Origin of the sequence: Bacillus paranthracis (assembly GCF_001883995.1) — a bacterium.
Lineage (GTDB): Bacteria > Bacillota > Bacilli > Bacillales > Bacillaceae_G > Bacillus_A > Bacillus_A paranthracis.
The window spans coordinates 115,344-346,029 of sequence record NZ_MACE01000049.1 but is presented as its reverse complement, the minus strand read 5'-3'; the positions used below and the strand labels follow the sequence as shown (position 1 = coordinate 346,029).

The window sequence follows — 230,686 nt, the reverse complement described above, 5'->3', positions numbered from 1 at the left end:
GTCGAAAAGTAGATAATAAAAGAAATGAATTTTTGCTATAGCATAAGTTGTTAATTTATGTGTATGAAATGAGAAATTGCACGTTTCTATTCGAGTTAGAAAGAAATAAAGATTAAGGGGAGTAGATGTTGTGAAAGTTCAATATAAAGCATTATCACTATTAAATTTAATTAGTATTACTCAAGTCGTTAAAAAAGAAGATTGGTTATTACCTGCTATTGCGCTGAGAAATCAAGTTATCCGTAATGGGATTTATGCAGTAGGACCGGTTCTCTTTAAATATAAACCACTTGAAAATGAACCAGCATATGGTGAATATACATATTGTGTGCCGGTAAATGAACGTGTGGAATTAGGGGAAGATTCTGCATATGAATACATTGATGGTTTAATAATTGAAGATGCTTTAAGTGTGCGTTTTACGGATGAAGATGGTGATATTGAAGATGTGTATAAGTTAATACACGAGGTGGCAAATCAAAACCATATTAAATTAGATAGTAGTTTTTATCATGTATGCTTAGATGTATACGGCGATACTTGGTTAGATATTTACGCTCCTATTATAGAAGTAGGTGAAACCGTAAAATGATTATAGAAGGTCAAAGTATTGCATATACAAATGTTGTTTCAAAAGAATACTATATTCATTATACCTATATGAAAGATTCGATTGACGATTTTATGCTAGAAATAGAAAAAGCGAACTTAACAGCAAAAGGTCCACTATTTTATGCATTGAAAAATGTTCCTTCAGATGAAAATATGTATATTGAATTATTTATGCCGATATATGAGGATAAAGTTCCACCATTAGAAACAATGAAATTTAGAAGCTATTACTATGTAGATGACATGCTTGTGAAACGATTGACAGGAGATTATGAAACATTAACCGAGTATGCATATGCTGAGATGCTTCAGTATATGGAAGATAATGAACTTGATATGATTTCACCTATTTATCATATTTTTAGCGGTGATGAAGAGCTACAGTATGTTGAAATAAAAATTGCAGTGGATACACAATAATAATTTAGTGTACTTTTAGTTCTGGAAATATGAAAAGTAAAAACCAGATTTTAGTTTCGTTTTATAGAAGAATAATATAAAGGTATTCTTGAATTAAGAGTTCTAATTGTTGTTTTTAGTAGGAAGGAGTCTACATATGTGGCTATTTTCAAAAGAAAAAACTGTGTATTTTCAACAAGAGTGTGAGGATAAAACTGGGGAGTTAATTAAGCAGCAAATATTGGAGAAAGTATCAGTAGATGATTGCATAATAGCTGCTGAAATGATTGATGTATTGTTTATATATCCTGAACTTGCAGAAGAACTTGCAAGAGTTTTATATATGAGTAATAAAGAATTATTCCGAACGGTTGCTATGTTTGTTGGCACATTTGAAATTTTTGTACAAGTCTCAAACACAACGAAAGTTATTATCCAATGTATTCCGGTAGATGAAGAAATGGAAGAAGAAGTGTTTTCGGATATGAAAGTGATCGGTTTTAAATATAAGAAAAAGTCCACTGATGAAGAGATAGAAGAAATAGCAGAGTGGATGCTAGAATATAAAAAGATGTGTAAAAAAATAGCAGAGCACTATGAAATAGCTCAAAAAGAATCATTATTATAATGTAAGAATATCTTAGATTAATAAAACCTTCTCTTCTGGTTAGAATGAGGAGGTTTTTTATTCTAAGATCTATATGTAATTGATTGAATAATTCGACATGAAATTTTTCAGTTGGATCAATCTGAATGGGTAGTAGTTACGTTCTGCAGTTCGCTCTGTTCTTATTTTGAAAGGGAAAATTTATTCGAAAGTCAATTTGTAAAGAGGGGAAGGTGTTATTTTGAATAAAGATCGGAATGTTTCGGAAGCAGAGAAAAGTTTTTTTGAAAGGACAATAGAATCTATCTATAAAGTGTTAGAATTTATAATGAAATATACAATGATTCTAATAATAATAATGTCAATATTTGTGATAATTGCTGCTGTTTATTTTAAAATATATGAGGGGATAGGGGCGGGTGTATTCCTCTTAATCTCGTCATTATTTGCATATTTGGTATTTTTTAAGAAAAGTAAAAATGCCTAAATCAATAGCGGAAATAAAAATCCAAAGATTAACAACTATAATACGTTATTTGAAGAGGGAAAGTTTTGTATATAGCATGAATGTATAACAGCAAGAAAACCTTCTCTTTTCATTAAAATGAGAAGGTTTTTATATTTAATCTACATGATTTAAGTAAAGGTAGTTAAAGGTGGGAAACTTGGATGTGGAATATAAAAGAAGAAGATTTAGATGAATTTAAAATAACATGTAGAAATCGTTTAAGTCCTGAAGCTGCTGTAGGTTTTATGTTAGGTTCAATCATATACACCTCACTAATAATGTTAGGTGTAATTTATGGTTTGGTGAAATTTGGTTGGTCCGTATATCCTAGTTTACTAGAGGAAACAATTATTAAAATAGAGTTATGTTTGTATAGCTTACAAATCATTTTTCTTATTGTATATTTATTTCCCAAATCCCGTTTTAAATTTCAAAAGTTACAAGCTATAGTTATATTGCTATATGCACTTCAACTTGCGACTATAGGATTTGTAACAGTAGTTGTTTCGAGTATTTTCAGTTATTCAAATGATCGTGTTACATTGACTTATGTAGTCTTATTATTGTTAGGAGCCTTTATTATTCATATTTTTACAACAATTAATACCTTTAAGCAAGCTAGCGAAGGCGCATTTAGTAAGTGGAAAAATTCAGTTTCATTTTTTAGTAAGACAAAAGATTTTTTTATGATTGCTTCTATATTATATGTATTAACTCTCCTAATCTTAATTTATATTAATAATGATTATACGATGGAGCAAATAGGTTGGTATGCCGTATTGACCCTTATACTATATTCGGTAGCCATAGGTGCAGCAGAGTTCCAATTATTAGCCTATTGTAGATTTAAATTTCCATCATTTTATATTTCGTGGGAGGAACATGAAAGAGAGCGTCAGAAAAGACTAAAGCTTTATGAAGAGAAGGAAAAAAAGAAAACTAAAGAAATAAAATAAGTTTTGCGTCGAAATGGGGAAAGATGAATGCTTAAAATAAAGGAAGAAGATTTAGGTTTTTTTCAAATTACAAATAAAAACCAATTAAGTCCGGATTATATAAGAATCTTTTATGGGGGAGTTTTTGCATATACTTCTATACCAATGTTCATCATGTTTTTAGGTGTTTTGCTGAACGGTGATAAGATTTCTCTAACTCCTTTTGAAAAGATAGTTGTACAAACTGAGGTTAAGTTGTATGTTTTGGAGTTCGTTTTTTTAATATTATTCATGTCTAAAAAGATTGCTTTTAAATTACAGAAACTACAAACAATCGTAACTGTATTTTATGCTTTTCAGTTAGCGACATTACCTTTCATAGTTATGGTTGTTGAAGGAATATATGATTTTCCATGTGACAATAAAACATTGGTTTATATCGGTTTAATACTATTAGGAGCAATCTGTACCCACATTGTAGCAACGATCGATGTTTTTAGAAAAGCAAAGCATGGAGGATATAAATTAGAAGGACCGGCTGTCTCATTTTTTACTAACACGAAATTATATTTATTGATCGGAATAACGATCGGTGTAATAGTTCTACTTGTATTAATTTTTTTAAACCTTAATTATACATTTGATGAAATGGCAATTTATGTGACACAAACAATAATATTATATATATTCGCTGTAGTATCAGCAGAATTCGTCCTATTGGTGTATTGTCGCTTTAAATTTCCATCATTTAATATTACGTGGGAACAACATGAAAAGGAACGCCAAGAATTTATAGCAAATAGAAAAAGAATAAGAGAGAAAGAACAAAAGCGAAACAAAAACTGAAAAGAAAGTTATAAATGATACTCGTAAACTTATATTGAAGATAGAATGAATACATTATTCATAAATTAACTAGTAAAGGGAGGAATGTAATATCTTGAATAAAGATTCTAAAGCTGTAAAAAAAGAAAAAGGTTTATTTGAAAGTGTAATAGCACCTATTATTGTTGGGATTATATTTATCTTTTTAATTCTATATAAAGTAGCAGAGTTTCTGGGGAAGTGGCTCATTATTTTGTCAATACCGAGCTATATTGTTACTATGTTTATTTTTTTATACCAGAAAGAATATGGAGGTGTATTGGTTTGTGGAATAGGCTTAATACTAATGCTATCGCTGTATTTTGTGTTTGTTAAAAAAGTAAAAAAGGCTAGTTTAATATGAAATACTAAAAACATTTATTTACTTTCAGTTTGTCTACAAAAATAGAGTTATTACATGATTTTAGAAAAGATGGTGTAATTATATGTGGAATATAAAAGAAGAAGATTTAGATAAGTTTAGAATGACATGTCAAGGGCGTTTAAGTCCTGAAGGTGCTACGGGTTTTATGCTTGGAACAATATTTTATATTTCAATATTTATGTTTATTATTTTTGTAGGTGATTTGAATTACTACAACAATTTTTTTGATAGAACAATTGTTAAAACTGAAATTGTGTTATTTAGTATTCAAATTATATTTTTAATTATATATCTATTTCCGAAAGCATGTTTTAAATTTCAAAAGTTACAAACGCTAATCGTATTACTATATGCGTTTCAACTTGGAACGATATTATTTGTAGTTTCGATTGTTTCTGAAATGGCTGACAATTCAATTGGTAGGATGTATACCGGGCTACTAGTTGTAGGAGCAGTTATTATCCATATTGTAGCAACGCTAGATACATTTAAACAAGCAAGTGAAGGTGCATTTAGTAGTGATGAAAGATCCACCTCGTTTTTTAGTAAGACAAAAGGAGCTATGATAAAGGGGGCTATAATATATATATTCATACTACTTATTTTAATGTATTTTCAAAATGATTATTCAATTGATTTTTTTGTTATGTATGGAGTAGGAACTGTATTGATGTATGCGGTTGCAATCGGAGCGGCAGAATTCCAACTATTGGCGTATTGCAGATTCAAATTCAAGTCATTTAATATGACGTGGGAAGAGAATGAGAGAATGCGTGGGAGAATTCGAAAGCGAAATAAGAAATTCAAAACGAAAAATAAATAATATATTAATAGAATTTTAGTGTTCGAAAAATAATTGAAACGTATAGAAGGTGAAGAGCCAGGATGTGGAATATAAAAGAGGAAGATTTAGATAAGTTTAGGATGACATGTAATGATCGTTTAAGTCCTGAGGGGGCTACAGGATTTATGTTTGGAGGAATACTTTATAGTTCAATAGCCGTTTTTTCTATTATTGTATCAGGTGGTTGGGAGTACTGTATGGTTCTCCTTAATATAGGAATCGTTAAGCTAGAAGTGTTGTTATATGCTCTGCAAGTAATTTTTTTCATTCTATATTTATTTCCAAAAGCTCAATTTAAATTTCAAAAGCTACAAACACTTGTTGTATTAGTATACGCACTTCAAATGGCTACTATATTACTTACAGTTTTAGTTGTTTCTGAAATAGCTAATAATTCAATGGATCGTATTACATTGAATTATGTATGTTTGCTATATTTAGGAGCAGTAATTTTTCATATTACAACAACAATAGATACATTTAAATTGGCAAGTGAAGGTGCGTTTAGTATGGATGAAAGATCCGTATCCTTTTTTAGTAAAACAAAAGGAACTATGATGAAATTGGCTTCAATATACGCATTAATCCTTCTTATTTTGATTTATTTTCATAATGATTATGCATTTGATACTTTTATTGGATATGTAATAGGAACTGTTTTAATGTATACGATAGCCATAGGAGCAGCTGAATTTCAGCTATTAGCGTATTGCAGATTTAAATTTCCATCATTTAATAAAACGTGGGAGCAACATAAAAGAGAGACTCCAAGATATCAAAAGAAAAATAAAAAAAGTAAATCGAAACGTAGGGCATAAAGAAATTACGTATTGTAAGTTTTGATGATAAAAAAGTAATAACTTACAGGAGAGTATTTGAACTATCAAAAGCATTCGGATTATGTACGGCAATTAATGTAGTGATGATATACATAAAAGATTATCTAAATTTAGTTATACAAAAGATGAAGATACTTAAAAAAGTTACGAATGTAATGGGATTTTAGTGAATGAAAATTATTTAAACTGTATAGAAGGTGAAAAACTGAATGTGGAACATAAAAGAAGAAGATTTAGATCAATTTAGGATTACATGTAGAAATCGTTTAAGTCCTGAAGGTGCGACGGGATTTATGATGGGAACAATCATTTTTGTTTCATTATTGATGTTTTTTATTTTCGTAGCACTAGTTACAGATGGTTGGGATTACTATTCAACTTTTTTCGACAAAATAATTGTTAGTATTGAATTAGTTTTATATAGTTTACAAATAATTTTTTTAATACTATATCTATTTCCGAAAGCTCGTTATAAATTTCAAAAGTTACAAACGCTCGTTGTAATATTATATGCATTTCAATTAGGTACAATAACATTTACAGCGTTAGTTCTTCATGGAATGACTGACTATTCAATTGATCGAATGACTTTAATTTGTGTAGGGTTATTATTTATAGGAGCCGTTATCGTTCATATTGTGACAACAATTGATACGTTTAAGCAAGCAAGTGAAGGTGCGTTTAGTATGGATGAGAGGTCTCAATCATTTTTTAGTGAAACAAAAGAAAGAATGATAAAAGGTAGTATGGTATATAACTTAGCCCTTCTAATAATCATTTATTTCCATAATGATTATGACTTTGATACGTTAATTTTGTATGTAGTAGGGACAATTGTAATGCATGCAGTAGCCATCGGAGCAGCTGAATTCCAGCTCTTAGTGTACTGTAGATTCAAATTCAAGTCATTTAATATGACATGGGAAGAGAATGAGAGAATGCGTCGGAGATTTCGAAAGCGAAATACAAAATTCAAAACGAAAAGTAAGTAAGAGTGAAATAGAATTTAAGTGTATGAGAATTATTTAAACTGTATAGAAGGTGAAAAAGCTGAATGTGGAAAATAAAAGAAGAAGATTTAGATGAGTTTCGAATGACATGTAGAGTAAGATTAAGTCCTGAGGGAGCTACAGGATTTATGATGGGGGGCATACTCTTTAGTTCAATAATTATATTTTCTATCGTTTTATCAGGTGGTTGGGAGTATTGTAAGGTTCTCTTTGGAATGGGAATTGTAAAGTTTGAGCTGTTTTTATACAGTGTGCAATTCATTTTTTTAATACTATATTCGTTTCCAAAAGCTCGTTATAAATTTCAAAAATTACAAACAATTGTCGTGTTATTATACGCATTTCAATTAGGAACGATTGGGCTCACAGCTTTAATTGTTTCTGAAATAGCTAATAATTCGATTGATGTTTTGACATTGACGCTTGCAAGTTTATTATTTCTAGGAGCAGTAATTTTTCATATTGTGACAACAATTGATACGTTTAAACAAGCGAGTAAAGGTGTTTTTAGTATGGATGAGAGATCTAAATCATTTTTTAGTAATACAAAGATGAATGTACTGAAGGGAGTAATGATATACGTACCACTCCTTCTGGTTTTAATTTATTTTTGTAACGACTATGGGTTTGATGCTTTACTAATGTATGTGGTTGGGAGCATTTTAATGTACGCAGTAGCAATCGGAGCAGCTGAATTTCAGCTATTAGCATATTGCAGGTTTAAATTTCCGTCATTTAATAAAACGTGGGAGCAACATAAAAGAGAAACTCCAAGATATCAAAAGAAAAATAAAAAAAGTAAATCGAAACGTAAGGCATAAAGAAAGTGTGTATTGTAAGTTTTGATGATGAAAAAGTAATAATTTATAGGAGAGTATTTGAACTACGAAAAGAAAATTTACTTATGTAAGGTGATAAAAGTGATTAGTAGGTTATCTAATTGAAAATATAGAGTGGGTAGTGTGATGATGAAATGAACAAAAAAAGGGTTTCTAAAATGATTCCTATCATAATAGCAATCAGCCTATTACAAGCATGTAGCTTTTTTGAAGAAAAGATAGAGTATGAGCCATTTGTCAAAGCTTTGGATGAAGGTGACATGAAAAAGGTAATGTCCGCTAGTGATGATGGATATGCGTATGTGAAACAAAGAGGTATATATAGTACATATGAGCAAAAGGAAGATGGAGAGCACAGTAAAACAATCTATCAAACTTCGAAAGGCATATATAATACGAAAGATAAAAGTTTATATGGAAATACAATACAAGAAATTACCTCGGAAGTAGATAATAAAAATTATAAAGAAGAAGTTAATTATAGTACAAATATTAGTTATGAGAATGGACAGGTACAAAGTACGGATTCAAGTCTGGATGTTTCATACGTGAACTTAATTGTAGATCGTTTAAAAGGGATAGGGAAACTAAAGATGAAGCCAGGAGGTGATATAAAAAAGTTTGGTCAGCCTAGTACTGTTGGATATACATTAACTGAATCAGAGTTTCAAAATATTATTAATGATAAGTTGAAAATACAATATGATGAATATGGTGGTGGATCAATCGCATTGCATATTGATTCTAAAAATGGTTCAAAGCAGATATTGGAAGTAAGTATTGTAATAAATTATAAGAAAAGAAATGATGAAGGCAAGTTAGTAAAATACATATCACAAATACATACATCTTTTGATAGTCACCAAGGCAATAACCAAGATGCGAAACAGGAATATATTGATTTTAAAGCACAGTATAATAAGAAGCAGTAATGTTAAGGAGAGCATTTGCACGTAATGATAATAGCGATATAAGTGGAATAAATGTTTCATAAATATAGTGGAAAGAATTTGAGGATAAACGCCCCGATTACTGGAGTAAATGCAATAATTGGGGCCGTTAATCTGTCTGAATTTAGTTTGAATACATAACATGTTTTAGTTAGAGTATTGCTCCGCAAGTAGTTTTTCCATTTTCATAATAACGGTGTAAAGTTTTTGTATAATCTGCTTTTACTGCTAGGTTACAACTATTTCCGCTTATAGAGTCCCCTTATTATCGATACATCGTCCACATTCCAATGTCTTTAAATCCTAGTCGTTTATAAATTCGTCCAGCAGCTGGATTGTTATAAAATAAACAAAGTGTTCGGCCTTCTTTCGTAAAGTCTTGGATCATTTTTTGTAATATGAGTGAAGCGTAACCATTTCCGCGATAATTCGGGTGTGTACATACACCAACTACCATAGCGGATAATGAATTTTCAGCGGAAGTAGAGGCGGATGCGATGATAGCACCGTCTTTTTCAATATAATATGTGCGTCCTGTATTTGTTTTGAGAGCTTGTCTTAATATTTTCTCTGATTCATTAACAACTGGAAATTCAGCAATGTTACCTCGCAATTGCATAATTCGCTCTACATCATCTAGTGAGGCAAGTTTAATTGTTTCATGAATTGGTGTGCTAGGTAAGTTGTTGTCATTTAGACATTCACAAAAATACATTTCATTTTTGACGCCTAATTGTAGACTTGGAGCAGTTTCAAAATTTTCTACAATAGTTGACTTACCAGAGAGTTTAAGCGGCTTATATGTGGAAAGAAGTGCCTCATAATCAGTGGTAATAAATTCTTCTTTACTATAGGGTATAAATGAATCGTGGAATCGGAGTAGAATTGATTTTAATGTTCCATTCTCTTTAAATACTCCCCATAATTCTTGAAAATCTGTGTCATAACCGAAAGTTTCAATATCTCCAATAATAAACAAGTTAAGGGCTGCTTCTTCTTTTAGGTAAGCGAATACTTGTTCATGATCTTTCTTTGTTAATTTTCTTATCATAAAGAATCGACCTCTTTTTTTATTTTTCTAAATATTACAACTTAAGTTTTTTGAAATCAATATAAAATTTTATGTTTAGTTCACAAACTTTCGGAAAAACTAGGAAAGATATGACAAAGGAGGTTATGAACGGTGGATCATCCAATTCAAGGGTTAATGAAAGCAGCAATGGAAAATTTAAAAGAAATGGTCGATGTAAATACGATTGTTGGAGAGCCTGTTCAGACGGCTGACGGTGGTGTAGTGTTAACGGTTTCTAAAGTAGCGTTCGGTTTTGGAGCAGGAGGTTCTGATTTCCAAACGAATGATGGACAAAGAGCGAACGGTAACCCTGCATTTGGTGGCGGTAGCGCGGGTGGTGTTTCTATTACACCAGTAGCATTTCTTGTGGTGAATAAAGATGGAGTAAATATTCTGCATCTACAAAATGCGACACATTTAGCGGAAAAAATGATTGAATTAGCTCCACAAACAATTGATAAAATTCAATCGATGTTCCAAAAAGATGAAAAGAAAGAGGGAAATCATCATCCTCAAAACCCAGATGAAATCCTTTAAAAACGCCTGCTCACGAGCAGGTGTTTTTTCTTGTAATCACTATGTAATAAAACACATGAAATTGTAAATAGTTTTTGAAGTTTTTTCTATGTTTCTAAAATTTTTCATGTTAAAATATGCTATAGAATTGAAACATATAAAACGAAGGTGGCTAGGTGCTTTGTCTGGAGGATCTGACCAAGTAAAGAATATGATATATATTAATGGTAATCGTCGAGGTCATTGTTTTATTACATCAGGAATTACGTTTAAAGAGTTTGCAAGTAACATCCCTTCACCGCTTCATCAAGTGTTGCTTTTAAAGCATAACTTTGAATGGACAGATTTTCATTATCATACTTTATTTGAATATGTTGAGGAAGAAAATATACATAAGTTAATTCAAGCAGAGATTGATGAATTTGATGAATTTTGTTGGGTAGATTTTGATGATGCAAGCGATTTAGATGAACTAGAGCCAAAAGAAATTGCAGAGCTTTTATATTTGGCTCATAAAAAAGAACCACTTGCAAGAACGTTCTTTCCGTTATTGAAAAATAGATTTGTTTATTTTTCACATGATGACGGATGGTACAACAAAGTGTATTATCGTAGAATTGCAGACTTTGTAGGGATGTTAAGTAAAGTTATTCCTTATAAACTCGGTGCTTTCGGTAAGAAACGTTTTTCTTTCTTCCAAAAATCAAAAATTTTCCCAGCAATTTCAAAAGAAGTGATTATGGGGCTTATTCCATTAATGGAAGATGGTCTTTATATTGATCTGGCAGGGAAAATTGAGTCAAGAAGGGGTCTTGAAATTCCAGTTTATGTAGTCGGTTCGTATGAAAGTACGGATGAGGTACTAGATAATATCGATGAATTGAAAGAAGAAGCAACAGAGACTGGTTGGCTTATTTTTGATAAGAAAGAACAAGAGTGGCAATGGGTTGTAGACTAAGAAAACTTGGCGCATGCAGTCAAGTTTTCTTGTCTTTTGAAAGGAGTACAAATGAAGAAGTATTATACAATTGTGGGTATTGTAAGTATTATTCTTGTGGCAATTTTACTTATCACTTGTCCGAAAGAATCAGATTTTAAATTGTATCTAGAAGATAAGTATGCATTGAAATGTGATGAGAGTAGTTTTGAATGCACAGAAAATGTAGATGGTAAAAAAGAAAAACTAAAATTTGAAAGTACAGATGCACGAAATGGTGTATTCTTTATGACTGTAAAGCAAACATTTAAAACAGAAGCTGGTGTTACGAAAGAATATAGCGGAGTAGGAATGTTTGATACATTTCTTTTTGTTTCAGAGAAGACTTTCTAGTAATAGAAGGTCTTTTTCTTATGCTTATGTTCATATAGATGAAGTAAGACAAGCATAGGAGGGGTATTGATGAAGAACACATGTATTGTTTGTGGCGGTGAGGAGTTTTTCTCTTCTACATTATACGCACGTACGAAACAAGATTGGGCATATGCACCAAATATGTACCGTTTTGAAAAGGTGTTTATTGAGCATCGGGATGAAGAAAATTATCCAGTGTTTCAAGAAATTACAGCGAAACATTGTTGTGGATGCGGTCATATTATGTTGTATCACGAATGAACACACCAAGTATAACTTGGTGTGTTTTTTTAAAAAGCTGACAAAGCAAGCGGATAAAGTAAAGTAAATAAAACAGAAAAACTACCAAAACCAATTGCGGTATATCCAAGTGTTCTTGCTCCAAAATTGACAGCTAATAAGCCAACTAAAATCGCAAGAGAACCGAGTGTAACCGGATAAAATGCAATGGAGAAAAGCGAAAGAAATAAAGCGACATAGCCTATCATTGCACCGGTATTTGTACCTTCTATTTCATTTGCAATTTCTTTACGTTTATGTCTAATTGGAATGCCAGCTGGTGATATTTCAGCTGCATACTCTTCGTTTTTTTCACCACTTTTAAAATGATGATTTCTCTTTCTTCGCATGTACATCCCTCTCTTTCAATTGGGTGTACTTATATTATCTTTCATAAAGAGAAGAACATGAGTATGAGTTAAACCCAAGTAAAGCAAAAATTGGAGAATAAAGATTCCTTTATTAGCATGTACATTTCCTAATGAAGATAAAACAGGAATTTTGGAAAATGATGTAGAATGAAATGAGTGATAAAGCGTGAAGGTAGGGGAATGTATGACGAAATTTAATTGGCATGAATCAGCAGAGAAGAAATGGGATAGTAGTGCAGAGTTTTGGAATCAAAATAGTCAGGAGATGTGGGATAGTGGGAGTAGGAGTACGATTATTCCATTTTTTGAACAATATGTGAAGAAAGAAGCCAAGGTGCTTGACGTTGGTTGTGGAGATGGATACGGTACATATAAATTAAGTCGCGCGGGCTATAAAGCAGTTGGAGTAGATTTATCAGAAGTGATGATTCAAAAAGGTAAGGAGCGCGGAGAGGGACCGGATTTATCCTTTATAAAAGGAGATCTTTCTTCCTTACCGTTCGAAAATGAACAATTTGAAGCAATTATGGCAATTAATTCTTTAGAATGGACCGAGGAGCCATTACGAGCATTAAATGAGATAAAGCGTGTTCTAAAAAGTGATGGGTATGCATGTATTGCAATTTTAGGGCCGACAGCAAAGCCAAGAGAGAACAGTTATCCTCGTTTATACGGCAAAGACGTTGTTTGTAATACGATGATGCCTTGGGAATTTGAACAGTTAGCGAAAGAACAAGGTTTTGAAGTTGTAGATGGAATCGGTGTATATAAGCGCGGAGTAAATGAGAAGATGTTAGGTCAACTTCCTATAGAGTTACAACAATCGTTAACATTCTTATGGGTATTTATGTTAAAAAACGTATAAAGAAATGAAAGAATTTTTAGGAGGTAAATAAGTGCAGAAAATACAAAAAACTGATACAATATCATCAGAACCAATTAAAGGGGGACTAGGGTATATGACAACTACTACAACAGTTAAATCCGACATTGAAATCGCACAAGAAGCAAGTATGAAGAAGATTCAAGAAATTGCAGCTGAATTAAATATTTTAGAAGATGAATTAGAGCCATACGGTCATTATAAAGGTAAGTTATCTCTTGATATTTTTAAGCGCTTACAGAATGAGAAAGACGGTAAAGTTGTTTTAGTAACAGCGATTAACCCAACTCCAGCTGGAGAAGGTAAATCAACAGTAACAGTTGGTTTAGGTCAAGCTTTTAATAAAATTGGTAAGAAAACAGTAATTGCACTTCGCGAACCATCTCTTGGACCAACGATGGGGCTAAAAGGCGGAGCAGCAGGTGGTGGTTTTTCACAGGTTGTACCAATGGAAGACATTAACCTTCACTTTACTGGAGATATCCATGCGATCACAACTGCTAATAACGCGTTAGCGGCGTTTATTGATAATCATATCCAACAAGGAAATACACTTGGAATTGATACGCGTAAAATCGTTTGGAAACGTTGTGTTGACTTAAATGATCGTGCCCTTCGTAACGTAGTAATTGGTCTTGGTGGACCGGTTCAAGGTGTACCACGTGAAGACGGTTTTGATATTACAGTAGCATCTGAAATTATGGCCGTATTCTGCCTTGCAACAGATATTCAAGATTTAAAAGCACGTCTATCACGCATCGTAGTTGCTTATAATTTTGCAAATCAACCTGTAACAGTTAAAGATTTAGGGGTAGAAGGTGCGTTAACATTATTATTAAAAGATGCATTAAAGCCAAACTTAGTGCAAACGTTAGAAAATACACCAGCTATCATTCACGGCGGACCATTTGCGAATATCGCTCACGGTTGTAACAGTGTTATCGCTACTACAATGGCAGCAAAATTAGGTGATTATGTTATTACAGAAGCTGGATTTGGTGCAGATTTAGGTGCTGAGAAGTTTTTAGATATTAAAGCTCGTGCAGCTGGCATTAAACCAGAAGCAGTTGTTATTGTTGCGACGATTCGTGCGCTTAAAATGCATGGTGGCGTAGCAAAAGATCAATTAAAAGAAGAAAATGTAGATGCATTAGCAAAAGGTATGGAGAACTTACAGAAGCACGTTGAAACAATTCAAAGCTTCGGTGTGCCTTTCGTAATTGCAATTAATAAATTCATTACAGATACAGATGCAGAAGTTGCATACTTACAAGAATGGTGTAATGAGCGTGGCTATGCGGTATCCTTAACAGAAGTTTGGGAGAAAGGTGGCCAAGGCGGAGTTGACCTTGCTGAAAAAGTGTTAAAAGAAATTGAAAAAGGTGAAAACAACTACGCACCACTTTATGAATTAGAATTACCATTAGAAGAGAAAATTCGTACAATTGCTCAAAAAGTGTACGGCGCAAAAGATATTGAATTTGCTCCGAAAGCACGTAAACAATTAGCTCAATATGAAGGCGAAGGTTGGAGTAACCTACCAATTTGTATGGCGAAAACACAATACTCTCTTTCTGACGATGCAACGAAATTAGGTCGTCCATCTGACTTTATCGTTACAATTCGTGAGCTAAAACCATCTATTGGTGCAGGCTTTATCGTTGCGTTAACAGGAACAATGTTAACAATGCCAGGCCTTCCAAAACAACCAGCAGCACTACAAATGGATGTAAATGAAGATGGAAAAGCAGTAGGTTTATTCTAAAAGGTTGTAATTCATCTCGTTTATCTGTAAACTATATATACATCAAGTGGCGCCTTTCCATCGAAAGGCGCCTGTTTTTTGGAGGAAATTATGTTTGATCCAACTGCTTTTGATAATTTAAAAGTAATCGTAGAAGGCGCTGTTTATGATTTTGATTTACATGGAGATATTCTTGTAACTGATCGAAAAGATATGATGGACCTTGCTTCATTAAGTCGTATATATCATATTTCATTTCAATTAACAGAACCATTCGAACCGTTAGTAGAAGCAACATTTTCACTATCTGTAGATGCAAAGAACTTGTCTGGTGAAATATTAGAAGTACCACAATTTACACCAGGTTGTGAAATGAAATTAGCATTTTCATTCCCGATAGAAAAACCAGAAGTGATGTGCGAAGAAATTGAAACTTTCATGCATTCTATATGGGGAAAAGAAAGAATGATTACGCAAAAACTTTCATACGAATATAATAAGCAAGCGATTTCATATCATAATAAGGTAGAGGTTCTATTTCAAAAAGCGATTACAGAAGACCATGTTGATGATTTAATAGCTGTTATTTCACACATGATAGAAACGGTGCGAACAATACAACATTTTCTTCAAAAATAGAGATAAAGGAGAAAAACAAATGATAAAAGATATGCAACCATTTTTACAACAAGCTTGGGAGAAGGCTGGTTTTAAAGAGTTAACTGAAATTCAAAAACAAGCGATTCCAACTATTTTAGAAGGACAAGACGTTATAGCTGAATCTCCAACTGGAACAGGAAAAACATTAGCGTACTTATTACCCCTTTTACATAAAATTAATCCTGAAGTAAAACAGCCACAAGTTGTTGTTTTAGCACCAACACGTGAACTTGTCATGCAAATTCATGAAGAGGTTCAAAAGTTTACAGCAGGAACTGAAATTTCAGGTGCATCTTTAATTGGTGGTGCAGATATTAAGCGCCAAGTAGAAAAATTAAAGAAACACCCAAGAGTGATTGTCGGTTCACCGGGACGTATTTTAGAATTAATTCGTATGAAAAAGCTAAAAATGCATGAAGTGAAAACAATTGTATTTGATGAGTTTGATCAAATTGTAAAACAAAAGATGATGGGCGCTGTACAAGATGTAATTAAATCTACGATGCGCGATCGTCAATTAGTATTCTTCTCGGCTACAATGACAAAAGCTGCAGAAGATGCGGCACGTGACTTAGCAGTTGAACCACAATTAGTACGTGTAACACGAGCAGAGTCAAAAAGCTTAGTTGAGCATACGTATATCATTTGTGAGCGACGCGAGAAAAATGATTACGTAAGAAGAATTATGCATATGGGCGATGTAAAAGCAGTTGCTTTCTTAAACGACCCATTCCGTTTAGACGAAATTACAGAGAAATTGAAATTCCGTAAAATGAAAGCAGCGGCTCTTCATGCAGAAGCAAGTAAACAAGAGCGTGAAGCGACGATGCGTGCTTTCCGCGGAGGAAAATTAGAAATTTTACTTGCTACTGATATTGCAGCACGCGGTATCGATATTGATGATTTAACACATGTAATTCACTTGGAATTACCAGACACAGTAGACCAATATATTCACCGCTCTGGACGTACTGGACGTATGGGTAAAGAAGGAACTGTTGTATCTCTTGTAACACCGCAAGAAGAGCGTAAATTACTACAATTTGCGAAAAAACTAGGTATCGTATTTACGAAGCAAGAAATGTTCAAAGGATCATTTGTAGAAACAAAACCGAAAGCACCAAAGAAAAAGAAACCAGCATTTACTGGGAAGAAAAAGCCTAGATAAATGATGAGGAAGGCGTAACTATTTGTAGTTACGTCTTTTTTGTTTGTAATTAAGTGATAAAGGGTTAAGGTTAGGGGCTAACATAGTGACAGCCCATATTGGGAAAATTCCAGATGATGAAAATAGTGAGTACTATGATAAAATGATACGTGTTTGTAATAAAATAGGAGACTTAGCGTTCAGATTTGGAGGATTCTTCGCCATTGAGACGGGATCTGAAAAAGCGATAGTGTTAAAGCGGTTTTTAGAAAATATAAATTCAAAAGGATTAGCGATTAACTTTGATCCAGCAAATTTAATTAGTGATGTAAATGAAAATCCGGTAGAAGGTTTGTTGCTATTAAAAGATTATATAGTACAAACTCATATTAAAGATTGTACAAAAGTGAAAAGCGATAGTTCAAGTAAGTATATTGAAGTCGCAGCAGGGAATGGTGAAGTAGATTTCGATATATTCTTCAAGGTATTAGATAAAATTGGATTCGAAGGATATAACATGATTGAAAGAAATGATTATTTTGATGAATTGGATGGGATGAGTCAGTCGATAAATTTTGCAAAGAAGTACATACCAACTCAAAAGGAATAACGATAGTACCTGTAGAAAGCTACATAGAATATAAAAACAATTAGGGGGAAATGTAATGATTCATAAAGTAGGACAAATTATGTTATATGTAAATAATCAAGATGAGGCAGTCAATTTTTGGACGGAAAAGGTAGGGTTTCATGTAGTAGCAGAGGAAGATAACAAACAAGGAATGAGATGGATTGAAATCGCTCCGAAAAGCGGTGCTGAAACGAGCATTATACTACATAATAAAGAAGTGATTTCTAAAATGAGCCCAGAATTGAATCTTGGTACACCATCTTTAATGTTCTTCTCAGAAAATCTTGATCAATTATATACAGATTTAACAAATAAAAATGTTACTGTTGGAGAAATGGTAACTATGCCTTCTGGTAAAGTGTTTAACTTTGCTGATAGTGAAGGGAATTATTTTGCGGTTATGGAAAAGAACCGATAATAATATTGTTATGTGAAAATCCCCCCTCAAATATATTGAGGGGGATTACATATTTGAAGTGGATTTTTCATTAGAGAGTTGATTAATATAAAATACGCCTTTTTCAATAGCTGTCTCAATATAACCAATGATTTGATTAAACGTAAACACCTGTAAGTCTTTATGCAAATGTTGCTCTGGATACAACATATCTTCAAAAAGATATTTTCGAAATTCTAAAACATTTTCTTTAGAAATCTCTTCAATATTGACAATGTGAGCATCTTGATTGAGAAGCGAGAAGAGCTGTTGTTCTTTATCGTAATGATGAAGCAACTTTGCATTTAACAATTTAAAATCGTTATAGTACAGGGGTGCGATCGTCTCGTCATTTTCTATTCTATTTTTTAGCCAAGGTAGAAAAAATCCACTTAGCCAATTATCATCGGCAATGAGGTGAGTGTAATAGCCTAAGAGAAAAGGGGAATCCATTTGAGCTTTATATTTTTGAAAAAAAGAATTAAAAGCTATCCTTCTCGTATAATTTTTCGTTGTGCCAGCGTAAAAGTGTGAAGTTCCTTTTTCTTCTGCTGAATGAACCGCATCAGGGGCTACACCTCCGAGTATGAAAGAAGTTTTATCTTGAATACATAGTTTTTCGGCAATACCGTTAGCGATAATAGCATGCATAATTCGTGATCCCATGAATGACACCTCGGTTTCAAGTATTCATTTCAGGAGGAGGACTGAACAGTTAGTATTACTTTCCCTGTACTTTTTCTACTTTCGACCCATTCATGTGCTTTCCCTGCATCTTGAAGTGGAAAAGATTTCGTAGCCTTGATTTGCAAACGTCCGTCACGCAAATAACGGAAAACTTCATTTGCAGTTTCTTGGAGTAGTTCAGGACGTTTTTTTCGTGTAGTTCCAAAGCTAAAACCGAGTATAGAGCGGCAACTTGCATGTAAATCTTTCGTTTGGAAATTGCCAATTTCACCACTTGCATTACCAAAATGAATGAGGCGGCCGTAATAAGCAAGACATTTTAAACTTCTTTCCGAAACCGTTCCAGAAATAGAGTCTAAAATTACATCAACCCCTTCACCATTTGTCAGCTCATTGACTTTCTCTACAAAATCTTCATCTTGATGACCAATTACATAATCAGCACCGGCATCTAAAGCAATTTCTTTTTTTGTTTCACTTCCGACAGTACCTATAACTGTTCCAGCCCCTAATAGTTTTGCAAGTTGAATAGCAGTAGTGCCAATTCCACCAGCCGCCGCATGAATGAGTACAGATTCACCTTGTTGAAGCCTTGCTACATTTGCGAGTAAATTATAGCTTGTGAAAGATACGATAGGGCATGCTGCTGCAATTTGAAAATCGACTTCATCAGGTAATGTGAAAGTAAGATTTTCATTTGCAACAACATATTCAGCGTAAGACCCATTTTGAGGGAAAGCAATGACACGTTGTCCAGGATAAATATTTTTCACATGAGAACCGACACGTTCTACAATACCAGCGGCATCTATCCCTAGAATAAAAGGTAGCGCTTTATTTCCTTTTTTGCCATAACGTGATTTAATATCAGCGAAATTTACACTCGTAGCAACAACACGAATTAAAACTTGATCTTCTGAAATAGCCGGTATATCTACATCTGTATATTTCATCACTTCAGGTCCTCCGAACGACGTTACAACGATAGCTTTCATCATATATCCTCCTAAATTTGACTATATAAATCATTTTAAGTCTTCATTAGAAATTGGAAAATTATATAATTATTATGCAAGGTTATAAGCGAAGCTTATGAACGTATTGAATCATTATATTAATTTATATAAAATTTTCTAGAAAAATCGAACGAAATATAAATTACTTGCCAATATATTGTGTAAGACAAAGGAGGGCTGGAATATGAAGGGTGAAATAGATGACACACATTTAATCCAATTAACTTTATCGGGCAATAAAGAAACGTATAGCGAATTGTATGATAAAACAATCCAAGAAGTATATAAGACAGCACATTTTTTAATAGATGATAAAGCAGATGTAGATGATGTCGTTCAAGAAATATACATACAGCTATATGAATCGCTTCGTAAGTATGATAGCGAGAAGCCATTTCGTCCTTGGCTAATTGGACTTGCAATTAAACAAATTCATTCTTATAGAAGAAAGAGGTGGATGCGACTACGAATTATAAAAAAAGCAGAAGAGCAAAGAAAACCAGTACAAATTGATTTTTCTAGCGATGTTGTAAGTAAAATATCAAACCAAAAATTAATCGAACTTATTCATAAATTACCGTATAAATTGAAACAAGTTATTATCTTAAGATACTTACACGATTACTCTCAAGAAGAAGTAGCACAAATATTACATATTCCAATTGGTACTGTGAAATCTAGAATTCACGCAGCATTAAAAAAACTACGTCAAAAAGAGCAAATAGAAGAAATCTTTTTAGGAGAGGTAGGGAATGTGAAATGAGTTTAGATTGTAGAGTTAGAGAATCTATACAAGAAGAAGCGAAGGGGATTGTTGCCCCGCCGGAGTTGAAAGAAAAAGTAATCGTTCAAATAAAAATGAATCAAGGGGGGCGTAAGAGGAAGAAACGCCTTATCGCAGGAGTACTTGCAGCGGCTTTTTTAATCCCGACGACTGGTTTTGCGTATCAATCTATTATGGCAGATGGTATATACGGATCTTTTGAGAATTTAAAAAAGCATGCTGGAACGATGACATTAGAGGCGTACATGCGTTTTAGTGCAAAGTTATCAGAAGCGAAAGATGAAATGGGTACGAAAGAATATGAAGTGTTTACAAAAGAACTAAAGAAATTAACGAATGCAAAGCTTGCGTACGGAGATTCGAACGGTAATATTGATTATGATGCATTATCATCAGAAAAAAGAGAAGAAATGAAAAAGGTAAGTATGGGCCTTCAACCATACTTTGATAAATTAAATGGTCATAAATCAAGTAAAGAAGTATTAACGCAAGAAGAGTTTGATCGCTATATGGAAGCTTTAATGACACATGAAATCGTACGAGTGAAGACAAAATCAACCGGTGCAATAAAAGTAGAAGAAGTACCTGAGGCATATAAAGAAAGATTTATGAAAGCAGAGCAGTTTATGGAGTATGTGGATGAACTGGTTAAATAGAAAGGGAGAACCTGTGAAAACTCAGGTTCTCCTTGTTTAGTTAAGAAATATAATGTTCGCATGTATTTTGGGTGAGGAGTATATTTTTAAAAATAAGATATATCTGGATCAGCTGTATGGCTTTGCTGTGGGAATAAAAATCTTTCAAAATATGGTGAGGATTGTCCTTGTAATCGTAGTTGTTTTTCAATTTCAACTGCAAAACGGCGAGCATCTTCTGCAGTGCGCTTCCCGGTAACAATATCATACATTAAGTTTAAAGCCATAAAGTTAGCAGCTTCTAGGTCACATTTAGCAGTTGCTTCACCAGCAGTACGATCTAAATATAAACTACCATCAAATTTCGTTAATTCATCTAAAAGTTGTATAGGTGCTTTAAAATCAATCGTTTGTGCTAAATAGTCAAGATGAGGTGTTGGAAAGTTATGAGGAACTGGGTCGAGGTAAACCACAGTGCGCTTCCATGGTCCATTATTGTGCCAAATTATCATTCTAGTACTGGCGTCACTGGGTAAACCATATTTATTAATTAAAGCGTAAACTGTTTTTTCTGATCTCCACTCCAATTATTTAAAATTTGATCTAAAACAGGATGGACTCCAGTTTGTTGTCGATAATGGTCATTAAATCCATAAGTCATTACAATCCCCTCCTAAATATATAGTAAGTAAAGCATTCCATTTTTATTATATGATAAGTGTTTGTATTTAAAAGTAACTAAGAGTTTTTTTGTTATTTTATGAATGTAGCAGCGAGAAACAAGGGAGCGCAGAATCATTCTTCATTTTTGCTATTCACAGGATCCTTTTGTATAAAACAATCTAAAAGGGAATAACCAGCTATTAAACTAATTATCGTAACAAAAGTTGTATTTATAAGAATAATATTAGCTAAATAAGGTAGGTACGCACCAACTGGTGAAAAGAGTAGAGCTGGAGAAAAGGAAATGAATAGTGTAGGCACAGTAATGGTGATAAATTTATCCGGTTGAAAGCGCCAGTTTTGTTTACTTGTTTCACGATTAATAGATTGAAGGAATCGTAATAAAATGCCGACTATAAGAGGGAAGAGTGTAAAGTAGAATAATCTTGGATAAACGTTAAAATTTACTTGTGCGTCTGTATCTAAATAAAATTGAATTTTCACTCCGACAAATAATAATAAGACGATAAATAATGTAAAGCAGAGGTATAGCATCACTTTTTGCATTATATTCCACCATCCTTTACTCAAAATATATTCAAAAAAAGAAGAGATATACAATAACTACTGTTGTATATCTCTTCTTTTACAGTTATTTAATAGTGGTGTTTGCTTTTTCTTGCTTCGTGAAATAATCTATAATGCCCATCGCACTAATTTCTATATCTAGATGTAAAATGTTATAAACGGAATGATCTGATGGAACGTTTAACTTTGTAAGGTGAGAAGAGACCTTATCTATTAATACAGTTTGCAAAGCTTTAGTAGCTTCATCGAAATCATTATATTTTTCAAAGACCTCTTTACCAGTATGAACGAAAATAGGTAACCAATGTTCTAGTTGCTTATATACTTCTGTAACATTGGATGATGCGCCGTAATGGCCGAAATAAATAGTATCTACATTCATACTTTGAATATGATTTTTAGAAGCAATCATCGCATCTGGTTGGAATTGTGAAGGGGACGTTGATGGTAAATACAGTTCTACACCAAGGTCTGCGAGTTCTCTATAATAAATTCCAATTGTATCGCCAGTAAAAATGCCGTTTGTTAATGAATCGTGAATGCTAATATGGTGCTTTGCATGTCCCGGTGTATCATAAAATGTAAGGATGCGGTCTTCTGCAATTTGTAACGTATCACCATGTTGTACAATATGAACACGTTCTTCTTCAATTGGAAGAATTGGATCAAAAAGTTTATCGAAATCTTCTTTGTACACAGCTTTTGCACCTAAAATGAGTTTTGTTGGGTCAATCATATGACGAGCACCGCGAGAATGCACATATAAAGTAGCATTTGGACATTTTTCCATCATTAAACCAGCAGCACCGGCGTGATCTAAATGAACATGTGTAACGATAATGTTTTTAACTTCGTTTAAATCAATATGTAATTGTTGTAAGCCGTCTAAAATATACGGAAGAGAAGGGGCTGCACAAGTTTCAATTAAAGTAATATCATCACCTAATAAAACGTACGTACCAGTTCGTTCATTATGTTGTAAATCAAAATCATCAATCAGATATAGGTGAGAAGATAATTGTTCTACTTTTTTCATCTTTACCACTCCTTATATACGGTATGTAACTATTATACGCTAAAAATACAAAAAGGCAGAAAACGAAAGTTTCGTCTTCTGCCTTTTTGTAATGTTCTTATTGTCTTTGTTGTTTATTAATAGACATAACGAATAGTCCAACAATGCCGCCAACTAATGGAAGCATAATCTCTCCCGCTAAATTAAAGTAGGAGCTTAAAAATAAACCATTTACATCGATTACCCAGCCAATCACATACAATAACATCATATATAGTACGAAATAAAACTCGCGATTTGAAATCGTTTCATGTTGTGCAGTTTTCATATTGAACACCATCCTTTTCTATAATAATAGAATATAAACTGTCACATTTTGTTCACAATTCAATTGTAAAACTTTCCATCATAAAAGTCTAGTAATTTGTGTCGAATTTTCGAACGAAAATAAAGCGCTTTCAATTGTAGAGAGAAATACGTAATAAGAGCTGTAAATTCACGAATGTAGTATAGTATAAACATGGAATGATAGTGAAGAGAGGGGTAAGGACAATGACAGTTTATGATTTTTCAGCTAAAACAATTACAGGTGAAGAAAAATCGTTAAAAGATTACGAAGGAAAAGCACTTCTTATTGTAAATGTAGCTAGTAAATGTGGGTTTACACCGCAATATAAAGGATTACAAGAAGTATATGATAAATATAAAGAACAAGGGCTAGAAATACTCGGTTTCCCTTGTAACCAATTCGGAGGGCAAGAACCAGGAACAGAAGCAGATATTACTAGTTTTTGTGAATTAAACTACGGTGTAAACTTCCCAATGTTTGCAAAAATTGATGTAAAAGGTGATAAGGCTCATCCTCTGTATACATACATGACAGAACAAGCACCAGGTTTACTCGGTATGAAAGCAGTAAAATGGAACTTTACAAAATTTCTAATTGGAAAAGACGGAAAAGTAGTAGGGCGTTTTGCACCGCAAACGAAGCCGGTGGATTTAGAGGTTGAGATTGAGAAGGTACTTGGCGAATAACTAGGAGTTTCACTTTATTAAAAAATGCCTCAAAGAACTATTTTGTTCTTTGAGGCATTTTATTTACATTCACATTGTCAATATTAAATCGCTGAATGGAAGTCATTTGATTTAGGTGGAGAAGCAGCTTTTTTCATAAGCACTTCCCATAAGTGTACGGATTTTTTCCATTCTGCTGCGGCTTGTCCTTTTTGATATATAGCATTCTCATAACTGAAAGTAAGTTGTTGCATATCGGCCGAGTTGTAAAGTGTATCAACATGGAGAGCATATTCTCGGAATGTTTGACTCTCATCTCGTCGTATACCAATTCGCGCAAATTGTTTTAGGAGAGAATCGTAAGCTTTTGTATAAACGGCATCATCTTTTCGATATTTATAGAAATGAATGATAAAAAGCGTAATCCATTTCATTCTAGTGATGAATAGAAGGTATCCTATAATACTAATCGGTATTGTAGAGAGGAATACGTACCACCAAGAAAATCCATTTTTAGAATTTGGAATCTTTTTAGTAGAAGCTTCTTCTGTATCTTCTATTAAACTTTTGAGCTTTGCTTCATTGTTTCGTTGTTGTATTGGTTCGTTATTAGAATTATATACTTCGTTATTTTGTAAAGTAGGAGCAGGAGTATTATTTATAAAATTATAGGGATTCGTAAATCCTTTTGTTGGTTCAAATGGAATCCATCCGTATCCAGGGAAGTATACTTCGACCCAAGAGTGTGCGTTATCGTTCGCGATTTTATAAACATCCTCACCTTCAGCACCCACAAGCGTATTATCAAGAGTTCCTTCTGTATAACCTTTTACCCAGCGAGCGGGAATTCCAGCAGAACGAAGTAACACGATCATAGATGTCGAGAAATTATTACAGTAGCCACTTTTTGTATCGAAAAGAAATTGATCTACATAATCTTGGTTTTGGGCAGGGAATGAGACATTCGTTGTTTCATATATAAAAGAATGGTCGGTGAAATAGTTTTCAATAGCTAATACTTTATCGTATCGGGTGTCTTTATCCTTTGTTAGACTTACAGCTAAGTCTCTTACTCGCTGCGGTAATGATTTGGGAAGTTGCGTGTACTTTGTCATGAAATAAGGATTTGTTTCTTGACCTTCATTCGTTTTTACAGCTTTCAAGTTTTCTATGGAAAACTCCGGGACCTCATATGTTACTTTATATGAATGTAAAGTAGTGGAAGAGTCTCCGTCCATCGTATAGATTTTTTCTGAAAATGGGTCAACGCTGTATGATACATCGGAAGAAGCCTCAACTGATATTAATCCTGCTGGATAGGTAAGGTGAGGATACCTTTTTTGCATGGTGATTGTTGCCTTAGTTGTCTCTGTTTTTGTATTTTGTTCGTACCAACTTACGACGTCGTTATTATTTTTAAAAGTAACCTTTTTTTGCTTTTCAGAAACTTCCCAGCCTTTTCCTGTATAAAAATCTTTCGTTTCTACTCTCCAATATTGTTTGTTTTGCGTTTGTGCTGTGAAAACAATTGTAGGATCTGCCGTAAAAGGACCGCCTAATTTTGAGTCATCTAAACCATAGCCAATTTTAGAAACTTCTTGTTTTTTACTTACTTCGGATGTGTTGAATTGTAAAAAATCCATTGGGTTTGGCCATTGAGGGCCAAATTTTGGAGCAAAGTATGCGATGGTTGCTGACAATACAATAAATATTGTAATAGGTCTAAGTAATTTTGAGATTTCTCTAGCATAATTTTGTAAGTGTTCACTCTCTTTTATTCGTTCTATGCGAAGAAGACTAAGCATAAAAAAGCCGATGACAACAGTACGAATAATAGCGTAGTTTGCATTGTATAAATGTAAGTTATGAAAAATTGTGATATAAATAATAGTCAATATAAGAAATAACAATCCACGCTTTTTATGAATCAACCAAAAAGAGATGAAAGCACTCAAAAACCAAAATGATAGAAAAAATAAAACGGTTGGAAAAACTGGAGAAATATCTAGCAAATTCCCCTGGAATAACAGGGAGGAATTTCGAGAAATATCAGTAAAAAATTTCGTTAGCCAAGATGGATTTATAAAAATATTTTTATAATATAGGAGATGAATGATGAATAAAATTGTCACGATCTTTATCGGAATCTGCCACTTTGTTTGAAAAAAAGAGAGTGTGAAGCAAATTCCTATAAATATTACAAAAATATCTAATCTACCTACGTTTGTAATACCTAAAAGGGGTCGTATCCATTCTAGTAAAAGTAGAAATGCGCATGCATGCATGAAGAATCTGCTCATATCCCATTTGTATTTTGTTTGTAATGTTGTCATTTGCTCACCTCAAAAAACACGTTTGTATATCGGTTTTCATAAACCACATTTACAAATATTTTTCGTTTTTGTAGAGTTTCTAAAACACTGAGTTCTCGATGTGAGAGTTGATTCGGTTTTTCTTTCACGACCAAAACTAGTAATTTTCTATTTTGTATAGCGGCATAGTCAGCTGCCTTTTGAATATCGGGAGAAAGATCGCTTGTCACGAGTATAATTGTTACGGGCTCATAAACTTTTCTTAATTCCATTTCTACACTCCGGGAGAGCGGGAATACACTGTCCGCTTGTACTTTCGCTAAATGACAAAAGATTTGCTGCAACTGACTATCTCCATTGTCTAAAGGGAAAAAAGTTCGTTCTTTTCCGACAGACACAAATGACGCTGGTGAATTTTGCTTCAATACAGCCCTGACAATAGAGGCAGTAAATGTGACGACTGATTCGAATAGAGGAGACTCAGTTCTGTCTATGAATATCATAATATTATGGCTGCGCTGTTGTTCAAACTCTTTCGTCATAATGTTGTTTGTTCTTGCAGTTGCTTTCCAATCAATCCATGAAAAGCGGTCACCAGGTTTATAGTCTCTCACACCGACAGAAATGGTAGAGTCTTTTGTGAAATTTATATTTGCTGAGAGCGCTCCTTGCTCGAAATGGTTTTCCAATTGCTGATACGTTATATCTACATACTGAGGATAGACTAAAAATGTATCCGGAACTGAAAAAGTTACTTCTTTCTCCATCATACCGAATAGATCACCAGTTTTGACGCGTATGCTTGAAAAAGTGTGTTCTCCTCTAGGGATTGTGTCAATTGCATATTGAAACGAAAAATTTCGTTTTAATCCTGGAAAGAGTATTGTTTTATTCATCTTTGTTTGTCTACAACTTGTAAGGTGTGGTGGCAGTTCATCTTCTATAACTAAATAAAGTAAGGGGAAAGGAAATTTTCTTTTTATTGTAATCGTGCTTACAAATCGTTCTCCTGCTACATAATCGTTTTGATTTGTTATTCTTTTTACTTCAGCACCCCGTAAAGCGTAGAAGGGGAATAATAGTGAATAAAGGCCAATAGGAACCATACTGTAAAATAAAAACCAACTTACAAATCCTCCTTGAAGCATAGCGTACACAAATGTTAACACTAGGCATAAAGGGATTAGTAATAACTTCAAAACGTGATATAGTGCTCGTAGCATGCGTTTCATCAAAGGTTCATCTTCCTTTGAGTCGGCACAGTAGTTCGCGCAACGATTTTTGAAATAACTTGTTCCCCTGTTATTCCTTCAAATTTTGCTTCCATTTTTAGAATGAGTCTGTGAGCTAACACGTAAGGAGCTAAAAATTTAACATCGTCTGGAATAACATAATTTCTGCCATGGATGAATGCATAAGCTTGTGAAGCTTTCATTAAAGCAATCGAGCCACGTGGACTTGCACCTAGTTGTATAGAACTATAAGAGCGAGTTTGACTAACAAGCTTTACAATGTAATGCTTGATTGCTTTGTCCATGCTTATTTCCCGTGCGCTTTGTTGCAAATAAAGTAATTCTTCTATTGTAGTAATAGCTTGTAAAAGGGAGAGGGGATTTGTTTTTTCCATCCGGTTTAAAACTTCAAATTCTTCTTCTGGTGAAGGATATCCCATTTTTAGCTTCAATAAGAAACGATCGAGCTGGGCTTCTGGTAAAGGATATGTTCCCTCATATTCGACTGGATTTTGTGTAGCCATTACAAAGAATGGTTTTGGTAACGGTCTTGTCATACCATCTATTGTAATATTGCCTTCTTCCATACTTTCAAGTAAGGCAGATTGTGTTTTGGGAGATGTACGATTAATTTCATCAGCAAGTATAAAATTCCCCATGATTGGTCCAGGCTTGAACTCGAATTGGAGCTCTTTCGGATTGTAAATAGAAACACCTGTTACATCTGACGGTAGTAAATCAGGTGTGAATTGAATTCGCTTGTAATCAGCATCAATAGATTTAGAAAGAGCGCGTACTAACATTGTTTTCCCAACGCCAGGAACATCTTCTAATAGTACATGACCTTCAGCTAAGAGAGCTGTCAAAGCTAAAATCGTTTCTTTTCTTTTTCCGACCATTATTTTTTCAATATTGTTCATTATTTTTTCTATAATGGGATGTAATGAATCAAGTTGGTGCATCGTAATCCTCCTAATGTTATTATCGTTTTCTAATCTATTTAGTGGAAAATAGAACGTACCTCTCTATGTGCGAGTATAAAACTATTACCTTTAATTCTAAGAATATTCAGATTATTTATTCTGATTACATCTAGTATAATTGTTTCAGTAACTAAGGGCAATATGGTAAATAATGATTTCTCTTTTTATGTGAAATATATCTTGATATAGAATAGTATCGTCGGTAAAAGTAGAAGAGGGGAAGGAAAGATTGACCTCAATGAGCAAAATAAATAGCGTAGGAAACCCTACGCGTATAGTTTGGAACATATATTAATACCCCTTGTGAATAAAAAATAAAGTCGACTTCACATGAAGAGACCAGCTATTTAAATTATTACACTCCTTTATTTTGTATCTTTCTTATATTCTTTTCGTTTATTTAACCAAATATGAATTAATTCTACCAATTCCATTGTTTCAATCTCACAATATTCTCCTTTACCATCTTCGGCTAAATTGTCTAATATAGTAGTTGTGTCGTTCTGAATTTCTAAACCGCAAATGTTGCCATTTACTACCACATAATTTTTTTCTCCGTTTAAAATACTATGTATTTCTTCTAAAATCCAATCTCCAAAAGCTGCAACTTCAATTCCTAAAAAAGTTTCAACAAGTTTAATTTCTTTAGGAAGTCTCATAACTAAATCGCCACTGTTAAGCACTTCAAAACTATATGGATATTTCATGACTATTTTCCTCCTTTTACTTCTCTATTAATCTCATAAGCTCTATTAAGGTAATAAATTCTTATACTATCATCACTATTTTCCTACTTAAATTATAGTAAAAGTAGATTATTATTAAACTTATCTATCCAATATTTCTCTGATGTAGGTATGAATTCAGTGAAATCTTCATATGTACCACTCCAATCTTTGGGTACATAGTTTTCGTATGATGCCGGTTCTGGAAACATTGAATATAGTATTTTATTATCAAAGTTAATTAATAAGATTGGACTAAAATCTAATAGATCTTCTCCTGCATTTTTCCTTTTAATATTTTCAAGTAGTAAATAATTTAATTCTTCTTTAGTTGTTTTATATTGATTAATCCTTACTAAAAATACTTCTACATTTTCATGATCTAATACTTTTATTCCATTTCTTTCTTCCGCTTCGTCATTATCTTCAATGCTTATACCTAAATTTTTATATGCATTATCTAATTTATTATAATCTAAAAACCATAGTTCTTTATCTGTTACATACCATCTAAACTCATTTTTATATATGACGGCTACGATAATGTTTTCTGCATAAAGCGGTTCTAATTTCATAATATACTCCTTGTATTATTATCTTAAAATCCTGCCATTCTTGGTGTATTCTTCTATGGATTCAATCTAAGTTGCTGACAATTCATATGGATTTTCTGGCGTTTTTTGTTCAACTATTTTCAGGATAGTTGCCCTTGATATGGTGGATTTAAAGTATTGTATTTTCATTTATTACCTCATCTAACGATTTAGGTATACCAAATTTAACTACTCCCAAATTACTTCCTCTATTATATAAGAAATTTTTTGGAAGCTCATTATTATCTGTACTTCATCTTAAATTTTGATAGAAGCAAGGAAGTAATTTAACAGTCAGTGAAGGATGTGAGCCCTCCACAATGATTAGATTTTCACTTTTTTATATTTTTTCCGGAATTTTTGACAATCTCTTGAACTGTGCGAAATGTCACATCTGTATTTTACAACCTCTCTTATAGTAAGGGTATGTAAGAGAGACGTATTAAAGGAGTGAACAGTATGAAGAAGAAACCTTCAGCACTAATGAGACGTTTAAAATATTTTTCACCAATAGATCGTTATAACGATAATCATACACAAGAAACATATGAAGATCGTGAATGGGAAAATGTGTACAGAAAGCGTTGGCAGCATGATAAAGTAATTCGTTCTACACATGGCGTGAACTGTACTGGTTCATGTAGTTGGAACATTTATGTGAAAGATGGAATTGTAACTTGGGAAGGACAGGAGCTTAACTATCCAACAACAGGTCCAGATATGCCTGACTTTGAACCACGAGGATGTCCACGTGGAGCGAGTTTTTCTTGGTACATTTATAGTCCACTTCGTGTGAAATATCCGTATGTACGTGGTGTTCTTTGGAGTATGTGGCAAGAGGAATTACAAAATAATGAGTCACCATTAGATGCTTGGAAAAGCATTGTGGAAAACCCTGAAAAAGCACGCAAGTATAAGCAGGCACGTGGTAAAGGGGGATTCGTTCGTGCGAATTGGGATGAAGTGTTACAACTCGTTTCAGCTTCATTATTATATACAGTAATGAAATACGGTCCAGACCGAAATGTTGGCTTTTCACCAATTCCAGCTATGTCGATGTTAAGTCATGCTGCAGGCAGCCGCTTTATGCAACTTATGGGTGGACCGATGCTTAGTTTCTATGATTGGTACGCAGATTTACCACCAGCTTCTCCGCAAATTTGGGGTGATCAAACAGATGTACCAGAAAGTAGTGACTGGTATAACTCTGGTTACATTATGACATGGGGTTCAAATGTACCGATGACAAGAACACCAGATGCACACTTTTTAGCGGAGGTTCGATATAAAGGAACGAAAGTCGTTTCTGTCAGTCCTGATTTCGCTGAGTCAACAAAGTTTGCAGATGATTGGATTAGTGTGAAACAAGGTACAGACGGTGCACTTGCGATGGCAATGGGGCATGTGATCTTACAAGAATTTTACGTAGATAATCAAGTGGAATACTTCACAAAGTATGCGAAGCAATATACTGATTTTCCTTTCTTCGTTACATTGAAACAAAAAGGAGACCAATTCGTTGCGGATCGATTCTTAAATGCTTCTGATATTGGACGCGAAACAAAGTTAGGAGAATGGAAACCTGTACTTTGGAATGAAAATACGAACGATTTTGCAACACCTCACGGCACAATGGGGTCACGTTGGGATAACGAAAAGAAATGGAATTTACGTTTAGAAGATGAAGAAACAGGCGAAAAGATTGATCCACGTCTTTCTTTACTTGGAATGGAAGATTATGTTGGAACTGTACAAATTCCGTACTTCTCTGATGATGGAAACAAAGTATTAGAACGTACAATTCCAGTGAAAAAGGTTATGACAGAAGAGGGCGAAGTGTTCGTTACTACTGTATATGACTTAACGTTAGCAAATTACGGTGTGAACCGAGGGCTTGGTGGACAAGAGCCGAAAGACTTCAATGATGACGTGCCGTTTACACCTGCATGGCAAGAGAAAATGACAGGAGTAAAACGTGAGCTTATTATTCAAATCGCTCGTGAGTTCGCACAAAATGCTGTTGATACGAATGGTCGCTCAATGATTATTGTCGGGGCTGGTATTAACCATTGGTTTAACTCTGATACAATTTATCGCGCCGTTTTAAATCTTGTACTTCTCGTTGGAGCACAAGGTGTAAACGGCGGTGGCTGGGCGCATTACGTTGGGCAAGAAAAATTACGACCAGCAGAAGGATGGCAAACAATCGCAATGGCAAAAGATTGGCAAGGGCCACCGAAATTACAAAACGGTACATCTTTCTTCTATTTCGTAACAGATCAATGGCGCTATGAAGATACACCAGTGGGACATTTAGCATCACCAGTCGAAGGCAACTCTCGTTATCAACATCACGGTGATTACAACGTATTAGCGGCGCGACTTGGCTGGTTACCTTCTTATCCGACATTTGAGAAAAATGGAATTGAACTATATAAAGAAGCTGTTGCTGCTGGTGCAACAACACAAGAAGAAATCGGAAAATATGTTGCACAAAAATTAAAAGAAAAAGAACTAAAATTTGCGATTGAAGATCCAGATAACAAAAATAACTTCCCGCGCAACTTATTCGTTTGGCGTGCAAACTTAATTTCAAGTTCTGGTAAAGGACACGAATATTTCTTAAAACATTTATTAGGTACAACGAACGGATTAATGAATGATGATAGTGATTCATTACGACCAGAAGAAATGAAATGGCATGAAGAAGCGCCAGAAGGGAAGCTTGATTTGCTTATTAATTTAGATTTCCGTATGGCTGGAACAGCGCTTTATTCTGATATCGTCTTACCGGCTTCAACTTGGTATGAAAAACACGATTTAAGCAGTACAGATATGCATCCATTTGTACATCCATTTAATCCGGCAATCGGTTCGCCATGGGAAGCACGTTCTGACTGGGATATTTTCACTTCACTTTCTAAAGCTGTGTCAGATTTAGCAGAGAAAATTGATCTTGAACCAATGAAAGAAGTTGTTGCAACACCACTTCTTCATGATACACCGCAAGAATTAGCACAACCACTTGGTAAGATTAAAGATTGGAGCAAAGGTGAGTGTGAACCAATACCAGGTAAAACGATGCCGCAAATTCATGTTGTCGAAAGGGATTATAAAACGATTTATGACAAAATGACAGCACTTGGACCAAATGCCGGGAAACAACCGATTGGTACGAAAGGAATTTCTTGGTCGGCAGAAAAAGAGTATGAGAAATTAAAAAGCCGATTAGGAGTTGTTCGAACAGATTCTATTGCGAAAGGTTGTCCAGACATAAAAGAAGCAATCAATGCTGCTGAAGCGGTATTAACGCTTTCTTCTACAACAAATGGTCATATGGCTGTAAAAGCATGGGAAGCACTTGAAAAACAAACAGATTTAAAATTACGTGATTTAGCAGAAGAACGTGAAGAAGAATGCTTCACATTTGAACAAATTACAGCGCAGCCAAAAACAGTAATTACTTCTCCAGCCTTTACAGGTTCTGAAAAAGGTGGGCGCCGTTACTCACCATTTACAACAAATGTAGAACGTCTCATCCCTTGGAGAACAATCACTGGACGACAATCTTTCTATTTAGATCATGACATGATGAAAGAATTTGGTGAAACGATGGCAACATTTAAACCAATTCTGCAACATAAACCGTTCCGTAAATCACGACCTGAAGTAGAAGGGAAAGAGATTACACTAAACTATTTAACACCGCATAATAAGTGGTCCATTCATAGTATGTACTTTGATTCATTACCGATGTTAACGCTATTTAGAGGTGGTCCAACTGTTTGGATGAATAAAGAAGATGCTGAAGAAGCTGGTGTTGCAGATAATGATTGGATTGAGTGCTTTAACCGTAACGGTGTTGTTGTAGCACGTGCAGTTGTAACGCACCGTATACCGAGAGGAATGGCGTTTATGCACCATGCGCAAGATCGCCACATTAACGTACCTGGAACGAAATTAACAAGTAATCGCGGGGGAACGCATAATAGTCCAACTCGAATTCACGTAAAACCGACACATATGATTGGTGGATACGGTCAATTAAGTTATGGATTTAACTATTATGGTCCAACTGGGAACCAGCGCGATTTAAACGTTGTAATTCGCAAACTGAAGGAGGTAGATTGGCTTGAAGATTAAAGCACAAGTCGGAATGGTAATGAACCTAGATAAATGCATCGGCTGCCATACTTGTAGCGTAACGTGCAAAAACACCTGGACAAATCGTCCGGGTGCTGAATATATGTATTTCAATAACGTAGAAACGAAACCTGGCATTGGTTATCCGAAGCAATGGGAAGATCAGGAGAAATATAAAGGTGGCTGGGAATTGAAAAATGGTGAAATTCAGCTGAAATCCGGTTCGAAAATGAAGCGCCTTATGAATATTTTCCACAATCCAGATCAACCAACAATTGATGATTACTTTGAACCGTGGAACTATGATTATGAAACGTTAACAAATAGTCCGCAGCGTAAGCATCAGCCAGTTGCTCGTCCGAAATCAGCAATTACAGGCGAATTTATCGACAAAATTGAATGGGGTCCAAACTGGGAAGATGATTTAGCTGGTGGACATATAACAGGATTACAAGATCCGAACGTAAAGAAAATGGAAGAAGAAATTAAAACCGATTTTGAAAATGTCTTTATGATGTATTTACCACGCATATGCGAACATTGTATGAATCCATCTTGCGTATCGTCTTGTCCATCTGGTGCGATGTATAAACGGGAAGAAGATGGGATTGTTCTTGTGGATCAAAACGCATGTCGTGCATGGAGATTCTGCGTATCGTCTTGCCCATATAAAAAAGTGTACTTTAATTGGCAAACGAATAAAGCGGAAAAATGTACAATGTGTTTCCCACGTATTGAAGCTGGTATGCCAACAATTTGTTCGGAAACATGTGTAGGACGTATCAGATATATTGGGGTAATGCTATATGACGCTGACAAAGTAAAAGAAGCGGCTTCTGTTGAGAATGAAAAAGATTTATATGAATCTCAGCTTACTGTTTTCCTAGATCCAAATGATCCTGAAGTAGCAGCTGAAGCGAAAAAACAAGGCATTCCTGAAGAGTGGATTAAAGCGGCACAACAGTCACCAATCTATAAAATGATTATCGATTGGAAAATTGCTCTACCACTTCACCCAGAGTATCGTACAATGCCAATGGTTTGGTATATCCCACCGCTTAGCCCAATTATGAATATGGTGGAAGGGAAAGGTAGTAACTGGCAAGCAGAAGAGATTTTCCCTGCTATCGATAATATGCGTATTCCAATTCAATATTTAGCGAATCTACTCACTGCAGGAGATGAATCACACATTCGACTTACATTGAAAAAAATGGCTGTTATGCGAACGCATATGAGAGCACTGCAAATTAATAAAGAACCAAATGAAGCTGTATTAAAAGAACTTGGTTTAACGAAACAGGATGTAGAAGATATGTATCGTCTTCTTGCCATTGCAAAATATAAAGATCGCTTCGTCATCCCGACATCTCACCGTGAACAAGTGGCAGATTTATATAGCGAACAAGGAAGCTGTGGTTTATCATTCACAGGTGGTCCAGGCTCTTGTATGACAATTTCTTAAATAAAGGGGCAGAAAATTATGAGACAAAGTTTACAAACTGCTTTTTCATGTTCTTCATTCCTTCTCTCTTACCCGGAACTTGGGTGGAGAGAAGCTTTAACTGAATTACTAGAAGAGATTGAAGCGATTGAACAAGAAGACGTTAAAGCATCACTTACAACATTTATAAAACAAGCACTACATAAAACGAACGATCAACTTATTGATAGTTACGTATATACATTTGATTTTGGTAAGAAGACAAATATGTATTTAACGTATATGAACACCGGTGAACAAAGAGAAAGAGGTATTGAATTACTAGAGTTAAAACAGCACTATAAAAAATCTGGTTTTGAAGTAACAGATAAAGAACTACCTGATTACTTACCGCTATTACTCGAGTTTTTTGCAAATGCAAATGAGCAAGACAGTGAACCAATTATGAGTAAATACAAGGAGAATATACAAGCATTACACGTTCAGTTAAAAGAAGCAGATAGTATGTATGAACCAATTCTTTCGGCTGTTTTACTTGCTATCGATACATGGGGTGTACAGACAAATTAGAAAGGAGAGTTGTCAAAATGATGGATCAATTTCTATGGGTATTGTTTCCCTATATCATTTTTGCAATCTTTATCGGTGGACATATTTTCAGATACAACTATGATCAATTTGGTTGGACATCAAAATCTAGTGAACTATTAGAAAAGAAAATGCTCCGAATCGGAAGTATATTATTCCACTTTGGGATTATGTTCGTAATTGGCGGGCATGTTATGGGGATTTTAATTCCAGAAGCTGTATACCGTTCCATAGGTATTTCTGAGCATATGTATCATGTAGTAGCAATTAGTTTTGGGCTTCCAGCAGGGGTTGCTTCAATCATCGGTTTAATTATATTAACGTACCGCCGCGTAACGGTAAAACGTATCATTGCAACGAGTACAAAGGGAGATTATATTGCGCTTATTCTATTACTTATCGTAATGCTAGCAGGACTTTCTTCAACGTTTTTAAATATCGACTCAAAAGGATTTGATTATCGTACAACGATCGGTCCATGGTTCCGAAGCCTCTTCGTTTTTCAACCGAAAGTTGATTATATGAAGGAAGTACCTGTATGGTTTAAAATTCATATTCTTGCGGGAATGGGGCTTTTCGCAGTATGGCCATTTACTAGACTGGTACACGTATTTAGTGCCCCAATTAAATATGTAAGCCGTAGCTATGTAATTTACAGAAGACGTATTCCAAATGAATTGAAAAAATAAATTAGTTTTATATGTTTCGTAATTTATAAGGAAAGCCGAGATCTAATTGGAGACCTCGGCTTTCCTTATAGGTATAAGTACCTAAATAAGACGCTAATCAATACTACAAACAGAAGCAGAACAATCTTCACAAGCAATTTCACATTTTAAAAATTGTAAATCGTGTATTGTAATCTTTCCTTTATGAATAGAAATTGTACCTTGCTTTTTTAATTCATTTAACATTCGATTTACACTTTCACGTGAAGTTGCACAGAAATTAGCAAGTTCTTGATTCGTTAACGGTAAATCGATGAGAATACCATTTTCCTTTAAAACACCATAACTATTTGTCATTCGTATGAGAGTAGAATATAAGGCACCTTTTTTGCCGTGTAATACTAAATCTCGGAACTTCGTTTGCATTCTTCTTAAATGTTCACTAATCCATTTCATAAATTCAAATACAAGAGCTGGTTTTTGGAGTAATTCTTTTTCTAACGCTTCACGCTTTATAACGCCTACTTCAACATCTTCAAGGCATTTTGAATTTAATAAATACTTCGCATTATCCGTGAACAATGTTAATTCTCCAATAATGTCGTATGCCGAACAAATTCGAAGTGTTAGTTCTTGTCCGTCAGCACTAAGTTTACTAATTTGTACTTTTCCTGAGTGGATGATATAGAGTTCGGTTGCCTCCATACCTTCTTGAAAAATAAAACTACCTTTTTTTATCTGCATTTTATATTCAACAGATGCAAGTAATTCTTTTAAATCTTGAGATAATGTCATACTGTTTGCCACAGCAATCACCTTTCTTCTTATAAGCAATACATTTCCTATTTTGAGTGTAAATATGATGAAAATGCAAGAGCTATTTTAAAAATAATGTAAAATTTCAATGACCGTAAGGAGTATGGCCTGAAGATGTGAACAAAATGCGAACGGATTTGTGAAAAGTTTTTGAATGGGGAAAGTGATGTGAGAAAAGTCACATTGAATATGTAGCTTCTTTTTTATAATAAAGGCAAATAAAAAAATGAAAGCTTACTAAGGATTGCAGCAGAAAAGAAGGGATATAGATGCACGAGAACATGAAAGATTCTTTAAAGCGACCACTTCAAGATTTACGCATTTCAGTTATTGATCGTTGTAATTTTAGGTGCACATATTGTATGCCTGCTGAAGTGTTCGGACCTGATTATGCTTTTTTACAGGAAGAGTGTTTATTAACGTTTGATGAAATAGAAAGGTTAGCGAGATTATTTATAAGTATGGGAGTTAATAAAATTAGGCTTACTGGCGGTGAACCTTTATTGCGTAAAGACTTACCGAAGTTAATTGGAAGACTTGCAAAGCTAGAAGGCTTAAAAGATATTGGGCTCACAACAAACGGAATTCATTTAGCAAAACAAGCTAAGGCGCTAAAAGAAGCAGGATTAAAGCGTGTAAATATTAGTTTAGATGCAATAGAGGATTGTGTCTTCCAAAAAATTAATGGAAGACATGTAAGTACGAAACCTGTACTGAAAGGAATTGAAGCAGCGAAGGAAGCTGGATTAGAAGTAAAGGTAAATATGGTCGTAAAAAAAGGGATGAATGATAGTCAAATTCTTCCTATGGCTCAGTATTTTAAAGAACAAGAAATACAGTTACGTTTCATTGAGTTTATGGATGTAGGCAGTACGAACGGATGGAACTTTGAACAAGTCGTTACGAAGGAACAATTAATAGAGAAAATTAATCGTGTATATCCAATTGAACCTGTTAAACCTCGTTACTTTGGAGAAGTTGCGAAATTGTATCGATATGTAGGAAGCGATGCCGAAGTTGGATTTATTACTTCAGTATCTGAGTCATTTTGTTCTTCTTGTACGAGAGCCCGTATTTCGGCAGACGGCAAGTTTTATACGTGCTTATTTGGAGAAAAAGGAACGGATTTACGATCGCTTCTTCGAGAAAATATTTCTGATGCATCACTATTAAAAATTTTACAACATACATGGCGATATAGAACAGATCGATATTCAGATGAAAGAACGGCGGAAAGTACAAATAAACGTCAAAAAGTTGAGATGTCTTACATTGGTGGATAGCGAAAGGAGGATTCCTTATGCAAGAGCGATATTCAAGACAAGTATTGTTTTCTGGAATAGGTGAAATGGGACAAAGGAAAATAAGGGAAAAGCATGTGCTCTTAATTGGTGCGGGGGCGCTAGGAGCTGCAAATGCAGAAGCGCTCGTTCGGATGGGAATTGGGAAATTGACAATTGCCGATCGTGACTATGTCGAATGGAGTAATTTACAACGGCAACAGTTATATACAGAAGAAGATGCAAAACAATGCAAACCAAAAGCAATTGCAGCGGCAGAACATGTAAGAAGGATTAATTCTGAGGTGGAAATTGTACCAGTTGTAACGGATGTCACAATGAAAGAAATGGAAGAGTTAACGAAAGAAGTGGATCTCATATTAGATGCGACTGACAACTTTGATACGCGTCTACTTATAAATGATATTTCACAAAAAGAAAATATACCTTGGATATACGGTGGATGCATTGGAAGTTACGGTGTAACGTACACAATTCTTCCAGGAAAAACACCATGTTTTCGCTGCTTAATGGATCATCCGATGGGCGGTGCAACATGTGATACAGCGGGAATTATTCAGCCAGCTGTACAGATGGTTGTTGCTCACCAAGTGACAGAAACAATGAAAATATTGGTGGATGATTTCGAGACGCTACGAGGAACAATGTTATCATTTGATATTTGGAACAATCAATTTCTCTCATTAAAAGTAAATAAACAGAAAAAAAGTACATGTCCATCTTGCGGAAATACACGTACGTACCCAAGTTTAACATTTGAATCACAGGTGAAAACGGAGGTGCTATGCGGACGGAATACAGTTCAAATCCGTCCAGGAATAAAGAGAGCTCTAAATTTAAACGAAATTAAAAAAAGATTACAAAAAATTGTACATGTCCAAAAAACGCCGTACTTACTATCATTTCTAATTGATGAATATCGTTTCGTTTTATTTACAGACGGTAGGGCATTTGTTCATGGGACAAATGATGTGAAAATAGGAAAACGATTGTACGCAAAATATATAGGATGAACAGAAAGAAAGTTTCTCCTTATTAAAACGAGGTGAAAAAGAATGTTAGCAAAACGTATACCAATTCCAGTGGCGGAAGCAGTTGCACGAGTAATGAAATATGCTTATCAAGGTGAAACAGAAGAGGTTTCTCTTATAGAAAGTTACGGAAGAACGCTTGGAGAAGATGTTATTGCAGATCATGATGTCCCGCATTTTGATCGCTCTCCGTACGACGGATTTGCGATTAGAGCGGAAGATACAAAAGAAGCAAGTAGCAGTAATCCCATTCAGTTTGAAGTGATTGGTGAAATTGGAGCAGGGGTTGTTTTTACAGAAGAAGTGAAAGCATTTCAAGCTGTCCGTATTATGACAGGGGCCGCAATTCCGAGAGGGTGTAATGCGGTTGTTATGTTAGAACTAACGGAAGGATTTGAAAAAAACGAAAAGACTTATATGACATTAAAACGCTGTTTCGCAGCCGGTGATAACATTTCTTTTAAAGGTGAAGATGTAAAACAAAATACTATCCTTGTGAAAGAAGGGACTGTTATTAATCCTGGAGTTGCAGCACTTCTTGCTACGTTTGGTTATAGTTCCGTACATGTTGTAAAACGGCCGATTATTGGAATAGTAACGACGGGTAGCGAACTGCTTGAAGTACATGAACAATTAAAGCCAGGGAAGATTCGAAATAGTAACTCCTATATGATAGCAGCGCAAATTGAACGAGCGGGCGGAGTTGTACGGTATTATGGACAATTCGTTGACGATTTTGAGACGTGTTATAACAATGTAAAAAAGGCGATAAAAGAAGTTGATATTTTAATTACGACTGGTGGCGTTTCAGTAGGAGACTATGACTATTTGCCTGCTATTTATGAGAGATTACAAGCTAATGTACTTTTTAACAAAATAGCGATGCGACCAGGAAGTGTGACAACTGTAGCTGAGGTAGAAGGAAAACTACTATTTGGTTTATCTGGTAATCCTTCAGCTTGTTATGTCGGTTGTGAATTATATGTTAGACCAGTCATTGGAACATACTTGCATAGAAAAGATTCGCACGTATTTCGTGCAGAGGCAATTTTACAAAAAGACTTTCCGAAAGCAAATCCGTTTACTCGATTTGTAAGAGGGAGAGTAGAAATTGTAGATGATCAATTGCAAGTTACACCAGTTGGTTTAGATAAATCTAGCGCAATTTCTTCACTTGCAGAAGCGAATGCATTTATTGTTTTGCCAGGGGGAACGAGAGGATTTAAAGCTGGAATTACTGTTTCGGTACTGTTATTAGAATTAACCAGCGGAAGTGAATGGCCATGGAAAGAATCGCTTCGTTCATACAAATAATAGAAAAATAGGTTGCTAATTTATACAAAGATAAGAGGTGCGAAATGACACATACGTATTATGAAGTAATTGATACACCTATATCAATTGAAGAAGTGACAAACAAAGTAATTCGGCGTGAGTGTGGTGCGATTACTACTTTTATTGGCACTGTTAGAGAATTTACGAAAGGCCGACGTACGCTTTATTTAGAGTATGTAGCTTATAAGACGATGGCGGAGAAACAGCTTGAGAGAATTGGTACCGAAGTAGGGGAGAAATGGCCTGGAACATATGTGGCAATTACACATCGCATTGGTACATTACAAATTTCTGATTTGGCTGTTGTCGTTGCTGTTGCTACACCGCATCGGAAAGCTGCTTATGAGGCGAATGAATATATTATGGAACGTATAAAACAAATTATTCCGATATGGAAAAAAGAGTTTTGGGAAGATAGTGAGTCGTGGATAGGCGATCAGTTAGAGAAAACAGCATATGGTAATGGCGAGCCTGGAAAGGAGATGAGAATTTGATTGAAGTACTATTATTTGCACATTTACAAGAAGAAGTAAGTAAGCCAGCATTACACATAGATTGTGAAAATATTACAGTCGCGAAGCTGAAGGAAGTTCTGATTAAGGAATATAATGTAGCAATTTCAAACGAGATTATGGTCGCGATAAATGAAGAATACGCAAATGAGGATGACATTATTCAAACTGGTGATGTCGTAGCAATGATTCCGCCAGTAAGTGGTGGTTGATTCTTTTCAGCCTAATCATGTAAGAACGTGATTAGGCTGGAGGGAATGAATATAACTACGTATACATAGGAGGGAACAGGATGAAAAGTCCTAATTTTCAATTAAGTTTACAAACTTCTAATCTAATTATCGGTTTTATGGTGTGGGTTATTTTATCATCATTGATGCCCTATATTAAAGTGGATATTCCATTAACTGCGGGACAAATTTCTATGGTAACAGCAGTACCCGTTATTTTAGGTTCTGTTCTTCGCATTCCAATTGGTTATTGGACCAATCGTTTCGGAGCAAGAAAATTATTCTTTATTAGTTTTATTCTATTATTATTTCCTGTTTTTTATATTAGTGTTGCCAATTCTATGATGGATTTAATTATTGGTGGATTATTTGTAGGAATCGGTGGTGCTGTATTCTCTGTAGGAGTAACTTCTTTACCAAAATACTTTCCAAAAGAGAGTCACGGTTTTGTAAATGGTATTTACGGTGTCGGTAACGCTGGAACAGCAATTACTTCATTTTTAGCGCCTGTTATCGCAACTTCAGTTGGCTGGAGAACGACAGTACAATGTTATTTAATTTTACTTGCAGCGTTTGCACTTATGAACTTTTTATTAGGTGATCGTAAAGAGAAAAAAGTGAATACACCACTAATGGAACAAATAAAAGGTGTATATAAAAATGAGAAACTTTGGTTTTTATGTATCTTTTACTTTTTAACTTTCGGATCATTTGTTGCATTTACAGTATATTTACCAAACTTTTTAGTATCTCATTTCGGATTAGAGAAAGTAGATGCAGGTATACGTACAGCCGGATTCATCGTACTCGCAACAATTATGCGTCCGATTGGTGGTTGGCTCGGTGATAAGTTTAATCCATTTAAAATATTAATCTTCGTATTTATCGGTTTAACACTTTCAGGTATTATTTTATCATTTATGCCTAGCATGAACGTATATACATTTGGTTGCCTACTTGTCGCATTTTGCGCAGGTATCGGTAATGGTACAATCTTCAAACTCGTTCCAATGTATTTCTCTGAACAAGCTGGTATTGTAAACGGACTCGTTTCAGCTTTAGGCGGACTAGGAGGATTCTTCCCGCCTCTAATTTTAACATTACTATTCCAACTAACAGGTCATTATGCAATAGGATTTATGGCGTTATCAGAAGTCGCACTTGCTTGTTTAATTATTACAGTCTGGATGTATAGTCAAGAAAAGCTGTTAGTGATGTTAAAGAATCATTAATAAAGAAAAAGAGCCGTCCCAAAGTATTTTGGGGTGGTTCTTTTCGTAATATAATAGGCTTCGCTATATTCTTTAGGACCAGATTCTTTAGTAAGGCTAATAGATATTGTGAAATAGTACACTTAAACTAAAAAATACAGTTTAGGTCGATAAGATAAAATTATAAATTTCTATAAATAATCCATAATTTTCTTTATGGATCATATTTGTTATGTTAAAGAAAAGAGAGGGGAGGGAAATGAAATGAGTGTTTTTTCTGATTATTGAGAACTAATGGTGTTTTCCGATGAATTAAATGTGGTCCATATGTAGTAAAGTGTTTAATCCAACTAAAATATATGTAGAATGAGGTTGTAAATGTTTGTTTTTATTATATTAGACGTAATATTACCGATATTAATATTGATGCTAATTGGTGCAATCTTACAAAGAAAGTTTCAATTTGACTTAAAGCAACTATCTACACTTATTACGTATTGCTTGATGCCTGCGGCTGTATTTGTGAATATATATGATATTCGTATAGAAATAGATTTGTTGCTCCAGATAATATACTATTTAATGCTTTACAGTCTAAGTCTGATCATAGTAAGTCATTTTATTTCAAAAATATTAAAGTTAGAAAAAGGGGAAAGTGCAGCTCTAAAAAATAGCATTTCGTTAATGAATTCCGGTAATTATGGATTACCAGTAAGTCAATTGATTTTTAGTCACAATCCAGTGGGGGTTTCCATTCAGATTTTCATTGTTATTTTCCAGAATCTTTTAACCTATTCATATGGAATATATAACTTACTATCAGCAACAAAAACAATCGGAGGTATTATTCAATCATTTCTAAGACTGCCTGTATTTCATGCGCTCGTATTAGGGATTCTCTTTCAATCTTTTACAATTCAATTACCTAATTCTATCTTGCTACCTCTTAATCAGCTTGCGAATGGTTTTGTTGCAATAGCACTCATATTGCTAGGGGCGCAATTATCCAACATTAAGCTTAAATTTTTCCATCGAGTCATAACATGGGCTTTAATTGGAAGGTTACTGATGGGACCATTAGTAGCACTTACCATGATCTACCTACTAAACATTGATGGTATTGTTGCACAATCATTATTTATTGCAAGTTCTTTTCCTACTTCAAGAAATACAGCAACCATTGCTATGGAGTATCAAATAGAGCCTGAACTACATGCGCAAATCGTTTTATTTTCAACACTTTTTAGTATTGTTACAGTAACTGTCGTTATTTATTTGTCATATATTTTGTTTTGAATTTACATGCAAAAACGAATAGATTTGAGGTGGCGAGTGATGGAAGGGAATCGATATGAGAAAAAGCAGTCTTTCATATATTAGGTGTCGTTTACAATTGTATCGTGTCTGAGAATTAAGCGGCTTAATTCAAAAAAGGAAACTCATTAAGGTTTATTTCGTATACAAATCTTTAAAGCATTTACATATAGACTTGCGAAAAAAGACGCAATCTCGCTTATAATTAAGATTACATGAGCTTAGGATGATAGCGATGGGGCGGGAGTGTCAAGTAAGAATTTTATCTTTATTGATTTTATGAGGTTTTTCCTCATAATTGTATTTAAGGGAGATGATTCTAAAATGAGTAAACAGAATATTAGTACAACTATTTCAGGAGATTTGATTGTTACCCATCTAATTGGCCAGATTAAAACAGAGGATGTGTATGAATGGTTTAATGGCTTTGAGCAGATTTGTCAGCAATTTATTTCTGAGGGGCGGAAATACAAATTGTTGGTGGATAGAAAAGGATACACGCCAAATCATTTTTCTGTTCAAAAAGTATGGAAAGAGAAGTTCTTCAATGAAACTATTTTGAATCATAGCAAGGCAATTGCATTTCTTCTTGAAGAAGGAGAGATACTGAAGTATTTGCAACAATCCAATACAAAAGAATCCGTAGAGTTTTTTGACGATTATGAACAAGCGCTAAATTGGTTGAATGAATATCCAATATAAAAACTGAATAGAAAGAGTTGCTCGTAATGTTGCACTTGTCATGAAATTTACTTGCTTACAAGTTGCAAACACCATTCATTTTCTTCGTAGATTGCTTATGGAATAAAAGAACGGAACTACAACAAAAAGAACAAACGTCCCCTAACAAACGTTTGTCCAAAGGTAATTACGATTTTAACTAAGAAATAGACTACAATTTATGTGTACGAGAAATCTTTTTTATAAGTTTAGGCAATATAGATGTTAGTTCTTGCTTCAAACGCTTCGTAAACGATGGATCTTTACCTGAAGTTGAAATAGTGACAACATATTCATCATGTCGAATGACGCCAGGTGTGTGAAAAGATGATTCTGTACCATCACTTACAACGTTAACCCACTGAAAATCGTGGGCGGCCTGCTTGACCATCATATTTACAGCATGTTGATTTGTAGCTGCATAAATAAGGTGAGCATCTTTAATATCATCATTACTAAAAGTTTTTTGCTTCCAAGTAATAAAAGGAAGTTCCTTCATCTCCTCGCAAATTTCTGGGCTGATAACGGTGACAAAAGCGCCTGTATTTTTTAATCCAGACGCTTTTCGATATGCAATTTTACCTCCACCAATGATAACGACCACTTTATTTTGCAGATTAAACATAAGGGGGTACATGTTATACATATATGCATTCCTCCATTCGTTCTAACAATGTTAATTTCATATATGTATCAAACTGTAGGCAATTACAAGTCGTCACGTGATCGTATTTTTTTGTATACAACTTAATTTTTTGAAGCAATAATCCGGTAAAGAGAAGGTAGGGCATGACATATACATGGGATGCAGTTGATGTTATTGTCTTTAGCTCAGCAGTAAAAGAGGGCGTTCCTTTCGTTAAAAAGGAGCACGATACTGGTATACTGAGTTTTTGTTCGACAGCTACTCCAATTTGCTGTAACTCATGTATGGGCTGGGGGTCACTACTACCTCTTCCTACGAGTAAAATACTACTATTTTGCATTGGCATAGCTTCACGTATTCTTTTCACTACAAGTTCAACCATATGCGGATGCGTACTAAAAGGTGGTACAACTGAAAATGTTATATGTGGATATTGCTTTTGCATTTGTTCTATCTCAAAAGGAATATCACATTTATAGTGAGCTGCTGCAAATAATAAAACAGGTACAATCATTATTTCAGTTGCTCCCTCTAGTATCGTTTCTGTAACTGCATCCGAAATGGTAGGTGTCGTTAGTTCTAGAAAAGCTATTTTTTGAATTCTTTCGTTACGTTCTTTCATAACAGATTGAATAAAGTGAATGAATTGTTCGTTCCCTTCTTGTAACCGGCTCCCGTGTCCAACATATACAATTCCTTTCATTGTCTTACCATATCTTTCTTCATAAGAGTTTCTTGTAATTGATGATCTACGTTATGAAACCCGACTTTATTTGCATAGTGTAAAGTTGGAACGTCGGTATACGAGAATGGGAGAGTAACAATATCGATAAAGCCAAGACGTTTTACTTCTGCTAGAAACGTATCAATAGAAGCGCGTCCTTCAAATACAATGCTATCCCATAAGAATTCAGAAAGCATACGAGAATGGACTTCATCGAAACGATGATCAATTGTATACTCATGAGTCATCATATAGGAGCCGGCACCAATTTTCTCTTGAATAAATGCAATCCGATTAATATTTCTGCCTAAATAAACAGTTGTATCGGAAGAGAACTTTGCTTCTTTACTTAGTAGGCCATATTGCATAAGTTTTTCTTGAGTGGCAACGTTCATGTGTTGCAGCTCTGCCTGTAAGGAACGAATATCTTTCTGGTACTTACTACATGATTGCATCAAAATTTCTACACTTTCAGCTGAACAAAAAACAAGGCGATCAACGTTAAAAATTTCATTGATTTGTTCAAGGGTTAATGTATATTCTTCCTTTTTGAAAGTTGGAATTTGATATATTTCTGCACCAGCTTCTTGTAACCTTTGCTTCATTACACTTGTTTTATTTGTTGCGGATGTAAATAAAACTTTTTTACCATGTAATGGTTTACGTTCTTTCCAAGCGATTTGATTACGTAAGGAAACGACATCACCAACAATTGTCATAGAAGGGTTAGAAATATTTTCATTTTTGACGATAGAAACAATGGTAGATAGTGTCCCTGTGACAACGCGCTGTTTACCAGTTGTACCCCATTCAATGACTGCTACTGGTGTATCTTCTTTCTTTCCTGCTTGTCGTAAGTTTTCGCAAATTGTAGGTAAGTTTTTTATACCCATGTAGTAGGCAATCGTATCGCTATTGTGAGATGAATTATATTTTCCATGATCGGTTAAAGGACCTTTTGCATGTCCGGTTAGTAAAGTAACGCTATTACTGTAGTTACGGTGGGTAAGGGGGATACCCGCATAGCTACTAGCGGCGATGCTAGATGTAATGCCTGGTACAATTTCATATGGAATATTTGCTGCTGCTAAAGTTTCTGCTTCTTCACCAACACGGCCAAAAATAGATGGATCTCCGCCTTTTAATCGGACAACAATTTTTCCCTCTTTTGCAAATTGAAGAAGGTGTGCGTTAATCATTTCTTGTCGCATAATATGATTCTTTGGCATTTTTCCGCAATACATAAGTTCACATGTTTGTTTTGTATAGCTAAGAAAGAAAGGGTTTAGTAAACGGTCATATAAAACAATATCTGCACGTTTTAAACACTCTATCGCTTTCTTTGTAATAAGCCCTTCATCACCTGGTCCTGCACCAACTAAATATACATATCCGTTCATATAATTGCACCTCATCTAGTTTTATTTAAAAGGAAGCCAGGGGGGAGGCTTCCTTTTGTAAATTACATATATATATAAATGTCACCATCAATGACTTCTACTTCGTACGTTTGAATACAACCGTCATCAGGTTTTTGAACTTCACCTGTTAGTAATGAAATCTTCCAATCATGCAGTGGACAAAAGACGAATTCACCAGATACAATTCCTTCGGCTAACGGTCCGTTTTTATGAGGACAACGATTTTCTACAGCTCGAATATCGCCATTTGAAAGGCGGAATAGGGCGATAGACATACCTTTCATTTGGACCTCTTTACCGATTTGAATAGGAAGATCTTCTGCACGCATAACTTTTAATTTATCTTTCGTTTGTATCATATAGATCACAGCTCCTTATTTCACAGTTTCTACTTCATACATCGCTTTTAATGATTTCGTTTCTAGTGCTTGTCCCCAAGCTTCTTTATATGTGCCACGGGCCGTTTGGAAACGTTCATTTAACTTAGTGACCATATTTGCATCTTGCAGTATTTCTTTTATGTGATCGAAGCCTAATCGTTCTGTCCAGTAGGCAGTACGCTCTCCGTAAATACCAGTTTCACGATAATATTGCATGTAAGCTGTAGCGATGTGAAGAACATCATCTTCAGTAGGGACAATCATTACAAAATCAGCTTCACGTACTTCTGTACCACCATTTCCACCAATATAAAGTTGGTATCCATTTTCGACACAAACAACGCCAAAATCTTTCGTAAGTACTTCCGCACAGTTACGCGGACAGCCCGTTACACCCATCTTCATTTTATGAGGTGTATCTACCATTTCTAATGATTGTTCAAGGAGCATACCAAGTCCTAATGAATCTTTCGTACCGAAACGGCAGAAACGAGAGCCAACACATGATTTTACATTACGAAGAGATTTTGAATACGCATATCCAGAAGTCATATTTAAGTCAGCCCATACGTTAGGTAAATCTTGTTTCTTAACACCGTATAAGCCAATTCGACTTGCACCGGTAATTTTCACAAGTGGAACATCATACTTTTTCGCAACTTCAGCAATTTTCATTAAATCATCTGCTGTTGTAACGCCTCCGTACATACGTGGAATAACAGAGAATGTACCATCGTGCTGGATGTTACCATTCATTCTTTCATTAACGAAACGGGAGGCTTTATCATCTTCATATTCTTCTGGAATCGCCATACGTAAATAGTAGTTCAAAGCAGGACGACATTTTGAACAGCCATCTTCATGTACAAAACCAAGAACATTTCGTACTTCTTTTGGTGATTTTAAGCCTTTTTCATGAATTGCCGCTACGACTTCATCACGTGATAAAGGTGTACATCCGCACATACCAGCAGACTGGGCTGAGGCATCAAAAGCATCTCCGAGTGTATGAGATAAAACTTGTTCTACAAGCGGACGACATTTACCACAAGACCCTGCGGCTTTCGTACAGCCTTTAACTTCTTCAAAAGTCGTTAAATCTTGTTCTAAAATGGCATGAACGATTGTTCCTTTCGTAACACCATTACATCCACAAATCGTGTCATCTGCACTCATTGTAGCAACATCAAGTTCACTTTCTTCACCAGCTTTGTGAAGAATGGACGCTGGTGTATATTCTTGTATATCTTCTTCTTTCTTTAACATGCTAAAGAGGCGTGTACCATCAGCTGTGTCACCATATAAAACGATACCAACGACTTTATTGTCACGAATTAATACTTTTTTATAGGAACGTTTGCATTCATTAAAGATGGATATTGCTTTCGTTTGATCATCTTCATAAATTTGGCCTGCAGAGAATAAATCACAACCAGCAACTTTTAATTGCGTACCGACGATACTGCCCGAATATCCATCAGTTTGTAAATTTGTTATATGTTTCGCTAATATTGCACCTTGTTCATAAAGAGGGGCAACAAGTCCATATGCGATACCGTCATGTTCTGCACATTCGCCAACTGCATAAATGGACTCATCATTTGTTAGCATATAGTCATTGACTACAATGCCGCGATTGACAATTAAACCAGCATCTCTTGCTATTTGCGTATTTGGTCGGATACCGACAGCCATTACGATTAAATCACAATCTACAACTTCACCATCTTCAAATTGAATGCCCTCAACATGGTTTGTACCAAGAATTTTTACAGTTTTCTTTTCCATTAAAAACTTCATGCCTTGTGCTTCTAAATCTTCACGCAGTAGAGAAGCTGCTTTCGTATCTAGTTGTTGCTCCATTAAGCTAGGCATTAAATGAACAACATGTACGTCCATTCCTAAGTCAATAAGACCTCTTGCTGCTTCTAAACCAAGTAATCCACCACCAATGACAACGGCCTTTTTCTTTTCTTTAGCAGTATCCATCATAAACTGTGTATCTTCAATAGTTCGAAAACCTGTTACACCAGGAAGAGTGGAACCTTCAACCGGTAAAATAAAAGCACTAGAACCTGTTGCAATAATAAGCTTGTCATATGTAAGAGTACGATTCTTTTCTGTAATAATAACTTTTTCTTCTCGGTCAATACTTTGAACTCTTTCATTTGTATACAAAGTTATTTCGTTTTCTTCATACCAACTGTATTCATTCATAATGATATCTTGTATATTTGTTTTACCTTGTAAAACATGAGAGAGCATAATGCGATTATAGTTTGGGTGTGGTTCATCTCCAAAAATAGTAATCTCATATGAATCACAATCATGTTTTAATATTTCTTCCATACAACGTATGCCAGCCATACCATTTCCGATCATAACTAAACGTTTTTTCATTTTCGTTTCCCCTTTTTATGTGAAATGTTGAACAAAGGATTATATTTTTATTATAGAAAATCAAGAAAGGGGGAGATGTGATATTTATCACATTTTTATAATGATTCACAAATTGTTAAAATTCTGATTTATGTGAGGGTGATGTGGATAGGTTTCGCAAAATGAAAAAGCAGGACATCAGTATGTATACTCATGTCCTGCACTTTATTTACGCTCTCGTAATGGCACGTGGAAATAAAATATTATTTTCTACATGAATGTGCTCAAATAAATCAGACTCTAACGCTTCAAGGCGATTGTAAACAAGTCGATAAGTGCCGCAAGCTCCTTCTGGAGGAGTAAAGTCATGTGTAACTTTACGAAGCTCTTTAATAATGTTGCCAGCGTGGTTATGTTCATTTTCTAGTTCATCTACTACTTTACGTAACTTTGCATAGTTTTCATCAGTTGGATTTTTTTCAAATTCTAAAATTAATGGGAAATCTTCTGTTTCTTCTTTAATTAAATGCTGTTCTAATTCCATTTTAAGTTCATGAAATAGCTTATGAATTTTAGCTAAATGCGGCTGATTTGCTCCATGAACACGTAATACTTTCGTCACATAAGGACTTAACTGTGGTAACTCTTCATTTAAATAACGATGATGCTTATGAATTACATAATCAATCAATTCACGATAAGAAGCATTTTTCCAATCAATTTCAGATTCATTTAATCGTTTCGTATTATGATAAAGCGTATTTAACTCTGTAATTACTTCAGTAGCTGATAAATTTCTTTCATGAATTGCATCAATAAGTGGCTTATTACCGCCACAACAAAAATCTATTCTATAGGATTTAAAAAGATCACTAGCTTTCGGAAACTGTGTAACAATCTCACCGACAATAGAAGTTTCAGTAAATGTATGTTCCATATGAATGCCTCCATAAAGTTTAAATGTAATATCTAAATTAAGAATAGCGATAAATGAAAAACAACGTGGTGATTGAAATCACTTATTATGTGTCTGATTTGAGAATAATAGGATTATTCTTCAACAGAGGACATTATAGAAAAGATGGCGAAGAATTTTGGGATAGGAAGTATATCTTTTATAGGAGGTTTTTATGGAATATGTTTATCATATGGTACCAGAAGAACTAAAAGGAGAATATTTAATCCCATTAAATGAATTGAAAAGGGTATATCCAAATTTATATCGTGAGTATATACAAAAATATAAAGATCATACTCAAAGAGAGAACTTATTAACACGTAAAATACCAAAACTAGAATGTTTATGGAATGATGTCGTGCATTTTTTACCACTGCATCCTTATGAGATTTATAAAGTATTGTTGGAAATAGGAGTAAACATTCATACAAATAAATTGTTTTATAAAATTCCTATTAGCGCACTGAAGGGTCAGTGTATGGCAATATACAAGTACTCAAAGCACAATTGGGGTGGAGCAAATAGCGAATTAAAAGAATGTGAAATAGAATTCATCAATTTTAATGAATATAAAGAATTAAAGCAATTAAATACCTGCACCAAAGAATATTATAGAGATGAATACAAAAATGGTAGAAGATTTGGGATGTTTCACTTAATTCCACATGTTCTTGTCAAAGGGAAAGTGGAGGTGAAAAATATTGAAATCATTAATTGGAGTATTGCTCCAGTTAATGGTTAATAGTACAAGTATTTAAAAAATAAGATGCCATTTTGAATTGATATAGGGCTTAAAAGAATGGAAGAGTAATTAGATCTTATACGTAATAATAAAAAAGAAGCTTACTAGAAGCTTCTTTTTTATTGCTATTTTTCACATGCGACTCCATCGCCATCACGATCAAGATGTGAGGCATAACCTGGTTGTCCTTTATATAGGGGAGCTTTCCCAGCAGCTCTAACTGCGGCACAATTTTTGTAATATGCACTACTAGTATTTCCTGAAGCAGGTTGTGTTTGAGTTTGCTGTGTTTTTTGCTCTTCTTGTTGTTTACGAGCTTGTTCATCAGCCTGGCGTTTTTGCTCTTCTTGTTGTTTACGAGCTTGTTCATCAGCCTGGCGTTTTTGCTCTTCTTGTTGTTTACGAGCTTGTTCATCAGCCTGGCGTTTTTGTTCCTCTTGTTGTTTACGAGTTTGTTCATCAGCAAGACGTTTTTGTTCTTCTTGTTGTTTACGAGCTTGTTCATCAGCCTGGCGTTTTTCATCCTCTTGCTTACGAGCTTGTTCCTCGGCTTGACGCTTCTCATCTTCTTGCTTTTGAGCTTTTTCGTCTGCTTCCTTTTTTTCTAGTTCTTTTTTGTCGCTATCTTTTTGTTCTGTAGTGTTAGAAGCAACTTTTTTACTAGTTGCTGTCGTTTTTTCAGAAGTAGGATTTGAAATACTTGATAACGCACCAAAAATAACAAATAAAATAGCAGTGATAATAAATTGTTTTTTTGCTACACCTGTCTTTTTAATTACAGATAAGATTGCTAGTACAAGGAAGAAAATAAATAAAATGAAACTTAAAATAGTAAAAAATTCGATGACTGGATGTTCTGAATTTGTTGAGCCAGTTACCATCAATATAATCGAAATCATAAAAAGAATAACAGTAGGACGACCATACTGTGTTGCTTTTCCATTTTTCTTGAAAAATGAAATAATACATAAGATTAAAAGAATAAAAGCAATAAAAAATAAAGCTGCACCAATATTACTCAAAATTGCCATTTTTATACCTCCATTTGTAAGATTTTCATTATTGATTATATAGGAACTTACTGGATATTACACGATTTATATAAATTTAGAAAATTAATATTTTTAATAGACTTATAAACATTTATTTTGTATATAAGGAAAAATAGATATATTTCCTATTACGTTTTTAAAGAGAATTCATAAAGTATAGTATATCGATTGAAAGGAGGAGATTTGAATGGAATTTCAATTGTTAGTGAATTGTGTGTTACAAGAAGGTAATGCTTACTTTCTAGTAACGAAGGTAGACGATGTAATTACTTTGAAAGTACCGATTACAGCGGGAGTAGCAGGTTTATTCTTAGCTTTCGGTGTACCAAGATGTTCTTAATTTAAATCTCTGCAGTAGAAAGAGGAGGACAAGCCTCTTTCTACTATTACATAATAATTTTATGTAAACTAAAATTATATTTTATTAATAGCACATTTAAAATGGACATGCATATACTATAATGTTTTTTAAGTTATGAAAATTAAAGAGGTGCTATTATATATGAAAAGAAGGACATTTGATATTCCAGTTACATTGCGAAGAGAGTGGTTTTTAATAGAATTAGCCCATTTAACGAAGAAATATGGAATTGAAATTGCAACTAGCAAGATGGAAGCTGCACCGTTTTTAAGAGATCAAGTTACGGAATCAAAAATAGGGTCAGGGCTCCAATACGATAAATATGATGATGAGTATATCATTGAAAATTAAAGGATAAGAGCAAAACAAATTTCTTTATAACAAAATATAAAATAAAGCAGATTCTAAATATGGAATCTGCTTTATTATGAAATACTTTTAGTCAACTAACCTCTTTCTAGTGTTTTTCCTACATATTTCACTTGCGTTATTCCAAAAGATTCACGAAGAATGCGAGCATAATCTTTTAATTCTATTGGACGTTTATTTTTGGTGCCTTTAAAGGTTTCTGTATAATTTTTATTTGTTAATGATATGTGACCATAATTAGTTAATTTACAAGTGATAGCTCCCTTATTAAAAGGAGATTCTTTATGTTCTACAATGATTTTCTGGATATTATTAACCTTTTTCTCATCTATTGGATTTAAAGTGAAGGCATAGCCTATTTTCCATTCATCTGAAGGTTCAGATTGCAAGAAATTTGTAGATTCCCCGTTAGCTCCTTTTCTCATTTCTAAAATGTGTGTACCTTTTCGGGTAATTCGTTTGCGAATTCGATATTCACCCGTTTGAGAAGAGATGACTTTTCCGTTAAAAGGGACTGGATGTAAAGGTAGATGAGAGGCAAAACCGGCGTCTATAACATAATCTTTATTATTATGATGTAATATGATAATGACATGACCATCATCGGGTTTCCATTTATTATCATAAAGGTCATAAACAGTACCAGCTACTTTATATACTTGAAATCCACAATCCATTAAAAAGTAATACAATAAGGAGTTTAATTCATAACAAAGACCGCCTCGTTTTTGAATAAGTAACTTTTCTATTAAGTTATTTTTTGAGATGTTTTTAATAGTACCAGCCATAATATCGAGATTTTCATAGGGGAGAATCAATCCCATTTTTAAGAGAATTGCATCTAAATCATCAAATGTTATTTCTTTTGCAGGAATTTTTAATCGTTTAAAAAACTCCTTTTGTAAATCGGTCATCATAAAGCATTCTCCTTTCTTTTTACAGAATTTTCTTCTGCTCACCAATAGGTTAGTACTTCTAAAAGTTTAATTCAAGTCTGCGAAAATTATCATAATATATGTTTCTGGAAATATTAGTATCTATTCATAAAATTCAGTTTAATATTTAATGATAGGAAAGTCTTACAATATTAGCTTCTATTTTGTTTAGTTTGTATTTAATTAAATAAAAGCACATATATTCATTAACTTTTTTTATAACTAGCTGATAATAAAGTGTTTTTTTACTAAAGTTTTTTCAAGATTTGTATGCTTTATATAAACAATAATAATTGGGGGATATTAGATTCAGTAAAGTTAACAATTGTTGAGAAACTTTTTTGTAGCGTTCACTCAAAAGGAAGAGATAGAAACAAAGAGAATAACGTGTGTTAAGGAAGAAGGGGGACTAGTAATCTCTTAAGAATAGGGACAGGGTCTTGTTTAAGTACAAAGATTATCTAGTATTAAGAGAGAAGATAAAAAATATTACAACGAGCACCTTCTTTCAAAAAATGTGGGGGGAGTAACATGCGATTGATGAGAAGATGTGTTGCCTTACTAATTGTATTTTTTATCATGGTTCCAATGATTAGCACAAATGTGCGAGCAGAAGTTGTAAAAGAGCTTAAAACAGGCTTTCCAGATCAAGAAGTCTTTACACCTGGAGAATGGTTTTTAGGTCAAAAACCTGCTAATTATGATGAAAGTAAGCCTCCAATTCTCTTTGTGCAAGGAAGGAATGGGAATGCTGATAGTTGGTATGGAAAGACAGTATATCACGATATGAATGATATGTATGACTATGCTTTGAAAGCAGGCTATCAAACAGTATTTATACAATTATATGATGCTGCTGGGAAAGGGTCAGCTAGTCAGTGGGATAACGGAAAATTGTTAGCACAAAAATTAGAAGAAATATATAATCATTTCGGTAAAAAAGTTAATATTGTAGCACATAGTAAAGGTGGTATCGATACACAAGCTGCATTAGTAGAATATGGGGCAAATCGATTTGTCGGAAATGTTATTACACTTGCGACGCCACATCATGGATCAAACTTAGCGGATTTATCATATAGTTGGTGGGCAGGATGGCTTGCTTCTATATTAGGTCAAAAAGATGATGGTACGTATTCATTACAAATGGGCGAAATGGCAAAATTTCGTTCAACGATTGATAATAATCCAGCAGCTAAATTAAACCGTTATTATACAGTTACTGGGACTAGCTGGGGCCCTGTATTTTCGGCGTTATCAATGGGTGGATTATATTTGTCATCATACGGTTCAAATGATGGACTAGTAAATGAGTGGAGTGCTAAGCTGCCGTATGGAACGCATTTATTTACAGATTCTAGATTTGATCATGATAATATACGAAAAGGATCTGCTGTGTTCTCACGAATTGAACCGTATTTACGTACAGCAAATGTACCGGTTCCAGCTTTAGTAGCATCCAGCACTAGTTCAAATGAAAATATAGAACAATTAAATACAACTTCAAATCAAAGCATTTTAGGAGGGGAATTGCCACAAAATCAGTGGATAGAGCAAACTGTTGCGGTTGATAAAAAGGCAGAAGGAATTGTTTCTATATTAACTGCTTCGTCGGATGTAGAAGTACAAATGATATCACCAAAAGGAAAAGTGTATACAAATAAGGATAGTGTTATAACTACTGGTGAAGATGAATCTTTCTTTGGTGGCGCGACAATTAAAACATTTAAATTTGATAAAATGGATGTAGGAGAATGGAAAGTTAAAATGATGGCGAAGCAGTCGAAAGATGCATATTTAGTTGTAAGCGATTACAAGAATAGCGCACCATTTGTTCTTCAAATGCCTACAAAAGTAAAAGCAAATAAATCTGAGTATAAACTGAAAAAATCACCTGTGGCACCTGAAATGAAAGGAAATCTTTCCATAACAGTAAGAGTCGTGAATAAAGAAGGGAAACTAGTCTCTGAATATAATGAATTACAAAATGTGAATAACAATACATTTACTGGTGCTTTGAAGGACATAAAGCAACCAGGAGTATATAACGTTACGATGGATATAAAAGGGATGAATAAAGAAGGACAACCATATAATCGTACAATCGTTAAGTCGGTTTATGTGGAGAAATAAGAAAGAATGAGAAAAAAGTACCGAACTTTTGTAGTAGTAAAGTTCGGTGCTTTTTCATGTTTATTAGATTAACAAAAAGGTACAAAGGGAATTTTTGAAGGCACAAAGGTTAAGTATTTGGTAGCGAATTCTTGAAATGTAGCAGGAATGCTTTTTAAATTGTAATTGCACCTGCAAAAGTAAAACGAGTATCTTCAGTTACAATGATGTGATTGTTTAAGTGAATTTATATCTTTTAAATATTTGTATATATAAGGTTTGGAGTCGTTGACCTTTATTTACGTAGCACGGCAGGAAGAAGAGAAAAAGTATCGAATGAATGTACATATGTAGTATTGTTTGCTTTTGGTGTGAATAGTAGTTAAAGATACGTTGAAATATTTTATACGGTAACAAAAGAGTAATTAAATAATAGAGGGAGCAACTTACATGGAAAATATATTAAAAGTATCTTCAAAATCAAGCCCCAATTCAGTCGCAGGTGCAATAGCAGGTGTACTAAGAACAAGTGGAAATGTAGAAATTCAAGCGATTGGAGCGGGTTCATTAAACCAAGCGATTAAAGCAATTGCAATCGCAAGAGGATTTGTTGCTCCAGGTGGTATTGACTTAGCCTTTGTTCCAGCATTTCAAGAGGTTACTATTAATGATCAAGAAAGAACGGCGATTAAATTGATTATAGGTCCTAGGAAGAAAAGGTCTTAAAAGAAAGTGTTGATATGAATCATTTGAAAAGGTTGATAGATAAAGTAATAAAAAGACCACTCTCATTTTGAAGTGGTCTTTTGTATTTTCGTATTTCATATTGTGGATACGCCCCACATACTGAATTCGTAGTGATATTCAGTGCGCTCAATAACGATCCCGAATTCTAAATCATCCCCAACTAATACAAAATCTGCATATCCAGTTAGAAATTTTGATATGGTTGATAACTCTTCTAAATTCTCAAATACTTCACCAATGTTCAGTTTAACTGCTTCAATTTTACCACCCTTAGAGAAAAAGAGCCTCCCTTGATCAACTGGAAATTTAATGGTTTTAGCTGTTTCTTTTAACAGTACTATTGATAGTCTTCTGTTTTCTTCATAATTAGTGCTACCAAAGTTTTTTATGTTTGAAGTTTGTGTTAGCGTGTTAAATAAGTCTTTACAAAATAAATCATTAGATTTTGGATCCATAAATGAGTCCATAGAAACTGTAACAATATTAGAAAGTTCGTCTACGAGTTCTTTTCTACTACCAGTTCTTTTTGCTTTCATTTTTAGAATTTCAATTCGGCTTTTATTCATATTACTCAAAAATTTTCACACCTTTACTCACGTAGTGGATGAATAAAACCACTTACTTCGACAAAGTAATAATAACATATGGGAGTAATCTTGGTGGGAATTAGAAAAGAAAATCTTGTTGAAATGACAGCTGAAATTGATTAAGAAATAAACGGAATATATATTGTTGAAAATGGTCAGGTTCAGCTAATAGAACCACCCAAAAGTGGATTTGGTGAACAATCATTTGTATATCAAAGTGGAAAAGTAATTCGGATAGAAGAGCGGAAGACAAGATTAATTTAATACTATTTTAGAAAAGATATAACGTGAAAAATAAAAAGTGCCACAAATGTTTGTACAGCAGACATTTGTGGCACTTTTATCTTTTTATATAGCATAAAACTAAAACTGCTCATTCTTCTCCCAAGATTCCACAATATAATGTGCAATCGTTGGATTAAAGCCTTTCCCAACTAAAAACATAATGGCAGCAACTTCTGTTAAAGCGTGTTTATGTGATGTATGTTTTGCTTCATTTAAACCGTAATCTACCCAAGGTTTTACGAAATCTAGTACAGGTTTCTTTAAAGGTAAGAACTGTGTACCGACAACTTGTTGAATCTGTTGTTGCGTTGGTTCTGTAATTGGTCCAGGTGGTAAAATTTGAGGCTGTGTAATATCCAGTGTTGGTCCAGGCGGTAAAATTTGTGGTTGTGTAATATCTAATGTTGGCGGTTTAGGTGGTGAGACACGTGCATCGTAGTTTGGTTGATACATTTGTTGTTGTACTTGAGTTTGTTGTGGCTGAGTTGGGTATGGGTTTTGTTGAAACTGTTGTTCTTGAGTTTGTGCTGCTACATATGGATTTTGTTGAAATTGTTGTTCTTGAGTTTGCGGTGCTACATATGGATTTTGTTGAAATTGTTGCTCTTGAGTTTGTGGTACTGCATATGGATTTTGAGGATATTCGTAACTTGGACGTGTGTCATATGGATTTTGTTGAAATTGTTGTTCTTGAGTTTGTGGCGCTGCATATGGATTTTGTTCATATTGTTGCTCTTGTTCTTCATATTGTTCTGTATATCTTTGTTCTTGTTCTTGCACCTGAGGGTAAAATGGTTGTTGTGGGTAAGGCGGTTGATTATTATAGAACATATTTATTCCTCCTTCATGATGATGCCTACCACCTAGTGTATGGGCGGACAAGAAAATATGTGATGAAAAAATGCGGGCGTGTTACAATAAGTAACTGGGTGAAGATAAAATGACAAAACAAGAAAAGATAGAAAAAACAATTACTTTTGTAAAACATATTTTAGAAAAAGATGCGAGTGGGCATGATTGGTATCATATTGAGCGTGTACATAAACTGGCGATTTCTTTATCTGAGCAAGAAGGAGGAAATCGTTTTATAATTGAAATGGCAGCATTACTTCACGATGTGGCGGATGAGAAGTTAAATGAAAGTGAAGAAGCAGGAATGAAAAAAGTTTCTGATTGGTTAGAAGAGTTACATGTTGAAGAAGAGGAAAGTAAGCATGTTCTTCATATTATCGCCAATATGTCTTATAAAGGTGGTCATGGCGGTAAAGTGGAGTCAATTGAAGGGAAGATTGTTCAAGATGCAGATCGCTTAGACGCTCTTGGTGCAATTGGAATAGCTCGCACATTTGCTTATGGCGGGGCGAAAGGGAGACTAATGTATGATCCAACTATTCCTTCTCGTGAAGTGATGACGAAAGATGAATATAGAAAAAATAATGACCCATCTTTAAATCATTTTTATGAAAAACTTTTAAAACTAAAAGACTTAATGAATACGAATGCAGCAAAACAAGAGGCTGAAGTTCGTCATCGTTATATGGAACAGTTTATTGAACAATTTATGAAAGAGTGGAATGCACAAATATGAAAATGTTAACTGTGGAAAACTTATCAAAATCATATGGAGAGAAACCGTTATTTGATGGATTATCATTTAGTATTGCAGAAGGACAACGTGCCGGAATTATCGGTGTAAATGGTACTGGTAAATCAACGTTGTTAAAAATTATTGCAGGGGCAGAAATTCCTGACACAGGTGATATGACTCATTCGCGTGGGTATACAATTAGTTATTTATCACAGCAACCAGAGTTTGATGAACAATTAACAGTATTAGAACAAGTCTTCCATGGTGATACACCTTTAATTCGTCTTCTTCGTGATTATGAAAAGGCGCTATTACATATCGAAAAAGATCCAAGTAATGAAAAGGTACAAGAACAATTATTTGCAGTGCAACAACGTATGGACGCAATGAGTGCGTGGGAAGCAAATGCGAATGCAAAATCGTTATTAACGAAACTAGGAATTACGGATTTCACAGCAACTGTTGGAAATTTATCTGGTGGGCAGAAAAAACGTATTGCGATGGCGCAGTGTTTTATTGAAACACCGGATCTATTAATTTTAGATGAGCCTACGAACCATCTTGACCATGAGACAGTTGAGTGGTTAGAGGAATATTTAGCAAGGTACACAGGTGCGGTATTACTTGTAACCCATGATCGTTATTTCTTAGATCGTGTGACGAATCGTATTTTCGAATTAGACAATGGAAAACTGTATAGTTATGAAGGGAATTACAGTACGTTTTTAGAAGCGAAAGCACTTCGTGAAGAACAAGAACTTGCACAAGAATCAAAACGTCAAAACTTATATCGGCGTGAACTAGCGTGGATTCGCCGTGGTGCAAAAGCTCGTTCGACAAAGCAAAAGGCACGTATTCAACGATTTGAAGAGTTAAAAGGTCAAGAAGGTCCAGCTGCAAAACAGTCAGTTGATATTGCGCTTAGCGGTAGTCGCCTTGGGAAAAAAGTACTTGAGTTAAAAGATGTAACGAAAAAATTTGGCGATAAAACAGTATTAAACAACTTCAATCATATCGTGAAACCAGGCGATCGTATCGGAATTATTGGAGCGAATGGAAGCGGGAAATCTTCGCTATTAAATATGCTTGCAGGTAAAATATCTCCTGATAGTGGTGAAATTGAAGTTGGGCAAACAGTAAAAATCGCTTACTATACGCAAGAAAATGAAGAAATGAATTTAAATCAACGTATGATTGAATACATTAAAGAAATCGCGGAAGTCATTCATACGACAGACGGAAAAGTAATTGGTGCATCTCAAATGTTAGAACGTTTCTTATTCCCACCACATTCACATGGTACACCGCTTGGCAAATTATCTGGCGGTGAAAGAAGACGTTTATACTTATTACGTATATTAATGGGAGAACCGAACGTACTATTACTCGATGAGCCTACGAATGATCTAGATACACAAACATTAACTGTATTAGAAGATTATTTAGAAGATTTCCCGGGTGTCGTTTTAACTGTATCGCATGATCGTTACTTCTTAGATAAAGTAGTAGATGAATTGTTCATCTTTACGGGAGAAGGAGAAGTACGTGAATTTTTAGGTAGCTATACTGATTACTTAGAAATGGAAAAAACGAGAGAACTTATTGAGAAAGCGGAAGTGCAGAAAGAGAAAAAAGTAGTGGAAGAAGCACCGAAACAACAACGTAAGCGTAAACTTTCATATAACGAGCAGCGCGAATGGGAAACTATTGAAGATACAATTGCGGAACTTGAAGAAAAGCTAGAATCAATTGGAGAAGAGCTTGCGAATGTTGGTTCTGATTTTACGAAAGCGCAAGAATTGTCTGAAGCACAGCAGAAAACAGAAGAAGAGCTAGAAAAAACGATGGAAAGATGGAGTGAACTATCGGACATTGTTGAAGGATTAAAATAAAAACAAGCTGCATATATTGAAAAGTAAAGAGAAAAACTTTACACTATTGGTAGAACCTATTTTAGGAGGGAAAAAATGAGAACATCTAATCCAATGTTGAAAAAAGAGGCATTCCGTAAAGAAGGAGCAAGTGCTTCTGCGATGACTATTGGCGGAACAGTAGGCAAAACGTTTATTATGCTTATCTTGCTACTTGCAACGTCTGTCTATTCATACATACAGATGATAGAGGGTACGATGAAGATGCCAGTATTAATTGGCGCTTTAATCGTTGCGGCAATCATCGCATTTGCGTCTATGTTCTTCCCGCGTATTTCACCTTTTGGTGCACCAATCTATGCGGCGGTAGAAGGGGTTGTATTAGGTAGTATTTCAGCTGTTTATACAATGAAGTTTGGCGATTCTATCGTTTTAAATGCTGTATTACTAACAATCTCAATTCTATTTGCAATGTTAGTGTTATATGCAACACGCGTAGTAAAGGTAACGGATAAATTCCGTACAGGCGTGATGGCAGCGACACTTGGAATTATGGTTATGTACTTAGTCGTATTTCTATTAAACATGTTTGGTGTAACAGTTCCGTACATTCACCAAGGCGGTACAATCGGTATTATTATTAGTGCAGTTGTTATCGTGGTTGCTGCATTAAACTTATTACTAGATTTCGATTTAATCGAAAATGGTGTACGTAGTCAAGCTCCGAAATATATGGAGTGGTACACTGCAATGGGACTAATGCTTACATTAGTTTGGTTATACTTAGAAATTCTTCGTTTCGTTTCTTACTTTACGAAAAATGACTAATAAAAAATCCTGCATGAAAAATGCAGGATTTTTTTATTTTCAAAGATAAATTGATGATGTGGTATAATATGGGATGTTGGTAACTTTAAATTGAAGGGGATGGAATATGATGAAAGAGAAGAAAGGGATTATGAAAAAACTATTTTCTAAAAGTTTTTTCATAGAACTAGATGATGCTTTAACGTATCCATCGGGAGAAGTTATTACTTCAGCTATTGAAAGTTATGCAGCTGAATGTAATGAACAACTTAAATTTGAGAGTAAAGTAAAACCGATAACTTTTTATTTAGAAGAAGTATTGTATCGTGCGGAAATAAAGATGGCCCGTGGAGGATATTACATTTCATGCAGTGAAGTATAAATTTTGAAACCTTACATGTTTAAAATATGTGAGGTTTCTTTTTTTCTTTTATAGCATAAAAAATAATCTTTTTTACTTTAAAATATATTATTTTACGCTTTTTACCCTTCATACATTTTTATTTACAATGAAGAAAAATATGTGAGGTGGTATAACTTATGATGAATCGAGTTGTATTAATCGGTAGATTGACAAAGGAGCCAGAATTATACTACACAAAGCAAGGCGTCGCGTATGCACGAGCATGTGTTGCGGTGAATAGAGGATTTCGAAATAGTTTAGGTGAACAACAAGTAGACTTTATTAATTGTGTCGTATGGCGAAAATCGGCTGAGAATGTAACTGAATATTGTAAGAAGGGCTCACTTGTTGGGATTACAGGGCGTATTCAGACGAGTAATTACGATGATGAACAAGGCAAGAGAATATATAGAACTGAAGTTGTGATTGAGAGTATAACCTTTTTGGAGAGAAGGCGGGAGGGGGCATCGTAATAAGAGGGTCTAGTAACATAGCCCTCTATCACTTTTGATTAATACCTTCCCAAACAACATCTAATTGTTGATTGAGAATATTTTTCGCATTGATTTCATTTCCATGTAGTAGCGAATGCGACATTAGTGTATAAAAATAAGTGCTCATAACAGTAGAAGTGATAATATTTATATCCCATTGACTGTTTAATTTTCCTGCCTCTTTCGCTTCTGTAATAATTGAAGACAAACCTTCTTGTAGCTGTTGTATACTTTTTAATTCATTTTCTACTAAGTAGTTTGACTTTATAATCTCAAAGACGGCATGCTTCATTAAATCACCATGTCCAGTAAATCGATCCAGTAAATCGCCTAAAACAAGTTTGATTCTTTCTTTTGGATGTTCCACATTTTCGTAAGTTTTTAAACTTTCATTCCATAGCTCAATTTGAGAATCACCTAAAAATAATAATATGTTTTCCTTTTTCGGAAAGTAGTTGAAGAAAGTGCCCTTCGCTATCCCACATGCAGTAGTAATATCTTGAACCGTTACATTTTCGTACCCGCGTTCTTGAAAGAGCTGTACTGCTTTTAGGAATATAAGTTCCTTTAACTCTTTTTTTCTCGTTTCTCTAAGCATTTTATCTACTCCTAACAAAAACAATTATATCTGTTTAAGAGATAATCTCAAATAGAATCTTACGTCATAATTCTGTTTATAGTTTTCATTATAGTTACATGTTATAAATGAAAACTATATAGTTCATGTGTTTGCTTTTCAGAAACCCATTTTGGCATACGTTTCATTACTTCGTTTCTTACTATAGTTAAAGGTTTACTTTCTATTTGTGCCATTTTTCCAACTTTCCATGCAGTATTTGAGATTTTTTCAATTCTATCTCGTCGTTTTTGTTCGTATTCTAAAAATGCTTGACGATAATGAGCATTATTTTTAATGCATTCAGCCAGAATAATCGCATCTTCAATTGCTTGGCAAGCACCTTGGCCTAAATTCGGAGTAAGTGCATGGGCAGCATCCCCAATGAATACGATGCGTTTGTCAAAAAACTGTTTCATTGGAGTGATGTCTATAATATCACGATGAATCATATGAACGTCCGATGCATTATGCAAAATAGATGGTATGGGATTGTGGTAAGATTTGAAATGATTATATAAATCTGCTGTTGTGTAAGCTTTGTATTTTGGATCTCTAGCTTTCGCGTTTATGAGCGCATACCAGTATACTTCGTTGTTGGGAAGAGGGACGATACCAAATCTACCGTTCGCTCCCCAAGTTTCAATAAAGTCATTTGTTAAAGAAAGATTATTAGTAGGAGTTACGCCGCGCCAACACGTATATCCTGCATAACGATAATTATCCCTTTGTGTTACTTGTTTTCGAACGACAGAATGAATACCATCGGCAGCAATCAGTATATTGCCAAATGCTTCACTACCATCTTGAAATACTATTTTTAAGGCGTCTTCCTCATTTCGTTCTATTTTTACACATTCTTTTCCCCATTCGACAGTATCTTCTTTTAGTTCAGAAAGTAGCAATTGATGTAAATCTTTTCTATGAATAGAGTACATTTTAGGATAACAAGCTGGGATAATCAATTTATTGAAAATAGTTCCTTTTTCGGATACAAGTTTAAAGCCGTTACTTTCGTTGCCGAATTTTTTTATTCTCTCAGAAATTCCGTATGGCTCAAGTGCTTGCATTGCATTTGGAGCAATGATAATACCCGCACCAGCAACAGTAGGCTCATTGTTTTTATCATATACTTTTACTTCTATTCCTATTTTTTGTAAGGAAATTGCTGCGCAAAGTCCAGCAATACCGCCACCAATAATTATGACATTGTTCATTTGTTATCACTCCACCTTTAAATGACTTTGTTCATAAAATGACCACGGTCAATTTATGAGTTAAGGTTAATCCCTTTTTATGTAATTGTCAATTACACTTTTAACTATAGTTATGGAATGATTAGGTGAAAATAGAATGAATGAAACTTTCCAGCAATGTAGAAAAGTAAATAGTAAAATTAAGCATCCGAGTAGGAGTATAGCGTGATAACATGTTACAATACAGCTAAGAACATGCAATAAAGGAGAGTTATTTACGTGAAGATTAAAGCAATTGAACCGACGCCAAGTCCAAATACAATGAAAGTTATTTTGAATGAAGTATTACCATCAGGAGCACGTAATAATTATACAAATGAAAATAAAGAACAAGCACCAATGCAAGTGCAAGAAATTTTGAAAATTGAAGGCATTAAAGGTGTATATCATGTAGCCGACTTTTTAGCGGTGGAGCGAAATGCAAAGTATGACTGGAAAGTGTTATTACAACAAGTTCGTGCTGTTTTTGGCGAAGAAGTAGTGGAAGAAAGTGAAGAACAACAACTTGCTCATTTTGGGGAAGTGAAAGTGTTTGTTCAAATGTTCTTTACAATTCCAATGCAAGTAAAGTTAACAGATGGAACGACGGAAGAACGTGTTGGTTTACCTGACCGTTTTAAAGAATCAATTATGAAAGTGCAAATGTCTGCACCAAACGTTGTAAAAGAACGTAAATGGGTGGAACAAAGTACACGTTACGGTAATTTTGAAGAAATCGGGAAAGAAGTAGTAGAAGAGATTGTTGCTGCTTATCCGGAAGAACGTGTAAATGAAACGGTTAAAGAATTATTAAATCAGGCAGGTGCTGTTGAAGTAACGATTCAAAAGCGTGAGCCATATAAAGTAACAGAAGAGATGATGAAAGATGCTGACTGGAAAAAACGTTTTGCAGCTTTAGAACAAATGGATCCTACTGAAGAAGATATTCCAGTGTTGAAGATGGCGTTAGATGATGAAAAAGTTTCGATTCGCCGTTTAGCAACAGCATATTTAGGTATGGTAAAAGGTGATGAAGTATTACCGTTATTATATAAAGCCTTATTAGATCGCTCTGTAAGCGTTCGTCGTACTGCAGGAGATTGTTTATCAGATGTAGGTGATCCGGCGGCGATGTTCGTTATGATTAAATCTCTGAAAGATCCAAGTAAATTAGTACGCTGGCGTGCAGCGATGTTCTTATTTGAACTAGGAGATGAAAGTGCAATTCCAGCATTAAAAGCAGCGCAGGATGATCCAGAGTTTGAAGTAGCAATGCAAGCACGTCTAGCGTTAGAGCGTATTGAAGGCGGAGAGGAAGCAAAAGGTTCTGTATGGAAACAAATGACGGAGTCTCGTAAAGGAGAATAATGTATGATTGTTTTCTATGATAGTTGGTGTCCGATGTGTACGGCGGTTGCAGAACGTACGAAGAAATTAGATAAAAAGGGTAAGGTGAAATTTGTTTCATTTCGAGATGAAGATGTAGTTGAGAAGTATGAACTTTCTCAAGAACTACAAAGTAAGATGGAACAAAGATTGTATATTTTTAAAAATAATAAGTGGTATGACGGCATTCATAGCATATATGTATTAGCAAAGGTCGTTCCATCTTATTGGTTTGCCGTACCTTTTATAAAGCTATCTATCGTACTTGGTTTTGGAAGTAAAGTATACGATTATATCGCTAACAATAGAAAACTTGTCCCAGTTGGACATTGCCGCGAAGGGATTTGTGAAATCCCTACAAAAAAATGAAATCATCGTTATCTTTCTTTTGCACCTATTAATAGAGCGTGATATGATGAATTTGGAATGAAAGTTGAAGGAGAGATTACAAGATGTCAAATGCTTATGAAGAATACATGCGCCAAATGGTAATCCCAATGCGCCAAGAGTTAGTGCGTTCTGGGTTTGAAGAGTTAACTACAGAAGAAGCTGTAACAGAATTTATGGAAAACGTAACAGGTACAACTTTAGTAGTTGTAAACTCTGTTTGTGGTTGTGCAGCTGGTTTAGCACGTCCATCAGCAGGTCAAGCGGTTGTTCGTGCTGAAAAACAACCTGATCATCTTGTAACTGTATTCGCAGGTCAAGATAAAGATGCTACTGCAAAAATGCGTGAATACTTCGGAGAAATTCCTCCGTCTTCACCATCTATGGCATTGTTAAAAGGAAAAGAAGTTGTTCACTTCATTCACCGTCATGAAATTGAAGGTGCAACTATGGACGAAATTATTACGAATTTAGAACAAGCTTTCGAAAAGAATTGCTAAAGAAGGGGGAGAGTAAATCTCCCTCTTTTCTTTATATAGAGGTGAAAAAATGATAGTAACAACAGCAGGAAGAACGAACAAAGAAATGACAGCTTATGCAAACAGGGTAGCAGCAGAATTAAATGCTTCTTTCGTTAAACGTAATGACATACCAGTACATAAGCTGCATGAACAGTATGAACAAGATGTACTTGTCGTAGGGAAGAACCGATTAGCTATTTATCCAAAAGGTACGGAAGAATCGTTTTTCTTTCATCCGAACTCAGCGATGTTTCGTGTGAAAAGGTTAATGCGCGGAGAACATGATCCGTTTGTACAAGCCACGCAATTAGAGAGAGGAATGACAGTGTTAGATTGTACGCTCGGGATGGCATCAGATAGTATTGTAGCTAGTTATATTGTTGGTGAAAGCGGAAAAGTAACAGGACTTGAAGGCAATGAGTATATGGCTTATATTATGGAAAATGGTTTGAAAACATGGTCTTCATCTGTTTCTGAAATTGATGAAGCAATGCAACGAATTGATGTAAAGCAAACGGAGCACTTCGCATTTTTAAAACAATGTGAAGATAATAGCTATGACATCGTTTATCTCGATCCGATGTTTGAAGAAACTGTCATAGAATCTGACGGAATTAAAGGATTAAAACATTTCGCTTTGTATCATGATATTACTGATGAAACAATTGCGGAGGCGAAGCGAGTGGCGAGAAAGCGTGTCGTATTAAAAGATCATTTCCGTAGTTCTAGATTTGAAAAACACAATTTTCACGTATACAAAAGAAAAAGTGCTAAGTTTCACTTTGGTGTAATTGACCCTTGCTAATTGTTTGAAAAGATGTATAATAAGCAATAATTAATTAAATATACTGTCTGTGATGAAGAGAGTAGTCTTTTTTAGAAGGAAAGCGAGCTAGGGATGGTGTGAGCCTAGTGCGGAAGAAAAAGATGAAGCGCACTTCGGAGATGCTTCTTGAACGAATAGTAGAGTAAGCCGAGGCCCCCTGTCCTCGTTATAAACGGGAAAGTGGTTCGTAATGAACAACAAGGGTGGTACCACGGGTTCAAACTCGTCTCTTTTTTAGAGACGAGTTTTTTGTATTTTAAAAATGAAGGAGGTTGTAGCATGGATTATAAAAAGCAGTTTGCAGAAAGTTTATCTAATATTTTTACGAATGAATTAACGCAACAGCAAATTTTAGATTTAATTGAAACACCGAAACAAGATGAATTCGGAGATGCAGCGTTCCCATGCTTTTCATTAGCAAAGCAATATAAAAAAGCACCGGCTATTATTGCAAAGGAAGTTGCACAGAAATTAAGTGATCCGTTTTTTGCGAAAGTAGAGGCTGTTGGTCCTTACGTAAATGTCTTTTTTAATCGTGAAACGGTAAGTGATACAGTATTAAAAACGATTTTAGCGGAGAAAGAAGAGTACGGTCACAATCATTTTGGATATGAAAAAACGGTCGTTATCGATTATTCCTCTCCTAATATCGCAAAGCCATTTTCAATGGGGCATTTACGCTCTACAATGATAGGAAATTCATTGAAACATATCGCTGAAAAATGTGGCTATGAAGTTGTAGGAATTAATTATATTGGAGACTGGGGAACACAGTTTGGAAAGTTAATTACAGCTTATAAAAAATGGGGAAATGAAGCAGTAGTGAAAGAGGATCCAATACGTGAATTATTTAAGTTATATGTTCAATTTCATGAAGAGGTAAAAGACGACGAAGAATTAGAAGAAGAAGGACGCGCTTGGTTTAAGAAATTAGAAGAAGGTGATGAAGAAGCTGTTGAGCTTTGGAATTGGTTCCGCCACGAATCCTTAAAAGAATTTTCTCGTATTTATGAACTTCTCGGTGTGGAATTTACTAATTTTCAAGGAGAAGCTTTTTATAATAATTTAATGGAAGACTTTATTGGGATTTTAGAGGAACATGATTTACTTGAAGAGTCAGAAGGCGCATTAGTCGTTAATTTAGAAGAAGAGGGAATGCCACCTTGCTTAATTAGAAAATCAGATGGTGCGACGATTTATGCAACGCGTGACTTAACAGCAGCACTATATCGTCAAAACACATTTGGTTTTGATAAAGCGTTATACGTAGTTGGCCCGGAACAAAGTTTACACTTCAATCAATTTTTCACTGTATTAAAAAAGTTGGGCTACACTTGGGTTGACGGCATGGAACATGTACCGTTTGGGTTCATTTTAAAAGATGGTAAGAAAATGTCGACACGTAAAGGAAGAGTTATTTTACTAGAAGAAGTACTTGAGGAAGCAATCGAACTTGCAAAACAAAATATTGAAGAGAAAAATCCGAATTTAAAACAGAAAGAAGAAGTAGCAAAGCAAGTCGGCGCTGGCGCAGTTATCTTCCACGATTTAAAAAATGAGCGTATGCATAATATTGAATTCTCATTAGAAAATATGCTGAAATTTGAAGGGGAAACAGGCCCATATGTACAATACACACATGCACGTGCTTGCTCTATTTTAAGAAAAGAAAGCGTAGAATTTGAAACGTGTACGTTTGCATTAAAAGATGATCATAGCTGGAGCGTTGTAAAATTACTTAATAAATTCCCACAAGTAATTGAAATAGCCTTCAACAAAAATGAACCATCGGTTATTTCGAAATACGTATTAGATGTAGCGCAATCGTTTAATAAATATTACGGGAATGTGCGTATATTAGAAGAGAGTGAAGAGAAAGACAGTAGACTGGCATTAGTGTATGCTGTGACGGTTGTATTAAAAGAGGGATTACGTTTACTTGGGGTGGAGGCACCTGAGGAGATGTAACATAGTAATAAACTGACAAACTGGGTTTAGTATATAAACCTGGTTTGTTTTTTATTTGGATATATAATTAATTTTCAAAATCAATTAAAATCTTTTTAGAGAGGAGGATTTATATTGATTCGAAATATGATTTTACAAATTCCTTGTCATAGAAGATCAGATAGAAGTTTTCTTAAACTACAAAAATACATACCTTTATGTGCGCGTTGTACAGGCATGCTTATCGGTATATTAATGTTTCCAATTTATTTTTATATAACACTTTCATTTCTTTTTGCAATTATACTATCATTTTCTGCTCAAATTCCGTTACTTATTGATGGATTTACCCAAAAGTGGAAATGGAGAAGTAGCACAAATTTACTAAGAGTAACTACTGGTGTATTAAGCGGTAATGGTATGGGGTTATTTATTTCATCAAGTGTTATTTGGATATTATCTTAAGGTATATAGTAACGGAGGTATTTACATAGATGTTCTGGATTTACTTAATTCTAATTTTTATTTCAGGTGGAAGTGGAATTGGTTTTATGATTCAAAATAAGTATACAGAAGCAATAATAGCTTTTACTATTTGTATACTATTGATTGGGCTACTGTATTATTATCTTAAGAGAAACAAAAGAAAGAGAAAAGCAGATTGTGGCGATTTAGATTGTACGGATTGTTTTGATTGTGATTGTACTTGTTAAATTTTTCTTCCAAATAAAAAGCTAGTGTATTTGTTAATAACACACTAGCTTTTTGCTTTGAAATTTTAAGAAAAGTGTAGGAATACGACTATTATATAGAGAACTTTAGTTTTGTATATAAAAGGAGGCGTTAGACGTTGGAAACGTATGATTGGAACAGTAAACTAACTTATTTAAAAAATACAAGAGATTTATATTACAATGACGATTATGTAAGCTTTTTAGTAAATACAGTTTGGAAGATTAAAAAGCCCGTACATATCGTTGATTTCGGTTGTGGATATGGTTATTTAGGCTTAGTATTAATGCCATTACTTCCAAAAGGTTCAAAGTATACAGGCATTGATAGCGGGGGAACATTACTTGCTGAAGCGAGAGAATTGTTTCGTTTACTTCCGTATGAGTCACAATTTCTTGAAGGAGATGCTACAGAAATTGAACTGAACGATAAATACGATATAGCAATCTGTCATGCTTTCTTATTACATATGACTACTCCAGAAACAATACTACAAAAAATGATACATTCAGTTAAAAAGGGCGGAAAAATAATCTGTTTTGAACCACATTGGATATCAAATATGTCTTCATACTTTTTAGATGGGGAGAATCAATCGGAATTTATTAGGTTAGGCACTTTGCAGAAGTTATTTGAAAGTGACACACAGAGAAGCGGAAAAGATGGAAATATTGGTATGAAAATACCGATATATTTAAGTGAATTAGGCGTGGAAAATATTGAATGTAGAGTAAGTGATAAAGTGAACTTTTTAGATTCTAATATGCACCATCATGGTAAAGCGAAGTTGTATCATTCATTAAAGGAAGAGGGGATTGCGGGGAATCCAGGTGATAAACAGCAATTTATAGGACGTTTAATAGACAGAGGATTAACATATGATGATGCGCTAGCTCAATATGAAGCTGAACTACGATTTTTTAAAGCATTTCATATACATTCTTCATTAGTGTACGCTCCGAATATGAAAATTACATTTGGTGAAATAGTATGTTAATAGGTAGTAATACGATGAAACATGTCGCTGAATGTCGATAAGTCGATATTCGGCATATAATCGCTGATATATTTTAAGAATCGGTCGATATATTTTGAAAATCGCCGATAAAATGAAAGAATCGCTGATATATTTTAAGAATCGGTCGATATATTTTGAAAATCGTCGATAAAATGAAAGAATCGCTGATATATTTGAATTATCGCCGATATAATTTCATGTAATGATTTCAGCTATATAAAAATAAGATCCACATGTTACGTTATTCCATATAATCAAACAAAATACAGAGAAAAACAATCATTTTGACTATATTTTGTTATAAATTTGAATAATATTAAATAATACTATCCATTATAGGAGATTTTAGTTGAATACATACAATATGATGTGTAAAATCTAAGCAAGCAGCAGTATAAATAAATATTCGAGGTGAATACATGCTAGATTTTAAGCAGTTAGATGCTTGTTTGAAAGACAAGAGATTTATAGATGGATTACAGGAAATAAATAATGAAATTTCATATATAAAAGAAAAGAATACTTTATCTTATGTGAAGAATTGGCTTGCTAATATTCCTTCACATAAGGAGTTTGATATATTAATACGTCTTACTGATGAAGGGCTTATGCACCAATACAGTTCATTCCTCATTCGCTACGCCTATAAAAAATTCCCAAATATGAGAACGCTCTCTTTATATTGTGATGAGTTAATTGATGAGCGGAAAATTCTTGAAGCAGAACAGTTGCTAAAAGGCGTTTTAAAAGAGAGCAATAAAGAAGAAATAGATGCCGATTTTTTAGCGAAAACATATTTTACGTTAGTAAGATGTCTTTTAGAAATGAAACGAAATGAAGAAGCGCTAATCTATATGCAAAAAGCAGAGGAGTACAGTGAACGTGCCGTGTTTGATAAATGGGGATACGTCTATATGCATACAGGTGAATGGGAGAAAGCAGAAGAACAATTTATAGCTGGTATGCAGCATAAAGATTGTGAAGAGTTATCTACCTATTTATTATCACAGTTATATGCGAATAAAGGAGAACAAAAACGTGCATTGCAGCTAATTGATGATGCAATTGTAAAGTTCCCACAAGTACCATATTTTCATTTTGAAAAGATAAAATATGTATTAGATTTAGGGAAGTACGAAGATATGTTATCAGTAATAGATAACATAAATAAACAGCTTCCTTATCATGCGTATAAAGCTTATTTCGTACATTTACGAGCAGAAGCACTGTACAAAATGAATAAACTTGTAGATTTACAACAGTTATTAAAAGAAGAAAAAAGTTTAAAAGGGTCTTTATATCATAATTTAGAAAAAAATCCAGATGGAAAAAAGGTTCACCTGCCGATCGTTCCCATTGTACAAAAGGATAATTATTGTGTGCCGACAAGTTTAGAAATGATGTTGCAATTATGGGGAGAAAAACGTACACAAGATGAAATAGCGGAGTTTATTTTTGATATGACAGGATCGAAGTTTTCAGATACTGTTTCTTATTTAGACGAATTAGGTTATGAATATCGTTATTTTAAAGGTAATGAAGAGAATTATAAGAGACTGATTGATGGAGGAATTCCTGTTTTATTAAGTATAGATATTGAGCATGCTTCACATGTACAAGTACTAGCTGGGTATGATGATACATTGCAGGCCTTTTATGTTCAAGATCCGAACTTTATAGAGCCAGTTATTGTGGAATATAGTAAGTTACAAGAAAAATATCGTTATACAGGTTGTTTAGCAATTACGTTTGTTCCGCAAGAAAAGAAGGAACTACTATCATTTTTAAATGAAGAAGAACATCATTATTTTAAATCTATTTTTTCTTTAACAGATCATTTGGATGAACAAGATAAAGAGGGGATTCATGACTTAGTACAGTTTTTAAAAGGGACGAGTGATAATCCGAATACGTGGTTATATACAGTTAAGCATTTAGATGTTGAAGTAGATAAAGAATTTATTTTATATTGTATAGAAAAGTTAATGGAGAAATTTCCTAACTCAGATTTTGTTAAATTACATGGTGCACAGTGCTTTATTCGCCTGGAAGAGTTAGAAAAAGCTGGGCACATGCTTGCGAGTGTTGAGAAGAAAAATAATCGTGCTTTATATCATTTCATAAACGGAAGATATGCTTTTGAGCAGGAGAGTTATATAGAAGCGATTTCAAGTTTTCGTTCCTCATTACAATTAGACGCAGATCAGCCGATTGCTTGGAGTTTCCTTGCGTTATCCTATATGTATATCGATCAATCTGATAAGGCATTGCAGTTTTCTCAAGTTGCTTTAGAACGTAGTCCAGAAAGATTTACTTTAACGAATCACGGGTTAATATTAATAGATTTAGAAAGATATGAAGAAGCGTATGAAATCTTTAACGACCTGTTAAGAGAGTATAAAAATGAGGCACATGTATGGTATGAGCGAGCGAGATGTGCGCATCATTTAGGGAAATTACATTTAGCGATAAAAGGGCTTCAAGTAGCGATTCATTTGGATAGTAATGCACCTTACATTTATACGAAACTTGCAGAAATATACGAATCTGATCTGAAGGATGAAGAAAGTACGAAAGAAATTTTATTAAAAGGTATTGAGAATTGTGATGATAAGGCACCTCTATATGTAAAACTGGGTGACTATCATTTTCAAAATGATAGCCTGGAAGAAGCAGAATCGTTGTATACTCGTGCTTTAGAAGAAAATCATGATGATGTTTATTCTCACTTCGGACTTACGCAAGTTTATATGGCAAGAGAACAATATAAGGAAGCAAAAGAATATATTCTTGGTATTGGAAAACAAATTGAAAAGAGCCAAGATTTTCTTATGAATGCGGGAATGGTTTTATGGGATGCTGAAGTTGAACTTGGTGGAAGTGAAGAAGGGTTTAAAGTAGCATTGTCTAAGTTAGAGAGTGGTATAAAGCAGAGCGAATATAATGTAGCAAGCGCGTTAGATGAATATGTGAATCGAATTAAAGGAACGGTATTTGTGCAGCGAGGTATAGCATTCTTAAGAACGTTACAAAAAGAAAGAAATGAAGTAAGTGAATATGGTTGTTATACAGGTATTTTATATGAATCTATCGGACAATATGGCCAAGCGATGAAAAGATATAAAAGGGCGATAGAACAAAAGGAAACGGCATTACCGTATTACCGAATTGGTGAAACACTTATGGCATTAGGACAATTGACGGAAGCAAAACAGGCATATGAAACATGTTTAGAGCTTGATGGGAATTTTGTCGGTGTACATTTACAGCTTGCGGAAATATATGAAAAAGAAGAAAATCGTTCTAAGGAACAAAGTCATATGGTTCAGGCGATGAAAGAAGAGCCGCTGCATATTAATATGGAATATTTGGCGCAGCTTTCAGTAGAAATGAATCTTCAGAAAGAGTTGCTGACTGAACTAGAACAATTAGTGGACGAAGTGCCTGAAATATGGCGATTAGATGCGATTGCATATGTGTATGGAGCGATGGATGAAATAGATAAAGAACAAGCACAGATTGAAGAGGCACTACGATTAGATAGTGAGCATACAGAAGTTTTATATCATTATGCAAAAGTATTAGTGAAAAATAGAAATGCAAAAGCAATTGAAATTGCAATGAAGGTTATACAAAAAGATGTAAATAATGAACGTATATTTGATGTATATGTAAAAGCGATAGAACAACATAAGAAATGGTCTAACATACGAGATTTTCTTCACATATTAAAAGTAAAAAAGGCAGAAAGAAGTATGGCGTTTATGTACGCTGCATCTGCAGTTACAGAAAGATGGATTGAACGTCAACAAAATGAACAGCCGAAGAAATCCATATTTACGAGAGCTCTTTATCGTATGAAAAACCGTGCGAAAGAAATTTCGATTATTACTACAATCATTGATTTATATGAAATTTCGTTACAGTTAAATCCGAAAAATAGTATGGCAGCGCAGCGATTTGCGCTATTTTATGAGAATGTAGAGATGAATAGAGAAGCAATAGAGATTCTGCACACGTCACTAGAAAATAAATGGGATTATGAAGTAGCGAAGCAACTTGTAAATCTTTTCGTTGAGTGCGAGGAAGAAGGTATGTTAAGAGATGCTATGGAATTAACGAAGCAAATGGTTCGAGAGTTACCAGATGATTACGATACTCTTCTTCTTCAGGCACAAGTATTCTTTAAAGCAGGAGAAGAAAGAAAAGCAGAAAAGATTACTTTACAATTAACGGAGCAAACACCATTTGTAAGTAGAGCATTTCTTGCTTTAGGAGAAATATATCAAAGTCAAGAGAGGTTTGAAGAGGCAATTCACGTATTAGAAAATGCTTCTATCCATCATCCGAATGAAACAGCAATTCTTCTTTCTTTAGCATCTTCATATCATGGTGCTGGCCAAACGATAAAGGCAGAAAAAATAACAAATGAAGTAATAACAATGGATGCGAGTGATTTGTTAGCGAGATACGATCGTGCTTGTTATTTAGCACAGTTAAACAGGAATGAAGAGGCGAAGGAAGAGCTTGAAATTGTACTTCGTGAGGATGAGTTGGGATTTTTCGCTGAACTTATCGAGGATGATGAAAATTTAGCAGCACTGCGAGAATTTGAAAAGTAATTGTATAAGAATAGTGAAAAAAGGGCATAATTAAATATATATTTCGAATTAGTTGACAATTGATTGCCAAATGGCATAAAATAGCTTTTAACAAAGTATACAAATCTGAAGACGAGAAAGAGTAAAATAGTGTACTGTTCCCCAGAGAGCCGGTATGTTGCTGAAAGCCGGTGTGCAGACGTTATTTGAAAATCATCTCCGAGGAGCCGAGGCTGAAAATGAGTAAGCTCGGACGGATGTCTACCGTTACAAAGAACACGTATGATAGTACGTTGCTAAGTGCTATTAGTGAAGAGCTAATAGAATTAGGGTGGTATCGCGGGTAAACCCGTCCCTATTTTATAGGGACGGGTTTTTTGTGTGCTTTAAAACATTCAAAAGGAGTGATTGTAGATGAAGAAAGTAGATGTAAAAGAGTCAGCTGTAGGGAGAGAAACACGTATTCGTAAACAGTGGAACGAGCAGAGCATTTTCGAACAATCAATTCAGAATCGAGAAGGCGCACAATCTTTTGTGTTTTATGAAGGACCACCAACGGCGAACGGACTACCGCATGTAGGTCATGCACTTGGACGAACAATTAAAGATGTAGTAGCAAGATATAAAACGATGGCTGGTTATAAAGTATTAAGAAAAGCGGGATGGGATACGCACGGCTTACCTGTAGAATTAGGTGTTGAGAAGCAACTCGGTATTTCTGGTAAACATGAAATCGAAGAGTATGGAATTGAACCATTTATTAAGAAGTGTAAAGAGAGTGTATTCACATATGAGAAACAGTGGCGTGAATTCACTGAAAGTATCGGTTATTGGGTAGATATGGATGATCCATACGTTACGTTAGAGAATCCATATATCGAAAGTGTATGGCATATTTTAGGGACGATTCATGAAAAAGGATTATTGTATAAAGGGCATAGAGTTTCACCATATTGCCCAAGTTGTCAAACTTCACTAAGTTCACATGAGGTTGCCCAAGGGTATAAAACAGTAAAAGATTTAAGTGCAACAGTTAAGTTTAAAGTGAAAGATAGTGACAATGAATACTTCCTAGGTTGGACGACAACACCTTGGACACTTCCAGCAAATGTTGCACTCGCTGTACATCCAAATATGGAATACGTGAAAGCGAAACAAGAAGGTCATGTATACATTGTTGCGAAAGAACGTGTACGAGATGTATTAAAAGAAAACTATGAAGTATTATCTGTTCATAAAGGAGAAGAATTATTAAATACTTGTTATACAGCACCGTTTCCGATGAAAGAAGTTACAAATGGGTACCGCGTTATCGGAGCAGATTTTGTAACGGCAGATAGTGGTACAGGACTCGTTCATATTGCTCCAGCATATGGAGAGGACGATTATAGAGTCGTTCAAAGTGAAGGGTTGTCATTCTTACATGTTGTAGATGAGAAAGGAGAGTATACAGAAGCAGTACCATTTTTGAAAGGTAAATTTGTAAAAGATTGTGACGTAGATATCGTTCGTTATTTAGCGAAGGAGGGTTTACTTTATCATAAAGAAAAGTATGAGCATAGTTACCCACATTGTTGGCGCTGTGATTCACCACTTCTTTATTATGCAGGTGAAAGTTGGTTAATCCGAACGACTGCAATTAAAGATACATTTTTACAAAACAACGATACTGTTACTTGGTATCCAGATCATATGAAACATGGAAGATTTGGTAAGTTTTTAGAAAACATGGTGGACTGGAATATTAGCCGAAATAGATATTGGGGAACACCATTAAACGTATGGGAATGTGAAAGTTGCGATCATCAATTCGCACCGAAAAGCATTGCTGATTTAAGAAAGCATAGTACGAAAGAAACACCTGAAGATTTAGAATTGCACAAGCCGTATGTAGATGAAGTGCAAGTTAACTGCGAAAAATGCGGAAGTGCGATGAATCGTACACCAGAAGTAATTGATGTTTGGTTTGATAGTGGTTCGATGCCATTTGCGCAATATCATTATCCGTTTGAAAATAAAGAGTTATTTGAAGAACAGTTTCCAGCAGATGTAATTGCAGAAGGAATTGATCAAACACGCGGCTGGTTTTATAGTTTATTAGCTGTATCAGCACTATATACTGGAAAAGTACCGTATAAACGAGTGCTATCACTAGGGCATGTTCTAGACGAGGAAGGACAGAAAATGTCTAAAAGTAAAGGGAATGCACTAGATCCAGTTGATTTAGTAGAGAAGTTTGGTGCTGATGCTTTAAGATGGGCTTTACTCGTTGACAGTGCTCCGTGGAATGCGAAGCGTTTTTCTGAAAGAACAGTTTTAGAAGCAAAATCTAAATTTGTAGATACATTAGTCAATGTGTATAGCTTCTACGTTTTATATGCAAATTTAGATGAGTATAATCCGAACGAAACGTATGACGTAAAGCGGACGAAATTGGATGAATGGGTATTATCAAGATTGCATAGCACAACGAAAAAAGTGAGAACTGCACTTGATGATTATCAATTTACGAATGCAGCTCGTGAAATCGCGGCGCTTGTAGATGAAGTAAGTAATTGGTACGTAAGGCGATCACGTAATCGTTTCTGGGAATCTGGTATGAATGCTGAAAAAGCAGCTGCGTATGAGACACTTCACGAAGTGCTTGTGACAATTAGTAAATTAATCGCACCGTTTACACCGTTTGTCGCTGAAGATATTCATTTGAATTTAACTGGAAGTAGCGTTCATTTAGAGGATTATCCAGTTGTAAATGAATCACTACTTCAGCCGAAATTAGAAGCGGAAATGGATGCAGTTTTACAAGTTGTTGAACTTGGAAGAAGTAATCGTAATCAACATTCTTTAAAAGTAAAACAGCCGTTAGCGGAACTTGTATTACTTGAGCATAATGAAAATGATATGGATTGGGAATCTTATCGTGATATCGTTATGGATGAGTTAAATGTGAAGGCGTTCCATGTTGAACTCGATGAAACGAAATACACGTCCTATCAATTAAAGCTGAACTTTAAAACGGCTGGGCCGAAGTTCGGTAAAAATGTGAATGCAGTAAATGGCTGGCTAAAACAATTATCACAAGACGAGGTACAAAACTTTGTTTCTACAGAAAGAGCAGTTTACGAAGTAGCATCAGGAGAAGAAATAGTTGTAACGACTGAAGATGTATTAGTAGAGAAAGTTGCGAAATCTGGATTCTCTAATACAACTAACGGACAATATTCAGTAATGTTAGATACGAATGTAACGGAAGAATTGCTACAAGAAGGGGTAGCACGTGAATTCATTCGCGCCGTTCAAGAATATCGTAAGCAGTTGAATTTACCTGTTAATTTACGAGTAGATGTAATTCTTGATACAGAGGAAGAACTACAGCAAACGTTAACGAATCATAAAGAGTTGTTGGAAGAAAACTTACTCGTTAAACAATTTACATTTGGTCACTTAACGAATGAAGATGATGAACTATCTTTAGGTGAGACGAAAGTTCGTATTAAATTAAGCGCGACTAAGTAAAGAAAAGGAAGTTGGAATCATTCCAACTTCCTTTTTTGTATGATAGATATTTATCCGGCTAATTTTTTCATAATCGATTCGATAGGACCTCAAGAAAATTTCTTTCTAAAGTATTGTTTGCGCTTTACACATAAATATTGAGAAATTTTCACGCCTCCTGAATGGAAAGGTAATAGAATTGTTCATAGAGAATTACTCGTAGATTCAATTTTTATCCCCCCATTTTGTGGGGAATGATTGCCTAGTGGTAATGGGATAAGGTTGAGCTACTTTATTAGGGGGAGTGGTTCTATGTTTAATAAAAAAATGGTGGCAATGGCAATGACTGTGCCGTTAGTAATGGGGACAATTTCTACAGTTTCGGCATTGGAAAAACAACAGCAAGTAAAGCTAGAAGCTTATTCGCCTCAGAAAAAAGCAACAGAATATTTAAAAGAAAATGCTGCGCAGTATGGATTAAAAGCAGACCTTTCAGACTTGCAATATATTTCTACAACAGAAACGTCAGTAGCTTCATATGTTAGGTTCCAACAAGTTGTGAATGGTGCGCCTGTATTTTCAAAACAAATTACAGTTACTCTTAACGGTGAGGGAAAAGGAGTACTTGCTGTTTCTGATTATCAATCTGTTAAAGGTGTGAAGGAAGTTACAACAAAAATTAGTGAAAAAGATGCAATACAAAAATCAATGGCGTATGTTGGAGAAGTAAGTGAACAAAACTTATGGGCTCCTACAGAGAAAGAATTTGGATATATTGTTGAAGAAGGAATTGCTCGTCCAGTATATAAAGTTGTAGTCCATTCTAATAATCCATTTGGTGCATGGGAAACATTTGTTGATGCAGAAAATGGAAAGTTAATTAAAAAGGTTGATATAAACCGTAAAGCAGAAGGATCAGGAAAAGTATTTTTACCCAATCCAGTTGTATCTAGCGGTAGTAAAGTAGGTTTAAAAGATAACAATGATGCAGATTCAACAGCATTAACGAACCAATTAAAGACTGTTACGTTAAAAGGTTTAGATGGGACAGGATTTTTAATTGGAGAGTATGTAACGATTTCTTCAAAAGCAAAAACGAAATCTACAAACTTACAATTTAACTATACACGTGCAAATGATAGCTTTGAAGATGTGATGTCGTATTATCATATCGATACTTTACAACGTTATATTCAAAGTCTAGGTTTTAAAAATATTAATAATCGCTCTATTAAAGTGAATGTAAATGGAACGACGGCGGACAACTCGTTTTATTCTCCGACAACGAAAGCTTTAACATTTGGTACTGGTGGAGTAGATGATGCAGAAGATGCTGGTATTATCGCACATGAATATGGACATTCAATTCAAGATAACCAAGTTCCTGGCTTCGGTAGTTCTGCAGAAGGTGGAGCGATGGGAGAAGGATTTGGTGATTTCTTAGGTGCTACGTATGAAGATGCAGTATCAACAACAGGCTACGGAAAAGCATGTGTTGGAGAATGGGATGCGACTGCTTATTCTAGTTCAGATCCAACGTGCTTACGCCGATTAGATAATAATAAAGTGTATCCGAAAGATATTACGAATGAAGTACATGATGATGGAGAAATTTGGGCTCAAGGACAATATGAGATGGCGCAAGCATTTGGTCGTGATGTAGCAACGAAAATTATTTTACAATCGCACTGGTCGTTAACACCAAACTCTAAATTCAGTGATGGAGCGAAAGCAATTAAGCAAGCAGATGCTCTTTTATATGGCGGACAACATGCCGCTGATATCGATCGTATTTGGGCAGCGAGAGGAATTAGTACGAATTAATATAAAAAGTCGTGGCATGTATAAGCCACGACTTTTTAATTTGCCTTAGAACTGGTACTAGTAAAGTAAGCTATATGAATGATAATGTGAATTTATTCGCATTTCATTTATTTTTTTTCGTCTTTAAAAACAAAATGCTCTTTAAATTTTCTAGACTCCACTTTTTGACCATTTCGCATGGAGCGGAAAGGGTGTTCTTGCCATGTAATAATAACATCAACTTCATCTGCTTTTGTAGCAACAGGTAAATTAGCGTGTTCAAATCCAGTTTTTCCACTTGCTAAACGACTTTCCTTGAGAGAGAAGAGTTCATATTTCGTTTTTGTTTTTGGTTCGTTGCGGAATACTTCGACTTGTACGTTATATACTTCACTGTTTCCAACATTTTTTACTGAAAATTGATAAGTTTGGAATTCATCTTTTTTAGCTTGAAGCTTTTTTTTGTTTACTTTTTTCGGTTCAGCAATATTCACTTGCCATTGATCAGAGTTTTGAGAGATTGGTAAAGATTTTGGTGAATAGGCGTATGTTTCGTTTACTACAATTAGGCAAAACAATAGGAGAAAGAAACTAATCGCTTTTTGCATATACACACCTCGCTATAAAATTTTTATTAATATGTGTAAATAAAACAGTAAGTATGTAATTTAATGGAAAAAGATGATGCTTTGATTCAAATGAATTTGAAAAAACTTGAAGAAGTAATAGATGGAGAAGGGTTATACGAATCATTTCATCATTTAGAAATACATGGTGTCTGTATAGATTCCAAAAACATGAAAGAAGGAAATTTATTTGTTCCAATCATTAGGATGAAAGATGGGCATGAGTATGTGAAAGAAGCAATGGATAATGGAGCTGTCGCTTCCTTGTGGAAAAAGTCTTACGGTACTCCGCCAAAAGGGATTCCAATTATATTTGTGGATGACACTTTGTTTGCTTTGCAACAATTGGCACAATTTTATCGAAGAGAGATAAATGTAAAAGTAATAGGAATTACAGGTAGTAATGGCAAGACTACGGTAAAAGATATAATAGGAAGCATTTTAAGTTCAACTTATAGAGTGCATAAAACAAAAGGTAATTTTAATAGTCAAATCGGTTTGCCGTTAACAATTTTAGAAATGGAACGAAATACTGAGTTCTTAATACTTGAAATGGGAATGAGTGAAAAAGGACAAATTCGAAATTTATCACGAATCGCACAGCCAGATGTAGCGATTATTACAATGATTGGACAGTCACATCTAGAGACGCTTGGATCAAGAGAAGAGATTGCGAAGGCTAAATTTGAAATTGTAGACGGATTACATGACGATGGACTGTTCTTATATAATGGTGATGAGCCATTACTTTCTCAACATATTAATACGCTAGGTATAGAAAGTAAGTCGTTTGGTGGAAAGTATACAAATGATTTGTTTCCAACGAACGTACAATTAGATGAATATGGTGTTCATTTTAAATTAAATCATTCAAAAATACAGTACGATGTTCCCTTACATGGAAAACATAATATTTTTAATACGATTGTCGGAATCGCTGTAGGTCAATTTTACAAAGTCTCTACAGAAAAAATACAAGAAGCATTGCAGCAAATAAATATTACACAAATGCGCTTTCAGTTTTTAACCGCTAAAACAGGTTTTACGATTATTAACGATGCATGGAATGCCAATCCTTCCTCCATGAAGGCTGCAATTGAAACGTTACAGAAGTTAAATGCCTATAAGAAAAAAATGATAGTGATTGGGGATATGTTGGAGTTAGGCAAGAAAGCTGAAACATATCATAGAGAAATTGGTAAAATGTTAAATGAGGATAGTATTCAATATGTATTTACGTATGGAGAGTTAGCCAAAATTGTAGCGGAAGAAGCAAGAAAGAACTATCATGCAGGAAAAGTACAATCATTTGATAATAAAGCCGAGATAGCAGAGGAAGTATTAAAAGTAGTAACGAAAAAAGATGTTGTTTTATTGAAAGGTTCACGCGGAATGGCTTTAGAGGAAATTGTACAAAAGTGGATGTGAAAAATTAAAATATATTTAAAAGTGCTTGCATTTTATAGTACGAAGAGATAGAATACTCTGTAAATATAAAAAGTGATGATCAGGAAAAGTACATGATGCAAAGGTCTACAGAGAGCAATCGGTTGCTGAGAAGATTGCGATACCGCATGATGGAAAGACACCTGTGAGTGTTGCTTTGAACGTGATAATTAGTAAAAGCAAACGGTACCTACCGTTATCAGGACTAAGATGGTCATTATGACAATTTGGGTGGTACCGCGGAAAAATCCGTCCCTATTTATAGGGGCGGATTTTTGTATTCTTTTAAGGGAGGTGAGTGACCGTGGATGATGACGATGACAACAACAATATCGTAAATAACTATAAAATTACCGGAGGGAAAAATAATGGAGTCAATAATGAAGCGTTCACTCACAAAAGAATGTACAAAGCAAGGCGGAAAAGTTGTATTACTTCAAGGGTGGGTAAAAAAGATTCGTCATCTTGGAAATGTTAGTTTTTTATTATTACGGGACAGAACAGGGGTAATTCAATGTGTATTAGAAAATGAATTAGCTGGATATAAAGTTGATGTAGAAAGTGTCGTCCATGTAATCGGCGAGATAGTCGAAACAACGAAAACAGAATTGGGTGTTGAATTACTTGCGCATGAAGTGAAAGTAATAAACGGTGCAGAACCACTTCCATTTGAAATAAATAAAAAGAAGTTACAAGTTGGCTTAGATCAACTACTGAATGAACGGGTATTATCATTAAGACATGAGCGAACCGCTGCTATATTTAAAGTGAAATCTACGCTCGTCCAGAGCTTTAGTGAATTCCTTATAGAAAACGATTTCACACGTATATTTACTCCAAAAATTGTTTCGCAAGGGGCAGAAGGAGGAGCAAATGTTTTTAAGCTTCCATACTTCCAAAAAGAAGCGTATTTAGCTCAATCACCACAGTTTTACAAGCAAATGATGGTAGCGGGAGGATTAGAACGTGTTTTTGAAATTGCACCTGTATATAGAGCGGAACATCACAATTCTTCCCGTCATTTAAATGAATATATATCGTTAGACGTAGAGATTGGCTTTATAAATGATTTTCATGAAGTGATGCAATTAGAAACGGATGTATTACGATATATGTTTCAACAAGTAGCAAAAAACTGTGAGAAAGAACTACAACTATTACAAATAGAAGTACCTGTCATTACAGAAATACCGAAAATCACATTGTTAGAAGCGCAAGAAATTTTGAAAAGTAAGTATCGGAAAGAATCGCCAATTGGGGATTTAGATACAGAAGGTGAGAAGTTACTAGGGAAATATGTGAAGGAAACATATAAGAGTGAGTTTGTTTTCATTACACATTATCCGAAAGAAGCGAGACCGATGTATACGATGCCGAATAAAGAGAATCCAGCTATAACTGATTCGTTCGACTTACTATATAAAGGATTAGAAATAACATCAGGAGCACAGCGAATTCATAATTATGAAATGTTACTCGCTTCGTTTAACGAAAAAGGATTACATCCCGATAAATTTCAATCGTATTTAAATACATTTCGATACGGTTGTCCCCCGCACGGTGGTTTTGGAATTGGGTTAGAGAGAGTTGTATATAAATTTTTAGAATTATCGAATGTGAGAGAAGCGAGTGCTTTTCCAAGGGACTGTACAAGGCTTATCCCTTAATAATAGGGGAAGGAATTCCGCATTTTCTCATTAAAATTTAATATATCCCTTGACAGTTACAAATATAACCGATATACTTCATATTAATTTCAAAAGAAAATATATTCTAAATATTTAAATGTGTTGAATAGGAGTAGTAAGGTCGTATATTTGTACAGAGAGCTATGGGTTGGTGTGACATAGTCAAATGACATCCTGAACTCGCCTAGGAGCAGTAAGGTGGAACGGAATCACATTCTTAGTAAATCTTAACGGTTAACCTTCGATATTAGGTTTGTAATCAAACGATTACTACTAAGGTGGATTCATAATGGAATCAATAAGGGTGGTACCGCGTTAAGTAAATGGCTTAGCGTCTCTTTATATAGAGACGTTGAGCCATTTTTTTATTTTATGGAAATAGAAATGGAGGGTTTATTCGGATTGGTCTATAAAATTTAATTATTTATATAAAATGATTTTATTAGGAGGAAAATGAGATGAAACAGACGGAGCAATGGACTTCGAAATTAGGTTTTATAATGGCAGCAGCAGGATCGGCAATTGGACTTGGCGCAATATGGAAGTTTCCTTATATCGCTGGGAAAAGCGGGGGAGGAGCATTCTTTTTAATCTTTATATTATTTACTGTATTAATTGGATTACCACTACTTATAGCTGAATTTATGATTGGACGTAGTACGCAGAAACAAGCAGTTGGCGCATTTAAAAGTATTGCACCAAATACAGGGTGGCACTGGATTGGACGCCTTGGCGTCGGAACGTGTTTTATACTACTTTCGTTTTATAGTGTTGTAGGTGGATGGGTGTTAATTTATTTATTCAGAGGAGTAACGGGACAACTTATTACTCCAGGACAAAATTACGGTTCATTATTTACTGAAACAATTGGAAATCCTGTTTGGGCAATTATGGGACATTTCGCTTTTATGTTCATTACGATTTGGGTCGTATCAAAAGGTGTACAAAACGGAATTGAAAAAGCAAGTAAATATATGTTGCCAGCGTTGTTCGTTTTATTTGTCGCTCTTATTATTCGTTCATTAACACTTGATAATGCAATGAAAGGTGTGAAGTTTTTCTTACAACCAGACTTCTCAAAGATTACTTCAGAAAGTATTTTGTTCGCAATGGGGCAATCTTTCTTTGCGATTAGTATCGGGATATCGATTATGGTCACGTATAGTTCCTATTTAAATAAAAAAGAAAGTTTACCAAAATCAGCAATAACAATTGTTGGATTGAATTTATTTGTTTCATTATTTGCAGGACTCGCAATTTTTCCGGCCGTGTTTTCATTAGGAATGGAGCCAACAGAAGGGCCTGGATTACTATTTATCGTATTACCATCAGTATTTAGTCAAATTCCGTTCGGTGGGTTTTTCTTAACAGTATTCCTTGCACTATTTACATTTGCGACATTAACATCGGCATTTTCACTATTAGAGACAGTTGTTTCAGCAGTAGCAAATGGCGAACAAGAAAGAAGAACAAAGTTATCATGGATGATCGGTTTCTGCATTTTCTTAGTAGGTATACCATCAGCGTTATCATTTGGAGTATGGAGTGATATTACGATTTTCGGAAAAAATATTTTTGATGCAGTAGACTTCTTATCTAGTAATATATTAATGCCACTTGGTGCACTATTCATTAGTATTTTCGTTTCATTTAAAATGGAAAAAAAGGTATTAGAAGCAGAGTTTTTTGTAGGTGGAAATTATGGAAAGAAAGTATTTACTTGTTGGGCGTTTTTACTTCGATTTGTAGCACCACTCGCAATCATTATCGTCTTTTTAAATGTAATAGGGATTATTTAACAGTTGATGTTATAATATTCAGTAAAAAAAGAAGGTGATGATCATAAAGGCGAATTTGATAGAAGCAGGGAAATACATGCATATTAGAGGAAAAAAGCTATACGTTGAAACGCATGGAAACCCTAAAAATAAACCAGTTCTATACTTGCATGGTGGACCAGGAGAAAGTTGTTACGATTTTTCATTTCATCAAGCGGAACGTTTAAAAGATTCTTTATATGTAATTATGATAGATCAAAGAGGTGTTTGTCGCTCAGAAGAAATTACTGAGGACGAAGATTTTGGATTAAAAGATTTAATTGAAGACTGTGAGGAATTAAAAAAAGTATTACAAATTGAGAAGTGGTCTGTAATTGGACATTCTTTCGGTGGATATGTAGCATTGTTATATGCGTCGATATATCCAAGTTCAATAGAGAAAATAATATTTGAAGGGCCAACTTTCGATTTTGCATTAACAAGTAGAGCTTTATTACAAAAGACAGCGGACTTATTAAAAAAATATGGAAAAGAAGAAGTAGCAAAAGCGTGTTTATTTTATTCATCTAGCAATGCTTGTTCAGAAGAGTTGTTAGAAGCTTATATAAGATTAAGTGATGAATTAGAAGAAAAAAGAATGGAGATTTACAATAATAAGGAAGATGAGACAGATGAGAGTTTATATAGTGATGAAGAGTGGGAAGAATTTTCAAATCGCTCCAAAATTCACTTTGATAGATTAAAATTAGAGGGAGCATGTCATACGTCATTATTATCTAAAATAAAAGATGTACAGAATCCAATGTTATTAATAGTAGGAAAATATGATGTTGTAACGTGTGAAAAACAAATTGAAATATTTAATAAAGATGCCCGAAACGGCAAGTATATCGTATTTGAAGAAAGTGGTCATTCACCTCATTATGAGGAAGCAAATAGGTTTGCAGAAACAGTCATACATTTTTTGAAATGAAGAAAAGGGTGCTTCTCTAAATAAGAAGCATCCTTTCTAAATTTCTGGATATGTGATTGTAATGCTAGGCCACTTACTTTGCCAGTTCTTTTTAATAACTCTGTTTTTGTACATATGTATACGCTCTTTCGATTCCAGAAAATGAGCTGTTGGTCTCACTTGTAAGGAAAGAACATCTTCAATGCCGCACGGAGCTGTTAATATAACATTGTTTTTTTCGTCTAATGTAACCCCTAAAGACGTTGCTGTTTCAGGGAATTTAGAAATAGCATCAACAGAAGAAGAATACGGTGGCATATTATTTACTACGTGCATACGAGCTTGATTCTTTACAGACCAAGGGATAGTAGCATCCATATTCATTAATTTCGTTTCTAATGATTGTTCGTATATCTCATCTTTATGTAGACTATCATAATAAATCACATCAACATCAGGCATAGTCGTTTTAGCTTCATAGTTATGTAAAGTATCCCAAATTTTAGAACGAACAAACCCGGCACAAATCCACCAATCAGGTAATTCTAGTGATTTTGCTAATTGTAATACGTCCATCATCCATTCGTCGTTTTCTATTAAGCGAATGATATGTTGCTCTGTTTGGATATTCATTGATATATTCACCTTTCTAGTAAATTAATGTATTAGTTCAATAATCCATAAAATCCAGTAAGCACCTGGTACAAATAGTAGTTGTGCTAATAATGTACCGAAAAGTCTAGAAATCATTAGCCAACCGTACATTTTACTCATAGACTCAGCACCATTCTCTGATTGTAAAGCACGTTCTGTTAAAAGAGCGATGCGTGGATCGAGTAGTACGGTTAATAAAATTGTAGCAAAACCATTTACAAGACCAGAAGCTGTACTTGCGTTTGTTGCATAATCTGGATTTAGAAATGAAGCGTAAAGGGCAGAAAGAACACCTGCTGTATAAATGGCAGTAGCAAACATATTAATAAGCATAATACGTTTTGGAATACCACCAATGCGTAGTCTATGAATCATTTCTAACTTTGGAAAGCGTACATATTTTTTTGTGTACTTTAACTTTTGAATGTTATTCGTCTTCATCATTCGAATGAATGAACCATCTGTTTCAAAATTTTGAATGACGTATCCAAATAGTTTTGTCAAAGTTGGATACAGTATAATCGCAAGTAATGTACCGATAGAAGCAGATAATAGAACGAGACGTATAATATGCTCTAAATCAATAGAAGAATCTAGTTTTGCTTCATCGACAATACCACCGATTAAAAAGGCTTGTAGTAAGTTAGATGTTCTAGAAATAAGCAGTACCATTCCTACGACGGATAAGGCAACGGCAATCTTTTTTAAACGTACACCAGCTAATCGAATACTATAAGAGCTAGTTTCAACCGCATGGATAATAATTGTGAAAGCCATTATAAAAATTAACGTAATTGACATTTGTTTCACCAGTTTCTATTAAAATAATTGTAACTTTTTCACTTTACCATATGTATCTTTTTTTGTAACTGAAAGTATGTGACATAGGAAAAGTAATTTTTCAGAAAAAAAGATAATGATAGTATTATAATAGAAGGGAAAGAGGGGAGATCTGTTATAGGTTACTTATAAAGTAAAATGAGTGGGGGATTGAAACGTGTACACAACATATTTATTTGATTTAGATGGAACATTGACGGATCCGAAAGAAGGGATTGTCAATTCAGTATTGTATGCATTAAAAAAGGTTGGCATTGAAGAATTACATATAAGCGAGTTAGATTCATTTATTGGTCCACCCATCCAGCAATCATTTGTAGAGAGATATAATATGAATGAAGGAGAAGTTGAACGAGCTGTTTTTTATTTCAGAGAATATTTAAAGCAACGTGGATTGTTGGAGAATAATGTTTACGAGGGTATTCCAAATCTTTTAAAACAATTAAAAGATACTGGAAATCGTTTATTTATAGCAACTTCAAAGCCTACTATATTTGCTGAACAAGTTGTAGAGTATTTTCAACTAACAAATTATTTCGAAGGTATCATTGGAAGTAATTTAGATGGTACAAGAATAAAAAAAGAAGAAATCATTGCTCATATTTTACAAACAAATGAAGAACTTAATAAAGAAGAAATTGTTATGATTGGAGATAGAAAGCACGATATAATCGGCGCGAATCATAATGAAATTGCATCGATTGGCGTTTTATATGGCTATGGTAGTGAAATGGAATTGACTGAAGTTGGTGCGACTCATATCGTAAATGATGTAAAAGAACTACATCATTTTTGTTTAGAAAATAGTTTGATAAAGAAGTAAATATAGAGACTAATAATCCCTTTATAACGTATGATGATGAAATCGTTTTTTGTTTAAAGGGATTTTTCATATGTAATCGAATACTTATAATTAGACATTTTTAGCATGAAAAATTTGTATGAATAAGAGGAGGGATGTCAGAATCAAAAGATTAGTAGTAGAAGTTTATCAATAAAAGTTTGAATCTTCTGTTAAAGGAGGGGTATAATTGGAGCTAGTTATTATATTATTAGCACTTAGTTTACTTATGTTTGTAGCTTATAGAGGCTTTTCTGTTATTTTATTTGCACCGATTTTTGCTTTATTTGCAGTGTTTTTGACAGAGCCTAGTTTTGTATTACCTTTCTTTTCGAATATTTTTATGGAGAAAATGGTAGGTTTTATTAAACTATATTTTCCTGTATTTTTACTTGGAGCAATATTTGGGAAAGTAGTAGAAATGTCAGGAATTGCGGACTCAATTGCAAAGACAATTATAGAGTTAGTTGGTGAAAAACGTACGATATTAGCAATTGTATTAATGGGGGCTATTTTAACATATAGCGGTGTTAGTGTGTATGTAGTAGTGTTTGCTGTATATCCATTCGCAGCAAAGCTGTTTCGACAAGCGAATATTCCAAAACGTTTAATCCCTGGAACGATTGTTCTTGGAGCAGTCACGTTTACGATGGATGCGCTACCTGGATCACCACAAATTCAAAACGTAATACCTACAACGTTTTTTAAAACAGACATTTATGCTGCGCCGGTACTTGGTATTGTAGGAGCAATTTTTGTACTTACGTTAGGTTTACTATATTTAGAGAGTAGACGTAAGAAGGCGAAAGCAGCTGGAGAAGGATATTTTGGTTTTAACGATGGGAATACGGAAATGGCAGCTTCTTTACAAGTAGAACAAAAAGATATGCCGTTACTGAAAAGCCTTGAAATTACAAGAGCACAGCAAGTAATTGCTTTTATACCACTTGTTTTAGTAGGTGTAATGAATAAAGTTTTTACTATCATGATACCGAAGTGGTATCCGAATGGTTTTGATTTTTCTACAATTGGTATGAAAGCATTTGGAAAAGTAGAATTAAGTGCAGTAGTTGGAATTTGGTCGGTAGAATTGGCACTTATAATAGGTATTGTAACAACGTTATTATTATATTGGAAACAAGTCGTAACAGGATTTCAAGCTGGATTGAATACAAGTATTGGCGGAGCGTTACTTGCGACAATGAATACAGGAGCTGAGTTTGGTTTTGGTGGTGTCATCGCCGCACTTCCAGGTTTTGCAATCATGAGAGATGGCATTTCTGCCACATTCACAAACCCTCTCGTGAATGGAGCAGTCACGACGAATATTTTAGCCGGTATTACAGGCTCTGCATCAGGAGGAATGGGAATCGTTTTAAGTGCAATGGGAGATAAGTTTATTGCAGCGGCTCATCAATTTGATATTCCGTTAGAAGTAATGCATCGTATCGTATCAATGGCATCAGGAGGAATGGATACACTACCACATAACGGGGCTATTATTACTATTCTTACAGTAACAGGATTAACTCATAAACAGTCATATAAAGATATTTTTGCAATTACAGTTTTGAAAACGCTTGCTGTATTTTTAGTTATCACGTTCTATACTTTAACAGGGATTTATTAAATAGATATTTTATAGACGAAAACATGAATTAGGGAAAGAAGAGGTGGAGTAGTTGCAAGAAGTTGCTGAATTTCGTATGCCGAAGTCTGTATTATATGGAAGAAATTCGCTTGAAAAACTGGGGGAACAATCCAAGAAATTCGGGAAAAGAGCGTTTATAGTTACGGATACAATTATGGAGAATTTAGGATATGTTGAGAGTTGTATACAACAATTAAATACAAAAGGTATTACCGTTATTACATATAATAAGGTAAATGCTGAGCCTACAAATATACACGTGTTAGAGGCGTTAACTATTTGTAAAGAAGAAAAGTGTGATTTTATTATCGGTCTTGGTGGTGGAAGTTGTATTGATGCAGCAAAAGCAGTTGCGGTGTTATATACAAATGGCGGAGAAGTAGAAGATTATGTCCAAAAGGATATGGAAATAGACAATGATCCGCTACCGCTCATTGCAATTCCAACAACTTCGGGTACTGGGTCAGAAGTAACAAGTGTAGCAGTAATTACGAATAAACGAACAGATGTAAAAATGATGATGAAGCATCCGAGTTTTACCCCGCAAGTAGCGATTATTGATCCGATTTTAACACGTTCTGTACCACCTCATATTACAGCAGCAACAGGGATCGATGCATTATGTCATGCAGTCGAAGCATATATTTCTAAAGTTTCACAATCACTTACAGATGTACTCGCTCTTTCAGCAATTGAAAGTATTATGAAATATTTACGTATTGCTTATGAAGATGGGGAGAATATGGAGGCAAGAGAAGCGATGATGATTGCTTCCTTACAAGCTGGAATTGCATTTTCAAACGTATCTGTTACGTTAGTTCATGGAATGTCGAGGCCAGTTGGGGCATTATTTCATGTACCACACGGTATATCAAATGCAATACTATTACCTACAGTTTTAGAATATACAAAAGGTAGTGCGGTAAAAAGATTAGCGGAAATCGGCCGCTGTTTAAATAAAGATTTGTATTCCTATTGTGATGAAGAAGTAGCCGACTACACGCTGGGGGAAATAAAAAAACTTTGTTTTGATCTTCGTATTCCAAATTTAAAAGAATACGGAATTGGTGAAGTTGAATTTGAAAAAGCTATTTCTAAAATGGCGTCAGATGCAATTGAAAGTGGAAGTCCAGCAAATAACCCACGTGTGCCATCATATGATGAAATTAAACAGTTGTATCGAGAATGTTTTCATTATCGATATGAAGATTCTATAAAAACATTAGGTGATTAATTTCAGAATATTCTTATAAAATTTCCTTGGAAATAGTTAAAGCAAGACTTTATATATCAAACGTAAAGTCTTGTTTTATTATGTATAATATACATAATAAAATTTCGGAATTATCTTGAATAAATAGTATAAGGTGGGTGTGGGTTTAATGAAAACGATAGGTCTTATTGGTGGTATGAGTTGGGAATCAACTGCTGAATATTATCGAATCATAAATGAAGAAATAAAAAGTAGATTAGGTGGGTTACATTCAGCTAAATGTTTAATTAATAGTGTAGACTTTGAAGAGATTGAAGGATTCCAGTCTAGCGGTGATTGGGATAGTGCAGGAGAAATTCTAGGGAATGCAGCATATTCATTACAAATGGGAGGCGCAGACTTTATTATTATTTGCACAAATACAATGCATAAAGTAATTGAGAAAATAAAGGAGAATATTCATATTCCAGTTTTACATATCGCAGATGCAACTGCGAAAGAAATGAAAAGAAAAGGTATTCAAACTGTTGGTTTACTTGGAACAAAATATACAATGGAGCAAGATTTCTATAAATCACGTATTAAAGAGAATGATATAAAAGTCATAGTGCCATTAGAAAAAAATAGAGAAAAAATAAACGAAGTCATATATACAGAATTATGTTTAGGAAAAATCGTATCTCAATCCAGAGAGTATTATAAAACAGTTATAGAAGATTTAGTGCAAAAAGGCGCACAGGGTATCATTTTAGGATGTACAGAAATAGGATTATTAATAAAGCAGGAAGACGTATCCATTCCAATATTCGATACGACTTATATACATGCAGTTGAAGCAGTTAATTTCGCTGTAGGAAATAGATTATAATTATATTATGTAACCTAATTTGTATATGTGGAAAACATTCAGAAAATATTTTATAATGTAAGTGGTTACATGTAAGGGGGAATGCGTATGTTTTCAGTTCAACCAATCGCATTTGTACATAATGAAAGAAAGGAAATAAAAGACGATGAGTGGGGAGAAGTAAAATCCTATATTACTTTAACGGAAATGTATACAGAAGAAAGTATACAAGGGATTGAAGATTTTTCTCATATTGAAGTAGTTTTTTATTTTCACAAAGTAACTGATGAACAAATTCAATATGTTGCTAGACATCCTAGAAATAATCATGATTATCCTAAAGTAGGGATTTTTGCACAGCGCGGGAAAAATCGTCCGAATCGTATAGGAGCAACCATTGTAAAGGTAATGAAAAGAGAAGGTAAATCAATTATTGTTGAGGGGTTAGATGCTATTGATGGTACCTCTATATTGGATATAAAGCCGATAATGAAAGAGTTTATGCCGAAAGAAGAAATCGTACAGCCTAAATGGGCCACGGATATAATGAGACAGTATTGGAAGGGGAATGGAGTAAAATGAGAATATATGAGGCAACAATTGCAGATTTAGATGGACTAGCATCAGTTTTTAATAACTATCGTATGTTTTATAGACAAGATTCCGATTTAGAAGGAGCAAAAGTATTTTTACGAAATCGAATCGAGAAAAAAGAATCAGTTATTTTCGTGGCAGTTGAAGACGGGGAATATATTGGATTCACGCAATTATATCCATCATTTTCTTCTATTTCGATGAAAGAATTATGGATTTTAAATGATTTATTTGTGCAAGCTGCTAAGCGCGGAGCAGGAACAGGAAAAAAATTATTAGAAGCTGCGAAAGAATTTGCCTTAGAAAATGGTGCAAAAGGTGTAAAATTACAAACGGAGATTGATAATTTATCAGCGCAGCGATTATACGCTGAAAATGGTTATTTGAGAGATAATCGTTATTTCCATTATGAATTGACGTTTTAAAAAATATTAGGTGAAAAGAGGCGCTTTCATTTTGAAGGCGTCTCTTTTCATTTGCATTATAGTTGACTTAAAAGCCAATTTGTCGCATCTTCAAAGTTTTCTGCAATGTAGTTTGGTTCAATATGTGCCCACTTGTCTCGGTACGTATGTAAAGCGTCGTATCCAGCGCCTGTTCGTACTAAAATCGTTGACGCATTCACTTTTGCTCCTGCAACGATATCAGTCCAGCGATCACCAATTACAGCACATTGTGTTAAATCAAGCCCGTGTCTTTCAGCTGCTTGTAGAAGCATGCCTGTATTTGGTTTACGACATTCGCAACCATCACCGTGTTTATGAGGACATACATAAATATCATCAAAACCGAAGCCTTCTAATTCTTGTACAAAATCGGTTACAGTTGCTATCCCGTCAGCGATACCTGGCTGGTTTGTAAAAGAGAAAATTTTTATATGATTAGCTTTTAGTTTTTGCAAGGATGTTTTTGTAAAAGGAAATAATGTAAATGATCCTGGGTAATGTATTGTAGTATCGCCACCAATTGTACCGTCACGGTCAATGAAAATTGCTTGAAAGTTTGTCATAGTTATAGTCCTTTCCGTTAAAAAGTAGTTTAAAAATATTTTACAAATCGGTAACCATTTACTTCATATCCTAATTTTTTGTAAAAAGGATGAGCCTCTACTCTTTTTGTTCCACTAACTAGCCATGTGCCAATGCAATTATGCTTCTTTGCTAATTGCTCTGCATAATCCATTAATACTTGCCCAATGCCTTTTCGTCGTATTGTAGAATCAACGCTAATAATTGAAATTTCCCCATAACGAGTTACATCTTCTAAATTTTCACGTATACGAAACCCAAGTAATCCAAATATAGTTTCTTCTTCCTCATAAACATATAAAAAATCAAAAGGACTCATTTGTACGAATTGCAATCGGTTGTTCATATCTTCATAGGAAATAGAGGAACCTTTTAATTCTTTCGTCAAAGAGCAAAGCGCATCTATATCGTCTATCGTCGCTTCACGAATTTGAAAAGACATATTATCCACTCCAATAAAATGTAATCAAACATTTATTATTCTGTTAAAAAATATTTTTTCCTGCTAGGAAAGTAAATATTTTATAATGATATATAAATAGTTATATATTATTCTTTTCCTTGTTTGTATTGGAAATGGAAAGAAGGGGAATGTATGTTAGAAGTAAATATCCGTTCTGCTGGATATGAAATAGGTGAAAAAACAATTCATGATATCGCTTTTTCTATTGAAAAAGGTGAATTAGTTGCTCTTATTGGTGCAAATGGTGCCGGGAAAAGTACGACGATTAAAACGATACTCGGGTTACTTGTAAATGTGGATGGTGAAATATCATTTGGCGAGAAGAAAAATCCGTATGCATATGTGCCAGAACACCCGACATATTATGATTATTTGACGCTTTGGGAACATATTGAATTATTAATGGCAGCTCGCGAGAACGAAGCCGGAAGCTGGGAACGGAAAGCTGAAGAGTTATTACATATGTTTCGAATGGATAAGCATAAACATGAGTATTTATCAAAGTTTTCTAAAGGTATGAAACAAAAATCGATGCTTATATTAGCGTTTTTAACAGAACCAGATTTTTATATCATTGACGAACCTTTTATTGGACTAGATCCAGTAGCTACGAAAGAGTTTTTAAGTTATTTATATAAAGAAAAAGAACGCGGGGCAGGAATTTTACTTTGTACGCACGTATTAGATACAGCTGAAAGAATTTGCGAAAGATTTTTACTCATCTCTCAAGGTACATTAGTCGCAGATGGCCATTTAGAGGCAATTCAAACGTTAGCAGAAATGCCAGGAAGTTCATTATTAGATTGTTTTGATGTAATCGTAAGGCGTGAACAGCATGATTAAAAAACAATTTTATAAAAGATTACGCCATGAACTGGGGCGCAAATGGAAGTCCATACGTTCTATAACTGATTGGACGGTTGCGCTATATATTATTATTCCGGCACTTATATTTATGGGAATTTATTATCGTTCACTATGGATGGAAGAACTAGCGATAGGAGAGACGGTTTTTTTCGGATTAGGCCTACTCGCATTTTATGTGATTACATATGCAAGAGGAGTTCGCTCATTTTTTGAGCAAGCGGATAGTTTATTTTTAATTTCGTATCCTGTTCACATGAAAAAGTTAATCCAGTATGGCATGACATATACGTTTATTCGAATAGCAATAACGAATGTAGTAGTTGTTGTTGCGATGTTACCAGTGTTGATGAAAAGTATTGGAGTGACGAAGATACAAGTCGTATTATTTTGGCTATTCTTTACTATATTTCGATTTTTGTTGGCGTTATTAACGAGATTTATTCATGTACGTGTGGGGAAACGATGGCTACTATGGATTATAAAAAATGTAATATTTTCTATAAGTCTATCCTTTTTTGGATTGAGTTTGTTTCTTATTTATAAAAATCCATTGTATTCTATACTAAGTATCGGTCTAGCAGTGTTTCTAATTATCATATTGATAAAAGAAAAATTAAATTATAAAAATTGCTTTTTTAAAGAAGTTGAGAGAGAAAAAGAAGAAAGTATGCGCTGGACGAGTGGGATTATGCAAGTTGGTGGTCATGCAGCTAAACCGAGTAGTTCGAATAAAAAGCCGTGGATGTTTCCGCGTTCTAAAAAGTTTTTAGGAAAGAAAACGGATTATCGTATTGTTGAATCCTTTTTAAAAGAATTTTTCCGTACAAGTAGTGCACGAATATTTTATATTCAAATTGTATGTATAAGCATTGTCAGTATTATTATGAGTCCGAAATGGATTGCCGCTATTATTCTTGCATTTGCTTTATTTGCAATTTCCCGCTATGCACGCGATTATTGGACTGAGTTTGCGAAAAAAATGTTTCTTCATTTATATTGTGATGAAGGAAAATTACTATTGTTAAGATGGAGGGCAGATGGCTATTTATTACTTCCAGTAATACTTTTATATGGAATAGTTATACTTTCTCATTTTTATTTATTACCAGCTTTAATTGCTGGAGTCATTTTTATAGTATGGATTGGTTGGATAGTATTCTTACCATAGAAAAAAGAGCCGAAAAATGGCTCTTTTTTCTAATCCGTAACACATTGATAAATAAAATATACTAAAACGAGTATGCTTGCGGCGGAATACATGGCATCTAAAGTCATCGGAGCTCCTCCTCATTATTGTTGTATTTTTATTGTATGAAATCTTACAATTTCATATTCAAGTGAAAAATATGTGAACGTTAACAAAATTGTAAAGTGCAAAAATTACAATCATTTTGTATAATAGAGAAAACAACCGTTATATAAAATATAATGAGTGAAAGGGGAGGAAACATACATGCCAAATTGGTTTAGAAAAACCTTAGTCGCATTAATTACCGTATTTACATTTGGTTTAGTGACGCCTCCTTCCATATTGCTTGATAATGCCAAAGCTGCGGACAAGCCTACGAGCACAGCTGGGCAACAAAATTTGGAGAGTACGTCCTATACATATGAAGAAACGAATGACAGGTTAACCACCGATACTTTTATTACTTATGCAATGCAAGAAGCAGAGAAACAGTCGATGCAAAAGTTTGGTACTAAAATTGGTCCAGTAATTGAAGATGAGTTTAAAGATGTAATATTACCGAAGATTGAAGAGGCAATTGCTGAACTAGCAAATGATGTACCGGAAGATTCGTTACAATCATTAGCGATTTCTCAAAAACCAGCTGGTGGAAATAATGAAAAGATTTTTCACGTTTACGATACGAAAACAGGAAATGACTTATTGCGTTTCCACGTAAGAAGAGATCATCCACCGCAAGATGGGTATTATTTTAATTTCCACTATCACCGTTTTGATGATGGGTACTCCGGACATCATGAGTTGGGAAATATTTATTGGAATACGAATGTGCCGCCAAAATGGCTTTCTTAAAAAGAACAAGAGAAATCTTGTTCTTTTTTTATGTTTATAGAAGGGTAAGACGACTATGTTGTTGAATAAAATAGGTTTAGAAAAAGAAGTAAAGGGAGTAGGACAATGCAAAAATATATTGTTTTTGACTTTGATGGCACATTAGTAGATTCACAAAATATATTTGTACCAATTTATAATCAACTTGCTGAAAAGAACGGATATAAAACGGTAAGGGAAGAAGAAATTGAGTATTTACGTAAATTAACGATGCCAGAAAGATGTAAACAACTTGATGTACCGCTGTATAAACTACCAATATTAGCGCTGGAGTTTTATAAATTGTATCAACCTGCCATAAAAGATCTTATTTTGTTCCATGGGATGAAGGAAGTATTAGATGAACTACATAAAAAAGGTTACGGAATTGCAGTCATATCATCCAACTCAGAAGAGCATATTCGTGCGTTTTTACACAATAATGGTATAGAAAATATACAAGAAGTGTATTGTTCTAAAAATTTGTTCGGTAAAGATAAAATGATTAAAAGGTTTTTAAAATCGAAAAAGATAACGGAGAAAGATATGTTATACGTCGGTGATGAACAGAGAGATGTAGCGGCTTGTAAAAAGGCAGGGGTGAATGTAATTTGGGTATCTTGGGGATATGATGTCATTGAAACAGTGAAAAAAGATGCACCAGATTATATGGTCAATACACCTATGGAAATTGTACAAGTAGTACAAGGGGCGTATTCTTAATATGAATACACTTCGAGCAGGTATTCATCATATTGAATTTTGGGTAGCGAATTTAGAGGAGTCCATTTCTTTTTATGATATGTTATTTTCTATAATTGGCTGGAGAAAGTTAAATGAAGTAGCATATAGCACAGGAGAAAGTGAAATATATTTTAAAGAAGTAGATGAAGAAATCGTAAGAACTTTAGGACCAAGACATATTTGTTACCAAGCTATTAATAGAAAAGTAGTTGATGAGGTAGCAGAATTTCTTTCTAGCACGAAAATAAAGATAATACGTGGTCCGATGGAAATGAATCATTATTCGGGAGGGTACTATACGATTGATTTTTATGATCCGAATGGGTTTATTATAGAAGTGGCTTACACACCAAATGTAGAAATGTAAGGAGGAATATACATGAAAACAATTACAACATGGCAAAACAATATACAAATAGTAAAAGATGCAACGAATATTGCAGAAATTTCTAAAGGTTTTTCACCGGATAAGAAATATATAGTTACGACAAATGATGAGGAAAAATATTTGTTACGGATTGGCGATATACAAGAGTATGAAAGAAGAAAAATAGAGTTTCAAATTTTAAATGAAATGGAAAAACGTAACATACAGGCACAAAAGCCGATTGAAATAGGTATATTGGAAGATGAAAGTGTATGCTATAGTATTTTTTCATATTTAGAAGGGGAAGATGCAAAGAAGCTATTGCCCACGTATTCACCAAAAGAACAATATGAAATTGGTATAGAGGCAGGAAAAGATTTAGCAAAAATGCATACATATGAAGCTCCTAAGGATTTACTTCCATGGTATGAAAGAGCAATGAAAAAACATCGAAAATATGTAGAGGCATATAAAACATGCGGAATAAAAATAAAAAATGATGATAAAATCATACAGTTTATCGATGAAAATGAAATGTATTTACAAAACCGCCCAAATCGATTTCAACACGATGATTTTCATTTAGAAAATATAATTGTGCGAGATGGGAAATATGTAGGTGTTGTTGATTTTAATGGCTATGATTGGGGCGACCCACTTCATGATTTCGTAAAAATCGCACTATTTGCACGAGACATTAGTATCCCATATGCGATTGGGCAAATTACTGGATATTATAACGGAAGAATACCTGAGGAGTTCTGGAAATTATATGCAGTGTACGTTGGCATGACAGTTTTCTCTTCAGTTGTCTGGACATTACGAGCAGCACCGCATATGTTAGATGATACGTTAGAACGTCTTACTATAGTTTTAGAGGATCATAAAGACTTTGAGCTATTAAAGCCAATTTGGTTTCAACCAGAAAAAATTGATATGAAAAATAAAAGGTAGGTGTGATTCACATCTACCTTTATTTTTTACCATTCTTCGTTTTGAAGTAGTTGCAATGCTAATTTTAAATCCACATCTTCTTGTATATGTTCCGGAGTCCACGGGATATGTATATGTGGTTGTATACCAATTCCGGACATTCCTTCACCTTTATCTATAATGGAAAGTCGTGAAGTAGGGTAGTAAAGAGCGAATGTATCAGCCCATTCCATTACTGCTAAATTAGAATAATCATTTACACCAGCAGTAGGACGACCTATTACTTTTACTTTCAATGATTTTTTTGCAACTTCTACAAAAGAATCGCCAGAACTCCCGCATGTAACATCTGTTAATATAACTACTCTACTAGGTGATTTTCGTCCGTGTATTTTTAATGATTGAAGTTCTTTTGGTAACCCAGAGGTATCAAATGTAACGAATCCTTTTTTATAATTCTTTTTTAAATCTTGAATAAACATATTAGTGAATAATTTGGAAAGTTCGTCTAAAGAATCATAATCTTCCATTTCTTTCATACGTAAATGAAAGTTCCGTTCTGTATGATTTAATTGCATTGTATCAGAAGAATCGAAAAGAGAAATCTCTTTGTCTTCAAATAAGTAAGGAAGTAGGTTGAAAAATGCATCATCACTTCCGCCACGATTTAATCGCACATCAATAATTAAGTTTGGAAAAGAATTAAGCTCATTTTTGTGTGAGTCTAATAGTTTATTAATAGCTTCAATATTTGCAAAATCCGTCAAAGTAATTAAGAGTGTATCTTTATTATACTGTTTCAATGAATAAATAGGCGTGTATTCGCTTTGTTTATACTTTTGTAAAGTTATGGTTTTAGTTAATCCATTTTCATCTATAAGTTTACAATTTGATGATTTTAATAAAACATAATCCCATTTTTCACGTTCATATGTATTCTCATTTAAATACTTCTTATATTTTATTAATAGCTCAGGGACTTTCATATTATCTAATGCTAGAATAGACTGTCCTTTTTTCACTCTTATTTCTTGAGGAGTGGATGTAATATATAGGCGGTCTTCGTATCTTTTTACTTGAAAGCCAACACCGTTAAGCGTTTGGTTGTTAGAGATCATTTTGAAAAACATATGATTATCTTTAAAGTCTAATAAGTAATCACGTACAATCTCAGTAAATTGTACTGGTGTTAGTTCTCCTTGTTTCTCTAGTTTCTCGATTGTCTGTAAATAAGTAGTAGGATCGTCCCATCCTTTCTTATCTATACAACCTGAATAATCGTGATGAGTAATCGAAACAATTTCTTTAAAAATTTCTATGTACACAGCTTTTCCTCCTGGTAATTCGAATAGTTAAATAAAAGGATTCTTTATTCAATGCTTAAAATCCTTTATTTGGATGGGGATTGTAATGAAAAATAGAGGGACGTGTTATCATCCCTCTATTAAAACTTTATTTAATTTTCTTAAATGCAAGAGGCTGAGTACTTAGCGTAGCTGGTACATGTAACTGAAGGGAAGGGAATTCACCGTTCACACTCATTTCATATGCAAATAATAGATTCATCTTCATTTGGAATAAATCAACTTTTGCAGAAAAGATGTCGTAATGATGATGTGTTAATTGAATGTCCATCTCCATAAATTGTACAAATAACGAATCATCTCGCTTGTATACTTGTAATGTTCCGTATGCCGGATGTTCGAAAGTACCAGTATAATCCTCTAATTTATGAGAAGGTGTAGTTCCTTTAATTTGTTCTGGAATGGATTCAGTTGCTTCTTTTATCATTTCCTTCATTTTTTCAGTATCTTCTACAGCACGTTTATGCCAATCAATGGATTCTAATTCAAGTAGTTCGTCATAAATTTGATTAGCGAGATAAGTAGGAAGTAATGTTCCTCCAGCATTCGTTAAAATGACAAGGCCTATGTTTTCTGTTGGTATGAAAGAAACAAGCGCTGAAAATCCATCAATATTACCACCATGATGAATCACCTTATTACCACGATAAGCGCTAATAAACCAACCAAGGCCGTAACTATTTAATGGGGATTCAGGAAGTGATAAAACCGGTTGGTCTGGAATGGAATTGTGTGGTGTATACATTTGTTGTAATAATTCAGAGGAGATTAATTCATGATCTCCAAATTTTCCTTCATTTAAGTGGAGAAGTACCCAATTTGCCATATCTTTAATTGTAGAATTGATACAACCAGCAGCGCCAACGGTATCAATGTTGCGGAATGGAACTTCTTTTATTTCCCCATCATTTTCAATGTAAGGTAAAGCATAGTCTTCTGTCGTTTGTGAATCGGTAACAGAGAAGTTTGTATGTCTCATATTTAAAGGTTCTAAAATATGTTCTGTAGCGTATTGCTCCCACGTTTGATTTGTGATGTTCTCTACAATATAGCTAATTGTCGCATACATTAAGTTGTTATATAGAAATGAAGTCCGAAACGGTGCATCAAGTGGTAAATGTTTTATTTTTTCAACGAGATCTTTTCGAGATAAGGAAGAGCTATACCAAAGAGCCTCATGGCGGCTTACGCCAGTTCGATGAGAAGCTAAATCTCGTCCGGTAACTTGTGAGCTAGCAAGTAGTTCAGATAAAGAGAAGTTTGGTATATAAGACTGGACAGGAGCATCCCAATTAAACTTTTTTTGCTGTGCTAACAAACTTAATGAAAGTGTGCCAAAAGCTTTCGTTGAGGAACCGATTGCGAACAAAGTACGCGGTGTAACAGGGGCTTTTGTCTCTAAATTACGATAGCCGAAACCTTCTGAAATAATCATTTCACCGTCTTTTATAACAGCTACAGCAGCTCCCGGAACGTTTAAATCCTTCATCATTTTTTCAACCGTTGTTTGTAAAGAAGTCATAACAGGCGTTTCAATTTTAGACATACTTCTAACCTCCAAATATAAATTTTGTTCTACCGCACTATACTTTCGGTAATAGAAAATGAAAACCTTTTTAAATATGGAAAGTTAATAATTTTGTAAGGATGAATAAAATTATTATTTATTTAGAATTTTACTTTTATTATAATTAATTTAAATTAAGATTTAGAAAAGAGGGTGAAGAAGTGTGCTAACAATAAAAAAATTGCTCTGTGATAATAAAAATAATCCGATAGGTATAGATTCGAAAGTTGTTAAAATTAGTTGGCAAATCGAGTCGAGTAAACGAAATGTAAAACAACTTGCGTATCAATTGCAGGTTGCGAAGGATAAAGGGTTTCAAACTATAGTATTCGATTCACAGAAGGTAGAAACAGATCAAAGTTTATATATACCAATTAATTCGTTTTCATATAGTACGGAAACACGCTATTTTTACCGAGTGAAGGTATGGGATAATTACGGAGAAGAATCACCTTGGTCAGAAGTAGCATTTTGGGAGACTGGATTACAAGGGCAAAACTGGAGCGGAAAATGGATTGCTGCGAAAAAAGAACGCACGCAAGTTATGTCTTTTCATAAAAGCTTTTCTATTAAAAAATTAGTTAAAAAAGCACGTTTATATATGACTAGTTTAGGATTATACGAGGCTTCTATAAATGGAGAGCGTATTGGAGATTGTTATTTTACCCCTGGATGGACAAGTTATGATAAAAGGATATTGTATCAAACATATGATATAACGCATGTATTAAAGATTGGGTATAATGATATTTCTACTCTGGTAGGTAACGGCTGGTATAAAGGGCCGATTACTATGCAGCATGTACGTAATTATTACGGGAAAAGACGTGCGATAATTGCTCAAATACATATCACGTATGAAGATGGAACGAAAGAAAAAATTGTAACAGATGAAACATGGAAAGTAACTCCAAGCCCTATTTTGTATTCGGAAATTTATGAAGGAGAAGTTTATGACGCTAGGCTAGAAGAAAGTGAACAAGTGCTAGAAGATGGTGAAGTAATTGAGCATTCCAAACAAATAATTGTTGCACAGGAAAATGAAGCGATTCGTAAAGTGAAAATTATAAAACCAATCGCTATTTCAAAACTACCCAATCATGAATGGCTTATTGATATGGGGCAAAATATGGTAGGTTGGGTTCGGTTTAAAGTCCGTCATGTTTATACTGGACAAAAGATAGAATTGCATCATGCTGAAATATTAAATAAAGACGGTTGCTTTTATACTGGGAATCTCCGAAAGGCAAAACAAAAAATAGTGTATATAGCAAAAGGAGAAGAGGAGGAAACGTTTGAACCTCATTTTACTTATCAAGGCTTTAGATATGTGAAAATAAGTGGATTAACCCAGCCCCCTCAAATAGCAGATTTTGAAGGGTGTGTATTACATACAGATATGGAAAAAGCAACAGCATTTGAAACGTCTAATCCATTAATCAATCAACTTCATCATAATGTGGAGTGGTCTCAAAGAGGGAACTTCTTTGATGTGCCAACAGATTGTCCGCAGCGAGATGATCGACTTGGATGGACAGGAGATGCACAAATGTTTATTGGGACAGCTACGCAAATTATGAATGTGCAATTGTTCTTTAAAAAATGGCTCCAAGATTTATCATTAGATCAAAATGTGAATGGAGCTGTGCCATTAGTTATTCCAGATGCATTTGGGAAAAGAGCGGATTTTGATTTACATACTTCTGGCGGTTGGGGCGATGCAGCAATTATTTGTCCATGGGTTCACTATTTACATTACGGAGATGTATCCATTTTAAAAGAGCAATATAACAGTATGAAGAAGTATATAGATTACATACGTTCACAAGGTGAAAATGAGTATTTATGGGATACAGGCTATCATTTAGGGGATTGGCTCGCATTAGATACGAAACCTGATGTATATGAAGGCGGAACAGACAAGCATTTTATTGCGACAGCTTATTACGCGTATTCTACATCGCTTTTACGAAAGGTTGCTGAGATTTTAGGTGAAAATACAGATGCTAAGTTTTATGCTGAGCTACATGGAAATATTGTTCAAGCGTTTCAAAATGAATTTGTTACACCGAATGGTAGGTTAATTTCAAATACCCAAACAGCCCACATATTAGTACTTCTTTTTGAACTAGTGAAAGATAATGTGAAGGAGAAAGTATTTAATCGATTAATTGAGCTTTTAAAAGCAAATAAAAATCATTTAACAACAGGTTTTATAGGAACACCGTATTTAAATTTAATATTAAGCAAGTTTAACCGTCATGACCTTGCTTGTAAGCTTCTATTTCATGAAGATTATCCATCATGGTTATACCAAGTGAAACGAGGTGCCACAACGATTTGGGAACATTGGGATGGTGTGAAAGAGGATGGAACCCTTTGGAATGATAGTATGAATTCGTACAATCATTACGCATATGGTTCTATCGTTGAATGGATATACCGATATATTATTGGATTAGAAGTGGATGAAACAAAACCAGCATATAAACATTTTTATATTCAGCCTCATTTTAATTCTAATCTAGATTGGGTTTGTATTAAGCGTGAAACAGCATATGGGGAAATTAAAATTGATTGGCGTGTAGAACATGGACAAGCAGTATTAAACGTTGATGTGCCAACAAATACATCTGCTACATTACGAATAGTGGAAGATGATTGGAGGTCAAGTGATATGCCTGAAATGAAATTAGGTTCAGGCGCATATGAATTTAGATTTTGTAAGAACATACAGAAGTAGAATTTTGTTAAGTATAGAAATGTTTTTTTATAAATTTAGTTTGTTCAATCTGTTAGCATTAAATTTATGATAAAATCCATATAGACTAGAGATTTGAAAGAAGGTTTTTCTACATATGAAACATGCTGAAAATGAATACTTAAATTTATGCCGCCATGTAATGGAGCATGGTACGAAGAAAGAAGACCGTACAGGGACAGGCACTGTATCTGTATTTGGATATCAAATGCGTTTTGATCTAAGTAAAGGTTTTCCTTTATTAACAACAAAGAGAGTGCCGTTTCGACTTGTAGCAAGTGAGCTACTTTGGTTTATGAAAGGTGATACAAATATTCGTTATTTATTGCAGCATAATAACAACATTTGGAATGAATGGGCATTTAAGAGTTGGGTAGAAAGTGACGAGTATACGGGTCCTGACATGACTGATTTCGGTCTTCGCTCACAACAAGATGAGGAATTTAAAGTTCAGTACGATGAGCAAATGGAATTGTTTAAAAAGAACGTTTTAGAAGATGATGATTTCTCAAATAAATATGGTTATTTAGGAGACGTATACGGTAAGCAGTGGCGTGCTTGGAAAACGACAGCTGGTGAGACACTCGATCAATTAAAAGATGTAATTGAAATGATTAAGAAAACACCAGATTCGCGTCGCCTAATTGTTTCTGCGTGGAATCCTGAAGATGTACCAAGTATGGCATTACCGCCTTGTCATACGTTATTCCAATTTTATGTAGCAGATGGCAAACTTTCTTGTCAGCTATATCAAAGAAGTGGTGACATATTCCTTGGAATTCCATTTAACATTGCAAGTTACTCGTTACTAACACATTTAATTGCACATGAATGTGGACTTGAAGTAGGAGAATTCGTTCATACAATTGGAGATGCACACATTTATACGAATCATTTTGAACAAGTAGAAAAGCAATTGGCACGTGAACCACGTCCATTCCCGAAACTTATATTAAATCCAGATGTGAAATCTGTGTTCGATTTTGAAATGGAAGATTTAACAATTGAAGGATATGATCCACACCCAGCAATTAAAGCACCGGTTGCAGTGTAATTGTAGAGGAGATGAAAAGATGATAGTTTCATTTATGGTCGCAATGGACGAGAATAGAGTAATTGGTAAAGATAATAATTTACCTTGGCGCTTACCGAGTGAATTACAATATGTAAAGAAAACAACGATGGGTCATCCGCTTATTATGGGAAGAAAGAACTATGAAGCGATTGGTAGACCACTGCCTGGAAGACGTAATATTATTGTAACTCGCAATGAAGGGTATCATGTTGAAGGATGTGAAGTAGCACATTCTGTAGAAGAAGTATTTGAGCTATGCAAAAATGAAGAAGAGATCTTTATTTTTGGCGGAGCACAAATTTATGATCTCTTTTTACCTTATGTAGACAAGTTATATATAACAAAAATCCATCATGCATTTGAAGGAGATACATTCTTCCCAGAAATGGATATGACAAATTGGAAAGAAGTTTTTGTTGAAAAAGGTTTAACGGATGAAAAAAATCCGTATACGTACTATTATCATGTATATGAAAAGCAACAATAATAATAAGGATTGATGTGAATATTCGCATCAATCTTTTTATTTATATCCATCAATATAGGTTTATAGATGAGATTCGATAGTGCTATAATGAAAGGTAGCATGTGAAAATGCTAAAATTTTCAAGAGTATTAAGAGAGAAAGAGGAGGAGAATCGATTGAGAAAGATATGGGGGATTCTTTTTCTTTGCTTAACATTCATGTTAGTCGGATGTGGTAAAGAAGAAAAACCACAAGAAGCATTTGATACATATGCAAAAGCATGGAATAAACAAAAATTTGCAGAAATGTATGATCAATTATCAGAAAAGGCAAAAAAAGATATTTCAAAGAAAGAGTTCACTGAGAAATATGAAAAAATTTATTCTGGCATTGAAGTGAAAAATTTAAAAGTAGAAGCAGGAGAAGTAAAAGAAGATAAAAAAGATGAAGGTCCTGTTCCTTTTAAAGTAAGCATGGATACTGTTGGTGGTAAAATCAATTTTGCCCATGAAGCAAAAATGGTGAAAGAAAAGGATGGAGATAAAGAATCTTGGAAAATAGATTGGACTCCTGATTTTATATTCCCAGGTATGACGAAAGATAGTAAAGTGCGTATGCAAACGACAGAGCCGAAGCGCGGAGAAATATATGACCGTAACGGTAAATATCTTGCGGTAAATGGTAAAGCTTCTGAAATCGGATTGATTCCTGAAAAATTAGGGGATACAGCTCCGCAAACGAAAGAAACGGTAGCGAAGTTACTAAATATGTCTGTCGAAGAAATTGATCAAAAACTAGCAGCTAAATGGGTAAAACCAAATTACCTTGTACCAATTGGAATATTGCCTGAAGGAGCAACACAAAATACGTACATAGATTTACCTGGTGTTGCAACAAAACCAGTAAATGTTCGCTCATATCCATTAGGAGAAGAAGCCGCACATCTTACTGGCTATATTGGAAAAGTGAATGCTGAAGATTTAAAAACGTTACAAAAGAAAGGTTATCAAGCAGATGATCCAGTAGGTAAAGCTGGTTTAGAGCAAGTACTGGAAGAAAAGCTACGCGGTAAAAAAGGTGGTCGTGTCTTCGTAGAAGATGCACAAGGAAAAGAAATTAAAAATTTAGCAAAAACAGATGCTGTTGATGGAGAAAATGTAACTTTAACGATTGACAGTGCAGTTCAAAGCGAAATTTATAATGAAATGAAAAATGAGGTAGGATCAAGTGCAGCAATTAATCCAAAGACTGGAGAAACACTTGCACTTGTGAGCACACCAGCTTATAACCCAAATACCCTTACAAGAGGGGCGTCAAAAGCGCAACGTGATGCGGTAAATAATGATCCGAAAAAACCGATGACGAATCGATTTACACAATTATCAGTTCCAGGTTCTGTATTTAAGCCTATTACAGCAGCAATTGGTCTTGAAACGAAAACGATTGATCCAAAAGAAGAGTTAAAAATTGAAGGATTGAAATGGACAAAAGATTCTTCTTGGGGTAATTATTATGTAACGCGTGTAAAAGATGCAAATCCGATTGATTTTGATAAGGCGATGAAATACTCGGATAATATTTATTTCGCACAAGAAGCTTTGAAGATCGGGAAAGACAAATTTATGAGTGAAGCGAAAAAATTCGGATTCGATGAGAAATTACCAATTGAATATGGATTCCCAGCTTCTAAAATCGCAAATGATAGTATTAAAAATGATATTCAAATGGCAGACACAGGTTATGGACAAGGACAAGTATTAATGACGCCACTCCATCTAGCATTAACGTACGCACCAATTGTTAATGATGGAAACATACCTTCTCCATATATTATTAAAACAGATAAGCAACCAAAAGTTTGGAAAGAGAATGTAATTTCAAAAGGCAATCAGGATATATTAAAAACTGCTATGACGAAAGTAATTAATGATCCAGATGGTACTGGGAAAATTGCTAAAATTGATGGCATGACTCTTGCTGGAAAAACAGGTACAGCGGAATTAAAAGTATCAAAAGAGGCTGAAGGAAAAGAACTAGGCTGGTTCGCTGCATTTGATTTAAATTCACCAGATATGGTTATTACTATGATGATTGAAGATGTAAAAGGTAGAGGCGGAAGTAATATTCCAGCTGAAAAAGTAAAACATGTATTTCAAAAATAATATGTAATAAAAGGTTAGCTCTATAATTTGTAGAGCTAGCCTTTTTCTATGAAAGAATTCTTAATATCTATATACTGAATTTTAAGGAAACAAAATAAATCATTAACTTACGAAAAAAAAGTAGCTATTTTTTATTGACATCGAATGAAACTTTTTGTATTATACTTACATAAGGTAAGTTATTTACTTTCAAATTATAAATCTCAAATTAAAGATAAAATGTAGAAAAGGGAGAGAATACAATGACAAAAGTACTATTTATTACAGCAAATCCAAATTCAGCAGAAGGTTCTTTCGGAATGGCAGTAGGGGAAGCATTCATCGAAGCTTATAAAAACGAACATCCACAAGATGAAGTTGTAACAATTGATTTATTCAATACTACAGTACCGGCAATCGATGCAGATGTATTCGCTGCTTGGGGTAAATTTGCAGCAGGTGAAGGATTTGAAGCTTTAACTGAAGCTCAACAACAAAAAGTTGCAGCAATGAACACAAACTTAGAAACATTTATGAATGCAGATCGTTATGTATTTGTAACTCCAATGTGGAACTTTAGCTACCCACCAGTAGTAAAAGCATACTTAGACAACGTAGCAATCGCAGGTAAAACATTCAAATATACTGAAAATGGTCCAGTTGGCTTATTAGAAGGTAAAAAAGCACTTCACATTCAAGCAACAGGTGGCGTATATTCTGAAGGAGCATACGCAGCTGTAGACTTCGGACGCAATCACTTAAAAACTGTATTAGGATTTGTCGGTGTAAATGATACTGAATATATTGCAGTTGAAGGTATGAATGCAAACCCTGAAAAAGCACAAGAAATTAAAGAAGCAGCAATTGCTAATGCTCGTGAATTAGCAAAACGTTTCTAATATATCATACTTAAAAATGTCCAAACACTTGTTGTTTGGACATTTTTTCTTCTTTTTCCTTCGTTTGTCTAGTATAATGAAGGTCGGAATGATAATAGGTGGGGGTTCTGTATGATTCAAACGTTTTTTAAAATCTTTTATTTAATTTTAATCGTAATTGCGATTACACCGAGAATGTGGCGTCTTAAAAGACAAGTAAATACGATGTCGCCACAAGAAAAAGATAATGCTGTGTACAAAACGACAAATTGGTTTGGTAAGAAAATGGTACGTGTAGCTGGAGGAACAGTAGAAGTTAAAGGACTTGAAAATGTTCCGAAAGACAAGCCGGTACTAGTTGTAAGTAATCACCAGAGTAATATGGATATCCCTGTTTTACTAGGTTATTTAAATAAACCAATTGGCTTCGTTTCAAAGGCAGAGATTAAAAAGTTCCCAGTTGTACCAACTTGGATGGAACTTATGAATTGTGTATTTATGGATCGTAGCAATCGCCGCCAGTCACTTCAAGCGATTAAAGATGGGATTGAACTATTGAAGAATGGACATTCTATCGTAATTTTCCCTGAAGGAACGAGAAGTAAGGGTGGGGAAGTTGGAGAGTTTAAGGCTGGTAGTTTTCATCTTGCTGTAAAATCTGGTGTAGCAATCTTACCTGTAACATTAGATGGGACATATAAAATGTTTGAAGCAAATGGAAATCGTATGAAGCGAGCTCGTGCAACAGTAACAATTTCTAAGCCGATTACACCTGAAGAGTATGCGACTATGGATATTAAAGAGTTAACGAAGTATACACAGGATGTTATCGCATCACAATTACATAAGTAATAAAAAAGGTTTCAGCTTACATTAAGCTGAAACCTTTTTTATTATGCTGTAGGTAAGACGTAAAAGAGTACGCAGAAGAACATCATCGCACTACCACCTAATACGAAAAGATGCCAAATGGCATGGTTGAAAGGTAACTTTTCCCAAAGGAAGAATATAGCTCCTACAGAATATAAAATTCCACCTGCTAAAAGTAGTGAAAAACCATGTCCAGTTAGATTTTCATAAAGTGGTTTAATAGCAACGATTATGAGCCATCCCATTATGATATAACATAGCGTCGATGCCTTAATAAAGCGACGTACAAAGAAAATTTTGAAGATGATACCTCCGATTGCAAGGGTCCATATAATAGCAAGTAATGTCCATCCTAATGGGCCGCGGAGTGTAATAAGTAGAAAAGGAGTATACGTGCCAGCAATCAATAAGTAAATGGCTGAATGATCTAAAATAGTAAATATTTTTTCTACTTTAGGATGATGAATGCTATGTAGCAACGTTGAAAATAAGTACAGTAAGAACATACTTACACCATAAACAGTAAATGCAACTACAGCTGATGCGGTACCATGCTTAGAAGCATGAATAATCAATATGATTAAGGCAGGGATGCTTAAAATGGCACCGATACCATGTGTTATTGCATTTGCAATTTCTTCTTTTACAAATTGGGTCATTCGTGTCATTTTTTCAGTCATAATGCCAATCCTTTCTACTATTATAAAATAATATGTCATTTCCCTTACCATATCATACACAAGAGCAATAGAAAATGAAATTTGTATAATTGATTATATTTTTGAATTTTTTTGACAAAAGGTAATGGTTTTGTTGACGTTTTCAAACTTTTTTGACAAAATAAAATTATGCAATAGTAGGACAAGGAATCTACTAATAAAGGGGATGGAGAAATGTTTTCAAATATTGGCTTTCCAGGATTAATTTTAATTTTAGTAGCTGTACTTATTTTATTTGGGCCGAAAAAATTGCCGGAAATCGGAAAGGCTTTAGGGGAAACGTTAAAAGAATTTAAAAAATCAACGAAAGAATTGACTGATGATGCATTTCAAGAGAAGGAAAAGAAAGAAAAAATGTAATGAATTTTCTTCGAAATGGATAAATAAAGTGTGGTGAACGAGATGGAAGATCGGGAAATGAGTGTAGTAGAACATATAGTTGAGCTTCGCAAACGAGTAATATATACCGTGTTATCCTTTGTACTATTTTTAATTGTTGGGTTTACTTTTACGAAGGATATTTATTTTTGGCTTGTAAAAGACTTACCAATGAAATTAACTGTTCTCGGTCCAAGTGATGTATTGTGGATTTTTTTCTCGATTGCTACAGTATTTGCTATCGTTTGTACAATTCCTTTTGCTGCTATACAAATTTGGTTATTTGTAAAACCGGGTTTACATCCAAATGAACAAAAGATGACGTTAATGTATATACCGGTATTGTCTATATTATTTATTGCAGGTTTATGCTTTGGATATTTCGTTGTAATGCCGTTTTTATTTCATTTTTTAACTACGATAGGTAATGAAATGTTTAATACGATGTTTACGACAGAAAAGTATTTTCATTTTGTTCTTAATTTAACAGTTCCATTTGCTGTAATTTTTGAATTGCCAGTAGTAGTAATGTTTTTAACGAGTATTGGACTATTGACGGCGGAATTTCTAATAAAAATAAGAAGGTATGCTTACGTAGCATTGATTATCATTGCATCGTGTATATCACCGCCAGATTTTTTATCACATAGTTTAGTTGCGGTACCGCTTATTTGTATTTATGAAATTAGTATCGCTTTATCAAAGATTGTGAGTAAGCGAAAAAAGAAAAGAGAAGAAGAAATTCAGTCGAAAAGTGCCTCGTTATAAAGGCACTTTTTTTATTTATTTGTTATACTCTAGTTATAAACGTATACAATATAGAGAAGAAAAAAATTATAGAATCTCCAAAATTTAGACAAACTTTGCGATTTTATAAGTTTATACTGAATATATTAAGCAATATACGGATAACGAGTCCTTATCTTATTAGGAATTTAGGGTGGGGGATGGATTAGGTGAAGATGAATAGAGTATAAATCTTCTAACCATAAGGACTACAGAGATTGTCTAAGGATACTTTTGTATTCATGGGAGTCGCCACTTTAAACAACGTGTTACAGCGTAAAGTAGAAGAAGTTCAAAAATCCAATGAAAAAGAGGATTGATATTGTGATTACGAAAAGTTTTTATTTCACTCATTCAACAGGGGAGTGTATTAAAATATTTGAAATCCCTGTCCTACAAGCGCAGCATCCATTATCGTTTCTAATACAGTCTCGTCTTCAATTATTTATTGCAAAAATTCAAAAACAAAAGCACCCAAGATTTTCGTATTCTTTCCGTGAATATTTACAAAATTGTTTGAAGTGGAATGATTATTTAAATGTATATAAAACAAATACTCTTGAAAAAAATGCATGATATAGAGTGGGGACAGGGTTAAGAGCTCTGTCTTTTTCATTTTAGATATAAAAATATAATTAATTTAATGAAATTTCGTTTCAAATTGTTGAAAGCAATGGGAATACTAGTATAATAACAAGGAGAGCGTATTGGAAAGGGAAGAATATAATATGCAAAAAATTAAAATTGTAACAGATTCAACGGCAGATTTATCACAAGAGGTAATTGAGAAGTATGACATCCATGTTCTACCATTATCAATCTCTGTAAATGGACAAACATATTTAGATCGCGTTGATCTACAACCAGATGAATTTATTGAAGAAATGATTAAATCAGAGGAACTACCAAAAACATCACAACCAGCAATGGGTACATTTGTAGAAATGTATGACAAGTTAGGGGAAGATGGAAGTGAAGTACTTTCCATTCATATGACAAGTGGAATGAGTGGTACTGTGGCAACTGCAAATAGTGCTGCATCAATGACCGACACAAAAGTAACAGTTGTTGATTCGCAATTTATTACACATGCTTTAGCATATCAAGTAGTTGAAGCTGCGAAAATGGCAAATGAAGGACGCTCACTAGAAGAAATTTTAAAACGTGTAGATGAAGTAAGGAAGAATACTCGATTATATGTAGTAGTAGATACATTAGAAAACTTAGTGAAGGGTGGGCGTATCGGTAAAGGAAAAGCGTTTATCGGTTCGCTACTTAATATAAAGCCAATTGCTAGCCTTGAAGATGGTGTTTATAACCCTGTAACGAAAGTGCGTAGCCAAGGTCAAATTGTAAAAACGTTAGCTAAGTTATTTGAGGAAGATACAGCTGGAAAAGTTGTAAAAGCTGTGGCAATTCCGCATGCGAAAGCAATTCCTTTAGCTGAAAATGTAAAAGCGGCTGTTGAAAAAGTAAGTGGATTTGCTAAATCAGAAATTTTCTTTACAACGCCTATTATTAGTACTCATACAGGTCCGGGTGCAATTGGATTTATGTATTTAGCAGAGTAATAAAAAAGCTACTTGAAATTTATTTCAAGTAGCTTTTTTATGTGAATAGAAAGTAAGAAATAAGAAGGGCTATACAGGCACTCCCGCTAATGATATAGCGAGTCTGTAAATATTCATTCATAAAAAACACCCTTTATGATTTTCTATATTATATGTTGAATATAGAAAATCAGTAGTTACGTTACACATGTAATGTTTCAATTTTTTCATTCACTTTCTTATAATGTGTTTCGCTATTATAAATGAAAGTTTGACCTAAAAAGAGTACATGCAGTTGTTCCCATGGTAACATACGTAAATTCCAATTATTTCGAAGCCTTGTTATTGCCTCGCGAGGTGTTTCATCAGCGAGTGCAAAAGCTCCGTAATGCATTGGTATAAAGTGTGTAGCATTTAAATCTAAATAAGCTTGCACTGCTTCTTCAGGTGAAACGTGAGATATTTTCATAAACCATTCTGGTTCATAAGCTCCAATTGGCATAAGGGCAATATCAATTGAAAAGCGTTTGCCAATTTCTTTGAAACCTTGGAAATAGCCACTGTCTCCACAAAAATAAATGGTTTCCTCCACATTGTCATTTTTAATAATCCATCCACCCCAGTGAGATGTGTTCATATCAAATAATGATCTTCTCGTCCAGTGCTGAGCAGGTACGAAGTGAAAGGAAACATCATCAATAGTCGTACTTTCCCACCATTTATACTCTTCTACATTATTGAATTTTTTACGAGTAAATAATTTTTTTAGCCCAATGGGTACTAAGTATAATACGTCATCATTAAGTTGGCGAAGTGTTGAAAAATCTAAATGATCATAATGACCATGTGAAATGAGGACAATATCAATTTTAGGTAGTTCTTGTATAGAAAGACCAGGTTCAGTAAGTCTTGAGACTAGCTTCAATTTATTGGCCCATACTGGATCCGTTAGTATATTAAGTCCATTCGTTTGGATAAGAAAAGTAGAATGCCCAATCCATGTGACAGTCGTTTTTTCAATATTACTTTGCAAAAATGCACTTTGTTTAACGGGTGATTGTTCTACTAAGAAAGAAAAATCTTTTTTGTTTTGCTTTCGTTCTTTACGCCAGCGTATAAAAGAGCGAATTGATTTTTTTGTACTCACATTATCCATATTTTCATAGCGCTTTGCCATGAACATCACCTCATTTAAAATCGTTGTAATTGTATTGTACCGAAATGTTGTTAAGGAATACAGTGTATAACATGGATGAATGTTTAAATAATTGTAAAAAAACAGGAAGGTGCATTTACAAAAATAACAATAGAATTAGTTTTGCGACGATTATTTAGAGAAATAATAGTAAAAAAATTATTTTGTCTAGTAATTCGCTTGAAATAAAGAAGTAACATACGTAAATTCGTACGATTTCGTGAACAAATGTAGTAAACAATTTTCTCGTAGTGTTAACTTTTGTTATGATAAACATAACCTATTTAAATTTAGGATAGAGAAAAGAGGTTTATAAATGAAGCGTTATCAAAAAGTAATTGGTCTTATGGTTGTATTTTGTCTCTTTGTACTTGCTGGATGTAGTGGATCAGGTTCAAAGCTTCGTAAACCATTGAATTGGGATTTAGAAACTTTCCAATTTACAAATCAAGATGGAAAGCCATTTGGTACAAAAGATTTAAAAGGGAAAGTTTGGGTTGCAGATTTTATGTTCACAAACTGTCAAACAGTTTGTCCGCCAATGACTGCTAATATGGCGAAATTGCAGAAAATGGCAAAGGAAGAGAAATTAGATGTTCAGTTTGTATCATTTAGCGTAGATCCTGACCTTGATAAGCCAGAAAACTTGAAAGCTTTCATTCAAAAGTTTACAGAAGATACAAGTAACTGGAACCTGTTAACAGGTTATTCGTTAGAAGATATTACAAAGTTTTCAAAAGATAATTTCCAATCACTTGTAGATAAACCTGAAAATGGTCAAGTGATACATGGTACGTCATTTTATTTAATTGATCAAAACGGAAAAGTAATGAAAAAGTACAGTGGCATTAGTAATACGCCGTATGAGGACATTATACGTGATATGAAGCGATTAGCAGAATAAAAAGAAGGGTGCAGATTAAAGCACCCTTCTTTTTTACATTAATCTATGGATAAAATGTCATGTTGCTGTGGAAGTTTTGGAGCCCGAATTTCTAACACGCCATTTTGATACGAAGCTTTTGCTGCTTTTTTATTAATGGAGTACGGTAATTTAATTAATCTGGATGCTTCTGAAATAGAACGTTCTCGGCGATAATAGTTATGAGAAGTTTCTTCTTCAGCCTCTTCAAGTATCTCTTCTTTTACAGAGACTTTTAAGTATTCACTTTGTATTTCAATTTGAATTTGTTCTTTTTGTATACCTGGTAGTTCAGCTGTAACAACGAGTTCTTCACCAACTTCATATAAATCTACAGGGAATGTTAATAAACGATTTCCTTTTTGGAAAAAATGATTTAAATCAGCAATTACATTGCGAAGTGGTGTTTGCTCGAAGAAATCATCAATTTGCTTTAAATAATTGCGAACCGGTGGGCGAGAAGAGTCTTTTTTTTCTTCACTCATGGTATTCCCTCCTAGAAATCAATTTGCAATATCATATGACAAAAGCGGAGAAAGGTGATTGCCTAATTTTCATGTTTTCATAAAAAATTGTTAAAAATGTGAAATGGAGTGATTTTTTTATAGTTTTTGGTCGCCATATTCAGTTGATTATGCTAGTATAAATAGGGTTGATATAGTAGTATAGAGACAGAATGAAAACTGAAAGAGGGTAAGAAGTATGTGTGGTTTTGTAGGATGTTTATGTGAAAACCCTAGAGAGTTTTCAGAAACAGAAAAACATCAATTTGAAAATATGAACACGATGATTTTCCACCGTGGTCCAGATGACGAAGGATATTTTCGTGATGAGCATGTACAATTTGGCTTCCGCCGTTTAAGTATCATTGACTTAGAGGCAGGACATCAGCCGCTAACTTATGAAAATGATCGATATGTAATTATTTTTAATGGTGAAATTTACAACTATGTAGAATTACGTGAAATGTTACTTGAAAAAGGTGCAACGTTTGCAACGCAATCTGATACAGAAGTTATCATTGCATTGTATGCACATATGAAAGAAAAATGTGTAGACTACCTTCGTGGTATGTTTGCATTTATGATTTGGGATCGTGAAGAAAAGAAACTTTTCGGTGCACGTGACCACTTCGGTATTAAACCTTTATACATCGCACAACAAGGTGATACTACATTCTTCGCATCTGAGAAGAAAAGTATTATGCATGTGATGGAAGATAAAGGCGTTAACCCAACGTCATTACAACATTACTTTACGTACCAATATGGTCCAGAGCCAGAAACATTAACAATTGATGTTAATAAAATCGAACCTGGTCATTATTTCGTAAAAGAAATCGGTAAAGAGATGGAAATCCATCGCTACTGGAAACCTTATTTCAATGCTTCAAGTGCAACGAAAGAGGAGCATATCCAAGCAATTCGTGATGTGTTATATGATTCAGTAAAAGTGCATATGCGCAGTGATGTACCAGTAGGTTCATTCTTATCTGGTGGTATCGATTCATCTATCATCGCTTCTATCGCAAGAGAAATGAATCCAAATCTTTTAACATTCTCTGTTGGTTTTGAGCAACGTGGTTTCAGTGAAGTTGATGTTGCGAAAGAAACTGCTGAGAAATTAGGTGTTAAAAACCATAACGTATTCATTTCAGCGAAAGAGTTTATGGATGAGTTCCCAAAAATCATTTGGCATATGGATGATCCTTTAGCAGATCCAGCAGCTGTACCGTTGTACTTCGTTGCAAAAGAAGCACGTAAGCATGTAACAGTTGTTCTTTCAGGCGAAGGTGCAGACGAGCTATTTGGTGGTTATAACATTTATCGTGAGCCAAACTCACTGAAAATGTTCTCTTACATTCCTAGCCCAGGTAAGAGCGTTCTAAAAGCACTAAGTGGTGCTCTTAAAGAAGGCTTTAAAGGAAAGAGCTTCCTAGAGCGTGGATGTACGCCAATTGAAGAGCGTTACTATGGAAACGCGAAAATCTTCCGTGAAGAAGAGAAAGCTGAATTAATGAAGTATTACAATGAAAGTGTTAACTATATGGATATCACGAAACCATTGTATAACGAAATTAAAGATTATGATGATGTAAGCAAAATGCAATACATTGACATGTTCACTTGGTTACGCGGTGACATTTTATTAAAAGCTGATAAAATGACAATGGCGAACTCATTAGAACTTCGCGTACCGTTCTTAGATAAAGAAGTATTCGATGTTGCATCTAAAATTCCAACTGAATTTAAGATTGCTAACGGAACTACGAAAGCTATTTTACGTGAAGCAGCACGCGGAATCGTTCCAGATCACGTATTAGATCGTAAAAAACTTGGATTCCCAGTACCAATTCGTCACTGGTTAAAAGACGAAATGCATGATTGGGCTATCAATATTATAAACGAGAGTAAAACAGAGCATTTAATCGACAAACAGTATGTATTAAACTTACTGGAAGCACATTGTGCAGATAAAGGCGATTATAGCCGTAAAATTTGGACTGTACTTGCGTTTATGGTATGGCATCAAATTTATGTTGAGCATAAATACGATACGAATAAGTTCCACGAAGAAACGAAACGTGCGTATAGCTTAGTTTAATTAGAAAAACCTTAAGATCGCATATGGTCTTAAGGTTTTTTTCATAAATAGGACGTATTATTGATACAATAATAGTAAAAGGATGGACAACATATGATTACGTTTGAAAAAGTAACTGTAGAAAATGAAAGCGTTGTTAAAGAAATGTTTTACTCACATAGTTTAAGTGAGAAACAGGTACAGTATTGTGTGAAAGTCGATGATACATATATTGGTGTAATAGATTATCGTGTTCAAGGGGAGACTGCGGTTTTATCTCAGTTAATTATTCACTCTGATTATCAAAGTTACGGTTATGGGACAAATACGTATTTTACATTTGAAATGATGATGAAAGAAAGAAATGTGAAAGAGATAAAGGTATTACAAACGGAATTAACAGAACAAGCGAAATCTTTCATAGAGAGCTTTGGATTTAATGTGGAAGACGGAATATATGTGAAGAAAATATAACGATGAGTAGTTATGCGGGATAAATATAAGGCAGGTGGGTGTATGACGATGACTTCTGGTCTTGTATTAATTGGAGGATGTTTTTTAGTAGCGGAGCTAAGCCATATGCTTATTCGAAAAAGAATGAATAAGAAGAGAAAGCCATATGAATTACAATATGCCCCAGTGTTTTTCCTTTTGTTTTGTATGCTACTTACATTACAAAACATAACGAACTTTCCACCGCTGTTAAATATTTTTTTGAAGTTTGGTTTGCTGTATAGTACCACTGGAATAGCCCTTTTATTTCTTTTATTTTGCATACGTTATATTCACTATCAATCGTATATATTTATTTTAAATTGGTTAAAACAAAATGATAGAAACCGCCTTACATAAGGCGGTTTTTTAATTTGTAATTGTAATGGCTTTGTATATAAAACTCAAAATTCCATTGAAATTTATAAAAATGATTAGAGGATTTAACATATTATCTGTTTTTAGTATGTGGTACTATATATTCTTAATCTGTAACGTAAGTGGGTGTATAAATTGGAAATGTTAATCAACTAGTTTGTCTCGCTTTAATGGGCAGTAAGACCCACACCTCAAAATTCAACGAAAGCAAAGAAGTTAGATGGGGATTGGGCTGCCCATAAAAGTCCGATTGGTTAGGGCTGATTAAAGTTTCACTTTATATGAAGTGCTAAAAAATAGCAGAATTAAATTTTAGGGAGGTATCGTGTTTGTATGTTTAATATTGATATGTTATTTCTTGAATGGATGATCAGTCTGGAGGGAAGTGTACTTACAGCACTTTTTAAACTTGTATCTATTATTGCAAATGAAACATTATATTTAATTGTTATTTCAATTTCGTATTGGTGCGTTTCTAAAAGAAAAGCATTTCATATGATTGTTATGCTTTGTTTCTCTGGATATATAGGGATAGTGATAAAAGAATTTATGAAAATTCCGCGACCGTATACATACGACGGAATTCAATCTTTATATGAAAAATCAGCTGCAAGTTATTCTTTCCCAAGTACACACGTGCAGTTAGCAACAACGTTTTGGGGTTCATTTATGATTTTATGTAAAAAGAGAATCATTTGGATGATTGGTATTGTTTTTATTATATTAGTTTCTATTTCTCGTCTATATTTACGTGTACATTGGCTCAGTGATATAATAGGTGCCGTTTTATTTAGTGTCATAGTTGTTTATTTATATACGAAGGTAACAATGGGATTAAGTGATAGGAAATTTATATTGTTACAACGAATTATATTGGCTGTTTCACTCATTATGTATGTTATGACAAGCCAAGTAGATAATCTTAAATTACTAGGAGTTTTGACAGGTTCTACGATTGGTATCATGTTAGAGAATCATTTTATTAATATGAATGAAAGTAATGATTTTAAAATGCAAGTGGTAAAAACAGTATTGGGTCTTAGTATTTTGTTAGTGGTACAGCTCCTATTAAAAAAAGTCATACCTGATATGTATTATTTACGTTATGTATTGACTGGATTTACAATTACTTTCTTATGTCCATTTATGTTTCACATGTTACGAATAAAAAATGTGAGTAGCAAATAAATATAAAAATAGTTTGAATAAAAATGAGGTCTAAATTATATATATTGAAAAAGTTTTCTGATATATCTATTGACAATGTATGAGATATACATTAATCTTTAAGATGTAAATGATAATCAATTTCAACTAGGAGGACTTATGACACGCACTAAAAATATACTTATATTTTGCGTTATGCTACTAACGATCATAATCGCAGGGTGTAGTAAAGAAGAGAAGAAAGAAAATGAGACATCAGCTAAAGCAAAAGATTCGTATACGATAAAACATGCAATGGGCGAAACGACAGTAAATGGTACGCCAAAAAGAGTTGTTGTTTTAACAAATGAGGGCGCTGAGGCACTTTTATCTGTTGGAGTAACGCCGGTTGGAACGACGAAACCACGAGCTGGTGATGAATGGTATCCTCATTTAGCGAAAGGGTTAAAAAATACGAAAGTAGTAGGAACTGAGCGTGACATTAATTTAGAAGCAGTAATGAAGCTTCAGCCGGATTTAATTATCGGAAATAAAATGCGTCACGAAAAAATATACGAACAATTAAAAGAAATCGCGCCAACAGTATATGCTGAAACATTACGCGGTGATTGGAAAGAAAACTTTACACTTTATACGAAAGCTGTAAATAAAGAAAGAGAAGGGCAAAATGCTCTTAATGATTATAAAAAGCGTATTGCAGGAATAAAAGAAAAATTAGGTGATAAAGTTAACTCTAAAGTTTCTATTATTCGTTTCGTCCCTGGTGACGTTCGTATTTATCAAAAAAATTCATTCTCAGGTGTTGTATTAAATGATATTGGATTTAAACGACCACCATTACAAGATAAAGATGAATTTGCAATTAAAGGAATTACAAAAGAGCAAATTCCAAATATGGACGGGGATTATTTATTCTATTTCACATCTGATAAAGACGCGGATAAGAATAATGAAGGAAATACATTAGCAAAAGAATGGACAGAAGATCCACTCTTTAAACAACTGCAGGCTTCTAAAGAGAATAAAGTATTCCAAGTAGATGAAGTGATTTGGAATACAGCAGGTGGTATTGTAGCTGCAAATCTTATGTTAGATGATATTGAAAAATATTTTCTGAAGTAAATAAAAATTGCATCACTTTAAATAGGTGATGCAATTTTTATTTTGTTAAAATACAGAAAATTCCTTTTTTTGATCGTGCATAAGTTGTACAATTAAAACAATCATGAAATAAAGGAGTGGGAATAAATGAAAGCTACTCATAAAGATTGGATTTTATTTAACGGAAGAATTGTAAATACGAAGGAAGAACAGCCGATGATTCCATTAGAGGAGAGAGGCTTTCAATTTGGTGATGGTATATACGAGGTATTCAGACTATATGATGGGAAGCCACATTTATTAGATTTACATTTAGAACGATTCTTTCATTCTATGGAAGAAATAAAATTAATTCCACCGTTTACTAAGGAAGAGTTAATGGAAGAGTTATATCAAATGATTGAAAAAAATAAATTTCAGGAAGATGGGAATGTATATTTGCAAATATCAAGAGGGGTTCAAGCACGTAATCATGTATATGAGTCAAATATGCAACCAACATATTTTGCAAACATTGTTTCTTTTCCACGACCAATTGCTTCTATGGAACGAGGAATAAAAGTTACTGTAGAAGAGGATATACGCTGGAAGTTCTGTCATATAAAATCCTTAAACCTGCTACCTAATATTATGATTAAAAATAAAATAAACGAACAAGGCTATCAAGAAGCGATATTAGTACGAGATGGAATTGTAACGGAAGGGTGTCATTCAAATTTCTTTATGGTGAAAAATAATAAATTGATTACACATCCGGCTGACAATTTCATTCTACACGGCATTACACGTCACTATGTTATTACATTAGCGAAAGAGTTACATATTGAAGTAGAAGAAAGAGAATTTCCACTTCAAGAAGTGTATGAGGCCGATGAATGCTTCTTCACAGCGACGCCACTTGAAATATTCCCAGTCGTTCAAATTGGTGACGAGCAGTTCGGGAACGGCGAAAGAGGACCGATTACAAAGAAACTCCAAGTTGCATATGAAGAAAGTATTCGTTTGTTTAAAGTTACGAACTAATATTGAAGAAAAAAGCTGGTATTACTCCAGCTTTTTTTCATGATATAATTCAAGGATAGGACAAGATTTGAAAACGCTGTAAAAAGGGGATTTAATGTATGAATTATGAAGATTTTAAAGAAGTAATTCACGGTAGACGAAGTGTTAGAAAGTTCACAGAACAAGAAGTATCCACTAGTGATATAAAAGAAATTATTGATTGTGCTCGTTATGCACCGAGTGATACGAACTCACAAACTTGGGAGTTCTTGGTCATTATGAACCGAGAGAAAATTAAAGAAATTGAACAAATGACATGGGATGCATTACATAAACTTGCGGCAAAAGCGGCAGAAACCGGAGAAGAGAAAGCAGGGAAATTACTTACACGTTCTTTTGGACCATATGCAACAGCTTTCTCGGAGGCACCAGTATTAATCGTATGTTTGGCAACGCCATATGAATCAAAGTTTCGTGAAAAGATATTTGATCCGATTGCTTTTGTTCCAGATTCAGTTTGGGAAGAAGAAGGAATTAAGAGCAGCTGTTTAGCGGCCCAAAACTTAATGTTGGCTGCACATGCGAAGGGGCTTGGTACATGCCCAATGACAGGACCGGTATTATTAGCTCAAGATGAACTACGACAATATTTACAAATTGAGCCTGAAAAACAAATAAATATGGTTATTTCACTCGGTTTTCCGAAGGATAAGCCGAAGAAACTTCCAAGAAAAGAAGTGGATGAGATTACAACATTTGTTTTTTAAAGCCGAAAATAAAAAGACATTGAATGAAACAATGTCTTTTTATTTTGGATAGGTATGTAATTAATCCATTAGGCTAAAATGATAGATAAGAGGGAATTACTATTTATTTCATAAAAAAAATTAATGTTCTATTAAGGAAAGTATGATACATTAATCGTGAGCAAGATTCTAGTTGTTCATGAAAGTGTTGAAAGTAGTCTTAAAATTTAAAAGTTATTTTTGTATAATAAATTATAATGAAATGACAGGGGGGATGAATTTTGAAAAAATTCATAATCACTGGATTGTCTGTATTGTTATTAGTTGGTTGCGGTGCTCCAAAGGAAAAAGAGGGTACACAATCAAAGCCTGAAGAACAAGTCGTAAACGCAAGTAATGAGAATATAGTTGTATTTCCGGAAGGCGTAATGCCAATTGGAGAAGGAAAAGTGAAAGTTATTACTCCAGATGGTACTTCTGACAATGGCAATATACCAACCGTATTCATCAAAAAGGATACTTTAATTCAACACGTGGAATTAGAGCTTTCTAATTTTCAAAATGATAAAGAAACATTCGTATTTGTAGATCAAGTATTTGCAGATAAACATCAAGTAACTAGTACAACACAGACAACAGTACAATTAAAAGAAAAGGCGCTTGAAACAGGTAGTCATACGATTACTGCAGTTCAGTATGAAAACAATGACCCGAAAGGAAAGGTTATTAGTTTTAATCAAGCGACATTTGAGACAAAACCTGCGTCTTAATAAGGATAAAAAGTACATTACTCAAAAAAGTAGTGTGCTTTTTTGTTTGGACTAGAATGTACAATAGTGAATCACTTGTTTCGTTTTCTAATACAATTAAATAGAAAGAAATCACTTGTTACTACTATGATAGAAAAAAGGTTGAAGATGTGAATCGGTGTATTTATATCGTCTTGATTAGTATGAGGATGGCAGTAATTTGGTTTATGATACAAGAGGTTATACAAGTTACGCTCAAGGATCAAATTCATGACTTATTAAAAGGAGCTATTTGTTTTACCATTGTTTCTCTATTATATGATAAACTCGGACTAAGGTAAGTTTCAGAAGAAAAATGTAGGTATTTTATTTGAAATGTCGAATAGTACATACGATGTCGTAATAACGAATTTTCTATTGTTTACTGTGAAACAGGAGAAGGAGAGATAGTAATGAAACGAGCTCTTATAAATATTGATTATACATATGATTTTGTAGCTGAGAAAGGTGCTTTAACATGCGGAAAACCAGGACAAGAAATTGAGAAGGAAATTGTCCATTTAACGAAGCAATATATTGAAAATGGAGATTACGTAGTCTTTGCAATCGATAAACATGAAGAAAACGATGTATATCATCCAGAATCAAAGTTATTCCCGCCTCATAACATAGCCGGTACAAATGGAAGAGAATTATTTGGTGAATTACAAGATGTGTATGAAACATATAAAAATGCAGAGAATGTATATTATATGGATAAAACACGATATAGTGCATTTACAGGAACAGACCTAGAGATGAAGTTACGAGAAAGAGGAATAGAAGAAGTTCATCTTGTAGGTGTTTGCACTGATATTTGTGTTCTTCATACAGCGGTAGATGCTTATAATAAAGGATTTAAAATTGTAGTGTATGAAAAGGCGGTTGCATCTTTCAATGCGCAAGGGCATGAATATGCACTTGGACATTTTAAATCTTGTTTAAACGCAGAAGTGAAGTGAAAAAAGAGACCTTTAAAAAGGTCTCTTTTTTACGTTTAAATAGAAACGACATTTTGCTCGATTAGTTTTTTTATGAACGGGCTTATTTTTTCTGGTAACGCATTTATATCAAAAAATTGTACATGTAATGATTCAATTCCATCAGCTTTTAACGTACCGCCTGTAATGTCTTTACAAAGGTAGGCAATAGTTATAGGGTAAAATTCATCACCGTTCGGTAATTTTACAAAAAATTCTTTTCCAGAAAATACGCTAATTAATTGTAAGGTTCCTATTTCAATCCCTGTTTCTTCGAGCACTTCTCGTCTCCCAGCTTCTTCTGTTGATTCACCAAGTTCAACGAATCCACCAGGAACACCCCAAATACCATTTTGCCTTTGCTGAAGTAATATTTGTCCTTGTTCATTGAAAACAGCTACAGCAACTCCTGCTAGATTGAGTGGTCTTGATCCGACAACTTTTCTAAGTTCTTCAATATATCCCATTGTATGTAACCTCCGTAAGAAAAAATAAAAGCAAATAAACTATTCGTTATTATGTAAATATATTCCTCTTTATAAGGGGAGAGATGACATATAACTTATTTGTGTTATTTGGTAAAATATACATCAAAAAAGGTCAAATAAAATCTTTGACCTTTTTTGACCAAATGCTATAATAAAGACAGAAAGAGATAATCTTTCATTCATAAACAATAAGGAGGAAAAAATATGCGTAATTTATTTCCAGAAATAACAAAACGTCAAAATGGTATTTTTGATTTTGGGCCTTCTTTATTAGAGGGGATGACAGATGCTTTCTTTAAACCGATGAACATGGATACTTTTAAAGTAGATGTTCATGAACAATCTGATAAATATACAGTGAAAGCAGATTTACCAGGTTTTCAAAAAGAAAACATTCAAGTTGAATTTGAACAAGATGTATTAACGATTCAAGCAACTAATCATAATGAAGTAGAAGAAAAAAATGAGAATGGCATATATATTCGTAAAGAACGTTCTATAGGTTCTGTAACTCGACGCTTTAATTTTAAACAAGTTGAGGAAGAAAATGTTAAAGCAAATTATAAAGATGGCGTACTGACAATTGAATTGCCAAAATTGAAAGAAGAAAAAAGTAGTAAGACAACAATTAATATCGAATAAAAGAGCTGATAAATTCAGCTCTTTTTTTACGTAGTTAATGAATAAATGAGTTGAAATCATAATGAGACGAATAAAGTTTCAACGTATAAAAAAATTTCAAGATTTGCTCCCCCTTAGGTTATTAAAAAGGGTATATTTAAAGGGAAAGGAAAAGAACATCTAGACATACTATATAAACTGAATTAGTAATAAAGTCAAAATACATAGTAAGGGTAGTGGCATTTTAGATTAGGATAATAGATTTTCCTAGAATAAACTGAGACGATTATGAATTTTTTAATTAGTAAGGAAGTGGTTAGATGAGTTTATTAACGTATACTGAAGAATTTTTTAATTATGTAAGGGAGTTTTTGCTTTTAAGATTTTTACTATTTGCTTTCGTTCTAATCATTATTTCTTTTGTAATAAACCGCATTATTGATTGGTTTTTTAGGAAATCAAGCTTTTTTGATGAAGAGGTAGAGCAAACGATTCAAAGTGTGATTCGATCTATTTTTAGATATATCATTATCATCAGTCTAATTATATATTTAATTAGTCAATTTGTAGATATAAAAAGTATCATTGCAGGTGCAGGGATAGCAGGGGTTGTTATCGGTTTTGCTGCACAACAGATGCTGAAAGATGTTATATTAGGCTTTGCGAGATTAGCGGACAAAGAGTTTCGTGTTGGCGATTTTGTTACTTTTAACGGAACAAACTCAGGAACAATTGAGGAAATTAGTATTCGTTTTATGCAAATTCGTGAATGGTCAGGAAAACTCCTTACCATACCACATGGAGAGATTAGAACGATACAAAATTTTAATAAAGGCTGGATGCGTGTAATTGAACGGATTACAGTAAGTTATCAGGAAAATCCTACAAGAGTTAAGGAATTGTTAGAAGAAGTTTGTGTGAATTGTAATGAAAAATTGGCTCCAAGTCTTTATAAAGTAGAGGATGAAGCTGTTGAACCATTTAAATATGTTGGTGTTACAGATTTAAACCCGAATCTGAAATACGTTGGATATGAATTTTGTATTACAGGTTTAATAAAACCGGAAGATTATTTTGAAACTTCTAGACAAGTAAGATTTGAATTAATGTCTATGTTCCATAAGAATCAAGTGCAAATGCCAGCAGCAAATATGGTTGTTACTACTGAAAGTTTACAGCATAGACAAGGTGGACAATCTTTATCGGACAGCTAAAGTAGAATAGTTTGGTAACGGAAGTGCTGCTTTCAACATTGGATAGAAAAATAATAATAAAATGATTGATATAAAAAAGAGCTGAAGGAATTCAGTTCTTTTTAATTTGTAGAATTTAGAAATTTCTTAATGTTATAATGATAGATGGTGATGAAAATGAACTTTGAAGAAAAAGAGATGCATCGTTTAGAAGCATTAAAAGAAATTGCTGAATTATTAAATGAAGCAACGGACTTACAAGACATGTTAGAAAAAGTGTTACATACATTGTTACAAGTTATGAATTTACAAACAGGCTGGATCTTTTTTATTGATGAAAGTGGAAAACACCGTATGCTTGTAGATCAAAACTTACCGCCAGCTCTTACGTGGCAAGAGAAGAAGCCGATGTGTGAAGGAGACTGCTGGTGTGTAGAGCGTTTTGTAAATGGAAGATTAGAAAAAGCGACTAATATTATTGAATGTAAGCGAATTGAGGATGCAATTGAATGTAACTGGGGGGAGACCGAAGATGTTACGCATCATGCGACAATTCCATTAAGGTCTGGATCGGAGAAATTCGGTCTATTAAATGTGGCTGCGCCTCAAAAAACACATTTTTCAGAGGAAGAATTGGCATTATTAGAATCAATTGCATTTCAAATAGGAACGACAATCCAACGTATTCAGTTAGTAGAGAAAGAACGTAAATATGTAGTAGTAGCTGAAAGAAATCGACTTGCACGTGATTTACATGATTCAGTAAAACAATTGTTATTTTCTATTATGCTAACCGCAAAAGGTACTTTAAATATGACACAAGATAGAGACTTGCAAGAGATGTTGAGCTATATTGGAGAATTATCACAAGAAGCATTACAAGAGATGACACTTTTGATTTGGCAATTAAGACCGGAGGGATTAGAGAAAGGTTTAGCAGAAGCAATTCAAAATTATGGAAAGTTGTTAGGGATTCATGTGGAAGTTCGAATTGATGGAATGGTTTCAATTGGAGATGAAATAGAAGAAGTTTTATGGCGTATTAGTCAAGAAGCAATACATAATTGTAAAAAACATGCTTCGTGTGAAAAGGTAAATGTTCTTTTAAAAATAGAAGATAACCAGTTGTATTTTTACATAGAGGATAACGGAATAGGATTTATACAAGATCAAGTAAGAGATTCGGCACTCGGTTTAAAAAGTATGAAGGAGCGTATTCAGTTAATGAACGGATCGTTTCAAATAAAAACGGAGCTGAAAAAGGGTACAAAAATAGAAATTCAATTACCGGTTTGAAGGGGAGAAGAAGGTTGAAGATTAAACTACTACTAGTTGAGGATCATCATATCGTTCGAAGAGGACTTGTATTCTTTTTGAAAACGAGAGAAGAATTTGAAATTGTTGGGGAAGCAGGAAATGGTGAAGAGGCATTCACATTCGTCCGAACGGAAAGACCAGATGTAGTGTTAATGGATCTATCAATGCCAAAGATGGATGGTATTGAAGCAACAAAACGAATAAAACAATATGATGAAACAATAAAGATACTCATATTAAGCAGTTTTTCAGAGCAAGATTATGTTTTACCAGCACTAGAAGCTGGAGCAGATGGATATCAATTAAAAGAAGTACAACCTGAACAACTTGTAGCTTCTATTGTTGCAGTACACCAAGGAAATGCGAATTTTCATCCGAAAATAACACCAGCACTATTAGGACGGTCAGCAGTCAAGAAAGAAAAAGAAAATCCTTTTTCCATGTTAACAAAAAGAGAGAAAGAGGTACTTCGTGAAATTGCGAAAGGGCGAAGTAATAAGGAAATTGCAGCAGAGCTTCATATTACAGAACAAACTGTGAAAACACATGTTTCAAATATTTTAGCTAAATTGGAAGTAGATGATCGTACGCAAGCTGCGCTGTACGCAGTGAAACACGGCGAGAAATAATAAGTATGAATAATTGTGTCACTTATTATGAAAGGATACATAGGAACAATTAAAAATTTATAGTAATGCTGAATAAAGTTTTTTCTTCTTTCAATAATTAGGTACAATAAAGTGAAACTTTAATCAGTGGAGGGTCTATCCCCACTGATTATTAGTCCACACCAATTGGTTTTTTACGGGATAAAGCTACGATGGAAGGGGAAGATATGCTATGCCTGAAACGAGAAGTGGGATTGGAAGATTCAGGCTTCGTTAAACGGTTTGTCACCGAAATTGCGAAGTATTGCCGAACATATTTTGAAACATCCGCAAGATGTTGTACATAAACCTATTACTGAATTAGCAGAAGTTACGAATAGTTCTGAAGCTACGATATTCCGCTTATGTAAACACCTTGGTTTGCAAGGATTTCAAGATTACATTAGCTCGTGAAATTGTACATACACCGATGCAAAATATTCATGAAGAAGTATCAGTAGAAGATAGTATGGTAACAGTTGCTAAAAAAGTTTTTCATTCGCATATTACAGGACTGCAAGATACATTGCATTTGTTAAATGATACGGCATTAGAGCAAGCTGTCAAAGTCTTACAAGAAGCAAGTCGTATTGAGTTTTACGGAAATGGTGGCTCTGGTATTATTGCGATGGATGCGTATCATAAGTTTATGAGAACAGGTATTTCATGTATCGCTCATACGGATTCGCATTTTCAAATTATGGGAGCAGGTTTGCTCTCGAAAAATTCAGTTGTTATCGGCATTTCTCATTCTGGTAGCAATAAAGGGTTACTTGAAGCATTAGAAATAGCGAGAGCAAGAGGAGCTAAAATTATTGCGATTACGAGCTATCAGAAATCGGCATTAAGTCAACTTGCTGATATAACGCTCTATACTTCAACACGTGAGACAGAATTCCGCACAGAAGCAAGTTCATCACGGTTAGCACAGTTAAGCTTATTAGATACTTTGTATGTAGGATTGTCGCTGCAACGACAAGAGGAAACACTAAAAAATTTACAAAGTATACGTGAAACGATTTCAATGAAAAGAATATAAGAAAAGCTCTTCAAATGAAGAGCTTTTTTTATTGGCGAATAGTTTACTGATTTATTTTCTTGTAGAAATATGCGACTTACTTATAGTTAGTGAGAGACTCTCATATTTTAAAAATATAAAATAAAAACCAATTTATGCAATAATTCAAATATTGTTCATAAATTCACAAAATGTTTATGAAGTGTCATGTTATGATGAACATGTAATGATGATTGAACACTTACATTAGGCGTAATGATTAGCCAAACTAGTGAAGACAGAAGTTATGAGATGAACTCATGAAAAATTCTAAAACACTAAAGGGGAGATCACATATGAAAGCAGTAGTAGTTAATAAAAATAGTAAAGCAAACATTGAAGTTATTGAAAAGGAATTACGTCCGTTACACTCAGGTGAAGCACTAGTAGATGTAGAGTATTGTGGGGTTTGTCATACTGATTTACACGTTGCGAATCATGATTTTGGAAACACAGATGGCCGTATTCTTGGTCATGAGGGTATAGGTATTGTGACGAAGATTGCTGATGATGTTACTTCACTAAAGGTGGGAGACCGTGTAAGTATTGCATGGATGTTCCAATCTTGTGGGCGTTGCGAATATTGCGTAACAGGTAGGGAAACATTTTGCCGTGACGTTAAGAATGCTGGTTATTCAGTAGATGGTGGTATGGCTGAACAATGTATTGTGACAGCTGATTATGCGGTGAAAGTACCAGAAGGATTAGATCCAGCTCAAGCATCATCAATTACATGTGCGGGTGTAACTACATATAAAGCTATAAAAGTATCAAATATTAAACCTGGCCAACCTATAGTCATTTATGGTTGTGGTGGATTAGGTAACCTAGCTATTCAATATGCTAAAAACGTATTTGGTGCAAAGGTAATTGCAGTAGATATTAATGACGATAAATTAGCCTTAGCAAAAGAGGTTGGAGCTGATATGACAATCAATCCAATTTCTCAAGGTCCTGCTGATAAGATTGTTCAAGATGAGTTTGGTGGTGCTTATGCTGCTGTAGTAACAGCTGTTTCAAAAGTAGCATTCAACTCTGCAGTTGATGCAGTACGTGCTTGTGGTAAAGTCGTTGCAGTAGGTTTACCGGTAGAAACGATGGATTTAAACATTCCGCGACTTGTACTAGATGGAATTGAAGTAGTTGGCTCTCTAGTCGGTACTCGCAAGGATCTAGAAGAGGCATTTATGTTCGGTGCAGAAGGAAAAGTAGTGCCTGTTGTTCAAACTTGTTCTCTAGATAAAGTACAAAATGTATTCGAAGAAATGGAACAAGGTCGAATTCAAGGACGTATGGTAATCGATTTTAAACAGCATAATTGTGATTGTAAATAATTCACTTTAAATATAAAAAGTATGAGTCTAACAAAGTACATGTAAAAAAGTTAGACTGCATAAAAAGATGATCCCTGTATGCAATAGGGATCATCTTTTTTATATTCTACTAATATCAATGCCAATTCATACTTGATTAATGAGACAGGATTAAAGGTTCACTTTATTTACAAACGAAAAGGAATCTTTATTTTTAACAAATTTTTTATGATCAGGAACGGTTTGAATTGCTACAGTTTGCGAATCTCTTGCTTTCAGTGCATCTTGAATCCCGAGTGTCATAAGCTTAATAAATAGAATCGTAATAAAGAATGAAGCGAGAGTATAAAAAATGATCCACCATGAAAGATTCATTTCATTACGATTTAAGCCAATAAGGCCTGCCCAATCATTAGATAGAGAAACAGGTCTGAGCACTCCGTCATACAGTTCACGCATTTGTATCCCACCAATTACAATGTTAAGCAACGCTAAATGGATAACGAGTATGAGTGTTTGGACGATATGTTCCATAAATAATACAAATAAGCGGTCAAGTAATAAGACTCGTAAGTGTTTTTTCATAATATGAAAACGGCTAGCACCCAATAATTGTGAACTTAAAATGTAATCTCGTTTCATAAATTCATCAACCTCTGAGGATATATATAAAGAAAGTGTAGGCAGAGCAACGAAAATAAGTACGAGTACTTGATAAAACGTAAATGAAATATTTGGATCTAACCCATCAGCATTTGATGTGATTACAATATTAACGGGCGTGATGAGTATGAATGCGATAAATAGAGTTGGAATATAATAAAAAACTTCTGAGCATGCTTGGAAAAATCTCTTGAATTTTGGAGCATATAAACTTAAGAGAATTCCTATACATGTTCCGCATAAAATTCGAAAGAAGCTAATTGCCACGGCTAATAAAATAGTAAATTTTGCTCCTTCTATAATTTGTAAGAAAACAGACTCTCCAAAACGATCAGATCCAAAAGGCGGAATTAACGATGGCGGAAAGGGGGCCTTTCCAAGTAATTCGTTATTGTCATTGTAAAGTAACTGAGGAGGTTTTGGGATGTTATCTTTAAAGAACCAACTATAAATAAAACTGGCTGAAATAAGTATAAATAAATAAGTAAAGCCGATTAAAAAGCGTTTTGATTTCCAAATAGATTTCATAATGCTACTCCTTTCAAGTGCTTTTGCCATCTATTCATCATGAATGAGATTATTTGAAAAATAGTATAAAACGGTAAGATAATCATAACCAGTATGATAAATGCAGCTGGAGGTGAAATAAACGCCTTATTAAATAAGAATTGAATAATGCCTTCCATATTAAAAACAAATTCTAAAATGAATAAATTAGAAAGTAAGAAAACAAAAATCGTTTTTAAATGGTGGAAGAAGTGGATAGATATATTTTTGAATAAATGAATGCATAGTATATAACTTGATGAAAGGCCTTTTCCATAGGCAACCTCTACATAATCTTTTCCATGTTCTTCTTTTATGTATAACACCATCATTCGAAACATTTGTAATGTAGGTAAGACTGCTAAAGATACAATTGGGAGTAAATAAGCTCGATTTTCATTAAAAGAAATAATGGTGAAAGGAGCTTCCCCGAATTTTCTAAGTACCCATATGAAAAATATTTGCAAACAAATCATCATCATCATATCAGGGACAGCTTCTAATATGAACACAATTCGGTTTATCCATTTTTTTATATAATCTTTTGCTAAAAAATAAAAAAATGCCATGCTAGATGAAAAAAAGAGCGCAAGCAAAAAGGCTAAAAATAAAATAGTAAATGAATATAGATAAGGCTCTAAAACAGTTGGAAATAATGGTGTTGTTTTTAAATGACCATACTTGGGGTCTGATCCTATAACCAACAATGATTCAGGGGAGAAAACCTGTTTTAACATAGTAACGATCTGGTCAAAAAAATAAATTGGTTGAAAGGTAAATCCATTTTGAGTGATAAATAAATAAGGTAAATTTAATAATAGTAAAAGTGATAAAAGAATTGATGAAAGCTTAATTGTGAATTGAGATATTTTATGTAACATTAAATCCCTCCGACATCTTTTTACAACATTATACAATAAATTCCGGTATGTTTTTATATTTTTCTGAAAAATAAGAAATTAATTAAGTTTTATAATTATAATACGGAATATACTTACATAAGGAAATCTCTATATTGAGGACCGGATTTCTATGTCCATCAAGAGAAATTCCCAATATTCCCATTTTCGAAGCATTTACTTTACTTCAATTGATTGGCATTTGGTGTTATTCCAATGTTACCAAGTTAATAGAACTAAGTTTTCTTAAAACAAAAACCACCGAAATATAGAAGTGGTTTGGAACGTAAGGAATTTGTAAGGAAGGAGTAAGAAAAAAGAGATTTTCAATGTGTATGATCAAAATATAGAGAAGAACGGGAGGGGGAGTAGTTACTATCTATTTATATAAAAACAAATTAATTAATAAAACGCTATGGAAGAAAAGAAGAAATTATAGAAGTTAACAGATATCTGAAGAAGAGGGATTAATCATTTATTAGGTCAGAGAGTTGTTTGAAGAAATAATTGGTCTATAGATGATTGCAAATTCAGTGTTGACCCTTATCATGGGGAGAGTTGATAGCTGTGTGGTTAGACCTATCAATCATTAATACAATTTAAATAGAGGAGAGGAATGCTTTATGAAAACACGCAGTAAAATTATATGTGGAAGTCTAGCATTATTAATAGCTGGGAATTCCCTGTTATACATAACACCAGCCTCAATTGTAAAAGCAGAATCGTCGCAAAATGTATCTAGTTCTTTACAAACAAGTACGCAAAGCGATCGTACTTCCGTTAAGAAAGCAATGCGAGATGCACTACAACTTGGATACCCAGGAATACTCGCTCAAATTTCTAAGGGTGGTAAAACTTGGAGTTATACCGCTGGGGTAGCAGATGTGAGAACTAAGAAACCAATGAAAGCAGATTTTCGCTTTCGTATTGGCAGTGTGACGAAAACGTTCATTGCAACAGTGCTACTGCAATTATCTGGAGAGAACCGTTTGAATCTAGATGACTCCATTGAAAAATGGTTGCCTGGTGTCATTCAAGGAAACGGATATGATGGTAACCAGATTACAATCCGGCAAATATTGAATCATACAAGTGGTATTGCTGACTATATAAATTCAAAAGACTTCGATATTACGGATATAAAAAAATCGTATACGGCTGAAGAATTTGTAAAGATGGGGATTTCTCTTCCCCCAGACTTTGCCCCGGGAAAGGGTTGGTCTTATTCAAACACAGGATACGTATTACTGGGGATCCTTATTGAAAAAGTAACTGGCAACAGCTATGCGGAAGAGGTTGAAAATCGGATTATTGAACCGCTTGATTTGTCAAATACATTCCTACCTGGTAATTCAAGCGTGATTCCAGGCACTAAGCATGCCCGTGGCTATTTCCAACTAGACGGAGCAAGTGAGCTAAAAGACGTTACATATATGAACCCAGGTAGCTCGGATGGAGATATAATTTCTACTGCTGACGATTTAAATAAATTCTTCTCTTACTTACTTAGTGGTAAATTACTGAAGGAACAGCAACTAAAACAAATGCTTACTACAGTTCCTACAGATAGAGAAGGAGCGGGATATGGTCTTGGAATCGTTGAATTTAAGCTTCCGAACGGTGTCTCGGTATGGGGACACAGAGGTAGCGTTCTAGGGTTTTCCACTTTTGTTGGTGGAACACTTGGAGGCAAGCATACATTGGCCGTCAATTTGAACAGCTTTAACTTTAGTAATCCTGATCCTTTTAAAAGTATTTTACTTGCTGAATTTAGGAAGTAGGCAAAAAGGCGAAATGGATAAGTTTTGTCATAGGTTTATAGTTTAAAATATATCATTTTGGTGCAAAAAACAACTTGCTCTAAAAAAATTTAATAATCGTAATTAAGTATAAAAGAACGCTATCGTTTTAAGTAAATATTTCAGGAGGGTTTTATGAAAAAGAAAATGATTACTGCACTTGGTGTTTCTGCTATAATACTGACTAATTTTGTAGGAAGTACTTATGCAGACTCTAAAACAGGAGTTTCTGTTACAGCTCCCTACAATAAAAATCAAATAGCGGAATGGTTAGAAATGCACGCGAAGCCTTTAAAAACAACAAATCCAAATACACCTTTTAATGATTTAAAACCATTTAAGAATATGGTGGGTTCAGCTTCAATTGTAGGTTTAGGTGAAGCTACACATGGGGCTCATGAAGTTTTTACGATGAAAAACCGTATTGTAAATTATTTAGTATCTGAAAAGGGTTTTACCAACCTAGTTTTAGAAGAGGGGTGGGACAGAGCTTTAGAACTTGATCGATATGTTCTTACTGGTAAGGGAAATCCAAGCCAGCATCTATCACCTGTATTTAAGACGAAAGAAATGTTAGATTTACTTGATTGGATTCGGCAATATAATGCTAATCCAAAACATAAATCTAAAGTGCGTATCATCGGGATGGACATTCAATCAGTAAACGAGAATGTTTATAATAATATAATAGAATATGTTAAAAGAACCAATTCAAAACTTGTGCCGAGGATAGAAGAGAAGATAAAAGGTCTTATTCCTGTAACAAAGGATATGAATACTTTTGAAAGCCTTACGAAAGAAGAAAAAGAAAAGTATATTTCAGATGCTAAACAAATTAGTGCTTTATTAGAGGAAAATAAAAGTTATTTAAATGGGAAATCTAAAGAGTTCGCATGGATAAAACAAAATGCTCGTATTATTGAACAGTTTACTACAATGTTAACGTCACCTCCTGATAAACCATCTGATTTATATTTGAAACATGATATCGCAATGTATGAAAATGCAAAGTGGACTGAAGAACATTTAGGAAAAACTATTGTATGGGGGCATAATGGCCACGTTTCGAAAACAAATATGCTTCCTTTTGTATACCCTAAAGTAGCTGGGCAGTATTTAGCAGAGTATTACGGAAAACGGTACGTATCTATTGGAACATCAGTTTATGAAGGACAATACAATGTCAAGAATAGCGATGGTGAATTTGGCCCAAATGGAATATTAAAATCGGATGATCCAAACAGTTATAACTACATCTTTGGACAAGTTAAAAGAGATCAATTTTTTATTGATTTACGTAAGGCAAACGGTGTGACAAAAACTTGGTTGAACGAACAACATCCAATTTTCGCTGGAGTAACTACCGAAGGGCCTGATATACCAAAAACAGTTGATATATCATTAGGTAAAGCGTTTGATATACTTGTTCAAATTCAAAAAGTGAGTCCATCTCAACTACATCAATAAATTTAGAATAATGTACCTTAATGAAGTGTAGTGTTAAGTGTCAATAGAGTTGTTTGAATATGTCAGTTAGGTTATTTTCATTAAAGGATTATTAAATGGAATAAATGTTTTCAAATTAGAGACGATGTGGGATAGAAGCACAGTATCATCAAGTTAACAAAATAAAATTCTACCTAAAATGAAAAAAACGCTATTCTTTCTATAGAATCATAGGAAAGGATGGCGTTTTTTGATCTAATCTATTACTACAATTTGGTCAAGGAATTTAAACATTTTTATCTCCTAATACCTTACGAAATATTACTAAAATGTAGGTCTTGTACAACGAACAACATACCCATTAAGCTAAAAAAATAGTTACCGAAAAACTAGAAAAAAAGTGTGTTACAAAACGAATATGATGCAATTTTACCGGACGGAAAAGCTACATAGAGTATGTAAATGAAACGGAATGAGGGGATTTATTTTTTTGTTATGAAAAAATTTTATATACTAATTCATGTAAACGGTTTACTAAATCGTATTTTGCTAGAAATGAAGGGAAGATTCGCATGGAAACAAGGGGGAGAGTAATCGGGATTGATATCGGTACCACAAGTGCAAAAATGGTTGTGTTCACAGAAAAAGGAAAAGTCATTGCATCACATGCAATCGATTACCCAATTATTCAACCGAATGTAGGATGGGCTGAGCAAGATCCTGATGTAATATGTGCCGCTGTATATAAAAGTGTAAGCGTTTCCGTAGAAAAGGTAATGTATTACCAGAAGATATTTCTTCAATCGGTATTAGTACAGCTATGCACGCATTAATTGTAGTAGATGAAAACGGTGCGCCGTTAACGCGCTCTATTATTTGGGCAGATAATCGCAGTACGAAACAAGCGGAAGATTTATTACAACATATGAATGGGCATGATATTTATAGACGAACGGATCCGTTATCCGTGGTTGGTTAATGGACTTAACTGAAAAATCATTTGCAGAAGGTCCGAAACTAGATGGCATTAAAGGTGTAATGAACTCTTCAGGAGAAGGAAAATGGACTGTTGAAACGGAACTTGAACTGCAAGCTGCAGCACCAGTTATCGCTATGTCATTATTTATGCGCTATCGTTCTCAGGAAGATGATACATTCCATGGAAAAGTAGTTTCAGCATTACGTAATCAGTTCGGTGGGCATGAAGTTGTGAAAAAATAGAGGATGATTTTTGAAAAGAAACTTGTGCATAAGCGCAAGTTTCTTTTTTATAGTTTAAGAAATTACTAATTTAAAAATACCAATCAATCATCGTTTTTTTGTCACAAATGACAGCTTCAACGTTCATTGATTGAATAATATATTCTATATTTTCTTCTTTAGCTAATAATAAGGTTGTAAAGGAATCGAATATACTCATAAACGCATACTCATTGTCTTCGCTAGTAATAATTAACTCATTATTGCTAATGTCCCAAATATCTAATGGAGTAGTATTATCTACTTCTAATAATCCGTTTGTATCAAGAATTGGTTCAGAGAAATATAAATTTTTTGCACCTTTAGAACCGAGGAGTTTAAGTAATTTATGTAATAAAAATATAGACGTATAATCTTCTGTTGGATAATAAAGATCTTCTTTTAAGTTTGAATGTAGTTTTTCAGCTAAATCCTCTCTTTTATATTCTTCTGTAAAAGCACCAATGGAAGTCAACATGGCCATTGCTAATTCTGCGTATGAATGTAATCCACTATAAGACATCATTTCCTTCCAAGAAACGGATTTCCCATTATGAATGATTTCTTCAGCGCTAGGATAGATGTGCTCATATAGTTTTTTTCTCACAGACTTTTCCCATTCTAAAGGCATTTGGACAAAAGGGTGTAGCAATATAGCTGCAGATTTAAAGGTGCTTGGTAGTTGTTCTAAAATTGGTGATTTGTCATCTAGCCAAATGTAATCCAACAAAATATAACCTCCTCTTAGACTTTGAAATGTACGGATTCCCGCATTATGTTTTTTGTATTGGTTGTATTAAGTATAAAGCGCTGCATGAAATATGTCCCAACATAAAAATAAGAATAAATAAAATGAAGTTTTCATAAATAGTAAAAGAATGATTATGTCATCAGTGTAGCTAAGAAATGATGTTACATATGGAGAGAGCGTGTTAAAAAAATATGAGGTGGTTAAATGGGAAATGAGCAAGTGAAGAATGTAGGGGAAGAAAAAAAGTTATGTCTTTGTATGATTGTTAAAAACGAGTCTAGAATTATGGAAAGATGTTTAAATGCTACGAAATCAATTGTAGATTTTGTTTCTATTTGTGATACTGGATCAACTGATCATACGCCTGAAATTATTGAAAATTGGTGTAAGGAAAATGAGATACCTGGGACGGTTCATCATGAGCCGTTTAAAAACTTTGGTTATAACAGAAGCTTAGCTGTTTCGTTAGCGCAAAAAACATACCCAGAAGCAGATTATTTATTAATATTAGATGCGGATATGATTTTAGAGGTTGATCCGAATTTCGATAAAACGAGCTTAACGGAAGACCATTATCTTACATTACAATATGATATTCATATTAAGTATTGGCTTACACGGCTTTTAAAAGCGTCTTTACCATGGAAATCAGTCGGTGTTACTCATGAGTATTGGGATATAGATCGTTCCAAAGTTGGAGAGGATTACAATACGAGAGTAGCTAGACTGGAGACGCTTGTCGTTAATGACCCTGGTGATGGTGGGAGTAAAGCGGATAAATTTGAAAGAGATGAGAGGCTGTTGTTACAAGGGCTGAGTGATCCAGAAACTACGCCAGATTTGCATATAAGATATTTATTTTATTTAGCCCAAACGTATTTTCATTTAAGTCAATTTGAAGATTCGATTAAATGGTATAAAAAACGAGTGGAAGCAGGGGGATGGGTTGAAGAGGTATTTTATTCGTTATTGCGAATAGGATTTTGTTATGAACAATTAGCAACTCGTTCAGCAAATAAACAACTTGAAGTAACAGAAGTGGATGAAAAAGAAAATGCTAAGAAACAAGAAGAGCAATATACAGCATTAGCTGTTCTTTATTTTCAAAAAGCGTGGGAATATAGACCAACTAGGGCTGAGCCATTATATCAACTTGCAAGAATGTATCGATTAAAATCTCAAAATAATATTGCTTTGATGTATGCCCTGCAAGGGAAGGAAATTCCTTTTCCGAAAAATGATCTTCTATTTGTAGATTATCATGTGTATGATTACTTATTTGACTATGAGATTTCTATAAATGCTTTTTATATACCACATAAAAAGCATTTAGGTGCAGTGTCACAAAAATTTTTGGAATCGAAAAAAGATGAGTTACCGTTGCATATAGCAAATATGGTAGAAAGTAATGCGAAATTTTATTAAATACAATTTCGGTTAAAGGAGTAGTGGAGTAATAATGGAATTAATACGATGGGCGCTAGAACTAGGAGAATCTGTGCATGGAAATACGTATGAAGAATTGTTGCCACTACTAGATTATTATTATGATCGTGATCATTTAAAAGCGTATTGTATCGCAAATCTTCTGTTAAACATGGACGTATCAGATGAACATCAGCAAAGAATTGAATTAAGAAGGTGCATTGCTGCTTATTATGCTGGACTATATAAAGTAGCAAAAAAACATGCAAAGGATATTTTACTGAAATATCCGGATGTAAATTTATATAAGAATAATTTAAGGCTAATGGAAGCTTATTTGAATAAAGAATATGATTATTGTTTGTTTATATGCCCAAAGACGTATGGTAGTTTTATAGATGTTGCGCGAGCTTTGAAATGGCGATTGGAGCAAGAGGGAAATACAGCAATCATATCAGAAACAATACTCGAAAATGTGGGGAATACAATTGTTTTTGGAGCGCATACATATGCACATAGCCCACATCTCCTTCCGAAAAATGCAATTATTTATAATTTAGAACAGCTATATGAAGGAAGCCCTTATGCGCATCCTCTTTATTTAATGTTATTAAAAGATAAGGAAATTTGGGATTATAGTAAACAAAATATAGAATGGTTAAAACAAAGAGGAGTAGGAAAAGAAATAAAACATGTAGGCATGAACTATGCACCAACTTTAGAAATAAAAAAAGATGCATTTGATGAAGAATTAATTGAAGACATTGATATACTGTTTATAGGTGCTCTTAACCCAAGGCGGCAAGCTATATTGGATCAATTAAAAGTCGTTGCCCCGAATTTAAATATTGTTTTTAAAAATAATGCATGGGGAATTGTTAGAAATGAGTTAATTGCCAGGTCTAAAATTATATTAAATATCCACTTTTACTTATCTGGTATTCTTGAAACTCCTCGAGTTTCTTATGCAGTGGCAAATAAGAAATTTATTATTTCGGAAAATAGCAACCCAGAGGACGAAATAGATTGGCCGGGTATTGTATTTACTCCGTATGAAAAAATAATTGAAAACGTAATGAAATATATAGAATTATCAGAAGAACGGAAAAGATTAGCGGAAAAAGCATATAACCATTTTAAAGCAAATGAAAGTTTAGGTACATTGAGCATGAGAGATGAAACAAAGTAATTGTACGAAACTCATACGAAAGTATGAGTTCTTTTTTGTTTATCATACTATTTTATGAAACAAGTTAACTCTTTATATTGTGTTTTGTGTAGAAATTTCTGATAATATATAAGTAGAAATTGAAAACAAAGGGGAGAAATAATCATGAAACTAGTTGTTATTAACGGTACACCAAGAAAATTTGGTAGAACTCGCGTGGTGGCAAAATATATTGCGGATCAATTTGAAGGGGAATTATATGATTTAGCAATTGAGGAGTTACCTTTATACAATGGAGAAGAGTCACAACGTGATTTAGAGGCAGTGAAAAAATTAAAAACGTTAGTGAAAGCTGCGGATGGGGTTGTATTATGTACACCAGAATATCATAATGCGATGAGCGGTGCGCTGAAAAACTCTTTAGATTACTTAAGTAGTAATGAATTTATTCATAAACCAGTTGCGTTGTTAGCGGTTGCTGGTGGCGGTAAAGGTGGAATAAATGCATTAAACAGCATGCGAACGGTCGCTAGAGGTGTTTATGCAAATGCAATTCCAAAACAAGTTGTTCTTGATGGATTACATGTGCAAGATGGTGAACTTGGGGAAGATGCAAAACCATTAATTCATGATGTAGTTAAAGAATTGAAAGCATATATGAGCGTATATAAAGAGGTGAAAAAGCAACTAGGAGTTGAGTGATATGTCATCTCTTTATAAAGATTCACGCTTGTATTTCATTCTAGGGGCCAATAGTCTATCAGCTATTGGTTCCGGTATTGTAATGATAACGATTCCATGGTTGTTAATTAAAGAGAGTGGAGGAGAGACAACGTTTGGTTATGTTTCCATCATCTCAACACTGATTATGTTTTTGTTAACTCCGTTTATCGGGCAAAGTATTGATCGTTTTTCAAGAAAATCTTTATTATTATGTAATGAAGGTATTGGGATAGCCGTAATCGGAATAATGGTTATATGGGGATTTGCTGGGCAATCCTATCATTCTATTCATTATATTCTTATTTATATAGCGGGCTCTTTTTACTATCTATTATTTTATCCTACAATTTTTGCGTTCAACCAAGAAATTTTTCAAGCAGAACATTATAAAAGTTTAAGTGGAACGATGGAAATACAAGGACAGTTAACACAAGTTATTTCAGGAGCAGCCGCGAGCTTTCTAATTGAAGTTGTGTCTTTGAAGTGGATATTGTTAGTAGATATGTTAACTTTTGTAGGAGCATTTTTGCTGTTTTTATGTATACCGTATGTCAAGAAAAAAGAGATTAAAAAGAAAATAACATTTAAGAAGCAATTGTTCGAAGGAATTCACTTTATGAAAAAACGTCCTAAGCTCTTTTGGTTCTTACTTGCTACTTATATGCCGTTTATAGGTGTCATGATGGCAAATTATTTAATACCAGTTTATATTTCGGATATACTTAAAGCTAATGCCTCTGTATACGCGATAGAGGGAATGATGTACGGTGTTGGAGCTGTTGTTGCAGGAATCTGTATTCCACTCATAATGAAATATGTCAAAACAGAAGTTTCAATCGTTATGACGATGTGCATTTATGTAATTTCAATTACCGCAATGATTATTGAACCTTCCGTAATGTTGTTATATGGACTAGCGATTTTTCATGCGATTGGAAATGCGGGGACAAGAGTGGCGAGAAATGTATTGATGATGGAGGAAATCCCAAACGAAGTAATGGGACGTGTTGACAGCTTATTTCGATTAATTGGTACAGGAATAAGAATTGTATTATTAATGCTGTTTACAGCTGGTGTATCTAAAGCTGGGGTAATGCTCCCGTTTTACGTACTTAGCTGTATATTGATTCTATCATTAGGAATTGCTCTTTATTATGTATATTCACAACGTAAAGTAGGGACGAAAGTTTTTAATAAATCAATCGTTTAAAAAACACTTCTGCCTTCCAATCTTTTTTTATATAATAAAAAGAAAGGGAGTGCAAACATATATATGAACAAATGGATATTACTTATAATCTTATTATTACCACCACTATACATTCTTTATATGACCTTTCGAATGAAGAAAGTTGCTCGTGAAAAGCTGAGCCATCACTCTCCGTACGTTCTTATATTAGGTGCAAAGTTATTTGGAGATAGACCGTCTTTATCTCTTCAAAACCGTTTGGATGTAGCATTGGAATATTTAGTTTCTCATCCTGAAGCGAAAGTAATTGTTTCAGGTGGTCAAGGAGAAGATGAAGATATACCGGAAGCTCATAGTATGAGGAACTATTTAATGGTACATGGTATAGATGAGAGTCGTATTTTAATAGAAGATCAATCTACAAATACGTATGAGAATTTAAAGTTTAGTATAGATTTATATGATGTGAAACATGCGGTAGTTGTAAGCAATACGTATCATTTATATAGAACGAAAATAATTGCAAAGCGTTTAGGCATGAGGATGGAGGCACTAGCTGCTGAAACGCCAATGCGCTCTAAGAGAAAAATGTATGTGCGTGAATACGCCGCTATAATGAAAACAATATTGTTAGACCGTTAGAGCTCAAATGTGAGCTCTTTTTTTGTTGAATAATGCGTATCATTTGAAATGAATTCCATATTCCATCAAAATAAAGGAAACAACGATAAAGGAGTTGTATTTGTGATTCAGTTTAATCAAGTGTCAAAATCATATGAAGATGGCACAAAAGCAGTGGATTCATTGCATTTAGAAATTAAAAAGGGAGAATTTTTTGTTCTCATTGGTCCGAGTGGTTGCGGGAAAACAACGACAATGAAAATGATTAATCGTTTAATTGAAACGACAGAAGGCTCAATTTTAATCGATGGAAAAGATATTCAAGAATACAATATTAATGAATTACGATGGGATATAGGGTACGTGTTGCAGCAAATCGCTTTGTTCCCTCATATGACAATTGCTGAAAATGTTGCAGTTGTTCCTGAAATGAGAAAGTGGAGCAAAGAAAAAATAAAAGCTCGTGTCGATGAGTTGCTCCAGATGGTCGGGCTAGATCCAGACGTATATCGCGATCGCATGCCTGATGAATTATCAGGAGGACAAAAACAACGTGTAGGTGTCGTGCGGGCATTAGCCGCAAACCCGAAAATCGTTCTTATGGATGAACCATTTAGTGCGCTAGATCCATTAAGTAGAGAACAGCTTCAGAAGGATATCGTACAATTGCAAAAGAAGATTCAAAAAACAATTGTATTCGTAACACATGATATGCAAGAAGCATTATCACTTGGAGATCGCATTTGTGTTATGAAAGAAGGAAAAGTTGTTCAATTAGATACGCCAGAAGGAATTATACATAACCCGAAAAATGAATTTGTAGAAGAATTCATTGGAAATCGTGGAAGACCTTGGTATGAGGGGAAAAGTATTGAAGATGTATTGCCACATGATGAAAGTATGCGGATAGAAGGGGAGGCACTATCATTACATTCTTCTTTACAAGAAGCATTAGTTCGCCTGCGAGCTGATGAAGTCGTTCCAGTTGAAGAAAATGGTCGATATGTTGGAGCTTTAACAAGTCGTCATATTGTCAATTATATCGTTGAACAAATGAAGGAAAGAGGCTAAACAGTGACTGATTTTATACAGACGTTCCAAGAACGAAAAATAGAATTACTAACTGCATTAAGTGAGCATTTACAAATATCGCTTATTTCATTATTTTTTGCAGTAATTATTGCGGTACCGCTTGGCATTTTATTAACGAGAAAAGAGCGAATGGCTGAATTTATAATAGGAACTTCTGCAGTAATGCAGACAGTGCCATCACTTGCATTGCTCGGACTATTAATTCCGTTAGTAGGAATCGGAAAACTTCCAGCGATTATCGCATTAGTTGTGTATGCACTATTACCTATTTTACGCAATACATATACAGGAATACGGGAGTTAGATGAATCTTTAATTGAAGCAGCGAAAGCTATGGGGATGAATAGCTGGAGAAGACTGTGGAAGGTAGAGCTTCCTCTTGCGTTACCAATTATTATGGCCGGTATTCGTACGGCAATGGTATTAATTGTTGGAACGGCTACATTAGCAGCTCTTATAGGTGCTGGTGGGCTTGGTAAACTCATATTGCTTGGTATCGATCGGAATGATCATGCGCTTATCATTTTAGGGGCCGTACCAGCCGCGTTACTTGCTTTATTCTTTGATGTAGTACTTCGGGTGCTTGAGAGTCCAAAACGTTCGTCTAAGCGTGTTATATTGACGATATGTATTGTTTGTATAATGGTTGCTTCTCCATTTCTTTGGAATACCGAAAAGAAAGATATTGTTATTGCGGGCAAACTTGGATCAGAACCTGAAATTTTAATTCAAATGTATAAGCAGCTTATTGAACAAGATACCGATTTACATGTACAATTAAAACCAGGTCTTGGAAAAACATCATTTGTATTCGAAGCGTTGAAATCAGGGGAAGTAGATATATACCCTGAGTTTTCGGGAACAGCTTTATCTACATTCGTGAAAGAAGAGCCAAAAAGTACAAATCGGGATGAAGTATATGAGCAGGCTCGCGTTGGAATGGAAAAGAAATATAGTATGGTTATGTTGAAACCAATGGAGTATAACAATACATATGCACTAGCTATGCCGAAAAAAATAGCAGATCAAAAGAATATAAGTACAATTTCTGATTTAGGAAATATTGCACAGGATGCTAAAGTAGGGTTCACATTAGAATTTGCTGATCGTGAAGATGGTTATAAAGGAATGCAAAAATTATATAACTATAAGTTCTCGAATGTTAAAACGATGGAGCCGAAGCTGCGTTATAGCGCAATTGAATCTGGAGATGTTAACGTAATCGATGCATATTCAACAGATAGTGAATTGGAACAGTACGGACTTAAAGTGTTAAAAGATGATAAAGGGTTATTCCCACCATATCAAGGTGCACCGTTATTAAGAAAAGAGACATTACAAAAATATCCTGAACTTGAAAAAGTATTAAATAAATTATCTGGAAAAATTACAGATGAAGAAATGCGAAAAATGAATTATGAAGTAAATGTGAATGGTAAAAGTAGTGAAGAAGTCGCAAAACAATTTTTACAAAAAGAGAATTTACTTCGTTAAATTTACAAAAAATATACAAATTCATATGTATGAAATGACCGTTCATTATAAAATGAACGGTTTTTTTGTGCATACTTATACATTTTTTCAAAAAAGTATTCCATTTTTCTTCATTTTCTTTTAGAATAAGTAATGTTTTCCTGAAAAAATATAAGAGAAGCGTCTATTAGAGAAAAAGGTGACTTTAATAGTTGAACGAACATAACACCTAGAATGACAGATGGGGTGGTACAAATAGAAAAGAAGTTAGGATTTTTTCCATTAATTGCATTAGTAGTCGGAACAATGGTTGGTGGCGGTGTTTTTAGTTTACCGCATGATTTAGCAGTAGGAGCAAATAGCGGCTCTATCATAATTGGCTGGTGTATTACAGCGATGGGAATGATTCCACTCGCGCTCGTATATCAAACGTTAGCAAGAAAGAAACCAGAGCTTGAGGGCGGGATTTATAGTTATGCACGTGCTGGTTTCGGTGAATATATCGGATTTAACAGTGCTTGGGGATACTGGTTAGCAGGAATTTTAGGAAACGTTGCAACAATCATGTTACTGTTTAGTACATTAGGTTATTTCTTCCCCATTTTTAAAGGTGGAAATAGTGTTGCGTCTATCGTAGGAGCATCACTTTTATTATGGACACTTCATTTTCTAATTTTATTTGGCATTCGTGAGGCATCTATTATGAATGTGATTGCAACAATAGGGAAATTGGTACCAATCGTATTATTTATTGTTGTAATGGTAACAGCGTTTCGCTGGGATACATTTACACATGATTTTTGGGGAGAAGGAACTATTTCAGTTTCCTCTATACTTGGTCAAGTGAAGAATACAATGCTTGTAACTCTTTGGGTTTTCATCGGGGTTGAAGGAGCGGTAGTATTATCTGGAAGAGCGAAAAATAGTCGAGACGTCGGTAAAGCGACAGTATTAGGACTTATTTTAGTAATGTCTATTTATATTTTAATTTCTGTCTTGTCAATGGGAGCGATGACAAGAGGAGAACTTTCTGTTTTAGAAACGCCGTCAATGGGACATGTATTAGAACATGTTGTTGGGACGTGGGGCGCAGTAGCGATTAACATCGGGTTAGTTGCTTCACTTGTAGGTACATTAATAGGTTGGTTTTTACTTGTTTCTGAAATTTCCCATGTAGCAGGAAAAGATGGCGTGTTTCCGAAAGTCTTTACGAAAACAAATAAAAAACAAACACCGCATATGGCATTATGGATCTCAAATGGCGTTGCCCAAGTTATATTTATAATCGTTCTGTTTTCAGAGTCAACATATCAAATTATGTATTTCATAGCGTCAACATCAATTTTAGTACCATATTTATTATCAGCGTTATTCCAATTCAAATTAGTGATTACAAATGAACTAAAAGATGCAAAAGTGAAAAATGGTTCGCTAGCTTTAATTGCTTCACTTTACTCTATATGGCTTATTTATGCAGCTGGTTTGAAGAATTTATTGCTCGTTTCAATCGTATACGGAATTGGGATCATTGTTTATGTGTACGCAAGAAAAGAAAAAGGAAATCGTTGTTTTACTCGTATAGAGAGATATGTAATGTGGGCAATTGTCGTAGCAGCTGTTACATCTCTTTATATGTTATTGACTGGAAATATAAAAATGTAAAAGTCCTTTTCATTTAAAGGGCTTTTTTCTTTGTCTATAGAATATTTAATACATAAGATATTCAGGAGGGATGAAAATGGAAGGAAAAGAACAGTTGAACAGAATTGTTGATTTAGCGAGTGAAGTAAGGAAAGTGTTAGTGCAAGAATCTTTTTTTAATCATCATCCTGAACTGCGAGGAGTGATTGAAAATTTAGCGAGTGCGGTAGAGAATTTGGCGGAATTACAGCAACATAAAGATGAAAACGCTGAAGATCGTTTACGATATGTACTTGCTAAAATGAAAATTGCTCATAATGCCATCTTACAAGAGAAAAACGCATTTCCATCTCATTAATATACGATTTCATTTTGAACCTGGCGGATAACGTCAGGTTTTTTGTTTCTAGTTTTGCGTTTCTTTCATACACTAAGAATAGTATGAAAAAAGAAGGTGACGAAGGTGAAATTACATAAAGCTCTTCAGCCAAGTTTTATAAAACGAATGTACTATATGAGGTTTATTGGGAAGTTTACAAAAGCAGAGAGTGAGAAGAGTGGAGAGAATTTCTTTGTACAATGCCTATCGCCAATACCATTCACATTGCAAGAGCAATTGAAAAATGAACCATATGTATTTGAAGGTTTATGTAGCAATAAAAAGAATGAAAAAGTCTTTTCGGAATTAAAGAAAAGAAAACTAGAAAAGCAATTGATTATGTTTCGTCTCTATTATGAAAGAGGACATATATACGTGGAGTTAATTTGTACAGAAGAAGCGCGAGAAATAGCAAACGGTTATAAAATGATTCCAGTACCTAAAGTTTCCGATTATAAAAAGGGAGAGTCTTTAGAAAGAAAACTTAGTAACGGTTATTTGTCATTTCTAATGCCAAAATATCCGAAAGACTTTGAGCCCCCTGAGTTATTGTGGCATGAGGGAAGGTTATATGGAAATATATCTTTAAAGTCATCGTCAATTAGTTCAATCGCATATTTTGAACAGCAGCGGGAATGTAAGTATATAGAACTTAATGACTGGATGAAGTATGTAGAAATAGCGGTAGAAGATCAATTATATTTTGTAAGCAATCATGTGTATGAGCAATTAAAAAAACGAATAACTGAAGAAGGTAAGCTTGTAGAGGTAGAGGAAATAAAAGTGCAAAAGGATGAATGGGAATGGGATGAGCGTGAATCCGTCTTTTTACAGTATGTGAAAAGTTTTATACGTAATAAAGGGCTATATTTGGATGAAACAGATATTTATAACTTTCATATAAGTACAAAAACAAATATGTTGACGATTCTGGGGGGGATACCAGGTGCTGGAAAATCCCGTTTTGTGCAAGCTTATGCAGAAGCACTTGGATTACAATACGGGGAAGAATTGGTTTGGATCCCGATTTCACCATCATATCAAGAACCACATGATTTACTTGGTTACCTTCATCCAAATGGTACTTTTATTGAAAGTGAAACAAAATTAGTTAGGGCGTTAATGAAGGCAAAAGAAAATCAAAATCAGCTGTATATAATCGTTTTTGATGAAATGAATATGTCACATATTGAGCATTGGTTTACTCCATTTCTATCTGTTCTTCAACTTGAAAAACAAAATCGTATTTTAAATTTATATGAAGGTGTGCAAGAAAAAGAAAATTCAATTCCGCCAACAATTGAAATTGGAGAAAATATTATATTTGTTGGTACTGTGAATTTTGATGAAACAACGAAGGAGCTCTCAGATCGATTATTAGATCGGACGAATGTAATAACTTTACGAAAGATTCCGTTTTGTGAGATGTGTATGGAGCAAGAGAAAGTTGTATTACAACCACCTCTGAAAGTAACTGCAGGAGAATTTCGCATAAATTGGGTCAGGAATAAAACGATGATTGAGGTGTTTTCTGAAGAAGAGTTAGAGCTATTAGATAAGTTACATGGTGTATTGTCATCACACGATACGTCAAAGGGAATTTCTTTTCGATGTGCAAATGCAATTGCTACTTATTTGCAAAATATACCGTTCCAAAATAATCATTCTTATATGATTAGTAGAGAGGAAGGATTTGATTTACAAATAAAGCAACGTGTATTGACGAAAATAAGAGGGACTGAAATGATGGTTGGGTCTTTACTTTCAGAGGAAGTAAAAAGGGGGGCAACATTAGTACCTCTTTTGCAATCTCCACTTGCAAACAGAGTATCTACATTTGAACACTCTTTAGCATATATAAGAGAAAAGCGTAGAGAACTGGAGTTGTATGGTTATGCAAAATGATGGGCGATACGAAACAGAAATCGTTGATACGAAAGAAACGCTTCCTTTTGTATTAAAGTTAATTATTGGAACGGAGTCAAAAGGAGAATATATTTTATTAAATCGTCTTTGTACCTCTGCAACAGCATTAGTTCAATGTATTTATAAAGTGCAAGAATTAAAACCAATTAGATTGCAATACCATTATGAAAATCCAATGAATATTACTTTTATATGGAATAAAGTCTATGAGGGACAGAAAAATATAAAAGAGACAAAATATGAAATAAATGAAAAAAAACAAAAGGTATTAATATATGAACATGGAAAAACGGAATTCTTTTATCCATGGCGTTGTGGTTTATATCATTTTGAGGTGAATATAGAAAATCGAACGTATTATGGCGCTTTTCAAGTCGTTCCAAAAAATTTTTTTGATGATCAATTTGAAATGATTCAAAACTATGTGAAGTCAATTTTAAATGAGTTGATTTTAGATAGAGGTTATTATAAAAAGACTTTCTCTGCACTTAGCGATATTGAAGATTCTTCTTATCTAGTGTTACTTAGAAAGTTGCCGCAAAAAATGAAAAAGATAAAGCAAATTTTTAAGAAAATAGAATCGAGTTCAAAATTTATACATGAATATAAATGGGAAGAAAAGGAGCGAAAAGTAACGAGGAAAGGAGCGGTAGTGGCGGAAAGAAAACCGTACGCAAAATATTATAATCGTAAGTTTATCGAACAAAAAAATAGTATAGAAAATGCATTTCTTAAATTTAAAGCGATGCAATTTTATCTTTATTTACTTGAAGCCGAAAGTTTTTTGCGTCAAACAATTGAAATATTAGAAAGAGAAAAAAAGAAGAAATCAGAAGAATTTCAAGCTGTAAAAACGATTATACAAACAATTGAGCGTAATGGATCAGTGACCGATAGAGAGAAACAAAAATATAAAAATATACATTTACTAAAAGAGGCGGATTTACGAAAAAGTTCTATGAAGATACAAGAATATAAAATTTTAGCACATTTCGTACATGATAGTGTACAATACTTTCAAACTTTAATGCATTCTCCATTTTGGAGAGAAGTTTCTGAAACGGGTAGAATGAACGCACATAATTTACCGATACCACATCAACAATTACTACAGCATTTAGATTTACTCCCACAATATACAGATCAATCTCCATCTTTATTATTTGTTTATAAACCAACTTTTTTAGTGTATGAATATTACGCTTTTTTTATCGTTATTTCCATGTTAGAGCAGATTGGTTTTGAAGCTAGAAATTCCATTCGTGAACAAATACAAGAACATTTTTATGTAGATGGATTACAAGATGGAACGACAGTAGTTTTACATCGAGATGATATGAAAGTCCATGTCGCATTTAATGATTTAATTGAAACACATCCTCTTATTGCATTAAGTAAAGGGAGTAATTTTTATAATGGAGAAGATACGAAGAAGCCAGATATTCGCTTAGACTGTTATGTAAAGGGGGAAGAGAAATACGTCTATCAATCTTCTATTATTATTGAAGTGAAGTATAGCCCAATGTACAATATTTTTCAGCACGTTGGGAATACGAAAGCAACTGAGCAAATGTATAAGTACTGGTCTATAAAATTTGTAGAAGAACAGGATGGAAAGCGAGTCTATCATCGAAGGGCCATTTATGAAGTCATTTGTGTATATCCAGGAAGTCATATGCATAGTAAAAAAATTGAGTCTGGTTGTGGTATTTTCTTACAATTATATCCATATAAAACAAAGCAAGGGGAAGAGAAATTAGCTGGAAAATATGGAATGGTACAAATTTTTGAGAAGTGGTTAAAAAGCATGAAGAAGTAAAAGAAATCCTTTTTTATAAAGGATTTCTTTAGATTAAGAAGAATTATATGCAGTAGGGGAGACGGCTTCATACGATATGAATTTGCAAGTAATATAAATATATTGTGAGAAGGATGGTACATGAGGGATAAGAGATGATTATGATGGAATTTAATTCGTTTTGCAGAATATAATAAGTCATAAATATTTTTAGTTGCATACGAAGATTTGTTCTTATATGATAGATAGTGAAAGCGTTATCAAAAACAGAGCGGCGATGGGAAAGGCGGGGAAATATGTTCCAGCGTGTTCAAACAAAGGAAGAACATTTTTGGTTCGAGCAACTATGGGGAGATTTTTGTGAAGAAAGAAACTTAATGTTCGTAGAACGTAATTTAAATCCATCACGATTTTTATTAATAGAAGATGAACATCATATCGGTACAGTAGAATGTATGAAGTATACGGTACCAGAACAATCAAATTCTGAGTTTTTCTATCCGTTTTCTAAAAATGATTTAGTGAAAGATTTGCAAAATGTATATGAAATAGGCAAGTTAAGTATTGCGAAAACGTCTCGTGGGAGAGGACACTTCAAAAGACTAACAGCTATTTTATTTATGCATGCATTAGAAACAAAAGCAGAATGGTATATCGCAGCGGTTACAAAAAGAATGTATATGTATTTATTAACACTCGGTTTCCCAATTGAACCGATAGATAAGCCATTTCAATTTCATGATACTTTACAAGGTGTACCAGTACGAATTCATGCCCGAAAAGGGGCTACGCATTTGTATTCTTTAAAAGAATTTCGAGATGTAATTCAAGGAAATGCCCATGCACAGGCATTAATCGCAGAATACAGTAAGAATATTATGTTAACCAAATAAAACGAAATGAATATGTATAATAAAGAGAATGCGATTTTAAAATGAAATTATTCTTCATGAAAAAGACCCTTATTATTTTAATAAGGGTCTAAAAATTATAATCCAAATATACTAAAAATCATTTTACGGCGCTTCGGTTTCTTTTCACGTTCATATATTGGCTTTGTATCGGGAGTAATATAGATTGGTTCTTCTTTCTTGAGGGTAGCTTCTAGTTTTTGAATTCGCTCTAACATTTCCTCCATTTCACGGCGATGTTGTAAAAGTTGGTACGTAACAACATCATTTGCCTTATCTTGCATTTGTTCTTCCATTCGATCTAGTCTTCTCGTAATTGTGTTTAATTGAGCGGTTAATTGCTCAAAATCATGTGATGATATGTTTTGAACAATTGTATTTACTTGAGTTTTCAATTCTTCAACATCATTTGATGATGTTTTTTGAGTAGGGTGAGTGTTTTGGGACTTCTCTATTTGTGAAAGATGGTATTCTAACATTTGGTCTAAATCATCTTGTGTAAAAATAAAGTGACCATATTTATTTTTTTCTATAGTAAGATTTAATTGTTGTGCAATCCGTACAACAGCCTTTGGGCTAACACCTAATTTTTTTGCGATAAATGGTGTTTTATATTCCAAAATAATCCCTCCTCTATATATCCTGTTGAATGATTTCGATCTATGAAGTAAGTTCCCTTCCAGTGTGACAAAAGAAGTGTGGAATCGGCAAAGAAAGTGTTTTTTCACGAAATGAAGCTAGGAAGAATATATCGTGAATATAAAAGTTTTTATCTTGAAATTTAGAATCATTTGACTGAGGGAAATGAATTAGATTATCATAATGATAAATATCTTTTTTATGTATGCATATAATATATAAAAAGGTGGTTGCTAATGTAGAATTTTGTTAGAGTATTAGAATGCTTACTTCACTTGAATAAAATTAAGTAGGAGGTGGCTTCCTTGCTTACAATGTAAGTAAGGAAAAGTATTTGGACATATATAGTATAAGTATAGTGATTGTTTTAATTGCCTTAACGGCATTTTTCGTTGCAGCAGAATTTGCAATTGTTAAAGTGCGAAGTTCAAGAATTGACTATTTAATTGCAGAAGGAAATAATCGCGCAACATCTGTCAAAACAGTCATTACAAACTTAGACGAATATTTATCTGCTTGTCAGCTAGGAATAACAGTTACAGCACTGGGAATTGGGTGGTTCGGTAAACCTGCGTTAAAGCAAATGTTTGACACATTTTTTGTGAATTTGAACATTTCTACTCAACTAGCAGATATTTTTGCTGTAATTTTAGTGTTTTTGTTTATTACATTTTTGCATGTTGTAATAGGGGAATTGGCTCCAAAAACATTTGCGATTCAAAAAGCTGAACAGGTGAGTTTATTTGTTGCTAAACCGTTAACTTTCTTTTATCGTATGGCGTTTCCATTTATTTGGCTATTAAATGGATCAGCCCGAATAATTACGAAGTTGCTAGGGCTGAAACCACCGAAAGGGCACGATGAAGTTCATTCAGAAGAAGAATTACGGTTATTAGTTTCAGAAAGTTACAAAAATGGAGAGATTAATCAGTCTGAATATAAATATGTAAATAAAATCTTTGAATTTGATGATCGTATAGCAAAAGAGATAATGGTACCCCGAACTGAGATGCATATTATAAGTAAAGAAATGCCTGCTGAAGAAGCGTTGCAAAAAATGTCTCGGGAAAAATATACGAGATATCCAGTTGTTGATGGCGACAAAGATCACGTAATAGGCTTTGTGAATTTTAAAGATATTTTCACAGATTTTGTGCAGCATAATGCGGTTAGTAATAAGAAAGTAGAGCAATATATTAGGCCGATTATTTTAGTTATCGACTCTATCCCAATACACGACTTATTTTTAAAAATGCAAAAAGAAAGAACACATATTGCTATATTGATAGATGAATATGGTGGTACGTCTGGACTTGTTACTGTTGAAGACATTTTAGAAGAAATAGTTGGAGATATTCAAGATGAGTTTGATACAGATGAACAGCCAGAAATTCAACAAGTTAGTGAAACGAAAACAATACTAGAGGGAAAAGTACTTGTTAGTGAAGTAAATACGTTATTAGGTTTAACGATTGATGATAATGGTGTTGACACAATAGGTGGATGGATTTTAACGAAGAATATAGAAATTGCCGAAGAGGATTTCATTGAAATCGAAAATTATAAGTTTTGCGTAAAAGAATTAGATGGACACTATATAAAGAGACTAGAAGTTACAAAAACTGTAGAATCAATTGTTATTTTAGAAGATGAAAAACAAATTTCATTACAAGAACAAATTAGTTCGTAGACTCTGCTAGATGGCAGAGTTTTTTTTGAGCATAATGTTTTTGGCAGAATAAGGGCTATGTTACAATGAAATAAGTCAGACCTTTCACTAGGTGAAGTATTGTTGTATACATATATTTGAAAGGGGAAGAATTATGAAAAAGCATTTATATATAAATGGAGATTGGAAGTCTGTAAACACGTATAAACCATTATACGCACCATACTCTGAAGAAACATTAGCGGAAATTGCGCAAGGAACGGAAGAAGATGTAAAAGAGGCTGTTACTGCCGCAAAAAATGCAATGAAAGAAATGAATACATTATCTGCATATGATCGAGCGACTATTTTAGAGAAAGTCGCACAAAAAATGGATGAAAGAAGAGAAGAATTTGCAGAAATTATTGCAAAAGAGGCTGCAAAACCAATACGTGCTGCAAGGGGGGAAGTAGATCGTACCGTTCAGACATACAAATTTGCAGCTGAAGAAGCGAAGCGTATATACGGTGAGACACTGCCACTTGATGCGGCACCTGGTGCAGATGGGCGTATTGCATACACAATACGAAAACCGATTGGGGTTATAGGAGCTATTACACCATTTAATTTTCCATTAAATTTAGTGGCACATAAAGTGGGCCCCGCAATTGCTGCTGGAAATACAGTTGTATTAAAACCAGCTGATCAAACGCCTCTATCATCTTATGCATTAGTTGAACTATTTGAAGAAGCAGGATTGCCAAAAGGGGCTTTAAATATTGTTTCTGGTCCTGGTTCAACTGTAGGCGAAGCAATAGTTACAAATGATGATGTTGCTTCCATTACTTTTACGGGAAGTCCGAAAGTTGGACTTGGAATTAAGGCAAAGGCTGGGTTAAAGCGAGTTACGTTAGAACTAGGATCGAATGCCGCTGTTATTATTGATGAAGATGTTGAATTAACAGATGAATTAATTGAACGAGTAAAATGGGGAGCATTTGTTAATAATGGACAAGTTTGTATTTCGGTACAACGCGTTTTTGTACATGAAGAGAGACTGGATGAATTTTTATCTAAGTTACAGAAAGCGATGGAAACAGTTGTTGTTGGTGATCCGTTGCTTGAGGAAACGGATGTATCAGCTTTAATTTCGAAAAAAGATGTCGAGCGTATCGATAACTGGGTGCAAGAAGCAGTTAAAGAAGGAGCGAACGTTTTATATGGTGGTAACAAACGTGATGAAAGGATTTTTGAACCAACTGTATTAACGAATGTTCCAGAGCATGTATCTGTACAGTGCCAAGAAGTGTTCGGTCCACTTATGACAGTAAATACATTTAAAGAATTTGATGAGGCTATAGAGCAAGTAAATCATTCACGTTACGGTCTGCAGGCAGGTGTATTTACAAATAATTTGTTTAAAGCTATGCGTGCAATTGATGAGCTTGAAGTTGGTGGTGTCATGATAAATGATATTCCAACGTTCAGAGTAGACCATATGCCTTACGGGGGTGTGAAAGAAAGTGGTACGGGGCGTGAAGGAATTAAATATGCAATCGAAGAAATGACAGAAATGAAATTAGTGTGTATTAAAAAATAAAGGAACTAGAACTTAAACATCGAAAAAAAACGAGTAGGAAATGTTTACGATTCCATACTCGTTTTTTTGTTTATTTGACGTTTCTTAGAATGATTTCATTTAATCAAGTGTACCTTTTACTTCATTTCTTGTTTGAAAATAGCATCTTCTACATAAATTTGTTCTTTGTCGACAGCAGTGCTATGAGATAATACTAAACCGATTGGTGTTTCTGTACCTTTATTTTGAACAATTGTAAAAGGAACATTTTTTTCGTTCGCTAATTTAATGTATTTTGATAAATGTGGGTAAGCAATGCCACCATTTAGGAATATTTGTAATGATTGAGAAGAGCGCATGCTACTAGCTACTTCAGAATATACATTACTTTGCATTACTTGACCGATAGTTAAAGCGATTTCTACACGCTCACGTAATGTAGTTAAATACATATTACGTTCTTCTGGTTTGTTTTGCTTTTGGCCGTAAATGCCTTCTTGGAGATAATCTTCCACATTTTTATTTACCATATTTTTCACACCTTTCCTTTTCTATTGTACGAAAGAATGAAGCAGGATGCAAAAAAAGTCGCATCGAATATAAAAAATTTGAATGAAAGGAAGGAAAATGGAATGTAACAATCTAAACAATTAATAAAGTTATAAAAATTTTATCAACACATATTAACAAAATGTGACAATAATCTATTAACGAATCATGTTTTTTGTGTTAATATTCAAAATATAAAGGGTGTTCGTCGCATGGAAATGGAGGAATGGAGGTTTTTCCAATCGATAAGGATATTAAAGAAGTATTTTGTTCGCACTTGAAAAACAACAGGCACCAATTCGTTGAGAACTGGAAAAACAAAATGATAATTTCCGATAAAGATCCATTTAGACTAGAAGCAGTTCAAAATGGAGAGGATTTATTAGAGTTTATTATTGAACTTACTATGGAAGAAAAAGATATAAATTATCTTCAGCCATTATGCGAGAAAATTGCTATTGAACGTGCAGGAGCAGATGCGAATATAGGTGATTTTGTTTATAATGCAAATGTAGGAAGAAATGAGCTTTTCGAAGCGATGTGTGAATTAGATGTTAGTGCACGTGAATTGAAACCAATTATGGCCCAAATACATACTTGTTTTGACAAATTAATTTATTACACTGTTTTAAAATACTCGGAAATTATATCAAGAAATTTAGAGGAAAAACAGCAATATATTAACGAAACACATAAAGAAAGGCTGACGATTTTAGGGCAAATGTCAGCTAGTTTTGTACATGAATTTCGTAATCCACTTACTTCCATTATGGGGTTTGTCAAATTATTAAAGGCAGACCATCCTAGTTTATCGTATTTAGATATTATTTCTCATGAATTAGACCAATTAAATTTTCGCATTTCGCAATTTTTACTCGTATCGAAAAAAGAAATGTGGACTGAATCTGAACGGTTTTGGCTAAATGATTTGTTTCAAGACATTATACAGTTCTTATATCCAAGTTTGGTCAATGCAAATGTTTCTATTGAAAAGAATTTGCCATATCCAATTCCGCTTACTGGTTATCGGAGTGAAGTGAGACAAGTATTTTTAAATATATTAATGAACTCAATTGACGCTCTTGAATCAATGAAAGAAGAACGAAAAATTATCATTGATGTATTTGAAGAAGATCAATCGATTCGGATTGTAATAAAAAATAACGGGCCAATGATTCCAGCTGAAAATGTAGAAACGATTTTTGAACCATTTGTAACTACTAAAAAGTTAGGAACTGGTATTGGGTTATTTGTATGTAAACAAATTGTAGAAAAGCATAACGGGTCCATCATGTGTCGTTCAGATAATGATTGGACAGAATTTCAAATTGCATTTCAAAAATAAACAGTCTACACCAAATGAATGGTGTAGACTGTTTTAATTCGTAAGTATAACGGCTTCTAATTTAGGATCTTTCGTTGAATAACCTAAAATTGAAATTGTATAAATAATGTTCGGTTCGACTTTAAAATCCGGTATAGTTAGTAAGACACTTTGATGATCTGCGAGTGAAACTTCTATATCCGCTGTACCAGGGCTAACTTCTAAAAAATCTGTTATTTGTTTAAAGAGTACATTTTCAAATAAATGATCGCCAGCTTTTAAACTTACATTTACAACAGGGGTATCAGGAGAAAAGTGTGCAAAGCGTATTTTTGCCTGGCCTGCTGGTAAATGAGTATTATCAAGCATAGGTTGTAATTGTAGATGATTATCACTATTTATTGCGGCAAAAGTATAAGTGTGATTTCCCATTATTGGTACTAAAGCTGAAAAGATGGGCGTTTCATTTCCAACAGGAACGATATCTATTCGGTACTTACCTTGTACTAATGTTAAATAAGGACTAAATTGTTTAAATGAAATATTTTTAATTACCTTTTGCCCGTTTACTAAAATGTCAACGGCAGGTGTATTTGAAGCAGAGTGAAAAAATCTTATGTGCGATGGTAAAGCAGCTTCTTGTGAATTTCTTTTTTCGTATGCCTGTACAAGATTCGTAAGCGCATCATAATATTTCATATATAGTTCTACATATTTTTTTGGATTATGAAATTGATAGTAACGAGCGAGCTGTTCGTAACGTGCAGCTTCTTGTCCATATTTTTCGATTTCAGATTGAGACATGAACATTCCTCCTTTGTCATCATTAAAACTATATGCTTAGCAAGAATGAGGTTATGCGAAAAAATTTTTTTTAAAGGGGAAAGGTTGAAAATTAATAATAAGTATTTTTTAAGGATAAGATAAGTTTAGGTGAACGAGAGTTATAATTTTCTAGAGGATACAAAAATATATCATCCATATTGGCAGAGGAAGTGTGTATTTCGAAATGAAAAATTTGAGAGCATAACACGTGACATGTCGAAACCATGTCCTGAAACCCTTAGGAAACTAGGGATTTTTTTAATTATGGGCAAATACACATACAAAGTAATAATTGTCCTACATAAATTATAAAGGAAAGGTAGTTTGAAATTAAGGAAAGGAATGAAACCTTGGGATGGGGATATCCCGCAAGGAATTGTAAATGGAGTTATGGACGGTTTTGTGCTTTATACTGTAGGATGAATTGTGATTTTGTAATACTATTGTTTCTATTTATGTTAGCAAGTGACGGTATTAACTGATAAAAGAGCGTCGTGCCGAACTGATTAATGTGGTTAATCGGTTCTTTTTTTATTGTATAAAACGGATGGAGTTGTATGTGAAATATTGATTTCTTTAAAATAATTGCTATGCATTTAGTAGGATTAATTGTCGAGTTTTGTTTAAAAATATGCAATATAAAGTAGGAGAACAGGAAGGAGTTTAAAGGGAGTTTCGTCGAAGTTTACACAATGTCGGCATTTGAGGGAAGCTGACATTATGTTAGAAAAACATTTAGTGAAGCGTTAACTTTATATAAGGGAGGGTTATTTGAGCGTATAGATAAGGGTTGGTCTTTAAAACAAGTTCTGAATTTTCTGTTTTTAAAATTGGTATTTAGCACTCATTTGTATATTTTATAATAGTTTTTTGATAAATTCACTGCTTTCGCAGAGGGTTCTTTTTTATGAAAGAAACGTCAATTTTCTTCATATATATATACAAATTGGAGAAATGGGGGAGCGCTATGCGCGATTACTTAATTAAACCACTTGTTGGTCAGCCGTATCCAATGATTTCACATGGAAAAGGTGTCTATTTGTATGATCAAAACGGAAATAAATATTTTGATGGCTCGTCAGGAGCAATTACGGCAGGTATTGGGCATGGCGTAAAGGAGATTGCGGACGTTATCAAAAAGCAAGCAGAGGAGATTGCTTTCGTTTATAGATCACAGTTTACGAGTGAACCAGCTGAAAAATTAGCGAAGAAATTAAGCGATTTAAGTGTAGGAGATTTGAACTGGAGCTTTTTTGTGAATAGTGGTACGGAAGCAAATGAAACAGCTATGAAAATTGCAATTCAACATTTTCAAGAGCGAGGTATTCAAGGGAAACATAAAATTTTGTCACGATGGATGAGTTATCACGGTATTACGATGGGAGCCTTATCAATGTCTGGGCATCCACTGCGTAGACAACGTTTCGTGTCAATTTTAGAAGATTATCCAACTATTCCAGCTCCATATTGTTTTAGATGTCCGGTACAAAAGGTATATCCAACTTGTCAGCTTGCTTGTGCGACTGAACTAGAAAGATCAATTGAAAGGATTGGGGCAGAACATATTGCGGCTTTTATTGCTGAACCGATTATTGGAGCAGCTGGAGGTGCAGTCGTTCCGCCGAAAGAATATTATAAAGTTATTAAAGACATTTGTAGTCATTACGATATTTTATTTATTGCTGATGAAGTAATGACTGGGCTTGGGCGTACTGGTGCATGGTTTGCGATGGAGCATTGGGGTGTAGAACCGGATATTATGACCCTTGGTAAAGGTTTAGGAGCTGGATACACACCGATGGCAGCGACGGTTGTAAGTGACCGTGTTATGGAGCCAATTTTACGAGGATCGCGTTCTGTTATGAGTGGACATACGTTAAGTGCAAATCCATTATCTGCAGCAACAGCTCTAGCTGTTATTGAATATATGGAGAAACATAATCTACCTGAAAAAACAGCGGAAAAGGGAGAGTATTTAATAAAAGGATTACAGAAAGTTCAGCAACAATCGACAATCATTGCTGATGTGCGTGGAAAAGGATTGCTGATTGGAGTAGAATTGCAACCGTTTACAAAAGCGTCGGAACTTATTTCGGTTGCAGCTAAAAATGGTCTTCTTTTATACCAAGCTGTTTCAGGGCAAGCAGGAAAAGAAGATAGCGCACTGCTTGTAGCACCGCCAATGACAACTACATATTCCGAGTTAGATGAATTACTTTCAATTTTTGCAAAAAGTGTTGAAGAAATGATGCAAAAAGGAGGGCATAGTATCGCATGACAACTATTACGAATACATTCAGTAAATTAAAAGAGATAGAGGAGGTAATTTCTTTATTCCACGATGATATGACATTAATGTTTGGGGGATTTGGGGGGATTGGCTCCCCTCCATCTTTAATACAGGCCATTTTAGAAAAAGGAGTTACAAATTTAAATTTAATTGGAAATGATACAGGATTTCCTGATGTAGGAATCGGTCGTCTCGTTACGAATGAAAGAGTAAAATCATTAATTACTTCTCATATTGGATCAAATCCAAATGCAGGAAGACAGCTAAACGAAGGAAGGTTACAAATTGAGTTTTCTCCTCAAGGAACATTAGCAGAGCGTATTCGCGCTGGTGGTGTAGGACTTGGTGGCGTATTAGTTGATGTAGGTGTTGATACGATTGTAGAAGAGGGAAAACGTACTGTTGAAATGAATGGTAAAACATATTTAGTTGAAACAGCATTAACTGCTGAGGTTGCGATTGTATATGCGAAAAAGGCAGATTCGTTCGGCAACCTTGTGTTTGATAAGAGCGCTCGTAACATGAACCCTCACGTTGCTATGGCCGGGGATATAACGATTGTAGAAGCAGAAGAAATCGTTCCACTGGGAAGTTTAGATCCAGAAGAAATTGTTGTCCCAGGAGTATTTGTAAATTATATCGTACCGTCGGAAGGAGTGAATTGGAAATGGGTATGGGCGTAGAAGTGAGAGATAAGATTGCTAGACGTGCAGCGAAAGAAATACAAAATGGTATGATTGTAAATTTAGGAATTGGTATACCATCGCTTGTACCGAATCATTTGCCTGACGATATAAACGTTATGTTTCATGCAGAAAATGGAATTGTAGGTATGGGACCTACACCAAGCAAAGGAAATGAAGACGAAAATTTATGTAACGCAGCAGGTTTGCCAACTTCTCTTATTACAGGAGCAAGTTATTTTGATAGTTGCACAGCGTTTGGGATGATTCGAAAAGGTTTACTAGATATAACGATTCTTGGTTCATTACAAGTAAGCGAGAATGGTGATTTAGCAAACTGGATTGTTCCAGGAAAACGTGTTCCAGGTATTGGAGGAGCAATGGATTTAGCTCAAAAAGCGAAGCGGGTCGTTGTTGTGATGAATCATGTCGATAAATACGGAAATGCAAAAATTGTTTCGGAGTGTACATTACCATTAACTTCAAAAAAATGCGTAGATTTAATTATTACGGATATGGCAGTAATGGAAGTAACGCAGGATGGACTTATTTTACAAGAATTGATGAGCCCATACACAGTGGAAGATATAAAACAACATACAGAAGCGGATTTTAAAATTGGCTCTAACTTACTAGTAATTGAATGAGGGGAGATATAATATATGGAGCAATTAAAAAAACAAGTTTGTGATTATATTGAGAGTCATGAAGAAGAAAGCGTAAAATTTTTAAAACGATTAATTCAAGAAAAGAGCGTATCTGGTGATGAAAGTGGTGCGCAGGCAATTGTGATTGAAAAATTACGTGAGCTAGGTTTAGATCTTGATATATGGGAGCCATCATTTTCTAAAATGAAAGATCATCCTTATTTTGTATCACCGCGTACAAGTTTTTCAGATAGCCCGAACATTGTGGCAACCCTTAAAGGAAGCGGCGACGGGAAATCTATGATATTAAATGGGCATATTGATGTCGTACCAGAAGGAGATGTGAATCAGTGGGACTATCATCCTTATAGTGGTGAGAAAATAGGAAATCGTATATATGGTCGTGGAACGACAGATATGAAGGGCGGCAATGTCGCATTAATACTTGCGATGGAAGCAATTATTGAATCTCGTATTGAATTAAAAGGAGATATTTATTTTCAAAGTGTAATAGAAGAAGAAAGCGGCGGAGCAGGAACATTAGCAACTATATTACGAGGATATAAAGCAGATGGTGTTATTATTCCGGAGCCAACAAATATGAAGTTTTTCCCGAAACAACAAGGATCCATGTGGTTTCGTCTACATGTGAAAGGGAAAGCAGCACACGGTGGGACGCGTTATGAAGGAGTAAGTGCAATTGAAAAAAGTATGTTTGTTATAGATCATTTGAGAAAGTTGGAAGAGAAGAGAAATGACCGAATTACAGATCCATTATTTAAAGGAATCCCGATCCCAATTCCAATTAATATTGGGAAAATTGAAGGCGGTAGCTGGCCAAGTTCTGTTCCTGATTCGTTAATTTTAGAAGGAAGATGCGGTATTGCGCCGAATGAGACTATAGAGGCAGCAAAAGAAGAGTTCGAGAATTGGATCGCTGAATTAAATGATGTGGACAATTGGTTTGTTGAAAATCCTGTAGAAGTGGAATGGTTTGGAGCAAGATGGGTTCCAGGTGAACTAGAAGAAAATCATGAGTTAATTACAACGCTTGAACATAACTTTGTTGAAATCGAAGGGAACAAACCGATTATTGAAGCATCACCGTGGGGGACTGATGGAGGTTTATTTACACAAATCGCAGGTGTACCAACGATAGTATTTGGCCCAGGAGAAACGAAAGTAGCGCATTATCCAAACGAATATATAGAAGTTGATAAAATGATAGCTGCCGCGAAAATTATTGCATGTACATTACTAGATTGGTGTGAGGTGAAAAAATGAAATACTATGAATCTTTTAGAGAACAGACAAATGGCTATACAGTAGAAGGCGTGTTGGACTATTTTAATAAACGTATTCGAGTAGACCACTACACAGGAAATATTGAGAGAATCATCCAAACAATTGACGAATTAGCAGAGAAACATTCTTTCACTAAATGTATTGTTAAAGGAAAGGGAGAGCATGTTTCAACATGGCTCTCTTTCGGTTTTTTATTAGAAGCAACAATACCACATTATTTTCAAGGTCACGATGCATACTTCTTCGTGAAATTTAATAATGATGAAAGACGAAATAGTATTCATTGGGCTGAGGAAGATACCATTTTAAGCGGTGTAAAAGCAAAAGAAGTAAAGGAAAAAATAGTTCCGGAAAAATTCCTATTAAGAAAAGCGACAGAAGAGGACGCAGAAGAATTAGCAGCTGTCTTTGGAGAAGTGTTTGAAGTGTATCCAACTCCTTTAAACGAAGCGAGTTATGTAAAACAAACGATGAAAGAAGACGATACAATTTACTATGTGTATGAATTCGAGGGGAAAATAATTAGTACAGCGTCTGCAGAAATGAATATAAAAGAAGGAAATGCAGAATTAACGAATTGTGCGACCTTACCCGAATATCGTAAACATGGGTTTATGAAAAGTTTATTAATTAAGTTAGAAGAAGAACTTCAAGAAAAATCGATTTTCTGTTCTTATACAATTGCTCGATCGCTTTCTTTCGGAATGAATGCAGCCTTTCATCAGTTAGGCTATACGTATACAGGAAGATTGGCGAACAATTGCTACATTTTTGATAAGCTAGAAGATATGAATATATGGGTAAAAGATTTGTCTAAATAGTACGTTATAAAAATAGAACGGAATCGTCATGCTTATAATCGCACATAGGTATGCCGGAAATTCGGCATAGTATTTGCTGGATTTTCGGCAAGAGGGGGGATGACATTGCTAGCAGTTTCGACACAAGAAGTCATTGAGGCGATTTTGGGCAGTATTGATGAGGCTATACACGCAGTAGATGAAAATGGTATTACAATTTTCTATAATACTGTAGCTGCAAAACACGATGGATCAAAAATTGAAAAAGTGTTAGGTAAACATTTGTTAGAAGCGTTTCCTTCTTTATCTAGGGAAACAAGTACGTTGATGAAAGTATTAGATACAAAAAAGCCAATCGTTCATCAAGTGCAGCATTATCAAAACTTAAATGGGGAAGACATTTGTACAGTAAATACGACGTTACCTATTTTCATAGATGGAAATATTGCTGGAGCTGTTGAAATTGCAAAAGATTATTCCACAGTACAAAAACTTACCGATACAATAGTCGATTTGCAGTCGAAAATAAAGCGGTCATCTAGAAAAAAAGCGGTCAAAAAGGATGTTGCATTTGAGACGATCGTGACGAATGATGCTCGGTTTAAACAGACGAAAGAATTAGCACAAAAAGTAGCCCCAACTGATGCGAATGTTTTAATATATGGGGAAACAGGAACAGGGAAAGAATTATTTGTACAAGCGATTCATGAAGCCTCTAAGCGGAAGAACAAGCCGTTTATTGCACAAAACTGTGCAGCTTTGCCAGAGTCTCTATTAGAAAGTTTATTGTTTGGAACGACGAAAGGTAGTTATACGGGGGCAATTGAACGAGCGGGATTATTTGAACTTGTAGATGGAGGGACATTGTTTTTAGATGAACTGAATTCAATGCCACTCGATTTACAAGCGAAAATGCTACGTGTATTAGAAGATGGTGTTATTCGTCGTATTGGTGATAATAAGACGAGAAAAGTAGATGTTCGCGTTATTACCGCAATGAATCAGCCACCAGAAATATGTTTAAAAGAGAATAAAATTCGCACTGATTTATACTATCGATTAAATGTCTTTTCATTATATATTCCGCCGCTCCGTGAAAGAACGGAGGATGTATTATTGTTAGCGTCTTATTTTTTGAAAGAATATAATAAAAGTTATAAAAAAGGTGTACTTCAAATGGATAAGGAAGCGAAAGAAAGACTACAAGCTTACCAATGGCCTGGAAATGTTCGAGAGTTAAAACATACGATTGAACATGCTGTCATTATTGCAGAAGGGAATACATTAACAGCCAATTGTTTACCGGGTACATTTCGGAAAGAGAGTTTTCCAAAGAAGAAGGGCATATTGCCTCTTAGAGAAGCACTTCATCAAACGGAAAAAAAATTAATAGATCAAGCGTTAATTGAAACAGAAGGGAATATATTACAGGCTGCAAAAATGTTAGGTATCCCTCGTCAGACGCTTCAATATAAACTGAGTAAGTACGACAAAACCGCCGAATAATTGGCGGTTTTTGTGTGTTTGCACCAATAAAAGAGCGTTTACATATATAAAAAGTAATGAATATGATAGTATGTATGGATTTCATACAGTGCTTAAAAATATTTTTTTCGCTTATATAATAGGGTTATCCGTACGTTTACTTATCAATAAAGTAAAGTTGGCATAACTATTGCTTATATAAAGGATGAGCGTATAAAAAGGGGGAATAGCAATGTTACATGATGTATACAAACCAAATCGTCACTGGAAGGATATCGAATTATGGAAAGATGTTACTGAAGAGCAATGGAATGATTGGGTTTGGCAATTAACGAATACGATCAAAACGTTAGATGACTTAAAGAAAGTGATTAACTTAACACCTGATGAAGAAGAGGGCGTTAAAATTTCAACGAAAACGATCCCGTTAAATATTACACCGTACTATGCTTGGTTAATGAATCCTGATGACCCACGCTGTCCGATTCGGATGCAATCTGTACCGATCTCGGAAGAGTTATATAAAACAAAATATGATTTAGAAGATCCGCTTCATGAAGATGAAGATTCACCAGTTCCAGGGTTAACACATCGTTATCCTGACCGCGTACTATTCTTAGTAACGAATCAATGTTCTATGTATTGTCGTTACTGTACACGCCGTCGTTTTAGTGGACAAATTGGAATGGGTGTGCCGAAGAAACAATTAGATGATGCAATTGCTTACATTCGTGAAACACCACAAGTACGAGATGTATTAATCTCTGGTGGTGATGGTCTTCTTATTAACGATAAAATTTTAGAATATGTATTAAAAAATTTACGAGAGATTCCGCATGTTGAGATTATTCGTATCGGAACGAGAGCGCCGGTAGTATTCCCGCAGCGTATTACAGAAAACTTATGTAACATTATTAAAAAATATCATCCAGTATGGTTAAATACACATTTCAATACATCTATTGAAATTACTGAAGAATCGAAAAAAGCATGTGAAATGTTAGCGAATGCTGGTGTTCCAGTCGGAAACCAAGCAGTAATTTTAGCTGGTATTAATGACAGTGTTCCAATTATGAAAAAACTAATGCATGACTTAGTAAAAATCCGTGTACGTCCATATTATATTTATCAATGTGACTTATCTGAAGGTATTGGTCATTTCCGTGCACCAGTTTCTAAAGGTCTTGAAATTATTGAAGGTTTACGCGGACATACGTCTGGTTATGCAGTACCAACATTCGTTGTTGATGCACCAGGAGGAGGCGGTAAAATTGCGCTTCAACCAAACTATTTAATCTCGCAAAGTGCAGATAAAGTTGTACTTCGTAACTTTGAAGGTGTTATTACAACGTATCCAGAGCCAGAAAGCTACATTCCAGGAAGAGCAGAAGGGTACTTTAAAGAAATTTATCCAAACTACGAAGAAAAACGTTCAGATGTTGGTATCGCAGGCCTTATGAGTGATAAGAAATTTAATCTTGTTCCAGACGATTTACAGCGTATGAACCGTCGTAAAGACTATGAGGATAATGAAACGCATGCAACATTAAAAGATAAACGTGATAAGCGCGACCAATTGAAAGATAAAAAATATCAAGCACAAATGGCTAAATTAGAAGAAAACGACAAAAAAACTGAGGGTGATGCAGTATGAATTGTATGTGGTGTGACAGTACAGAAGCAAAAGAAAGCTTAAATACTGTATATTGGGAATTGCCAGATGGTACGAAAGCCATTGAAATCCAAGAGACACCATGCATTTCTTGTTCCTCATGTGGTATGGACTATCAATCAGATCAAACAGTGAAAGAAATAGAAGATCAATTGTTTCTAATTTATACGAAAGACTTACCAAAACAACTAACATATGAAGAATTAATGGGAAGACCACGTCTATTAAAAAGAAATTATTTCGACTTTTAACCAGCTTTTATGCTGGTTTTTTTCTTTTTTGCCTTGTATAATGTACCCAAGCTAGAAAGGTAGGGAATATTTTTGAAAAAGACATTTTACCACTATATGATGAAGCATCGTGCAGCTTTATTTAGTAATGAAATATCGAATTTAGCAGAGGCAATGTATGATGATTTAAGTTTTCCGAAGCAATCTGAAGATTACGATGAAATTAGTTCATACTTAGAGCTAAGTGGAATGCTAGAAAGTATGTCTATATTTGATGAAGCGTGGGATTTATACATACAAGATAGATAAAAACTATATGAACTTTTTTCGACATGAAGCTAGTCTATTTGCTAGCTTTTTTTACGTTGTAAATAAATTTTCATATGGTGATATTTTTTATTGAAAAAATTTATGAATATACGCTTCTGTGATAAGCGTTTTTATGTAGGTTGCATATACTGTTATCAAAATCACGACGTCAAAAAAAGGAGAGATATAGATGGCAAGGAAAAAGCAACCTAAATATAACGTAGGGGACATAGTCGTGATTACGCTATATGGAACCGTTGGTAAAATCACAAATATGAAGGTTTTAGATGGAGTTTACGTATACGAAGTCAATAATCACGATGGATTTTACGTAGAGCAAACATTGCAGCACGTTACAGAGCAAGATATGAAAAAAGGTGAAACTGAGTGGATTGAATTAAACTATAATTTCACATTTGGTGATCTCGTGCAAGTAACAGGATATGATAAAGATGTTTTCCGTATTGTTGGTTTTCGTACAGAAGTATGGAGATATAAAAATGATGCATGGGAAGATACAATATATGAACTGTCACGAATTACGGATGGTGAATGGTTAGAAGCGGATGAGTCAGATTTAACGTTACTTGCCAATGCTCAAACGGCAAATGCAATTTTGAAGAAAATGAAACAAGATAAAGCAGGTATGAATAAATTAGATTTAGGAAAATTAAAGTCAATTAACAACTCAAAAAAAGTGAGTGTTAAGACAAATCGTCAAGAAATCATTGATGGATTACTTGATATTTATAACGATTACCAATTGTTATTTGATACATTTAAAGATGAAGAATACAAAATTGTTATGGATGTTGTTCATAATTATTTAGTTAAATTGACAGAGAAAAAATAGTTAACTAGAAAGAGAGAATGAATTGAACAACAACATATGCAGTATAAGGTATGCCTACAATTATTAAAAAAATAAAAAGCCATTTAATAAGAGAGTCTGCCCATTGATCTTCATGCATGAACTCTTCTTTTGTTTGTCCTACTTCTTGCTTTACCTCGTATTGATATTCCATAATTATATCCCCCTTTTTGATAGCTTGTACTACCATCGTATGCACCTTGTCCAAAGGATATGACCTATAAAAAAGAAAAACTATTTTTCTAATCTCATATACATATTTTTGAGATTTTTTCATAAAACAGAAATAAAGGAGTGATGCTCATGAAGGAAATTGAAGTCGTAATTGATACGGAAGAGATTGCGGAGTTTTTTTATGAGCAACTAATTGAAAGAGGATACGTCCCAAAACGAGAAGAAATTGAAGATCTCGCAGATATTACATTCGAGTATTTATTAGAGAAATGTATGATTGATGAAGTGTTTGATGAAGAGGATGAGTGAAAGTAACGACGGGCTTAACTCGTCGTTTTTTACTCTTTACAAACTTGTCACAAATGTAGCCAGCAATACTTGGTATAATTAAAAGAAAATTTTACTCAAGAGGTGAAGGGATGTTCAAAAAAATTATTGATTCTTTATTAGGAAAGAAAAAATATCGTTCGTATTCTAGTAGTGATTATCGCCATAGAGGTCGCTCTTATTCAAGTAGCGATTATAAACGACGCTCATCTGGTTATGGGCATCATCATTATAAAAGAAAACGTAAAAGCCGTAGCTTCTTTTCAAGTAGTTGATGAAATGGCGTCGTATACTAGCTTTATTTGATAGACCACTGCGAAAAAATACAATTGTTGTAGAACGTTATAAAATTGAATCAGTAATTGGAATGGGTAGTTATGGGGTTACATATGTCGTTAATGATTTACAAATAAATAGATATAAAGTCTTAAAACAATTAAGACAAAGTAAACAAAGATATGAGTCTGGTAGAAAATCATTTGAACAAGAGAAAATGATTTTACAAACATTAAATCATCATGCAATTCCTAGTTTATATGATCATTTCGTATGGGAGAAAAAAAGCTTTTTTGTGATGGAATATATGCCTGGTAAAAATTTTGAAGATTATATTTTCTTAGATGGACATGTATATACAGAACGTGAGGTTTTAAAAATTTTATATGAAATATTAGAAATTGTATCAGTGTTTCATAGTAAAGGTATTATTCACCGAGATTTACGCATTCCAAACATATTAATGAAAGAAAACCAAATTAGTATTATTGATTTTGGATTGGCGAAATTGAAAGGTGAGGGTGATGAACGAGCTACAACGTATGAAGGTGAACAAGCTTTGATGCGAGAAGTTCACTTTCGTAGCGATTTTTATGCGCTTGGTCATTTCTCATTATTTTTATTATATGCAGGCTATGAATCTAATGAAAAACATGAAAAACCATGGTATGACGAATTAACTTTGGAAAATTACAACCGTGAAATGCTGATGCGTATGTTACAAATAAAAACGCCGTACTATGAGAATGTACAAGATTTAAAAAAAGATGTAGCTTTTGCTTTAGAAAGGATGGAGGATCCATGTTTCAAAAGTTTTTAGCAAGCGTTGGTATCGGTAATGCAAAAGTAGATACAGTTCTTGAAAAAGATGAGTATATTGTTGGTGAAGAGATATACGGAAAGGTTCATATAACTGGAGGTTCCATTAGCCAACAAATTGAAAGCATTTACTTAACGCTATCAACATCGTATGTACGAGAAGTAGATGATAAAAAAGTAACAACAACATATGATTTAGAGCGAGTTCGTTTAACAGAACCTTTTTCTGTTGAGCCGAATGAAAAAAGAGAAATTCCATTTTCATTTAAAATGCCAGTTGAAACACCGCTTACTCTTGGAATGAAAACAGTTTGGGTTCACACAGGCCTTGATATTAAACGTAGTATAGATCCAAGTGATCGTGATTACATTCAAGTGTTGCCAAATGCACTATTAAATAGTGTGTTAGAAAGTGTGAATCAATTAGGTTTTAAAGCGCGTCATATAGAATGTGAAGAATTACCGTATCGATTACGTAAGCAAGTTCCATTTGCACAAGAATTTGAGTTTGTTCCTGTTTCCGGACAGTATTATGGGAAATTAGATGAACTAGAATTATTAATTTTACCAAGTGCTTACGATCGCCTAGAGATTATTATGGAAGTAGACAGAAAATCTCGTGGATTAGCAGGTTTATTTGCAGAAGCACTTGATCTTGATGAGAAAGTGATGCGCTTTACAGTAACGAATGAAGATATTCCAATGATGAAAGAAACAATTAACAATTATATTTTTTAATAAACTATGCATAAAAAAGAAATGGAGAGGAAAACTAAAACAACCGCTCCATTTTTTTGCATAGTGAGGTTATGTATGTGAAACGATATCGACATTTATACTTGTTAAGTTTTACGCTACTCATTTGTTTTGTCGTATTATCACTTTCGTATCATACCGCTTGTATTGAGAAATTTGACAATATAGTCGCGCATTTTATTCGAAGTTTTCGAAACGATTATTTGACAGCCTACTTTACTTGGGTGTCTTTTATCGGTTCCAAAAGAATATATTTTCCGTTACTCATTATTCTTGTAATGTATTTTCTCGTTAGAAAAAAGTTGCTTAGTGCATTACTTCTAACAATTAATTATTATGGATCTCGTTATTTAAACAGTATGCTTAAACTATGGTACGAGCGAGCAAGACCTGATGTGTCGCAGCTTGTTACTGCAACTGGATATAGTTTCCCGAGCGGTCATACGATGAATGCTACTGCTTTTTTAGGATTTATTGCATACGTCACGATTACAGAAGAACGTATTACATTGCATAAAAAATTGTTGATTATTTTTATAGCGAGCTTTGTTGTATTATCTATTTCAGTTAGCCGAATATATCTTGGCGTTCACTATCCATCTGACATATTAGCAGGATGGGCAGCTGGCGGTAGCTGGCTCGTTTTATGTGTTATATTTCATAAAACGTTCATTAAAAAAGAACCTATGTCATAATAGGTTCTTTTTCCATTGGCTCAACATGAATGTGCGCATGATAAATGCCAAACTTTTTCCGAAGCATAGCCTCGATGTTGTCAGTAATACAATGACTTTCTCCAACATCCATACGAGCATCTACCTCGATTGTAATATCAACGTACGTTTGATTCCCGTACATACGCGCTCTAATATCTACGATGTTTTCCACGCCACCAATATGTTCAATTGCATCAGCATACTCTTCCATCTTATTTGGATCGATTCCATCCGTTAACATATGAGAAGCTTCTACGAAAATTTCCCATGCAGTTTTACAAATAATAAGACCGACAATTAAAGCGGCAATAGGATCTAAAATAGGCATTTGGAACTGTGAACCGACAATGCCTACTACTGTACCGATACTTACGAGGGCATCTGATAAATTATCCTTTGCAGCTGCTTCTAATGATTTACTTCTTGTTCGTGCTGCAATCTTTTTCGTATACAAATACACACAGTACATAACGACAGCAGAAAATAAAGCTACCCATGCAGCAAGTACATTAGGTGCTGCTTGTTTCGGATTTAAAAAAGATTGAATGGCACTAATAACAACTTCTAATCCGACCGTTGCCATAATAAAAGAAGCAACAAGTGATGCAATTTGTTCTGCACGCGAATGCCCATATGGATGATCTGGATCACGAGGTTTCCGAGAGATTTTTAGACCAATTAATATCGCTAAAGAAGCACCGATATCGGTTAAGTTATTTAAACCGTCAGCACGTAATGCGCTAGAGAGGGTAATATAACTGATGATGATTTTCATAGAGGATAAAAATATGTAGGCCAAAATGCTGACAATAGCACCTTTATCAGCTTCTTTATGAGAAAGAGTATCCATTTTAATCACTCACCTTTCTACAAGGAATTTCTTTCTATAAATAGAGTATCAAACGAAAGTCGTGTGGGTCTATACAAACATTGTTGACGTTTTATAGCTTTTTAAGAAGTGGATAACAAAGTTTCGTGAAGGAAAAATATGTTGTAAAGTGCAAAGTTAGGGTATGCAAGCGATTTAGATCTATGTATAACCGGGGAAGGAGAAGGGAGTACAAATATGTACACTTCTGACAGCTGATTTGGAAAAAATAAAAAACCCTCTAGAAAATATTTTTCAGAGGGTTTTCATCTTAGTATGCTTCTAAAAACTCAGTAACTTGCTCTTCAGTTTTTGCGTTAGCACTATGTAAGTGGCCTAGCTTCTCCCCATTTTGATATACAAGTAAACTTGGAATACCCATTACTTGATACTCTTCAGCGATATTTGGGAACTCATCTTTATTAATAGAATACCATTCAAACTTATTGAACTCTTCCATCACATCTCCGATAAAGTTGTCCATACGCACGCAATCTGGGCACCATGTAGTAAAGAACTTAACAACTACTGGCTCCTCGCTTGCGATGATGTCTTTGAATTCCTTGTCAGACTTGATTTCTCTCATGTTTTTTGCTCCTCTCAATGTCACACGGATAAGCTAGTATTTTTATGCAAAATCCGTAATTGCAAACATTTTGCAAACATTAGTGTTTTTGAAATAGATTGTTTGCAAAATCTTCGACTGCTTTTTCTTGTAGGCCTGGTACGACATGTGAGTAGGTGTCCAATGTGATACCTACTTTTTTATGTCCTAATCGTTCACTTACAATTTTCGGGTGAATACCCTGTTTTAACATTAATGTTGCATGGGTATGCCGTAGATCGTGGAAACGAATATCAGGAACCCCACATTTCTTTATAAGCTTTTTCCAGAGCTGTGTCAAACTTCTGAAATTGCAGGGGTTACCATTATAGGTTGGGCAAACTAAATCAAAATTATTATATCCATCTCCACACCGTTCTTTTTCTTCGTTTATCTTCTGAAGATGTTCTTGAAGAGCTAGTAAAGTGATTTCAGGCAGAACAATTAATCTTTTTCCTGAAGATGTTTTAGGTTCATGAAATTCTTTAGTGATATGAGAGAGGGAACGGTTAACTGATAGAGTTCTTCTCTCAAAATCAATATCCTTCCATTGGAGCCCTAAGATTTCACCTTTACGCATTCCACATGTAATTGCAAGAAGGTAAGCAATATAATAACGACTTTCTTTTGCGTTCTCTAAAAAAAGAAGAACTTCTTCTTCGGTCCATGTATTAACCGTTCTTGCATCAGCACCGGCAGTAGGAGGGCTAATGACATCAGCAACATTCTTTTTTACAATTTCATGGCGTACAGCGTAAGATAATGCAGTTCGTACGATTTGATGAATGCTACGAACTGTGACAGGTTTCATAGTTTCGGATAAATCACCATAGAACTTTTCAAGATCCACACCTTTTAATTTTTGCATTGGAATGTTTCCGAGTTTTGGTATAATATGATTGTTAATATGTTTTCGATAGTTGTAGTACGTGGTTTCTCGTAAATTTATCTTCCTGGCTTCAAGGTATTGAAGGAAAAATTCACGTACTCTCATTTTTGTGGGCTCAATATATGAGCCTTCTTCTATTTCTACGATTCTTTTAGCCATGTCAGCTTGCGCTTCTTTTTTTGTTTTGTACCCAGAAAACCATTTCTGTCTTCGTTTCCCTGTCTCTGGATCAGGCCCGATATCAATAATTATTGACCACTTTGTTCCTCTTTTTCGAATATGTCCCTTCACTGTATACACTCCTTCATCTCAAATTGATTCATGTTGTGTAATCTAGTTGTAATTTTGCTGCTATGAAAATTACATAGTTGGACATATCAGCGATGGATACATTTTACCATATATGAACAAATTCAGTTATAGGATATGATTGTCAGTAGATGTTAAATAATAGTAGAATATTAATAGATTTAGATAAAGTGGGGAGGAGAGATTATGGGAGTAATAATAACTAATAGAAGCGAATTAATCGGAAGGACAAGTGAAATAATTGGTTTTAAATCAGGATTAGGTTTGAATCGAGATGAATTTGCAGAAATTATACCTCATAAATTTTACGATCTTTGGTTTGGAGAAGACGATGCAATGATAAGATTTAGATCGGAAGTATACGAAGAGTTAATTAGTCACTTGTTATATGAAGTGGGGAATACTGCAACTCCTAGTCATGTATCTCCTACAATATTACTTTCTAAGAAGTATCGGGATAATCCTGACACTGCAAAGATGTATTTAGATTTAATGCAATTATTTATAAAATTTCAGCAGAATGCAATTCAAGCCGCAAGGGTATTACAAAAAAAAGAAATTAATCCGACGATTTTTATAGAGACCGCTAAAAAGAAATATGGAATAGTGGGGAGATATATAGCGCTAGAGATAATAGAAGCTATTAATTTGAGATTACACAAAAGTCCATGGGGAATAAGTAGAAAAGTTAATTGGAAAGATACAGCGGAACTGACAGAACTATTTAAAAGTGAATCGCTTGAAACACCACATGGAAAGTTTATTGATCAAAGATATATAGATTATTTAAGCCATAATTTTGATTCAATAGGAGAAATTCATTGGCGAAAATTCGAAGCATTAACATGTGAGTTTTTTGAGAAACAAGGATATTATGTTGAAATAGGTGAGGGAAGAAATGATGATGGAATAGATGCACGTATTTGGTTAAAGGAAAATGATAAGTCGGGACCGGCAACTATTCTAGTTCAATGCAAAAGATATAAGTCGAAAATTGAAAAAATGGTAGTAAAATCTCTTTGGGCAGATGTGTTAGCGTATGGGGCTGAATCCGGTCTTATTGTAACCACTAGTTCCCTTGCACCAGGCGCTGAAACTGTATGTACGGCAAGAAATTATCAAATCACTGAAGCAAATAGAGAGACATTAAAAAATTGGATTAATGTTATGAGGACTCCATATACAGGTGTATTTTTAGCTGAATAGATTTTATACATAAAAGGAGGTGGAAAACATGGGAGTACTCATGAAGTACTTTGGTGGTCATAGGGTAACTGATCCAGGTGGTGGTGGCTGGGATTACAAAGATGAACCTGGTACAGGTTGGAAAATAACTTTCGATCCAGGTACAGGTATATAAGGAAAGGGGTTAATAAAATGAAGAGTTACACAAAAGATCCAGGTGGATGGAACTACACTCAAAAGAACAGTGAAGTCGGACCGGGTGGTGGTGCAGGATATACAGACCCGGGGACGGGTGTGTAATATTTGTGCTTGGTATTACGAAAAAACTTTCTCAATAATTTTTTGTAATTAAAGAGAACTAATGTTCTGTTTTATGGTAAAATAAAGAAAAGTAAAAGACCTCACGTTATGTGAAGTCTTTTACATCGTTTTTGAGGAAACGGGCATAACGCATCAAATTTCTCGTAATTTCATTTTGTTGTTCTACTGTTAAATTCGTTAAGATATCTGATAAAGAAGTATATAAATATCCGATCTGATCCGTCGGTGCATAAGTACGTCTTTCATCAGTTAAACCTAACAAGAAGTCAGTAGACACATCAAAGAAATTTGCATATTGCACAAGAGTGTCAAAGTCAGGTGCCGATATAGCATTTTCATGTGAATTTACTCGACTGCGAGATAGGGTCATTTTATCCGCTAATTGTTGCTGTGTTAAACCACGTTCCTCACGTAGTAATTTTATATTTGTAGCAAAATAAGATAATGTATCCATACAAAAAATTATAGGTAAATTCTTCATTATCCACTATAATTGATTGTAATAAACTCAAAAAATAAACAAAATGTTATAAATCTTATCAATTGGTTGAGAAAATATTTCTCAACCTTGTTGTACAATCGTTGCACTAAAAATTCCAAATCTTGTGATAAACTGATTTTAAAGTAAAAGTATGAACAAAAAAGACCCATAGCGCAGCAAAAGTAGTGTGCAGCCACTCTTATGCTGTTCCCTAATGTGGATAGGGAAAACTCTTGCCATGAGTCAGCCCAAGTATAACATAATAATTAAAATGAAATCCTCTATGGTACAGTTTTTCTATTGAGAAAATTCGGGAAGGTGTCTCGCGTTCAAGGAGGCTTTAGTATGAATAAGGTAATAGGTTTTGCAGGTATTGTTTCAAGTGAAGATTTGAATTCAGTAAAATTGTCAAAAATAACAAATTTATCGCAGTCGAATTTATGGAAAACGTTGAATGGAAAAGTACCTATGACTTTTACAAAACTTATGAAAATCTTGGGTGGACTTGATTCTGAAGAAAAGAAAATGGAAGTAGTTCAGGAGTTTTTGAACAGTACCGATAAAGAATCGGATATAAGACTTGCTATGTATTATTTATATTTAGCAGGTTACACAGAACTACTTAGTATTCTTGTTGGAAAAGAGTATAAACAATCAGTAACAAATAATTATAGAGAGATTTTTCGTGTTTGCTTAGATAGACAAACTCATTCTTTAAGATCAGGGGAATTCCTTAAAGAAATAGAAGTGTTACGTACAAAGGTCAATTTAAATAAGCCAGGGGTAAACATACTAGTGAATACCTTAAGTATTTATGGTTATTTTGATTTAGGAGCATACAATGTTTTAACAGTATTACAAGGGATGATACAAGAAAAAATTAATGATATGCCAAAAGGTTTAGAAAAAACGTTAAATGAGGTAGAGTTAAACATAATATGTTCATATGCATATTTAATGCAAGATGAAGTGAATATGGCTAGAGATTTATTGCAAAAAGTTTTAGACGAAGAAGGAGTTCCGCGTTTATTAAAAGCTACAGCATTAAGCATATTTGCTGAAAGTTACATTTTCTGTGATCCTGATAAAGCATTGTATTATTTTGAGCTTTCACTTATAGAATTGAAGAAAATAAAAAATAACAAATCATTACTTAAAAGAAAATTAGTGGAAAATACTAGCTCTTTTTGTTGTATTATTCATAATATTCCTGTAAAATCAGAATATATACATCATGACGCTGAAAGGGCGTTAAAGTATATACGTCAGAATAAGAATAGTGAAGCTTCAGCAATATTACATCAGATTGCTAATCGTACTGCAATTCAAGATTTTTATCTATCGATAGCGACAAATGATGAGGAATTGCGTAGGAAAGCATATCATCGATTCTTAAAAGACGGCAATTTATTTTACATAAAAATCTTTGATATCTTAAAGTGAGGGACAATGAGTATGAAAAAAATAGTAGCTAGTTTAGTTATTGCATGTACACTTGCATTATCAGTGTTATCTGTTGGTTCGGTATCAACTAAAGATAATAAAGCCGCTGAAAAAGTAAAAGAAGTACAAATAATGAAAATGGACCCAGGAACTTTAGGATAATAAATAATTTTAAATGCCATTGCATCTAAGGATGCGATGGCATTTCGTACGTTTAAGGAGTTATTCATTTTCTGCATTTTGGCATTTTTGAATAATTTAGGGTGATGGGGGAAGAAGAGTGGAGCGTATGGTAGAGAGTACATTATGGGAAATGTTAAAGTTGGAAGTTTTAACGAATGATGAAGAAAAGAAAAAGGAAGTGGAGACTATTAAAAGTATAGTTAGAAAAGAAAAAAATGATTGTTAGCCCAAATGCTGACAATCATTTTTTATTAGGGCCCACAGCAGCCTTCATCATATCCAATAACATATTTTGCTTTTCTTTTGGCATTTTTTCTAACACATCAATAAGTTCATTGAATTCTTTTCTTAATTCAGTATACTGAACAGCATTTAACTCTGGATCGTCAGATCTTCCTAATAAGAAATCAGCCGATACATTCAAAACATCTGAAATTACAACTAGAAGTTCATTAGAAGGAGAACTATAACCAGTCTCATAATTAGAAATAGTAGTTTTATTCATTTTAACGTCTGCATTCATTTTTTCTTTAATTTTTAATGCTAATCCATCTTGAGTTAAGCCACGTTTCTTTCTAGTTTCTTTTATCCTCTGTCCCAAAATAGTCACAAAATCACCCCGTTAATATATATTCACCAAAGTAGTCGGAAATAATTTACTAAATAAAAGTACAATTAAATTGTACTTTGTTTATAGTACTTTTGCATTAGTTTTTTCAATGGTTTTGTTTTAGTTTTTATATTTATGAATAAAAGTACAAAAAACTCAAATAATATTGTTGACAATCCAAAATTATTGGATATATAATAAACACAAGAAGTCCAAGAAAGTTGGATTTTAGGAGGTGTCATCGTGGGAAAGAAACGTCATAATTTAATCAATGCTCGCAAACGTAAAAAATTAACTCAGGAAGCATTAGGAGCGCAGATAAACAAAAAGAAAACCGTAATAAGTAATTGGGAAACAGGTTATGCGACCCCTACATTAGGTGATGCATTACAGTTGGCTCAAGTATTAGAGGAAGATGTTTTTATTCTTTTTTTAGGAAATGAAGTCCAATAATCTCAAACTTTATGTAGGAGAGTACAAAGAATACACATTTAACATAAATTTCGAAGGGAGCAAAACAAAATGACCATTGAAGAACAAATTCAACAAGCGGTAACAAAAGCAATTCAGCCATTAATGGAACTTCTTCAAAGTCAACAGTCGCAAGTTGTTAATCACAAACCCGTACTTACTTTAGAAGAAGCGATGGAGATTCTAGGAGTCGGAAAGAACAGAATGTATGAAATTGTTAAAACAGACGGATTCCCAGCATTTAGAGAAGGGAAACGATGGATGATCATTACTCATAAATTTTATGAGTGGATGGAAAAGCAAGCTGAAAAAATCGTTTAGGAGGGATTTAGTGGAAGCTATGTTGGTTGAAAGTACATTCAGCCTTTTAGTTACAGCGGTGGTTATCGTGTCATTCATGGGTGGCGTAGCGCTATTTGATACATTCGAAAAGCTAATCAACGAGAACGAACAACTGAAGCAAGAAAATCAGCAATTAAGGAAGGTGAAAAGAATATGAGCATTACAGCACCAGTTCTACAAAAGGACTTACAAAAGAAACAAACTTTAGATTCATTTTTAAAACATTGCGAACAGAAGCAAATTGAAGCACTAAGAACACATGATGAAAAGTTATTACGTGAGTGGGTAAAGGAAGCACGCCTGGCAAGAAGAGAACTTGCAGCACTGTATCGAGCGAAAGAGAAGCACGATGTAGAACGTGAAAGAGATCGTAAAAACATTCTAAAGGTGATTAAGCGATTAAAAAGTCAGGGGATTAACGCTGATTTGGTAGAAAGAGCGCATTACATAACTCTTTGCGAGGGGGTGAGTTAGATGCTAGAAAATCCAATGTCGATGCACAACGGTTACGGTAAAGCTGATCCACAAGATCAAATGATTGACCATCCAATCGAGGATGCATTAGGAAATGAAATTCTACCAGGTGATGAATTTTTGATAGCACCAGATGGTGAAGTGGTTTTAAGAAATAACATTATGGATTACATGATTACACAGCTTGGATTTGAGAAGAAAACCGCAGGGGAATAAAAAAGAACCCACAGGCATGGGTTCCCTTTAAAAAGATAAGTTAGAGCTAGTATATCACAGAAAGCGAGTGAATAGAACATGCAAGCAAAAGTATTGGTAAATACACTCAACATGGACCACAATCAGTGGTTGCAAGCACGTACACAAGGTATTGGTGGCTCAGATGTTTCTGCAATTGCAGGTTTAAATAAATGGAAATCAGCGGTTCAAGTGTTCCTTGAAAAAACACAAGCGATTGAAAAAGAGGATATACAAAGTGAAGCGGCATACTTCGGTAACGTTTTGGAAGAAGTAGTTGCAAAAGAATTTGCAAAACGTACAGATTTAAAAGTTCAACGTAGAAACGCAATTCTTCAGCATCCTGAATATCCGTGGATGTTAGCGAATGTAGACCGCTTGATTGTTGGTGAGAAAATTGGTCTTGAATGCAAAACAGCATCGGAATATTTAAAAAAAGAGTGGGAAGATGAAGAAGTTCCAGCAGCTTATCTCTTACAGTGTCAACATTATATGGCTGTAACTGGCTATGAAGCATGGTGGATTGCGGTTTTGATTGGTGGTAACAAGTTTGTTCATAAAAAAATCGAACGCGATGAGGAATTGATACAGTACCTTATCGATATTGAAAAAGACTTTTGGCTCAACAACGTTGAGAAGAACGAGCCACCGATGTTTGACGGTTCGGATGCATCAACAGAATTACTTAAACATTTGTATCCAGAATCCATTACAGATAGCTTTGTAAGTTTAGGCAAGCAAGAAGAACTTCTCATTGAAGCTCGTGATCAAGTGGATAGAGAGATTAAAGTGCTGCAAGAGCAAAAGGCAGAGTACGAAAACAAAATCAAAGCAAAGCTTGGTACAAGTGAAGCTGGTGGAACTGAGAACTACAAAGTTTTTTGGAAGTCATACATTACAAATCGTTTTGATAGCAAGCGATTTAAAGTAGATCACCCTGATTTGTATGAGCAATATGTTAAAGAATCTATTTCAAGAAAATTCACGGTTAAATAAGGGAGGAAATAAATAATGGCAACTAACAAAGATGTAAAAAATCAATTAGCAAATCGTAAGGCAAGCGCACCAGTAACACCTGAACAAACAGTAGAAGCGTATATGAAGAAAATGGCTCCACGTTTTGCGGAAGTGTTACCAAAGCACATGAGCATGGATCGTATGAGCCGAATTGCTTTAACAACGATTCGAACAAATCCAAAGCTACTTGAATGCAAAGTACCATCGCTTATGGGAGCTGTTATGCAAGCCGTACAATTAGGACTTGAGCCTGGATTGCTGGGTCATTGCTACATCTTACCGTATAAGAGTGAAGCTACTTTCATTATCGGATATAAAGGCATGATTGATTTAGCAAGACGTTCTGGCCACATTCAAAGCATTTATGCACATGCGGTGTATGAAAATGATGAGTTTGAATACGAGCTAGGTTTACACCCACAACTGAAGCACAAACCGTCATTTGGTGATCGTGGTGAATTTATTGGAGCGTATGCAGTCGCACATTTTAAAGATGGTGGGCATCAAATGGAATTTATGACAAAGAGTGAAATTGAAAAACGTAGAGGGCGTTCAGCTTCAGCCAATTCTAATTATAGCCCGTGGAAAACAGATTATGAGGAAATGGCAAAGAAAACAGTGGTTCGTTACATGTTTAAATACTTACCAATTAGCATTGAAGTGCAGTCACAAGCGCAGCATGACGAAGTGGTACGCAAGGATATCACAGAGGAACCAGAATTCATTGAAGCTGATCCGATTGAAGTTGATCAATCAGCTGAAGTGAATGGACAAGCAGAATTCGTGATTGAAGGTGAATAACAAGTCAAAGGTGCTACTCTCTCGCAAATTGTGGGAGAGGGCACAATCAAAAGATGATTTGAAACAGTCGATTGCACGTTATATACAAACTGGTTATCCAGGTTATCGGATAGAGAAAGTCATTAAGGAAAATGAGTGTTACATCGCGATTTGCACAAGGGGGTCATAAGATGGGCATCTTTCGAGTTAAGAAGGATACAAATTACTCGGTGATACACAACACGCCTTTACGTGATGAAAATCTGAGTTGGCGAGCAAAAGGATTATTAGCATACATGCTATCTTTGCCAGATGATTGGACTTTTCATGCAACAGAGCTAAGTCAACATGCCAAAGATAGCGAAAAAATAACCACAAGTACTCTCAAAGAATTAAAGGCTGCAGGATATTTGAAACGTTATCCAGTTCAAGATCCAGAGACAGGAAAAATATCACATTGGGAAACTGCTGTTTATGAAGTGCCAACCATAGATAAGGAAAACCACCCTATGGAAAAACCACCTAGTGGTAAAACCAGTGACTGGAAAACCACCCGTATGGAAAACCACTCGGTGGAAAAAGGCCAACTACTAAATACTAATGATTTACTAAGTACTGATATACCAAGTACTAATCTAACTAATGATGATGTAGATAAGCATCCTTTAATAGATGAAGAATTTCAAAAAAGTTACAACTACCTTTTACAGAACAACATTCCATTAAGTGAAACGGCAATGCAGGATCTTGGAGAGTTCAGTGATGTATTAGGAAGTCAAATCATTATGGAAGCTGTCGATAGAGCAGTGGATCAGAACGCAAAGCGATGGAAATACATTAGCGGTATTTTATTTAACTGGCAAAAAAGCAACGTGAAAACATTGGCAGATGTAATCAAGCTTGATGAGGATTATAAAAATCAAAGAGGTGGTGTAGAAAATGCAACACGTAGGGGACGCGTTGGCAAAGGTTTTAGTACGGGCAGAAGCTATGAGGAAGAAAATACAAGCCGAGAACGCAACATGCCAAGCTTCATTAAACGAGTATAGATGTGTAAAGTGTCAGGATTCAGAAGTAGTTTTTTACGAAGAAGTAAATCAGTTTGGTATGCGAGTATCTATGCAAAAAGATTGTGAGTGCAAAGCGCAACGAGTAATGGAACGCAGATTGAAAAACGCGATGATTCCAGAAGAATTTACAGATGCTCGTTTTGATTCGTACAAAAGAGAAACAGAAGAACAAAAGCTTTTGTATAGCACAATGGGTAAATACCTACAGAACTTTAATGAAATTAAGGAAACAAAACAAAATAGCCTGGGATTCATCGCAACATTTGGAGAGTTACGAATTAAGCAATTAGAGCCAGCAAAGCGAGCGCAAGCCAAAAGAGAACATAACAGTTTCGGACTTGGTAAAACACATCTTCAAGTAGCTGCAGCAAAGTATCTCATGAAACGAGGGCATAGCGTACTGCTTATATCAGACGGAACTTTCATGGATGATCTCATTGCAGCCAAGATGATGAATGATGATAAGAAAGAATTTAACCGATTGTTAAACCACGCAAAACAAGTAGAGGTCCTCATCTGGGATGACTTAGGGAAGTCAAAATGGTCAGAAGCGAAGGAGAACCTCTACTATCAAATTATTGATTATCGGTATCGACATAATTTACCGATTTTATACAGCTCGAATGAAGATGATGAAACATTACCTGAAAAGATTGGTTATGCAGCAAAGAGCCGTTTGTTCGGCATGAGTAAACATTATTTAATCGCTGTAGAAGGCGATGATTATCGTGAGAAGGAGTGAAGAAAATGTGCATGACATGCAGTAACACTGGTGTAGTTCATAAAGAAATTTATCCAGGGATGATAACGATTGAAGGGTGTAATTGTGAGGTAGCAAAGCAGCAGGAAGCTTCATACCAAGAACATTGGGATGCTTGGATAAAAAAATTTGAAGGATGGAAAAGGGGGTTACTGCATGGGCAGCGTGTCGGTTGAGAAAAAGCGTGAGTTTGTTAAGTGGTTTTTGAACAATTTTCAATGTAAGTGGCGTGAAAGTGTATGGACTTTAAATTACTTAATGAGCCACGATCAGTTATTGCAGCAAGTTCATTTCGTTGAAAATGCAAGAGGAAATTATTCAAGAGCTATATTCATTTCAACAACATGTGTGGAAACGAAGCCTTTTGTTTTCTACCGGAATGGTTTAGTGGGTACTGATCCAGATAAAGCATTTCAACATATCCGACATAACCGTGATGAAGATATCTTTATTGAATTAAACTTTGCTGATAAATATAAGCACCCTCAATTCATTGAGATATTGGAAGGTGAAACATCTGATGAAACAGAGCTACCTTTTACCGAACGCTTGGAATTAGCCCAGGTAGTTAATGATTTAGAGAAACTCGCTAAAGCACAACTCATTGATCATGCATTAGACACAAGAAATGAAGAATTGTTCCGTAAATTGATTGCAAATTAAGGGGGAGATGAAGGGATGGCTGTCCTTTACAAATATAAATTAACCACCATTTTCGAACATTGGCCGAATGAAGAATATGTAGTAGCGGAAACCGAAGGAAAGGCAAGATTCTTGTATTGGCAAAAGTTTAGAACAAGATTTCTAACAATGCCAATGGTTGAATTCATGAAGTTTGTAAAGTGCGAGAACGAAGGTGTTTTTGACATCAAGAGGATGTACAGTGCAGAACAGGCATTTAAGAAAATGCAAAACTATCGCAACCTACACTTTGCTTACATGGGTATGCGAGTAAACGTAGCTGGCATGTGGGGTACGATCGTTGGGAACTGGAAAACTAATCTGTTCGTTTTGTTCGATGGAGAAATTGAGAAGCACAATTGCCATCCTTTTTGGGAAATTGCTTACTACGATGACGAGGGTAATGTGGTTCGAAGTTACCAGAAGGGAGAGTATGCGATATGAATGAGCCAAACGGCAAATTGTCCAATATTGAATTCGAAATGATACTGGACGATTTTAAAAATCAATTACCTCTACAAATTAAGTATCACGGCGAGCTTGCAAAATTATATAAAGCGAGATTTGATGCGTTGGTAAAGGAAGGATTCACGCAAGAACAGGCACTTGATATTGTTGCTGCTCGTGGGATTAGCTAATAAATGTTAAAGGGGATGGATGGAATGACAGACTTTCAAAATGGCGTTTACGAAATCACTTTACTGATCAGCGAAACGAAAGGGGAAAGAAAATAATGAACATCGCAAAATTACGTGGACTACAAAGGATACTTGATAATCGGATTATTAAACAGCATGGTCTGGAAGGTCAAAACTTAGTTTGTAATTTAATCCTGGCTTTACAAGTAGAAATTGCTGAATTAGCAAATGAAACACGTTGTTTTAAACATTGGAGTAATAAAGGATCAAGTGAAAGAGAAACCATTCTGACAGAGTTTGTGGATGGATTACATTTTATTTTAAGTATCAGTAATCAGTTGGATATCACAATAGAATTTCGTTGCGAAGATGAAACAGAAAAAATGATTGTCAATACATTTAATAAGCTGTTTTATTACGTAGGAGAAATGTGGGATACAGCACACAATTATCCAGACAGTAAATTGCAATTAGCGGATGACGTTGAAATAATTTTTAACTTGTTTATGGAATTAGGAACAAAGCACCTGGGCTTTACTCATGAAGATATAGAGCAAGCATACCTGGAAAAGAACAAAGTAAATCATCAACGTCAGGATGATGGATATTGAGTAAGTACAATAATAAGAAAGTTAAAATAGATGGCCATGTTTTTGATAGTAAGGCAGAATCGGATTATTACACGGGTTTAAAAGTTCGCAAAGCTGCAGGTGAAATTTTAAATCTTGAATTACAACCGAGATTCACTTTACAACCAGCGTTTATAAAGAACGGCAAAAAATATCAAGCAATTACATATAGTGCAGACTTCATGGTTTATTTGCCAAATGGTGATGTGGAAGTCGTTGATATAAAGGGAATGGTAACGGAAACGTTCGCGGTAAAGCGAAAACTGTTTGAGTATAAATATCCACACTTACAACTCATTCTTTTAAAGCATGTTATCAAGTATGGCGGATTTATCACATTGGATGAGTACGACAAGTTAAAACGTGAAGAGAAAAAAATAAAAAAGGCTAAATAAAGGGAGCGAATTATATGTCATATATCGAATTTAAACCAACTTTAAAGAAAGTAAATCTAAAAGCAGATGGTAAGAAAGAAATTGTGTTAGAGGTATCGGATTCATCGTTAAAAGGGAAATTAGATGCTTTATCTGATTTGATAGATACAAAAGTTTTAATTGCATTGGAGTCTATGCAAGTTAGCTTTAACGTAACAATTAACACGAAAACAAACGAGCCTGTAACGCAGTATGAAGTTGATGAGAAAGGGATTGTGCAAGAAGTAAAACCATCATTCGAACAGTTAGAAGCTGATTTTGATATCCCTGAAGAAAAGATTCAAACTCGTGAAGAGAAAGAACAAGCGGATCGTGAAATTGTTGACGAGTTCATTACAAGTGGTTTAGCACCAAGCTTTGACGGAATGCCAAATAAGATGCCTGAAATCGTGAAACGCCGTCTTGAAGGTGAGTCTTACTTGAAGCTTGCGAATGAACTTAATATGTCATCAGGCCAAATTATTGAAGTGATTGATGAGTACCGTAAGCGTGTCGCTCCATTAGCGATTAAGTGGTACGAGTGGAAAGAAAATCAACCTGATGTAGTTGAACAGCCAAAGGCAGAAGAGAAACCGAAGGAAGAAACAGAGACAGAAGAACCTGTTGTATCGGAAGAAGAACAGGTGCAAGAACAAGATTTGCAATCTTCTGAGGAATCTGAAGGAACTGATGAGGAAAAGCCATTTGATGAAAAATTAGAAGACTAATAAAAGTAGGTTGGTAGTATGACAAATTCGTTATACTACCTGCCTTTCAATCTCATATGGGGTGATGGGTTGAATAAAGCGGAGAAGAGTCAGGTCCGAATCGACATTATAAATATGCAAGAGAATCATTGTGAGGGTTGTACGAAATATCCAGCAGTATTTACGAATTCATCTAAATTAGTGGGTTGGTGTCAAAAGAATTGTGAGATTGGTCAAAGACTAAAAAAGTTAGGCGAAAGTCTACTTGAGGGGAGAACGGAACACATGGCTGAACAAAAAAACTGGGATCATATTTGTACAACAGCTGAAAAGTTACGTAAGGCAGATAAAAAGAAATGGACTTGGGGAAATATCGCTGAACACTTGGGGGTAAATGAAAAGACTTTGTATCATCACATTTCTAAAAGACGGGAAGAAAAAGGAGCACCTAATAAACGCGTAGGTGCATCAAATATACCTCAGAATACAAAACCATCACCACGACATCAAAACAACGAAAAAACGAAATCTGAACCACCAAAATTAAATTCTGTAGTAGCTAATCATATCGAAAAAGCAGAAACGTTAGATGCTTCCTGGAAAGGACAATTAAATACAATCCTTGATGAAAAAGATGCACTTCAAAAAGAGTTAAGCGAAGTATCAAAAATGTATGAGGGGTTGAAAGAGCTAAAAGAAAAACTAGCAAAAGATTTCATTGCAGAAACGCAAGCTCGACTGGAAGCGGAAGATGCACTCAAACTCATGCAAGATCAGCTACAGTCTCGTGATGAGGATTACAACACGTTACTAAATGAATTTAATGCAATTACTGAAAAGAATCATGAATTGGAACATGATCTACGAAAAATGCATATCAATGTGCGCGCTGCAGAAGAAACGGCCGCGAAAGAACGTGAGCATCGACTTGAGTTACAAGGTAGATCACAAGCGCTCGGAATTGCGCTCAAGGCAGTCTTATAGGTGAGCGGTATGAAACTGACAAAAGAAGAAAGAACTCAAATCACATACCAAATTGGCGATATTATCGAGCAGAAATGCAGACGTTGTTATTATAATCGCTCATGCAATGAAAGCTTTAGTGTTAATGAGTGTAAAGTATGTCCGACTGGCGAAACATTACGTCAGTTGGGCAGATACCTGGATACACAGCCTAAAAAGAATGGTGGACCAAGAAAGAGAATTCCAGTGGGATTAACGCCTGAAATCGTAAGAGGGTTAAATCAAAAGGGAATTCCAGATAAGGAAATCAGCATTATGTATGATCGTAGCTTTACCTATGTTGGAAAGCTTAAAAAGAAGTGGGAAAGTGAAGGGAAATGGAAAGGGCCAACTGATATGAGAGAAATCAAAAGGGGTGGAGCGAATGCCTGAAGTAGTTGATATAAAAGCCATGTCGGATGATGAATTTGTAAAAAAATATAAAAAGCTAGTTTACAAGTTTGTATGGAGAAAGTACGGAGCAGTTTTAGAATCGATAAAAACTACTACTGGTTTAGATGCAGAGGATTTAATTCAAAGTGGCATGATTGGGTTGCTTAAAGCAAGAAGAGACTTTAACCCTGCATATGGGTGTGAGTTTTCCACTTTAGCAATTCCTAAAATGCATGGAGAAACTACCAAAGCAATTATAAATAATCAAAAAGTTAAGGTAACAAGTGAGATATTCCACTTGAAAAGTAAAATCATTAGAAAAAAATTAACAGAAGAAAAACCAGAGGTCATTAGTCAACAATTAGGCGTATCTGTTGAGGCTGTAGAAGAAGCTTTGCAATATCAACAAATTCCAAGTTCTATAAATGAATTAGCATTTTCAACAGGGAGTGGTGATACCGATTTAACACTTGAACAGATGCTAATTGATGAACGCTCAACGAATGAGAATGAGAAAGTTGAACATGCAATAATAGTTGGTTCTTTTGTTCAGACATTACCAGATCGAGAAATGATTGTATGGGATATGTATTCAAATCATATGTCGCAAGAAATTATCGGGAAGAAAGTTGGAGTTAGTCAAACTCAAATTAGTCGCATATTAAAACGAATCAAGGGGAGAGCTGCAGCTTTTGGGAAAGAGCAAGGGGTTGCAAAGTAGTATCCAATTTGAATTTTGTATAAAAATTAAAGAAGCCTATACTACGATATCGTATAGGCCGAGGGACTAAAATTAATCTGTTATTAATTTCGAATAGATATTTAAATTGATAAGCTTCCCAGCTGAGATTTCGCTTTTTCTTAGAGTCCCTTCAAAAGTGAATTGTAATTTTTGTAATACTTTTATCGAGTTCACATTTTCAGGTTCAACTTTTGCTTCGACACGATTTAGTTTCAAATGTGTAAAAGCATAATCTAATAGGGCAGAAATCGCTTCAGGGGCATATCCCTTGCCCCAAAAGGATTTCGAAATATCATAGCCAATTTCTGTTTTTGAGTTTTCGAAATCTAAGGAATTATAACCGCATGAACCGATGATTTGGTTAGATTCTTTTTCAATAATAGTAAAACGCATAGCTTTATTATTTTGAGCCAGTTCATTGAGGAAATGAATCATATCTTTCGCTTGGTTTTCATCAGTGAAATTACTTATATTCATGAATTTTGTAACGTCAGGATCAGACCATATTCTAAATAAGCTTAATGAATCTGATTCTTTCATTTGTCTTAAATGCAATCTTTGTGTGTGTAGTTCTGTAATCAATACTTTTACCTCCATTATGTTGTTGTGATAGGTAGATTAAAAATATTGATATCTGCGCATAATTCAGTCCCTTCTGGATTAGTTAACTTTTATTATACAGAAAATTACTAAATTGAACAAAAGTGTTATTTTAAAGCAAAAGGCAGTTAGGACTCCCTAGCTGCCGTGGACTTCAAATTATATGCGTTATGTAGTTTAGATTAATATTCTATATAAAGTGATTGTAACTGCCATTAGAATTAAAAATTCGAATAAAATCATAGAATATTTTTTCTCGGGTTTTTGAAATTCTTTAATTAAGCCAAATATTGCGCCTATACCAAAGATAATATATAGACAAATTACTATGGTTTCTATCATTTTTAACACTCCTAATTAATGGTTAATTTTATTATACAGTTATTAATTTGAATGTTAAGAAACTCTAAAGAGAATTAAGGTGAATTTAAACAAAATAGTTATTTGAATTAAAAAGAGCACCGTTGGAGAGTGCGGTACTCTTAGATCAAGAACTATAACAGGGATTAAGGATAGAATATTGTATACCAAATTGATAGTAATGCAAGCCATCCAATTGTAAGGGCTATGTATTTTAAAATTTTCATGAATGCTCCTTTTAAATATAGGGTGCACCAAGCTAGAGAATGTTATTAATTTTTAAACAAAATTCTTATTTGATAACAAATAAAAAGAGCGCTGATCGAGAGCGCTCCTTATGCCTCATTATAACGAAAGTGACGAGCTCACGTTATACAGAAAGGTAGTAGTATTGTATGTCAAAGTATGAGATCGGTTAATGGATTTAAATAAAATTAAAAAAATAAAAAAGAGGACCTAGTAAACTAGGACCACAATCGAAGTATCATCTTTAAAGTGAAAGTAAAAAGATTGATATGAGATGATTTTAACATAAATCATTAAATTAAGAAATAAAGATGTTTATAAAAACTTTATTTAAAAATTAAAGAGTGGTTTTTAAGGGGCTCTATGACTAAGAGTTATTTTAAATTTTTTATAGTTTTGAAGTATTTAAGCAATAATTTTGTTTAAGACTAAGATATTTTCTCATTAGTAATATCGATTTGCTTCAGTAGACATGGCAATCGCTTTTGTTTCATGAACTGTACCATAGGGATGCTCTGGAGGTGCATATATAGAGTAAATTTTAAGTGGTTTATTCCCCATATTAATTACATTATGCCATTTTCCAGCAGGTATCATAATGGCATAGTCATCATAGACCATTTCTTGAAAATCTAATTTATCTTTGGTATCACCCATTTGAACGAGTCCTTGACCCTCTTCAATACGTATGAATTGATCGGTTGTAGGGTGTACTTCTAAACCTATGTCATCACCAACATTAATACTCATTAAAGTTACTTGTAAGTTTTTTCCTGTCCAGATAGCGGTTCGGTAAGTATTGTTTTGTTTGGTGGCTTGATTAATATTCAATACAAATGGTCTAGTTCCATAATCTGTTAATCTGAAATTTTCACAATAAGGATAGCGGTTGTGGTCCAAAGCATTATTGTTGTAACTGTAATAATAAGGATTCCAAGCGTAAATCCAATTATTGTTATTCCAGATGCTATCCATTGAGCTTTGACATTGATAATAACGTGGATGATATTGCATATTCAAGCTCCTCTCATGATTTTATCATTTCCTGTTTATCCTATGCTGTTGTCTATTTATAGGAATACAGAATAATAGGAAATGGGCAGTAATAAAAAATACAAACAAACTTTATTATTTTTCCTAGGAAAAATAAAAGTAACAAGTTAATAAAGGATGTACTATTTGGAATGAAAAACTTAATAAAATCGTTATTTAAATAAAAGAAACCCCGTTTATCAACGGGATTTCTAAGGGTAATTGTCAAGTAATGACGTACTCGACTAAATAACCATATCATGAATTTTTTGGTAACAATACTGGTAAATGTGTCCAAATGAATGAGAGCATCATTTTCAACAAAAACGCTATTTGGGAAGGAAGGAGAATGAACAGTGAAGGTAAAGGAGTACGTCGTTTATAAAGGTGAATCATTCGTATGCGTCGGGACCATACTGCAATGCGCTCAACATATGGGCGTACGTCCTGAAACCGTTAAATTTTATAAGAGACCAGCATATAAAAGGCGAGTAGCAGAACGAAAAAATGCTAGAAATTATATAACTGTTACGGAACTTGAGGAAGATTAATATAAAAATTTCATTTTGTAGAAAAGGGGATGGAGGGAAGTGAGAGCTGAACATGAAAAGTCACAATCCATATACAGATATCCTGATGGTGGAGTGATAAGGTTGGAATACAAAAAAAGAGGTAAAGGTTTAGGCTATGCAAAGCATCCGCGATACAGATTGTATTATAAAGGGAAAAGAAAAATGATTGGAAGCTCAAGCTTATTCACTATTCAAGATGCAATCCGTATTGGAAAAACAAAGAAATACGAAATTGATAATTCGATAGAATAATCTTTTGATAAGAAAGCAGATTGAACGGAGGGGAACCGTATCATATGAATCAACCTTCTAGATATGTAAATGAAAAGGAAATACGGCCTTTCGTGATAGAAGAGTTACGAGATTACCGTGTGCTGAAAGTGAAATTTAAAAATATTCAAGAACGAACGGAATTTGGAGTGGAATTAATGTTTCCAGAACTTAGAAAGAGTACACAGGATGAAATAAGGTACAGACAATTAAAAAGGGCGTTTGAAGAAGCGCTTGATGAAGACGAGCAAAGGGTGCTGGAAGCGAAATATATGAGTGGTAAAGAGTTGAATAATGATTACCTGGCAACAATCTTAGGTATGAAACCAGGTAAATTTTATCGGAAAAGAAAAACGGGAATTATTAACTTCGCAAAGGCATTAAACATGATTTAAAACTGCATATGGAAGTTTTAGGGTACCATTCAGGGCAGTATTTTGGGCAGTGAATTGGGTACCTTTTTACATTGGAATCAACGGTACGATATTCCTACAGTTAATTGTTCTTTGAAAAGAGCATAATGTGGGGATAACGTATCTATGCGCTCATAACCAATGATCATAGCCCCTTTATCAAAACGTTACCGGAGAACGGGCATGGGCGGTAAGAATCCGCAAAAAGGACGGAAAGACCAATTACATTTATATATTCAGCCGCGGTGCATTTGTATCGTGGCTTAGTTATTTTATAAAGAAAAAAGCCCAATACGGGGCTAGATACTTTTCTTCATGCCACATTTACGGCATTCTCTTAAATAGATGAAATTTTTAACGGAACTTTTGAATGCGGTATTTCCGCAATTATCACAGCGACCGCTGATTTTGTCAGGATGTTCTGTGTATGTGTATATCTTGCTTAAATCGTACTTTTGTTCAGGTTGTTTATTCTCCATTCGTTTCACCTACATATCAATCTGAATTAAGACAGCTTAAATATAATAACACGAAGCATTCACATAATGGATGTTTTTATTTTACAAAGCGATTAGCATAAGGAGTGAACTCATAGAAGTATAAAAATTTGAACGCGAGGTGGCAGGTGAGATGTAGATGGCGAGACAGCGTAGTCCAGACCGTGATAAAGCATTCGAAATATACAAAGCAAGTAATGGTGAGAAGCCACTTGTTGAGATCGCGAGGGAATTAAACTTAAAGCCATCTCAAATAAGAAAGTGGAAATCACAAGACAAATGGGATGAACAATTAAAAGGTAACGTTACTATTGCGAAAAGGAGCGTTACTAATGTTAAAAATCCCAAGACAAAAGCCAAGTTGAAAAAGATGCTAGATGATGAAGAGCTGAATGAACAAGAACGGCTCTTTTGTTTGTATTACGTAAAGTATTTTAACGGTACGCAAGCTGCATTGAAAGCTGGCTATGCCAAGAGTAGCGCACATGTTACGAGTAGTCGGTTACTTAGAAGAGAACGTGTAGCATCGTACATTCGAGAGATCAAAGGTGAAATGGTCGAGAATGTTTTTGTTGAAGCGATGGACGTATTGAATGAATACATTAAGATTGCTTTTGCTGATATTACGAATTACGTAACCTTTGGCCAAAGAGAAGTAGAAGTTATGGGCCCGTTTGGACCTGTAAAAGATGAAGACGGAAAACCAGTCATGAGAACCATTAATTACGTTGATTTTAATGAATCGGACATGGTTGATGGCTCTATCATCGCCGAAGTGAAAAAGGGCAAAGAGGGCGTATCTATCAAGCTTGCTGACAAGATGAGAGCACTTGATAAATTGGCGATGTACTTCGATTTAGTGCCTGATAACTTCAAACGAAAAATTGAAGAAGAACGTCATCGTATGCAAAAAGAAATGTATGATGCTCAGATAAAGAAAGCTAATGCTGAAACTGAAGCGTTAACTGGTAAAGGAAAGAATGAGCCAATCGAGATTAAAATCACCAGAAAGAGTGAGCGATCATGATTGTTGAAAAAGAAGTGAATCCACGTTTTGAAGACTTTCTGTTTGATTGGAATCATAAAAATTACTTTCTTGTTGGCGGTTACGGTTCATCAAAAAGCTATCATGTTGCACTGAAAATCGTTTTAAAGCTATTGGAAGAGAAGCGCAAATGTCTTGTAATACGTGAAGTATACGAGACAATTAAAGAGAGCTGCTTTGCTCTTTTGGTAGATATCATTGAAGATTTAGGACTTTCCGATACAATCAGAGTCACTGAATCACCAATGAAAATCAAATTCCCAAACGGAAGTACAATCATTTTCCGTGGTATGGACAAACCCGCGAAATTAAAGTCTGTTCATAATGTATCAATGGTTTGGCTGGAAGAAGCATCAGAAATCAAGTATGAGGGCTTTAAAGAAGTAAAGAAACGTATGCGTCATCCATCATTAAAACTACACATGATTCTCTCAACAAATCCTGTTAGCATCGATAATTGGGTTTATTTGCATTTCTTTAAAGATGAAGTGAATGAGCGAACGGTATTAGATGATGAGGAACTATACGAGAAGCATACAGTTGTTGTGAAAGATACGTATTACCACCACAGTACAGCGGATGATAATTTATTCTTGCCACAATCGTACATCGATGAATTGGATGAAACAAAAGAGTATGATCCGGACCTGCACCGTGTTGCAAGATACGGAAAGTTTGGTGTCAACGGTGTCAAGGTATTACCGCAGTTCGAAATGATGGAAGCTGAAAAGATGGATGAAATCATTAAGAACCAGCGCAAATTGATGCTACGAGTTGGAATGGACTTCGGTTTTGAAACATCATTTAACGCGGTGGTACGTATGGCAATTGACCATGAGAAGAAGTATCTCTACTTGTATTGGGAGTATTACAAGAATAAGCAGACTGATCCGCAAACTGCAAAAGATTTAATTGAATTTAAAGAGTCAGGTGAACACATTAAAGCAGATAGTGCAGAGCCGAAAACCATCGCTTACTTTAGACAAAAAGGATTTGAAATGAGTGGAGCCAAGAAGTTCCAAGGCTCACGATTAGCGAATACCAAGAAAGTAAAGCGATTCAAGAAAATAATCTGCTCCACTGCTTGCCCAAATATAAGGCGAGAACTCAAAAATTTAACATACAAAAAAGATAGCAACGGAAATATCATCTTGGATGAATTTAATATAGATCCACATACTTTTTCAGCTATCTGGTATGGCTTAGATGGATATGAAGTATCCGACTTGAAAGAGCTGAGTCATGCGAGTGCATTTGAACGTGTATTCTAGGAGGTGCGCTATGTTTGAACGCTTAAAAGAGTGGTTCCGCACCCTTTTTAAACGAAAAGGAGGTGTGAGTGTGAAGGAGAATTATACAGAAAAGCTCAAGCAGAAGGATTGGGAATTGCTGAATGAGATATTAAAAGAGCACGATAAACTTTTACTGGATGTAGAGAAAAGACAGAAGGTATTTGATGGTGACTTTGATATTTTAGAAAGAAAACCAAAACGGACAGACGATCCGAATCATCGAATTGTGGTCAATTACTCCAAGCTTATTTGTGGTATGCCAGCTTCTTATATGCTAGGGAAACCAGTAAGTTACGATGTACCTGATACAGTCATTGAAAAAGGCGCGAGCAAAGAACTGGTTGAACAATTTAGGGACGAATTAAAGTATGTGCTAGAAGAAAATGATGACCATGCAGTTGATTATTTAAATACGAAACGCGGATTGATTGCAGGTGCTGCGACAGTCCTTTTTTATTTTGATGAAATGGGTGAGGTTAAGTATAAATCGTATCCAATTAATGAATGCTTCCCGGTGTTTGATTATAAGGGCGACATGCTTGCTGTTATTCATCGTTATAAAACAAAGGTTGGCGATGAGGAAATTGAGCATGTAGAAGTATATGATGATGCAACCGTAACGTATTTAATCAATGAGAATGGCACGTTTAAATTAAATGGAGATTACCAAATCAATCCAATGCCACATTCAATCCCGATTGTACCTGCTGCGTATTTTCAAAATGGAGAATTCGCGAAACCGAGAGGTGGGATGGTGCAGTATGGTCCAAGTAATTTATCGGATGATATCATTTCACAACTTGAGGAATTAGCAAGGTTGATTTCGGACAACTCAAATCGATTAGATGTATTTTGCGACCCGTATTTACTGTTTAAAGGGGTTAAAGTTGACCCGGAAGAAGGAATTAAAATGCGTAAAGCCCGTGCAATTAGTATAAAAGGAGAACCGGGAGAACAAGCCGATGCTTCCTATCTAATCGCTGATATGAAGAACGAACCGATTGAATGGCAAGCAAAAACCATTATCGATTCTATTTTTGAAACTTCACAACTACCTAAAATTTATAGGCAAGAAGCATTAGGGAATTTAACTGGTGTAGCAATTGAGCAGCTATACGCTCCACTTGATTTACAAGTGAATGAGAAGGAAATATACCTGCTACGATACATCAGACGAAAATTTATGATTATTACTTTAATGCTCAATGCACAGAAATTAATTGAGAGTGGTCATAAGAACCCTGCAGAAGTGTTAAAAGAAACATTGAATCCACGAAATGAAAATGATGATTTATACAGTTACAAGTGGATCTGGTGGGAAATCCATCGTAATAAACCGCAAAATGTGAAAGAAATTATTGAGATGCTTAACAAATTAGAAGGTCGGTTGTCACAATTTACTCTACTTCAGCAGAATCCACTTGTTGAGGATGTTCAAGAAGAACAAAAACGATTGGATAAAGAAGCAGCAGAAAGTAAAACCGTTGACTTAAAAAATATTGATGGTCATATCGCAAACCGTGATAAACGTATGCAGAAGAGCGATAAAACGGACGATGAGCTATGAATCATGAAGAATTAAAAAAGCTGCAGGAAATGGCAATAGAACAGCAGAGAAAGCTCATTCGTTTTAAGGATGAGCGTATTCGTGTGCTGCTTGAAGTGTATGCAGAGTTTCTGCAAGACATAAATAAAGAGCTTTCTTATTTATATACACGTACAAGCTTAGGCTCACCAGAAGATAAATGGGATTGGGACGAAATCAGAAGAGGAAAAGATTTAGAAGCAATCCTAAGGCAGATGGAAATGAGTATTGATCGTATAAACGAAGAAGCAACAGGCATAATTACCAACTCTATAAAAACTGTAGGTGTTGTTGATTATGCATTTGCTTCTTATATTGCTGCTGCTCATATACAAGGATACATTATTGTTCCGCCGGTCATACCAGAACGTGCTATTAAGATATTGGTAGAGAAGGATTGGGGGCACGGCCACTTCTCAGATAACTTGTGGGGGCGAACAGAAAACTTTAAAGAGCATTTGCGTACAACATTAGTAAATTCTATGCAACGTGGTGAGAGTTTCCGTACGACTACAGTTAAGTTACAGAAGCGAATCGGTCAAGAAGCGTATAAGAGTGAGAGACTAGTACGTTCTGAAATTATTACAGCTAGTAATGAAGCGAAGAAAGAATACATGACTGATTTTGATAAGCGTAGTGAAGAAATGGGCATGGATTTACTCAAAGCTATGAAGGTACTTGAAACACTAGATAACAGAGTGTGTAAGGCATGTAGCGCGATGGATGGTAGAGAGTTTTCTGTAGAAGAAGCGAAAAGCGTTCCAGCTACAGGTCATCCGAATTGCAGAAGAACATTTGTAGCAGTAATAAGAGGGTTTAATAATGCAAACCGTCAACGTGCTGCAAGAAGTATGAGTACTGGTAAAACGTACCGTACTGATGCCAAGAGCTTTGAAGAATATGCAAAAGAACAAAATCTAGATTCTGCTGCTAGTTATAGTAAGCAGTACAAGAAACAGGAGAGTGAAGAATAGTGAAATTGCATGAAAAAGTAAAACCAACATTTAGATTACGTTTAGGAAACTTCCAATATTTTTCGGACCCGAATCCGCCAGCTGATCCACCACAAGACCCACCACCAACAGATCCGCCGAATGATCCACCTGTGACATATACGCAGGAGCAACTGGATACGCAGCTTACTGATGCTAAGAAAGCAGCAGAAACGCAAGCAAAAGCGGATTTATATAAGAAATTGGGTGTAGAGTCATTTAAAGATTTACAAGATAGATTAGGTGCTGCAAAAACGAAAGAAGAAGCAGATGCAGTATTACGTACTTCAAACGAAACTCTTACTTCAGAAAACAATAGTTTGAAGACAGAACTTGCATTTGTAAAAGCTGCTACATCTTATAAACCGCATGATGCAGATATTCTTTTTGCTACAGTAAAGCCGTTATTACAAGCTGATCCAGATAGTGGCGAGATTACGAATATGAAAGAAGTACTCGAACAAGTGAAAACAGATAAACCATTCTTATTTATGAGCGAGGAAGCAGCGCCAGGCGGTCAAGGAGGTGGTGGACAACAAAGACCAGGAAGCACTGCACCAGGGGGTGGAAATCCACCTGCATCGAAAACAGACTACGATAAAGGTGCAGAATTAGCGAAGAGACGTAGTCAAAAAAATTAAGGAGTGAAGCAAATTGAATCTATATCCTCGAAGTGAAACGATTGTAGCAGGAAAAGAAATTTTACGTGATATTGTTGGTGCTAAAAAGATTACAGTTACATTAGACCATACTGCTTTTACACCAGGTGTTGTTCCTGCTGGTACATCATTAATTTTTGATGCAACATCAAAGAAAACGCGTCCTTTTGATAAAACAACGGATGCAGAAGCTACAGGACAAGTTTCTCTATTGTTACGTGATATCCGTATTGGAGAGAACGATGTGCAAGGAGTAGGACTTGTTGGTGGTTATGTGAATGAAGCGAAATGCCCTGCAATTACTGCAGAGTTTAAAGCAAAAGCAAAAATGCTTGATATTCGATAAGGAGAGTGAAACTGAATGGGAACATTTTTACAATTAGATGAATTTAAACGAGAAACATTAATTGGTTATGTTGAAGCATTAGAAATTCCATTTACATCAACAACATTAAAATTTTTACCACGTGACAAACAAATTTTCTCGTTAGATTTCGGAATGGATATCTTCGAAAAACATAACGTAGTAGCAGCAAACTTAAATGAATTTGGCACTCCTGCTCCATTGCGTGATAAACAAGGACTAGCACGAGTATTTGGTGAAGTTGCTAAAATGAACCATAAATACCGCTTTGACGAAAGAGATGCATTAACAATTATGAATCCTCGTCATGATAAAGAGCGTCAACAAATAATTGATAAAGCCTTTGATCATATCGACAATCTTAAAATGGGTGTTGAAGAAACAGAAGAGTACCTACGTACATCCATTTTGTACAAAGGTAAAATTGATTACAATATTGATGGATTTACAATTGAACTACCATTTAATGTTCCAAAAGCAGTGAAAGTATCAACAAAATGGAGCGACCATGAAAATTCTAATCCAGTTAAGGATTTAATCGATATGATGGAGAAATTCAAAAAGGCGAATGCTGGACGTTTACCACAAGAACTCCATATGTCCTATACTTCTTACTTTGATATGTTGCAGTCTAAGGCGATTGTCGCTCAAATTAAAGGAATTGCAGGTGGTGTAGTAACACCGGATGAATTAGCAGTATACCTAAAAAACTGGAAAATCCCACCGATTGTAATGAATGATTTAGAAATCACGTTTGAAAATGGAAAGACAGAACGTTACTTACCTGAAAATCGTATTGTCTTCTTAGGTATTGATGGTAAGAAGTCGCTTGGTTCTACTGTAGAAGGTCCTACGAAAGCGAAAAAAGGACAACCAGGCGTTTACGTGAAAACATGGGAAGAAGATAATACAGGTGATGAATTCGTTGAAATCGGTAAAGCTGCATTCCCTGAGTTAAATTATCCTTCAGGCGTAATGCAAATCGATGTGTGATGAAGAGCTTAATTGCAGCAGATGAAGCGAAAAGCTTGTTTGCTGAACTAAATAATGTGAGTGACTTGGAAGCCGCATTGTTACGAGCTTCTATTTTTGTGCGCTCAAAAGTGAAGAAAATAGATGAGCAAGTCCCTGATGATATCAAACTTGCTGTCTGTTATCTTGTGAAAGACGAGAAAGAACCGCAGCAGGTGAAAAGTATTGAGCGTTCTGATTACAAAGAAACATTCGCTGACAAAGGTACATCCTATCGTGACCTTGCAATGGTTCTACTTGAGCCATACATGCAAACAGGGAACGAATCAGGGGTGTTTTTCTTTTGAGTAGATATGAATCGATACTATTTCACCGCATGACTGTTTCTCGTGTTGTTTCTGATGAGAGCGAGTACGACAGTAAGCAAGACTTAAAAGAAGTCGCTACTGATCTTCCCTGTGCTCTCGTAAAGAAAAATCAAAGCAAAGTGAATGAAGTATTAGGTAGAGTCGAAATTGACAATGTAGTCTTCATTCACACGCTTTACCCTGATGTAAAAGCAGGAGACACAATTGAGGTATACGACCCAAAGACAAAATATGTTTTAGGTCGTTATATCGCTTCTCATCCATATCCAGTATTTGATCGAGAAGGCATTCATCATTTTGAGATTGACCTGAAAGGTGAGGTAACAGTATGAGTGGTGGTATGGAAGGTGGATTTGTTCTTGAGGGGTTCGATGAATGGATGCACCAAATGAAAAGCGTAATTCAAAGTAGGTTACCTAAAATGCTCGAATTGTGGGCCGAAGCACTTGCTCTACAATTAATGTCAATGGTGGCAGAGAAAACGCCAGTTGACCAAGGGGCGCTACGAAATTCATTTCTTTCTGCTGGTGCAGGTGTAAATGGTGATGGTTCTGTTTTCTTGAAAGTTGGTATGGGAGAAGGAGTTGAAATAATTGTTGGTTCAAACTTATTCTATGCTGAGTATGTAGAAGCAGGGCATCGTACAAGACATAGTGGAATGAGCCGAGAAACCGCTAAACAAGCAGGGAAATGGGTAGAAGGTGCTCATATGTTAGAAGACTCTTGGCATGAATTCGAGCCAGAAGCATTGCGATGGCTTGAGGATAGAGTGGGAGAGGTTATGAATGAACTTGGTTTCGTGTGATTTAACTAGTGTACTAAAATTCATTCAAGATACCACTGGAGTAAAAGGATATACAACAAGAAGGAGGCAGGAAGCAACGCCTCCTTTTTTCTATCTGCAAACACCAGTAGGTAAACCGTACCAAGACTCAGTTGGGTTTCACAGATATCGTCCGCTGATCCACGGTACATTGTTCCTGGATAAAGATACACCAGAAACACAAGCGCTGCAATTTCAAGCGAAGTTGCAAGATGCACTTATACGATGTCGATATGATATACCGCTAGTTGATGAAAAGTACAAACCAACAAACGCTCGTTTAGAAGATGTTGAGTTTGAAATGCAAGAAACTGATGTTGATGTATGGACGTTTAGCGTAAAAGGAGAACGATTCGTTGAGCTTGTTGAGCATCATGAAATCCTGCGTAAAGTTCATAACAATGTCAGGTTAATAGAAAAGAAATGAGGTGGCTGGAATGGCAAGTAAAGAAGTGGAAGTAAAACAAACTGCTTCAGCTGTTCGTTATCCAGTAGCAGAAGTAATTGAACAATCGGATACATTGTTTGGTGTTCCTAGTTATACCGCAGCAGCTGCTCTACAAGGTATCGATGAAATAGATTTAGAGACTGCGGAAAAGAAAGTAAAAGCATTATTAAAGAGAGAGGTGAAGTAGTACCATGCCAAAAGCATTTAAAGAAGGTAGAAATGAAATCGAATCAGGTGTTTACTCCTTTACTGAGCTTGTTGTCAAAGGTGCAGTTAATAAAAATGCACGTGGCGTCCTGATTATGCCAATTAAGGCTGATTGGGGTAAAGAAAATACAGTAGTAGATTTAGATTCTTTAGAAGAAGCTAAGGCGAATTTCGTTGGCCAAACTGCTCATTTGTTAGAACTTGCTTTTAAAGCACCTATTCAAAAATTAAAAGCAGTACGCCTTGCTACAAAAGATGCTAAGAAAGCTTCCTTGGATCTGCAAGCGATTAAAATTGAAGCTCTTTACACAGGAGCACGTGGAAATAACTTTAAAGTAACAATTCGCCCAAAAATCGGTGATGAAACTGCTAAACAATTGATTCTAGTAGAAAACAATATAGAGCTTGAGAGAATTACGTTCACTGCAATTGATGAGTTAGTATCGAAAACGAAAGATAGCTTGTATATAACTGTTACAAAGGTAGATGGGTTGAAAACAATTGAAGATATTAACAATGTCCCTCTTACTGGTGGAGTAAGTGGTGAAGCAGTAAAAGTAGAAGATTACGTTAATTTCTTCGCTCTAGCAAAAGATGAGGATTTCAATGGAATCTGTCTTGATGGTGTACAAGATAAAGCAGTGAAAACAATGCTGACTCAATTTGTACAATCAAGCCGTATTACTGGAAAGTTAATTGTAGGTAATACAGGTGGAGAAGAAGCAAAAGAAATTGATTATTATGCTGTTACAAATAACATTCAAAAGGCAAGTATTTATGACAAACAGTACACGGCTGAAGAAGTAGCAGTATATGCAGCAGCTGCTTTAATTTCATGCCCACTGAATGAGAGTATGACGCAAAAAGAGACACCTTTCACTTCAGTAGAAAAATTATCTGTAACTGAAACGAAACGTAGATTGTCAGAGGGTAATTTACTATTCTTCCAAGAAGGCAACACAGTTCGCTTTAATACCGCAGTTAATACCATGACGACAATTAGAAATATGGATGAGGCAGTTGGTATTTCGAAAGAAGCAGATGAACGCGCCGCAATCCGTACACTACAAAAGGTAAAAGTAGTAGCAGCGATTGATTATATTACAAGTGCAGAAGAAAAAGTGTTTAATCGCTTTATGTCAAAAGCGAATACACAACCGCGTAGAATTGCAGCTGCACAAGCGATTAAAGATGAATTATTAGAACCATTGGCAGTACAGGAAGTAATCGAATTAGGTTCATTCAACTGCTACGAAGATCCACGTCATACAGAAAATCAAGGCAAGGTAGTTTACAAGGATGAAGCGTTCTTCATTACTGAATACCTTGTCATTGATGCGATTGAAAAAGTATACAACAAAAATAAGGTGTCCTAAGGAGGTCTGCTAAATGTCAATGTACGATAACAGTTTACCTACTGTAAATCCTCGTAATATCGTTCGTGGTAAATACGGAGCGGTTTATGACGATTTAGGAGAGCAGTGGGCAGAAGTAACAGAGTTTGAAGGTAAAATTAAATTTGATAAAAAGAAAATTGAACGTGCAAATGCATTTTTAGACGGTAACCGTATTATGGGTGGTTCTGCTACTGGGAAAATGAAAATGTATCATACTGCTAAGGCAAAAGAATTAGCGATGCGTATTCTAAAGAATCCTGATCAGACATTTACCCTTGTAGGGGATTACCACGATCCAGATGAAAATGCAGAAAGTGCAAACATGAAAGTTGCTTTTAAAGGCGTTAGCTTTGATGAGGTAACTTTATTAGGATTTAAAGTAAAAGATTTAGTTGATGATGATTTTCCGTTTACATTTGATGACTATGAAATTCTTAGCTAAAGAGAGGGACACCCTCTCTTTTTCTTATTCACATAAAATAACGTGTTAAAAACACTAGGAGGAATACTTATTATGACAGAATTACAGAAAAAACAATTTGCAAGCTTAGAAGATTTATTTGGAGTAGATACAAATGATCGTGTGCGTGGAGAAATCAAAGTTCAAACTATTGATGGGAAGTATTTTGTACTACCAATGAAATCTATCGACGCAGAAGAAGAACAAAAAATCCGCAAGTCTTCTACAAAGACTATTCCTCAAGGTAAAGGGAAACCAGCTTTAGAAAAAATGGATGAATCTAAATATAACTCTCTTATGATCGCAGCTGCTACTGATGAAACTAGAACAAATATTAACTGGAAATCACCTGAATTAGCAAAAAAAGTCGGATCACCTGTGCCAAACCCTGAATTTATCGTACCTAAATTCTTGTCACTAGGTGGAATTGTAAAAGCAACACAATACATTGTTGAATTATCTGGTTTAGGTCAAGATTCAATGGAAGATGAGATTGATGCGGTAAAAAACTAATTAAAACCGACCCAATGGCTTCATGGGCCCACAGGCTTTTTCAAACAAAAAATATTGATCCAGAAGACTTTTTTCTTATGAAACGTGAGAAGAAAGTCTTTTTTATTGCGTCCTGTTTGTATCAAGACGAAATAGATGAAAAAGCTGCCGAGGCCCAAGAATGAAGGGCGGTGACTTATGGGTGAAAGACAAGTAACAGGTAAGATTAGTTTAGTAGATGCGATGTCCGCTCCATTACGTCAAATGACGCAGCACATGGAACAAACGTCACGAGCAGCAAGGGAATTAGATAACGCATTACGGTTTCAAGGAACAAATGTTGTACCATTGCATCAGGCAACACAAAGTACATCTCAGTTAGATCATAACGTTGTACAGTTAACAAACCATTTACACCAATCAGCGCAGGGTACCACGCAGTTTGGTAATAATCTGCATCATCTTAATACTGATTTAAGTCAGTCTACACAGCGAGTAAATCAACTTGAACATGAAATGCAGCAATTACGTCAAGAGTTCCAACAATCCGCACAGCAAGTAAATCAGTTAGAACAACACTTGCAAACGATGGAAAGGGACTTACAGCAGTCGTCGCAACGAATTAATCATTTGGAGACTCAGGTTGAACAATTGACCAGGGAAATGCAGCAAGCGACCCAGCAGATTAACCAAATGAACTCAGCGCTAAATCAAAATGCTACAAGTGCACAACATGCAGGTAATAGTATGGCTGCATTACGTGATAGATTTGGTGGAGTGAGCGAGAGACAAGCTACAATGCTCAATGGATTAGATCGAGCCAGCGGTGCTTTATTTTCTACAGGTGCAGCTGCTTCAATTGCTGGTGGAGCTATTGCGGTTGGGCTAGGTTCAGCAGTAAATACCGCCGCCGATTTTGAGCAACAAATGGCTAAAGTAGGCGCAATTTCTGGTGCGACAGGAAATCAGATAGGCAGTTTGACAGAAACCGCTAAAGAATTAGGCGCATCGACTACCAAATCAGCTAGTGAAGTTGCGGTAGGTATGCAAAACCTAGCCGCTTCAGGCTTCGAGGTGAACGATATAATCGGTGCGATGCCTGGTATTATCGCTGCTTCCGAAGCCTCACAGGAAGATATGGCAATGACATCTGAAACAGTCGCTGCAGCTTTAAATGCATTTGGTATGGAAGCGAAAGAGTCCTCTCATATAGCGGATGTACTTTCTCAATCTGCCAACCAATCAGCAGCTGGTATTTTGGACATGCAATACAGCTTCAAATATGCTGCACCAGTTGCGAAAATGCTTGGTATATCGCTAGAAGAATTATCTGCAGCTACTGGTATTATGGCTAAACAAAATTGGTCGGTTACTGAGAAATCAGTGGCATAAAACAGTGAGAGAATTCGGTGGAAATCTAAGGGTAATAATGGTATATGAGGTATAATAGAATCATCAATTTTAGAAAGAGGATTTCTATTATGCGGAGAATATCTGATGAAGAATTTATTGATCGTGTGAAAACTGTTCAAGGTGATTCGTTTGAAATAATAGGGAAATACGTGAATAGAAGAACAAAAATAGAAGTGAAACATAAGTGTGGATTCGTTTATTATACTCTTCCTGAAACATTAACGAACGGTTACGGTTGTCCTAAATGCTCTGGGAATTTAAAGAAGACAACAGCTTTCTTTAAAAAAGAAGTTTTTGAATTAGTTGGAAGTGAGTACGAGGTATTAGGTGATTACACTACAACTCACGGGAAAATTGAATTCAAACATAATATTTGTGGTCAAATTTTTCCTATGATGGCTAAGGCATTTGTTATCCAAAACCAAAGATGTCCGAATTGTAAGAAAGAGTTATTAAGTAAAAAATTCAAAAAAACAAATGTAGATTTTAAGAAAGAAGTTTTTGACATTGTTGGTGACGAATATGAATCCTTAGAAGTGTATCAGGGAAAAGGTGAGAAAATTAAATTCATTCATCATAAATGTGGAAATGAATTTAAAATGAGACCAAATCAGTTCTTATCTCATAATTGTCGATGCCCTTTTTGTTATCACTCAAAAGGTGAAGATACAATTTTTAAATACCTTAAAGAAAAAGGACTCAAATTTAAAACGCAATTCAAGATAAAAGAGTGTAAGAATAAACGGCCACTTCCTTTTGATTTTGCTATTTTTAATGTTGATAGTAACGAAATCATTTGTTTAATAGAATTTGATGGAAGACAACATTTCGAACCGGTTTTCGGATTAGAAACATTTAAAAAAACTAAAATGAATGATTCTATCAAAAATCAATTTTGTAAAAACAAAGGGATTTCATTAATACGTATACCTTATACAGTTAATAGTATCGAACACGAATTAGATAAATTATTCAGCCATTATGCCTAAGATAATACCGAGCCGAGCCTATGTGGAAACGCTAGGAAGGTGTAGAGACTAGATAAAGTATCCTACGTAAAAACACTCTGATTGAGTGTTTTTTTATATGGAAAAATATCCACGAGAACTCACCACCTTAACGTATTAAGACGAAGGTGAAGATATAGTCCGAACTTGCGGGAAACCGTAAGAAGTGATGGATAAAGAGCCGTCATGTTAACAATTTGGATTCTGGTATCAAAGGTGAACAAGCAGGTACATCATTACGTGCTTCTTTACTACGTTTGTCTGATCCGCCTAAATCTGCTAGGACCGCACTTGCTGATTTAGGTATTACCATTCAAGACTCGTCAGGTAAAATGCTTCCTTTTCATGATATTATCGGTCAGGTCGGTAACGCGACAAAGGATATGGGGAATGCTCAAAAAGCAGCTGCGTTATCTTCTATTTTCGGTACAGAAGCAGTATCAGGAATGCTTGCGGTAGTTGAAGCAGGTCCAGATAAATTACAAAAGCTTACGAAAGGCTTACAAGATTCTGGTGGAGCGGCCGCGGATACAGCGAAGAAAATGCAAGATAACTTAAACGGATCGCTTAACCAGTTATCCGGTTCTTTTGAAACGCTGCAAATTTCAATGGGGAATGCGCTGATACCAGTAATCCGAGTAATTGCTGATGGATTAGGCATGTTAATTGATGCGTTTAATGCTTTACCAGGACCTGTACAAACAGTCTTAACAGTAATACTTGCTCTTACAGGGGTGTTTCTCTTATTAGCAGGTCCAGTACTTTTAATACTTGGTTTCTTGCCGGGAATAATTGAAGGATTTGCACTTTTAGCTGGTGCAATGGGAATGACTTCTGGAGCATTGTTAGGGGTAATGGGAACTGCTTTAAGTATAATTGGAGTAGTCGCCGCTATAGGTATTGGAATCGCTTTTCTATGGTCGCAATGCGAAACCTTTAGGAATATAGTTTACGCTGCGTTTGATGGCGTGAAGGCTGCATTTGACTCCTTATTGGCGAAGGTCAACCAAATAAAAGGAGTATTAACAACAGCTTGGTCAGGAATTAAGGCAATCTTTTCTGGTAACGAAGGTAAGGGAGTCTCTATTCTAACTAGTTTAGGAATGGGTCCTGAAGCCATGAGACCACTTGTTACAATGACAACTGGTGTGAGAAATGCTGTAAATCAAATTAAACAACAAATTTCTACCTTAGGAAGCTTCTTTAAGGGAATGGGTGCGTTGTTTAGTGGAAATACCGGAAAAGGTGTATCTATACTAAGTTCCATCGGGTTATCCCCACAGACGATCCGTAGTGCTATTACAATTATAAACGGGGTAAAAGGAGCAATAACTCAAGGTATGGCCGGAATCATGTCGACGGTACGTAATATTGGTTCTGGTATGACTCGTTTTTGGTCACAACATGGCCAACAAATAGTGCGTTATGCATCGGCAGCCTACAACGGACTGAAAACAGTCGTAGGTACGGTACTAAATGGAGTCGGTTCCGTTGTTCGTAGTGTACTAACCGGAGTAGCTAGTTTTTGGAACGCTCACGGCACACAAATAATGCAGTATGCGTCCATGGCGTGGCGCGGAATTTGGACGACAATTTCCACAATTCTCAGCGTAATAGGTTCGATAATAAGAACGGTGCTATCAGCATTAGCTCAATTTTGGAGTGCTCATGGTTCGCAAATTATGTCGATTGTAAGTACGGCATTTTCTACAATAAGTGCGATTGTAGGAAATGTTCTATCATTTATGTCCGGACTTTTCCAAGCGGTAATGCCGATTGTGTCTGGCGTAACTGAAATTGCGTTCGATTTAATAAAAGCGGCAGTTAAAATTGGTGGTAGCGTAATTGAGGGCGTTGTTAAAGTTGTATCAAATCTATTCAATGGAGAATGGAAAGCTGCATTTGATGCTGCTTGTCAAATAGCCGTTGATATATGGAATATCATTGTAGATACGTTTAAAGGGATCGACTTATTCCAAATTGGTAAAGACATCATCAATGGTTTGATTGATGGTATTTCCTCTATGGCTTCAGCTGCTTGGGATGCAGTAGGCAACATTGCAGGTGGTATTAAAGATGCTGTAACTGGATTCTTTGATATACACAGTCCATCTCGTTTAATGATCGAGCTTGGTGGATTTATCACCGAGGGTCTTGGACTTGGTATGGAAAAAAACACAGATATGGCTGTTAATTCAGCGGTAAATGTTTCTGAAAAGACACATGCACCGTTTGCTATGGCTGCTAAAAATGAAGAGCAGAACGTTCCATTTGCTACAGAAGTAAAAGGAACTTCTTATAAGTCAAATACAAATCAAACAACAAATGCGAGCAGTACAAAAAAAGAGTTCCATATTCATATTTCTGGCGGTACTGCTAAAGACATGAATGAAAATGAAGATACATTTACAGAAGTTGCGGAGAAGGTAATAAATTATCTAGCTGATAAACTAGATGATGCATCTACAGGAAAAACAAAAGTTAATTTAGGAGTGATGGAGTCATGATATTTCTCCTTACAAAATGGGCAAAATACACCTTTCCCCACACTCCTAAAGGGGTCGGGCCAAAAGGTGGCGACGCCAAAATAGAAGAAGTAAACACATTGGGACAAGGAGTTGTTCCTTTTTTTGATGGGAAGGAACTGGAGGAGGTTACATTTACCTCCTTTTTTTCTTTTAATAAAATTTCTGGCGAAGAAGCAAGACAAGATCCACTTTCATCAGTTCGTTTCCTTTCTGGTTTAAAAGATTCCGGGGAAGTCGTGCTATTAAACATTCCGGATATCAATTATAAGAGGGAAATGATAGTGAAGAACTTTGAATACTGGAAAGATGCACCTGGTTATATCGAATTTAATATCACTTTTAAAGAGTATCGTGAAATTAAACTTGGGTTTAAAGATGGGGCAGGAAACATTAGAAGACCACCTTCAAATGATTTAAACAAATACGCTTTAACCGATGGTAAAGTGACTGGTACGCATATGTTAGCAGTTCGTGATGCACCGTCACAAAGCAGTAAAATTATTGGGACATTGAAACAGGGAGCGAGTGTAACCTTCGCTAGAAACAGTAAGACACAATCCGGATGGATATACATTCAATCTGGAAATCTACATGGTTATGCTGCTGCAAATTACATTAGATAGGAGGAAGAATGATGTTAGAAGTTATTATTGGGAACATGGTAGTAACGGACGCTATCGTTCCTCCTATCAAATTAGATGATGATTATCAGTCAGGACCAGTAAAAGCGGAAATGACTTTGATTTATAAAAAAGAATTAGATGAAATTGACGGGAAACCAATACAAATAATCGTTAATGGAATCACTTGGTTTGCTGGAGTAGTGAGAGCGTACAAAAATGCAAAGAGTCGTAATATTGACGTTACTGCTTATGACCATCTTTTTAATTTAGTTAAGTCTAGTGATGAATTTGTATTTCAAAACCGTACAGCGAGCCAGATGATACGTTCTATATTGAGCAAATACAACTATCCAATTAAAGAATTAGTAGAAATTAATACGATATTCCCGCTTATGTACTTAGATAGTAATAGTGCTCAAAGTGTATTTGAAATGCTGATTGTTATTTTATATGAAAGTAAAAAGGTAACGGGTAAGAAGTATTGGATTCGATTTGAACCTGAGGGGCTGAGGGTATTCGAGTGGAAACCTGCAAAATTCATCCCAGTATTAGGTTCAGGATTAACAAACGTTGAAAAGACTGTATCTGGTGAGGAAGTAAAGAATAGAATCGCTGTTGTAAACAAAGAGAAAAACATATTTGTGTTTAGAGAAGATGGTGGATCTATTAGAAAATACGGCCCTCTTTCTACAATTGAGGACTTCAGTGGAGAAACAGAAGCAGCTGCAATTAGTTATGCAGATAGTTTGCTTAGAACAAGAACTTTACCGGAAGTTTCACGACAAATCGAACATGTACACAGCATAGAAGAACCGCGAATATGGTCGGGGGACTTTATTTATTTAGAGGACCCAACAAGTACTATTTTAGGTGGATACTATGTGAAAAAAGCTGCTTATCAAATCTATAAAAATAGAGTTGCTTTTAGTGCGGATATTGCTCATTCAGCTGCTTTACCAGATAAAGAGTATGTTCCACCGCAACAAAATGATGAAGGGTAGGTGAGAAGGTGGAAAAGCGAGGAATTGAACGTATTTTACACCATATGCAAGGACCAGATATAACGGATGATTCTTTTTCTTTAGGGAAAATCATCACAGCCGAACCGCACGTTACAATCCAAATACACGGATCCGATAAAGCTTTACCGAGTGCATTTTTTATTATGCCAAATGTGAAGTTTTCTAGAGGAGAAACAGTTTTAATACAACGTATATCTGGAGCAGGTGCTACGGATCGGCAATTTGTAGTAAAGCCACTCAATGAAATGGTATCGCTATGCCGTTATACTGGTTCGGAATATGTATCGATAACAGATGAAAAAGTACGCTATCCTGCTTCCAAAACATTTTGTCCATGGAATCTTAACCCTGGAACGAATGTGATGTTGCTTCCTAATCGCTTCCCTTCATCAAATTCTTTATGGGTGGTGATTAATACGTATGCAATTTCCTAAATTACCGCGAATTGAATGGGAACTCCCTGAAGTTAATAATTTTGAAAGCGAAGAGGTTGTCGGGTATATGACGCCTCTTTTTGATTTTTCAAAAGGTGAATTTGTTACGGATGCGAGTGGAGCAGTCGCTCTAGATGATGGGCAAAGAGGAATAGCAAACCTTATCGAGAAAATTCATCGCGCCCCAAGAGGTGCCTATCGAGTCTATACAGACGATTACGGCTCTGAGGTACGTAACGTATTACTAGATAGTGAACTTGGTGAAAAGGGGCGTATTTTACGGGTAAAAGAAGCAATAAGAGATTCCTTGATTTATGACGAGAGAATTATAGATGTAAGTGAAATAGAAATTACAAAAGGCGAAAAAGATGCTTATATAGCTTCCTATACCGTCTATACAATATACGGTGACGTTCCGGTAAGAAGGGAAGTGAAAGTATGACAGCTCCTGCGTGGTGGAATGAAACGGAACAAGAAATTTTTAATCGTGCATTAAATCAAGTAGATAAACGATGGGACAAGCGAGAAGGCGGCTTTATTTATGATGTTTTAAAGCCTTTATCAATTGTTCGTTCGGAACAGCGTGAAGAATTTAAGAAATGGTATCACACAAGGTTCGCTCAATATGCTACTGGTGATGATTTGGATGCAGTTGTAGAATCGAGGACCCCTTTAAAACGCTATCCTGCTAAAAAAGCAAAGGGGAAAGTCACTGTTTCAGGGAATGAGGGCACAAAGCTAGCTAAAGGCTCTGTGTATGTTGCGGTTCGATATGACTTAGATAATAAGATTATCGAATATACACAATTAGCAGATGCGGTTATTGGCCCGAATGGTAATACAATAGTTGAAATTGAAGCTGTAATTCCTGGTTTAATCGGAAATACTTCCGAAAACACAATTGAATTAATTGAAGCAGTATTTGGCGTCTCAAATGTTACGAATGTAGAGAAAATCACTGGTGGAGAAGAGAAAGAAAACGATGAGGATTTACGATCACGCTATTTTACATGGCTGCGTGAATCTTCTAACTCTGGAAATATCGGTGATTACATTCGCTGGTCACTTAGTGTGCCGGATGTAGGTGGTGTATTAGTTTTTCCTGTTGCAAAAGGCAAAGGTACGGTTCAATTATCCGTATGTAATACAAGCTTCTCTCCTGCTTCACCAGAATTGGTGAAAAAGGTACAGGATTATATTGCTCCTTCTAACGAAATGGGCGAAGGACAGGCACCGATTGGCGCTTCTGTATCTGTTGTTGCAGCTATCCCAGTAAAAGTGAATCTAGCTGTATATGTTTCTTCAAAACAAGAAGCAGAAGCTTTAAAGCAACAGTTAATTGAAGGTATAAATGAATACTTTAAATTTACCAATCGCCTGTATTGGCGTGAGAATGCTCGTAAACAATCCATATTAAAAGAGCCTTATCAAATTAGTTATTTAAAAGTAGGTTCTGTGGCAGTAGACGTAATGCAACTTATTCGAGTAAACAGGCTATTAATGAACGGTGAGCAGAAAGATGTCACCATTCAATCTGGTCAAATTGCAGTACTTGGAGATGTGATTTTCTATGAAGGAACGTGATGCATTAGTAGAAGCGTTTCTCAATGATTCCATGAAGGAGTACCGAGATTCGGATTTATTTGTGAATCTCATGCAGATTAGTGCGGAAACTGCCATTGAAGAAAATCAGGAATTTGAAGATGTACGTTTGCAGTTTGATATCGATACAGCTACTTGGTCCATTGACGATTGGGAATTTGAATTTGGTATACAGATTGATAGTAGAAAACCGTTAGAACAACGAAAATCAGTTGTGAAAAGTAAAATGCGAAGTACTGGTTCCACAAGGCTAATGCTGATTAAGAAAGTAGCAGAGTCATTTGAGTATGGCGAAGTGGATGTAAAGCAAGATATACCAAATTACACTGTCACAATTACATTTGCGAGTAAATTTGGTATTCCGCCTAATATTGATGACATCCAATTAGCTTTAAGAGAAATCATTCCTGCTCATTTAGATGTGAAATTTGTATTCACATATCTAACATGGGATGAACTTGAAAGCTACAAGTATACGTGGGATCAATTAGATGCTCTTAAACTAACTTGGGATCAACTAGAAACGTATAGAAAGGTGTGAGAATGTGCCTAGCTTAACAAATCGGTTAAAACTTGCATTGCCACTTGGCAATGAATATGTAAATAGAGCAGCTTTAAATAAAATATTTGAAGACATCGATAGATTGGTAATGCTGCAGTGTGATTTTGATACAGCGAAAAAAGAAATTGATGACAACTTAGCAAAAAAGGTTGCTAAATCAGGCGACACCATGACAGGTAATCTTACCTTAGACGGCTCTGCAGGGGAGAGAGCTTTGTCCTTTAAAGTAGGTACAGGAGCAAGTGACTTAATCGCTATGAGAAACGTACTAGCTACGAACACGTTCTCTTTAAGAGATTACCGTTTAGGAATGGATATATGGTCTTGGAAGGATAATGTCTTTACTTTACATGCTCAAAATACAAACCTCCTAAAGAAAACAGGAGATAATATGAGTGGATCGTTAACGATGAATAGCAACATTAACATGAATTTCCCGGCAGCGACAAAAGCACGTTCTATAAGATGGCAACAAGATAACGCGGACTATATATCAATGGGTACGAACAACGCGGGCGAATTCGTGGTATACGATCAAGCGAACGCAAAAAGTATTTTTGTTTACTACCCAACAACCAATACATTCAATCTCAACGCGGGTATTACGAATTTAGTTAAATCAACAGGAGATACCATAACAGGTCTTATAACTACTACAGATAATATCAGGTTTAAAGCAGGTGGAGAACGAAACATAACTTGGAGAGACGGAAACGATACAGAGTATGTTAAGCTATACGCCAACAGTGGCGGTAATCGTCTAGGGTTATGGTCTACAAAGAACAACAAAGCCGTTTGGGAATACCATGGAGATAATGACATCTTTAATGTCACTGCTGATACGAATCTCCTAAAGAAAACAGGGGACACCATGTCAGCAGATTTAAACTTTGATGTATCTTCATCTACAAAAGCACTCAAATCTACAAAAGACGGTGTTAGACAAATAGGATTCTACTTTGACCCTAATGGTGATGTAGGGTTGTATAACTGGGCAGATACCAAGGGAGTATATAAATACTTCAGAGATAGAAACACTTTAGAAATTTTATGCGAGACAAACGTGTTAAAGAAATCAGGAGACACTGCTACAGGAGAAATGACTTTCAGACACAATATTCAGCAGCAATCTTCTGATGGCAAGAATGGTATAGTTTCTGTAATAAATTTAAGTCAAACAAAATGGGCAGTCGGACCACGGGTAGATGGGGCAGTTGATTGGTCTAAAGAGCTGTCTATGTCCTTAGTGACTGGTGAAGTGAGTGTAGCAGGTTTAAAAGTAAAAGGCGAGAGAGCTTTAACTATAAGTGATGCAGAAGAAAAAACTCCATCTCGAAGTGGAAAAGATGAGAATGGTATTTTCACAACTTACGAGGAAACGCAAGAAGACGGAAAGCTTTGGAAACGTTCTGTTCTATCTAGTCCTGATGCAGATGGAAATTACCTTGTTCGTACCGTTACTTATTATAAAGATGGAGTAGCATACAAAACAAAAATATTTGATTTAAAATACGATGAAGACGGTGATTTTGTAAAGGCGGTGCCACGATGAGTTTCTTAGAAGAACATGGTATTGGTGGGGCAAACCTTGGATTGGTACGAGCAGTAAAAGTATTTGTCCAAAACACTGAGCCAACAACAAAAGATAAAGGTACAGTATGGATTAAGTCTGCTACACCAGCGACCAAAACTGTATTCCGAGAATATGGATTGGAGCCACCAAAAGTGGAGGGAACGTTGTGGATCAGTCTTTACGATATTGACATTAAATTCATGTTAGAACGAGCGCTTAAAGTGTTCTCAAACAAAAAAGAAATTAACATCGAGTATTCAAGAGAGAATTTCATTAGTTCAATGGATTCTAGCAAAATCAATGTCTTAAAAAACAAGTTTATGCAAGTCTACTCGTTGCTTGGTACATCCCGTATTTACAAAAACGGGAAATGGGAATGGTTAATCGGCCAATATTGGGATGGTGTAAGTTGGCGAAGCTTTAGCAATTTAGAGCTTAGCGTATACATTGGAACAACCGATAAAATGGTTAAAAAGATTGCACCAGATACAGGGAAAGAAGTTTGGTCTGTCAATAACCATATTGGTGCTGTTAACGATGTAGTAGTTGATAAAAATGGATATATCTACAGCGCTTCTGGAGCACCGAACGTAGCGGCCACTATAGGTGAAATTAAAAAGATATCCCCTACAGGACAAGTAATATGGTCTAAAAGTTACAGTAGGAGTATTCAACGATTAGCAGTAGATAAAGATGGATACATTTATGCATTTAATGATATTAGGCAGTTATTGAGGTTTACTCCTGATGGAGAAAGAATTTGGGAAATTAACCAAACGGATTTCTTGGAGGATATCATTGTAGACGTAACCGGAAATGTATATATCAGTTATTCTTCTGGTGGTAGTCAAATCAAAAAGGTTTCCCCTGGCGGAAAAGATATTTGGAATTACTCTTTTGCTTCAAATAAAGCCCCCAATCTATCTATAGATAGTCAAGGGTTTATTTATACATTTATGAATACAGCCGGTAATCAAATAGCTACATTTAAAAAGATTGATCCAAATGGTAAAGAGGTAGCTACAGCTGCTACCAATGTAGTAGCGATTTTACGCACTACTCTTGATCAATATAAAAATTTATATGCACTTCATACCGATGGAGCGGGTTTATCTAGTCAGCTCGTCAAAATGGGGACAGATTTAAAAGTTACTTGGTCTGTACCAGGTGATATAAAAGATATTACTGTTGATAAAACAGGAAATGTCTTTGCAGCTTTCAAAGATTCAATTAAGAAAATTTCATCTGCTGGACAAATCGTGTGGACTTACCCGATTACAGTTGATTCTGTAAAAACATTAGTTGTAGATCAAAGTCCGTATGGAGCATTCCCGTTTTTATGGGAGTAAGGAGTGAAGTGAATGCAAGCATTTATTGCAAATGAAAAAGGGCTAGTTGTAAGTAGGCATCTAATGCCATTAGATGAATTAAACGGATTCGCAAAAAACGCACAAGATGCCATTAAACAAGGTTGGATTTTATATAATGGCGAAATACCAAGTGACAAAATCGAAGGGAATCGAATCGGCCGTGTTTACTACAATAAGCAGGAGAATTCTTTTTATTACGAGTGGGAAGTTATCCAAGTGGATGATTCTAACGCAGACGCATTAATAGTACTTAAAAAACAACAGGAATTAATGCAACAAGCATTAGATGAAATTATTATTAACAGCCCAGATAAGGAAGAATTGAAGGCGTTAAATGAGCAACAAGTGTTGATGCAAAAGGCTTTAGATGAATTAATCATTGCAAGCATTTAATAAAAAGGAGCGGATGTAGAATGGCTGAATACATGGCGCAAAGAGTGATTGACGAAGTGTTTACGTATACATTTATTATCGTAAAGATGAAGACTTACAAAGATAGAATCGATAAATACCTAACCGACAATGGAAGAGCAGATTTAATTACGGATAGCGCACAATAGTGGGCTTTTTTATTTTGAAAAAAAGGAGCTGAACTAATGCAAGAAATTCAAGAGTTAAAGCAAGAGATCCAACAAATTAAATTAGACCAGAAAGATATGCAGCGTGATATTCGTAATCTAGAAACACGTACTACAGTCAATGAGAAGGACATTGTAAATATAAATAAGCTTCTTGATAAAATCAGCGCCAATACCACTTGGATTCTGCGAATTATTATAGGGGCAATTGTAGCTGGTTTATTGGGATTACTAATGAAGGGTGGCATGTAATATGTCAAAAGAGAATATAAAAAAACGATTCCGCAACTGGCGTACCTGGGTTGCGGTTTTTTCATTGGTTGGATTTTTATTTACGAAAATCGGAATGCCTGAAGCAAAGAACTTTCTTGAAGAATTGCTCCCCTATGTATTTACAGTAGGTGTCTCACTTGGTATTTGGACAGATCATGAAGAAAAAGGAGCAGATGCTGAATGAAAAAATCAATCAAACTAGCTACCTCTGTATTTATGACTCTATTGCTCCTGTTAAGTTTTGCTACAGGAGCTTTTGCTGATAGAACGCTTATTATTCCTGATTTACCAAAGCAGTCATACCGCTATGGCGTAGGTGCTTATGAAGGCGTTGTGGCGCATAGTACAGCAACTCCAGAGGCTCCGGCTATTAATATTCAAAAATACGAATCTCGTACATGGCGCTCAGCATTTGTACATTACGCAGTTGATTGGAACGAAACAATCCAAATTGCTGATACGAAATACATTGCTTATGGTGCAGGACCAGGAGCTAATAAACGATTTGTTCACGTAGAATTATGCGAAACAAGAGATTATGAGAAATTTAAACGCAGCTATGATAAATACGTTAAGTTATTAGCTAAAATCTTACGTGACCGCGGAATATCAGTAGAAAAAGGATTGTGGACTCACTACGATGTGACGAAATATCTTGGTGGTACAGATCATGAAGACCCACTTGATTACTTAAAGTCTCATGGTGTTTCAGAAGCTCAATTCCGCGCTGATGTGCAACGAGCATACAATAACTCTAACGTGGAAGTTTCCGTGCCAGAGAAACCATCTAAACCAGCGGAGGTTCCAACAGCTGTAACAGATGGTATTGCTTATATTGAAGGTTACAACGTTAACTTACGTAAAGGACCTGGTACAAGCTATTCTAAGATTCGTCAGTTAAACAAACCAGAAGCTTATGTTGTATGGGCTGAAAAAGATAGTTGGTTAAACCTTGGCGGTGAGCAATGGATTAAAAATGATCCATCTTACGTGAAGTTTAGTAAGAAAAGCACAGTGGATTCTTCTATTGTAGGTAAACGCGTTGTTTCTAAAGTTAATAACCTGCGATTCTACGATGCTCCATCTTGGCAAGATAAAGATGTTGCTGGTTCTGTAGATGCAGGTTTAGGTTTTACAATTGACGCAAAAACAAACGTAAATGGATCCCCGCAATATAAAGTGCACAATAGTAAAGGTAAAACGTATTATATTACTGCAAGTGAAGCCTATGTGTATGTGAAACAAAAATAAAAGCCGTCATTTGACGGCTTTTTTTATTTATTTTGTATTAAACAGGATCAGTTGGACGAAACGGATCACCTGGGGTAAACTGCCCATTCAACACCGTATTCCCTTGCTGAATCACACCTGCGAAGCTAATACCCCATGTGTTTATGGTAACTGGCGAGAGAGGGTCGGTCGGAAGGGTAGGATCAGTCGGCCTAATCGGATCTACCGGTTTCGTCACCCGAACTACGTAAATCGGCTCTTGCGGTATTGTTGGTTCTTGTGGTGCAAACACCCTTATGCTAAACAACTGCCGTGGTGGAATCGTAAATGTAACTGGTCCAACAAAGGGAGTTACTCCTTCAGGCTCACAATAGATACATCCTCCATTGCGCGTAGTAACATCTGAACCACCGTTACCATTTCCGTTATCATCATCGTTAATTAATTCCCCACAAAGGTATCCATAAGAAGGGTATACATCACCATCACAAGTATCTTGGTAATTCTGCACCGCTATAGTTACAGTTTGTGGCTCGTCTGTTTGATTAAGTGCAGAAACTTGAATGAAATCAGTGTCTGCATTACGGAATAGAGGGCCGGATGTATACGTTTGATAGCGAGGTTCACAATGACAATCACAGTCGCATTTTTTATGTTTTTTCCGATAGCACTTATGTGAACCGTCGTAATAATAGTTTGACATATTAAGCACGTACCTCCTTTTTAGTACATGCTATGCGAAGAGTAGGAGGGAAGCTTGGACAATAGAGTATAGTTGTTTAAGACATAAATAGAAAAGACCATCCCATTTTGAAGTGCACCCCAAAACTATAAAGTATAGCCCAACAACGGAGAACAAATATAATTATATCTTTAAAATTGTTGATATAATGATATGATAATGCAAAGTATATTTAGCAATAAATTAGGGGGAGTGTTAAATGCAAACACCATCAGGTGAATCTATGCAGTATATAATTGATAGTATATTGGATTACATAAAAAGGGATAAAACAAGTTATGCCATTTTGTTAAATGGGAAATGGGGGAGTGGGAAAACATATTTCTGGGAAAATGTATTAAAAGAAAAAATAGAGAAAAAAACTATTTATGTGTCATTATATGGTATTAACAGTACAGAAGAAATCAGTAAAAGGATTGCCTTAGGTAGATGGGGAAATGTTCAGAAACTTAATGAGAGTAAATGGGGCGGGAGAATGACGGAGTTAGCAAAAGCTACTTTTGGAATTCTGAAAAGCGTTGAAATACCGTTTGTTAAAGAAATGCCATTACCTAAAATAGATTTTGACCAGTTTTTTGATTATACCAATACCGTGTTGTGTTTTGATGATTTAGAAAGAGCAAACATTGATGTTAATGAAATATTAGGCTATATAAATAACTTTGTGGAACATGACGGTATAAAGGTTATTTTGATTGCTAATGAAAATGAAATAGAAGCAAAATTAAATGATAAAAATGCTGAACTTAAGATGTTAACAACTTGTTTTTATACGGATATGAAAGGGGAGTTCGATCAGAAAAGCGCCTCTGATTCAGAACCAAAACAGATACCTATAAATGATTTAATTACACGTAATTTAAAAGACTTATTTCAAAAGAAGAACGAATATAAAAGGATAAAAGAAAAGCTTATAGGTAAAACATTAACACTTCAATTAGATGAAAAAGTTCTTATAGAAAATATAGTAGTTCAAACATCAAATGAAAAACAGGATCTACAAAAGTTTCTTGAGGATAATTTAACTATAATTGAAGATACATACAGGGAAAGTAATAGTAAGAATATTAGGGTTTTAAAACAAGCACTTGAAGATTTTGAATTAATTTATCAACATTGTAAAGAAGATGGTTATGAGATAAATATGATGCTTCAATCGATATTAAAATTTGTATTGGCAGCTTCATTTGCAATAAAAACCAATATGCCAAACAATGAAGAACTAGAAGAGATTATTTCACATGATGATTTTATTACGAGCATGGGTCTATCTGGTATATTAGGTACAAAAGGAAAGAAATTCATAGAGCAATTTCGATGGAAATATTATAATGGTCAAAGTACATCCTATCAAAGGAAATTTTTTAAATTTGCTGAAGTACTAATAAGGAAGGGGATATTTAACAAAGAGTTATTTAATGAAGAGATGGATAGTTTTAAATTAGAACTAGAAGGAATCAAAAGTAAAGACCCACATGAAGACTTTATTAAAGGCTCATTTTGGAATTTATCTGATAATGAATTTTGGCAAAGCGAAAAAACTACGTACAATAAATTAGTAAATGGAGAATTGCATTTCGCTTTGTATTTTAGTGCGTACAAAATGTATGACTATTTTACAAGAGAAAAAATAATCTCTAAAAATATTATGGATATAAAACAGGAATTAATGGAGGGTTTAAAAAAAGCTGCAGAAAACGGAGAATATACTGAATTTAACTATTTTATGTTTTATGTGGAAGAAGATAGGGATGACATACATCTTGCTGAATTTAAAGACAAGATAATTGAGATAAATAATGGTTTGAAAGTGAAAAAAGAAAAAATACAGGTACAGTTGTTATTAGAATTAATGCGAACTGATTTTCATAAATTTTTCATGAAGATGAAAGAATATTATTTGTATAATCCGTTTTTTGCTTATTGTGATCCAGAAGAAATGTATGCCAATATAATCGATTTATCAGCAGAAGATATTAATACTGTTAGATTTTTAATAGAACAAAGAATGAAATTAGTTGATGATAATCATAATAGTAATCTACAAATGGAATTACCAAATTTAAGGATAATAAAGTGTAGATTGAATGATGAAATTAGTTCACGAGAAATGACACCTAGATTAGTCTTATTAATGAAATTAGTAGATGAAATTAAAGGATTTGAAAATAAGGTAAATCGTATAAATAGTATCAGTCAATCAACTTGATAATGTAATAAAATAAAAACCGGCTCATATGAGTCGGTTTTATTTCTTATCTATAGCAGGATGTTGCCAATAATCCTTCGCAATTTTAGGGACATTATCGGTTAAGAAATTATCAAAGTTGATTTTATCTAATGTAGCCCGATCAAAGGTTAATTTCATAATAGTATCATTTTTCTTGTTGCCGTATACATCTACCATTGGGTATTTATAGAAGAATGCTATTTCACTTATTTCTTTTTCTTTAGTAAAATCTTTTAGCATGTCTTTGGTATCCATCCACATGCCTTTTTTCGTCATGTTATTGGTTAAGTTTTCTTTGCCTTCGGCAGTAATTAATACAATTTTATCATCAGGGTCTTCAGTGCCTAAATTATCATTTATTTGAACAGATTCAACTTTCTTTTCACCGAATTTTTTACTTACCACTTTTTTTACTTTTTCCTCAAGTGATTCTTCTTTTTTCTCTACAGGTGGAGCGGTGGTTGTAACTTCTTTCTCTTGCTTTTTTTTCTCTTCGGCAGCTTTTTCTTTTTCCTCTTTTTGAACCTTTTCGATTGCTTCTTTTCTTTCTTTCTCTTTTTGCTTTTCAATATCAGCTGATGCGGTTTGAGAAGATGTATTTTCTTTTGCTGTATTTCCGTTACCTGTAACTAAATTAAAGATGGTTCCAAAAAACATAAAGTAAAAGAAACAAGCAACAACCATCTTCCATGCTTTTCCCGAACGGAATCCAAGTATTTTTTTATACCATTTTCTTCGTAAAGATGTGACTGTCAAATGTGTTTGAGTACGGAAAAGGGATTCAATTTGTTTCCCATTCTCTACAGGGATAAAAACAAATGGAGATCTCGTTCCAGTATCAAAATTAAAAACTGTTTTTAGAGCATAGTGGTCTGCCGTTACATGCTGATAGTCATTAAGTATGTAGGTATTAAGTGTTGATATTTTTTGTTTTGATTTATCATATTTAAAAATTTCAATTTGTTTATTAGTTACCGCAGCATAGCCTGTTCCGATTTTTGGATAGTTGCATGATGAAATAATTGGAATCGTATCATATTGTTCTTTATAAAGCTTTTCTACAGCTTGTTTAGCTAGTGTATCTACACTTGTTTTTTTCTTTTTGTCGCTCATTGTTTGCATCCCCTTGTATAGTATTATGTTTATTCCGTTAATTAAGTATAGCAAATACTTATCCGATATTTTACAAAAAGTTTATCGATAAAAAGATTTATGTAAGAAAAAAGCCAACTCTTTAAAAGAGCTAGCTTCATGAATTCATCATATGAATGAGCTTATCGCCATCAATTAACTCAATATTTTTATTCGCAGCATATTGCCGTGCGTTCGTATTGAAGTTGCTCAATGTAACGAAATACCCTCCAACAGCATCAGCATCCACGATAGCGCTATGAAGCTTCTGAATAAACGGCCTGCCAATGGAGTTTTTCGTATAGCGCTTTACCTCAACAAATTTCATTTCGTTATCTTTATAAAGGATAATGTCTTTTCCGCCATCGTTAGAACCAGAAGTAACCTGGACTGTATAACCAAGAGAACGGAAGACGTCAGCTACAAAATATTCAAATTCCCTCGGATCCATTACTTCTAAATTACTACGAGTTGCAGTTCTTTTGATTCGCTCGGTTCTAATTTCTTCAGGTGTTACGTGTGGACTTCTCATTATATAACCGACGAGAAAAACAATTCCAAGCAATGCTATTGCCCAAATCATGCAATTCACCTCAGTATGAGTATGTCCAGCCGATATTTATTTAATCTTCTAAGGTCCAGATTTCCTCGATTGGTTTACCAAGCTCTTTGCAAATTAAATACGCTGTATCGAAGCGAGGTTTAGTACGATTACGAACAATGGCACTTAGAGTGGAGTCGTCAACTCCGATACGTTTTGCAAAGTCGCTTTGCTTAATATCTAATTCAGCAAAAATGATTTTAAGTCTACATTTAAAATTCATATACACTCACCTCTAGAAATTATTTTCTATACAGAAAAATAAAGTCCTTTATAAAAAGTACAAGCTAACCAGAAAAAAGTTGTGGTGGACGTGCAAAAATGATTTTCCAGGTCATATACCTATATCAAGACCACGAGGAATACCAAGTGGAATCAAGGACACCAAGAGGGGAGAGGGCGCAAATGCGTTGGCAATATTCACATTTAAATGAAACGCCTTACCTGTATCCATCAAAAGAATTAAGAAGTATGTATAAGGATTCAAGTGGTAAAAAAGAAATAAATACAATTGTGGACCATATGGAAAGACATGAGGTTTTTAATAATCGTGAGTACAAAGGCTATTACCGTTTATCAAAAGATATTATGGATGATTTATATGAAGATGAGGATGAAGTGCTTGATTGGGGAGATGTCATTAATGAGTATCAACCGGTTATGACACCGAAGGGATTACAACTCATTCGAAAAGAGGGATTCAAATGACAATCGTTGGTGAAGCAGTAGTGGTATGGACGGCAACTGGCTTGTCAGTGATTACGATGAAGGTCGCAGAAAAAATGGGGCAGAGTGTTCCACATTGGCTTCCACGAATGACCATGTACTCAACGCTCACAGGCTCGTTCTTGTATCTTCTACGTTATGTTCTTTTCGCGTTTCTATAAGGGAATACCAACCTGGAATTGTAGGACTTTTACAGGTCGTTAACATATAGCACGTACGGGAGTCTTCCAAAAATAAGGGATATATACCCTTATAAAGGGTATATGGGGAGTGGAGAAAATGATTGAATTATTACTCGTTCCGATTGCAGGTTTGACTGTGGCATTATTCGGTGAAAAGTTCGAAAGTAAAAATGATGATAAGAAAAAAATACAGGTGTTTTTTGAGGTAGCTGGTATTGCGATTAAAAGAAATAATGAAGAAAAATTACAATATCCAAAATTCCAAATACAAATCGATGATGATCGTAGCACGACTTATGTATATACTTTACCGTTAGGCATGCCGAGTAAAATTATACAGAAGGTTGAGGATGTAGTTTCAGAAGGGTTAAATAAGCCAGTACGCATTGAGTACGATAATTATAAATTGAATATCCGTGTATTCCATCGGGAAATACCGGAGGAGTGGTATTGGTCAACTGAATTAGTGAAGAAAGGGAAATGGCGCGTGCCAATGGGGCAGAGCTTGGAAAAACTTATTTATCATGATTTTGATAAAACACCACATATGACCTTAGGTGGATTAACAAGAATGGGAAAGACGGTCTTCTTGAAAAATGTCGTTACCTCTCTTATTACAGCACAGCCTAACCACACGCATCTGTATATTATCGATTTGAAAGGTGGATTAGAGTTCGGTCCATATAAAAATTTGCAGCAAGTAGAACAGGTGGCTGAAACGCCTGTGCAAGCATTCGTAGTATTGGAAAACATTTTAAAGAAGATGGAAGAGAAATTGAAATACATGAAAGAAAACAGATACACGAATGTCGTGGAAACAAAAGAGAAAGAACGGTTCTTTGTAATCGTAGATGAAGGTGCTGAATTATGCCCAGATAGAAGCATGAAGGAACAGCATAGAAAATTATTAGGATTATGCCAACAAAGACTCTCCTATATTGCGCGCATAGGTGGGGCACTTGGTTTCAGACTTATCTTTTGTACACAGTACCCAACTGGAGATACATTACCGCGTCAAGTAAAACAAAATGCAGATGCAAAATTAGGCTTTCGTTTACCGACAAAAACTGCATCCGAAGTAGTAATTGATGAACCTGGATTAGAATCGATACAGAGTATTCCAGGGCGTGCGATTTTTAAAACAGATCGGCTCACTGAAATTCAAGTTCCTTATATTAGCGATGAAATGATGTGGAAGCATCTAAAAAAATATGAGGTGAAAAAGCATGAACATCCAGAGCCACATGAAAATCAACCGTCAGATGGCGATACTTGCGACGATTAGAAAGCTTCAGTTTGCAACAAGAAGGCATTTGATGAGTGTGCACGATATGGGTGGTATTCGAAATGCAAACCGTATTATGGGAGATTTAAAAACATACGTGAGTAAAACGATGCAAGGGAAAGAATACGTGTATTATCTCAATAAAGAAGGGCATGCCATGTTCGGTGATGATGGCAAGGTTGTATCGAGAGGAAAACTAGCTCATGCATTATTACGGAATGAAGCGTGGTTACACTTGTTTTGTCCAGACGATTGGCAGATTGAAACGGATATACGTTATATAAAGAATAAAGAGAAAAAGAAAATTGTACCGGATGTGAAGTTTCGCGATGAAGAAGGAATACTCCATGCAGTTGAAGTAGATCGCTCACAGAAAATGAAAGTGAATGAAGAGAAGATAAAAAAATACGAAGAACTTACGCAAATTTATAAACAGAAACATAACGGGAAAGTGCCAGTGATTCATTTTTTTACAGTGACGAAATATAGAGAAAAGAAACTAGAAGAGTTAGCTACTAAATATGATGTGTTTGCGAGGGTGTATGTAATTGAAGAAATATAAAAAAGTGCTAACAAGTTTGCAAACCAAACTGCAAACCAAACTGCAAACAAAAA

Annotated in this window: 249 protein-coding genes, 6 pseudogenes and 4 other annotated features (1 of these 259 running past the window's edge); of the genes and pseudogenes, 199 read left to right on the top strand and 56 right to left on the bottom strand. The window is 34.7% G+C overall.

What is annotated here, in order from left to right:
- The 13 genes from BAQ46_RS18840 to BAQ46_RS18780 all read left to right on the top strand — a co-directional run.
- Window positions 1-16, top strand: the 3' end of a protein-coding gene (locus tag BAQ46_RS18840; protein WP_000267166.1) for a hypothetical protein. Its footprint begins 767 nt before the window's first position; 16 of the gene's 783 nt are visible here — the last part of the coding sequence; its start codon lies off the left edge, out of view; it ends in the stop codon at window positions 14-16.
- Between the two features lie 114 nt (window positions 17-130).
- Entirely contained in the window at window positions 131-592 is a 462-nt protein-coding gene (locus BAQ46_RS18835) for a DUF5085 family protein (protein ID WP_000868165.1), read from the top strand.
- Window positions 589-1,032 carry a DUF5085 family protein gene (locus tag BAQ46_RS18830; RefSeq protein WP_000582721.1) on the top strand — a complete coding sequence of 148 codons (444 nt, stop codon included), beginning with the start codon at window positions 589-591 and terminating at the stop codon, window positions 1,030-1,032. Before BAQ46_RS18835 ends, BAQ46_RS18830 begins: the two co-directional genes overlap by 4 nt.
- Window positions 1,033-1,168: 136 nt before the next feature.
- The gene (locus BAQ46_RS18825; protein ID WP_000266198.1) at window positions 1,169-1,639 is read left to right on the top strand and encodes a hypothetical protein; all 471 of its coding nucleotides are present in this window, start codon (window positions 1,169-1,171) and stop codon (window positions 1,637-1,639) included.
- 220 nt (window positions 1,640-1,859) lie between these two features.
- Window positions 1,860-2,105: a hypothetical protein gene (locus BAQ46_RS31110; RefSeq protein ID WP_001030785.1), complete on the top strand. Its 246-nt coding sequence runs from the start codon at window positions 1,860-1,862 to the stop codon at window positions 2,103-2,105.
- 182 nt (window positions 2,106-2,287) lie between these two features.
- Window positions 2,288-3,082: a hypothetical protein gene (locus tag BAQ46_RS18815; protein WP_071742444.1), complete on the top strand. Its 795-nt coding sequence runs from the start codon at window positions 2,288-2,290 to the stop codon at window positions 3,080-3,082.
- 27 nt (window positions 3,083-3,109) lie between these two features.
- Window positions 3,110-3,907 (top strand): hypothetical protein, encoded by a 798-nt coding sequence (locus tag BAQ46_RS18810; protein WP_071742442.1) that lies wholly within the window; start codon window positions 3,110-3,112, stop codon window positions 3,905-3,907.
- A gap of 94 nt (window positions 3,908-4,001) precedes the next feature.
- Window positions 4,002-4,289, top strand: a complete 288-nt coding sequence (locus tag BAQ46_RS18805) for a hypothetical protein (RefSeq protein WP_071742439.1) — start codon at window positions 4,002-4,004, stop codon at window positions 4,287-4,289.
- 82 nt (window positions 4,290-4,371) lie between these two features.
- The gene (locus BAQ46_RS18800; RefSeq protein WP_071742438.1) at window positions 4,372-5,133 is read left to right on the top strand and encodes a hypothetical protein; all 762 of its coding nucleotides are present in this window, start codon (window positions 4,372-4,374) and stop codon (window positions 5,131-5,133) included.
- A gap of 62 nt (window positions 5,134-5,195) precedes the next feature.
- Window positions 5,196-5,972, top strand: a complete 777-nt coding sequence (locus BAQ46_RS18795) for a hypothetical protein (RefSeq protein ID WP_071742435.1) — start codon at window positions 5,196-5,198, stop codon at window positions 5,970-5,972.
- A gap of 230 nt (window positions 5,973-6,202) precedes the next feature.
- Window positions 6,203-6,985 (top strand): hypothetical protein, encoded by a 783-nt coding sequence (locus BAQ46_RS18790; protein ID WP_061130724.1) that lies wholly within the window; start codon window positions 6,203-6,205, stop codon window positions 6,983-6,985.
- Window positions 6,986-7,047: 62 nt separating this feature from the next.
- Window positions 7,048-7,824: a hypothetical protein gene (locus BAQ46_RS18785; protein WP_000265484.1), complete on the top strand. Its 777-nt coding sequence runs from the start codon at window positions 7,048-7,050 to the stop codon at window positions 7,822-7,824.
- Window positions 7,825-8,000: 176 nt separating this feature from the next.
- The gene (locus BAQ46_RS18780) at window positions 8,001-8,774 is read left to right on the top strand and encodes a DUF3952 domain-containing protein (protein ID WP_000612288.1); all 774 of its coding nucleotides are present in this window, start codon (window positions 8,001-8,003) and stop codon (window positions 8,772-8,774) included.
- A gap of 283 nt (window positions 8,775-9,057) precedes the next feature.
- On the opposite strand, the gene BAQ46_RS18775 is transcribed toward BAQ46_RS18780, so the two are convergent.
- The gene (locus tag BAQ46_RS18775; protein WP_071742433.1) at window positions 9,058-9,843 is read right to left on the bottom strand and encodes a GNAT family N-acetyltransferase; all 786 of its coding nucleotides are present in this window, start codon (window positions 9,841-9,843) and stop codon (window positions 9,058-9,060) included.
- Window positions 9,844-9,975: 132 nt separating this feature from the next.
- Here BAQ46_RS18775 and ytfJ point away from each other — a divergent pair, with 132 nt between their 5' ends.
- The 4 genes from ytfJ (at window position 9,976) to BAQ46_RS18755 (ending at window position 11,992) form a co-directional block, all read left to right on the top strand.
- A complete protein-coding gene (gene ytfJ / locus BAQ46_RS18770; RefSeq protein ID WP_000349987.1) occupies window positions 9,976-10,401 on the top strand; it encodes a GerW family sporulation protein in 426 nt (141 codons plus the stop codon).
- Window positions 10,402-10,561: 160 nt separating this feature from the next.
- On the top strand, window positions 10,562-11,338 hold the full coding sequence (locus BAQ46_RS18765) for an oxalate:formate antiporter (RefSeq protein WP_000014090.1): 777 nt from the start codon (window positions 10,562-10,564) through the stop codon (window positions 11,336-11,338).
- Between the two features lie 51 nt (window positions 11,339-11,389).
- Window positions 11,390-11,710, top strand: a complete 321-nt coding sequence (locus BAQ46_RS18760; RefSeq protein WP_071742431.1) for a hypothetical protein — start codon at window positions 11,390-11,392, stop codon at window positions 11,708-11,710.
- Between the two features lie 69 nt (window positions 11,711-11,779).
- The gene (locus BAQ46_RS18755; protein ID WP_000798747.1) at window positions 11,780-11,992 is read left to right on the top strand and encodes a hypothetical protein; all 213 of its coding nucleotides are present in this window, start codon (window positions 11,780-11,782) and stop codon (window positions 11,990-11,992) included.
- A gap of 29 nt (window positions 11,993-12,021) precedes the next feature.
- Here the strand turns inward: BAQ46_RS18755 and BAQ46_RS18750 are convergent, their stop codons facing one another.
- Window positions 12,022-12,360: a hypothetical protein gene (locus BAQ46_RS18750; RefSeq protein ID WP_001253199.1), complete on the bottom strand. Its 339-nt coding sequence runs from the start codon at window positions 12,358-12,360 to the stop codon at window positions 12,022-12,024.
- Between the two features lie 187 nt (window positions 12,361-12,547).
- Here BAQ46_RS18750 and BAQ46_RS18745 point away from each other — a divergent pair, with 187 nt between their 5' ends.
- From BAQ46_RS18745 to BAQ46_RS18720, 6 genes and pseudogenes are all read left to right on the top strand, one after another.
- Window positions 12,548-13,246, top strand: a complete 699-nt coding sequence (locus tag BAQ46_RS18745; protein ID WP_116777249.1) for a class I SAM-dependent methyltransferase — start codon at window positions 12,548-12,550, stop codon at window positions 13,244-13,246.
- Window positions 13,247-13,340: 94 nt separating this feature from the next.
- On the top strand, window positions 13,341-15,029 hold the full coding sequence (locus BAQ46_RS18740; RefSeq protein WP_012644371.1) for a formate--tetrahydrofolate ligase: 1,689 nt from the start codon (window positions 13,341-13,343) through the stop codon (window positions 15,027-15,029).
- A 90-nt stretch (window positions 15,030-15,119) separates the two neighbouring features.
- Entirely contained in the window at window positions 15,120-15,647 is a 528-nt protein-coding gene (locus BAQ46_RS18735) for a hypothetical protein (protein ID WP_000460208.1), read from the top strand.
- A 19-nt stretch (window positions 15,648-15,666) separates the two neighbouring features.
- The gene (locus BAQ46_RS18730) at window positions 15,667-16,836 is read left to right on the top strand and encodes a DEAD/DEAH box helicase (protein ID WP_000588613.1); all 1,170 of its coding nucleotides are present in this window, start codon (window positions 15,667-15,669) and stop codon (window positions 16,834-16,836) included.
- Window positions 16,837-16,885: 49 nt separating this feature from the next.
- Window positions 16,886-17,425, top strand: a pseudogene (locus BAQ46_RS18725) (sugar phosphate isomerase/epimerase family protein); the annotation flags it as partial.
- 55 nt (window positions 17,426-17,480) lie between these two features.
- Complete coding sequence (locus BAQ46_RS18720) at window positions 17,481-17,864, top strand: VOC family protein (RefSeq protein ID WP_071742427.1); 384 nt, start codon at window positions 17,481-17,483, stop codon at window positions 17,862-17,864.
- Window positions 17,865-17,909: 45 nt separating this feature from the next.
- On the opposite strand, the gene BAQ46_RS18715 is transcribed toward BAQ46_RS18720, so the two are convergent.
- Window positions 17,910-18,548, bottom strand: a complete 639-nt coding sequence (locus BAQ46_RS18715) for a zinc dependent phospholipase C family protein (protein WP_071742425.1) — start codon at window positions 18,546-18,548, stop codon at window positions 17,910-17,912.
- A 29-nt stretch (window positions 18,549-18,577) separates the two neighbouring features.
- On the bottom strand, window positions 18,578-19,564 hold the full coding sequence (locus BAQ46_RS18710) for a quinone oxidoreductase family protein (protein ID WP_071742423.1): 987 nt from the start codon (window positions 19,562-19,564) through the stop codon (window positions 18,578-18,580).
- Between the two features lie 205 nt (window positions 19,565-19,769).
- Here BAQ46_RS18710 and BAQ46_RS18705 point away from each other — a divergent pair, with 205 nt between their 5' ends.
- Window positions 19,770-20,348: a sigma-70 family RNA polymerase sigma factor gene (locus BAQ46_RS18705; RefSeq protein WP_071742421.1), complete on the top strand. Its 579-nt coding sequence runs from the start codon at window positions 19,770-19,772 to the stop codon at window positions 20,346-20,348.
- Window positions 20,345-21,025, top strand: coding sequence for a DUF3600 domain-containing protein (locus BAQ46_RS18700; RefSeq protein ID WP_071742417.1), 681 nt, complete (start codon window positions 20,345-20,347; stop codon window positions 21,023-21,025). The genes BAQ46_RS18705 and BAQ46_RS18700 overlap by 4 nt, the downstream gene beginning before the upstream one ends.
- Before the next feature lie 86 nt (window positions 21,026-21,111).
- On the opposite strand, the pseudogene BAQ46_RS18695 reads toward BAQ46_RS18700, so the two are convergent.
- The 4 genes and pseudogenes from BAQ46_RS18695 to BAQ46_RS18680 form a co-directional block, all read right to left on the bottom strand.
- Window positions 21,112-21,665 (bottom strand): annotated as a pseudogene (locus BAQ46_RS18695) (hypothetical protein).
- A 134-nt stretch (window positions 21,666-21,799) separates the two neighbouring features.
- Window positions 21,800-22,234, bottom strand: coding sequence for a hypothetical protein (locus tag BAQ46_RS18690; RefSeq protein WP_071742415.1), 435 nt, complete (start codon window positions 22,232-22,234; stop codon window positions 21,800-21,802).
- A gap of 85 nt (window positions 22,235-22,319) precedes the next feature.
- Window positions 22,320-23,291: an MBL fold metallo-hydrolase gene (locus tag BAQ46_RS18685; RefSeq protein ID WP_000754986.1), complete on the bottom strand. Its 972-nt coding sequence runs from the start codon at window positions 23,289-23,291 to the stop codon at window positions 22,320-22,322.
- A 97-nt stretch (window positions 23,292-23,388) separates the two neighbouring features.
- Window positions 23,389-23,598 (bottom strand): DUF3925 family protein, encoded by a 210-nt coding sequence (locus tag BAQ46_RS18680; protein WP_000844978.1) that lies wholly within the window; start codon window positions 23,596-23,598, stop codon window positions 23,389-23,391.
- Window positions 23,599-23,822: 224 nt separating this feature from the next.
- Between BAQ46_RS18680 and bsaA the strand changes: the two genes are divergently transcribed.
- Window positions 23,823-24,305: a glutathione peroxidase gene (gene bsaA / locus BAQ46_RS18675; RefSeq protein ID WP_000219435.1), complete on the top strand. Its 483-nt coding sequence runs from the start codon at window positions 23,823-23,825 to the stop codon at window positions 24,303-24,305.
- Window positions 24,306-24,388: 83 nt separating this feature from the next.
- Here the strand turns inward: bsaA and BAQ46_RS18670 are convergent, their stop codons facing one another.
- The 5 genes from BAQ46_RS18670 to BAQ46_RS18650 all read right to left on the bottom strand — a co-directional run bounded on the left by BAQ46_RS18670 (window position 24,389) and on the right by BAQ46_RS18650 (window position 30,111).
- The gene (locus BAQ46_RS18670; protein WP_071742413.1) at window positions 24,389-26,617 is read right to left on the bottom strand and encodes a transglutaminase TgpA family protein; all 2,229 of its coding nucleotides are present in this window, start codon (window positions 26,615-26,617) and stop codon (window positions 24,389-24,391) included.
- The gene (locus BAQ46_RS18665; RefSeq protein WP_071742411.1) at window positions 26,614-27,828 is read right to left on the bottom strand and encodes a DUF58 domain-containing protein; all 1,215 of its coding nucleotides are present in this window, start codon (window positions 27,826-27,828) and stop codon (window positions 26,614-26,616) included. The genes BAQ46_RS18670 and BAQ46_RS18665 overlap by 4 nt, the downstream gene beginning before the upstream one ends.
- Window positions 27,828-28,790: an AAA family ATPase gene (locus BAQ46_RS18660; RefSeq protein WP_071742409.1), complete on the bottom strand. Its 963-nt coding sequence runs from the start codon at window positions 28,788-28,790 to the stop codon at window positions 27,828-27,830. Before BAQ46_RS18660 ends, BAQ46_RS18665 begins: the two co-directional genes overlap by 1 nt.
- A 386-nt stretch (window positions 28,791-29,176) precedes the next feature.
- The gene (locus tag BAQ46_RS18655) at window positions 29,177-29,518 is read right to left on the bottom strand and encodes a hypothetical protein (protein ID WP_000877034.1); all 342 of its coding nucleotides are present in this window, start codon (window positions 29,516-29,518) and stop codon (window positions 29,177-29,179) included.
- Between the two features lie 92 nt (window positions 29,519-29,610).
- Window positions 29,611-30,111 carry a hypothetical protein gene (locus BAQ46_RS18650; protein WP_000764321.1) on the bottom strand — a complete coding sequence of 167 codons (501 nt, stop codon included), beginning with the start codon at window positions 30,109-30,111 and terminating at the stop codon, window positions 29,611-29,613.
- Window positions 30,112-30,588: 477 nt separating this feature from the next.
- Here BAQ46_RS18650 and BAQ46_RS18645 point away from each other — a divergent pair, with 477 nt between their 5' ends.
- The 4 genes from BAQ46_RS18645 to narI are packed head-to-tail and all read left to right on the top strand — an operon-like array spanning window position 30,589 to window position 36,993.
- The gene (locus tag BAQ46_RS18645) at window positions 30,589-34,272 is read left to right on the top strand and encodes a nitrate reductase subunit alpha (RefSeq protein ID WP_071742408.1); all 3,684 of its coding nucleotides are present in this window, start codon (window positions 30,589-30,591) and stop codon (window positions 34,270-34,272) included.
- A complete protein-coding gene (gene narH / locus BAQ46_RS18640; protein WP_000692687.1) occupies window positions 34,262-35,737 on the top strand; it encodes a nitrate reductase subunit beta in 1,476 nt (491 codons plus the stop codon). Before BAQ46_RS18645 ends, narH begins: the two co-directional genes overlap by 11 nt.
- Window positions 35,738-35,755: 18 nt before the next feature.
- Complete coding sequence (gene narJ / locus BAQ46_RS18635; RefSeq protein WP_001249920.1) at window positions 35,756-36,286, top strand: nitrate reductase molybdenum cofactor assembly chaperone; 531 nt, start codon at window positions 35,756-35,758, stop codon at window positions 36,284-36,286.
- Window positions 36,287-36,303: 17 nt separating this feature from the next.
- Window positions 36,304-36,993 (top strand): respiratory nitrate reductase subunit gamma, encoded by a 690-nt coding sequence (narI, locus tag BAQ46_RS18630; RefSeq protein ID WP_000969201.1) that lies wholly within the window; start codon window positions 36,304-36,306, stop codon window positions 36,991-36,993.
- Window positions 36,994-37,086: 93 nt separating this feature from the next.
- On the opposite strand, the gene BAQ46_RS18625 is transcribed toward narI, so the two are convergent.
- Window positions 37,087-37,779 carry a Crp/Fnr family transcriptional regulator gene (locus tag BAQ46_RS18625; RefSeq protein ID WP_000013859.1) on the bottom strand — a complete coding sequence of 231 codons (693 nt, stop codon included), beginning with the start codon at window positions 37,777-37,779 and terminating at the stop codon, window positions 37,087-37,089.
- A 278-nt stretch (window positions 37,780-38,057) separates the two neighbouring features.
- On the opposite strand from BAQ46_RS18625, the gene moaA reads away from it, so the two are divergent.
- The 8 genes from moaA (at window position 38,058) to BAQ46_RS18585 (ending at window position 45,424) form a co-directional block, all read left to right on the top strand.
- Window positions 38,058-39,071 carry a GTP 3',8-cyclase MoaA gene (gene moaA / locus BAQ46_RS18620; protein ID WP_000545027.1) on the top strand — a complete coding sequence of 338 codons (1,014 nt, stop codon included), beginning with the start codon at window positions 38,058-38,060 and terminating at the stop codon, window positions 39,069-39,071.
- A gap of 17 nt (window positions 39,072-39,088) precedes the next feature.
- A complete protein-coding gene (locus tag BAQ46_RS18615) occupies window positions 39,089-40,102 on the top strand; it encodes a molybdopterin-synthase adenylyltransferase MoeB (RefSeq protein WP_071742406.1) in 1,014 nt (337 codons plus the stop codon).
- A gap of 42 nt (window positions 40,103-40,144) precedes the next feature.
- Window positions 40,145-41,434, top strand: coding sequence for a molybdopterin molybdotransferase MoeA (moeA, locus tag BAQ46_RS18610; RefSeq protein ID WP_071742404.1), 1,290 nt, complete (start codon window positions 40,145-40,147; stop codon window positions 41,432-41,434).
- A gap of 44 nt (window positions 41,435-41,478) precedes the next feature.
- The gene (locus BAQ46_RS18605; RefSeq protein WP_000149956.1) at window positions 41,479-41,949 is read left to right on the top strand and encodes a molybdenum cofactor biosynthesis protein MoaE; all 471 of its coding nucleotides are present in this window, start codon (window positions 41,479-41,481) and stop codon (window positions 41,947-41,949) included.
- Complete coding sequence (moaD, locus tag BAQ46_RS18600; protein ID WP_000573674.1) at window positions 41,946-42,179, top strand: molybdopterin converting factor subunit 1; 234 nt, start codon at window positions 41,946-41,948, stop codon at window positions 42,177-42,179. The genes BAQ46_RS18605 and moaD overlap by 4 nt, the downstream gene beginning before the upstream one ends.
- Before the next feature lie 80 nt (window positions 42,180-42,259).
- Entirely contained in the window at window positions 42,260-43,429 is a 1,170-nt protein-coding gene (gene narK, locus BAQ46_RS18595; RefSeq protein ID WP_000841846.1) for a nitrate transporter NarK, read from the top strand.
- A gap of 357 nt (window positions 43,430-43,786) precedes the next feature.
- Window positions 43,787-44,704: an AEC family transporter gene (locus tag BAQ46_RS18590; protein WP_061130738.1), complete on the top strand. Its 918-nt coding sequence runs from the start codon at window positions 43,787-43,789 to the stop codon at window positions 44,702-44,704.
- Between the two features lie 297 nt (window positions 44,705-45,001).
- Window positions 45,002-45,424 (top strand): STAS/SEC14 domain-containing protein, encoded by a 423-nt coding sequence (locus BAQ46_RS18585; protein ID WP_249024559.1) that lies wholly within the window; start codon window positions 45,002-45,004, stop codon window positions 45,422-45,424.
- 190 nt (window positions 45,425-45,614) lie between these two features.
- Here BAQ46_RS18585 and BAQ46_RS18580 read toward each other — a convergent pair whose 3' ends face one another.
- The 6 genes from BAQ46_RS18580 to ric all read right to left on the bottom strand — a co-directional run bounded on the left by BAQ46_RS18580 (window position 45,615) and on the right by ric (window position 51,929).
- Window positions 45,615-46,088, bottom strand: coding sequence for a precorrin-2 dehydrogenase (locus BAQ46_RS18580; RefSeq protein ID WP_000282597.1), 474 nt, complete (start codon window positions 46,086-46,088; stop codon window positions 45,615-45,617).
- The gene (locus BAQ46_RS18575; protein ID WP_046197555.1) at window positions 46,081-46,791 is read right to left on the bottom strand and encodes a sirohydrochlorin chelatase; all 711 of its coding nucleotides are present in this window, start codon (window positions 46,789-46,791) and stop codon (window positions 46,081-46,083) included. The genes BAQ46_RS18580 and BAQ46_RS18575 overlap by 8 nt, the downstream gene beginning before the upstream one ends.
- Window positions 46,788-48,212: a uroporphyrin-III C-methyltransferase gene (locus tag BAQ46_RS18570; RefSeq protein WP_061130739.1), complete on the bottom strand. Its 1,425-nt coding sequence runs from the start codon at window positions 48,210-48,212 to the stop codon at window positions 46,788-46,790. The genes BAQ46_RS18575 and BAQ46_RS18570 overlap by 4 nt, the downstream gene beginning before the upstream one ends.
- 62 nt (window positions 48,213-48,274) lie before the next feature.
- Window positions 48,275-48,592 (bottom strand): nitrite reductase small subunit NirD, encoded by a 318-nt coding sequence (gene nirD, locus BAQ46_RS18565; protein ID WP_000616674.1) that lies wholly within the window; start codon window positions 48,590-48,592, stop codon window positions 48,275-48,277.
- A 15-nt stretch (window positions 48,593-48,607) separates the two neighbouring features.
- Window positions 48,608-51,013, bottom strand: a complete 2,406-nt coding sequence (gene nirB / locus BAQ46_RS18560) for an NADPH-nitrite reductase large subunit (protein WP_071742402.1) — start codon at window positions 51,011-51,013, stop codon at window positions 48,608-48,610.
- 208 nt (window positions 51,014-51,221) lie between these two features.
- On the bottom strand, window positions 51,222-51,929 hold the full coding sequence (gene ric / locus BAQ46_RS18555; protein WP_000401354.1) for an iron-sulfur cluster repair di-iron protein: 708 nt from the start codon (window positions 51,927-51,929) through the stop codon (window positions 51,222-51,224).
- Window positions 51,930-52,122: 193 nt separating this feature from the next.
- On the opposite strand from ric, the gene BAQ46_RS18550 reads away from it, so the two are divergent.
- Window positions 52,123-52,692, top strand: a complete 570-nt coding sequence (locus BAQ46_RS18550; protein ID WP_000456963.1) for a hypothetical protein — start codon at window positions 52,123-52,125, stop codon at window positions 52,690-52,692.
- 125 nt (window positions 52,693-52,817) lie between these two features.
- On the opposite strand, the gene BAQ46_RS18545 is transcribed toward BAQ46_RS18550, so the two are convergent.
- The gene (locus BAQ46_RS18545; RefSeq protein ID WP_000996474.1) at window positions 52,818-53,723 is read right to left on the bottom strand and encodes an excalibur calcium-binding domain-containing protein; all 906 of its coding nucleotides are present in this window, start codon (window positions 53,721-53,723) and stop codon (window positions 52,818-52,820) included.
- Window positions 53,724-53,931: 208 nt separating this feature from the next.
- On the opposite strand from BAQ46_RS18545, the gene exsG reads away from it, so the two are divergent.
- Both exsG and BAQ46_RS18535 read left to right on the top strand, forming a co-directional pair.
- Window positions 53,932-54,084: an exosporium protein ExsG gene (gene exsG, locus BAQ46_RS18540; protein WP_000395675.1), complete on the top strand. Its 153-nt coding sequence runs from the start codon at window positions 53,932-53,934 to the stop codon at window positions 54,082-54,084.
- A 162-nt stretch (window positions 54,085-54,246) separates the two neighbouring features.
- Window positions 54,247-54,456 (top strand): hypothetical protein, encoded by a 210-nt coding sequence (locus tag BAQ46_RS18535; RefSeq protein ID WP_000830253.1) that lies wholly within the window; start codon window positions 54,247-54,249, stop codon window positions 54,454-54,456.
- A 95-nt stretch (window positions 54,457-54,551) separates the two neighbouring features.
- Here BAQ46_RS18535 and BAQ46_RS18530 read toward each other — a convergent pair whose 3' ends face one another.
- Entirely contained in the window at window positions 54,552-55,391 is an 840-nt protein-coding gene (locus tag BAQ46_RS18530) for an arylamine N-acetyltransferase family protein (RefSeq protein WP_000988051.1), read from the bottom strand.
- Between the two features lie 549 nt (window positions 55,392-55,940).
- Here BAQ46_RS18530 and BAQ46_RS18525 point away from each other — a divergent pair.
- Window positions 55,941-57,542, top strand: coding sequence for a lipase family alpha/beta hydrolase (locus BAQ46_RS18525; protein ID WP_001238724.1), 1,602 nt, complete (start codon window positions 55,941-55,943; stop codon window positions 57,540-57,542).
- A 429-nt stretch (window positions 57,543-57,971) separates the two neighbouring features.
- Complete coding sequence (spoVS, locus tag BAQ46_RS18520) at window positions 57,972-58,247, top strand: stage V sporulation protein SpoVS (protein ID WP_000427804.1); 276 nt, start codon at window positions 57,972-57,974, stop codon at window positions 58,245-58,247.
- Between the two features lie 95 nt (window positions 58,248-58,342).
- Here spoVS and BAQ46_RS18515 read toward each other — a convergent pair whose 3' ends face one another.
- On the bottom strand, window positions 58,343-58,843 hold the full coding sequence (locus BAQ46_RS18515) for a YxiF family protein (RefSeq protein ID WP_000069081.1): 501 nt from the start codon (window positions 58,841-58,843) through the stop codon (window positions 58,343-58,345).
- Window positions 58,844-58,981: 138 nt separating this feature from the next.
- On the opposite strand from BAQ46_RS18515, the gene BAQ46_RS18510 reads away from it, so the two are divergent.
- Window positions 58,982-59,119 (top strand): DUF3954 domain-containing protein, encoded by a 138-nt coding sequence (locus tag BAQ46_RS18510; protein ID WP_239696950.1) that lies wholly within the window; start codon window positions 58,982-58,984, stop codon window positions 59,117-59,119.
- 99 nt (window positions 59,120-59,218) lie between these two features.
- Here the strand turns inward: BAQ46_RS18510 and BAQ46_RS18505 are convergent, their stop codons facing one another.
- Window positions 59,219-59,971, bottom strand: coding sequence for a hypothetical protein (locus BAQ46_RS18505; RefSeq protein ID WP_071742400.1), 753 nt, complete (start codon window positions 59,969-59,971; stop codon window positions 59,219-59,221).
- 109 nt (window positions 59,972-60,080) lie between these two features.
- Here BAQ46_RS18505 and BAQ46_RS18500 point away from each other — a divergent pair, with 109 nt between their 5' ends.
- The 5 genes from BAQ46_RS18500 to BAQ46_RS18480 all read left to right on the top strand — a co-directional run bounded on the left by BAQ46_RS18500 (window position 60,081) and on the right by BAQ46_RS18480 (window position 64,282).
- Window positions 60,081-60,728 carry an HD domain-containing protein gene (locus tag BAQ46_RS18500; RefSeq protein WP_071742398.1) on the top strand — a complete coding sequence of 216 codons (648 nt, stop codon included), beginning with the start codon at window positions 60,081-60,083 and terminating at the stop codon, window positions 60,726-60,728.
- Window positions 60,725-62,620 (top strand): ABC-F family ATP-binding cassette domain-containing protein, encoded by a 1,896-nt coding sequence (locus tag BAQ46_RS18495; protein ID WP_000783207.1) that lies wholly within the window; start codon window positions 60,725-60,727, stop codon window positions 62,618-62,620. The genes BAQ46_RS18500 and BAQ46_RS18495 overlap by 4 nt, the downstream gene beginning before the upstream one ends.
- A gap of 75 nt (window positions 62,621-62,695) precedes the next feature.
- A complete protein-coding gene (locus tag BAQ46_RS18490; protein WP_001260642.1) occupies window positions 62,696-63,427 on the top strand; it encodes a Bax inhibitor-1/YccA family protein in 732 nt (243 codons plus the stop codon).
- 106 nt (window positions 63,428-63,533) lie between these two features.
- Window positions 63,534-63,788 carry a DUF4318 domain-containing protein gene (locus BAQ46_RS18485; RefSeq protein WP_000975123.1) on the top strand — a complete coding sequence of 85 codons (255 nt, stop codon included), beginning with the start codon at window positions 63,534-63,536 and terminating at the stop codon, window positions 63,786-63,788.
- 158 nt (window positions 63,789-63,946) lie between these two features.
- Window positions 63,947-64,282, top strand: coding sequence for a single-stranded DNA-binding protein (locus BAQ46_RS18480; RefSeq protein ID WP_000982010.1), 336 nt, complete (start codon window positions 63,947-63,949; stop codon window positions 64,280-64,282).
- A 28-nt stretch (window positions 64,283-64,310) separates the two neighbouring features.
- On the opposite strand, the gene BAQ46_RS18475 is transcribed toward BAQ46_RS18480, so the two are convergent.
- Both BAQ46_RS18475 and BAQ46_RS18470 read right to left on the bottom strand, forming a co-directional pair.
- The gene (locus tag BAQ46_RS18475; protein ID WP_000943174.1) at window positions 64,311-64,901 is read right to left on the bottom strand and encodes a TetR/AcrR family transcriptional regulator; all 591 of its coding nucleotides are present in this window, start codon (window positions 64,899-64,901) and stop codon (window positions 64,311-64,313) included.
- 101 nt (window positions 64,902-65,002) lie between these two features.
- Complete coding sequence (locus BAQ46_RS18470; RefSeq protein WP_071742395.1) at window positions 65,003-66,136, bottom strand: FAD-dependent oxidoreductase; 1,134 nt, start codon at window positions 66,134-66,136, stop codon at window positions 65,003-65,005.
- A 258-nt stretch (window positions 66,137-66,394) separates the two neighbouring features.
- On the opposite strand from BAQ46_RS18470, the gene BAQ46_RS18465 reads away from it, so the two are divergent.
- The 11 genes from BAQ46_RS18465 (at window position 66,395) to BAQ46_RS18415 (ending at window position 82,891) form a co-directional block, all read left to right on the top strand.
- Window positions 66,395-67,522, top strand: a complete 1,128-nt coding sequence (locus BAQ46_RS18465) for a conserved virulence factor C family protein (RefSeq protein ID WP_000692572.1) — start codon at window positions 66,395-66,397, stop codon at window positions 67,520-67,522.
- Between the two features lie 3 nt (window positions 67,523-67,525).
- The gene (locus tag BAQ46_RS18460) at window positions 67,526-67,909 is read left to right on the top strand and encodes a thiol-disulfide oxidoreductase DCC family protein (protein WP_071742393.1); all 384 of its coding nucleotides are present in this window, start codon (window positions 67,526-67,528) and stop codon (window positions 67,907-67,909) included.
- Window positions 67,910-67,992: 83 nt separating this feature from the next.
- Window positions 67,993-68,427 (top strand): BrxA/BrxB family bacilliredoxin, encoded by a 435-nt coding sequence (locus BAQ46_RS18455; RefSeq protein ID WP_000063713.1) that lies wholly within the window; start codon window positions 67,993-67,995, stop codon window positions 68,425-68,427.
- A 49-nt stretch (window positions 68,428-68,476) separates the two neighbouring features.
- Window positions 68,477-69,253: a class I SAM-dependent methyltransferase gene (locus tag BAQ46_RS18450; RefSeq protein ID WP_000637441.1), complete on the top strand. Its 777-nt coding sequence runs from the start codon at window positions 68,477-68,479 to the stop codon at window positions 69,251-69,253.
- A 40-nt stretch (window positions 69,254-69,293) separates the two neighbouring features.
- Window positions 69,294-69,508, top strand: a binding site (T-box leader).
- Between the two features lie 45 nt (window positions 69,509-69,553).
- Window positions 69,554-71,242, top strand: a complete 1,689-nt coding sequence (gene argS / locus BAQ46_RS18445; protein ID WP_071742391.1) for an arginine--tRNA ligase — start codon at window positions 69,554-69,556, stop codon at window positions 71,240-71,242.
- 114 nt (window positions 71,243-71,356) lie between these two features.
- Window positions 71,357-71,686: a DUF2085 domain-containing protein gene (locus BAQ46_RS18440; RefSeq protein ID WP_000620803.1), complete on the top strand. Its 330-nt coding sequence runs from the start codon at window positions 71,357-71,359 to the stop codon at window positions 71,684-71,686.
- Window positions 71,687-71,715: 29 nt separating this feature from the next.
- Window positions 71,716-71,934, top strand: coding sequence for a hypothetical protein (locus tag BAQ46_RS18435; protein WP_071742389.1), 219 nt, complete (start codon window positions 71,716-71,718; stop codon window positions 71,932-71,934).
- A gap of 137 nt (window positions 71,935-72,071) precedes the next feature.
- Window positions 72,072-72,950 carry a class I SAM-dependent methyltransferase gene (locus BAQ46_RS18430; protein WP_071742387.1) on the top strand — a complete coding sequence of 293 codons (879 nt, stop codon included), beginning with the start codon at window positions 72,072-72,074 and terminating at the stop codon, window positions 72,948-72,950.
- Window positions 72,951-73,390: 440 nt separating this feature from the next.
- Window positions 73,391-77,593, top strand: coding sequence for a bacteriocin-processing peptidase family protein (locus BAQ46_RS18425; RefSeq protein ID WP_071742385.1), 4,203 nt, complete (start codon window positions 73,391-73,393; stop codon window positions 77,591-77,593).
- A 99-nt stretch (window positions 77,594-77,692) separates the two neighbouring features.
- Window positions 77,693-77,932, top strand: a binding site (T-box leader).
- A gap of 54 nt (window positions 77,933-77,986) precedes the next feature.
- Window positions 77,987-81,088 (top strand): isoleucine--tRNA ligase, encoded by a 3,102-nt coding sequence (gene ileS, locus BAQ46_RS18420; protein WP_071742383.1) that lies wholly within the window; start codon window positions 77,987-77,989, stop codon window positions 81,086-81,088.
- A gap of 291 nt (window positions 81,089-81,379) precedes the next feature.
- Window positions 81,380-82,891: a M36 family metallopeptidase gene (locus BAQ46_RS18415; RefSeq protein WP_071742381.1), complete on the top strand. Its 1,512-nt coding sequence runs from the start codon at window positions 81,380-81,382 to the stop codon at window positions 82,889-82,891.
- Between the two features lie 107 nt (window positions 82,892-82,998).
- On the opposite strand, the gene BAQ46_RS18410 is transcribed toward BAQ46_RS18415, so the two are convergent.
- Window positions 82,999-83,478 carry a hypothetical protein gene (locus tag BAQ46_RS18410; RefSeq protein WP_001167904.1) on the bottom strand — a complete coding sequence of 160 codons (480 nt, stop codon included), beginning with the start codon at window positions 83,476-83,478 and terminating at the stop codon, window positions 82,999-83,001.
- Window positions 83,479-83,541: 63 nt separating this feature from the next.
- Between BAQ46_RS18410 and BAQ46_RS18405 the strand changes: the two genes are divergently transcribed.
- The 4 genes from BAQ46_RS18405 to BAQ46_RS18385 all read left to right on the top strand — a co-directional run bounded on the left by BAQ46_RS18405 (window position 83,542) and on the right by BAQ46_RS18385 (window position 89,381).
- Window positions 83,542-84,924, top strand: coding sequence for a UDP-N-acetylmuramoyl-tripeptide--D-alanyl-D-alanine ligase (locus tag BAQ46_RS18405; protein ID WP_116777247.1), 1,383 nt, complete (start codon window positions 83,542-83,544; stop codon window positions 84,922-84,924).
- A gap of 66 nt (window positions 84,925-84,990) precedes the next feature.
- Window positions 84,991-85,202: a binding site (T-box leader), on the top strand.
- Window positions 85,203-85,310: 108 nt separating this feature from the next.
- Window positions 85,311-86,609 (top strand): aspartate--tRNA(Asn) ligase, encoded by a 1,299-nt coding sequence (aspS, locus tag BAQ46_RS18395; protein WP_071742379.1) that lies wholly within the window; start codon window positions 85,311-85,313, stop codon window positions 86,607-86,609.
- Between the two features lie 114 nt (window positions 86,610-86,723).
- Window positions 86,724-86,972 (top strand) — a binding site (T-box leader).
- Between the two features lie 116 nt (window positions 86,973-87,088).
- Window positions 87,089-88,429 carry a sodium-dependent transporter gene (locus tag BAQ46_RS18390; protein ID WP_071742377.1) on the top strand — a complete coding sequence of 447 codons (1,341 nt, stop codon included), beginning with the start codon at window positions 87,089-87,091 and terminating at the stop codon, window positions 88,427-88,429.
- Between the two features lie 37 nt (window positions 88,430-88,466).
- Window positions 88,467-89,381 (top strand): alpha/beta fold hydrolase, encoded by a 915-nt coding sequence (locus tag BAQ46_RS18385; RefSeq protein WP_000584223.1) that lies wholly within the window; start codon window positions 88,467-88,469, stop codon window positions 89,379-89,381.
- Between the two features lie 36 nt (window positions 89,382-89,417).
- Here the strand turns inward: BAQ46_RS18385 and BAQ46_RS18380 are convergent, their stop codons facing one another.
- On the bottom strand, window positions 89,418-89,993 hold the full coding sequence (locus BAQ46_RS18380) for a nucleotidyltransferase family protein (RefSeq protein WP_001025798.1): 576 nt from the start codon (window positions 89,991-89,993) through the stop codon (window positions 89,418-89,420).
- A gap of 24 nt (window positions 89,994-90,017) precedes the next feature.
- The gene (locus BAQ46_RS18375; protein WP_000028910.1) at window positions 90,018-90,815 is read right to left on the bottom strand and encodes a lipid II flippase Amj family protein; all 798 of its coding nucleotides are present in this window, start codon (window positions 90,813-90,815) and stop codon (window positions 90,018-90,020) included.
- 196 nt (window positions 90,816-91,011) lie between these two features.
- On the opposite strand from BAQ46_RS18375, the gene BAQ46_RS18370 reads away from it, so the two are divergent.
- The 6 genes from BAQ46_RS18370 (at window position 91,012) to BAQ46_RS18345 (ending at window position 96,425) form a co-directional block, all read left to right on the top strand.
- Window positions 91,012-91,677: an HAD family hydrolase gene (locus tag BAQ46_RS18370; RefSeq protein ID WP_000288834.1), complete on the top strand. Its 666-nt coding sequence runs from the start codon at window positions 91,012-91,014 to the stop codon at window positions 91,675-91,677.
- Between the two features lie 208 nt (window positions 91,678-91,885).
- Window positions 91,886-93,325, top strand: coding sequence for a GntP family permease (locus BAQ46_RS18365; protein WP_061130557.1), 1,440 nt, complete (start codon window positions 91,886-91,888; stop codon window positions 93,323-93,325).
- 52 nt (window positions 93,326-93,377) lie between these two features.
- The gene (eutG, locus tag BAQ46_RS18360) at window positions 93,378-94,580 is read left to right on the top strand and encodes an alcohol dehydrogenase EutG (RefSeq protein WP_001158503.1); all 1,203 of its coding nucleotides are present in this window, start codon (window positions 93,378-93,380) and stop codon (window positions 94,578-94,580) included.
- A 148-nt stretch (window positions 94,581-94,728) separates the two neighbouring features.
- Window positions 94,729-95,427 carry an aspartate/glutamate racemase family protein gene (locus tag BAQ46_RS18355; protein WP_000848549.1) on the top strand — a complete coding sequence of 233 codons (699 nt, stop codon included), beginning with the start codon at window positions 94,729-94,731 and terminating at the stop codon, window positions 95,425-95,427.
- A gap of 87 nt (window positions 95,428-95,514) precedes the next feature.
- Window positions 95,515-95,988, top strand: coding sequence for an SAM-dependent methyltransferase (locus tag BAQ46_RS18350; RefSeq protein WP_071742375.1), 474 nt, complete (start codon window positions 95,515-95,517; stop codon window positions 95,986-95,988).
- A complete protein-coding gene (locus tag BAQ46_RS18345; RefSeq protein ID WP_001223863.1) occupies window positions 95,985-96,425 on the top strand; it encodes a GNAT family N-acetyltransferase in 441 nt (146 codons plus the stop codon). The genes BAQ46_RS18350 and BAQ46_RS18345 overlap by 4 nt, the downstream gene beginning before the upstream one ends.
- A gap of 56 nt (window positions 96,426-96,481) precedes the next feature.
- Here BAQ46_RS18345 and BAQ46_RS18340 read toward each other — a convergent pair whose 3' ends face one another.
- Window positions 96,482-97,009 carry an HAD-IIIA family hydrolase gene (locus BAQ46_RS18340; protein ID WP_000181094.1) on the bottom strand — a complete coding sequence of 176 codons (528 nt, stop codon included), beginning with the start codon at window positions 97,007-97,009 and terminating at the stop codon, window positions 96,482-96,484.
- Between the two features lie 29 nt (window positions 97,010-97,038).
- A complete protein-coding gene (locus tag BAQ46_RS18335) occupies window positions 97,039-97,470 on the bottom strand; it encodes a GNAT family N-acetyltransferase (protein WP_000009783.1) in 432 nt (143 codons plus the stop codon).
- Between the two features lie 153 nt (window positions 97,471-97,623).
- Between BAQ46_RS18335 and BAQ46_RS18330 the strand changes: the two genes are divergently transcribed.
- From BAQ46_RS18330 to BAQ46_RS18305, 6 genes are all read left to right on the top strand, one after another.
- Entirely contained in the window at window positions 97,624-98,334 is a 711-nt protein-coding gene (locus BAQ46_RS18330; protein WP_000895233.1) for an ABC transporter ATP-binding protein, read from the top strand.
- A complete protein-coding gene (locus tag BAQ46_RS18325; protein WP_061130560.1) occupies window positions 98,327-99,526 on the top strand; it encodes an ABC transporter permease in 1,200 nt (399 codons plus the stop codon). Before BAQ46_RS18330 ends, BAQ46_RS18325 begins: the two co-directional genes overlap by 8 nt.
- A gap of 285 nt (window positions 99,527-99,811) precedes the next feature.
- Entirely contained in the window at window positions 99,812-100,399 is a 588-nt protein-coding gene (locus tag BAQ46_RS18320) for a YpjP family protein (protein WP_001134413.1), read from the top strand.
- A 105-nt stretch (window positions 100,400-100,504) separates the two neighbouring features.
- The gene (locus BAQ46_RS18315; protein ID WP_071742373.1) at window positions 100,505-101,140 is read left to right on the top strand and encodes an HAD family hydrolase; all 636 of its coding nucleotides are present in this window, start codon (window positions 100,505-100,507) and stop codon (window positions 101,138-101,140) included.
- 1 nt (window position 101,141) lies between these two features.
- Window positions 101,142-101,528: a VOC family protein gene (locus tag BAQ46_RS18310; protein ID WP_001094657.1), complete on the top strand. Its 387-nt coding sequence runs from the start codon at window positions 101,142-101,144 to the stop codon at window positions 101,526-101,528.
- Between the two features lie 12 nt (window positions 101,529-101,540).
- Window positions 101,541-102,482, top strand: a complete 942-nt coding sequence (locus BAQ46_RS18305) for an aminoglycoside phosphotransferase family protein (protein WP_071742372.1) — start codon at window positions 101,541-101,543, stop codon at window positions 102,480-102,482.
- A gap of 26 nt (window positions 102,483-102,508) precedes the next feature.
- Here the strand turns inward: BAQ46_RS18305 and BAQ46_RS18300 are convergent, their stop codons facing one another.
- Both BAQ46_RS18300 and BAQ46_RS18295 read right to left on the bottom strand, forming a co-directional pair.
- Complete coding sequence (locus BAQ46_RS18300) at window positions 102,509-103,786, bottom strand: S41 family peptidase (RefSeq protein WP_071742370.1); 1,278 nt, start codon at window positions 103,784-103,786, stop codon at window positions 102,509-102,511.
- A gap of 127 nt (window positions 103,787-103,913) precedes the next feature.
- Window positions 103,914-105,371: a serine hydrolase gene (locus tag BAQ46_RS18295; protein WP_061130565.1), complete on the bottom strand. Its 1,458-nt coding sequence runs from the start codon at window positions 105,369-105,371 to the stop codon at window positions 103,914-103,916.
- A 184-nt stretch (window positions 105,372-105,555) separates the two neighbouring features.
- On the opposite strand from BAQ46_RS18295, the gene BAQ46_RS18290 reads away from it, so the two are divergent.
- From BAQ46_RS18290 to BAQ46_RS18265, 6 genes are all read left to right on the top strand, one after another.
- Window positions 105,556-108,135 (top strand): alpha-L-rhamnosidase, encoded by a 2,580-nt coding sequence (locus BAQ46_RS18290; RefSeq protein ID WP_071742368.1) that lies wholly within the window; start codon window positions 105,556-105,558, stop codon window positions 108,133-108,135.
- A 115-nt stretch (window positions 108,136-108,250) separates the two neighbouring features.
- Window positions 108,251-109,207 (top strand): thymidylate synthase, encoded by a 957-nt coding sequence (locus BAQ46_RS18285; protein ID WP_000679598.1) that lies wholly within the window; start codon window positions 108,251-108,253, stop codon window positions 109,205-109,207.
- Window positions 109,208-109,226: 19 nt separating this feature from the next.
- Window positions 109,227-109,715, top strand: coding sequence for a dihydrofolate reductase (locus BAQ46_RS18280; protein ID WP_000637198.1), 489 nt, complete (start codon window positions 109,227-109,229; stop codon window positions 109,713-109,715).
- A 155-nt stretch (window positions 109,716-109,870) separates the two neighbouring features.
- Complete coding sequence (gene pbpC, locus BAQ46_RS18275; protein WP_001227220.1) at window positions 109,871-111,856, top strand: penicillin-binding protein 3; 1,986 nt, start codon at window positions 109,871-109,873, stop codon at window positions 111,854-111,856.
- A 242-nt stretch (window positions 111,857-112,098) separates the two neighbouring features.
- A complete protein-coding gene (locus tag BAQ46_RS18270; protein ID WP_000170021.1) occupies window positions 112,099-112,734 on the top strand; it encodes an FMN-dependent NADH-azoreductase in 636 nt (211 codons plus the stop codon).
- 111 nt (window positions 112,735-112,845) lie between these two features.
- On the top strand, window positions 112,846-113,565 hold the full coding sequence (locus BAQ46_RS18265; protein ID WP_000616592.1) for a lysophospholipid acyltransferase family protein: 720 nt from the start codon (window positions 112,846-112,848) through the stop codon (window positions 113,563-113,565).
- A 41-nt stretch (window positions 113,566-113,606) separates the two neighbouring features.
- Here the strand turns inward: BAQ46_RS18265 and trhA are convergent, their stop codons facing one another.
- Window positions 113,607-114,263 (bottom strand): PAQR family membrane homeostasis protein TrhA, encoded by a 657-nt coding sequence (gene trhA / locus BAQ46_RS18260; protein WP_000136887.1) that lies wholly within the window; start codon window positions 114,261-114,263, stop codon window positions 113,607-113,609.
- 213 nt (window positions 114,264-114,476) lie between these two features.
- Here trhA and BAQ46_RS18255 point away from each other — a divergent pair, with 213 nt between their 5' ends.
- From BAQ46_RS18255 to BAQ46_RS18240, 4 genes are all read left to right on the top strand, one after another.
- Window positions 114,477-114,662 carry a twin-arginine translocase TatA/TatE family subunit gene (locus tag BAQ46_RS18255; RefSeq protein ID WP_000492443.1) on the top strand — a complete coding sequence of 62 codons (186 nt, stop codon included), beginning with the start codon at window positions 114,477-114,479 and terminating at the stop codon, window positions 114,660-114,662.
- A 42-nt stretch (window positions 114,663-114,704) separates the two neighbouring features.
- Entirely contained in the window at window positions 114,705-115,448 is a 744-nt protein-coding gene (tatC, locus tag BAQ46_RS18250; RefSeq protein ID WP_000390139.1) for a twin-arginine translocase subunit TatC, read from the top strand.
- A 342-nt stretch (window positions 115,449-115,790) separates the two neighbouring features.
- Window positions 115,791-116,042, top strand: coding sequence for a DUF2535 family protein (locus tag BAQ46_RS18245; protein ID WP_000629015.1), 252 nt, complete (start codon window positions 115,791-115,793; stop codon window positions 116,040-116,042).
- A gap of 152 nt (window positions 116,043-116,194) precedes the next feature.
- The gene (locus BAQ46_RS18240) at window positions 116,195-117,037 is read left to right on the top strand and encodes a DegV family protein (RefSeq protein WP_025991670.1); all 843 of its coding nucleotides are present in this window, start codon (window positions 116,195-116,197) and stop codon (window positions 117,035-117,037) included.
- A gap of 181 nt (window positions 117,038-117,218) precedes the next feature.
- Here BAQ46_RS18240 and BAQ46_RS18235 read toward each other — a convergent pair whose 3' ends face one another.
- Window positions 117,219-118,193 (bottom strand): MBL fold metallo-hydrolase, encoded by a 975-nt coding sequence (locus BAQ46_RS18235; protein ID WP_046197521.1) that lies wholly within the window; start codon window positions 118,191-118,193, stop codon window positions 117,219-117,221.
- A 334-nt stretch (window positions 118,194-118,527) separates the two neighbouring features.
- On the opposite strand from BAQ46_RS18235, the gene BAQ46_RS18230 reads away from it, so the two are divergent.
- Window positions 118,528-119,115 (top strand): SCO family protein, encoded by a 588-nt coding sequence (locus BAQ46_RS18230; RefSeq protein ID WP_000833353.1) that lies wholly within the window; start codon window positions 118,528-118,530, stop codon window positions 119,113-119,115.
- Between the two features lie 38 nt (window positions 119,116-119,153).
- Here BAQ46_RS18230 and BAQ46_RS18225 read toward each other — a convergent pair whose 3' ends face one another.
- On the bottom strand, window positions 119,154-119,618 hold the full coding sequence (locus BAQ46_RS18225; protein ID WP_001288083.1) for an Hsp20/alpha crystallin family protein: 465 nt from the start codon (window positions 119,616-119,618) through the stop codon (window positions 119,154-119,156).
- Between the two features lie 217 nt (window positions 119,619-119,835).
- On the opposite strand from BAQ46_RS18225, the gene asnB reads away from it, so the two are divergent.
- The 9 genes from asnB (at window position 119,836) to BAQ46_RS18180 (ending at window position 128,352) form a co-directional block, all read left to right on the top strand.
- Entirely contained in the window at window positions 119,836-121,737 is a 1,902-nt protein-coding gene (gene asnB, locus BAQ46_RS18220) for an asparagine synthase (glutamine-hydrolyzing) (RefSeq protein ID WP_000333816.1), read from the top strand.
- A gap of 93 nt (window positions 121,738-121,830) precedes the next feature.
- Window positions 121,831-122,190 carry a GNAT family N-acetyltransferase gene (locus tag BAQ46_RS18215; protein WP_000627529.1) on the top strand — a complete coding sequence of 120 codons (360 nt, stop codon included), beginning with the start codon at window positions 121,831-121,833 and terminating at the stop codon, window positions 122,188-122,190.
- 48 nt (window positions 122,191-122,238) lie between these two features.
- Window positions 122,239-122,568 (top strand): hypothetical protein, encoded by a 330-nt coding sequence (locus BAQ46_RS18210; RefSeq protein ID WP_000200476.1) that lies wholly within the window; start codon window positions 122,239-122,241, stop codon window positions 122,566-122,568.
- A gap of 351 nt (window positions 122,569-122,919) precedes the next feature.
- Complete coding sequence (locus tag BAQ46_RS18205) at window positions 122,920-123,774, top strand: phosphatase PAP2 family protein (protein WP_071742366.1); 855 nt, start codon at window positions 122,920-122,922, stop codon at window positions 123,772-123,774.
- A gap of 138 nt (window positions 123,775-123,912) precedes the next feature.
- The gene (locus tag BAQ46_RS18200) at window positions 123,913-124,875 is read left to right on the top strand and encodes an ABC transporter substrate-binding protein (RefSeq protein WP_061130869.1); all 963 of its coding nucleotides are present in this window, start codon (window positions 123,913-123,915) and stop codon (window positions 124,873-124,875) included.
- Between the two features lie 126 nt (window positions 124,876-125,001).
- On the top strand, window positions 125,002-125,877 hold the full coding sequence (gene dat, locus BAQ46_RS18195; protein ID WP_000648363.1) for a D-amino-acid transaminase: 876 nt from the start codon (window positions 125,002-125,004) through the stop codon (window positions 125,875-125,877).
- 98 nt (window positions 125,878-125,975) lie between these two features.
- A complete protein-coding gene (locus BAQ46_RS18190) occupies window positions 125,976-126,623 on the top strand; it encodes a nitroreductase family protein (RefSeq protein ID WP_001105307.1) in 648 nt (215 codons plus the stop codon).
- A 260-nt stretch (window positions 126,624-126,883) separates the two neighbouring features.
- Window positions 126,884-127,372, top strand: a complete 489-nt coding sequence (locus tag BAQ46_RS18185; RefSeq protein WP_000713489.1) for a hypothetical protein — start codon at window positions 126,884-126,886, stop codon at window positions 127,370-127,372.
- Between the two features lie 431 nt (window positions 127,373-127,803).
- Window positions 127,804-128,352 carry a cysteine hydrolase family protein gene (locus BAQ46_RS18180; protein WP_048552359.1) on the top strand — a complete coding sequence of 183 codons (549 nt, stop codon included), beginning with the start codon at window positions 127,804-127,806 and terminating at the stop codon, window positions 128,350-128,352.
- 35 nt (window positions 128,353-128,387) lie between these two features.
- Here the strand turns inward: BAQ46_RS18180 and BAQ46_RS18175 are convergent, their stop codons facing one another.
- Window positions 128,388-128,837 carry an NUDIX hydrolase gene (locus BAQ46_RS18175; protein WP_071742364.1) on the bottom strand — a complete coding sequence of 150 codons (450 nt, stop codon included), beginning with the start codon at window positions 128,835-128,837 and terminating at the stop codon, window positions 128,388-128,390.
- Between the two features lie 225 nt (window positions 128,838-129,062).
- Between BAQ46_RS18175 and BAQ46_RS18170 the strand changes: the two genes are divergently transcribed.
- The 6 genes and pseudogenes from BAQ46_RS18170 (at window position 129,063) to adhP (ending at window position 135,027) form a co-directional block, all read left to right on the top strand.
- On the top strand, window positions 129,063-129,500 hold the full coding sequence (locus BAQ46_RS18170; protein ID WP_001245059.1) for an Hsp20/alpha crystallin family protein: 438 nt from the start codon (window positions 129,063-129,065) through the stop codon (window positions 129,498-129,500).
- A 299-nt stretch (window positions 129,501-129,799) separates the two neighbouring features.
- Window positions 129,800-130,693 carry a mechanosensitive ion channel family protein gene (locus BAQ46_RS18165; RefSeq protein ID WP_000055421.1) on the top strand — a complete coding sequence of 298 codons (894 nt, stop codon included), beginning with the start codon at window positions 129,800-129,802 and terminating at the stop codon, window positions 130,691-130,693.
- A 156-nt stretch (window positions 130,694-130,849) separates the two neighbouring features.
- Window positions 130,850-131,968: a two-component system sensor histidine kinase CasK gene (casK, locus tag BAQ46_RS18160; protein WP_001008450.1), complete on the top strand. Its 1,119-nt coding sequence runs from the start codon at window positions 130,850-130,852 to the stop codon at window positions 131,966-131,968.
- A gap of 14 nt (window positions 131,969-131,982) precedes the next feature.
- Complete coding sequence (locus BAQ46_RS18155; protein WP_048552366.1) at window positions 131,983-132,618, top strand: response regulator; 636 nt, start codon at window positions 131,983-131,985, stop codon at window positions 132,616-132,618.
- Between the two features lie 211 nt (window positions 132,619-132,829).
- Window positions 132,830-133,675, top strand: a pseudogene (locus BAQ46_RS31105) (MurR/RpiR family transcriptional regulator).
- Between the two features lie 314 nt (window positions 133,676-133,989).
- Window positions 133,990-135,027 (top strand): alcohol dehydrogenase AdhP, encoded by a 1,038-nt coding sequence (adhP, locus tag BAQ46_RS18140; protein WP_044790697.1) that lies wholly within the window; start codon window positions 133,990-133,992, stop codon window positions 135,025-135,027.
- A gap of 150 nt (window positions 135,028-135,177) precedes the next feature.
- Here adhP and BAQ46_RS18135 read toward each other — a convergent pair whose 3' ends face one another.
- Both BAQ46_RS18135 and BAQ46_RS18130 read right to left on the bottom strand, forming a co-directional pair.
- Window positions 135,178-136,197, bottom strand: coding sequence for an ABC transporter permease (locus tag BAQ46_RS18135; RefSeq protein ID WP_071742363.1), 1,020 nt, complete (start codon window positions 136,195-136,197; stop codon window positions 135,178-135,180).
- A complete protein-coding gene (locus BAQ46_RS18130; RefSeq protein ID WP_071742361.1) occupies window positions 136,194-137,096 on the bottom strand; it encodes an ABC transporter permease subunit in 903 nt (300 codons plus the stop codon). Before BAQ46_RS18130 ends, BAQ46_RS18135 begins: the two co-directional genes overlap by 4 nt.
- Window positions 137,097-137,737: 641 nt before the next feature.
- Between BAQ46_RS18130 and BAQ46_RS18125 the strand changes: the two genes are divergently transcribed.
- The 4 genes and pseudogenes from BAQ46_RS18125 to BAQ46_RS18105 form a co-directional block, all read left to right on the top strand.
- Window positions 137,738-138,895 (top strand): serine hydrolase domain-containing protein, encoded by a 1,158-nt coding sequence (locus BAQ46_RS18125; protein ID WP_000857777.1) that lies wholly within the window; start codon window positions 137,738-137,740, stop codon window positions 138,893-138,895.
- Between the two features lie 153 nt (window positions 138,896-139,048).
- Window positions 139,049-140,380 carry an erythromycin esterase family protein gene (locus tag BAQ46_RS18120; protein ID WP_071742359.1) on the top strand — a complete coding sequence of 444 codons (1,332 nt, stop codon included), beginning with the start codon at window positions 139,049-139,051 and terminating at the stop codon, window positions 140,378-140,380.
- Between the two features lie 551 nt (window positions 140,381-140,931).
- Window positions 140,932-141,314: pseudogene (locus BAQ46_RS18115) on the top strand (FGGY family carbohydrate kinase); the annotation flags it as partial.
- Window positions 141,311-141,580 (top strand): annotated as a pseudogene (locus BAQ46_RS18105) (hypothetical protein); the annotation flags it as partial. The pseudogenes BAQ46_RS18115 and BAQ46_RS18105, both read left to right, overlap by 4 nt.
- Window positions 141,581-141,650: 70 nt before the next feature.
- On the opposite strand, the pseudogene BAQ46_RS18100 reads toward BAQ46_RS18105, so the two are convergent.
- Window positions 141,651-142,414, bottom strand: a pseudogene (locus BAQ46_RS18100) (DUF2711 family protein).
- Between the two features lie 139 nt (window positions 142,415-142,553).
- Here BAQ46_RS18100 and BAQ46_RS18095 point away from each other — a divergent pair.
- The 12 genes from BAQ46_RS18095 (at window position 142,554) to BAQ46_RS18040 (ending at window position 156,677) form a co-directional block, all read left to right on the top strand.
- Window positions 142,554-143,774: a tetratricopeptide repeat-containing glycosyltransferase gene (locus tag BAQ46_RS18095; protein ID WP_000526212.1), complete on the top strand. Its 1,221-nt coding sequence runs from the start codon at window positions 142,554-142,556 to the stop codon at window positions 143,772-143,774.
- 34 nt (window positions 143,775-143,808) lie between these two features.
- Window positions 143,809-144,963 (top strand): CgeB family protein, encoded by a 1,155-nt coding sequence (locus BAQ46_RS18090; protein ID WP_071742357.1) that lies wholly within the window; start codon window positions 143,809-143,811, stop codon window positions 144,961-144,963.
- 144 nt (window positions 144,964-145,107) lie between these two features.
- The gene (locus tag BAQ46_RS18085) at window positions 145,108-145,644 is read left to right on the top strand and encodes an NADPH-dependent FMN reductase (protein WP_000780354.1); all 537 of its coding nucleotides are present in this window, start codon (window positions 145,108-145,110) and stop codon (window positions 145,642-145,644) included.
- A gap of 1 nt (window position 145,645) precedes the next feature.
- Window positions 145,646-146,875 carry an MFS transporter gene (locus tag BAQ46_RS18080; RefSeq protein WP_000097178.1) on the top strand — a complete coding sequence of 410 codons (1,230 nt, stop codon included), beginning with the start codon at window positions 145,646-145,648 and terminating at the stop codon, window positions 146,873-146,875.
- Between the two features lie 63 nt (window positions 146,876-146,938).
- Complete coding sequence (locus BAQ46_RS18075) at window positions 146,939-147,496, top strand: YdcF family protein (protein ID WP_001045793.1); 558 nt, start codon at window positions 146,939-146,941, stop codon at window positions 147,494-147,496.
- Between the two features lie 102 nt (window positions 147,497-147,598).
- A complete protein-coding gene (locus BAQ46_RS18070) occupies window positions 147,599-148,546 on the top strand; it encodes an ABC transporter ATP-binding protein (RefSeq protein WP_000614093.1) in 948 nt (315 codons plus the stop codon).
- Between the two features lie 3 nt (window positions 148,547-148,549).
- Window positions 148,550-150,061: an ABC transporter permease/substrate-binding protein gene (locus BAQ46_RS18065; RefSeq protein ID WP_000129131.1), complete on the top strand. Its 1,512-nt coding sequence runs from the start codon at window positions 148,550-148,552 to the stop codon at window positions 150,059-150,061.
- 213 nt (window positions 150,062-150,274) lie between these two features.
- Window positions 150,275-151,702 (top strand): arginine-ornithine antiporter, encoded by a 1,428-nt coding sequence (gene arcD, locus BAQ46_RS18060; protein ID WP_000129462.1) that lies wholly within the window; start codon window positions 150,275-150,277, stop codon window positions 151,700-151,702.
- Window positions 151,703-151,778: 76 nt separating this feature from the next.
- Window positions 151,779-152,039, top strand: a complete 261-nt coding sequence (locus BAQ46_RS18055) for a hypothetical protein (protein ID WP_000398576.1) — start codon at window positions 151,779-151,781, stop codon at window positions 152,037-152,039.
- Window positions 152,040-152,144: 105 nt separating this feature from the next.
- A complete protein-coding gene (locus BAQ46_RS18050) occupies window positions 152,145-153,965 on the top strand; it encodes an AAA family ATPase (RefSeq protein ID WP_000766181.1) in 1,821 nt (606 codons plus the stop codon).
- A complete protein-coding gene (locus BAQ46_RS18045) occupies window positions 153,955-155,805 on the top strand; it encodes a hypothetical protein (protein ID WP_071742355.1) in 1,851 nt (616 codons plus the stop codon). The genes BAQ46_RS18050 and BAQ46_RS18045 overlap by 11 nt, the downstream gene beginning before the upstream one ends.
- Window positions 155,806-156,080: 275 nt before the next feature.
- Window positions 156,081-156,677 carry a hypothetical protein gene (locus BAQ46_RS18040; RefSeq protein WP_000487805.1) on the top strand — a complete coding sequence of 199 codons (597 nt, stop codon included), beginning with the start codon at window positions 156,081-156,083 and terminating at the stop codon, window positions 156,675-156,677.
- Between the two features lie 95 nt (window positions 156,678-156,772).
- Here BAQ46_RS18040 and racA read toward each other — a convergent pair whose 3' ends face one another.
- Entirely contained in the window at window positions 156,773-157,315 is a 543-nt protein-coding gene (racA, locus tag BAQ46_RS18035; RefSeq protein WP_000456007.1) for a chromosome-anchoring protein RacA, read from the bottom strand.
- Between the two features lie 353 nt (window positions 157,316-157,668).
- Here racA and BAQ46_RS18030 point away from each other — a divergent pair, with 353 nt between their 5' ends.
- Window positions 157,669-159,024 (top strand): hemolysin family protein, encoded by a 1,356-nt coding sequence (locus BAQ46_RS18030; protein WP_002163665.1) that lies wholly within the window; start codon window positions 157,669-157,671, stop codon window positions 159,022-159,024.
- A gap of 133 nt (window positions 159,025-159,157) precedes the next feature.
- The gene (locus BAQ46_RS18025) at window positions 159,158-160,582 is read left to right on the top strand and encodes an aldehyde dehydrogenase family protein (protein WP_000716452.1); all 1,425 of its coding nucleotides are present in this window, start codon (window positions 159,158-159,160) and stop codon (window positions 160,580-160,582) included.
- Window positions 160,583-160,698: 116 nt separating this feature from the next.
- Here BAQ46_RS18025 and BAQ46_RS18020 read toward each other — a convergent pair whose 3' ends face one another.
- The gene (locus tag BAQ46_RS18020) at window positions 160,699-161,091 is read right to left on the bottom strand and encodes a YueI family protein (RefSeq protein WP_000247572.1); all 393 of its coding nucleotides are present in this window, start codon (window positions 161,089-161,091) and stop codon (window positions 160,699-160,701) included.
- Window positions 161,092-161,336: 245 nt separating this feature from the next.
- Here BAQ46_RS18020 and BAQ46_RS18015 point away from each other — a divergent pair, with 245 nt between their 5' ends.
- A complete protein-coding gene (locus BAQ46_RS18015; RefSeq protein ID WP_000451748.1) occupies window positions 161,337-162,455 on the top strand; it encodes a BA2291 family sporulation histidine kinase in 1,119 nt (372 codons plus the stop codon).
- Between the two features lie 33 nt (window positions 162,456-162,488).
- On the opposite strand, the gene BAQ46_RS18010 is transcribed toward BAQ46_RS18015, so the two are convergent.
- Window positions 162,489-163,238, bottom strand: coding sequence for a DUF4397 domain-containing protein (locus tag BAQ46_RS18010; RefSeq protein WP_000083263.1), 750 nt, complete (start codon window positions 163,236-163,238; stop codon window positions 162,489-162,491).
- Between the two features lie 988 nt (window positions 163,239-164,226).
- On the opposite strand from BAQ46_RS18010, the gene BAQ46_RS18005 reads away from it, so the two are divergent.
- The 10 genes from BAQ46_RS18005 to BAQ46_RS17960 all read left to right on the top strand — a co-directional run bounded on the left by BAQ46_RS18005 (window position 164,227) and on the right by BAQ46_RS17960 (window position 173,533).
- Window positions 164,227-165,537 carry an aspartate aminotransferase family protein gene (locus BAQ46_RS18005; RefSeq protein WP_001205894.1) on the top strand — a complete coding sequence of 437 codons (1,311 nt, stop codon included), beginning with the start codon at window positions 164,227-164,229 and terminating at the stop codon, window positions 165,535-165,537.
- Window positions 165,534-166,232 (top strand): acetate CoA-transferase subunit alpha, encoded by a 699-nt coding sequence (gene atoD, locus BAQ46_RS18000; RefSeq protein WP_071742353.1) that lies wholly within the window; start codon window positions 165,534-165,536, stop codon window positions 166,230-166,232. Before BAQ46_RS18005 ends, atoD begins: the two co-directional genes overlap by 4 nt.
- Entirely contained in the window at window positions 166,217-166,879 is a 663-nt protein-coding gene (locus BAQ46_RS17995) for a CoA transferase subunit B (RefSeq protein WP_000525280.1), read from the top strand. The genes atoD and BAQ46_RS17995 overlap by 16 nt, the downstream gene beginning before the upstream one ends.
- A gap of 15 nt (window positions 166,880-166,894) precedes the next feature.
- The gene (locus BAQ46_RS17990) at window positions 166,895-168,163 is read left to right on the top strand and encodes a peptidase (RefSeq protein WP_061130882.1); all 1,269 of its coding nucleotides are present in this window, start codon (window positions 166,895-166,897) and stop codon (window positions 168,161-168,163) included.
- Window positions 168,160-169,005, top strand: a complete 846-nt coding sequence (gene ablB / locus BAQ46_RS17985) for a putative beta-lysine N-acetyltransferase (RefSeq protein WP_000878613.1) — start codon at window positions 168,160-168,162, stop codon at window positions 169,003-169,005. Before BAQ46_RS17990 ends, ablB begins: the two co-directional genes overlap by 4 nt.
- A 99-nt stretch (window positions 169,006-169,104) precedes the next feature.
- Window positions 169,105-170,490, top strand: a complete 1,386-nt coding sequence (rocR, locus tag BAQ46_RS17980) for an arginine utilization transcriptional regulator RocR (protein ID WP_084638343.1) — start codon at window positions 169,105-169,107, stop codon at window positions 170,488-170,490.
- A gap of 211 nt (window positions 170,491-170,701) precedes the next feature.
- On the top strand, window positions 170,702-172,123 hold the full coding sequence (kamA, locus tag BAQ46_RS17975) for a lysine 2,3-aminomutase (protein ID WP_000902136.1): 1,422 nt from the start codon (window positions 170,702-170,704) through the stop codon (window positions 172,121-172,123).
- Window positions 172,120-172,392: a YokU family protein gene (locus tag BAQ46_RS17970; protein ID WP_000995764.1), complete on the top strand. Its 273-nt coding sequence runs from the start codon at window positions 172,120-172,122 to the stop codon at window positions 172,390-172,392. The genes kamA and BAQ46_RS17970 overlap by 4 nt, the downstream gene beginning before the upstream one ends.
- 72 nt (window positions 172,393-172,464) lie before the next feature.
- On the top strand, window positions 172,465-172,680 hold the full coding sequence (locus BAQ46_RS17965; RefSeq protein WP_000750724.1) for a YozE family protein: 216 nt from the start codon (window positions 172,465-172,467) through the stop codon (window positions 172,678-172,680).
- 190 nt (window positions 172,681-172,870) lie between these two features.
- The gene (locus tag BAQ46_RS17960) at window positions 172,871-173,533 is read left to right on the top strand and encodes a hypothetical protein (protein WP_000101501.1); all 663 of its coding nucleotides are present in this window, start codon (window positions 172,871-172,873) and stop codon (window positions 173,531-173,533) included.
- A 4-nt stretch (window positions 173,534-173,537) separates the two neighbouring features.
- Here BAQ46_RS17960 and BAQ46_RS30125 read toward each other — a convergent pair whose 3' ends face one another.
- Complete coding sequence (locus tag BAQ46_RS30125; RefSeq protein ID WP_000456537.1) at window positions 173,538-173,705, bottom strand: DUF3930 family protein; 168 nt, start codon at window positions 173,703-173,705, stop codon at window positions 173,538-173,540.
- Between the two features lie 149 nt (window positions 173,706-173,854).
- On the opposite strand from BAQ46_RS30125, the gene BAQ46_RS17950 reads away from it, so the two are divergent.
- From BAQ46_RS17950 to BAQ46_RS17930, 5 genes are all read left to right on the top strand, one after another.
- Entirely contained in the window at window positions 173,855-174,034 is a 180-nt protein-coding gene (locus BAQ46_RS17950) for a YozD family protein (RefSeq protein WP_000658451.1), read from the top strand.
- Window positions 174,035-174,144: 110 nt separating this feature from the next.
- Complete coding sequence (locus BAQ46_RS17945) at window positions 174,145-174,327, top strand: hypothetical protein (protein WP_000473370.1); 183 nt, start codon at window positions 174,145-174,147, stop codon at window positions 174,325-174,327.
- Window positions 174,327-175,148 (top strand): serine/threonine protein kinase, encoded by an 822-nt coding sequence (locus BAQ46_RS17940; RefSeq protein WP_071742349.1) that lies wholly within the window; start codon window positions 174,327-174,329, stop codon window positions 175,146-175,148. The genes BAQ46_RS17945 and BAQ46_RS17940 overlap by 1 nt, the downstream gene beginning before the upstream one ends.
- Window positions 175,130-175,885: a sporulation protein gene (locus tag BAQ46_RS17935; protein WP_071742347.1), complete on the top strand. Its 756-nt coding sequence runs from the start codon at window positions 175,130-175,132 to the stop codon at window positions 175,883-175,885. Before BAQ46_RS17940 ends, BAQ46_RS17935 begins: the two co-directional genes overlap by 19 nt.
- A 77-nt stretch (window positions 175,886-175,962) precedes the next feature.
- The gene (locus tag BAQ46_RS17930) at window positions 175,963-176,598 is read left to right on the top strand and encodes a phosphatase PAP2 family protein (protein ID WP_000833368.1); all 636 of its coding nucleotides are present in this window, start codon (window positions 175,963-175,965) and stop codon (window positions 176,596-176,598) included.
- Here the strand turns inward: BAQ46_RS17930 and BAQ46_RS17925 are convergent.
- The 3 genes from BAQ46_RS17925 to BAQ46_RS17915 form a co-directional block, all read right to left on the bottom strand.
- Entirely contained in the window at window positions 176,588-177,469 is an 882-nt protein-coding gene (locus BAQ46_RS17925; protein ID WP_071742345.1) for a cation diffusion facilitator family transporter, read from the bottom strand. The genes BAQ46_RS17930 and BAQ46_RS17925 overlap by 11 nt on opposite strands.
- A gap of 289 nt (window positions 177,470-177,758) precedes the next feature.
- On the bottom strand, window positions 177,759-178,073 hold the full coding sequence (locus BAQ46_RS17920; RefSeq protein ID WP_071742343.1) for a thioredoxin family protein: 315 nt from the start codon (window positions 178,071-178,073) through the stop codon (window positions 177,759-177,761).
- Window positions 178,074-178,152: 79 nt separating this feature from the next.
- Window positions 178,153-179,271: a site-specific integrase gene (locus BAQ46_RS17915; protein WP_071742341.1), complete on the bottom strand. Its 1,119-nt coding sequence runs from the start codon at window positions 179,269-179,271 to the stop codon at window positions 178,153-178,155.
- Between the two features lie 204 nt (window positions 179,272-179,475).
- On the opposite strand from BAQ46_RS17915, the gene BAQ46_RS17910 reads away from it, so the two are divergent.
- Complete coding sequence (locus BAQ46_RS17910; protein ID WP_071742339.1) at window positions 179,476-180,495, top strand: restriction endonuclease; 1,020 nt, start codon at window positions 179,476-179,478, stop codon at window positions 180,493-180,495.
- A 28-nt stretch (window positions 180,496-180,523) separates the two neighbouring features.
- Window positions 180,524-180,649: a hypothetical protein gene (locus BAQ46_RS31410; protein ID WP_270702537.1), complete on the top strand. Its 126-nt coding sequence runs from the start codon at window positions 180,524-180,526 to the stop codon at window positions 180,647-180,649.
- Window positions 180,650-180,880: 231 nt separating this feature from the next.
- On the opposite strand, the gene BAQ46_RS17905 is transcribed toward BAQ46_RS31410, so the two are convergent.
- Complete coding sequence (locus tag BAQ46_RS17905) at window positions 180,881-181,249, bottom strand: helix-turn-helix domain-containing protein (protein ID WP_071742337.1); 369 nt, start codon at window positions 181,247-181,249, stop codon at window positions 180,881-180,883.
- 372 nt (window positions 181,250-181,621) lie between these two features.
- On the opposite strand from BAQ46_RS17905, the gene BAQ46_RS17900 reads away from it, so the two are divergent.
- The 3 genes from BAQ46_RS17900 to BAQ46_RS31405 all read left to right on the top strand — a co-directional run bounded on the left by BAQ46_RS17900 (window position 181,622) and on the right by BAQ46_RS31405 (window position 183,128).
- Window positions 181,622-182,719, top strand: a complete 1,098-nt coding sequence (locus tag BAQ46_RS17900) for an AimR family lysis-lysogeny pheromone receptor (RefSeq protein WP_071742335.1) — start codon at window positions 181,622-181,624, stop codon at window positions 182,717-182,719.
- A gap of 12 nt (window positions 182,720-182,731) precedes the next feature.
- Window positions 182,732-182,881: a hypothetical protein gene (locus tag BAQ46_RS30735; RefSeq protein WP_084638342.1), complete on the top strand. Its 150-nt coding sequence runs from the start codon at window positions 182,732-182,734 to the stop codon at window positions 182,879-182,881.
- 118 nt (window positions 182,882-182,999) lie between these two features.
- Window positions 183,000-183,128: a hypothetical protein gene (locus BAQ46_RS31405; RefSeq protein ID WP_255288311.1), complete on the top strand. Its 129-nt coding sequence runs from the start codon at window positions 183,000-183,002 to the stop codon at window positions 183,126-183,128.
- Between the two features lie 15 nt (window positions 183,129-183,143).
- On the opposite strand, the gene BAQ46_RS17895 is transcribed toward BAQ46_RS31405, so the two are convergent.
- Window positions 183,144-183,512: a helix-turn-helix domain-containing protein gene (locus tag BAQ46_RS17895; RefSeq protein WP_071742333.1), complete on the bottom strand. Its 369-nt coding sequence runs from the start codon at window positions 183,510-183,512 to the stop codon at window positions 183,144-183,146.
- A gap of 243 nt (window positions 183,513-183,755) precedes the next feature.
- On the opposite strand from BAQ46_RS17895, the gene BAQ46_RS17890 reads away from it, so the two are divergent.
- From BAQ46_RS17890 to BAQ46_RS17800, 19 genes are all read left to right on the top strand, one after another.
- Window positions 183,756-183,965: a helix-turn-helix transcriptional regulator gene (locus BAQ46_RS17890; RefSeq protein WP_071742331.1), complete on the top strand. Its 210-nt coding sequence runs from the start codon at window positions 183,756-183,758 to the stop codon at window positions 183,963-183,965.
- Between the two features lie 69 nt (window positions 183,966-184,034).
- On the top strand, window positions 184,035-184,304 hold the full coding sequence (locus BAQ46_RS17885) for a helix-turn-helix domain-containing protein (protein WP_071742329.1): 270 nt from the start codon (window positions 184,035-184,037) through the stop codon (window positions 184,302-184,304).
- 10 nt (window positions 184,305-184,314) lie between these two features.
- Entirely contained in the window at window positions 184,315-184,482 is a 168-nt protein-coding gene (locus BAQ46_RS30430; protein ID WP_161491000.1) for a hypothetical protein, read from the top strand.
- Complete coding sequence (locus BAQ46_RS17880) at window positions 184,479-184,799, top strand: hypothetical protein (RefSeq protein ID WP_084638341.1); 321 nt, start codon at window positions 184,479-184,481, stop codon at window positions 184,797-184,799. Before BAQ46_RS30430 ends, BAQ46_RS17880 begins: the two co-directional genes overlap by 4 nt.
- A complete protein-coding gene (locus BAQ46_RS17875; RefSeq protein ID WP_071742327.1) occupies window positions 184,800-185,015 on the top strand; it encodes a YqaI family protein in 216 nt (71 codons plus the stop codon).
- Between the two features lie 78 nt (window positions 185,016-185,093).
- Complete coding sequence (locus tag BAQ46_RS17870; protein ID WP_071742326.1) at window positions 185,094-186,029, top strand: YqaJ viral recombinase family nuclease; 936 nt, start codon at window positions 185,094-185,096, stop codon at window positions 186,027-186,029.
- Window positions 186,030-186,044: 15 nt separating this feature from the next.
- Complete coding sequence (gene recT, locus BAQ46_RS17865) at window positions 186,045-186,851, top strand: recombination protein RecT (protein ID WP_071742324.1); 807 nt, start codon at window positions 186,045-186,047, stop codon at window positions 186,849-186,851.
- Between the two features lie 170 nt (window positions 186,852-187,021).
- The gene (locus BAQ46_RS17855) at window positions 187,022-187,879 is read left to right on the top strand and encodes a DnaD domain-containing protein (RefSeq protein WP_071742321.1); all 858 of its coding nucleotides are present in this window, start codon (window positions 187,022-187,024) and stop codon (window positions 187,877-187,879) included.
- Window positions 187,833-188,642 carry an ATP-binding protein gene (locus BAQ46_RS17850; protein ID WP_249024558.1) on the top strand — a complete coding sequence of 270 codons (810 nt, stop codon included), beginning with the start codon at window positions 187,833-187,835 and terminating at the stop codon, window positions 188,640-188,642. The genes BAQ46_RS17855 and BAQ46_RS17850 overlap by 47 nt, the downstream gene beginning before the upstream one ends.
- A 5-nt stretch (window positions 188,643-188,647) precedes the next feature.
- Window positions 188,648-188,836: a hypothetical protein gene (locus BAQ46_RS17845; RefSeq protein ID WP_071742317.1), complete on the top strand. Its 189-nt coding sequence runs from the start codon at window positions 188,648-188,650 to the stop codon at window positions 188,834-188,836.
- Window positions 188,817-189,323: a YpiB family protein gene (locus BAQ46_RS17840; RefSeq protein WP_071742315.1), complete on the top strand. Its 507-nt coding sequence runs from the start codon at window positions 188,817-188,819 to the stop codon at window positions 189,321-189,323. The genes BAQ46_RS17845 and BAQ46_RS17840 overlap by 20 nt, the downstream gene beginning before the upstream one ends.
- 15 nt (window positions 189,324-189,338) lie before the next feature.
- Window positions 189,339-189,785, top strand: a complete 447-nt coding sequence (locus BAQ46_RS17835) for an MFS transporter (protein ID WP_071742313.1) — start codon at window positions 189,339-189,341, stop codon at window positions 189,783-189,785.
- The gene (locus tag BAQ46_RS17830) at window positions 189,782-189,979 is read left to right on the top strand and encodes a hypothetical protein (protein ID WP_071742311.1); all 198 of its coding nucleotides are present in this window, start codon (window positions 189,782-189,784) and stop codon (window positions 189,977-189,979) included. Before BAQ46_RS17835 ends, BAQ46_RS17830 begins: the two co-directional genes overlap by 4 nt.
- A gap of 95 nt (window positions 189,980-190,074) precedes the next feature.
- Window positions 190,075-190,590, top strand: a complete 516-nt coding sequence (locus tag BAQ46_RS17825; RefSeq protein ID WP_071742309.1) for a dUTP diphosphatase — start codon at window positions 190,075-190,077, stop codon at window positions 190,588-190,590.
- Window positions 190,587-191,003 carry a DUF1064 domain-containing protein gene (locus tag BAQ46_RS17820; protein ID WP_071742307.1) on the top strand — a complete coding sequence of 139 codons (417 nt, stop codon included), beginning with the start codon at window positions 190,587-190,589 and terminating at the stop codon, window positions 191,001-191,003. Before BAQ46_RS17825 ends, BAQ46_RS17820 begins: the two co-directional genes overlap by 4 nt.
- Window positions 191,004-191,017: 14 nt before the next feature.
- Window positions 191,018-191,749 carry a 2-methylcitrate dehydratase gene (locus BAQ46_RS17815; protein WP_071742305.1) on the top strand — a complete coding sequence of 244 codons (732 nt, stop codon included), beginning with the start codon at window positions 191,018-191,020 and terminating at the stop codon, window positions 191,747-191,749.
- Window positions 191,750-191,767: 18 nt separating this feature from the next.
- Window positions 191,768-192,712: a zinc-finger domain-containing protein gene (locus tag BAQ46_RS17810; RefSeq protein ID WP_116777246.1), complete on the top strand. Its 945-nt coding sequence runs from the start codon at window positions 191,768-191,770 to the stop codon at window positions 192,710-192,712.
- A gap of 9 nt (window positions 192,713-192,721) precedes the next feature.
- Window positions 192,722-193,123: a hypothetical protein gene (locus BAQ46_RS17805; RefSeq protein WP_071742303.1), complete on the top strand. Its 402-nt coding sequence runs from the start codon at window positions 192,722-192,724 to the stop codon at window positions 193,121-193,123.
- Window positions 193,116-193,844 carry a sigma-70 family RNA polymerase sigma factor gene (locus BAQ46_RS17800; RefSeq protein ID WP_071742302.1) on the top strand — a complete coding sequence of 243 codons (729 nt, stop codon included), beginning with the start codon at window positions 193,116-193,118 and terminating at the stop codon, window positions 193,842-193,844. Before BAQ46_RS17805 ends, BAQ46_RS17800 begins: the two co-directional genes overlap by 8 nt.
- A 72-nt stretch (window positions 193,845-193,916) precedes the next feature.
- On the opposite strand, the gene BAQ46_RS17795 is transcribed toward BAQ46_RS17800, so the two are convergent.
- Complete coding sequence (locus tag BAQ46_RS17795) at window positions 193,917-194,447, bottom strand: GNAT family N-acetyltransferase (RefSeq protein WP_071742300.1); 531 nt, start codon at window positions 194,445-194,447, stop codon at window positions 193,917-193,919.
- A gap of 1,068 nt (window positions 194,448-195,515) precedes the next feature.
- Window positions 195,516-196,085, bottom strand: a complete 570-nt coding sequence (locus BAQ46_RS17780) for a cupin domain-containing protein (RefSeq protein WP_044791496.1) — start codon at window positions 196,083-196,085, stop codon at window positions 195,516-195,518.
- Window positions 196,086-196,459: 374 nt separating this feature from the next.
- Here BAQ46_RS17780 and BAQ46_RS17775 point away from each other — a divergent pair, with 374 nt between their 5' ends.
- From BAQ46_RS17775 to BAQ46_RS17765, 3 genes are read left to right on the top strand one after another with little or no spacing between them, the layout of a single operon-like run.
- The gene (locus BAQ46_RS17775) at window positions 196,460-196,654 is read left to right on the top strand and encodes a hypothetical protein (RefSeq protein WP_000864997.1); all 195 of its coding nucleotides are present in this window, start codon (window positions 196,460-196,462) and stop codon (window positions 196,652-196,654) included.
- 39 nt (window positions 196,655-196,693) lie between these two features.
- A complete protein-coding gene (locus tag BAQ46_RS17770) occupies window positions 196,694-196,927 on the top strand; it encodes a hypothetical protein (protein WP_071742296.1) in 234 nt (77 codons plus the stop codon).
- A gap of 44 nt (window positions 196,928-196,971) precedes the next feature.
- Entirely contained in the window at window positions 196,972-197,340 is a 369-nt protein-coding gene (locus BAQ46_RS17765) for an ArpU family phage packaging/lysis transcriptional regulator (RefSeq protein ID WP_071742294.1), read from the top strand.
- A gap of 317 nt (window positions 197,341-197,657) precedes the next feature.
- On the opposite strand, the gene BAQ46_RS31100 is transcribed toward BAQ46_RS17765, so the two are convergent.
- Window positions 197,658-197,837, bottom strand: coding sequence for a DUF8096 family protein (locus BAQ46_RS31100; protein ID WP_071742293.1), 180 nt, complete (start codon window positions 197,835-197,837; stop codon window positions 197,658-197,660).
- A gap of 157 nt (window positions 197,838-197,994) precedes the next feature.
- On the opposite strand from BAQ46_RS31100, the gene BAQ46_RS17755 reads away from it, so the two are divergent.
- The 31 genes from BAQ46_RS17755 to BAQ46_RS17610 all read left to right on the top strand — a co-directional run bounded on the left by BAQ46_RS17755 (window position 197,995) and on the right by BAQ46_RS17610 (window position 223,195).
- A complete protein-coding gene (locus BAQ46_RS17755; RefSeq protein WP_071742291.1) occupies window positions 197,995-198,882 on the top strand; it encodes a terminase small subunit in 888 nt (295 codons plus the stop codon).
- The gene (locus BAQ46_RS17750; RefSeq protein ID WP_084638355.1) at window positions 198,882-200,171 is read left to right on the top strand and encodes a PBSX family phage terminase large subunit; all 1,290 of its coding nucleotides are present in this window, start codon (window positions 198,882-198,884) and stop codon (window positions 200,169-200,171) included. Before BAQ46_RS17755 ends, BAQ46_RS17750 begins: the two co-directional genes overlap by 1 nt.
- Before the next feature lie 10 nt (window positions 200,172-200,181).
- On the top strand, window positions 200,182-201,759 hold the full coding sequence (locus BAQ46_RS17745) for a phage portal protein (RefSeq protein WP_071742287.1): 1,578 nt from the start codon (window positions 200,182-200,184) through the stop codon (window positions 201,757-201,759).
- On the top strand, window positions 201,756-202,751 hold the full coding sequence (locus BAQ46_RS17740; protein WP_071742286.1) for a minor capsid protein: 996 nt from the start codon (window positions 201,756-201,758) through the stop codon (window positions 202,749-202,751). Before BAQ46_RS17745 ends, BAQ46_RS17740 begins: the two co-directional genes overlap by 4 nt.
- Window positions 202,751-203,410, top strand: a complete 660-nt coding sequence (locus BAQ46_RS17735; protein WP_071742285.1) for a phage scaffolding protein — start codon at window positions 202,751-202,753, stop codon at window positions 203,408-203,410. Before BAQ46_RS17740 ends, BAQ46_RS17735 begins: the two co-directional genes overlap by 1 nt.
- A 13-nt stretch (window positions 203,411-203,423) precedes the next feature.
- Window positions 203,424-203,774, top strand: coding sequence for a hypothetical protein (locus BAQ46_RS17730; RefSeq protein ID WP_071742283.1), 351 nt, complete (start codon window positions 203,424-203,426; stop codon window positions 203,772-203,774).
- A gap of 15 nt (window positions 203,775-203,789) precedes the next feature.
- Window positions 203,790-204,785, top strand: a complete 996-nt coding sequence (locus BAQ46_RS17725; RefSeq protein WP_071742281.1) for a major capsid protein — start codon at window positions 203,790-203,792, stop codon at window positions 204,783-204,785.
- Window positions 204,785-205,111, top strand: a complete 327-nt coding sequence (locus BAQ46_RS17720) for a hypothetical protein (protein ID WP_071742280.1) — start codon at window positions 204,785-204,787, stop codon at window positions 205,109-205,111. The genes BAQ46_RS17725 and BAQ46_RS17720 overlap by 1 nt, the downstream gene beginning before the upstream one ends.
- Window positions 205,108-205,464: a hypothetical protein gene (locus BAQ46_RS17715; RefSeq protein WP_071742278.1), complete on the top strand. Its 357-nt coding sequence runs from the start codon at window positions 205,108-205,110 to the stop codon at window positions 205,462-205,464. Before BAQ46_RS17720 ends, BAQ46_RS17715 begins: the two co-directional genes overlap by 4 nt.
- Window positions 205,461-205,937 (top strand): HK97 gp10 family phage protein, encoded by a 477-nt coding sequence (locus tag BAQ46_RS17710; RefSeq protein ID WP_071742276.1) that lies wholly within the window; start codon window positions 205,461-205,463, stop codon window positions 205,935-205,937. Before BAQ46_RS17715 ends, BAQ46_RS17710 begins: the two co-directional genes overlap by 4 nt.
- Entirely contained in the window at window positions 205,918-206,382 is a 465-nt protein-coding gene (locus BAQ46_RS17705; protein ID WP_071742275.1) for a hypothetical protein, read from the top strand. The genes BAQ46_RS17710 and BAQ46_RS17705 overlap by 20 nt, the downstream gene beginning before the upstream one ends.
- A 10-nt stretch (window positions 206,383-206,392) precedes the next feature.
- A complete protein-coding gene (locus BAQ46_RS17700) occupies window positions 206,393-206,590 on the top strand; it encodes a YqzN/YkzM domain-containing protein (protein WP_071742273.1) in 198 nt (65 codons plus the stop codon).
- A gap of 4 nt (window positions 206,591-206,594) precedes the next feature.
- Window positions 206,595-207,986: a phage tail sheath N-terminal beta-sandwich domain-containing protein gene (locus tag BAQ46_RS17695; RefSeq protein ID WP_071742270.1), complete on the top strand. Its 1,392-nt coding sequence runs from the start codon at window positions 206,595-206,597 to the stop codon at window positions 207,984-207,986.
- A 13-nt stretch (window positions 207,987-207,999) separates the two neighbouring features.
- Window positions 208,000-208,449 (top strand): phage tail tube protein, encoded by a 450-nt coding sequence (locus tag BAQ46_RS17690; protein ID WP_071742268.1) that lies wholly within the window; start codon window positions 208,000-208,002, stop codon window positions 208,447-208,449.
- Window positions 208,450-208,521: 72 nt separating this feature from the next.
- Window positions 208,522-208,980 (top strand): phage tail assembly chaperone, encoded by a 459-nt coding sequence (locus BAQ46_RS17685; RefSeq protein ID WP_071742266.1) that lies wholly within the window; start codon window positions 208,522-208,524, stop codon window positions 208,978-208,980.
- 177 nt (window positions 208,981-209,157) lie between these two features.
- The gene (locus tag BAQ46_RS17680; RefSeq protein ID WP_071742265.1) at window positions 209,158-210,351 is read left to right on the top strand and encodes a phage tail tape measure protein; all 1,194 of its coding nucleotides are present in this window, start codon (window positions 209,158-209,160) and stop codon (window positions 210,349-210,351) included.
- Between the two features lie 89 nt (window positions 210,352-210,440).
- Entirely contained in the window at window positions 210,441-211,361 is a 921-nt protein-coding gene (locus BAQ46_RS17675) for a DUF2726 domain-containing protein (protein WP_071742264.1), read from the top strand.
- 215 nt (window positions 211,362-211,576) lie between these two features.
- Window positions 211,577-213,886 carry a phage tail tape measure protein gene (locus BAQ46_RS17670; protein WP_071742263.1) on the top strand — a complete coding sequence of 770 codons (2,310 nt, stop codon included), beginning with the start codon at window positions 211,577-211,579 and terminating at the stop codon, window positions 213,884-213,886.
- A complete protein-coding gene (locus BAQ46_RS17665; RefSeq protein ID WP_071742262.1) occupies window positions 213,883-214,530 on the top strand; it encodes an SH3 domain-containing protein in 648 nt (215 codons plus the stop codon). Before BAQ46_RS17670 ends, BAQ46_RS17665 begins: the two co-directional genes overlap by 4 nt.
- Window positions 214,531-214,541: 11 nt before the next feature.
- Complete coding sequence (locus tag BAQ46_RS17660) at window positions 214,542-215,531, top strand: XkdQ/YqbQ family protein (protein ID WP_071742261.1); 990 nt, start codon at window positions 214,542-214,544, stop codon at window positions 215,529-215,531.
- Between the two features lie 8 nt (window positions 215,532-215,539).
- Window positions 215,540-215,986 (top strand): hypothetical protein, encoded by a 447-nt coding sequence (locus tag BAQ46_RS17655; protein WP_071742260.1) that lies wholly within the window; start codon window positions 215,540-215,542, stop codon window positions 215,984-215,986.
- Complete coding sequence (locus BAQ46_RS17650) at window positions 215,973-216,428, top strand: DUF2634 domain-containing protein (protein ID WP_071742259.1); 456 nt, start codon at window positions 215,973-215,975, stop codon at window positions 216,426-216,428. Before BAQ46_RS17655 ends, BAQ46_RS17650 begins: the two co-directional genes overlap by 14 nt.
- Window positions 216,425-217,570 (top strand): baseplate J/gp47 family protein, encoded by a 1,146-nt coding sequence (locus BAQ46_RS17645; protein WP_071742258.1) that lies wholly within the window; start codon window positions 216,425-216,427, stop codon window positions 217,568-217,570. The genes BAQ46_RS17650 and BAQ46_RS17645 overlap by 4 nt, the downstream gene beginning before the upstream one ends.
- Window positions 217,557-218,129: a putative phage tail protein gene (locus BAQ46_RS17640; protein WP_071742257.1), complete on the top strand. Its 573-nt coding sequence runs from the start codon at window positions 217,557-217,559 to the stop codon at window positions 218,127-218,129. Before BAQ46_RS17645 ends, BAQ46_RS17640 begins: the two co-directional genes overlap by 14 nt.
- Before the next feature lie 4 nt (window positions 218,130-218,133).
- Window positions 218,134-219,702, top strand: coding sequence for a hypothetical protein (locus BAQ46_RS17635; protein ID WP_071742256.1), 1,569 nt, complete (start codon window positions 218,134-218,136; stop codon window positions 219,700-219,702).
- Window positions 219,699-221,072 (top strand): NHL repeat-containing protein, encoded by a 1,374-nt coding sequence (locus tag BAQ46_RS17630; protein WP_071742255.1) that lies wholly within the window; start codon window positions 219,699-219,701, stop codon window positions 221,070-221,072. Before BAQ46_RS17635 ends, BAQ46_RS17630 begins: the two co-directional genes overlap by 4 nt.
- A gap of 12 nt (window positions 221,073-221,084) precedes the next feature.
- Window positions 221,085-221,486: a hypothetical protein gene (locus BAQ46_RS17625; RefSeq protein ID WP_071742254.1), complete on the top strand. Its 402-nt coding sequence runs from the start codon at window positions 221,085-221,087 to the stop codon at window positions 221,484-221,486.
- Window positions 221,487-221,506: 20 nt separating this feature from the next.
- A complete protein-coding gene (locus tag BAQ46_RS30730; RefSeq protein ID WP_169823866.1) occupies window positions 221,507-221,653 on the top strand; it encodes a hypothetical protein in 147 nt (48 codons plus the stop codon).
- A 36-nt stretch (window positions 221,654-221,689) separates the two neighbouring features.
- Window positions 221,690-221,923: a hemolysin XhlA family protein gene (locus BAQ46_RS17620; protein WP_071742253.1), complete on the top strand. Its 234-nt coding sequence runs from the start codon at window positions 221,690-221,692 to the stop codon at window positions 221,921-221,923.
- A gap of 1 nt (window position 221,924) precedes the next feature.
- A complete protein-coding gene (locus tag BAQ46_RS17615) occupies window positions 221,925-222,128 on the top strand; it encodes a hypothetical protein (RefSeq protein ID WP_071742252.1) in 204 nt (67 codons plus the stop codon).
- Window positions 222,125-223,195 (top strand): N-acetylmuramoyl-L-alanine amidase, encoded by a 1,071-nt coding sequence (locus BAQ46_RS17610; RefSeq protein WP_071742251.1) that lies wholly within the window; start codon window positions 222,125-222,127, stop codon window positions 223,193-223,195. The genes BAQ46_RS17615 and BAQ46_RS17610 overlap by 4 nt, the downstream gene beginning before the upstream one ends.
- A 37-nt stretch (window positions 223,196-223,232) precedes the next feature.
- Here the strand turns inward: BAQ46_RS17610 and BAQ46_RS31095 are convergent, their stop codons facing one another.
- Complete coding sequence (locus BAQ46_RS31095) at window positions 223,233-223,877, bottom strand: sodium:proton exchanger (RefSeq protein WP_116777245.1); 645 nt, start codon at window positions 223,875-223,877, stop codon at window positions 223,233-223,235.
- A gap of 238 nt (window positions 223,878-224,115) precedes the next feature.
- On the opposite strand from BAQ46_RS31095, the gene BAQ46_RS17595 reads away from it, so the two are divergent.
- Entirely contained in the window at window positions 224,116-226,125 is a 2,010-nt protein-coding gene (locus tag BAQ46_RS17595; protein WP_071742249.1) for a P-loop NTPase fold protein, read from the top strand.
- A 39-nt stretch (window positions 226,126-226,164) separates the two neighbouring features.
- On the opposite strand, the gene BAQ46_RS31090 is transcribed toward BAQ46_RS17595, so the two are convergent.
- The 3 genes from BAQ46_RS31090 to BAQ46_RS17580 form a co-directional block, all read right to left on the bottom strand.
- Entirely contained in the window at window positions 226,165-227,259 is a 1,095-nt protein-coding gene (locus BAQ46_RS31090; protein WP_249024555.1) for a hypothetical protein, read from the bottom strand.
- Between the two features lie 136 nt (window positions 227,260-227,395).
- Window positions 227,396-227,860 (bottom strand): restriction endonuclease, encoded by a 465-nt coding sequence (locus BAQ46_RS17585; RefSeq protein ID WP_071742248.1) that lies wholly within the window; start codon window positions 227,858-227,860, stop codon window positions 227,396-227,398.
- A 40-nt stretch (window positions 227,861-227,900) separates the two neighbouring features.
- Complete coding sequence (locus BAQ46_RS17580; protein WP_071742247.1) at window positions 227,901-228,101, bottom strand: helix-turn-helix transcriptional regulator; 201 nt, start codon at window positions 228,099-228,101, stop codon at window positions 227,901-227,903.
- A gap of 182 nt (window positions 228,102-228,283) precedes the next feature.
- On the opposite strand from BAQ46_RS17580, the gene BAQ46_RS17575 reads away from it, so the two are divergent.
- The 4 genes from BAQ46_RS17575 (at window position 228,284) to BAQ46_RS17560 (ending at window position 230,633) form a co-directional block, all read left to right on the top strand.
- Window positions 228,284-228,586: a hypothetical protein gene (locus tag BAQ46_RS17575; protein ID WP_071742246.1), complete on the top strand. Its 303-nt coding sequence runs from the start codon at window positions 228,284-228,286 to the stop codon at window positions 228,584-228,586.
- Window positions 228,583-228,765, top strand: coding sequence for a hypothetical protein (locus BAQ46_RS17570; protein WP_071742245.1), 183 nt, complete (start codon window positions 228,583-228,585; stop codon window positions 228,763-228,765). The genes BAQ46_RS17575 and BAQ46_RS17570 overlap by 4 nt, the downstream gene beginning before the upstream one ends.
- Window positions 228,766-228,883: 118 nt before the next feature.
- Window positions 228,884-230,071, top strand: coding sequence for an FtsK/SpoIIIE domain-containing protein (locus BAQ46_RS17565; RefSeq protein ID WP_071742244.1), 1,188 nt, complete (start codon window positions 228,884-228,886; stop codon window positions 230,069-230,071).
- Window positions 230,013-230,633: a replication-relaxation family protein gene (locus BAQ46_RS17560; protein ID WP_071742243.1), complete on the top strand. Its 621-nt coding sequence runs from the start codon at window positions 230,013-230,015 to the stop codon at window positions 230,631-230,633. Before BAQ46_RS17565 ends, BAQ46_RS17560 begins: the two co-directional genes overlap by 59 nt.
- The last annotated feature ends 53 nt before the right edge of the window (window positions 230,634-230,686 follow it).

Coding starts and splice junctions, on each gene's coding strand:
- BAQ46_RS18830 (WP_000582721.1), top strand. CDS start 589: ATGATTATAGAAGGTCAAAGTATTGCATATACAAATGTTGTTTCAAAA.
- BAQ46_RS18825 (WP_000266198.1), top strand. CDS start 1,169: ATGTGGCTATTTTCAAAAGAAAAAACTGTGTATTTTCAACAAGAGTGT.
- BAQ46_RS18815 (WP_071742444.1), top strand. CDS start 2,288: ATGTGGAATATAAAAGAAGAAGATTTAGATGAATTTAAAATAACATGT.
- BAQ46_RS18810 (WP_071742442.1), top strand. CDS start 3,110: ATGCTTAAAATAAAGGAAGAAGATTTAGGTTTTTTTCAAATTACAAAT.
- BAQ46_RS18800 (WP_071742438.1), top strand. CDS start 4,372: ATGTGGAATATAAAAGAAGAAGATTTAGATAAGTTTAGAATGACATGT.
- BAQ46_RS18795 (WP_071742435.1), top strand. CDS start 5,196: ATGTGGAATATAAAAGAGGAAGATTTAGATAAGTTTAGGATGACATGT.
- BAQ46_RS18790 (WP_061130724.1), top strand. CDS start 6,203: ATGTGGAACATAAAAGAAGAAGATTTAGATCAATTTAGGATTACATGT.
- BAQ46_RS18785 (WP_000265484.1), top strand. CDS start 7,048: ATGTGGAAAATAAAAGAAGAAGATTTAGATGAGTTTCGAATGACATGT.
- BAQ46_RS18780 (WP_000612288.1), top strand. CDS start 8,001: ATGATTCCTATCATAATAGCAATCAGCCTATTACAAGCATGTAGCTTT.
- BAQ46_RS18775 (WP_071742433.1), bottom strand. CDS start 9,843: ATGATAAGAAAATTAACAAAGAAAGATCATGAACAAGTATTCGCTTAC.
- BAQ46_RS18760 (WP_071742431.1), top strand. CDS start 11,390: ATGAAGAAGTATTATACAATTGTGGGTATTGTAAGTATTATTCTTGTG.
- BAQ46_RS18755 (WP_000798747.1), top strand. CDS start 11,780: ATGAAGAACACATGTATTGTTTGTGGCGGTGAGGAGTTTTTCTCTTCT.
- BAQ46_RS18750 (WP_001253199.1), bottom strand. CDS start 12,360: ATGCGAAGAAAGAGAAATCATCATTTTAAAAGTGGTGAAAAAAACGAA.
- BAQ46_RS18740 (WP_012644371.1), top strand. CDS start 13,341: ATGACAACTACTACAACAGTTAAATCCGACATTGAAATCGCACAAGAA.
- BAQ46_RS18735 (WP_000460208.1), top strand. CDS start 15,120: ATGTTTGATCCAACTGCTTTTGATAATTTAAAAGTAATCGTAGAAGGC.
- BAQ46_RS18730 (WP_000588613.1), top strand. CDS start 15,667: ATGATAAAAGATATGCAACCATTTTTACAACAAGCTTGGGAGAAGGCT.
- BAQ46_RS18720 (WP_071742427.1), top strand. CDS start 17,481: ATGATTCATAAAGTAGGACAAATTATGTTATATGTAAATAATCAAGAT.
- BAQ46_RS18715 (WP_071742425.1), bottom strand. CDS start 18,548: ATGGGATCACGAATTATGCATGCTATTATCGCTAACGGTATTGCCGAA.
- BAQ46_RS18710 (WP_071742423.1), bottom strand. CDS start 19,564: ATGAAAGCTATCGTTGTAACGTCGTTCGGAGGACCTGAAGTGATGAAA.
- BAQ46_RS18705 (WP_071742421.1), top strand. CDS start 19,770: ATGAAGGGTGAAATAGATGACACACATTTAATCCAATTAACTTTATCG.
- BAQ46_RS18700 (WP_071742417.1), top strand. CDS start 20,345: ATGAGTTTAGATTGTAGAGTTAGAGAATCTATACAAGAAGAAGCGAAG.
- BAQ46_RS18690 (WP_071742415.1), bottom strand. CDS start 22,234: ATGCAAAAAGTGATGCTATACCTCTGCTTTACATTATTTATCGTCTTA.
- BAQ46_RS18685 (WP_000754986.1), bottom strand. CDS start 23,291: ATGAAAAAAGTAGAACAATTATCTTCTCACCTATATCTGATTGATGAT.
- BAQ46_RS18680 (WP_000844978.1), bottom strand. CDS start 23,598: ATGAAAACTGCACAACATGAAACGATTTCAAATCGCGAGTTTTATTTC.
- bsaA (WP_000219435.1), top strand. CDS start 23,823: ATGACAGTTTATGATTTTTCAGCTAAAACAATTACAGGTGAAGAAAAA.
- BAQ46_RS18670 (WP_071742413.1), bottom strand. CDS start 26,617: ATGACAACATTACAAACAAAATACAAATGGGATATGAGCAGATTCTTC.
- BAQ46_RS18665 (WP_071742411.1), bottom strand. CDS start 27,828: ATGAAACGCATGCTACGAGCACTATATCACGTTTTGAAGTTATTACTA.
- BAQ46_RS18660 (WP_071742409.1), bottom strand. CDS start 28,790: ATGCACCAACTTGATTCATTACATCCCATTATAGAAAAAATAATGAAC.
- BAQ46_RS18655 (WP_000877034.1), bottom strand. CDS start 29,518: ATGAAATATCCATATAGTTTTGAAGTGCTTAACAGTGGCGATTTAGTT.
- BAQ46_RS18650 (WP_000764321.1), bottom strand. CDS start 30,111: ATGAAATTAGAACCGCTTTATGCAGAAAACATTATCGTAGCCGTCATA.
- BAQ46_RS18645 (WP_071742408.1), top strand. CDS start 30,589: ATGAAGAAGAAACCTTCAGCACTAATGAGACGTTTAAAATATTTTTCA.
- narJ (WP_001249920.1), top strand. CDS start 35,756: ATGAGACAAAGTTTACAAACTGCTTTTTCATGTTCTTCATTCCTTCTC.
- narI (WP_000969201.1), top strand. CDS start 36,304: ATGATGGATCAATTTCTATGGGTATTGTTTCCCTATATCATTTTTGCA.
- moaA (WP_000545027.1), top strand. CDS start 38,058: ATGCACGAGAACATGAAAGATTCTTTAAAGCGACCACTTCAAGATTTA.
- BAQ46_RS18615 (WP_071742406.1), top strand. CDS start 39,089: ATGCAAGAGCGATATTCAAGACAAGTATTGTTTTCTGGAATAGGTGAA.
- moeA (WP_071742404.1), top strand. CDS start 40,145: ATGTTAGCAAAACGTATACCAATTCCAGTGGCGGAAGCAGTTGCACGA.
- BAQ46_RS18605 (WP_000149956.1), top strand. CDS start 41,479: ATGACACATACGTATTATGAAGTAATTGATACACCTATATCAATTGAA.
- narK (WP_000841846.1), top strand. CDS start 42,260: ATGAAAAGTCCTAATTTTCAATTAAGTTTACAAACTTCTAATCTAATT.
- BAQ46_RS18590 (WP_061130738.1), top strand. CDS start 43,787: ATGTTTGTTTTTATTATATTAGACGTAATATTACCGATATTAATATTG.
- BAQ46_RS18585 (WP_249024559.1), top strand. CDS start 45,002: ATGAGGTTTTTCCTCATAATTGTATTTAAGGGAGATGATTCTAAAATG.
- BAQ46_RS18580 (WP_000282597.1), bottom strand. CDS start 46,088: ATGTATAACATGTACCCCCTTATGTTTAATCTGCAAAATAAAGTGGTC.
- BAQ46_RS18575 (WP_046197555.1), bottom strand. CDS start 46,791: ATGAAAGGAATTGTATATGTTGGACACGGGAGCCGGTTACAAGAAGGG.
- BAQ46_RS18570 (WP_061130739.1), bottom strand. CDS start 48,212: ATGAACGGATATGTATATTTAGTTGGTGCAGGACCAGGTGATGAAGGG.
- nirD (WP_000616674.1), bottom strand. CDS start 48,592: ATGATACAAACGAAAGATAAATTAAAAGTTATGCGTGCAGAAGATCTT.
- nirB (WP_071742402.1), bottom strand. CDS start 51,013: ATGAAAAAACGTTTAGTTATGATCGGAAATGGTATGGCTGGCATACGT.
- ric (WP_000401354.1), bottom strand. CDS start 51,929: ATGGAACATACATTTACTGAAACTTCTATTGTCGGTGAGATTGTTACA.
- BAQ46_RS18550 (WP_000456963.1), top strand. CDS start 52,123: ATGGAATATGTTTATCATATGGTACCAGAAGAACTAAAAGGAGAATAT.
- BAQ46_RS18545 (WP_000996474.1), bottom strand. CDS start 53,723: ATGGCAATTTTGAGTAATATTGGTGCAGCTTTATTTTTTATTGCTTTT.
- exsG (WP_000395675.1), top strand. CDS start 53,932: ATGGAATTTCAATTGTTAGTGAATTGTGTGTTACAAGAAGGTAATGCT.
- BAQ46_RS18535 (WP_000830253.1), top strand. CDS start 54,247: ATGAAAAGAAGGACATTTGATATTCCAGTTACATTGCGAAGAGAGTGG.
- BAQ46_RS18530 (WP_000988051.1), bottom strand. CDS start 55,391: ATGATGACCGATTTACAAAAGGAGTTTTTTAAACGATTAAAAATTCCT.
- BAQ46_RS18525 (WP_001238724.1), top strand. CDS start 55,941: ATGCGATTGATGAGAAGATGTGTTGCCTTACTAATTGTATTTTTTATC.
- spoVS (WP_000427804.1), top strand. CDS start 57,972: ATGGAAAATATATTAAAAGTATCTTCAAAATCAAGCCCCAATTCAGTC.
- BAQ46_RS18505 (WP_071742400.1), bottom strand. CDS start 59,971: ATGTTCTATAATAATCAACCGCCTTACCCACAACAACCATTTTACCCT.
- BAQ46_RS18500 (WP_071742398.1), top strand. CDS start 60,081: ATGACAAAACAAGAAAAGATAGAAAAAACAATTACTTTTGTAAAACAT.
- BAQ46_RS18495 (WP_000783207.1), top strand. CDS start 60,725: ATGAAAATGTTAACTGTGGAAAACTTATCAAAATCATATGGAGAGAAA.
- BAQ46_RS18490 (WP_001260642.1), top strand. CDS start 62,696: ATGAGAACATCTAATCCAATGTTGAAAAAAGAGGCATTCCGTAAAGAA.
- BAQ46_RS18485 (WP_000975123.1), top strand. CDS start 63,534: ATGATGAAAGAGAAGAAAGGGATTATGAAAAAACTATTTTCTAAAAGT.
- BAQ46_RS18480 (WP_000982010.1), top strand. CDS start 63,947: ATGATGAATCGAGTTGTATTAATCGGTAGATTGACAAAGGAGCCAGAA.
- BAQ46_RS18475 (WP_000943174.1), bottom strand. CDS start 64,901: ATGCTTAGAGAAACGAGAAAAAAAGAGTTAAAGGAACTTATATTCCTA.
- BAQ46_RS18470 (WP_071742395.1), bottom strand. CDS start 66,136: ATGAACAATGTCATAATTATTGGTGGCGGTATTGCTGGACTTTGCGCA.
- BAQ46_RS18460 (WP_071742393.1), top strand. CDS start 67,526: ATGATTGTTTTCTATGATAGTTGGTGTCCGATGTGTACGGCGGTTGCA.
- BAQ46_RS18455 (WP_000063713.1), top strand. CDS start 67,993: ATGTCAAATGCTTATGAAGAATACATGCGCCAAATGGTAATCCCAATG.
- BAQ46_RS18450 (WP_000637441.1), top strand. CDS start 68,477: ATGATAGTAACAACAGCAGGAAGAACGAACAAAGAAATGACAGCTTAT.
- argS (WP_071742391.1), top strand. CDS start 69,554: ATGGATTATAAAAAGCAGTTTGCAGAAAGTTTATCTAATATTTTTACG.
- BAQ46_RS18435 (WP_071742389.1), top strand. CDS start 71,716: ATGTTCTGGATTTACTTAATTCTAATTTTTATTTCAGGTGGAAGTGGA.
- BAQ46_RS18425 (WP_071742385.1), top strand. CDS start 73,391: ATGCTAGATTTTAAGCAGTTAGATGCTTGTTTGAAAGACAAGAGATTT.
- ileS (WP_071742383.1), top strand. CDS start 77,987: ATGAAGAAAGTAGATGTAAAAGAGTCAGCTGTAGGGAGAGAAACACGT.
- BAQ46_RS18415 (WP_071742381.1), top strand. CDS start 81,380: ATGTTTAATAAAAAAATGGTGGCAATGGCAATGACTGTGCCGTTAGTA.
- BAQ46_RS18410 (WP_001167904.1), bottom strand. CDS start 83,478: ATGCAAAAAGCGATTAGTTTCTTTCTCCTATTGTTTTGCCTAATTGTA.
- BAQ46_RS18405 (WP_116777247.1), top strand. CDS start 83,542: ATGGAAAAAGATGATGCTTTGATTCAAATGAATTTGAAAAAACTTGAA.
- aspS (WP_071742379.1), top strand. CDS start 85,311: ATGGAGTCAATAATGAAGCGTTCACTCACAAAAGAATGTACAAAGCAA.
- BAQ46_RS18390 (WP_071742377.1), top strand. CDS start 87,089: ATGAAACAGACGGAGCAATGGACTTCGAAATTAGGTTTTATAATGGCA.
- BAQ46_RS18385 (WP_000584223.1), top strand. CDS start 88,467: ATGATCATAAAGGCGAATTTGATAGAAGCAGGGAAATACATGCATATT.
- BAQ46_RS18380 (WP_001025798.1), bottom strand. CDS start 89,993: ATGAATATCCAAACAGAGCAACATATCATTCGCTTAATAGAAAACGAC.
- BAQ46_RS18375 (WP_000028910.1), bottom strand. CDS start 90,815: ATGTCAATTACGTTAATTTTTATAATGGCTTTCACAATTATTATCCAT.
- BAQ46_RS18355 (WP_000848549.1), top strand. CDS start 94,729: ATGAAAACGATAGGTCTTATTGGTGGTATGAGTTGGGAATCAACTGCT.
- BAQ46_RS18350 (WP_071742375.1), top strand. CDS start 95,515: ATGTTTTCAGTTCAACCAATCGCATTTGTACATAATGAAAGAAAGGAA.
- BAQ46_RS18345 (WP_001223863.1), top strand. CDS start 95,985: ATGAGAATATATGAGGCAACAATTGCAGATTTAGATGGACTAGCATCA.
- BAQ46_RS18340 (WP_000181094.1), bottom strand. CDS start 97,009: ATGACAAACTTTCAAGCAATTTTCATTGACCGTGACGGTACAATTGGT.
- BAQ46_RS18335 (WP_000009783.1), bottom strand. CDS start 97,470: ATGTCTTTTCAAATTCGTGAAGCGACGATAGACGATATAGATGCGCTT.
- BAQ46_RS18330 (WP_000895233.1), top strand. CDS start 97,624: ATGTTAGAAGTAAATATCCGTTCTGCTGGATATGAAATAGGTGAAAAA.
- BAQ46_RS18325 (WP_061130560.1), top strand. CDS start 98,327: ATGATTAAAAAACAATTTTATAAAAGATTACGCCATGAACTGGGGCGC.
- BAQ46_RS18320 (WP_001134413.1), top strand. CDS start 99,812: ATGCCAAATTGGTTTAGAAAAACCTTAGTCGCATTAATTACCGTATTT.
- BAQ46_RS18315 (WP_071742373.1), top strand. CDS start 100,505: ATGCAAAAATATATTGTTTTTGACTTTGATGGCACATTAGTAGATTCA.
- BAQ46_RS18310 (WP_001094657.1), top strand. CDS start 101,142: ATGAATACACTTCGAGCAGGTATTCATCATATTGAATTTTGGGTAGCG.
- BAQ46_RS18305 (WP_071742372.1), top strand. CDS start 101,541: ATGAAAACAATTACAACATGGCAAAACAATATACAAATAGTAAAAGAT.
- BAQ46_RS18295 (WP_061130565.1), bottom strand. CDS start 105,371: ATGTCTAAAATTGAAACGCCTGTTATGACTTCTTTACAAACAACGGTT.
- BAQ46_RS18285 (WP_000679598.1), top strand. CDS start 108,251: ATGAAACATGCTGAAAATGAATACTTAAATTTATGCCGCCATGTAATG.
- BAQ46_RS18280 (WP_000637198.1), top strand. CDS start 109,227: ATGATAGTTTCATTTATGGTCGCAATGGACGAGAATAGAGTAATTGGT.
- BAQ46_RS18270 (WP_000170021.1), top strand. CDS start 112,099: ATGACAAAAGTACTATTTATTACAGCAAATCCAAATTCAGCAGAAGGT.
- BAQ46_RS18265 (WP_000616592.1), top strand. CDS start 112,846: ATGATTCAAACGTTTTTTAAAATCTTTTATTTAATTTTAATCGTAATT.
- trhA (WP_000136887.1), bottom strand. CDS start 114,263: ATGACTGAAAAAATGACACGAATGACCCAATTTGTAAAAGAAGAAATT.
- BAQ46_RS18255 (WP_000492443.1), top strand. CDS start 114,477: ATGTTTTCAAATATTGGCTTTCCAGGATTAATTTTAATTTTAGTAGCT.
- tatC (WP_000390139.1), top strand. CDS start 114,705: ATGGAAGATCGGGAAATGAGTGTAGTAGAACATATAGTTGAGCTTCGC.
- BAQ46_RS18240 (WP_025991670.1), top strand. CDS start 116,195: ATGCAAAAAATTAAAATTGTAACAGATTCAACGGCAGATTTATCACAA.
- BAQ46_RS18235 (WP_046197521.1), bottom strand. CDS start 118,193: ATGGCAAAGCGCTATGAAAATATGGATAATGTGAGTACAAAAAAATCA.
- BAQ46_RS18230 (WP_000833353.1), top strand. CDS start 118,528: ATGAAGCGTTATCAAAAAGTAATTGGTCTTATGGTTGTATTTTGTCTC.
- BAQ46_RS18225 (WP_001288083.1), bottom strand. CDS start 119,618: ATGAGTGAAGAAAAAAAAGACTCTTCTCGCCCACCGGTTCGCAATTAT.
- asnB (WP_000333816.1), top strand. CDS start 119,836: ATGTGTGGTTTTGTAGGATGTTTATGTGAAAACCCTAGAGAGTTTTCA.
- BAQ46_RS18215 (WP_000627529.1), top strand. CDS start 121,831: ATGATTACGTTTGAAAAAGTAACTGTAGAAAATGAAAGCGTTGTTAAA.
- BAQ46_RS18210 (WP_000200476.1), top strand. CDS start 122,239: ATGACTTCTGGTCTTGTATTAATTGGAGGATGTTTTTTAGTAGCGGAG.
- BAQ46_RS18205 (WP_071742366.1), top strand. CDS start 122,920: ATGTTTAATATTGATATGTTATTTCTTGAATGGATGATCAGTCTGGAG.
- BAQ46_RS18200 (WP_061130869.1), top strand. CDS start 123,913: ATGACACGCACTAAAAATATACTTATATTTTGCGTTATGCTACTAACG.
- dat (WP_000648363.1), top strand. CDS start 125,002: ATGAAAGCTACTCATAAAGATTGGATTTTATTTAACGGAAGAATTGTA.
- BAQ46_RS18190 (WP_001105307.1), top strand. CDS start 125,976: ATGAATTATGAAGATTTTAAAGAAGTAATTCACGGTAGACGAAGTGTT.
- BAQ46_RS18180 (WP_048552359.1), top strand. CDS start 127,804: ATGAAACGAGCTCTTATAAATATTGATTATACATATGATTTTGTAGCT.
- BAQ46_RS18175 (WP_071742364.1), bottom strand. CDS start 128,837: ATGGGATATATTGAAGAACTTAGAAAAGTTGTCGGATCAAGACCACTC.
- BAQ46_RS18170 (WP_001245059.1), top strand. CDS start 129,063: ATGCGTAATTTATTTCCAGAAATAACAAAACGTCAAAATGGTATTTTT.
- BAQ46_RS18165 (WP_000055421.1), top strand. CDS start 129,800: ATGAGTTTATTAACGTATACTGAAGAATTTTTTAATTATGTAAGGGAG.
- casK (WP_001008450.1), top strand. CDS start 130,850: ATGAACTTTGAAGAAAAAGAGATGCATCGTTTAGAAGCATTAAAAGAA.
- adhP (WP_044790697.1), top strand. CDS start 133,990: ATGAAAGCAGTAGTAGTTAATAAAAATAGTAAAGCAAACATTGAAGTT.
- BAQ46_RS18135 (WP_071742363.1), bottom strand. CDS start 136,197: ATGAAATCTATTTGGAAATCAAAACGCTTTTTAATCGGCTTTACTTAT.
- BAQ46_RS18130 (WP_071742361.1), bottom strand. CDS start 137,096: ATGTTACATAAAATATCTCAATTCACAATTAAGCTTTCATCAATTCTT.
- BAQ46_RS18125 (WP_000857777.1), top strand. CDS start 137,738: ATGAAAACACGCAGTAAAATTATATGTGGAAGTCTAGCATTATTAATA.
- BAQ46_RS18120 (WP_071742359.1), top strand. CDS start 139,049: ATGAAAAAGAAAATGATTACTGCACTTGGTGTTTCTGCTATAATACTG.
- BAQ46_RS18095 (WP_000526212.1), top strand. CDS start 142,554: ATGGGAAATGAGCAAGTGAAGAATGTAGGGGAAGAAAAAAAGTTATGT.
- BAQ46_RS18090 (WP_071742357.1), top strand. CDS start 143,809: ATGGAATTAATACGATGGGCGCTAGAACTAGGAGAATCTGTGCATGGA.
- BAQ46_RS18085 (WP_000780354.1), top strand. CDS start 145,108: ATGAAACTAGTTGTTATTAACGGTACACCAAGAAAATTTGGTAGAACT.
- BAQ46_RS18080 (WP_000097178.1), top strand. CDS start 145,646: ATGTCATCTCTTTATAAAGATTCACGCTTGTATTTCATTCTAGGGGCC.
- BAQ46_RS18075 (WP_001045793.1), top strand. CDS start 146,939: ATGAACAAATGGATATTACTTATAATCTTATTATTACCACCACTATAC.
- arcD (WP_000129462.1), top strand. CDS start 150,275: ATGACAGATGGGGTGGTACAAATAGAAAAGAAGTTAGGATTTTTTCCA.
- BAQ46_RS18055 (WP_000398576.1), top strand. CDS start 151,779: ATGGAAGGAAAAGAACAGTTGAACAGAATTGTTGATTTAGCGAGTGAA.
- BAQ46_RS18045 (WP_071742355.1), top strand. CDS start 153,955: ATGCAAAATGATGGGCGATACGAAACAGAAATCGTTGATACGAAAGAA.
- BAQ46_RS18040 (WP_000487805.1), top strand. CDS start 156,081: ATGTTCCAGCGTGTTCAAACAAAGGAAGAACATTTTTGGTTCGAGCAA.
- BAQ46_RS18025 (WP_000716452.1), top strand. CDS start 159,158: ATGAAAAAGCATTTATATATAAATGGAGATTGGAAGTCTGTAAACACG.
- BAQ46_RS18020 (WP_000247572.1), bottom strand. CDS start 161,091: ATGGTAAATAAAAATGTGGAAGATTATCTCCAAGAAGGCATTTACGGC.
- BAQ46_RS18015 (WP_000451748.1), top strand. CDS start 161,337: ATGGAGGTTTTTCCAATCGATAAGGATATTAAAGAAGTATTTTGTTCG.
- BAQ46_RS18010 (WP_000083263.1), bottom strand. CDS start 163,238: ATGTCTCAATCTGAAATCGAAAAATATGGACAAGAAGCTGCACGTTAC.
- BAQ46_RS18005 (WP_001205894.1), top strand. CDS start 164,227: ATGCGCGATTACTTAATTAAACCACTTGTTGGTCAGCCGTATCCAATG.
- atoD (WP_071742353.1), top strand. CDS start 165,534: ATGACAACTATTACGAATACATTCAGTAAATTAAAAGAGATAGAGGAG.
- BAQ46_RS17995 (WP_000525280.1), top strand. CDS start 166,217: ATGGGTATGGGCGTAGAAGTGAGAGATAAGATTGCTAGACGTGCAGCG.
- BAQ46_RS17990 (WP_061130882.1), top strand. CDS start 166,895: ATGGAGCAATTAAAAAAACAAGTTTGTGATTATATTGAGAGTCATGAA.
- ablB (WP_000878613.1), top strand. CDS start 168,160: ATGAAATACTATGAATCTTTTAGAGAACAGACAAATGGCTATACAGTA.
- rocR (WP_084638343.1), top strand. CDS start 169,105: ATGACATTGCTAGCAGTTTCGACACAAGAAGTCATTGAGGCGATTTTG.
- kamA (WP_000902136.1), top strand. CDS start 170,702: ATGTTACATGATGTATACAAACCAAATCGTCACTGGAAGGATATCGAA.
- BAQ46_RS17970 (WP_000995764.1), top strand. CDS start 172,120: ATGAATTGTATGTGGTGTGACAGTACAGAAGCAAAAGAAAGCTTAAAT.
- BAQ46_RS17960 (WP_000101501.1), top strand. CDS start 172,871: ATGGCAAGGAAAAAGCAACCTAAATATAACGTAGGGGACATAGTCGTG.
- BAQ46_RS30125 (WP_000456537.1), bottom strand. CDS start 173,705: ATGGAATATCAATACGAGGTAAAGCAAGAAGTAGGACAAACAAAAGAA.
- BAQ46_RS17950 (WP_000658451.1), top strand. CDS start 173,855: ATGAAGGAAATTGAAGTCGTAATTGATACGGAAGAGATTGCGGAGTTT.
- BAQ46_RS17945 (WP_000473370.1), top strand. CDS start 174,145: ATGTTCAAAAAAATTATTGATTCTTTATTAGGAAAGAAAAAATATCGT.
- BAQ46_RS17940 (WP_071742349.1), top strand. CDS start 174,327: ATGAAATGGCGTCGTATACTAGCTTTATTTGATAGACCACTGCGAAAA.
- BAQ46_RS17935 (WP_071742347.1), top strand. CDS start 175,130: ATGTTTCAAAAGTTTTTAGCAAGCGTTGGTATCGGTAATGCAAAAGTA.
- BAQ46_RS17925 (WP_071742345.1), bottom strand. CDS start 177,469: ATGGATACTCTTTCTCATAAAGAAGCTGATAAAGGTGCTATTGTCAGC.
- BAQ46_RS17920 (WP_071742343.1), bottom strand. CDS start 178,073: ATGAGAGAAATCAAGTCTGACAAGGAATTCAAAGACATCATCGCAAGC.
- BAQ46_RS17910 (WP_071742339.1), top strand. CDS start 179,476: ATGGGAGTAATAATAACTAATAGAAGCGAATTAATCGGAAGGACAAGT.
- BAQ46_RS31410 (WP_270702537.1), top strand. CDS start 180,524: ATGGGAGTACTCATGAAGTACTTTGGTGGTCATAGGGTAACTGATCCA.
- BAQ46_RS17905 (WP_071742337.1), bottom strand. CDS start 181,249: ATGGATACATTATCTTATTTTGCTACAAATATAAAATTACTACGTGAG.
- BAQ46_RS17900 (WP_071742335.1), top strand. CDS start 181,622: ATGAATAAGGTAATAGGTTTTGCAGGTATTGTTTCAAGTGAAGATTTG.
- BAQ46_RS30735 (WP_084638342.1), top strand. CDS start 182,732: ATGAAAAAAATAGTAGCTAGTTTAGTTATTGCATGTACACTTGCATTA.
- BAQ46_RS17885 (WP_071742329.1), top strand. CDS start 184,035: ATGACCATTGAAGAACAAATTCAACAAGCGGTAACAAAAGCAATTCAG.
- BAQ46_RS17880 (WP_084638341.1), top strand. CDS start 184,479: ATGAGCATTACAGCACCAGTTCTACAAAAGGACTTACAAAAGAAACAA.
- BAQ46_RS17875 (WP_071742327.1), top strand. CDS start 184,800: ATGCTAGAAAATCCAATGTCGATGCACAACGGTTACGGTAAAGCTGAT.
- BAQ46_RS17870 (WP_071742326.1), top strand. CDS start 185,094: ATGCAAGCAAAAGTATTGGTAAATACACTCAACATGGACCACAATCAG.
- recT (WP_071742324.1), top strand. CDS start 186,045: ATGGCAACTAACAAAGATGTAAAAAATCAATTAGCAAATCGTAAGGCA.
- BAQ46_RS17855 (WP_071742321.1), top strand. CDS start 187,022: ATGGGCATCTTTCGAGTTAAGAAGGATACAAATTACTCGGTGATACAC.
- BAQ46_RS17845 (WP_071742317.1), top strand. CDS start 188,648: ATGTGCATGACATGCAGTAACACTGGTGTAGTTCATAAAGAAATTTAT.
- BAQ46_RS17840 (WP_071742315.1), top strand. CDS start 188,817: ATGGGCAGCGTGTCGGTTGAGAAAAAGCGTGAGTTTGTTAAGTGGTTT.
- BAQ46_RS17835 (WP_071742313.1), top strand. CDS start 189,339: ATGGCTGTCCTTTACAAATATAAATTAACCACCATTTTCGAACATTGG.
- BAQ46_RS17830 (WP_071742311.1), top strand. CDS start 189,782: ATGAATGAGCCAAACGGCAAATTGTCCAATATTGAATTCGAAATGATA.
- BAQ46_RS17825 (WP_071742309.1), top strand. CDS start 190,075: ATGAACATCGCAAAATTACGTGGACTACAAAGGATACTTGATAATCGG.
- BAQ46_RS17815 (WP_071742305.1), top strand. CDS start 191,018: ATGTCATATATCGAATTTAAACCAACTTTAAAGAAAGTAAATCTAAAA.
- BAQ46_RS17810 (WP_116777246.1), top strand. CDS start 191,768: ATGACAAATTCGTTATACTACCTGCCTTTCAATCTCATATGGGGTGAT.
- BAQ46_RS17805 (WP_071742303.1), top strand. CDS start 192,722: ATGAAACTGACAAAAGAAGAAAGAACTCAAATCACATACCAAATTGGC.
- BAQ46_RS17800 (WP_071742302.1), top strand. CDS start 193,116: ATGCCTGAAGTAGTTGATATAAAAGCCATGTCGGATGATGAATTTGTA.
- BAQ46_RS17780 (WP_044791496.1), bottom strand. CDS start 196,085: ATGCAATATCATCCACGTTATTATCAATGTCAAAGCTCAATGGATAGC.
- BAQ46_RS17765 (WP_071742294.1), top strand. CDS start 196,972: ATGAATCAACCTTCTAGATATGTAAATGAAAAGGAAATACGGCCTTTC.
- BAQ46_RS31100 (WP_071742293.1), bottom strand. CDS start 197,837: ATGGAGAATAAACAACCTGAACAAAAGTACGATTTAAGCAAGATATAC.
- BAQ46_RS17755 (WP_071742291.1), top strand. CDS start 197,995: ATGGCGAGACAGCGTAGTCCAGACCGTGATAAAGCATTCGAAATATAC.
- BAQ46_RS17745 (WP_071742287.1), top strand. CDS start 200,182: ATGTTTGAACGCTTAAAAGAGTGGTTCCGCACCCTTTTTAAACGAAAA.
- BAQ46_RS17740 (WP_071742286.1), top strand. CDS start 201,756: ATGAATCATGAAGAATTAAAAAAGCTGCAGGAAATGGCAATAGAACAG.
- BAQ46_RS17725 (WP_071742281.1), top strand. CDS start 203,790: ATGGGAACATTTTTACAATTAGATGAATTTAAACGAGAAACATTAATT.
- BAQ46_RS17720 (WP_071742280.1), top strand. CDS start 204,785: ATGAAGAGCTTAATTGCAGCAGATGAAGCGAAAAGCTTGTTTGCTGAA.
- BAQ46_RS17710 (WP_071742276.1), top strand. CDS start 205,461: ATGAGTGGTGGTATGGAAGGTGGATTTGTTCTTGAGGGGTTCGATGAA.
- BAQ46_RS17705 (WP_071742275.1), top strand. CDS start 205,918: ATGAACTTGGTTTCGTGTGATTTAACTAGTGTACTAAAATTCATTCAA.
- BAQ46_RS17700 (WP_071742273.1), top strand. CDS start 206,393: ATGGCAAGTAAAGAAGTGGAAGTAAAACAAACTGCTTCAGCTGTTCGT.
- BAQ46_RS17695 (WP_071742270.1), top strand. CDS start 206,595: ATGCCAAAAGCATTTAAAGAAGGTAGAAATGAAATCGAATCAGGTGTT.
- BAQ46_RS17690 (WP_071742268.1), top strand. CDS start 208,000: ATGTCAATGTACGATAACAGTTTACCTACTGTAAATCCTCGTAATATC.
- BAQ46_RS17685 (WP_071742266.1), top strand. CDS start 208,522: ATGACAGAATTACAGAAAAAACAATTTGCAAGCTTAGAAGATTTATTT.
- BAQ46_RS17680 (WP_071742265.1), top strand. CDS start 209,158: ATGGGTGAAAGACAAGTAACAGGTAAGATTAGTTTAGTAGATGCGATG.
- BAQ46_RS17675 (WP_071742264.1), top strand. CDS start 210,441: ATGCGGAGAATATCTGATGAAGAATTTATTGATCGTGTGAAAACTGTT.
- BAQ46_RS17665 (WP_071742262.1), top strand. CDS start 213,883: ATGATATTTCTCCTTACAAAATGGGCAAAATACACCTTTCCCCACACT.
- BAQ46_RS17660 (WP_071742261.1), top strand. CDS start 214,542: ATGTTAGAAGTTATTATTGGGAACATGGTAGTAACGGACGCTATCGTT.
- BAQ46_RS17650 (WP_071742259.1), top strand. CDS start 215,973: ATGCAATTTCCTAAATTACCGCGAATTGAATGGGAACTCCCTGAAGTT.
- BAQ46_RS17645 (WP_071742258.1), top strand. CDS start 216,425: ATGACAGCTCCTGCGTGGTGGAATGAAACGGAACAAGAAATTTTTAAT.
- BAQ46_RS17640 (WP_071742257.1), top strand. CDS start 217,557: ATGAAGGAACGTGATGCATTAGTAGAAGCGTTTCTCAATGATTCCATG.
- BAQ46_RS17630 (WP_071742255.1), top strand. CDS start 219,699: ATGAGTTTCTTAGAAGAACATGGTATTGGTGGGGCAAACCTTGGATTG.
- BAQ46_RS17625 (WP_071742254.1), top strand. CDS start 221,085: ATGCAAGCATTTATTGCAAATGAAAAAGGGCTAGTTGTAAGTAGGCAT.
- BAQ46_RS30730 (WP_169823866.1), top strand. CDS start 221,507: ATGGCTGAATACATGGCGCAAAGAGTGATTGACGAAGTGTTTACGTAT.
- BAQ46_RS17620 (WP_071742253.1), top strand. CDS start 221,690: ATGCAAGAAATTCAAGAGTTAAAGCAAGAGATCCAACAAATTAAATTA.
- BAQ46_RS17615 (WP_071742252.1), top strand. CDS start 221,925: ATGTCAAAAGAGAATATAAAAAAACGATTCCGCAACTGGCGTACCTGG.
- BAQ46_RS17610 (WP_071742251.1), top strand. CDS start 222,125: ATGAAAAAATCAATCAAACTAGCTACCTCTGTATTTATGACTCTATTG.
- BAQ46_RS31095 (WP_116777245.1), bottom strand. CDS start 223,877: ATGTCAAACTATTATTACGACGGTTCACATAAGTGCTATCGGAAAAAA.
- BAQ46_RS17595 (WP_071742249.1), top strand. CDS start 224,116: ATGCAAACACCATCAGGTGAATCTATGCAGTATATAATTGATAGTATA.
- BAQ46_RS31090 (WP_249024555.1), bottom strand. CDS start 227,259: ATGAGCGACAAAAAGAAAAAAACAAGTGTAGATACACTAGCTAAACAA.
- BAQ46_RS17585 (WP_071742248.1), bottom strand. CDS start 227,860: ATGATTTGGGCAATAGCATTGCTTGGAATTGTTTTTCTCGTCGGTTAT.
- BAQ46_RS17580 (WP_071742247.1), bottom strand. CDS start 228,101: ATGAATTTTAAATGTAGACTTAAAATCATTTTTGCTGAATTAGATATT.
- BAQ46_RS17575 (WP_071742246.1), top strand. CDS start 228,284: ATGCGTTGGCAATATTCACATTTAAATGAAACGCCTTACCTGTATCCA.
- BAQ46_RS17570 (WP_071742245.1), top strand. CDS start 228,583: ATGACAATCGTTGGTGAAGCAGTAGTGGTATGGACGGCAACTGGCTTG.
- BAQ46_RS17565 (WP_071742244.1), top strand. CDS start 228,884: ATGATTGAATTATTACTCGTTCCGATTGCAGGTTTGACTGTGGCATTA.
- BAQ46_RS17560 (WP_071742243.1), top strand. CDS start 230,013: ATGAACATCCAGAGCCACATGAAAATCAACCGTCAGATGGCGATACTT.